The sequence below is a fragment of the Pseudomonas sp. lyk4-R2A-10 genome, assembly GCF_030209075.1.
Classification (GTDB): domain Bacteria; phylum Pseudomonadota; class Gammaproteobacteria; order Pseudomonadales; family Pseudomonadaceae; genus Aquipseudomonas; species Aquipseudomonas glycinae.
This window is the reverse complement of the sequence record NZ_JARVSR010000006.1, coordinates 225,827-407,778: the sequence shown is the minus strand read 5'-3', so window position 1 is coordinate 407,778 and position 181,952 is coordinate 225,827. Positions and strand designations below refer to the sequence as shown.

At 60.1% G+C, this 181,952-nt stretch carries 154 protein-coding genes, 1 tRNA gene, 1 other RNA gene and 1 pseudogene (1 of these 157 cut by a window edge); 100 read left to right on the top strand and 57 right to left on the bottom strand.

Annotation, left to right across the window (positions count from 1 at the left end; all coding sequences use genetic code 11):
* Positions 1 to 15,652: non-ribosomal peptide synthase/polyketide synthase (locus QRN46_RS11185; protein WP_285354674.1), on the bottom strand; the 15,652-nt coding region annotated here is incomplete at its 3' end.
* A 194-nt stretch (positions 15,653 to 15,846) separates the two neighbouring features.
* On the bottom strand, positions 15,847 to 16,584 hold the full coding sequence (locus tag QRN46_RS11180; RefSeq protein WP_011333308.1) for a thioesterase II family protein: 738 nt from the start codon (positions 16,582 to 16,584) through the stop codon (positions 15,847 to 15,849).
* Between the two features lie 129 nt (positions 16,585 to 16,713).
* Between QRN46_RS11180 and QRN46_RS11175 the strand changes: the two genes are divergently transcribed.
* Positions 16,714 to 17,844, top strand: coding sequence for a cupin-like domain-containing protein (locus tag QRN46_RS11175; RefSeq protein ID WP_011333307.1), 1,131 nt, complete (start codon positions 16,714 to 16,716; stop codon positions 17,842 to 17,844).
* A 6-nt stretch (positions 17,845 to 17,850) separates the two neighbouring features.
* Here the strand turns inward: QRN46_RS11175 and QRN46_RS11170 are convergent, their stop codons facing one another.
* Complete coding sequence (locus QRN46_RS11170) at positions 17,851 to 19,023, bottom strand: MFS transporter (protein ID WP_230736634.1); 1,173 nt, start codon at positions 19,021 to 19,023, stop codon at positions 17,851 to 17,853.
* A gap of 295 nt (positions 19,024 to 19,318) precedes the next feature.
* On the opposite strand from QRN46_RS11170, the gene QRN46_RS11165 reads away from it, so the two are divergent.
* The 5 genes from QRN46_RS11165 (at position 19,319) to QRN46_RS11145 (ending at position 24,673) form a co-directional block, all read left to right on the top strand.
* Positions 19,319 to 20,326 carry a terpene synthase family protein gene (locus QRN46_RS11165; RefSeq protein WP_011333305.1) on the top strand — a complete coding sequence of 336 codons (1,008 nt, stop codon included), beginning with the start codon at positions 19,319 to 19,321 and terminating at the stop codon, positions 20,324 to 20,326.
* Between the two features lie 115 nt (positions 20,327 to 20,441).
* Positions 20,442 to 21,242, top strand: a complete 801-nt coding sequence (locus tag QRN46_RS11160) for a glucose 1-dehydrogenase (RefSeq protein WP_285354673.1) — start codon at positions 20,442 to 20,444, stop codon at positions 21,240 to 21,242.
* Positions 21,235 to 23,064, top strand: a complete 1,830-nt coding sequence (locus tag QRN46_RS11155; RefSeq protein WP_285354672.1) for a glycoside hydrolase family 15 protein — start codon at positions 21,235 to 21,237, stop codon at positions 23,062 to 23,064. The genes QRN46_RS11160 and QRN46_RS11155 overlap by 8 nt, the downstream gene beginning before the upstream one ends.
* A 309-nt stretch (positions 23,065 to 23,373) precedes the next feature.
* Entirely contained in the window at positions 23,374 to 23,763 is a 390-nt protein-coding gene (locus tag QRN46_RS11150; protein ID WP_221615631.1) for a hypothetical protein, read from the top strand.
* A gap of 10 nt (positions 23,764 to 23,773) precedes the next feature.
* Entirely contained in the window at positions 23,774 to 24,673 is a 900-nt protein-coding gene (locus QRN46_RS11145) for an alpha/beta fold hydrolase (RefSeq protein WP_285354671.1), read from the top strand.
* Here QRN46_RS11145 and QRN46_RS11140 read toward each other — a convergent pair.
* Positions 24,642 to 25,625, bottom strand: coding sequence for a GlxA family transcriptional regulator (locus QRN46_RS11140; RefSeq protein ID WP_201817744.1), 984 nt, complete (start codon positions 25,623 to 25,625; stop codon positions 24,642 to 24,644). The genes QRN46_RS11145 and QRN46_RS11140 overlap by 32 nt on opposite strands.
* Before the next feature lie 89 nt (positions 25,626 to 25,714).
* Between QRN46_RS11140 and inhA the strand changes: the two genes are divergently transcribed.
* The 3 genes from inhA (at position 25,715) to QRN46_RS11125 (ending at position 28,994) form a co-directional block, all read left to right on the top strand.
* Positions 25,715 to 26,401: an isonitrile hydratase gene (gene inhA, locus QRN46_RS11135; protein ID WP_285354670.1), complete on the top strand. Its 687-nt coding sequence runs from the start codon at positions 25,715 to 25,717 to the stop codon at positions 26,399 to 26,401.
* Between the two features lie 133 nt (positions 26,402 to 26,534).
* Positions 26,535 to 27,326, top strand: a complete 792-nt coding sequence (locus QRN46_RS11130) for a CPBP family intramembrane glutamic endopeptidase (RefSeq protein WP_011333298.1) — start codon at positions 26,535 to 26,537, stop codon at positions 27,324 to 27,326.
* A 102-nt stretch (positions 27,327 to 27,428) separates the two neighbouring features.
* Complete coding sequence (locus tag QRN46_RS11125) at positions 27,429 to 28,994, top strand: methyl-accepting chemotaxis protein (RefSeq protein ID WP_285354669.1); 1,566 nt, start codon at positions 27,429 to 27,431, stop codon at positions 28,992 to 28,994.
* Between the two features lie 560 nt (positions 28,995 to 29,554).
* Here QRN46_RS11125 and QRN46_RS11120 read toward each other — a convergent pair.
* A complete protein-coding gene (locus tag QRN46_RS11120) occupies positions 29,555 to 29,914 on the bottom strand; it encodes a DUF6124 family protein (RefSeq protein ID WP_221615629.1) in 360 nt (119 codons plus the stop codon).
* 660 nt (positions 29,915 to 30,574) lie between these two features.
* Here QRN46_RS11120 and QRN46_RS11115 point away from each other — a divergent pair.
* Positions 30,575 to 31,858 carry an AAA family ATPase gene (locus tag QRN46_RS11115; protein ID WP_221615628.1) on the top strand — a complete coding sequence of 428 codons (1,284 nt, stop codon included), beginning with the start codon at positions 30,575 to 30,577 and terminating at the stop codon, positions 31,856 to 31,858.
* Entirely contained in the window at positions 31,855 to 32,364 is a 510-nt protein-coding gene (locus QRN46_RS11110) for a hypothetical protein (RefSeq protein ID WP_221615627.1), read from the top strand. The genes QRN46_RS11115 and QRN46_RS11110 overlap by 4 nt, the downstream gene beginning before the upstream one ends.
* A gap of 3 nt (positions 32,365 to 32,367) precedes the next feature.
* On the opposite strand, the gene QRN46_RS11105 is transcribed toward QRN46_RS11110, so the two are convergent.
* Complete coding sequence (locus QRN46_RS11105) at positions 32,368 to 33,075, bottom strand: alpha/beta family hydrolase (RefSeq protein WP_221615626.1); 708 nt, start codon at positions 33,073 to 33,075, stop codon at positions 32,368 to 32,370.
* Positions 33,076 to 33,161: 86 nt separating this feature from the next.
* On the opposite strand from QRN46_RS11105, the gene ccoN (QRN46_RS11100) reads away from it, so the two are divergent.
* The 8 genes from ccoN (QRN46_RS11100) to ccoP (QRN46_RS11065) all read left to right on the top strand — a co-directional run bounded on the left by ccoN (QRN46_RS11100) (position 33,162) and on the right by ccoP (QRN46_RS11065) (position 40,061).
* The gene (ccoN, locus tag QRN46_RS11100) at positions 33,162 to 34,586 is read left to right on the top strand and encodes a cytochrome-c oxidase, cbb3-type subunit I (RefSeq protein WP_011333291.1); all 1,425 of its coding nucleotides are present in this window, start codon (positions 33,162 to 33,164) and stop codon (positions 34,584 to 34,586) included.
* Between the two features lie 10 nt (positions 34,587 to 34,596).
* A complete protein-coding gene (gene ccoO, locus QRN46_RS11095; RefSeq protein WP_003223389.1) occupies positions 34,597 to 35,205 on the top strand; it encodes a cytochrome-c oxidase, cbb3-type subunit II in 609 nt (202 codons plus the stop codon).
* A gap of 5 nt (positions 35,206 to 35,210) precedes the next feature.
* Positions 35,211 to 35,408, top strand: coding sequence for a cbb3-type cytochrome oxidase subunit 3 (locus QRN46_RS11090; RefSeq protein WP_011333290.1), 198 nt, complete (start codon positions 35,211 to 35,213; stop codon positions 35,406 to 35,408).
* A complete protein-coding gene (gene ccoP / locus QRN46_RS11085; RefSeq protein WP_221615625.1) occupies positions 35,405 to 36,358 on the top strand; it encodes a cytochrome-c oxidase, cbb3-type subunit III in 954 nt (317 codons plus the stop codon). Before QRN46_RS11090 ends, ccoP (QRN46_RS11085) begins: the two co-directional genes overlap by 4 nt.
* A 481-nt stretch (positions 36,359 to 36,839) precedes the next feature.
* Complete coding sequence (ccoN, locus tag QRN46_RS11080; RefSeq protein WP_064378780.1) at positions 36,840 to 38,282, top strand: cytochrome-c oxidase, cbb3-type subunit I; 1,443 nt, start codon at positions 36,840 to 36,842, stop codon at positions 38,280 to 38,282.
* Complete coding sequence (ccoO, locus tag QRN46_RS11075; RefSeq protein WP_057396232.1) at positions 38,282 to 38,890, top strand: cytochrome-c oxidase, cbb3-type subunit II; 609 nt, start codon at positions 38,282 to 38,284, stop codon at positions 38,888 to 38,890. The genes ccoN (QRN46_RS11080) and ccoO (QRN46_RS11075) overlap by 1 nt, the downstream gene beginning before the upstream one ends.
* 5 nt (positions 38,891 to 38,895) lie before the next feature.
* Entirely contained in the window at positions 38,896 to 39,081 is a 186-nt protein-coding gene (locus tag QRN46_RS11070; RefSeq protein WP_003175465.1) for a CcoQ/FixQ family Cbb3-type cytochrome c oxidase assembly chaperone, read from the top strand.
* The gene (ccoP, locus tag QRN46_RS11065) at positions 39,078 to 40,061 is read left to right on the top strand and encodes a cytochrome-c oxidase, cbb3-type subunit III (protein WP_011333286.1); all 984 of its coding nucleotides are present in this window, start codon (positions 39,078 to 39,080) and stop codon (positions 40,059 to 40,061) included. The genes QRN46_RS11070 and ccoP (QRN46_RS11065) overlap by 4 nt, the downstream gene beginning before the upstream one ends.
* Before the next feature lie 401 nt (positions 40,062 to 40,462).
* Here the strand turns inward: ccoP (QRN46_RS11065) and QRN46_RS11060 are convergent, their stop codons facing one another.
* Positions 40,463 to 41,467 carry a metallophosphoesterase family protein gene (locus QRN46_RS11060; RefSeq protein WP_011333285.1) on the bottom strand — a complete coding sequence of 335 codons (1,005 nt, stop codon included), beginning with the start codon at positions 41,465 to 41,467 and terminating at the stop codon, positions 40,463 to 40,465.
* Positions 41,468 to 41,937: 470 nt separating this feature from the next.
* Between QRN46_RS11060 and ccoG the strand changes: the two genes are divergently transcribed.
* The 6 genes from ccoG to hemN all read left to right on the top strand — a co-directional run bounded on the left by ccoG (position 41,938) and on the right by hemN (position 48,944).
* Positions 41,938 to 43,353: a cytochrome c oxidase accessory protein CcoG gene (ccoG, locus tag QRN46_RS11055; protein ID WP_041475186.1), complete on the top strand. Its 1,416-nt coding sequence runs from the start codon at positions 41,938 to 41,940 to the stop codon at positions 43,351 to 43,353.
* Between the two features lie 11 nt (positions 43,354 to 43,364).
* On the top strand, positions 43,365 to 43,904 hold the full coding sequence (locus tag QRN46_RS11050; RefSeq protein ID WP_285354668.1) for a FixH family protein: 540 nt from the start codon (positions 43,365 to 43,367) through the stop codon (positions 43,902 to 43,904).
* Positions 43,905 to 44,117: 213 nt separating this feature from the next.
* Positions 44,118 to 46,568: a heavy metal translocating P-type ATPase gene (locus tag QRN46_RS11045; RefSeq protein WP_285354667.1), complete on the top strand. Its 2,451-nt coding sequence runs from the start codon at positions 44,118 to 44,120 to the stop codon at positions 46,566 to 46,568.
* 22 nt (positions 46,569 to 46,590) lie between these two features.
* Positions 46,591 to 46,803: a cbb3-type cytochrome oxidase assembly protein CcoS gene (ccoS, locus tag QRN46_RS11040; RefSeq protein WP_007951659.1), complete on the top strand. Its 213-nt coding sequence runs from the start codon at positions 46,591 to 46,593 to the stop codon at positions 46,801 to 46,803.
* Positions 46,796 to 47,479 carry a sulfite exporter TauE/SafE family protein gene (locus QRN46_RS11035; protein ID WP_011333281.1) on the top strand — a complete coding sequence of 228 codons (684 nt, stop codon included), beginning with the start codon at positions 46,796 to 46,798 and terminating at the stop codon, positions 47,477 to 47,479. The genes ccoS and QRN46_RS11035 overlap by 8 nt, the downstream gene beginning before the upstream one ends.
* 82 nt (positions 47,480 to 47,561) lie before the next feature.
* On the top strand, positions 47,562 to 48,944 hold the full coding sequence (hemN, locus tag QRN46_RS11030; protein ID WP_221615622.1) for an oxygen-independent coproporphyrinogen III oxidase: 1,383 nt from the start codon (positions 47,562 to 47,564) through the stop codon (positions 48,942 to 48,944).
* Here hemN and QRN46_RS11025 read toward each other — a convergent pair.
* Entirely contained in the window at positions 48,941 to 49,423 is a 483-nt protein-coding gene (locus QRN46_RS11025; RefSeq protein WP_221615621.1) for a hypothetical protein, read from the bottom strand. The genes hemN and QRN46_RS11025 overlap by 4 nt on opposite strands.
* A 155-nt stretch (positions 49,424 to 49,578) precedes the next feature.
* Here QRN46_RS11025 and fnr point away from each other — a divergent pair, with 155 nt between their 5' ends.
* The gene (fnr, locus tag QRN46_RS11020) at positions 49,579 to 50,313 is read left to right on the top strand and encodes a fumarate/nitrate reduction transcriptional regulator Fnr (protein ID WP_039770035.1); all 735 of its coding nucleotides are present in this window, start codon (positions 49,579 to 49,581) and stop codon (positions 50,311 to 50,313) included.
* Between the two features lie 78 nt (positions 50,314 to 50,391).
* Complete coding sequence (locus QRN46_RS11015; protein ID WP_003223345.1) at positions 50,392 to 50,940, top strand: adenine phosphoribosyltransferase; 549 nt, start codon at positions 50,392 to 50,394, stop codon at positions 50,938 to 50,940.
* Positions 50,941 to 51,087: 147 nt separating this feature from the next.
* Here QRN46_RS11015 and QRN46_RS11010 read toward each other — a convergent pair whose 3' ends face one another.
* The 5 genes from QRN46_RS11010 to dnaX form a co-directional block, all read right to left on the bottom strand.
* Entirely contained in the window at positions 51,088 to 52,236 is a 1,149-nt protein-coding gene (locus QRN46_RS11010; protein WP_285354666.1) for an acyl-CoA dehydrogenase family protein, read from the bottom strand.
* Between the two features lie 71 nt (positions 52,237 to 52,307).
* Complete coding sequence (gene recR / locus QRN46_RS11005) at positions 52,308 to 52,910, bottom strand: recombination mediator RecR (protein ID WP_007951652.1); 603 nt, start codon at positions 52,908 to 52,910, stop codon at positions 52,308 to 52,310.
* Between the two features lie 66 nt (positions 52,911 to 52,976).
* The gene (gene curA / locus QRN46_RS11000) at positions 52,977 to 54,011 is read right to left on the bottom strand and encodes an NADPH-dependent curcumin/dihydrocurcumin reductase (protein ID WP_085667904.1); all 1,035 of its coding nucleotides are present in this window, start codon (positions 54,009 to 54,011) and stop codon (positions 52,977 to 52,979) included.
* A gap of 148 nt (positions 54,012 to 54,159) precedes the next feature.
* The gene (locus QRN46_RS10995) at positions 54,160 to 54,498 is read right to left on the bottom strand and encodes a YbaB/EbfC family nucleoid-associated protein (RefSeq protein WP_285354665.1); all 339 of its coding nucleotides are present in this window, start codon (positions 54,496 to 54,498) and stop codon (positions 54,160 to 54,162) included.
* 67 nt (positions 54,499 to 54,565) lie between these two features.
* Positions 54,566 to 56,644: a DNA polymerase III subunit gamma/tau gene (gene dnaX / locus QRN46_RS10990; RefSeq protein ID WP_221615618.1), complete on the bottom strand. Its 2,079-nt coding sequence runs from the start codon at positions 56,642 to 56,644 to the stop codon at positions 54,566 to 54,568.
* A 145-nt stretch (positions 56,645 to 56,789) separates the two neighbouring features.
* Here dnaX and QRN46_RS10985 point away from each other — a divergent pair, with 145 nt between their 5' ends.
* Positions 56,790 to 57,539, top strand: a complete 750-nt coding sequence (locus tag QRN46_RS10985) for a substrate-binding periplasmic protein (RefSeq protein WP_285354664.1) — start codon at positions 56,790 to 56,792, stop codon at positions 57,537 to 57,539.
* 9 nt (positions 57,540 to 57,548) lie between these two features.
* On the opposite strand, the gene QRN46_RS10980 is transcribed toward QRN46_RS10985, so the two are convergent.
* The 7 genes from QRN46_RS10980 to QRN46_RS10950 form a co-directional block, all read right to left on the bottom strand.
* Positions 57,549 to 59,504 (bottom strand): hypothetical protein, encoded by a 1,956-nt coding sequence (locus QRN46_RS10980; protein WP_285354663.1) that lies wholly within the window; start codon positions 59,502 to 59,504, stop codon positions 57,549 to 57,551.
* Positions 59,505 to 59,749: 245 nt separating this feature from the next.
* Positions 59,750 to 59,846, bottom strand: an RNA gene (gene ffs, locus QRN46_RS10975) — signal recognition particle sRNA small type.
* A 111-nt stretch (positions 59,847 to 59,957) separates the two neighbouring features.
* Entirely contained in the window at positions 59,958 to 61,124 is a 1,167-nt protein-coding gene (locus QRN46_RS10970) for a zinc-binding metallopeptidase family protein (protein WP_221615615.1), read from the bottom strand.
* 68 nt (positions 61,125 to 61,192) lie between these two features.
* Positions 61,193 to 63,550 (bottom strand): NAD-dependent DNA ligase LigA, encoded by a 2,358-nt coding sequence (gene ligA / locus QRN46_RS10965; RefSeq protein ID WP_011333272.1) that lies wholly within the window; start codon positions 63,548 to 63,550, stop codon positions 61,193 to 61,195.
* An 87-nt stretch (positions 63,551 to 63,637) separates the two neighbouring features.
* On the bottom strand, positions 63,638 to 64,504 hold the full coding sequence (zipA, locus tag QRN46_RS10960) for a cell division protein ZipA (RefSeq protein ID WP_221615613.1): 867 nt from the start codon (positions 64,502 to 64,504) through the stop codon (positions 63,638 to 63,640).
* A 258-nt stretch (positions 64,505 to 64,762) separates the two neighbouring features.
* Entirely contained in the window at positions 64,763 to 68,251 is a 3,489-nt protein-coding gene (gene smc, locus QRN46_RS10955; RefSeq protein ID WP_285354662.1) for a chromosome segregation protein SMC, read from the bottom strand.
* Positions 68,252 to 68,253: 2 nt separating this feature from the next.
* Entirely contained in the window at positions 68,254 to 68,913 is a 660-nt protein-coding gene (locus tag QRN46_RS10950) for a GntR family transcriptional regulator (RefSeq protein ID WP_011333269.1), read from the bottom strand.
* Positions 68,914 to 69,179: 266 nt separating this feature from the next.
* On the opposite strand from QRN46_RS10950, the gene xdhA reads away from it, so the two are divergent.
* The 4 genes from xdhA to guaD all read left to right on the top strand — a co-directional run bounded on the left by xdhA (position 69,180) and on the right by guaD (position 75,323).
* On the top strand, positions 69,180 to 70,634 hold the full coding sequence (gene xdhA / locus QRN46_RS10945) for a xanthine dehydrogenase small subunit (protein ID WP_011333268.1): 1,455 nt from the start codon (positions 69,180 to 69,182) through the stop codon (positions 70,632 to 70,634).
* Positions 70,627 to 73,020, top strand: a complete 2,394-nt coding sequence (gene xdhB / locus QRN46_RS10940) for a xanthine dehydrogenase molybdopterin binding subunit (protein ID WP_011333267.1) — start codon at positions 70,627 to 70,629, stop codon at positions 73,018 to 73,020. The genes xdhA and xdhB overlap by 8 nt, the downstream gene beginning before the upstream one ends.
* Before the next feature lie 127 nt (positions 73,021 to 73,147).
* On the top strand, positions 73,148 to 74,005 hold the full coding sequence (gene xdhC / locus QRN46_RS10935) for a xanthine dehydrogenase accessory protein XdhC (RefSeq protein WP_285354661.1): 858 nt from the start codon (positions 73,148 to 73,150) through the stop codon (positions 74,003 to 74,005).
* 13 nt (positions 74,006 to 74,018) lie between these two features.
* A complete protein-coding gene (gene guaD, locus QRN46_RS10930) occupies positions 74,019 to 75,323 on the top strand; it encodes a guanine deaminase (protein ID WP_285354660.1) in 1,305 nt (434 codons plus the stop codon).
* A gap of 186 nt (positions 75,324 to 75,509) precedes the next feature.
* On the opposite strand, the gene QRN46_RS10925 is transcribed toward guaD, so the two are convergent.
* Positions 75,510 to 76,274 (bottom strand): GntR family transcriptional regulator, encoded by a 765-nt coding sequence (locus QRN46_RS10925; RefSeq protein ID WP_064378756.1) that lies wholly within the window; start codon positions 76,272 to 76,274, stop codon positions 75,510 to 75,512.
* A gap of 224 nt (positions 76,275 to 76,498) precedes the next feature.
* Between QRN46_RS10925 and QRN46_RS10920 the strand changes: the two genes are divergently transcribed.
* Positions 76,499 to 77,689, top strand: a complete 1,191-nt coding sequence (locus tag QRN46_RS10920) for a benzoate/H(+) symporter BenE family transporter (RefSeq protein ID WP_201817763.1) — start codon at positions 76,499 to 76,501, stop codon at positions 77,687 to 77,689.
* Positions 77,690 to 77,742: 53 nt separating this feature from the next.
* Here QRN46_RS10920 and QRN46_RS10915 read toward each other — a convergent pair whose 3' ends face one another.
* On the bottom strand, positions 77,743 to 78,087 hold the full coding sequence (locus QRN46_RS10915; RefSeq protein WP_011333263.1) for a YggL family protein: 345 nt from the start codon (positions 78,085 to 78,087) through the stop codon (positions 77,743 to 77,745).
* Between the two features lie 234 nt (positions 78,088 to 78,321).
* On the opposite strand from QRN46_RS10915, the gene dacB reads away from it, so the two are divergent.
* Entirely contained in the window at positions 78,322 to 79,782 is a 1,461-nt protein-coding gene (gene dacB / locus QRN46_RS10910) for a D-alanyl-D-alanine carboxypeptidase/D-alanyl-D-alanine endopeptidase (RefSeq protein WP_221615608.1), read from the top strand.
* A gap of 142 nt (positions 79,783 to 79,924) precedes the next feature.
* Here the strand turns inward: dacB and QRN46_RS10905 are convergent, their stop codons facing one another.
* A complete protein-coding gene (locus QRN46_RS10905; RefSeq protein WP_221615607.1) occupies positions 79,925 to 82,309 on the bottom strand; it encodes a sensor domain-containing diguanylate cyclase in 2,385 nt (794 codons plus the stop codon).
* Positions 82,310 to 82,455: 146 nt separating this feature from the next.
* Entirely contained in the window at positions 82,456 to 84,726 is a 2,271-nt protein-coding gene (gene rlmKL / locus QRN46_RS10900; RefSeq protein WP_285354659.1) for a bifunctional 23S rRNA (guanine(2069)-N(7))-methyltransferase RlmK/23S rRNA (guanine(2445)-N(2))-methyltransferase RlmL, read from the bottom strand.
* 530 nt (positions 84,727 to 85,256) lie between these two features.
* Here rlmKL and rmf point away from each other — a divergent pair.
* On the top strand, positions 85,257 to 85,472 hold the full coding sequence (gene rmf, locus QRN46_RS10895; protein ID WP_003223300.1) for a ribosome modulation factor: 216 nt from the start codon (positions 85,257 to 85,259) through the stop codon (positions 85,470 to 85,472).
* A gap of 138 nt (positions 85,473 to 85,610) precedes the next feature.
* Here the strand turns inward: rmf and QRN46_RS10890 are convergent, their stop codons facing one another.
* On the bottom strand, positions 85,611 to 86,630 hold the full coding sequence (locus QRN46_RS10890) for a quinone-dependent dihydroorotate dehydrogenase (RefSeq protein ID WP_011333259.1): 1,020 nt from the start codon (positions 86,628 to 86,630) through the stop codon (positions 85,611 to 85,613).
* Positions 86,631 to 86,852: 222 nt separating this feature from the next.
* Here QRN46_RS10890 and QRN46_RS10885 point away from each other — a divergent pair, with 222 nt between their 5' ends.
* From QRN46_RS10885 to cobA, 8 genes are all read left to right on the top strand, one after another.
* On the top strand, positions 86,853 to 88,064 hold the full coding sequence (locus QRN46_RS10885; protein ID WP_221615605.1) for a CmpA/NrtA family ABC transporter substrate-binding protein: 1,212 nt from the start codon (positions 86,853 to 86,855) through the stop codon (positions 88,062 to 88,064).
* A gap of 15 nt (positions 88,065 to 88,079) precedes the next feature.
* Complete coding sequence (locus QRN46_RS10880; protein WP_007916390.1) at positions 88,080 to 88,655, top strand: ANTAR domain-containing response regulator; 576 nt, start codon at positions 88,080 to 88,082, stop codon at positions 88,653 to 88,655.
* A 220-nt stretch (positions 88,656 to 88,875) separates the two neighbouring features.
* On the top strand, positions 88,876 to 90,087 hold the full coding sequence (locus tag QRN46_RS10875; protein ID WP_221615604.1) for a nitrate/nitrite transporter: 1,212 nt from the start codon (positions 88,876 to 88,878) through the stop codon (positions 90,085 to 90,087).
* A gap of 7 nt (positions 90,088 to 90,094) precedes the next feature.
* Positions 90,095 to 91,765: a bifunctional protein-serine/threonine kinase/phosphatase gene (locus QRN46_RS10870; protein WP_285354658.1), complete on the top strand. Its 1,671-nt coding sequence runs from the start codon at positions 90,095 to 90,097 to the stop codon at positions 91,763 to 91,765.
* Between the two features lie 309 nt (positions 91,766 to 92,074).
* Positions 92,075 to 94,528: a nitrite reductase large subunit NirB gene (gene nirB, locus QRN46_RS10865; protein ID WP_045121673.1), complete on the top strand. Its 2,454-nt coding sequence runs from the start codon at positions 92,075 to 92,077 to the stop codon at positions 94,526 to 94,528.
* Positions 94,525 to 94,842, top strand: coding sequence for a nitrite reductase small subunit NirD (nirD, locus tag QRN46_RS10860; protein WP_007951992.1), 318 nt, complete (start codon positions 94,525 to 94,527; stop codon positions 94,840 to 94,842). The genes nirB and nirD overlap by 4 nt, the downstream gene beginning before the upstream one ends.
* Positions 94,842 to 97,556 carry a nitrate reductase gene (locus QRN46_RS10855; RefSeq protein WP_201817791.1) on the top strand — a complete coding sequence of 905 codons (2,715 nt, stop codon included), beginning with the start codon at positions 94,842 to 94,844 and terminating at the stop codon, positions 97,554 to 97,556. The genes nirD and QRN46_RS10855 overlap by 1 nt, the downstream gene beginning before the upstream one ends.
* Before the next feature lie 13 nt (positions 97,557 to 97,569).
* Positions 97,570 to 98,322 carry a uroporphyrinogen-III C-methyltransferase gene (gene cobA / locus QRN46_RS10850; protein WP_201817793.1) on the top strand — a complete coding sequence of 251 codons (753 nt, stop codon included), beginning with the start codon at positions 97,570 to 97,572 and terminating at the stop codon, positions 98,320 to 98,322.
* A 75-nt stretch (positions 98,323 to 98,397) separates the two neighbouring features.
* On the opposite strand, the gene QRN46_RS10845 is transcribed toward cobA, so the two are convergent.
* From QRN46_RS10845 to ppsA, 8 genes are all read right to left on the bottom strand, one after another.
* Positions 98,398 to 99,432, bottom strand: coding sequence for an OmpA family protein (locus tag QRN46_RS10845; RefSeq protein WP_011333252.1), 1,035 nt, complete (start codon positions 99,430 to 99,432; stop codon positions 98,398 to 98,400).
* A gap of 107 nt (positions 99,433 to 99,539) precedes the next feature.
* Positions 99,540 to 100,130, bottom strand: coding sequence for an RNA polymerase sigma factor SigX (gene sigX / locus QRN46_RS10840; RefSeq protein ID WP_011333251.1), 591 nt, complete (start codon positions 100,128 to 100,130; stop codon positions 99,540 to 99,542).
* 90 nt (positions 100,131 to 100,220) lie between these two features.
* Entirely contained in the window at positions 100,221 to 101,045 is an 825-nt protein-coding gene (locus QRN46_RS10835; RefSeq protein WP_007951987.1) for a mechanosensitive ion channel family protein, read from the bottom strand.
* A gap of 2 nt (positions 101,046 to 101,047) precedes the next feature.
* Positions 101,048 to 101,296, bottom strand: coding sequence for a hypothetical protein (locus QRN46_RS10830; protein ID WP_007951986.1), 249 nt, complete (start codon positions 101,294 to 101,296; stop codon positions 101,048 to 101,050).
* Between the two features lie 63 nt (positions 101,297 to 101,359).
* Entirely contained in the window at positions 101,360 to 102,355 is a 996-nt protein-coding gene (gene cmaX, locus QRN46_RS10825; RefSeq protein WP_011333249.1) for a divalent cation transporter CmaX, read from the bottom strand.
* A 24-nt stretch (positions 102,356 to 102,379) separates the two neighbouring features.
* On the bottom strand, positions 102,380 to 102,871 hold the full coding sequence (gene rraA, locus QRN46_RS10820; protein WP_011333248.1) for a ribonuclease E activity regulator RraA: 492 nt from the start codon (positions 102,869 to 102,871) through the stop codon (positions 102,380 to 102,382).
* A gap of 226 nt (positions 102,872 to 103,097) precedes the next feature.
* Positions 103,098 to 104,087, bottom strand: a complete 990-nt coding sequence (locus tag QRN46_RS10815) for an alpha/beta fold hydrolase (protein ID WP_011333247.1) — start codon at positions 104,085 to 104,087, stop codon at positions 103,098 to 103,100.
* Positions 104,088 to 104,185: 98 nt separating this feature from the next.
* Entirely contained in the window at positions 104,186 to 106,561 is a 2,376-nt protein-coding gene (gene ppsA, locus QRN46_RS10810; protein ID WP_011333246.1) for a phosphoenolpyruvate synthase, read from the bottom strand.
* 174 nt (positions 106,562 to 106,735) lie between these two features.
* Here ppsA and ppsR point away from each other — a divergent pair, with 174 nt between their 5' ends.
* On the top strand, positions 106,736 to 107,554 hold the full coding sequence (gene ppsR, locus QRN46_RS10805; protein WP_011333245.1) for a posphoenolpyruvate synthetase regulatory kinase/phosphorylase PpsR: 819 nt from the start codon (positions 106,736 to 106,738) through the stop codon (positions 107,552 to 107,554).
* On the opposite strand, the gene prpD is transcribed toward ppsR, so the two are convergent.
* The 6 genes from prpD to QRN46_RS10775 all read right to left on the bottom strand — a co-directional run bounded on the left by prpD (position 107,547) and on the right by QRN46_RS10775 (position 115,913).
* Entirely contained in the window at positions 107,547 to 109,031 is a 1,485-nt protein-coding gene (gene prpD / locus QRN46_RS10800) for a 2-methylcitrate dehydratase (RefSeq protein ID WP_011333244.1), read from the bottom strand. The two genes, ppsR and prpD, sit on opposite strands and share 8 nt — an antisense overlap.
* A gap of 200 nt (positions 109,032 to 109,231) precedes the next feature.
* A complete protein-coding gene (prpF, locus tag QRN46_RS10795) occupies positions 109,232 to 110,422 on the bottom strand; it encodes a 2-methylaconitate cis-trans isomerase PrpF (protein ID WP_285354657.1) in 1,191 nt (396 codons plus the stop codon).
* Positions 110,423 to 110,476: 54 nt separating this feature from the next.
* A complete protein-coding gene (acnD, locus tag QRN46_RS10790) occupies positions 110,477 to 113,071 on the bottom strand; it encodes a Fe/S-dependent 2-methylisocitrate dehydratase AcnD (RefSeq protein WP_011333242.1) in 2,595 nt (864 codons plus the stop codon).
* Positions 113,072 to 113,132: 61 nt separating this feature from the next.
* Positions 113,133 to 114,260, bottom strand: coding sequence for a bifunctional 2-methylcitrate synthase/citrate synthase (gene prpC / locus QRN46_RS10785; RefSeq protein WP_011333241.1), 1,128 nt, complete (start codon positions 114,258 to 114,260; stop codon positions 113,133 to 113,135).
* A gap of 43 nt (positions 114,261 to 114,303) precedes the next feature.
* Complete coding sequence (prpB, locus tag QRN46_RS10780; RefSeq protein ID WP_007951973.1) at positions 114,304 to 115,194, bottom strand: methylisocitrate lyase; 891 nt, start codon at positions 115,192 to 115,194, stop codon at positions 114,304 to 114,306.
* Positions 115,191 to 115,913: a GntR family transcriptional regulator gene (locus QRN46_RS10775; protein WP_169432611.1), complete on the bottom strand. Its 723-nt coding sequence runs from the start codon at positions 115,911 to 115,913 to the stop codon at positions 115,191 to 115,193. The genes prpB and QRN46_RS10775 overlap by 4 nt, the downstream gene beginning before the upstream one ends.
* A 300-nt stretch (positions 115,914 to 116,213) precedes the next feature.
* Here QRN46_RS10775 and rloA point away from each other — a divergent pair, with 300 nt between their 5' ends.
* From rloA to pabB, 4 genes are all read left to right on the top strand, one after another.
* The gene (rloA, locus tag QRN46_RS10770; protein ID WP_011333239.1) at positions 116,214 to 116,750 is read left to right on the top strand and encodes a retropepsin-like aspartic peptidase RloA; all 537 of its coding nucleotides are present in this window, start codon (positions 116,214 to 116,216) and stop codon (positions 116,748 to 116,750) included.
* 5 nt (positions 116,751 to 116,755) lie between these two features.
* Entirely contained in the window at positions 116,756 to 118,291 is a 1,536-nt protein-coding gene (rloB, locus tag QRN46_RS10765; protein WP_007951967.1) for an osmotic stress tolerance membrane protein RloB, read from the top strand.
* A complete protein-coding gene (locus QRN46_RS10760; protein WP_064378740.1) occupies positions 118,291 to 119,277 on the top strand; it encodes an alpha-L-glutamate ligase-like protein in 987 nt (328 codons plus the stop codon). Before rloB ends, QRN46_RS10760 begins: the two co-directional genes overlap by 1 nt.
* A gap of 251 nt (positions 119,278 to 119,528) precedes the next feature.
* Positions 119,529 to 120,872, top strand: a complete 1,344-nt coding sequence (pabB, locus tag QRN46_RS10755; protein WP_221615597.1) for an aminodeoxychorismate synthase component I — start codon at positions 119,529 to 119,531, stop codon at positions 120,870 to 120,872.
* Between the two features lie 124 nt (positions 120,873 to 120,996).
* On the opposite strand, the gene thrH is transcribed toward pabB, so the two are convergent.
* Complete coding sequence (thrH, locus tag QRN46_RS10750; RefSeq protein WP_011333236.1) at positions 120,997 to 121,614, bottom strand: bifunctional phosphoserine phosphatase/homoserine phosphotransferase ThrH; 618 nt, start codon at positions 121,612 to 121,614, stop codon at positions 120,997 to 120,999.
* Between the two features lie 162 nt (positions 121,615 to 121,776).
* On the opposite strand from thrH, the gene QRN46_RS10745 reads away from it, so the two are divergent.
* The 3 genes from QRN46_RS10745 (at position 121,777) to QRN46_RS10735 (ending at position 125,343) form a co-directional block, all read left to right on the top strand.
* Positions 121,777 to 122,511 (top strand): phosphoadenylyl-sulfate reductase, encoded by a 735-nt coding sequence (locus QRN46_RS10745; protein ID WP_007960132.1) that lies wholly within the window; start codon positions 121,777 to 121,779, stop codon positions 122,509 to 122,511.
* A gap of 504 nt (positions 122,512 to 123,015) precedes the next feature.
* Positions 123,016 to 124,560 (top strand): NCS1 family nucleobase:cation symporter-1, encoded by a 1,545-nt coding sequence (locus tag QRN46_RS10740; protein WP_285354656.1) that lies wholly within the window; start codon positions 123,016 to 123,018, stop codon positions 124,558 to 124,560.
* A 54-nt stretch (positions 124,561 to 124,614) separates the two neighbouring features.
* Positions 124,615 to 125,343 carry an aspartate/glutamate racemase family protein gene (locus tag QRN46_RS10735; RefSeq protein ID WP_285354655.1) on the top strand — a complete coding sequence of 243 codons (729 nt, stop codon included), beginning with the start codon at positions 124,615 to 124,617 and terminating at the stop codon, positions 125,341 to 125,343.
* Here QRN46_RS10735 and QRN46_RS10730 read toward each other — a convergent pair.
* Entirely contained in the window at positions 125,312 to 126,253 is a 942-nt protein-coding gene (locus QRN46_RS10730) for a LysR family transcriptional regulator (RefSeq protein WP_041475183.1), read from the bottom strand. The two genes, QRN46_RS10735 and QRN46_RS10730, sit on opposite strands and share 32 nt — an antisense overlap.
* Before the next feature lie 125 nt (positions 126,254 to 126,378).
* On the opposite strand from QRN46_RS10730, the gene QRN46_RS10725 reads away from it, so the two are divergent.
* On the top strand, positions 126,379 to 127,125 hold the full coding sequence (locus QRN46_RS10725) for a 3-oxoacyl-ACP reductase family protein (protein ID WP_221615596.1): 747 nt from the start codon (positions 126,379 to 126,381) through the stop codon (positions 127,123 to 127,125).
* A gap of 76 nt (positions 127,126 to 127,201) precedes the next feature.
* Here the strand turns inward: QRN46_RS10725 and QRN46_RS10720 are convergent, their stop codons facing one another.
* Complete coding sequence (locus QRN46_RS10720; RefSeq protein ID WP_221615595.1) at positions 127,202 to 127,897, bottom strand: HAD-IA family hydrolase; 696 nt, start codon at positions 127,895 to 127,897, stop codon at positions 127,202 to 127,204.
* A gap of 249 nt (positions 127,898 to 128,146) precedes the next feature.
* Here QRN46_RS10720 and QRN46_RS29020 point away from each other — a divergent pair, with 249 nt between their 5' ends.
* The 4 genes from QRN46_RS29020 to QRN46_RS10685 all read left to right on the top strand — a co-directional run bounded on the left by QRN46_RS29020 (position 128,147) and on the right by QRN46_RS10685 (position 134,443).
* Positions 128,147 to 133,006 carry an RHS repeat-associated core domain-containing protein gene (locus QRN46_RS29020; protein ID WP_350310496.1) on the top strand — a complete coding sequence of 1,620 codons (4,860 nt, stop codon included), beginning with the start codon at positions 128,147 to 128,149 and terminating at the stop codon, positions 133,004 to 133,006.
* A complete protein-coding gene (locus tag QRN46_RS10695; protein ID WP_221616075.1) occupies positions 133,003 to 133,395 on the top strand; it encodes a hypothetical protein in 393 nt (130 codons plus the stop codon). The genes QRN46_RS29020 and QRN46_RS10695 overlap by 4 nt, the downstream gene beginning before the upstream one ends.
* An 86-nt stretch (positions 133,396 to 133,481) precedes the next feature.
* Positions 133,482 to 133,910, top strand: a complete 429-nt coding sequence (locus tag QRN46_RS10690) for a DUF6896 domain-containing protein (RefSeq protein ID WP_221616076.1) — start codon at positions 133,482 to 133,484, stop codon at positions 133,908 to 133,910.
* A gap of 128 nt (positions 133,911 to 134,038) precedes the next feature.
* Positions 134,039 to 134,443, top strand: a complete 405-nt coding sequence (locus QRN46_RS10685) for an Imm50 family immunity protein (RefSeq protein ID WP_221616077.1) — start codon at positions 134,039 to 134,041, stop codon at positions 134,441 to 134,443.
* 190 nt (positions 134,444 to 134,633) lie between these two features.
* Here QRN46_RS10685 and QRN46_RS10680 read toward each other — a convergent pair whose 3' ends face one another.
* The 4 genes from QRN46_RS10680 to QRN46_RS10665 form a co-directional block, all read right to left on the bottom strand.
* Entirely contained in the window at positions 134,634 to 134,843 is a 210-nt protein-coding gene (locus QRN46_RS10680) for a hypothetical protein (RefSeq protein WP_285354654.1), read from the bottom strand.
* 123 nt (positions 134,844 to 134,966) lie between these two features.
* On the bottom strand, positions 134,967 to 135,389 hold the full coding sequence (locus QRN46_RS10675; protein WP_007952177.1) for a glycine zipper domain-containing protein: 423 nt from the start codon (positions 135,387 to 135,389) through the stop codon (positions 134,967 to 134,969).
* A gap of 137 nt (positions 135,390 to 135,526) precedes the next feature.
* The gene (locus tag QRN46_RS10670) at positions 135,527 to 135,895 is read right to left on the bottom strand and encodes a hypothetical protein (protein WP_011333227.1); all 369 of its coding nucleotides are present in this window, start codon (positions 135,893 to 135,895) and stop codon (positions 135,527 to 135,529) included.
* Between the two features lie 307 nt (positions 135,896 to 136,202).
* Positions 136,203 to 136,391 carry a hypothetical protein gene (locus QRN46_RS10665; RefSeq protein WP_085690513.1) on the bottom strand — a complete coding sequence of 63 codons (189 nt, stop codon included), beginning with the start codon at positions 136,389 to 136,391 and terminating at the stop codon, positions 136,203 to 136,205.
* A 242-nt stretch (positions 136,392 to 136,633) separates the two neighbouring features.
* Between QRN46_RS10665 and QRN46_RS10660 the strand changes: the two genes are divergently transcribed.
* Positions 136,634 to 136,912, top strand: coding sequence for a hypothetical protein (locus QRN46_RS10660; RefSeq protein WP_064594653.1), 279 nt, complete (start codon positions 136,634 to 136,636; stop codon positions 136,910 to 136,912).
* A gap of 42 nt (positions 136,913 to 136,954) precedes the next feature.
* Here QRN46_RS10660 and QRN46_RS10655 read toward each other — a convergent pair whose 3' ends face one another.
* Complete coding sequence (locus QRN46_RS10655) at positions 136,955 to 137,275, bottom strand: YbjQ family protein (protein WP_007959944.1); 321 nt, start codon at positions 137,273 to 137,275, stop codon at positions 136,955 to 136,957.
* A gap of 1,175 nt (positions 137,276 to 138,450) precedes the next feature.
* Here QRN46_RS10655 and QRN46_RS10650 point away from each other — a divergent pair.
* Both QRN46_RS10650 and QRN46_RS10645 read left to right on the top strand, forming a co-directional pair.
* Positions 138,451 to 138,630 carry a hypothetical protein gene (locus QRN46_RS10650; protein ID WP_285354653.1) on the top strand — a complete coding sequence of 60 codons (180 nt, stop codon included), beginning with the start codon at positions 138,451 to 138,453 and terminating at the stop codon, positions 138,628 to 138,630.
* A complete protein-coding gene (locus tag QRN46_RS10645; RefSeq protein ID WP_285354652.1) occupies positions 138,615 to 139,004 on the top strand; it encodes a hypothetical protein in 390 nt (129 codons plus the stop codon). The genes QRN46_RS10650 and QRN46_RS10645 overlap by 16 nt, the downstream gene beginning before the upstream one ends.
* A 7-nt stretch (positions 139,005 to 139,011) precedes the next feature.
* Here the strand turns inward: QRN46_RS10645 and QRN46_RS10640 are convergent, their stop codons facing one another.
* Both QRN46_RS10640 and QRN46_RS10635 read right to left on the bottom strand, forming a co-directional pair.
* The gene (locus QRN46_RS10640; RefSeq protein ID WP_285354651.1) at positions 139,012 to 140,034 is read right to left on the bottom strand and encodes a phage portal protein; all 1,023 of its coding nucleotides are present in this window, start codon (positions 140,032 to 140,034) and stop codon (positions 139,012 to 139,014) included.
* Complete coding sequence (locus QRN46_RS10635; RefSeq protein ID WP_285354650.1) at positions 140,034 to 141,791, bottom strand: terminase ATPase subunit family protein; 1,758 nt, start codon at positions 141,789 to 141,791, stop codon at positions 140,034 to 140,036. The genes QRN46_RS10640 and QRN46_RS10635 overlap by 1 nt, the downstream gene beginning before the upstream one ends.
* A 155-nt stretch (positions 141,792 to 141,946) precedes the next feature.
* Here QRN46_RS10635 and QRN46_RS10630 point away from each other — a divergent pair, with 155 nt between their 5' ends.
* The 27 genes and pseudogenes from QRN46_RS10630 (at position 141,947) to QRN46_RS10500 (ending at position 161,866) form a co-directional block, all read left to right on the top strand.
* Entirely contained in the window at positions 141,947 to 142,777 is an 831-nt protein-coding gene (locus tag QRN46_RS10630) for a GPO family capsid scaffolding protein (RefSeq protein ID WP_285354649.1), read from the top strand.
* Positions 142,778 to 142,820: 43 nt separating this feature from the next.
* Entirely contained in the window at positions 142,821 to 143,840 is a 1,020-nt protein-coding gene (locus QRN46_RS10625; RefSeq protein WP_285354648.1) for a phage major capsid protein, P2 family, read from the top strand.
* Positions 143,841 to 143,843: 3 nt separating this feature from the next.
* On the top strand, positions 143,844 to 144,545 hold the full coding sequence (locus tag QRN46_RS10620; protein ID WP_285354647.1) for a phage terminase small subunit: 702 nt from the start codon (positions 143,844 to 143,846) through the stop codon (positions 144,543 to 144,545).
* A 104-nt stretch (positions 144,546 to 144,649) separates the two neighbouring features.
* Positions 144,650 to 145,120 carry a head completion/stabilization protein gene (locus QRN46_RS10615; RefSeq protein WP_285354646.1) on the top strand — a complete coding sequence of 157 codons (471 nt, stop codon included), beginning with the start codon at positions 144,650 to 144,652 and terminating at the stop codon, positions 145,118 to 145,120.
* Positions 145,120 to 145,332 carry a tail protein X gene (locus QRN46_RS10610; RefSeq protein WP_285354645.1) on the top strand — a complete coding sequence of 71 codons (213 nt, stop codon included), beginning with the start codon at positions 145,120 to 145,122 and terminating at the stop codon, positions 145,330 to 145,332. The genes QRN46_RS10615 and QRN46_RS10610 overlap by 1 nt, the downstream gene beginning before the upstream one ends.
* Before the next feature lie 45 nt (positions 145,333 to 145,377).
* Positions 145,378 to 145,701, top strand: a complete 324-nt coding sequence (locus QRN46_RS10605; RefSeq protein WP_177416199.1) for a phage holin, lambda family — start codon at positions 145,378 to 145,380, stop codon at positions 145,699 to 145,701.
* Positions 145,698 to 146,540, top strand: a complete 843-nt coding sequence (locus tag QRN46_RS10600; RefSeq protein ID WP_285354644.1) for an N-acetylmuramidase domain-containing protein — start codon at positions 145,698 to 145,700, stop codon at positions 146,538 to 146,540. Before QRN46_RS10605 ends, QRN46_RS10600 begins: the two co-directional genes overlap by 4 nt.
* Positions 146,537 to 146,743 carry a hypothetical protein gene (locus tag QRN46_RS10595; RefSeq protein WP_285354643.1) on the top strand — a complete coding sequence of 69 codons (207 nt, stop codon included), beginning with the start codon at positions 146,537 to 146,539 and terminating at the stop codon, positions 146,741 to 146,743. Before QRN46_RS10600 ends, QRN46_RS10595 begins: the two co-directional genes overlap by 4 nt.
* Positions 146,740 to 147,183 (top strand): Rz-like lysis system protein LysB, encoded by a 444-nt coding sequence (gene lysB, locus QRN46_RS10590; protein ID WP_285354642.1) that lies wholly within the window; start codon positions 146,740 to 146,742, stop codon positions 147,181 to 147,183. The genes QRN46_RS10595 and lysB overlap by 4 nt, the downstream gene beginning before the upstream one ends.
* Positions 147,098 to 147,283 (top strand): annotated as a pseudogene (gene lysC / locus QRN46_RS10585) (Rz1-like lysis system protein LysC); the annotation flags it as partial. The gene lysB and the pseudogene lysC, both read left to right, overlap by 86 nt.
* Positions 147,280 to 147,756: a phage tail protein gene (locus QRN46_RS10580; protein WP_285354641.1), complete on the top strand. Its 477-nt coding sequence runs from the start codon at positions 147,280 to 147,282 to the stop codon at positions 147,754 to 147,756. The pseudogene lysC and the gene QRN46_RS10580, both read left to right, overlap by 4 nt.
* Positions 147,753 to 148,229 carry a phage virion morphogenesis protein gene (locus tag QRN46_RS10575; protein WP_285354640.1) on the top strand — a complete coding sequence of 159 codons (477 nt, stop codon included), beginning with the start codon at positions 147,753 to 147,755 and terminating at the stop codon, positions 148,227 to 148,229. The genes QRN46_RS10580 and QRN46_RS10575 overlap by 4 nt, the downstream gene beginning before the upstream one ends.
* A gap of 62 nt (positions 148,230 to 148,291) precedes the next feature.
* Entirely contained in the window at positions 148,292 to 149,209 is a 918-nt protein-coding gene (locus QRN46_RS10570) for a hypothetical protein (RefSeq protein ID WP_285354639.1), read from the top strand.
* A gap of 71 nt (positions 149,210 to 149,280) precedes the next feature.
* The gene (locus tag QRN46_RS10565; RefSeq protein ID WP_285354638.1) at positions 149,281 to 149,853 is read left to right on the top strand and encodes a phage baseplate assembly protein V; all 573 of its coding nucleotides are present in this window, start codon (positions 149,281 to 149,283) and stop codon (positions 149,851 to 149,853) included.
* Entirely contained in the window at positions 149,850 to 150,194 is a 345-nt protein-coding gene (locus QRN46_RS10560; RefSeq protein ID WP_285354637.1) for a GPW/gp25 family protein, read from the top strand. The genes QRN46_RS10565 and QRN46_RS10560 overlap by 4 nt, the downstream gene beginning before the upstream one ends.
* Positions 150,191 to 151,102, top strand: a complete 912-nt coding sequence (locus QRN46_RS10555) for a baseplate J/gp47 family protein (RefSeq protein ID WP_285354636.1) — start codon at positions 150,191 to 150,193, stop codon at positions 151,100 to 151,102. Before QRN46_RS10560 ends, QRN46_RS10555 begins: the two co-directional genes overlap by 4 nt.
* On the top strand, positions 151,102 to 151,725 hold the full coding sequence (locus QRN46_RS10550) for a phage tail protein I (RefSeq protein WP_285354635.1): 624 nt from the start codon (positions 151,102 to 151,104) through the stop codon (positions 151,723 to 151,725). The genes QRN46_RS10555 and QRN46_RS10550 overlap by 1 nt, the downstream gene beginning before the upstream one ends.
* Positions 151,718 to 153,259, top strand: coding sequence for a phage tail-collar fiber domain-containing protein (locus QRN46_RS10545; RefSeq protein WP_285354634.1), 1,542 nt, complete (start codon positions 151,718 to 151,720; stop codon positions 153,257 to 153,259). The genes QRN46_RS10550 and QRN46_RS10545 overlap by 8 nt, the downstream gene beginning before the upstream one ends.
* A 9-nt stretch (positions 153,260 to 153,268) precedes the next feature.
* Positions 153,269 to 153,694, top strand: coding sequence for a tail fiber assembly protein (locus QRN46_RS10540; protein WP_285354633.1), 426 nt, complete (start codon positions 153,269 to 153,271; stop codon positions 153,692 to 153,694).
* Positions 153,695 to 153,802: 108 nt separating this feature from the next.
* Positions 153,803 to 154,972, top strand: coding sequence for a phage tail sheath protein (locus QRN46_RS10535; RefSeq protein ID WP_285354632.1), 1,170 nt, complete (start codon positions 153,803 to 153,805; stop codon positions 154,970 to 154,972).
* 46 nt (positions 154,973 to 155,018) lie between these two features.
* On the top strand, positions 155,019 to 155,534 hold the full coding sequence (locus QRN46_RS10530; protein WP_285354631.1) for a phage major tail tube protein: 516 nt from the start codon (positions 155,019 to 155,021) through the stop codon (positions 155,532 to 155,534).
* 32 nt (positions 155,535 to 155,566) lie between these two features.
* On the top strand, positions 155,567 to 155,896 hold the full coding sequence (locus QRN46_RS10525) for a phage tail assembly protein (RefSeq protein ID WP_285354630.1): 330 nt from the start codon (positions 155,567 to 155,569) through the stop codon (positions 155,894 to 155,896).
* Between the two features lie 8 nt (positions 155,897 to 155,904).
* The gene (locus tag QRN46_RS10520) at positions 155,905 to 156,024 is read left to right on the top strand and encodes a GpE family phage tail protein (protein ID WP_041752072.1); all 120 of its coding nucleotides are present in this window, start codon (positions 155,905 to 155,907) and stop codon (positions 156,022 to 156,024) included.
* Entirely contained in the window at positions 156,014 to 158,737 is a 2,724-nt protein-coding gene (locus QRN46_RS10515) for a phage tail tape measure protein (protein WP_285354629.1), read from the top strand. The genes QRN46_RS10520 and QRN46_RS10515 overlap by 11 nt, the downstream gene beginning before the upstream one ends.
* A 6-nt stretch (positions 158,738 to 158,743) precedes the next feature.
* Complete coding sequence (locus tag QRN46_RS10510) at positions 158,744 to 159,184, top strand: phage tail protein (protein ID WP_285354628.1); 441 nt, start codon at positions 158,744 to 158,746, stop codon at positions 159,182 to 159,184.
* Positions 159,181 to 160,440 (top strand): phage late control D family protein, encoded by a 1,260-nt coding sequence (locus tag QRN46_RS10505; protein ID WP_285354627.1) that lies wholly within the window; start codon positions 159,181 to 159,183, stop codon positions 160,438 to 160,440. Before QRN46_RS10510 ends, QRN46_RS10505 begins: the two co-directional genes overlap by 4 nt.
* A 52-nt stretch (positions 160,441 to 160,492) precedes the next feature.
* Positions 160,493 to 161,866, top strand: coding sequence for a hypothetical protein (locus tag QRN46_RS10500; RefSeq protein ID WP_285354626.1), 1,374 nt, complete (start codon positions 160,493 to 160,495; stop codon positions 161,864 to 161,866).
* A gap of 405 nt (positions 161,867 to 162,271) precedes the next feature.
* On the opposite strand, the gene QRN46_RS10495 is transcribed toward QRN46_RS10500, so the two are convergent.
* The 3 genes from QRN46_RS10495 to QRN46_RS10485 all read right to left on the bottom strand — a co-directional run bounded on the left by QRN46_RS10495 (position 162,272) and on the right by QRN46_RS10485 (position 165,016).
* Positions 162,272 to 163,657: a KAP family P-loop NTPase fold protein gene (locus QRN46_RS10495; protein ID WP_285354625.1), complete on the bottom strand. Its 1,386-nt coding sequence runs from the start codon at positions 163,655 to 163,657 to the stop codon at positions 162,272 to 162,274.
* A gap of 412 nt (positions 163,658 to 164,069) precedes the next feature.
* On the bottom strand, positions 164,070 to 164,582 hold the full coding sequence (locus tag QRN46_RS10490; protein ID WP_285354624.1) for a hypothetical protein: 513 nt from the start codon (positions 164,580 to 164,582) through the stop codon (positions 164,070 to 164,072).
* Between the two features lie 104 nt (positions 164,583 to 164,686).
* A complete protein-coding gene (locus QRN46_RS10485) occupies positions 164,687 to 165,016 on the bottom strand; it encodes a helix-turn-helix domain-containing protein (RefSeq protein WP_285354623.1) in 330 nt (109 codons plus the stop codon).
* Positions 165,017 to 165,101: 85 nt separating this feature from the next.
* On the opposite strand from QRN46_RS10485, the gene QRN46_RS10480 reads away from it, so the two are divergent.
* From QRN46_RS10480 to QRN46_RS10430, 11 genes are all read left to right on the top strand, one after another.
* Positions 165,102 to 165,314 (top strand): DNA-binding protein, encoded by a 213-nt coding sequence (locus tag QRN46_RS10480; RefSeq protein WP_285354622.1) that lies wholly within the window; start codon positions 165,102 to 165,104, stop codon positions 165,312 to 165,314.
* A gap of 29 nt (positions 165,315 to 165,343) precedes the next feature.
* The gene (locus tag QRN46_RS10475) at positions 165,344 to 165,817 is read left to right on the top strand and encodes a YmfL family putative regulatory protein (RefSeq protein ID WP_285354621.1); all 474 of its coding nucleotides are present in this window, start codon (positions 165,344 to 165,346) and stop codon (positions 165,815 to 165,817) included.
* The gene (locus QRN46_RS10470; protein ID WP_038979812.1) at positions 165,814 to 166,104 is read left to right on the top strand and encodes an Ogr/Delta-like zinc finger protein; all 291 of its coding nucleotides are present in this window, start codon (positions 165,814 to 165,816) and stop codon (positions 166,102 to 166,104) included. Before QRN46_RS10475 ends, QRN46_RS10470 begins: the two co-directional genes overlap by 4 nt.
* Positions 166,101 to 166,472, top strand: a complete 372-nt coding sequence (locus tag QRN46_RS10465; protein ID WP_134786921.1) for a hypothetical protein — start codon at positions 166,101 to 166,103, stop codon at positions 166,470 to 166,472. Before QRN46_RS10470 ends, QRN46_RS10465 begins: the two co-directional genes overlap by 4 nt.
* 75 nt (positions 166,473 to 166,547) lie before the next feature.
* The gene (locus QRN46_RS10460; RefSeq protein ID WP_285354620.1) at positions 166,548 to 166,781 is read left to right on the top strand and encodes a hypothetical protein; all 234 of its coding nucleotides are present in this window, start codon (positions 166,548 to 166,550) and stop codon (positions 166,779 to 166,781) included.
* 6 nt (positions 166,782 to 166,787) lie between these two features.
* Positions 166,788 to 169,511, top strand: coding sequence for a bifunctional DNA primase/helicase (locus tag QRN46_RS10455; protein ID WP_285354619.1), 2,724 nt, complete (start codon positions 166,788 to 166,790; stop codon positions 169,509 to 169,511).
* A 47-nt stretch (positions 169,512 to 169,558) separates the two neighbouring features.
* The gene (locus QRN46_RS10450; RefSeq protein WP_285354618.1) at positions 169,559 to 169,855 is read left to right on the top strand and encodes a hypothetical protein; all 297 of its coding nucleotides are present in this window, start codon (positions 169,559 to 169,561) and stop codon (positions 169,853 to 169,855) included.
* 80 nt (positions 169,856 to 169,935) lie between these two features.
* Positions 169,936 to 170,199, top strand: a complete 264-nt coding sequence (locus QRN46_RS10445) for a hypothetical protein (protein ID WP_285354617.1) — start codon at positions 169,936 to 169,938, stop codon at positions 170,197 to 170,199.
* On the top strand, positions 170,199 to 170,420 hold the full coding sequence (locus QRN46_RS10440; RefSeq protein WP_285354616.1) for a hypothetical protein: 222 nt from the start codon (positions 170,199 to 170,201) through the stop codon (positions 170,418 to 170,420). Before QRN46_RS10445 ends, QRN46_RS10440 begins: the two co-directional genes overlap by 1 nt.
* 643 nt (positions 170,421 to 171,063) lie before the next feature.
* Positions 171,064 to 172,230 carry an Arm DNA-binding domain-containing protein gene (locus QRN46_RS10435; protein WP_285354615.1) on the top strand — a complete coding sequence of 389 codons (1,167 nt, stop codon included), beginning with the start codon at positions 171,064 to 171,066 and terminating at the stop codon, positions 172,228 to 172,230.
* Between the two features lie 145 nt (positions 172,231 to 172,375).
* Positions 172,376 to 174,649, top strand: coding sequence for a KAP family P-loop NTPase fold protein (locus QRN46_RS10430; RefSeq protein ID WP_285354614.1), 2,274 nt, complete (start codon positions 172,376 to 172,378; stop codon positions 174,647 to 174,649).
* A 209-nt stretch (positions 174,650 to 174,858) separates the two neighbouring features.
* On the opposite strand, the gene QRN46_RS10425 is transcribed toward QRN46_RS10430, so the two are convergent.
* Positions 174,859 to 175,062, bottom strand: a complete 204-nt coding sequence (locus QRN46_RS10425; protein WP_285354613.1) for a hypothetical protein — start codon at positions 175,060 to 175,062, stop codon at positions 174,859 to 174,861.
* A 187-nt stretch (positions 175,063 to 175,249) separates the two neighbouring features.
* Positions 175,250 to 175,339: transfer RNA gene (locus QRN46_RS10420), tRNA-Ser, on the bottom strand.
* A gap of 307 nt (positions 175,340 to 175,646) precedes the next feature.
* On the opposite strand from QRN46_RS10420, the gene QRN46_RS10415 reads away from it, so the two are divergent.
* From QRN46_RS10415 to QRN46_RS10405, 3 genes are all read left to right on the top strand, one after another.
* Positions 175,647 to 176,336: a crotonase/enoyl-CoA hydratase family protein gene (locus QRN46_RS10415; RefSeq protein ID WP_011333225.1), complete on the top strand. Its 690-nt coding sequence runs from the start codon at positions 175,647 to 175,649 to the stop codon at positions 176,334 to 176,336.
* Between the two features lie 216 nt (positions 176,337 to 176,552).
* A complete protein-coding gene (locus QRN46_RS10410; protein WP_285354612.1) occupies positions 176,553 to 177,275 on the top strand; it encodes a 1-acylglycerol-3-phosphate O-acyltransferase in 723 nt (240 codons plus the stop codon).
* A gap of 134 nt (positions 177,276 to 177,409) precedes the next feature.
* Positions 177,410 to 178,381, top strand: coding sequence for a magnesium and cobalt transport protein CorA (locus tag QRN46_RS10405; RefSeq protein ID WP_011333223.1), 972 nt, complete (start codon positions 177,410 to 177,412; stop codon positions 178,379 to 178,381).
* A 39-nt stretch (positions 178,382 to 178,420) separates the two neighbouring features.
* On the opposite strand, the gene QRN46_RS10400 is transcribed toward QRN46_RS10405, so the two are convergent.
* The 3 genes from QRN46_RS10400 to QRN46_RS10390 form a co-directional block, all read right to left on the bottom strand.
* The gene (locus QRN46_RS10400; protein WP_007959955.1) at positions 178,421 to 179,143 is read right to left on the bottom strand and encodes an amidotransferase; all 723 of its coding nucleotides are present in this window, start codon (positions 179,141 to 179,143) and stop codon (positions 178,421 to 178,423) included.
* Positions 179,144 to 179,238: 95 nt separating this feature from the next.
* Positions 179,239 to 181,383 (bottom strand): 3-hydroxyacyl-CoA dehydrogenase NAD-binding domain-containing protein, encoded by a 2,145-nt coding sequence (locus QRN46_RS10395; protein ID WP_285354611.1) that lies wholly within the window; start codon positions 181,381 to 181,383, stop codon positions 179,239 to 179,241.
* Between the two features lie 17 nt (positions 181,384 to 181,400).
* Positions 181,401 to 181,952, bottom strand: the 3' portion of a protein-coding gene (locus QRN46_RS10390; protein ID WP_201820450.1) for an acetyl-CoA C-acetyltransferase. 654 nt of this gene lie beyond the right edge of the window; the window shows 552 of its 1,206 coding nt (coding positions 655–1,206); its start codon lies off the right edge, out of view; its stop codon occupies positions 181,401 to 181,403.

The following is a 181,952-nucleotide window of genomic DNA, read 5'->3' as shown; positions in this document are numbered from 1 at the left end:
GGTTGACCAGCGCCGAGTGGCGGTTGCCCGCGCCTTTCGGTTTGCCGGTCGAGCCCGAGGTGTAGATCACGTAGGCGAGGTTTTCCGGATCGATGTTCAGCGCCGGGTTGGCTTCGCTGCGACCTTCGAGCCAATCACCGTCCTGATCCAGCACCAGACTGTGCAGCCCGGCCGGAACCGGCAGTTGCGCCAGCAGATGACTTTGGGTCAGCAACAGCGCAACCCCGCTGTCCTCGAACATGTAGGCCAGACGATCCTGCGGGTACTCAGGATCCAGCGGCAGATAGGCACCGCCGGCCTTGAGAATCGCCAGCAAACCGACAACCATTTCCAGCGAGCGCTCGACCGAAATCCCGACCAGCACTTCCGGGCCGACACCGTGTTCGATCAACACATCTGCCAGCCGATTGGCCCGGGCGTTGAGCTGGGCATAGGTCAAACGTTGTTCGCCGAACACCAGCGCCAGAGCGTCCGGGGTAGCACGTACCTGATCCTCGATCAGCGAATGCACGCTGCGCGACAGCGGGTATTCGGTGGTCGTGGCGTTCCATTGTTCGACCTGCTGCTGTTGCTCCTCGCTGGAGAGCAACTCCAGTTGGCCCAACGCCAAAGCGCCGCCCTGCATCATCTGCGTCAGCAGGTTGTGCAAGTGTTCGCCCAGTCGCGCAATGTCGACTTCGGCAAAATGCGCACGGCCGTAGCTGAAGTGCAGCGACAGGGTGTCGCCCATGCTCACGGCGAGAGTCAACGGGTAGTTGGTCTGCTCGTGGTTGGTGACGTCGGTGAAGCGCAATCCGGCCGGCGCACCCTGTTGCATGGCCTCCGATACCGGGTAGTTCTCGAACACCAGAATGCTGTCGAACAGGGCGTCACCGCCCTTGCCGGCCCAGCGCTGGATCTCGAACAGCGGCGTGTGTTCGTGCTCGCGCAGGCTCAGGTTTTGCGTCTGCACGGTGTGCAACCACTGGCCGACACTCTGCTCGGCTCGCGGGGTGCCGATCACCGGCAAGGTGTTGATGAACAGCCCGATCTGCTGCTCGATGCCTTTGAGATCCGCCGGACGCCCGGCCACCGTTGCACCGAAGGCGACCGTGTCCTGACCGCTGTAGCGTTGCAGCAACAGCAGCCACGCCGCTTGCACCAGGGTGTTGAGGGTGACTTTCTGCTCACGGGCGAACTCGGCCAGTTGCCGGGTGGCAGCGGCATTCATGACGCGCTGATGATCGGCATACCCCGCGACGTCCATCAGGTCATCACGACGGGCGATGGCCTGAGTCAGACGGGTCGGCTCTTGCAGGTCGGCCAACTGGGTTTTCCAGAAAGACTCGCTGACGCTGCCGTCCTGACGTTGCAGCCAGGCGATGTAGTCGCGATAACGTCCCACCGATTGCGCCAGCGGCTGACCGCTGTAGCGGTGCAGCACTTCGCCCATCAACTGCGAGTTGCCCCAGCCATCCATCAGGATGTGATGGTTGGTGTAGATCAGGTGACAGGTGTCATCATCGATGCGCACCAGACACAGGCGCAGCAACGGCGCAGCGGTCAGTTCGAAGCCCCGTTTGCGCTCCTGCGCGGCCAGTGCGTCGAGGTCGGCCTGATAGTCACGGCGACCACGCCAGTCCTGCACGCTGAACGGCAGTTCGACCTGTTTATGCACCACCTGCACCGGACGCTCGCCCTGCCACAGGAATCCGCTGCGCAGTACGTCATGCGCCTGCAACGCTGCCTGCCAGGCAGCACGGAAGCGCTCGACATCCAGCCCCTGCACATCGGCGCGGGTCTGGTTGATGTAATCGCCGGCCTCTTCCTCGTACAGCGTGTGGAACAGCATGCCTTGCTGCATCGGCGACAGCGGATAGATGTCTTCGATCAGCGACGACGGCAGCGGCAACCCATCGAGTTGTGCCTGGCTCAGCGGCGCCAGCGGGAAGTCCGACGGCGTCACACCGTGCATGCCGTCGCGGCAGCAATGTTCGATCAGCGCCGCCAGTTCCTGGGCGTAATCATCGGCCAGAGCCTGAACGGTGCCGCGCTCGAACATGCGTTCACTGAAGGTCCAGCCAAGGCTGAATTCGCCGCCATAAATGCCGCCGTTAAGGGTCAACGGACTGCTGAGCAAGGCGTCCAGGCTCTGCTCGGCACCGCGCGCTTCACTGGCTGGCGTGAACAGGGCGGCCTGCCCCGCGTCGAAGCTGCTGTCGAACTGCCCCAGGTAATTGAACGTGATCGCCGGTTGCGGCAAGGCACGCAGGGTTTCGCGTACCGCATCGCTGCCCAGATAACGCAACACACCGAAGCCGATGCCTTTGTTCGGGATGGCGCGCAGTTGCTCCTTGACCGCTTTGAGCGAAGCGCCGAGTTCGACGCCGGCAGTCAGCCTGACCGGGAACAGACTGGTGAACCAGCCGACGCTGCGGCTCAGGTCGATGTCGGCGAACAGGTCTTCGCGGCCATGGCCTTCGAGCTGAATCAGCGTCGAATCCTCGCCGGTCCAACGGCTGATCACCCGTGCCAGTGCGGTCAGCAACAGGTCGTTGACCTGGGTGCGGTAGGCCGCTGGCGCGTCTTGCAGCAGTTGGCGGGTCAGCTCGGCGCCGAGTCGGGTCTGCACCGTGTGTTCATGACGGCTCTGCAAGCTGCCATCGGCATGATCCACCGGCAACTGGCTGGACACGTTTTGCAGCTGTTCGAGCCAGTACGGTTGCTCGGCCAGCAGCGCTTCACTGCTTGCATAAGCGTGCAGGCGCTCGGCCCAGGTTTTGAACGCGCTGGTCCGGGCCGGCAGTTTCACCGGCTGAGCGTTGCTGATTTGCTGGTAAAGCCCTTGCAGGTCTTCCAGCAGAACACGCCACGAAACGCCGTCGACCACCAGGTGATGGATCACCAGCAACAGCCGCTGAGTACCGTCCGCCAGCGTCGCCAGCACCGCGCGCAACAACGGCCCGCCGAGGGCGAGGCTGCGTTGCGCTTCCAGGCCCAGCGCTTCGAGCTCGGCGGCGTCTGTGACCTGGGTTTGCCACAGCAGATCCTCCGGCAGCTCGTCGACCGCCAGGTGTTGCGCGGTCCATAGGCCGTTAACCGACACAAACGACAAGCGCAGTGCGTCGTGATGCTCGATCAACGCGTCGAGGGCAGCTTTCAGATGCGCAGCGTCCAGAGTCTGCGAGGTGTTGAGCAGCACCGACTGGTTCCAGTGATGCGGCTCGGCCACGCCTTCTTCGAAGAACTGCAACTGCGCCGGCAGCAACAGCGATGCACCGGTGACCGGCGACTGGTCGATGACAAAACCGCCCTCGCCGACCCGCGCGACGCTGGCCAGACCTTGAATGGTCTGGTGCTGGAACAGGTCTTTCGGACTGAAATGAATACCCGCCTGACGGGCGCGGCTGACCACTTGAATCGAGACGATCGAGTCACCGCCCAGTTCGAAGAAGTTGTCGGTCACACCGACTTGCGCCAGGCCCAGCACCGCTTGCCAGATGTCCACCAGCGTTTGCTCGGCGGCATTGGTGGCGGCCAGGTAATCCTGCTGCGCCTGCGCCGCGTCGGGTTTCGGCAACGCGTGACGATCGAGTTTTCCGTTGGGCGACAGCGGCATTTTTGCCAGGAACAACAGGTGTGTCGGCACCATGTAATCCGGCAGGGTTTGCTGAAGCTGCTCGCGCAATGCACGGCGCAGTTCGCTTTGCAGCTCGCTGTCAGACATGACCGGTTCGGCGTCGGTCGGCACCACGTAGGCCACCAGTTGCTGACCGCTTGGCCCGGCCACCGCCATCACCAGCGTTTCGCGGACGGTGGGGGCATCCAGCAGACGCGCTTCGATTTCACCCAGTTCGATACGGAAACCGCGAATCTTCACCTGATGGTCGACACGGCCGATGTACTCGATCACCCCGTCGGCCCGGAACCGCGCCAGGTCACCGGTGCGATACAGACGTGCCCCCGGCTGCACCGAGAACGGGTCGGGCATGAAGCGCTCGGCGCTCAGGTCCGGACGGTTGAAATAACCGCGAGCGAGCAATTCGCCGCCGATCATCAGCTCGCCCACCGCGCCGACCGGCACCGGTTGGCCGGCAATGTCCAGCAGGTAGATGGAACGGCCCGGCAACGCCGAACCGATCGGCAAGGTCGATGGCGTCGGCTCGGCACCGGTCACGTAGTCGCCACAATCCAGCGACGTGGCAGTCACGGTGGCTTCGGTCGGGCCGTAGGTGTTGAGCAAACGAACGTGGGCCAGACCGGCCTTGTTCCAGGCCGCCATGCCTTCGGGCGGCATCGCTTCACCGCCGGCATGCACCTGACGCAAAACGCCGTAGTCACGTGGGCCGACTTCGGCGAAGTCCTTGGCCAGCATGCCCCAGTAGGCGGTGGTCAGGTCGATCACGCTGATGCGCTTGTCGAGCATCTCGCTGTACAGGGTTTCGCTGTCCCAGATCTCGGTGCCGCGCAGCACCACCGAAGCACCGGTGATCAGCGCCGGGTAAAGCTGTTCGACGAAACCGTCGAAGTTGAACGTCGAGAATTGCAGCACGCAGTCCTGCGCGGTCAACGCCATCAGGTCCACGGTCACGCAGGCGTGCTTGGTCAGCGACGCCTGATTGATCCCCACGCCTTTCGGACGCCCGGTGGAGCCCGAGGTGAACATCACGTAAGCGAGATTATCGGCCAGGGTCAGGTTCGGCAGATCAGCGCTTTGGAGCTGCTCTGGTTGACGATCAACACACAGCACCTCGACGCCTGCGACCTGCGGCAGACGCTCCAGCAAATGGCTCTGGCTCAGCAAAAGGAGCAGGCCGCTGTCTTCGATCATGCAGGTCAGGCGATCACCCGGGTATTGCGGGTCCAGCGGCACATAGGCGCCGCCGGCCTTGAGCACCGCCAGCAGGCTGACAATCATCTCCAGCGAACGCTCGACCGCGATCCCCACCAGCACGTCAGGACCGACGCCGCGCTGACGCAAGGTGTGCGCCAGACGGTTGGCCTGCTGGTTGAGTGCGGCGTACGTCAGATGTTGATCGGCAAAGTACAGCGCGACCTGATCCGGCGCCCGTTGCACTTGCTGTTCGAACAATTGATGCACATGCAGCGCAGTCGGGTAGTGCCCGGCGCAATAGCCCCAATCGTTGAGTGCCAGCTCACGTGCAGCCGCATCGAGCAGTTGCAGGTCGCCCAGGCAACGTTGATCGGAACCGGCGGCCATCTGCATCAGCACGTGGTTCAACTGCGCGCCCAACTGCTCGACGGTGGCGTCGGCAAAGTGCTCGCGGTCAAAGCTGTAATGCACTTCCAGCGTGCCTTCCAGGCTTACGCCCAGGGTCAGCGGGTAGTTGGTCTGTTCGTGGTTGGCCACCGGGCCGAAGCGCAGACCTTGCGGTGCGCCCTGCTCCAGCGCCTGGGCAATCGGGTAGTTTTCGAACACCAGAATGTTGTCGAACAGCGCTTCACCGCCCTGCCCGGCCCAGCGCTGGATATCGAACAGCGCGGTGTGTTCGAACTCGCGCAGCGCGAGGTTTTGCGCCTGCACCGCTTGCAGCCAGCTGCCGAGCGATTGCTCGGGCCGTGGGCTGGCGATCACCGGCAAGGTGTTGATGAACAGACCAATCTGTTGCTCGATTCCCGGCAAGTCCGCCGGACGCCCCGCCACGGTGGCGCCGAACGCGACGCTGGCCTTGCCGGTGTAGCGTTGCAGCACCAGCAGCCATGCGGCCTGAACGAGGGTGTTGACGGTGACTTTGGAAGCCCGGGCGAACTCACCCAGACGAGCAGTCTGCTCGCTGTCCAGCACGCGATAATGGTCGCCGTAGCCTTGCACCGCCGGCGCATCTTTCGGCCGGGCGATGGCGTGAGCCAGGCGCGTCGGCTCGTCCAGCGTGCGCAACGCCGGCAGCCAGAACGCCTCGCTCGCCGCCGCGTCCTGACGCTGCAACCAGCCGATGTAGTCGCCGTAGCGACCTGCGTGCGCGGCACTGAACTTGCCGCTGTAGCGTTGCAGCACTTCGCCGAGCAACTGCGAGTTGCTCCAGCCATCCATCAGGATGTGGTGGTTGGTGTAGATCAAGTGATGACGCTGATCATCAATACGTACGATCACCAGACGCAGCAGGGTCGATGCATTCAGGTCCAGGCTCTGACGCTCGGCGTCAGCCAGGGTCTGCAACGCGTCTTCCCGCTGCGGCTGTGCACGCCAATCGTGCAGGCTGTAAGGCATTTGCGCGTGCTTGCTGACCACTTGCACCGGCGCATCCAGCTCGCCCTGCCAGACGAACCGCGTACGCAGAATGTCGTGCGCATCGACGGCGGCCTGCCAGGCCTGATGGAAACGCTCGGGGTCGAGGCCTTCGACGTCCAGGCGCATCTGGTTGATGTAGTTGCCGGTGGACTCTTCATACACCGCGTGAAACAGCATGCCCTGCTGCATCGGCGACAGCGGATAAACGTCTTCGATCGACTGCGGCGCCAGCGGCAAGCCGTCCAGTTGAGCCTGGCTCAAGCGCGCCAGCGGGAAGTCCGACGGCGTGACCCCGTGATGACCGGCCTGGCAGCAATGCGCGATCAGCGCTTGCAGTTCCTGGGCGTAATCATCGGCCAGACGCTGAATCGTTGCCTCATCGAACATCTCATGGCTGAACGTCCAGCCCAGGTTCAGTTCGCCGCCATACACCTGGCCGTTGAGCGCCAACTGGTTGGCCAGCGGCGCATTGGCATCCAGCTCATCGCCCGCCGCTTCGCTGGACGGCACGAACAGCGCGCCATCGGCGGCGTCGAAGCTGCCGTCGAACTGGCCCAGGTAGTTGAAGGTCAGGCGCGGAACCGGCAGCTGCGCGAGGGCGGCACGATCCGCCTCCTCGCCCAGATACGCCAGCGCACCGAAACCGATGCCTTTGTTGGGGATCGCGCGCAGTTGCTCCTTGATCTGTTTCAGCGACGCGCCCAGCCCTGCCACCGGCGTCAGTCTGGCCGGGTACACGGTGGTGAACCAGCCCACGGTGCGGGTCAGGTCGATGCTATCGAACAGCTCTTCACGGCCATGGCCTTCGAGTTGAATCAGCGCACTGTCGGCGCCTGTCCAGCGCACCATCACGCGGGCCAGTGCGGTCAACAGCAGGTCATTGACCTGGGTGCGATAGGCCGCCGGAGCGTCCTGCAACAACTGACGGGTCAGGGCCTTGTCCAGACGGGTACGCACGGTCAGCGCGTGACGGTTTTGCAGACCACCGTCGGCGTTGTCCAGCGGCAGCGCGACATCGGCGCCTTGAAGCTGCTCCTGCCAATACGCCAGTTCGGCGCGCAGCTCGCTGCTGCGGGCGTAGGTCTGCAGGTGCTCGGCCCAGGCCTTGGCGGCGCTGGTTTTAGCCGGCAATTGCAGGGACTCACCCGCTGCAATCTGCCGGTAAGCGCTTTGCAGATCATCGAACAGAATCCGCCACGACACGCCGTCCACCACCAGGTGATGGATCGCCAGCAACAACCGCTGGCTGCCGTCGTCGAGGTTCGCCAGCACTGCACGCAGCAGCGGCCCGGCTTGCAGATCGAGGCTGCGTTGCGCCTCGTTGGCCACCGCTTCCAGCGCGGCGCCATCGGCCACATCGACAGTCCACAGCAGAGCGTCGTCACGGCTGTCGACGTCGCGGTACTCGGCGTGCCAGCCATCGGCCTGCTCGACGAAACTCAGGCGCAAAGCATCGTGGTGCGCGACCAGCGCGTTCAGCGCCTGCTCCAGCGCCGCCGCCTGCACCAGCTGAGTCGGCTTGAGCATCACCGCCTGGTTCCAGTGCTGACGCTCGGGGATGTCCTGTTCGAAGAAGGCCTGCTGCACCGCCAGCAACGGCAGCGCGCCAGTCACCGGGCCCTGATCGATCGCTTGCGCCTGCTCGCCCACTTTGGCCACCGCCGCCAGTGCAGCAATGGTCTGGTGCTGGAACAGGTCTTTCGGCGTGAAGCGGATCCCGGCCTGCCGCGCACGACTGACCACCTGGATCGAGATGATCGAATCGCCACCCAGCTCGAAGAAGTTGTCGCTGACACCCACCTGCTGAAGCTTCAGCACGTCCTGCCAGATCGTCGCCAGTTGCTGCTCCAGCACGGTTTGCGGCGCGACGTAGGCTTGTTGCAGTTGGCTGACATCCGGTTTCGGCAGGTTCTTGCGGTCGAGTTTGCCGTTCGGCGTCAGCGGCATGCGTTCCAGACGCAGCACGTAGGCCGGCACCATGTGCGCCGGTAGCGTGGCTTTGAGTTGCTCGCGCAGGTCTTCGGCGAAATCCTCGCGGGCCGAATCACCGACCACGTAGGCCACCAGACGCTTGCCGCTGCCGGCGCTGCCTTCCTGGGCCACGACCACCGCTTCGCGCACGCCGTCGAGGGCTTGCAGGCAGGCTTCGATTTCCCCCAGTTCGATCCGGAAACCACGGATCTTCACCTGATTGTCGATGCGATCCAGGTAGTCGAAAGTGCCGTCGGCGCGCTGGCGCACCAGGTCGCCGGTGCGGTACAGCAAACCGCCGGTGTGGCTGAACGGATCCGCGACGAAACGCTCCGCCGTCAGCCCCGGACGGTTGAGGTAACCGCGCGCCAGGCCCGTGCCGCCAAGGTACAACTCACCGGCCATGCCTTGCGGCAACAGGTTCAGATCGGCGTCAAGCACATAGGCGCTGCGGTCGCCGATACGGCTGCCGATCGGCGCGTAGGCTGCACCGCACGGCACTTCGCGGCCGGCCTTCCAGATCAGCGGCGTGACCACGGTTTCGGTCGGCCCGTAACCGTTGATGATGTAGTCCGGATCAAGGGCGCGTTTGACCCGTTCGAAACTGGCGCTCGGCACCGCGTCACCGCCGAAGCAGTAAATGCGCACCTTGGGTGGATGACCCTCGCGCTCGGCGTGTTCGGCCAGTTGTTGCAAGTACACCGGCGGGAACGCGACCACGGTCACGCCGTGTTCACGCATTGCGTTGTACGTCTGCTCCGGGGTCCACAGCGTGTCGTCGCGGATGAGCAGCGAGGCACCGTGGGTCAGGCTGGTCAGCCAGCGCTCGTGGGCACCGTCGAAGGCGAACGACATGAAGTGGAATTCGCAGTCGCTGTCACGCATTTCATAACGCTGACCGATGGCCTGGCAGTGCATCGCCAGCGGACCGTGGGCAACGCTGACACCCTTCGGATTGCCGGTAGAACCGGAGGTGTAAATCACGTAGGCGAGGTTGTCCGGATCGAGCTGCACCTGCGGTGCCTTGATCGGCCACTCGCGCAAGTCGAGGCGGTCCAGTTCCAGCACCGGTACCGATTCGGCGACCGGCAGTTGCGCCGACACCGGCGAATCGCTGATCAGCAGCGCCAGCCCCGAATCCTCGATCAGGTACGCCAGACGCTCGCGCGGATAGCTGGTGTCCAGCGGCACATAGGCACCGCCCGCCTTGAGCACGGCCAGCAAGGCAACGATCACTGATTCGCTGCGCGGCAAGGCTACGCCGACCCGGGTTTCGGCACCGACACCGCGTGCAATCAGCGCGTGGGCCAGTTGATTGGCGCGCTGATCGATCTCGCCATAGCTGAAGTGCTGGCCGTTGAAAATCACCGCCGTGCGCTGCGGACGCTCAGCGGCCAGGGCGCTGATCCGCTGGTGCACAGCGATGTCCACCGGGTACGGCTGCGGGTGGTTATCGGCTTGTTGGCGGGCGTGTTCGCCGGCATCGGCCAGGGCAATTTCACCGAGGCTGCGCTCGGCCGACACAGCAAACTGCTCCAGCAATTGCAGCAGGTGCGCGCTGATGCCTTCGATGGCAGCGGGGGCGAAATGACCACGGTCGAAGCTGTAGTGCAGCGCCAGTTGTTCACCGAGCGTGACGGCGACGCTCAACGCATAGTGAGTCTGTTCCAGGTTGGCGACTTCGCCGAACACCACGCCCTGATCGGCGCCTTGCTTCAGGGCCTGGGCAATCGGGTAGTTTTCGAACACCAGAATGTTGTCGAACAGCGCTTCACCGCCCTGCCCGGCCCAACGCTGAATGTCCGCCAGCGGCGTGTGCTCGAAATCGCGCAGGCCGAGGTTCTGCGCCTGCACGGTTTGCAGCCAGTGGCCCACGCTTTGATCGGGACGCGGCGCACCGATCACTGGCAAGGTGTTGATGAACAGTCCGACTTGCTGCTCGATACCCGGCAAGTCCGCCGGACGCCCGGCGACCGTGGCCCCGAACGCCACCGCTTCGTGACCGGTGTAGCGTTGCAGCAACAGCAGCCACGCGGCCTGGATCAAGGTGTTGACGGTGACTTTCTGCTGGCGGGCGAAGGTTTCCAGCACACGGGTTTGCGCCACGTCGAGGGTCTGGAAGTGATCGCCGTGACCGCTCTGGCCGTCGCTGGTCGAGGCCACACGGGCCAGACGGGTCGGCTCTTGCAGGGCGGCCAGTTGCTCGCCCCAGAAGTTTTCTCTGAGTCGAGCGTCCTGACGTTGCAACCAGGCAATGTAGTCGCGATAGCGGCCGCCGGCATTCGCCGGAATCTGCCCGCTGTAGCGCTGCAACACTTCACCGAGCAACTGCGAGTTGCTCCAGCCGTCCATCAGGATGTGGTGATGGGTGTAGATCAGATGCCACTGCTCGGCGCCGGTCTGCACCAGCACCAGACGCAGCAGCGGCGCGCAGGTCAGGTCGAAGCCTTGTTGGCGCTCGGCATCGGCCAGCGCCGCGAGGGCTTGTGGCTGATCATCACGGGTGCGCCAGTCCAGCGACGTGAACGGCAACTGCACCTGCTTGTGGACGATTTGCACCGGCTCGGCCAACTCGCCCTGCCAGACAAACCCGCTGCGCAGGATGTCCTGAGCATCTACAGTGGCTTGCCACGCATCGCGGAAACGTTGTGGATCGATGCCTTGAACGTCGACGCGCATCTGGTTGATGTACTCGCCCGCCGCTTGCTCGTACAGGGTATGGAACAGCAGGCCCTGCTGCATCGGCGACAGCGGATAGAGATCCTCCAGTTCACCGGCCGGCACCGGCAGCGCATCGAGTTGCGCCTGGGTCACCCGTGCCAGCGGGAAGTCCGACGGCGTCGCTTGCGGCGCTTCGAGCGCACAGCAATGGTCGATCAGGGCATTGAGTTCAAGGGCGTATTGATCCGCCAGTTGCTGCACGGTCGCCGTGTCGAACATCTCCCGGCTGAAGCCCCAGTTCAGCGCCAGCTCGCCGCCGTACACCTGGCCTTCGACCGTCAGCCAGTTGGCCAGCGGCGCCGACGGATCCTGCGCTTCCCCCCCCCCTTCACCGGACGGCACAAACAGTGCCGCTTCATCGAACTGACGGTCGAACTGGCCGAGGTAGTTGAAGGTGATGCGCGGTTTGACGTCGCTGTTCAGCGACGCCGCCGTTTGCGCGTCCGCCAGATAACGCAGTGCGCCGTAGCTCAGGCCTTTGTCCGGCACGGCACGCAGTTGTTCCTTGATGGCCTTGATCGAAGCGCCCAGGTTGTCCGCCGGGCGAAGATTGACTGGGAACAGGCTGGTGAACCAGCCAAGGGTGCGGGTCAGGTCGATGTCATCGAACAGGTCTTCGCGACCGTGACCTTCCAGTTGAATCAGGGTGCTGGCCTGGCCGCTCCAGCGGCAGACCACGCGGGCCAGCGCGGTCAGCAGCAGGTCGTTGACCTGGGTGCGATAGGCCGCCGGCGCCTGTTGCAGCAACTTGCGGGTCTGCTCGGCGCTGAGCTTGAGCTCGACCTTGTCTTCGAAACGGTTTTCCAGTGCGCCGTCAGGACGCTCGCAGGGCAGTTCGGCACGCGGTGCGTCACGCAGCTGCGCCTGCCAGTAATCGAGGCTTTCGGCGAAAGTCGGCAAATACCCTTGCAGGCGAGCGACCCACTGCTGATACGAGCTGGTCTTGCCTGGCAACGCACTGATCCCGCCGCTCAGGGCGTGAGTGTATGCGGCTTGCAAGTCTTCCAGCAGCACGCGCCACGACACGCCGTCGATCACCAGGTGATGCGCGACCAGCAGCAATCGCTGGCCGCCGTCGGCCATATTCACCAGCATCGCGCGCAACAATGGCCCATTGTTCAAGCCCAGACTGCGCTGGGCTTCATCGCACAAGGCCTTGAGATCTTCCAGCGATTGCGCGCTGCGTTGCCACAACACCGACTCGCCGGTTGGCGCAGCATACGCCTGCTGCCAGCCCTCGGCAGTCGATTCGTAGCGCAGGCGCAGCGCGTCGTGATGGTTGAGCAACTGGCTCAGCGCGCGCTCCAGCGCGCCAGCGTCGACAGGCTGTTGCGCCGTCAGCAACAGCGACTGGTTCCAGTGCTGACGTTGAGGAATGTCTTGCTCAAAGAACCACTGCTGCACCGGCGTCAGCGCCACGGCGCCTACGGCCGGGCCTTGGTCGATCAGAGTCTGCTGACCCTGACGGGCGACTTGCGCCAGACTGCGGATGGTCTGGTGCTGGAACAGTTCTTTGGGGCTCAGCACGATCCCGGCCTGACGGGCGCGGCTGACCACTTGCATCGACACAATGGAGTCGCCGCCCAGTTCAAAGAAGTTGTCCTCGAGGCCGACGTTTTCAATCGACAACACGTCCTGCCAGATTGCCGCCAGGGCTTTTTCCAGGGCGCTGCGTGGCGCCACGTGTTCGCGTTGTTGCTGGCTGCCATCGACGGCCGGCAACGCCTTGCGATCGAGTTTGCCGTTGGGCGTCAGCGGCAATTGCTCGAGGAACAGCAGGTACGCCGGCACCATGTAGTCCGGCAAATGTTGGCGCAGCGCCGCTTTCAGGGTTTCGCGCAGGCTTGCCTGGGCATCGGCATCCGCCGCCAGCACGGCCGCGTCGGTCGGCACGATGTAGGCCACCAATTGCTGGCCGCTGGCGCCTTCCTGAGCCAGCACCGCCAGCTCGCGCACCGCGCCCTGCTGCAACAGCCGCGCTTCGATTTCGCCGAGTTCGATGCGGAAACCGCGCACCTTCACCTGATGGTCGATCCGGCCGACGTATTGCAGCGCGCCATCGGCCTGATAACGGGTCAGGTCGCCAGTGCGGTACAGACGCTCGCCGTTGTTGGCGAATGGATTGGGCACGTACTTCTCGGCGGTCATCGCCGCGCGGCCCAGATAGCCACGGGTGATGCCGGCCCCCGCCAGATACAGTTCGGCTGCCGCGCCTTGCGGCACCGGTTGCAGATCGGCGTCCAGCAGATAGCTGGCGGTGCCGGTCAGTGGTCGACCGATGCTCGGCGTACCGCCCGCCGCACGACGGGTCCAGGTGGAATACGTGGTGTCTTCCGACGGGCCGTACAGGTCATAGACGTGCTCGACGCTGGCCTGCTGATACAGCGCTTCAACCAGGCTTTGCTTCAGCGGCTCGCCCGCGAGGTTGATGATGCGCACGCTCGACGGGATCGCACCGTCGCGCTGCAAGGCATTGATCGCCGAAGGCACGGTGTTGATCAACCGTACCTGATCGCGCGCCGGCAGTTGCGGCAACTCCAGGGCATTGCGCGCGATGATCAGCGAGCCGCCGTTGGCGAGGGTGACAAACAGCTCCCACACGGACAGGTCGAAACACACCGACGTCGACGCCAGCACACCTTGAATGTCATCGCGGCTGTAGACCGCGCGCGACCAGTCGATCAAGGCCTGCACGTTGCGGTGCGCGATGGCCACGCCTTTCGGTTTGCCGGTGGAGCCGGAGGTGTAGATCACGTAGGCGAGGTTGTCCGGTGTCACCGCCGTGACGGGCGAACGGGACGGATACGCCGCCAGTTCTGCGCCGATCCGGTCCAGCAACAGCACCTGGGTTTCGGCGCTGACGGAGAGGGTCTCGGCCACGGCGTGCTCGGTCAGCAGCACCAGCGCGCGGCTGTCTTCAAGCATGTAGGCAACACGATCCGCCGGATAATCCGGGTCCAGCGGTACATAGGCGCCGCCGGCCTTGAGCACCGCCAGCAATGCCACCAGCAGGCTGTCGGAACGCTGCATGGCAACGCCAACCCGGACTTCCGGACTGACGCCGCACTCGATCAGTTTGTGCGCCAGCGCATTGGCCCGCGCATCGATCTCGGCATAGGTGAAGGTTTGCTCGCCAAAGGTCACGGCCAGCGCGCCCGGCTGGGCGGCAACCTGTTGCTCGATCAAGCGATGGATGCTCGACGCCTCGGCAGTGCCGGCGTCCACGCTGTTCCAGTCGAACACCATGCGTTGGTATTCAGCCGCTTCCAGCAGCGGCAGATCGCTGATGCGCTGGTTGCTGTTCTGCACCATGCCACGCAGCAGATTGAGCCAGTGCTGCGCCATGCGCGCGATGGTCTGCGGGTCGAACAGATCGTTGGCGTAAGTCAGCGCGGCGTGCAGCCTGCCGCCCTTCTCGTAGGTGTCCAGGGTCAGATCGAACTGGGTGGTGCGCCCCTGCCATTCGATGACGCCCAGCTCCAGCCCGGAAGCCGTGCTCACGGTGCTGATGTCGGCGACTTGCGGCTGATGGTTGTACATCACCTGGAACAGCGGCGTGTGGCTGAGGCTGCGTTCCAGTTTCAGCGCTTCGACCAGACGCTCGAACGGCAAGTCCTGATGAGCCTGGGCACCGAGTGCGGTCTCTTTGACGGCACGCAACAGATCAGCGACGCGCGTCTGTCCGTCCAGTTCGGTACGCAATACCTGGGTGTTGACGAAGAAGCCGATCAGGCCTTCGATTTCCCCCCGGTTACGGTTGGCGATCGGCACGCCGACGCGAATGTCCGACTGCCCGGTGTAGCGATGCAGCAACACGTTGAAGGCGCCGAGCAGCAACATGAACAAGGTGATGTTGTGCTGCTGGGCGCTGCTGCGCAGTTGTTCCGCCAGCGCGCCGTCGATGGCGAATTCGTAGCGCGTGCCGCGATAGCTCGGCATTGCCGGGCGCGGGTGATCGGTTGGCAACTCCAGCACCGGGTGCTCATTGCCCAGTTGCGCCTGCCAGTATTCCAGCTGCCGGGCCTGCTCGCCCGCCTCCAGCCAGCGGCGCTGCCACAGTGCGTAGTCGCTGTACTGGATCGGCAACGGCGCCAGTTGCGGCGACTGGCCGGCTTCATGGGCGTCATAGCAACGGATGAATTCGTCGATCAGCACGTTCATCGACCAGCCATCGGAAACGATGTGGTGCAGGGTCAACAGCAGCACGTGCTCCTGTTCGTCGAGCTTGAGCAACTTGACCCGCAGCAGCGGGCCGACGGCCAGATCGAACGGTTGCAAGGATTGTTGCTGAGCGGCGTCGGCCACCGCGACTTCGCGCTCGGGCTCTGCAAGACCGCGGAAATCCAAGTGTTCGATCACCAGCGGCGCTTCGGCCGGCACTTGCAGCAGGCTGTCGTCGGCCTGCCGCTGGAACACCGTGCGCAGGGTTTCGTGGCGCGCCACCAGGCTGGCAAACGCCGCGTCGAGGGCGGCCAGGCTCAGGCGCCCCGTCAGGCGCACCGCACCGGGCAAGTTGTAGGCGCCGCTGTGCGGGTCCAGCTGCCAGAGAAACCACATACGCTGCTGCGCGTAGGACAGCGCCTGCCGATCATCGGCCTCGACCCCTTGAGGAATCGGAAAACGGGCGAAATCCACGCCCTCCTTGTGCAGGGCCGCGAGGAACATCTGGCGCTTTTCCAGGGGCAACCCGATAAACCGGCGAGCAAGTTTCAAGGAGTCTTCAGCATTCATTTCTTGGTATCCGAATCAGTAGGCTGGCAGCACAAAGGCACGTCGTCCCTATAAAACGAATGCAAAGCGGAAAAATTAGCGATTGAGAAGAACTATCAGAAGGGAGGTGCAGCGCGGATTTGCGGGCGATAAAAAACCCTGCGGGAGCAAGCCTGCTCGCTCCTCACAGGGTTCTGGACAGTACTGAGTCCGGATTAGACGGCGGCCATCAAGCCATGTCGACGATGATGCACGTCGAGCTGATCCTTGATCACCCGCAGCACCTTGGCTTCGTGCTCATGAATGAAGAAGTGCCCACCGGCCAGCATGTCCACCGAGAAACTGCCACGGGTTTCCTTGCTCCAGCCGATCAACTGCTCGGTGGTGGCCTTGTCGGCCTTGCCGCCGAGTACGTGCACCGGGCAGTTGAGCAGCGGCCGCTGCAACGGCTGGAATTTGCCGCACAGCAGGAAATCGGCGCGCAGGATCGGCAGCGTCAGGCTCATCAACTCTTCATTGGCCAGCACTTCCTCACTGGTGCCATTGAGTGTGCGCAGCTGATCGATCAGCTCGGCGTCTGTCTTGGGCTCGGCAAAGCCGCGGTCGTAATCGGCGCGCAACGTCGGCGCTGCGGTGCCCGAGGCGAACAGTGCCACCGGCTCCGGGCAGCCCAGCGCGCGCAAGGCATGAGCCATTTCGCAGGCCAGCAAGGCGCCCAGGCTATGGCCGAACAGTGCGTAAGGGGCCTTGAGTGTCGGCCGCAGTTCCCTGGCCAGTTGCATGGCCAGTGCCCGCATGTCGGTGTGCAGCGGTTCGCCGAACCGGGCACCGCGCCCCGGCAACTCTACCGGTTGCAATTGCAGCCACTGCGGCAGCTTCGGCCGCCAGCGGCTGTAGACCATGGCACTGGCGCCGGAGTACGGCAGGCACAGCAGGGTCAACTTGGTCACCACGCTTCCCTCGGAAAAAATGTCTCTGTTGAGGGTACGGATGGCTGCCCGGGCAAATTAGTCGGCAGTTCGTAAATTTCCGTTACAAACGCTCGTTAACCGTTCAGACCAAAACAACAACGAGGATTCACCGTGGACCTGCAGACCATTCTGGGCAAACTGTTCGCCAATGCCGGCGCGGTCGGTATCGAAGGCGTTTTCCAATTCGTATTGGGTTCACAGGCATTCTGGTCCGAGGTCAGCGCGAGCAGCCGCACCGAGGCCGGTCGCCATGCCAGCCCCGACGTGACCATTGAAGTCGCTGAGCAGGACTTTCTCGGGATCATGGCCGGCATCGCCAACGTCGAGGAACTGTTTGCCAGCGGTCGCCTGAAGATCAGCGGCAACATGGGCCTGGCGACGATGCTGCCGCAGATCATCGACCACGCTCGCCGGGGGGTGGCGCCCGTGGAAAAGGTCGACATGAACAAGCGCTATCCGACGCCGCCCCGTTTCAGCGAAAAACTCACCGCCAGCCTGCCAGCGCAAACCGTCGTCGAGCGCAGACCGCGCAGCGAGTTGTCGCTGATCGAATTCGAGAGCCGCTACCTGCCCAACGGTATTCCGGTGGTGATCAGCAATGCCTTGCACGACTGGCCGCTGTTCAGGCTCAGCCGCGAAGAATCGCTGGTGCATTTCGCCGAACTGCAAGGCATCACCCGCCACGGCGATTACGTGAAAAAGACGTTCTCGACCGAGCGGGACTTCCGCTCCACGTCGATGGCCGATTTCATCGCCTCGCTGGACAGCCCGGCGGTCAAAGGTGCGGACGGAGAGCCACCGGCCTACATGGGCAACAACATTCTGCCGGCAGCGCTGATGGAGCAGATTCAGTACCCGCCCTACTTCGACGCTTCGCTGTTCATCCCACCGCGCATCTGGATCGGCCCCAAAGGCACATTGACCCCGCTGCACCGCGATGACACCGACAACCTGTTCGCCCAGGTCTGGGGCCAAAAGAAGTTCACCCTCGCCGCACCGCATCATCGTGAAGCGCTGGGCACCTGGTCCACCGCGCCGGAAGGCGGGCTGGACGGCTGCGATTTCAACCCGGATGCGCCGGACTATGAGCGCTTCCCCAAGGCCCGCGACGTGACCTTCATGCGGGTGACGCTGGAAGCCGGGGATCTGCTGTTCCTGCCCGAAGGCTGGTTCCATCAGGTGGAATCGGTGTCGACGTCGCTGTCGGTCAATTTCTGGGTGAACTCGGGCCGGGGCTGGTAACCGGCATTATTTGAGGTGACGAAAGCTCTGCACCGCCGAGCCCAGCACCACTGCCCCGGCGGCAATCGCCAGCCAGAAGCCGCTGCGGGCACCGAACGCATCCACCAGTGCGCCGGAACCGGCGGCACCGATGGCGACGCCAATGCTCAAACCGGTCACCAGCCAGGTCAGGCCTTCGGTGAGTTTGGCCGGCGGTACGATGCGCTCGATCAACGCCATCGCCACGATCAGGGTCGGCGAGAAGAACAGCCCGGCAATGAACACCGCGACGGCCAACCCGAAAATGTTGCTCGCCAGCAACAACGGCAGCGTTGTCACCGCTGTCGCCAGACCGCCGTAGAGAAACAGGCGCGGCAACGGCAGCTTCGAGCGCATCGCGCCGAAGGCAATCCCGGCCAGACAGGAGCCGATGGCATACACCGACAGCACGATGCTCGCCGCCGCCGGCTGCCCCTGCTGCTGGGCGAACGCGACGCTGACCACATCCACCACGCCGACAATCACGCCCATGGCGAGCATCAACGCCAGCAGCCATTGCACGTCGGTGGAACGAATGATCGAACCTTGATGCTGCGATTCGTGCGGATGCACCGGCGGCTCGGTGCTGCGCTGGGCGACGAACGCTGTGACGCCAATCGCCAGCATCAACAGCGCCGCCAGTGGCCCGGCCTCGGGAAACACGCCGACGCACAAGCCCACCGACAACGGCGGGCCGACGATGAAACAGACTTCGTCGAGCACCGACTCCAATGCATAAGCGGTCTGCAATTGCGGCTGGCCGCGATAGATTTCGGTCCAGCGTGCCCGCGCCATCGCCGACATGCTCGGCATGCAACCGGCCAATGCTGCGCACACAAACAGGGTCCAGGTCGGCGCCTGCAAACGGGTGCACAGCAGCAACATCAGCAGCGCGCCCCCGCCGATCAGCGCCGCCACCGGCAGCACCCGACCCTGGCCGAAACGGTCCACCAGCCGTGACACCTGCGGCGCGCAAAACGCCGTGGCCAACGCAAACGTCGCCGCCACCCCACCCGCCAGCGCGTAACCGCCGGTCAATTGCGAGAGCATGGTGATGACACCGATGCCGGTCATGGAAATCGGCATGCGCGCGATCATCGCGGCCATCACAAAAGCCCGGGCGCCGGGGGCGTTGAACAACTCGCGGTAAGGGTTTGCCATCGGATGCAGCCTCATCAGGGGCGGCCAAGTTGCCACAAAGCCTGACGGGCGGGGAAGCGAGGAATTGTTGGTGGAATGTGAAGGGAATGCACCCGCGAAAGATTCAGGGTTTTGGCTTCGCAAATTGCCTGCCTGACGCTTAGTGGAGGTCGTTGACTGCTCGTCCATTGAGCCGCGCACCTGTCAAACATGACAGGTGCGCAAATTCCGCCAAAGGTTTTACATGGACCTGTCATCCCTGCACAGGAACCGCGTCGGTGAGCATCTCAATCGGCCCCGAGAAAAGGATCACCCCATGAATCAATCCAGCAGTGCCCGGACGCCACGCAGCGCCACTGCCCCCTTTATCGTCCGTGCCGTACGCTGCCCGCCGCCTACGCGCATTGATGAGGCGTTGGGCCAGGAAGTCAACGAACGCCTGATGGAGTGGATATCGAACATAGGGATCTTTGCCGGCAAGGAAGAAAAAATCCGCGCCAGCGACTTCGGTCGCTATGCAATGCTGTGCCATGCCGACACGAATAATCCGGATCGACTGTTACTCGTGGCGCAATGCTTTGCGGCGTTGTTTGCGGTGGACGATCACTATTGCGACGATCAATCCCTCGGCGGTCGCCCCGAGACAGTGGCCGAAAGCTTGTCGTTCGCCCTCACCGCGATCGATCCGGTCTATTTGCCTTCGCCGTTCGACAAAGAACTCCTGAAGCAGCAAATGTGCGACCCGGTAATCAGGGGATTGCTGGCCTACATGAAACGGGTCGCCCAATTCTGCACGCCCTCGCAAGTCGCCCGGGTGCGCCAGATCACCATCGCCATGTTCGTCACCATGGCGGCGGAAGGTCCCTGGCGCCTCTATGGCACTCAACCCACCGTCGCCGAATACCTGGCCAGTCGGCAGGTCAACAGCTTCTGGCCATGCCTGGTACTGATCGACCTGATCGGCGGCTACGAAGTCCCGGCCAATACGTATTCCCGTCCAGACATTCACCACGTCACCGCACTGGCCTCGCTGGCGACCACTCTGGTCAACGATCTGTATTCCGCTTACAAAGAGCACCTGAACGAAACCGGCGACTTCAAGCTGCCTTATCTACTGGCAGCCAGGCACAACTGTTCGCTTCAAGAGGCAATCGACCTGGCAGCCGATATCCATGACGCAGTGATGGAAGAATACGAACGCCTGCACGCAACGCTGATGAAAGGCACGCGCTCGCCGGTATTGCGGCGCTATCTCACCGGATTGAGTACATGGATCGGCGGCAATCTGGAGTGGCATAAACACAGTGCCCGGTACCATATCTGAACCCGTACAGCCCTGCGGGACTCGACTTGATTACGTGCCCCTTCGCATTCACGCTGAACTCTGACTCAAGGATGCCGGTCAGCAGATCAGATCCCCGCATAAGGCGCGACCGTTCATGCAGATTTCCCTCGCCCGCCAAGTGGCTCTTGTCACCGGCGCCAGTTCCGGCATCGGCCACGGCGCCGCCAAAGCCCTGGCCGCTGCCGGTGCCGCTGTCGTCATCAACTACAACCGCCAGGCCGAGCCCGCCGAAGCGCTGGCCCGGCAGATCGTCGCCGACGGTGGTCAGGCCATCGCGATTGGCGCAGATGTTTCGAAAGAAGAAGACGTGGAGCGGCTGTTCCAGCAAACCCTCGACGCCTTCGGCACACTGGACATTCTGGTGGCCAATTCCGGCCTGCAAAAAGACGCGGCGGCTGTGGATATGTCGCTGGCCGACTGGAACGCGGTGATCGACGTCAACCTCACCGGCCAGTTCCTCTGCGCCCGCGCCGCGCTGCGGATCTTCAATCGCCAGGGCGTGCGCGAAGGCGTGTCCCGGGCCGCCGGCAAGATCATCCACATGAGCTCGGTGCACCAGCGCATTCCGTGGGCTGGGCACGTCAATTACGCAGCGTCCAAGGGCGGCGTCGATCAGCTGATGCAGACCCTGGCCCAGGAAGTCAGCCACCAGCGCATCCGCATCAACGGCATCGCGCCGGGGGCGATCCGCACGGCCATCAACAAAGACGCCACCGAAGGCGACGCGGGCCAGGCCCTGCTCAAACTCATCCCTTACGGGCGCATCGGCGATGTCGAGGACGTGGCCAACGCGGTGGTGTTTCTCGCCTCCGATGCCTCCGACTACATCGTCGGCACCACCTTGTTCATCGACGGCGGCATGAGCCTCTATCCGGAGTTCCGTGGCAATGGCTGAGCATCATCCCGAACGACAAAGCCCCATCGACGCCCACGGCATCATTGGCGACCTGCGCAGTGCCGCGCTGGTCAATGACAAGGGCAGCGTGGATTTTTTCTGCTGGCCGGAGTTCGACAGCCCGTCGATCTTCTGTTCGCTGCTGGACACGCCCGACGCGGGAATTTTTCAGCTCGCGCCGGACCTGCCCGATGCCCGGCGCGAACAGATTTACCTGCCAGACACCAACGTCCTGCAGACCCGCTGGCTCAGCGACCACGCCGTGGTGGAAATCACCGATCTGCTGCCCATCGGCGACAACGACGATGCCTTGCCGCTGCTGATGCGCCGGGTACGGGTGGTCAGCGGGCAGGCAACGTTTCACCTGCGCTGCGCGGTTCGGCATGACTATGCCCGCGCTGAAACTCGCGCCGCAATCGACAAGAAGGATGTGCTGTTCAGCGCCAGCGGGCAGCCGACACTGCGGCTGGCCTCGGATCAAGCCTTGAGCGTCGATAACGATGCAGCGGTCGGGCAATTCACTCTCAAGCAGGATCAGACCGCCGCGTTCATGCTCGGCGCCAGCGACGATCCGCGCTTCGCCGAAGGCGCCGCACAACTGTGCATCGAGCGCACCCTGAAGTTCTGGCGCGACTGGATCGGCCAGTCCAACTATCGCGGCCGCTGGCGCGAAATGGTCAACCGCTCGGCCCTCGCCCTCAAGCTGCTGACCTCGCGCCAGCACGGCGCAATCCTCGCCGCCGCCACCTTCGGTCTGCCGGAAACACCCGGCGGCGAACGCAACTGGGACTATCGCTATACCTGGATCCGCGACGCCTCGTTCACCGTTTACGCCTTCATGCGCCTGGGCTTTGTCGACGAAGCCAATGCCTACATGCGCTGGCTGCGCGGGCGGGTCAGCGATTGCAGCGGCCAGTCGTCGATGAAGCTGAACATCCTCTATGCGATCGACGGCCGCCAGGAACTGCCGGAAACCGAACTCACGCATTTGTCCGGGCATGGCGGCGCGAAACCGGTGCGCATCGGCAATGGCGCCTACGACCAGATTCAACTGGATATCTTCGGCGAACTGATGGACGCCGTTTATCTGGTCAACAAATACGGCGACGCGATTTCCCAAGAAGGCTGGAAACATGTGATGGAAGTGGTCGATCAGGTCTGTGAGACCTGGCAGACCAAGGACGTAGGCATCTGGGAAATGCGCGGTGAGCAACATCACTTCCTGCACTCACGGCTGATGTGCTGGGTGGCACTGGACCGGGCAATCCGCCTGGCCTCGAAACGCTCGCTGCCGGCGCCCTTTGCCCGCTGGGACCAGACCCGTCAGGCGATTCATGCCGACATCTGGGACAACTTCTGGAACGAAGAGCGTGGGCATTTCGTGCAATACCGAGGCGGTACCGCGCTGGATGGCTCGATGCTGCTGATGCCGTTGGTGCGCTTCGTCAGCGCCAAGGATCCGAAGTGGCTGGCGACGCTGGAAGCGATCGAGAAGCATCTGGTGCGTGACGGCATGGTTTACCGCTACCGCAACGACGATGCCGGCATCGATGGTTTGTCGGGCACTGAAGGCGCTTTTGCTGCGTGCTCGTTCTGGTACGTCGAGTGTCTGGCTCGGGCCGGGCAAGTGGAAAAGGCCCATCTGGAATTCGAGCAACTGCTGCGTTACGCCAATCCGCTGGGTCTGTACGCGGAGGAATTCGACAACCGTGGACGGCATCTGGGCAACACACCCCAGGCGTTGACCCATCTGGCGCTGATCAGCGCGGCGAGTTTTCTCGATCGCAAGTTGAGTGGGGAGAAGAATTACTGGCAGCCGTAGTCATCCTTCTTCGCCAGAGACTGTAAGAAAGATCCCAACTCCAATCGCCGTTTGTAGGATGGCTACCTACGAACGGCAAACACCTCCGAGCCTTGCGGTTGAAGGGCTGGCCCACACAATCGATTCCTTTCGATACAACTTGTTGATGGCACGGCCTACAACAACCTGCCAGACCCCGTGTAACGCTTGGCCCGCAACTCGCACTTACACCCCGAAATACCTTGTTGCCAGCTGTTACATCCCCCCCTACCATCCACCGCAACGGGCACAGCGGAGCTGTCCAATAAAAACCCGATTCAAGGAACCAGAATGAGCCAACGCATCCACCGCCAGATCGAAACCCCACTGCGCACCGGCCTAAAGCGCGACGAACTGTGGGAAGCCGCCGACAAAGGCCTGATCAAATGCTGGGAAATCGGCCGCCAGCGCGCCGCCCGCTTCCCCGACCTCGCTCAACGCTGCAGTGCCGATGAGTTGCCGGTGCTGGGCTGGAAAGGCGGAGTCAGTCGCAGCCTGAAGAAGAATGAAAAATACGGATCGCTGAAATACCTTGCCCAGTGGCAGGGGTTGCGTGGGGAAGATCTGGATATTGATCTGGGTTCAGAGCGCGTCATGACCTGCTCGCGGACGAAGATGGTGGTGACGTTTACGCCGGATCGGAGCAAGTATTTCAATCAGGTGGCGGAAGCCGAAACTTGAGGAATCCCGTATGACCCAAGCCGTGATGCAATTTTGCAAGACTGAAAGCCTGACCATCGGCTACGAGCATCACGGCCCGGAAAACGGCATGCCGGTCATTCTGCTTCACGGCTTCCCCTACTCTCCCCGCGCCTATGACGAAATCGCCCCAACCCTCGCCGCCCAAGGTTATCGGGTGATCGTGCCGTACCTGCGCGGTTACGGCCCGACCCGTTTCAATAGCCCGGACACACTGCGCTCCGGCCAGCAAGCGGCGCTGGCGCAGGATCTGCTGGATCTGATGGATGCCCTGGGTATCGAGCAAGCGACATTGTGCGGTTACGACTGGGGTGGTCGGGCAGCGTGCATTGTGGCGGCGCTGTTTCCTGAGCGGGTGCGCGGGTTGGTGACAGGTGATGGCTACAACCTGCAGGACATTCCGAATTCGATCCAGCCGCTGGATCCGCAGAGCGAGCATCGCTACTGGTATCAGTATTACTTCCACACGCCCCGTGGCGTTGTAGGGCTGACGCAGAATCGTCGGGCGCTGTGCGAGTTGCTGTGGCAATTGTGGTCACCGACCTGGGCGCGGAACGCCGAGCGTTTTCCGCTGAGCGCGCCGGCGTTCGACAACCCGGATTTCGTCGAGGTGGTGATTCACTCTTATCGCCATCGCTTCATGTATGCGCCGGGCGATCCGGCGCTGGAGGGGATGGAGCAGGCGCTGGAGAAACAACCGGCGATCGGCGTTCCGACGATTTCGCTGTGCGGTGCCGATGATGGCGTTGGCCCGGCGCCGGCGGACGATGACGATGCGCACCACTTCAACGGACTTTACGAGCGGCGGGTGTTGGCGGGTGTCGGGCATAACATTCCCGAGGAAGCACCGGGCGAAACGCTCAAGGCATTACTGGATCTGCTGCGGCACTGACCGAAAACCGCTCCCGATACGCCTGCGGCGTCACACCTATGGCTCGCAGGAAACTGCGTCTTAACGTCTCTTCACTGCCAAATCCACAATTGGCCGCCACCCGTTTAATCGGCAATCCGGTATCGCTCAGCAACCGGCGGGCGGTTTCGACGCGGATCAATTCGATGGCGCGGGCCGGGGTCTGGCCGGTGTCGGCGCGGTAGTGGCGCACGAAGCTGCGCTCGCTCATGCCGGCCTGTTCGGCGAGGGTCGGGATGCCCAGGTCGCAGGTCAGGTGTTCGGCGATCCACGCGTGCAGATCATCAAAGCGGTTGCCCTGTTTTTGCAGTGACAGTGTCACGCTGAATTGCGACTGCCCGCCCGGGCGCTTGAGGAACACCACCAGTTGCCGGGCAACGTCCAGAGCCATGTCGCGGCCGAGGTCGTCTTCGACCATGGCCAGCGCCAGGTCGATGCCGGCGGTGACGCCCGCCGAGGTCCAGACCGGTCCGTCGTTGATGAAGATCGGATTCGGTTCGACCTTTAATTGCGGGTGTTGCTGCGCCAGTTGTTCGCAACGGGTCCAGTGAGTGACGACCCGGCGACCGTCGAGCCAGCCGCTGGCCGCCAGCAGAAATGCGCCGGTGCAGACCGAGGCCACGCGCCGACAGCCATTCGCATGTTCACGCACCCAATTCACCAACCCGGCGTCTTCGGCAGCGGCATAAACGCCCCAGCCTCCGGCGATGATCAGCGTATCGCTGGGCTGTTTCGGCAGCGGTTCGGCCAGCATCGCCAACCCGGCGGACGAGTTCACCGCCCCGCCACCGCTGGCGATGACCGTTGGCGCATACGGCGCAGGCAATCCCTGCTGGCGGGCGATATCGTTGGCCGAGGCGAAGACCTGTAACGGCCCGGTGACATCGAGCAATTGCACATTGGCGAACGCGAGGACGTGGATGGTTTTCGGCATTTGGCGTAATTCGTGGGCTGATTGGCGTATGCGCCAAAACCTACGCGCCTACAGTGAAGCCGTCTACCCCCTTTTCACGGAGAAGAACCATGGCGTTGCAGATCGGTTTTCTGTTGTTTCCCCAGGTGCAGCAACTCGACCTGACCGGCCCGTATGACGTGCTGGCCTCTCTGCCGGACGTGCAGGTGCATCTGGTCTGGAAGGATTTGGTGCCGGTAACTTCCAGCACCGGGCTGCAGCTGAAACCGACCACTACGTTCGAGGACTGCCCGGTTTTGGACGTGATCTGCGTACCCGGCGGCGCCGGGGTCGGGCCGTTGATGGAGGATGAGCAGACGCTGGACTTCATCAGGTCGCAAGCGGCACAGGCTCGGTACGTTACGTCGGTTTGCACCGGTTCGCTTGTGCTTGGCGCGGCGGATCTGTTGCAAGGTAAACGGGCGACTACGCACTGGGCATATCACGATTTGCTGCCGACACTGGGCGCGATTCCGGTGAAGGATCGGGTGGTGCGTGACGGCAATCTGTTTACCGGGGGCGGCATCACCGCCGGGATCGATTTTGCCCTGACACTGGCGCAGGAACTGGTCGGTGTCGATACGGCGCAACTGGTGCAGTTGCAGCTGGAATACGCGCCGGCGCCGCCATTTGATTCGGGCAGCCCGGACACGGCGCCGAGTGCTGTTGTCGATGAGGCGCGCAAGCGTGCGGCGCCTTCATTGAAGTTGCGCACTGAAATCACCGAGCGTGCTGCGGCGAAGCTCAATCTGCGCTGATTCGTGCGCAACATAGGCCCTGCGGGGACCAACCCGCAGGGCCTGCGAACCGGTTTAGCCCTACACCTTCACTTGTCCCCCCGCCCCCAGCCGTGTAGAAAGCCTGTCCACAAATCGTGCACAAGGACTTTCCATGACAGCTCTGCCATGGCTCTATCTCGGGCTTCTCAGCCTTGGTTACGGATTGGCGCTGAGTTTCGGCCAGCTCGGCTGGCTGGCGCTGATCTCCATTGCACTGCTGGTTTTCGCCGGTTATGCCGTGCGCCAGCAAACCGTGCCGGTCGGGCGTTATCTCGGGCATGGCCTGTTTATCGTGTTGGCTCTGGCGCTGGCCCTGCACTGGCTGCCGGGCTTCTACAACGGTCGGGCCATCGAGCCGCAGCGCTTCACCGACAATGCCGTGCCGTTCTCGATGTACCTGAATCTCGACAAACCGCTGATTGGCTTCTGGCTGCTGCTGGTCTGCCCATGGATCGTCGCGCGTCGTTCGTTGCGCCTGACCGTCTACGCCACTGCGCTGGCACTGACGTTGAGCGTGATTCTGGCGCTGGGCGGCGCGGTATTGCTGGGTATGATCACCTGGGCGCCGAAATGGCCGGATCAGGCGTGGCTGTGGGTGCTGAACAATCTGCTGCTGGTGACGCTGGTCGAAGAAGCGCTGTTTCGCGGCTATATCCAGGGTGGCCTGAGTCGGCGTTTCCAACACCTGCCCTACGGCGAAAACCTCGCGTTGCTGCTGGCTTCCCTGCTGTTCGGCCTGGTGCATGTGGGCGCCGGCTGGCAATGGGTGTTGCTGGCGAGCCTGGCGGGTGTCGGCTATGGTCTGGCCTACCGTTTTGGCGGGCTCGGCGCGGCGATCGCAACGCATTTTGGCCTGAACCTGCTGCATTTCGGCCTGTTCACCTATCCGATGCTCGCGGGTTGAAGCAAGGGCCGTTTTGCGACGCCGTACTTATAAATGAAAAAAAATTTCAATAAATGGCCGACCCCGCCGACAACCTTTCAAAGCCTTGCGGATTGAAAAACCATGCGTAACAACCAGCCCATTACACAACGCGAACGGACTTTCCCGGCTCAGCAGCGGTTGATTTCCACAACCGACGCCAAAGGCGTGATCACCTACTGCAACGACGCATTCGTCGAAATCAGCGGGTTTTCGCGTGAGGAACTGATCCGTGCGCCGCACAACCTGGTTCGTCACCCTGACGTGCCGGCGGCGGTGTTTTCGCACATGTGGGGCACACTGAAACAAGGCTTGCCATGGATGGGCATTGTCAAGAATCGCTGCAAGACCGGTGACCATTACTGGGTTAACGCCTATGTAACACCGGTGTTCGACGGCAATCAGGTGGTCGGTTACGAGTCGGTGCGGGTCAAGCCGTCCGCCGAACAGATCCGCCGTGCCGAAGCGCTCTACCAACGCATCAACCAGGGCAAGTCGGCGATTCCTTCGAGCGACAAATGGCTGCCGATCGTGCAGGACTGGCTGCCGTTCATTCTGGTCAGCCAGTTGAGCTTCATGATCGGCGCCACCCTGAACTCGCAGTGGGGCTTCGCCCTCGCCGCCGGTCTGTCGGTGCCGCTGGGCCTGCTGGGCCTGCAATGGCAACAACGCGGGCTCAAGCGCCTGCTGCGTCTGGCCGAGCAGACCACCTCCGACCCGTTGATCGCGCAGATGTACACCGATAGCCGTGGCGCCCAGGCGCGTCTGGAGATGTCGATCCTCAGCCAGGAAGCGCGCCTGAAAACCTGCCTGACCCGTCTGCAGGACACCGCCGAGCACCTGACCGATCAGGCCAAGCAATCCGACGCCCTGGCGCACAACAGCTCCAGCGGGCTGGAACGTCAGCGCGTGGAAACCGAACAGGTCGCCACCGCCGTCAACCAGATGGCCGCCACCACCCAGGAAGTGGCGAGCCACGTCCAGCGCACCGCCGACGCCACTCAGGAAGCCAACCGCCTGACCGGCCGCGGCCGCGACATCGCCGGGGAAACCCGCGAAGCCATCCAGCGCCTGTCGGTCGTCGTCGGTGAAACCGGCCTGACCGTCACCCAACTGGCCAAGGACAGCGACGAAATCGGCGGCGTGGTCGACGTGATCAAAGGCATCGCCGACCAGACCAACCTGCTGGCGCTCAACGCTGCGATTGAAGCAGCGCGTGCCGGCGAGATGGGCCGCGGTTTTGCCGTGGTGGCCGACGAAGTCCGCCAATTGGCGCAACGCACCAGCGAATCGACCGGGCAGATCCATGCCTTGATCGCCAAACTGCAACAGACTGCATCCAGTGCCGTACAAACCATGGAAGCCGGCCATCGTCAGGCGGAAGAAGGTGTTGCGCGGGTACTGGAAGCGGATCAGGCACTGGTCGGCATCAGCGAAGCGGTGGCCAACATCACCGACATGACCACCCAGATCGCCGCCGCGACCGAAGAGCAAAGTGCCGTGGCTGAAGAAATCAGCCGCAACATCAGCAACATCTCGGAACTGGCGGACCAGACCTCGGAACAGGCGCATAACTCGGCGTTGTTGAGTGAAGAGCTGACCAAGACTGCCAACACGCAATACTCGTTGGTGGAGCGGTTTAACCGCTGATTGTTCTGGCAATAAAGAAACCCCGGACAGCGAAAGCTTCCGGGGTTTTTATTGCGTGTCTGAAATGGATATGGCCAGCACCGCCCTCTTCGTGGGCAAGCCCACTCCCACAAGGTTTCGCATTGGCCAGAAGATCTCGTAACACCACCATCATTGTGGGAACGGGCTTGCCCACGAAGAGGACCGGCCTGCGAGCGAAAATCTTATTCAAAAAGCGCGGACAGTGCCTACAACGGAATCGGACCCAACTGACTGGCACGTGATGAAGCTCCGCTCTACTTTGTCGTTCAAACCTATTCACACGGGCTAGCCAGCATGAATACACCACCTACGCAGAATCCGATGGTCACGACCGACAAACCTGTGAGAAAGGAAGTCTGGGGTGAACTGACATTCCTTGATGTGCGGCGAGCGGCACGTGATGGACAGAAAGCGTTCGATAAATTTGTGATCACTGGCCGACTGCTTCCCGATTATTAAGGAGGATCAATCTCGTAATGTTGAAAGCCCGGAACGTGTAAGCATCCGGGCTTTTAATTACCTAGCTGTCAGAGCTGGCGTTACTGCGGCAAGCGCAACCTGTCCAGCAGCCGATTTACCAGCAGCTCGTTCAACATGATCAGCTGTTGCAGCGCCAGCAGCGGTTTACGCTCCGGGCCTTTTACCGAGTTGGCGATATTGCCGGCCATGGCGTTGGCTGATGACAGTGATTCACTGGCTTCGACGAGCAGTGTTTCGTCATCGAGCGTGGGATCGACCATGTAGATGGGGCGGGCCTTGGGTGGGAAGTACTTCGGGATTTCGGGGCCGAGGTAAAAGTCGAGTGCGCGGTCGGCGGCTTCTTTTGTCTTTTGGGACTCGAGCGCGGGGTCGTTGGGGGTTGGATCGGTTTCTGGTGGGTTGGGTGTGGCTTTGAACATAGGTATAACTCCTATCGCAGACTTCAAGGAGCCATCACCCACGCTACCAAACGATGGGTGGTGGCCATACGCGGGTTGGTAGACCGGCTGCAATAGGAACCCGGCGCTCACGAATGAGCCCCACGCATGACCACCATAAAACCGAGCCCCGAGAAAGGGACTGCATACGGTGTTGCCATACAGCTATTACAGACGGGCTACCAAACCCGATCACTGTTTTTCAGTGACAGGGAAACGATATAGCCCTCTCCAAGCTGCGTAAGCCGGCGGATTCTGGCGTACGCGTAGGCAACGACGCAAGGTGTTGTAGCCCTTATGGCGTAACGGTTCGTGTACTTTAAACGTGGTGACGCGATCGTGTTTATTCGCTGGAAATGCCGGGCTGGGGGGGGGCTTTCAGTTTTTTTGGTGTGCCAGTGAAATCAGCCCCTCACTAGCCCTCTCCCGAAGGAGAGGGCTAGTGAGGGGCTTGGGCGAGGCACGCCGACGTGGGATACCGAGTTGAACTCAAGTTTTGAATAGCTCAAATGTCGGCCTTTCTGTTCATCTTCCTATTCGTCCTCATCTTCCTCGGAGTAAGTATCCAACACTTGGGCCGACGAGCACCGAGTAACTGTATGATGTTCCACTTTATTCCGATGGCCTTAGCAAGGAGCCCCCATGATCACTGAGCTGTCGCTCGAAAATTGGAAGAGCTACGAGAAAGCTACCCTTTACATCGATCCGCTTTCAGTACTGGTGGGAACCAATGCCAGTGGCAAATCGAACGCTTTGGATGCACTCCTACTGCTAAATCGTACCGCCTCCGGGATCATGCTGACGTCCGCCTTGCAAGGTGATGGAGTGCAGATTCCACTTCGCGGCGGTATTGAGTGGGCAGCCAGAAGACCGGGTTCAACGTTCGCTTTGGCTATCACCTGCCGCGCCGATGATCTAACGGACTACGAGTACCGCTTGGAGTGCAGCATTCGCGAGAATCGTTGCGAACTGCATGCAGAGCAGCTCGTTCGTGTCAAATATCGCCCTGGAAAAGATGGCATCCGAAAATCACCAGCTGGCAATATCAAGCTGTTTCGTACTGATGCTTGCGTAGAAGACTCACCGACAATCGTTGCACGTCTTTACAACGAGAAACAGGGTTCTCCAAGACAACTGAGTCGCACCAACTCAGTCCTATTCCAATTAATTGGTCAGAAGTTAAGACAGGAAATTCAAGACGGCGTGAATCTGGTCGTTTCTGCCCTTCGAGATATATTCATTCTCGACCCGATCCCATCGCACATGCGAGGTTATTCTCCACTTTCGGAACGACTAGAATCTGATGCGCGAAATGTCGCAGGCGTTCTAGCGGCATTACCTGACGAAAAGAAGGAGGAAATTGAAACAGTCCTCACTCGCTATGCCAGCAAACTACCTGAGCGAGATATTCGAAGGGTATACGCGGAAACCGTCGGAAAATTCAACTCTGACGCAATGCTTTACTGCGAAGAGTTCTGGAGAGACCAAGGTGAAACACCGACTGTAGATGCACGCGGCATGTCTGATGGAACATTGCGATTTCTTGCGATTCTGACTGCGCTTTTGACACGTCCAAAGTCTAGCTTGCTAGTAATTGAAGAGGTAGATAACGGTTTACACCCGTCAAGGGCGCGCTTACTTCTAGACATGCTCAAGAGTGTAGGTACTCAGCGTGGCGTAGACGTTCTGGTTACAACTCACAATCCCGCGTTACTAGATGCCATGGGTAACGAAATGGTGCCGTTCATTACGGTAGCTAATCGAGATCCATCTACTGGTCACAGCGTGCTTACCCTACTAGAAAGTCTTGAGCAACTACCCAAGCTGTTAGCTCAGGGACCTATAGGGCGGCTTTCAAGCCAAGGTCTGATTGAGGAAAGTATTACCAACGCTCAGACCGCAATGGCAGAAGGAGTTGCCGAATGAGTAAGCGAATTTTGATAATCGATACCTCGGTGCTTTGCTGCTGGCTACAAGTTCCAGGAAAAGCAGAAGCGGGGCCGGATGCAGATCGCTGGAACCATGACCGAATTAGCAAGTTGATTGCCGTCGAACTTGAAAAAAAGAGCACGCTAGTATTGCCGTTGGCGACCTTGATTGAGACGGGAAATCATATAGCCCAAGCCCCTGCTGATCGATTCGAGTGCGCCACAGCTTTGGCGGGCTACCTCCGCGAAGCAGCGAGTGCTACATCACCATGGGTAGCATTCACTGAACAAACTGTTTTATGGCAATCGGAAAACCTTCACGCTCTTGCAAACGCATGGCCAAGACTTGCCGCAGAAAAACTGACTATTGGCGACACCACCATTAAGGACGTAGCGGAATACTATGCGAAGGCAGGTTACACCGTTGAAATCCTGACTGGCGATGCGGGCTTAAAAGCGCATGAGCCTGCTCAACCTTTAAGCATTCCTCGTCGTCGTCGCTAAACATCAATGTGAACAAACATGATCGGAATCATGGGTGGCTAAAAAGTCAGCCACCCTCTCCGCCGCCGCAGCCAAATGCTGCTCATGCGTAAACCCGGAAACCTTGAGCGGCTTCAAATCATGATCCCCGGCCGCCAGCCAAAACACTTCAATTTCCGGCGATAACGAATAACCTTCGACCGCTTCGCGATTCCCCAACGCATCCCGTTCGCCCTGAACAATCAACGTCCGAGTCTGCAAAGAAGCCAGATGTTCGACCCGTGGTTTCTCCGGTTTCCCAACCGCATAAAACGGATACCCCAGACAAACCAAAGCATCAGCGCCAAGCTCATCGGCAAGAAGACTGGCCATCCGCCCCCCCATCGACTTCCCGCCAACCGCCAAAACCCCAGCGACATGAAGTCGCACCAAGCCATAAACCTCACGCCAACATTCGAGCAACTTCGGCGCCGGATTCGGCGGGCGTTTACCGCCATCAACCCGCCGCTGCGCCATATAAGGAAACTCAAACCGCAACACATTCACCCCAAGCCCAGCAAGGCGCCCAGCCATATCCGTCATCCACTCACTGTCCATCGGCGCCCCGGCACCATGGGCGAGAATGAGCGTCGCCGAAGCCTCACCAACAGCGGCATCCCAAAGCCACCCGTGATCCCGCAGGCACTGCGCCCATTGATCCCCGTCAATACTGGCCTTGTGCTGTTTGTCCATGCTTGCCTCGCTTTTAGTCTGCCTATAACTCCAGGCGAAGGACGCGCTGTCGGCGCTCACTTCGGCTGAACCGTGGATGGGGAACCATGAACACTTCTATCAGTACCGCCTACAACTACAAGGTGGTCCGCCAATTCGCCATTATGACGGTGGTGTGGGGCATCGTCGGCATGGGGCTCGGGGTTTTTCTCGCGGCTCAATTGGTCTGGCCCGAACTCAACTTCAACCTGCCGTGGACCAGCTTCGGACGCCTGCGCCCGCTGCACACCAACGCGGTGATCTTCGCGTTCGGCGGCTGTGCCTTGTTCGCCAGTTCGTTCTACTCGGTGCAGCGCACCTGCCAGACCCAACTGTTCGCGCCGAAAATCGCTGCGTTCTGCTTCTGGGGCTGGCAGCTTGTGATTCTATTGGCAGCCATCAGCCTGCCACTGGGTTACACCAGTTCCAAGGAATACGCCGAACTGGAATGGCCGATCGACATTCTGATCACCATCGTCTGGGTCGCCTACGCCATCGTGTTCTTCGGCACGATCATGCAGCGCAAGACCAAGCACATTTATGTGGGCAACTGGTTCTTCGGCGCGTTCATCATCACCGTGGCGATCCTGCACATCGTCAACAACCTTGAGTTGCCGGTGAGTTTCACCAAGTCCTACTCGGTGTACGCCGGTGCAACCGACGCGATGGTGCAATGGTGGTACGGCCACAACGCCGTAGGCTTTTTCCTCACCGCCGGTTTCCTCGGGATGATGTACTACTTCGTGCCGAAACAGGCCGAACGTCCGGTGTATTCGTATCGTCTGTCGATCGTGCACTTCTGGGCGCTGATCACCCTGTACATCTGGGCCGGTCCGCACCACTTGCACTACACCGCGCTGCCGGATTGGGCGCAGTCGCTGGGCATGGTGATGTCGCTGGTTCTGCTGGCACCGAGCTGGGGCGGCATGATCAACGGCATGATGACCCTCTCGGGCGCCTGGCATAAGTTGCGCAGCGACCCGATCCTGCGCTTCCTGGTGGTGTCGCTGGCGTTCTACGGCATGTCGACCTTCGAAGGTCCGATGATGGCGATCAAGACTGTCAACGCCCTCTCCCACTACACCGACTGGACCATCGGCCACGTACACGCCGGCGCACTCGGCTGGGTGGCGATGATTTCCATAGGCGCGCTGTATCACATGATCCCGAAAGTCTTCGGCAAAGAGCAGATGCACAGCATCGGCCTGATCAACGCGCACTTCTGGCTCGCAACCATCGGCACCGTGCTCTACATCGCTTCGATGTGGGTCAACGGCATCGCCCAGGGCCTGATGTGGCGCGCAGTGAACGAGGACGGCACGCTGACCTACTCCTTCGTCGAAACCCTGGTGGCCAGCCACCCTGGCTTCGTCGTGCGGCTGATCGGCGGTGCGATCTTCCTCAGCGGCATGTTCCTGATGGCTTACAACACCTGGCGCACCGTGCGGGCCTCGCAACCTGCTGACGTCGTTGCTGCCGCGCAGATGGCCTGAGGAGTCCGCCATGAAACACGAAACGATTGAAAAGAACGTCGGCCTGCTGATGCTGCTGATGGTGTTCGCCGTGAGCATCGGCGGCCTGACCCAGATCGTCCCGCTGTTCTTCCAGGACGTGACCAACAAACCGGTGGAAGGCATGAAACCCTACACCGCGCTGCAACTGGAAGGCCGCGACATCTACATCCGCGAAGGCTGCGTCGGCTGCCACTCGCAGATGATCCGTCCGTTCCGCGCCGAAACCGAACGCTACGGCCACTACTCGGTGGCTGGCGAAAGTGTGTGGGATCACCCGTTCCTGTGGGGTTCCAAGCGTACCGGTCCGGACCTGGCCCGGGTTGGCGCGCGCTACTCGGATGACTGGCACCGCGCGCACTTGTACAACCCGCGCAACGTTGTACCGGAATCGAAAATGCCGGCCTACCCATGGCTGGTTACGCAAGCGGTCGACAGCAGCCACACCGAAACCAAGCTCAAGACCATGCGCACCCTCGGCGTGCCGTACACCGATGACGACATCAGCGGCGCGGTGGCCAGCCTCAAGGGCAAGACCGAAATGGACGCCCTCGTCTCCTACCTGCAAGTGCTCGGCACTGCGATCAAAAGCAAGAGGTGATCGAGATGGCCTTTGAAATGAGCGCGGGGCTGATTCGCGGCCTCGGCACGGTTGTGGTGTTCGTGGCCTTCGTCGGCCTGACCCTGTGGGTGTTCAACCGCAAGCGCACGCCGGAATTCGCCGAAGCGCGCCTGCTGCCGTTTGCCGACGAGCCGCAACCCGACACTACCCAAGTTAATGAAACAAGGAGTACCCGGCCATGACCACCTTCTGGAGTACGTGGATCTGCGTACTGACCATCGGCAGCCTGATCGGCCTGACCTGGCTGCTGGTCGGCACCCGTCGGGGCGAAACCAAGGGCAGCGTCGACCAGACCATGGGCCACAGCTTCGACGGCATCGAGGAGTACGACAACCCGCTGCCGCAGTGGTGGTTCATGCTGTTCGCCGGCACGCTGGTGTTTTCCGTGGGTTATCTGATCCTTTATCCGGGCCTGGGCAACTGGAAAGGCATCCTGCCCGGCTACGAGGACGGCTGGACCGGCGTCCACGAATGGGAAAAGGAAATGAGCAAGGCTGACGCCAAATTCGGGCCGATCTTCGCCAAATTCGCCGCCATGCCGGTGGAAGAAGTGGCGAAGGATCCGCAGGCGCTGAAAATGGGTGGCCGTCTGTTCGCCTCCAATTGCTCGGTGTGCCACGGCTCGGACGCCAAGGGCGCGTTCGGCTTCCCTAATCTCGCCGACAAGGACTGGCGTTGGGGCGGCAGTGCGGAAACCATCAAGACCACCATCATGGGTGGCCGGATGGCGGCGATGCCGGCGTGGGGCGAGTCGCTCGGTGAGGCAGGTGTGAAAAACGTCGCGGCATACGTGCGCCACGAACTCGCCGGGCTGCCACTGCCGGCAGACAACAAGGCCGATCTGCAAGCGGGGCAGCAAACGTTCAGCACCATGTGCGTCGCCTGTCACGGGGCAAACGGCCAAGGCACCGAAGCCATGGGCGCACCGAACCTGACGCACCCGGCCGGTTTCATCTACGGCACCAGCCTGACCCAGCTCGAGCAGACCATTCGCCATGGTCGTCAAGGCCACATGCCAGCTCAGAACGAGCTGCTGGGCAACGATAAAGTGCAATTGCTGGCGGCTTATGTGTACAGCCTTAGCAACGGATTGAATACAGAAAAACTGATTACTGAAGACAATAAAAAGTAATCATTGCGTACAAGACTGCCGCACGTTTCCAGTGCGGCAGTTTCCAGCCCCTTTGCGACGCATTGTCGCACCCCTTCACCCCCTCTCCTTTCGGTTACCCGGATTCGGGTCTACGCTTGCTCGATGCGGACTGGCCCGTGCCGGTTCCAGGTCGACCCTGAGCGAGGCGTTGAACGAATCGGCTGACTGACATGGCCGCAAAGGCCGGTAGATACCGGCTGTCGTGCCGATTACCGTCCGTCACCCGAACCGAGCGTTCGAACACACCCCGTTACATCCGACCGGGACCCCTCACTTTTTTTGTTCGCTGCGACATTTTGCCCGAGAGCAATTTTGTCCTTACGCGGCGCATGGAAAGGCCGCAGAATCAGCGTTGGAAAGCATTGACCCAGGTCATGGCGCGTTGCATTGACCCCCTGCTTTCTACATACTTGCGGCCGATTTTAATCCTAATAAAACACCCAAACCGTGGAACCTTAGAATGAGCACAGCAATCAGTCCGACTGCTTATAACTATAAGGTAGTCCGCCAGTTCGCCATCATGACGGTGGTCTGGGGGATCCTTGGCATGGGGCTTGGTGTCTTCATCGCCTCGCAACTGGTCTGGCCGGAGTTGAATTTCGGTCTGCCGTGGACGAGCTTTGGACGCCTGCGCCCGTTGCACACAAACCTGGTGATTTTCGCCTTCGGTGGTTGTGCACTGTTTGCCACTTCCTACTATGTCGTGCAGCGAACCTGCCAGACGCGACTGATTTCCGACAGCCTCGCGGCCTTCACCTTCTGGGGATGGCAAGCGGTGATCGTCGGCGCGATCATTACCTTGCCGCTGGGTTACACCACCACCAAGGAATACGCGGAACTGGAATGGCCCCTCGCCATTCTGCTGGCCATTGTCTGGGTCACCTACGGGCTGGTGTTCTTCGGCACCATCACCAAGCGCAAGACCAAGCACATCTATGTCGGTAACTGGTTCTACGGTGCGTTCATCGTGGTGACCGCGATGCTGCACATCGTCAACCACATGTCGCTGCCGGTCAGCCTGTTCAAATCCTACTCGGCCTACTCGGGCGCCACCGATGCGATGATCCAGTGGTGGTACGGCCACAACGCCGTGGGCTTCTTCCTGACCACCGGCTTCCTGGGGATGATGTACTACTTCGTGCCGAAACAGGCCGAACGTCCGATCTACTCCTATCGTCTGTCGATCGTGCACTTCTGGGCGCTGATCACCCTGTACATCTGGGCCGGCCCGCACCACCTGCACTACACCGCGCTGCCGGACTGGGCGCAATCGCTGGGCATGGCGATGTCGATCATCCTGCTGGCGCCAAGCTGGGGCGGCATGATCAACGGCATGATGACCCTGTCGGGCGCCTGGCATAAGCTGCGCACCGACCCGATCCTGCGTTTCCTCGTGGTATCGCTGGCGTTCTACGGCATGTCGACCTTCGAAGGTCCGATGATGGCGATCAAGACCGTCAACTCGCTCTCGCACTACACCGACTGGACCATCGGCCACGTACACGCCGGCGCTCTGGGCTGGGTGGCGATGATCTCGATCGGCGCGATCTACCACATGATCCCGAAACTGTTCGGCCGTGCGCAGATGCACAGCACCGGCCTGATCAACGCGCACTTCTGGCTCGCGACCATCGGTACCGTGCTGTACATCGCTTCGATGTGGGTCAACGGCATCACTCAAGGCCTGATGTGGCGTGCAATCAACGACGACGGCACCCTCACCTACTCGTTCGTGGAAGCGCTGCAGGCCAGCCACCCTGGCTACATCGTCCGCGCCCTGGGCGGTGCGTTCTTCGCCAGCGGCATGCTGCTGATGGCTTACAACGTATGGCGCACCGTGCGCGCCTCGAACCCGGCTGAAGCCGAAGCCGCCGCCAAGATCGCCGTAGTTGGAGCTCACTGATGAAGCATGAAGCTGTCGAGAAGAATATTGGCCTGCTGGCTTTCTTCATGGTCATCGCCGTCAGCGTCGGTGGCCTGACCCAAATCGTTCCGCTGTTTTTCCAGGACGTCACCAACAAGCCGGTCGAAGGCATGAAGCCGCGCACCGCCCTTGAACTGGAAGGCCGCGACGTTTACATCGCCAACGGCTGTGTCGGCTGCCACTCGCAGATGATCCGACCGTTCCGTGCCGAAACCGAACGCTATGGCCACTACTCGGTCGCCGGTGAAAGCGTCTGGGATCACCCGTTCCTGTGGGGTTCCAAACGTACCGGCCCGGACCTGGCCCGCGTCGGCGGTCGTTACTCCGATGACTGGCAGCGTGCGCACTTGTACAACCCGCGCAACGTCGTCCCCGAGTCGAAAATGCCGGCCTACCCGTTCCTCGTAGAAAACAAGCTCGATGGCAAAGACACGGCCAGGAAAATGGAAGTGTTGCGCACGCTCGGCGTCCCTTACACCGACGAAGACATCGCCGGTGCCAAGGATGCCGTGAAGGGCAAAACCGAAATGGACGCGCTGGTGGCCTATCTGCAAGGCCTGGGCACCATCATCAAAAGCAAACGGTGATTCTGATGGATATCGGGATGATTCGAGGCCTGGGCACCGTTGTCGTGATGGTTGCCTTCATCGGCCTGGCGTTGTGGGTGTTCAGCCCCAAGCGCAAGTCGGAGTTTGAAGACGCGACCTTGCTGCCCTTCGCGGATGATCCCGAAGCCATCAAGCACGTCGAGCAAGCTTCTAGGAGTAACAAAGAATGACTACATTCTGGAGTCTGTACGTCACAGTCCTCAGTCTCGGTACGATCTTTTCCCTGACCTGGCTGTTGCTGTCGACCCGCAAGGGCCAGCGCAGCGAACAGACGGACGAGACAGTGGGCCACTCCTTCGACGGAATCGAGGAGTACGACAACCCGCTGCCGAAATGGTGGTTCATGCTGTTTGTGGGCACCATCGTCTTCGCTCTGGGTTATCTGGTGCTGTACCCGGGCCTGGGCAACTGGAAAGGCCTGCTGCCGGGCTACAACTACCTCGATACCGAGAAGCAGACCGCGTTCGCCAACGGCCAGACCGGCTGGACCGGCGTTCACGAGTGGGAAAAGGAAATGGCGCGTTCGGATGCCAAGTTCGGTCCGATCTTCGCCAAGTTCGCCGCCATGCCGATCGAAGAAGTGGCCAAGGATCCGCAAGCCCTGAAGATGGGGGGTCGCCTGTTCGCCTCCAACTGCTCGGTCTGCCACGGTTCCGACGCCAAGGGCGCTTATGGCTTCCCGAACCTGACCGACGCCGACTGGCGCTGGGGCGGCGAGCCGGAAACCATCAAGACCACCATCATGGGCGGTCGTCACGCGGTGATGCCGGCCTGGGCAGAAGTGATCGGCGAGCAAGGCGTGGCCGACGTGGCCGCGTTCGTGCTGACCAATCTGGATGGCCGCAAGCTGCCGGAAGGCACCAAGGCAGACCCGGCCAACGGCCAGAAACTGTTCGCCGCCAACTGCGTGGCCTGCCACGGTCCGGAAGGCAAAGGCACCCCGGCAATGGGCGCCCCGAACCTGACCCACCCGGCCGCGTTCATCTACGGTTCGAGCTTCGCCCAGCTGCAGCAGACCATCCGTTACGGCCGTCAGGGCCAGATGCCTGCCCAGGAACAACTGCAAGGCAACGACAAGGTTCACCTGCTGGCGGCTTACGTTTACAGCCTGTCCCACGGTGAAAAACCAGCGGAAGCCGAGGCTCAGTAAGACCAACGCTTGAAGCAAAAAACGGCCCCGCCAATGAGTATTGGCGGGGCCGTTTTGTTTCCCTCTCTACTGATTCAAAGAATATTGCCTCCACCGAGACTGTCCAGGCCCGAAGGTCTGCGCTGCCTGCCGGCATCGCCCGGCTGGTTGCCTTTCTGACTGGCCAGATCCTTCGTCCCCTGCGCAGCTTCGACCGGCTCAAGCGCTCGCAGAGCCGTTTGCAGGTATACGACGGCCAAGGGAGCTACCGCGCTGGCGCTATTCAGAATGACGGTCCAATGCATCCATTTCTTTCTGAGTAATGCCGAGTGCTTTGAAAGTGCCTTTATTCATACATTTTCATCCCTGAAAGAGTCAGATCTTCCGGACAAAGCCTGTGAAAGCGATGTCCGAGACATTTTTTATGGACGATTGGCCCAGATGGACTTCACCGGAACCGTGTGCACGAATCGCGGCTTTTGCCATTCATTGTTCTCGACCAGATTGACGTGCAGCTGCCTGCGATCATCCGAAAAACTGGCCGTCAGGTACGTTTGCTGGGACGTTGCGCCGCTGAGAAACATCGGCACCTTACCCATCCAGCGCTTGGCTCCACCTCGCGCATGGTAATGACCCGCAAAAATGGCCGTGACTTCATACTTCTCGATCATGTCCAGAAAGCGCTGCTCCTGTTGCCAGTCTCCCTGCCAGTCATCCCACTTGTGCATGTTGAGGATGATGGCGTAACCCTGGGCCCTCGCCACCCTCAAATCGTTCTCCAGCCAGTCCAGGGCACTGGTGATATTGAAGGTTGTCGGATTCAACGCATGAGCAATCTTTGTGGCGTAGGTGGGTTCATTGTTGAGCTGCACCAGATGAACTTCTCCGACATTTTTCGAGTAAGCGAGACTGCCCGAGTAAAGGATATTCAGAAAAGCGCCAGTGACCTTGAGATCAAAGTTATCCACCTTGCTCTTATGATGTTCGTTGAACTCGACAATACTGCCCGCCGCACAACTATTACTGAAACAGTCATCAACATTATTTTCGTAGTCATGATTACCCAAGCCATACAGGTAATCACCCTTGAAGTATTTCTCAAGGGCCGATTTCATATACGAGCGCTGCCAACCATGACCAAAAGCAGTAATGTCGCCATTGATCATCAACGGGATTGCCGTCTGCCCACCGTGGGCATTTCGAAACTCGGCGATACTGCCCAACTGGCTGTCCACCAGCCACTTGGCACGTTTCTCAAAGTCCGCATCGGATTCCGGCGCTCCACTATCGGTCTTGTCAGTCCAGGGATACTGCGTATCGGAAGCGAACACCATATGCCGTGGCGTGCCCTCGACGGCATGAGCCAAAGTGACAGAAGATAATAAACAGATGCTCAGCAGAAACTTTACAACTCCATTTAAAGCCATAACAGTGAAACTCCATTTAACTTGAATAATGACTGGCAACTAAATTTCGCCAGACGCAAACATATTCGATCAAACGGAATCTTTCAAAGCCGACAACATGAGCAATTAAATAAACTTGTTTCAAATACAAGAACAACAGAAAGCAGAGCTCCGCACTTCAACAAGACCGCTCTAGGTTTAATTACGGAAACCGGACGACGAAGGGCCGGTTTTCGGCCATGCGGATCACCCGGCAGCGCAACGGCGACGAATCGCCTAGACTGATTTATCGGCCGGGCAAAAAAGGGTGATCCCTCACAAGTCAATTGATTCAAGTCATTACACCATCAATTGATTTTGCCCAACGCGACCAAAGGTCGCACCCGTTCGTCGGCATGACAGGCGTATCATTGGGCCACTGCAACACCCCTTTTTGACCCCGGCCGGCACGTATCGACCGAGGCATTTTTCCACTGCCGTGGGATGCAATGATGAGCAACCAGATTCCGGTACACGACGTCACGCCACCCAGCAAAAACGCGAACAACAGCGTCGACCTTTACGCCTCTCGAGAAAAAATCTACACCCGTGCTTTCACCGGCCTGTTCCGTAATCTGCGGATGATAGGCGGCGCCGCGCTGTTCCTCTTGTATTTCGGAACGGTCTGGCTGAACTGGGGCGGCCATCAGGCCGTGTGGTGGAACCTGCCGGAGCGCAAATTCTTCATCTTCGGCGCCACGTTCTGGCCGCAGGATTTCATTCTGCTTTCCGGGCTGCTGATCATTGCGGCGTTCGGCCTGTTCTTCATCACCGTGTATGCCGGCCGGGTCTGGTGCGGCTATACCTGTCCGCAAAGCGTGTGGACATGGATTTTCATGTGGTGCGAGAAGGTCACCGAAGGCGACCGCAACCAGCGCATCAAGCTCGACAAGGCGCCGATGAGCGCCAACAAGTTCCTGCGTAAATTCGCCAAGCACGCGCTGTGGCTGCTGATCGGTTTCGTCACCGGCATGACCTTCGTCGGCTACTTCTCGCCGATCCGCGAACTGGTCTTCGAATTCTTCACCGGCCAGGCCGATGGCTGGTCGTATTTCTGGGTCGGCTTCTTCACCCTCGCCACCTACGGCAATGCCGGCTGGCTGCGTGAGCAGGTGTGCATCTACATGTGTCCGTATGCGCGCTTCCAGAGCGTGATGTTCGACAAGGACACGCTGATCGTTTCCTACGACCCGCGTCGTGGCGAAAGCCGCGGCCCGCGCAAGAAAGGCGTCGACTACAAGGCCCAGGGCCTGGGCGACTGCATCGACTGCACCATGTGCGTTCAGGTCTGCCCGACCGGCATCGACATCCGCGACGGCCTGCAGATCGAGTGCATCGGCTGCGCCGCCTGCATCGACGCCTGCGACAGCATCATGGACAAGATGGATTACCCGCGCGGGCTGATCAGCTACACCACCGAACATAACTTGTCCGGGCAGAAAACCCATAAACTGCGACCACGCCTGATCGGCTACGCCGTGGTGCTGCTGGCGATGATCAGCCTGTTGGTGACGGCCTTTTTCATGCGTTCGCTGGTGGGTTTCGACGTCAGCAAGGACCGCGTGCTGTACCGTGAAAACGCCGAAGGCCGGATCGAAAACGTCTACAGCCTGAAGATCATGAACAAGGATCAGCGCGACCACACCTATGTGCTGGAAGCCGCCGGTTTGCCGGATCTGCGCCTGCAAGGCAAACGCGAGATCAAGGTCCCGGCCGGGGAAATCTTCAGCATGCCGGTCGAGCTGTCCAGCGCGCCCGAACAATTGCCATCGAGCACCAATGAGGTGAAATTCATCCTCAAGGATGCCGATGACGACAGCGTCCACGTAGAAGCCAAGAGCCGGTTCATCGGCCCACAGAATCGTTGAGAGAACTGAACATGCCCGCAGCAAACGCCGCAAGTCCCTGGTACAAGCACCTTTGGCCATGGATCATCATCGCGATTCTGGCCTGTTCGGTGACCCTGACGCTGTCCATGGTGACCATCGCGGTGAACAACCCGGACAACCTGGTCAACGACAACTACTACGAGGCCGGCAAAGGCATCAACCGTTCGCTGGATCGCGAGCTGCTGGCCCAGACCCTGAAGATGCGCGCGGCCGTGCATCTGGATGACGTCACTGGCGAGGTCGACCTGCGTCTGAGCGGCGACAGCCAGCCTAAGACCCTGGAACTGAACCTGATCTCGCCGACCCAGCCGGAGAAGGATCGCAAGATCGTCCTGGCCCGCAGCGAGACTGAAACCGGCCGCTACATCGGCCAGTTGAGCGACAAGATCGAAGGCCGGCGTTTTGTGGAGTTGCTGGGCACTCAGGATGATCACGTGTGGCGGATGTTCGAGGAAGAACTGGTCAGCCATGAGAAGGATTTGTTGCTGGGTGATGAACCGCTGCAGGGCGCCGAGGATTTGAAGAAGTAAGCAGCCTGCAAGTGCCCCCTCACCCTGGCCCTCTCCCCCTGGAGAGGGAACTGATCTCGGACGCTTGCACGCGCCATGTATGCCAGTGACGATGTCGCTGACTGAACCCACTTTTCCGGCTCACATCAATCGGCCCCCTCTCCCTCTGGGAGAGGGCTGGGGTGAGGGCAAGCGGACCACTCGATTCCAAGGGTTTATCCCCTCGACAATGCCATGACCACCCCGATCCCCTGCTACCACTGCGCCCTGCCCGTCCCGTCCGGCAGCCGCTTCACCGCCGTCGTGCTCGGGGAGTCCCGCGAGTTCTGCTGCCCCGGCTGTCAGGCTGTGGCCGAAGCCATCGTCGCCGGTGGTCTGGAAAGCTATTACCAGCATCGCAGCGAAGCCTCGGCCAACCCCGAAGCGCTGCCGGTGCAACTGGTCGATGAGCTTGAGCTGTACGACCGCGCCGATGTGCAGCAACCGTTTGTGCGCCACGAAGGTGAACTGGCCGAAACCACGTTGCTGATGGAAGGCATCAGTTGCGCCGCCTGCGGCTGGCTGATCGAGAAACACCTGCGCACCCTGCCCGCCGTGGCCGAGGCGCGGCTGAACCTGTCCAATCATCGCCTGCATGTGCGCTGGGCTGACGCTCAGCTGCCACTGAGCCAGATCCTCGGCGAACTGCGCCACATCGGCTACGCTGCGCACCCGTATCAGGCCGACCGCGCGAGCGAACAACTGGCCAGCGAAAACCGTCTCGCCCTGCGCCAACTCGGGGTCGCCGGGCTGCTGTGGTTTCAGGCGATGATGGCGACCATGGCGACCTGGCCGGAATTCAACATCGACCTCAGCCCGGAGTTGCACACCATCCTGCGCTGGGTCGCGCTGTTCCTCACCACGCCGATTGTGTTCTACAGCTGCGCGCCGTTTTTCAAAGGGGCCATGCGCGACTTGCGCACCCGTCATCTGACCATGGATGTCTCGGTGTCGCTGGCGATCGGCGCAGCGTATGTCGCCGGAATCTGGACCTCTATTACCGGGGTTGGCGAGCTGTATTTCGATGCGGTGGGCATGTTCGCGCTGTTCCTGCTCGCCGGCCGCTACCTCGAACGCCGCGCCCGCGAGCGCACCGCTGCCGCCACCGCGCAACTGGTCAATCTGCTGCCCGCCTCGTGCCTGCGCCTCGACGATACCGGCCAGAGCGAACGCATCCTGCTCAGCGAACTGCGTCTCGGTGATCGCGTGCTTGTGCAACCCGGCTCGGTGCTGCCGGCGGACGGCAGGATTCTCGATGGCCAGTCGAGCATCGACGAATCGGTGCTGACCGGCGAATACCTGCCGCAACCGCGCACCAAGGGCGATGCCGTCACCGCCGGCACACTGAACGTGGAAGGCGCGCTGACCGTCGAGGTGCAGGCGCTCGGCCAGGACACGCGACTCTCGGCGATCGTCCGCCTGCTGGATCGCGCCCAGGCGGAAAAACCACGGCTGGCGGAAATCGCCGACCGCGCCGCGCAATGGTTCCTGTTGCTGTCGTTGATCGCGGCGGCCGCCATCGGCTTACTGTGGTGGGAACTGGATTCGTCACGGGCCTTCTGGATCGTCCTCGCCATGCTGGTGGCGACCTGCCCGTGCGCGCTGTCGCTGGCGACACCGACCGCCCTCACCGCCGCCACCGGCACCCTGCACAAACTCGGCCTGCTGCTGACCCGCGGCCATGTGCTGGAAGGCCTGAACCAGATCGACACGGTGATTTTCGACAAGACCGGCACCCTCACCGAGGGGCGTCTGGTATTGCGCTCGATCCGCCCGCTCGGCGCCCTCGACAGCGATCAATGCCTGAGCCTCGCCGCCGCCCTGGAAAACCGTTCCGAACACCCGATTGCCCGCGCCTTCGGCCGCGCGCCGCTGGCTGCCGAAGACGTCCACAGCACGCCCGGCCTGGGGCTTGAAGGCTTGGTCGGCGAACAGCGCTTGCGCATCGGTCAGGCGGATTTTGTCTGTGATCTCAGCGACGCGCCGGTGCCATCGATGCCGAACGAGCCGGGTCAATGGCTGCTGCTCGGTAACCGTCAGGGGCCGCTGGCCTGGTTCGCCCTCGACGACCGTCTGCGCGACGACGCCCCGGCCCTGCTCGCGGCGTGCAAGGCGCGCGGCTGGCGCACGCTGCTGCTGTCGGGCGACAGTTCGCCAATGGTCGCCAGTGTCGCCGCCGAACTGGGCATCGACGAGGCCCGTGGCGGCTTGCGTCCGGACGACAAGTTGCAAGTGCTGCAACAACTGCACAGGAACGGCCGCAAGGTGTTGATGCTCGGCGACGGGGTCAACGATGTGCCGGTACTGGCCGCTGCGGACATCAGCGTTGCCATGGGCTCGGCCACTGATCTGGCGAAAACCAGTGCCGACGCGGTGCTGCTGTCCAACCGGCTCGACGCTCTGGTTCAAGCCTTCACGCTGGCCCGCCGCACCCGTCGGGTGATCATCGAGAACCTGTTGTGGGCCGCGCTGTACAATGGCCTCATGTTGCCGTTCGCCGCCCTCGGCTGGATCACTCCGGTGTGGGCCGCCGTCGGCATGTCGATCAGTTCGCTGACCGTGGTGCTCAACGCCCTGCGCCTGACTCGCCTGCCGAGCGCGCCGGCCGTCAGCGCCACTTCAGAAACCCGCCCGCTGCCGGCCTGAGCCGCGCGGGCATGGAGTACAGATGCCAGCTCTCTACGTGATGATTCCGGCCGCGCTGCTGATCGTGGCCATCGCCGTCTACATCTTCTTCTGGGCGGTGGACAGCGGCCAGTACGACGACCTCGACGGCCCGGCCCACAGCATCCTGTTCGACGACCAGGACCCGAACCACACCGCCGCTGTGGACGAAGCCAACCCGGCCAAACCGGACGACAAGGCGCCACCCCATGCTTGAACTGGCGCCACTGCTGGTGTCTGCGTTGATTCTCGGCCTGCTCGGCGGCGGGCATTGCCTGGGCATGTGCGGCGGTCTGATGGGCGCGCTGACTCTGGCGATTCCCAAGGAACAACGCAGCCGACGCTTTCGATTGCTGCTGGCTTATAACCTCGGGCGAATTCTCAGCTATGCCACGGCCGGTCTGCTGATCGGTCTTGCTGGATGGGCCGTAGCCAACAGCCCTGCCGCATTGTTCATGCGGGTTCTGGCCGGGTTGCTGCTGATCGCCATGGGCCTGTATCTGGCGGGCTGGTGGAGCGGCCTGACCCGCATCGAAAGCCTCGGTCGCGGACTGTGGCGTTACATTCAACCTGTCGCCAATCGTCTGCTGCCGGTGTCGAGCCTGCCCCGCGCCCTGCTGCTTGGCGCGCTGTGGGGCTGGCTGCCGTGCGGGCTGGTTTACAGCACGTTGTTGTGGTCGGCCAGCCAGGGCAATGCACTCGACAGCGCCTTACTGATGCTGGCCTTCGGCCTCGGCACCTGGCCGGTATTACTGGCGACCGGCCTCGCGGCCGAACGTGTAACGACACTGTTGCGCAAACGCAGCGTGCGCATGGCCGGTGGCTTGCTGGTGATCCTGTTCGGCATCTGGACCCTGCCGGGGCCGCACCAGCACTGGCTGATGGGCCACTGATCCCGTTGATGCAAATCAAGATGCCTTTTCGCGCCCTCCCCTAGACTCGGCACACTGCCAGCCTATCCGGGGGAATGCCCGCATGCTCGACGCCATTCGTTGGGACACCGATTTGATCCGCCGCTACGACCTGGCGGGGCCGCGCTACACCTCGTACCCGACGGCCGTGCAATTTCACAGTCAGGTCGGCACCTTCGACCTGTTTCACGCCCTGCGCGACAGCCGCAAGGCCCTGCGCCCGCTGTCGCTGTACGTGCACGTGCCGTTCTGCGCGAACATTTGCTACTACTGCGCCTGCAACAAGGTCATCACCAAGGATCGCGGCCGCGCGTTGCCTTATCTGCAACGGCTCGAGCAGGAAATCCAATTGATCGCCTGCCACCTCGACCCGGCGCAGAAAGTCGAGCAACTGCACTTCGGCGGCGGCACGCCGACCTTTCTCAGCCACGATGAATTGCGGCAGTTGATGGCGCACCTGCGCAAGCACTTCAATCTGCTGGACGATGATTCTGGCGACTACGGCATCGAAATCGACCCGCGCGAAGCCGACTGGTCGACCATGGGCCTGCTGCGCGAACTTGGTTTCAACCGGGTCAGCATCGGCCTGCAGGATCTCGACCCGGCGGTGCAGCGGGCGGTCAATCGCCTGCAAAGCCTGGAAGAAACCCGCGCGGTGATCGACGCGGCGCGGACCCTGCAATTTCGCTCGATCAACATCGACCTGATTTACGGCCTGCCCAAACAGACCCCGGACAACTTCGCCCGCACCGTCGAGGAAGTCATCAGCCTGCAACCGGACCGGCTCTCGGTGTTCAACTACGCGCACCTGCCGGAACGCTTCATGCCGCAGCGGCGGATCAACGGCAACGAACTGCCGAGCCCGGCGCAGAAACTGGAAATGCTCCAGCGCACCATCGAACAACTGACCGTCGCCGGCTATCGCTACATCGGCATGGACCACTTCGCCCTGCCCGACGATGAACTGGCGATTGCTCAGGAAGAGTCGACCCTGCAACGCAATTTCCAGGGCTACACCACCCACGGCCATTGCGACTTGATCGGCCTGGGCGTGTCGGCCATCAGCCAGATCGGCGACCTGTACTGCCAGAACAGCAGCGACCTCAATCACTACCAGAACACCCTCGCCGGCGCGCAACTGGCCACCAGCCGGGGCCTGGTGTGCAACGCTGACGATCGACTGCGCCGCGCGGTAATTCAGCAACTGATCTGCAACTTCAGCCTGGATTTCGCCGAGATCGAGCGCAGTTTCAACATCGATTTTCAGGGCTACTTCGGCGCGCTCTGGCCGCAATTGCAGGGCATGGCGCAGGACGGGTTGATCGAACTGGATCGCGAGCGCATCACCGTGCTACCGGCCGGGCGCCTGCTGGTACGTTCGGTGTGCATGGTGTTCGACGCTTATCTGGAGCAGCAGAACCGCCAGCGTTTTTCGCGGGTGATCTAGCTCTTCATCAGCAGCGAGTTGGTTTTCAGGTTCTGGTCAGCGGTCAGGCTCGATTGGTCGATGACCTTGGCCAGGGACAGATTGGCAGTAATCAGACCGTTGTTGAGGGCGGAGATGGCGCTTTTGAGGGCAGCGACCTTGGCGAACCGCTCTTCGTTGGAAAGGGTCTTGTTGGCCATCAGCGCGTTGATCTGGGCGTTCTTTTCGGCGATCTGCTGGCGAAACTTGCGAATCATCTTCAGCAATTGCTGGACGTTCTCCGGCAGGCCACTTTCTTCGATATCGCGGTTTTTCCCGCCGGCACCGGCGGATTTTGCAATGGCGGCACCGGACAGCGACACTTTGACGCCCTCGACCAAGGTCGGGCTTCCCAAAGACGACGCGTCTGTGCCGGACTCATCGGCAACGGAGGTTTCAGCACTTTCCAGCAACGACGCAACGCCACTGTTACCGGGGGTCAGCGTACCAATAGCAGTCATCGAAGCGGTTCCTTGCATGCCGTCAGATACCTGTTTATCGGCCGTCATCCCTGCGGCTTTATGCCGAGGGGGCAATCTCGCCCCAAGCTGGCCTGAATGTCCTCCGCTGGGTTACCCTTACGCCTTATGTGTGTTTTCCCACAAGGATCCAAGAAATGTCCGAGCCAGTTAAACTGCGCGCTCACAACCAGGCTAATTGCAAGGATTGCAGCCTGGCCCCTCTCTGCCTGCCACTTTCGCTGAATCTGGAAGACATGGAAGCGCTGGACGAAATCGTTAAACGTGGCCGCCCGCTGAAAAAGGGTGAGTTCCTGTTTCGCCAGGGCGACACCTTCGATTCCGTTTATGCAGTACGCTCCGGCGCCCTGAAGACCTTCAGCCTGAGCGACACCGGCGAAGAGCAACTGACCGGCTTCCACCTGCCGAGCGAACTGGTCGGGCTGTCCGGCATGGACACCGAGAAACACCCGGTCTCCGCCCAGGCGCTGGAAACCACTTCGGTCTGCGAGATTCCGTTCGAACGCCTCGACGAACTGGCCCTGCAATTGCCGCAGCTGCGCCGTCAGTTGATGCGTGTGATGAGCCGCGAAATTCGCGACGACCAGCAAATGATGTTGCTGCTGTCGAAGAAAACCGCCGACGAGCGCATCGCCACCTTCCTGGTCAACCTGTCGGCGCGTTTCCGCGCTCGCGGCTTCTCGGCCAACCAGTTCCGCCTGAGCATGTCGCGCAATGAAATCGGCAACTACCTGGGGCTGGCGGTGGAAACCGTGTCCCGGGTCTTCACCCGCTTCCAACAGAACGAACTGATCGCCGCCGAGGGCAAGGAAATCCATATTCTCGACCCGATCCAGCTCTGTGCCCTGGCCGGCGGCTCGCTCGAAGTCTGATCTCGACCCGCGGCCGAGCGTATCGTTTCAGCCGCGGGTATACTGCGCCGTTTGCAGCCCTGCCAGGACACCTCGACGATGGTCTTCGACTCCTTCGACATCAAATCCCTGATCCGCCCCGTGATCGACTTCCCGAAACCGGGCGTGATCTTTCGCGACATCACCCCGCTGTTCCAGTCGCCCAAGGCCCTGCGCCTGGTGATGGACAGCTTCGCCCACCGCTATGTTGAAGCCGACTTCACCCACATCGGCGCGATGGATGCGCGTGGTTTCCTGATCGGTTCGGTGCTGGCTTATCAACTGAACAAGCCGCTGGTGCTGTTCCGCAAGCAAGGCAAACTGCCGGCGGACGTGCTGGCCGAAGGTTACGCGACCGAGTACGGCGAAGCGTTCCTCGAAGTGCACGCCGACAGCCTGTGCGAAGGCGATTCGGTGGTGATGTTCGATGACCTGATCGCCACCGGCGGCACGCTGATCGCGGCGGCCAACCTGATCCGCCGCATGGGCGCCCGCGTTCATGAAGCGGCGGCGATCATTGATCTGCCGGAGCTGGGTGGTTCGCAGCGTCTTGAGGACATGGGGATTCCTACGTTCTGCCTGACGCAGTTTGCGTTGACTGATAAGTAAAACCCCGCGCCTGATCGTTCCCACGCTCTGCGTGGGAATGCAGCCCGGGACGCTCCGCGTCCCTTCCAAAGCCGAACGCGGAGCGTCCGTTGAGGCATTCCCACGCAGAGCGTGGGAACGATCAGTCCTCCGTGTGGAGACGATCAGTCAAAGTCCCATCTGCTTGCTGATGATCTCGTTCATCACTTCCCGCGTCCCGCCGCCAATCGACAAAATGCGGTTATCCCGATAAAGCCGCTCCACCAGGCTTTCGCGCACGTAACCCAGCCCACCGAGAATCTGCACCGCTTCATTGGTGATGCGATCCGAAGTGTCCGTGGCAAAGTTCTTGGCCATGGAAATCTCCTTGATCACGCTCTGCCCCGCCGCCATCTTCGCCGCCTGCCGGTAGGTGAACTCCCGCGAGACTTCCAGCGTCGTGGCCATTTCCGCGAGGCGATGCTTGATCACCTGGAACTTGCCGATGGGTTTGCCGAACGCTTGCCGCTCCTTTGCCCACTTCAGGCTTTCTTCCAGGGCCAGTTGTGCGGTCATGTTGGCCATCAGCGCCAGCGCCAGACGCTCGCTCTGAAAGTTGCCCATGATGCAGGCAAAGCCCATGTTCTCCGCGCCAATCAGATTTCCTACAGGCACCCGGCAATCTTCGAAGAACAATTCAGCGGTGTCTGACGCCCACCAGCCCATTTTCTTCAGTTGCCGTCCGACAGTGAAACCTGGCGTACTCTTCTCGATCAGCAGCAGGCTGATGCCGCCAAAACCAGGCGCACCGGTACGTACCGCGACCGTGTAGTAGTCGGCGCGTACCCCACTGGTGATGAAGGTTTTGCTGCCACTGACCCGGTAATAATCGCCATCGCGTACGGCGCGGGTCTGCAGGTTGGCGACGTCGGAACCGCCGCCCGGCTCGGTGACGGCCAAGGCGCTGATCTTCTCGCCGCGGAGCACTTGGGGGACGACGCAGTCGCGGACTTCGGGCCGGGCCCATTTGACGATCGGCGGCAAACCGATGTCGAGCGAGCCAAGCCCGGCCACCAGCCCGCCGGAGCCGCAACGCATCAGTTCTTCGCTGGCGGCGATCTTGGCGAACAGATCACCTTCGTGACTGCCGCCCAGCGCTTCGGGGTAACCGATGCCGAGGATGCCGGCCGCGCCGGCCTTGAGGTACAGCTCACGGGGAAAGTTTTCGGCTTCTTCCCACGCGTCGATATCCGGCAGGATCTCGCGTTCGACGAAACGACCGACGCTGTCGCGGACCATTTGGTGGCTGGGATCGAAGTATTCCTGGAAGGCGGGCATCGGCGAACTCCATGGAAGGGTTCGCCGAACTTAACCGAGCGCTTGCTTGGTTTTCAACAGAATTGTGTGGCTCAGAGGGAAATCGGCTTGCGCCCGGCAAACGAGTGAGCCAGCGTGCCGCCGTCCACCAGCTCCAGTTCGCCGCCCAACGGCACGCCGTGGGCGATGCGCGAGGCGATCAGGCCTTTGTTCTGCAGCAACTGGGCAATGTAGTGGGCCGTCGCTTCGCCTTCCACGGTCGGGTTGGTGGCGAGGATGACTTCGGTGAAGGTGCCCGCCTCTTCGATCCGTGCCATCAATTGCGGAATGCCGATGGCCTCCGGGCCGAGCCCGTCCAACGGCGACAGGTGCCCCTTGAGCACGAAGTAACGACCGCGGAATCCGGTCTGCTCGACCGCGTAGACGTCCATCGGCCCTTCCACCACGCACAGTAGCGTGTCGTCGCGACGGGTGTCGGCGCATTGCGGGCACAGATCGTCTTCGGTCAACGTGCGGCACTGGCGGCAGTGTCCGACCCCTTCCATGGCCTGGCTCAAGGCCTGGGCCAGGCGCGTACCGCCGCTGCGGTCACGTTCGAGCAACTGCAACGCCATACGCTGGGCAGTTTTCTGACCCACGCCCGGCAAAGTTCGCAGGGCATCGATCAGTTGGCGAATCAAAGGGCTGAAGCTCATGGGGAAAAAGTCCGACAAAACAACGAGACGCGGTTTATACCCGCGCCTCCGGCCAGCGTCAAATCCTCAGTCCTGGGCGACCTTCACCACCAGTTTGCCGAAGTTGCGCCCCTCCAGCAGCCCGATAAACGCCTCAGGCGCCTGCTCCAGGCCCTCGACCACGTCCTCGCGGAATTTCACCTTGCCGTCGCGCACCCACGGCACCATCGCGCTGATGAATTCCGGCTGACGGTCGCCGTAGTCGTCGAACACGATGAAACCCTGAATCCGTACGCGTTTGGTCAGCAAGGTGCGTTGCAAGGCGGGCAAACGATCCGGGCCTTTCGGCGCTTCCGAGGCGTTGTAGCCGGCAATCAGGCCGCACAGCGGGATCCGCGCCTTGGGATTGAGCAGCGGCACGACCGCATCGAAGACATGGCCACCGACGTTTTCGTAATAGATGTCGATGCCATTGGGACAGGCCTTGGCCAGTTGCTCGGCGAAGTCCGGCGCCTTGTGATCGATACAGGCGTCGAAGCCCAGTTCCTCGACCACGTATTTGCATTTCTCGGCACCACCGGCCACGCCGACGGCGCGCAGACCCTTTATCTTCGCCACCTGGCCGACCACCGAGCCCACTGCGCCGGAAGCGGCGGCGACCACCAGGGTCTCCCCTTCTTTTGGCTGGCCGATGTCCATCAAACCCATGTACGCGGTCATGCCGGGCATGCCCAGCACGCCGAGGGCCATCGACGGACTCGGCAGGCCCGACGGGATCGGGATGATATTGCGGCCATCGCTGATGCTGTGGCTTTGCCACCCGGTGGCACCAACCACCAGATCGCCGGGGTGGAATTTCGGATGACGCGACTGTTCGACCCGGCTGACAGCCCCGCCGGTCATCACCTCGCCGATTTGTACCGGCGCCGCGTAGGACGGCGCGTCACTCATGCGCCCGCGCATGTAGGGATCGAGCGACAGGTACAGGGTCTTGAGCAACACCTGACCGTCTTCAAGGTCCGGCAGCGCCTCGCGCTCCAGACGGAAGTTCTCGGGCGTCGGCGCGCCCACCGGCCGCGAGGCCAGCACGAAGCGTTGATTGAGGGTCAGAGGGTCGGACATGTCAGCGTCTCCTTTGAAGGGTGAATTCGGTGGTATAGGGAGCAGACCGTTGCAGCTATTGCGCGTTCGATGTTTCGTCAGCCGGAAACAAAAATGCCAGGCGCGATGCCTGGCATTTTTTGTAGCTCATCCAACCCGCAAAGGCGAATCAGAACGGCAGTTTCATACCGGTCGGCAGGTTCATGCCAGCGGTCATGCTGCCCATTTTCGCCTGGCTGTTGGCTTCGATCTGACGTACGGCGGCGTTGACGGCAGCGGCCACCAGATCCTCGACCACTTCGCGGTCATCTTCGTCCAGGCCCGGCAGTACGCTCGGGTCGATGCTGACTTTTTTCACGTCATGACGACCAGTCATCACCACGGTGACCAGATCGCCACCGGCTTTGCCAGTGACTTCGGCGTTGGCCAGTTCTTCCTGCATCTTGGCCATTTTTTCCTGCATCTGCTGCGCCTGCTTCATCAGGCCGGCCATGCCACCTTTCATCATGGGAATCACCTCAAAAGTACTTGGATCAAAACAGCGCCCGGCCAGACAGGCCGGACGCCCTCAGTTATTAGCCCTGACTGACCAGGGCGTCGACAGGTTCAATAGTATCGTGTCGCACGACCGCACCGAACTGTTGGACCATCTGCTGGATGAACGGATCGCCGTGGATCGATTCCTCCGCCTCGCGCTGACGGTTGGCACGGCGCCGGGACGCCGCCTGGGCCGGAGTTTCCTGCTCGGGCTTGATCAGCTCGATGGTCAGGGTCAGCGTGCGCCCGTGGAACTGGTTCAGCGCATCGTTCAGACGACGCTGCTGGGTGGCGTTGAACAAGGCGCTGTGGGCCGGGTCCAGGTGCATCAGCCAGTTGTCGCCATCGGCCGCAATAAGCGTGCAGTTGGCGGCGATGCTGCCGGTCATGCCGGAAATCGGCAGTTGCGGGAACAGCTCCAGCCATTGCAGGGCCAGACCTGTGGCCGGCGCGGCGGCGGGTTCCGGCTCGGGCTCGGGAGCCGGTTCTGCGGCGTGCTCGCTGGCCAGATCATCGAGGTAACTGTAGGCCGAATCCATGTCCGGCTCGATGTAATCCTCGTCGAGCGGCGGCTCGTCGTCCATGTCCATGCCCGGTGTGGCGGCATCGACGTCGGCCACTGATGGCTCGGGGATCGGCGCGGCGGCCCACTCCGGCGCGTCCGGTACGACGCTGTCCGGAGTCGGCAGCGGCATGGGCGGCAGGTCAGGCTGTTCGGCGGTGGTTTCCAGCACCGGTTCTACCGCTGGCTGTTGCACAGGCGCCGGCTCTACCGGGTCATTCCACGGTAGATCGACGACTTCTTCGACGGCAACCGGCTCGGGCTCGGGCTCAGGAACGGGTTCCGGCGCAATCACCGGGGCGACCGGTGCAGGCTCGGGAGCCGGCGCAGGCGCAACCACCGGCGCTGGCGCAACAGCCGCAGCAACTACCGGCGCAGGTTTCGGCGCGGCAGCCACTGAGTTTGCGGAATCAACTGTGGCCTGGCTGATCCCCACTGGCTTTAGCGGTTGCCTCGGGGCGTCCGCCGTGTCTGCTGGCCGGAAGGCCAGCATCCGCAGCAGCACCATCTCGAAACCGCCTCGCGGGTCCGGCGCCAGCGGCAAGTCGCGGCGACCGATCAGGCCCATCTGGTAATAGAACTGCACGTCTTCGGCCGGCAAGGCCTGGGCCAGTGCCAGCACCCGGTCACGGTCGCCGTGGCCGTTGTCGACACCTTCCGGCAAGGCCTGGGCGATGGCGACGCGGTGCAGCACATTGAGAATTTCCGAGAGCACGCCGTTCCAGTCCGGCCCCTGTTCGGCCAGATGGCGCACGGCTTCGAGCAACGCCTTGGCGTCGCCTTCAATCAGCGCGTGCAACACGTCGTAGACCTGACCGTGATCCAGCGTACCGAGCATCGCCCGCACATCGGCGGCCAACACTTTGCCTTCACCGAAGGCGATGGCCTGGTCGGTCAGGCTCATGGCGTCACGCATCGAACCGTCCGCCGCGCGGCCGAGCAGCCACAGTGCGTCATCTTCGAACGGGACGTTTTCGGCGCCCAGAACGTGGGTGAGATGCTCGACCACCCGCTCAGGCGTCATGTTCTTCAGGGAGAACTGCAGGCATCGCGACAAAATCGTTGCCGGAAGTTTCTGCGGGTCGGTGGTCGCCAGGATGAACTTGACGTAGGGCGGCGGCTCTTCGAGGGTTTTGAGCAGCGCATTGAAGGAATGGCTGGAGAGCATGTGCACTTCGTCGATCAGGTAGACCTTGAAGCGCCCGCGGCTCGGGGCGTACTGCACGTTGTCGAGCAGCTCGCGGGTGTCCTCGACCTTGGTCCGGCTCGCGGCGTCGATCTCGATCAGGTCGACGAAACGGCCTTCATCGATCTCGCGGCACACCGAACACTCGCCACACGGGCTGGAAGTGATACCTGTTTCACAGTTCAGGCATTTGGCGATGATCCGCGCAATCGTGGTCTTGCCGACGCCCCGCGTACCCGTGAAGAGGTAGGCGTGGTGCAGGCGCTGGCTGTCCAAGGCATTGATCAGAGCCTTGAGCACATGGGTCTGGCCGACCATTTCGCGGAACGAGCGCGGACGCCATTTACGTGCAAGAACCTGATAACTCATCGAAAACCGTCGCGGCAAAGGAAGCAGAAGCGGCTAATGCTAGCGGAGCAAGGCCAAAATTGCATCCGGTGTGCTCGTCTATTCTGGCTAAGCTGCATGGGCAGGGGCTTTTATCGGTTCGGGATCGGGAATTACCGGAGCGTTTATGCGGTGGGCCGTGGGGGCAATACTGGGAATCAGCCTGAGCGCGATGGCGTCGCAACCGCCGCTGCGCTTCGCCGTTGCCGACAGCTGGGCGATGCCGATGGTGCAGATCGAACGCGGCCGTCCGACCCAGGGCATCCTCTACGACATGATGCTCAGCCTGGCGACCCAGGTCGGCATACCGGCGCAATTTCACGTCCTGCCCCGCGCCCGCGTGCAGAACGCCATGGAACATGGCGAAGTCGACGTGCGCTGCTATGCCGCGCAATCGTGGCTGCCGAACCAGTCCGGCGATTACATCTGGAGCATTCCGCTGCTGTTCCAGCGTGACCTGCTGATCAGCCGCCAGGACCAACCGCCCAGCGCTGATCCGGCCCACCTGCCCCGCCAGTCGATCGGCACCGTGCTTGGCTACAGCTATCCCACGCTGCAACCGATATTCGACGCCGATCGACTCTGGCGCGAAGACGCGCGCAACCAGGAGCAGGTGCTCGACAAACTGCTGGCCGGCCGCTACCGCTACGCCGTGAGCAATCAATGGACCCTGGACTGGTTCAACCAGCGCCTGCTCCCCGGGCAGCAACTGCAGGCGGTGGCGGTGTTGCAGGAGCAGAAGGTCGGCTGCTATGTGCGCAATGATCCGAATGTGCCGGTGCAGCGGATATTGAGGACGTTGCTGCGGATGAAAATGTCGGGGGAGATTGATGACATTATCCGGTTGTATACCGGTAGGTCTGGCGGCGAGCCGTGAGCCAGACCCTCAATGCCCCGCCGTATCACGAAACTGCTGGTACTCGTGATACTCGACCCACTCAACCACATCGTACGGCACGTAAAGCTTCAGCCTGGCGCGAGAGATGGCGATGTACACGGCGCAGATCCGCTGATCGAACGCGTAGGCGTCCTTGAATTTCTCGTTGGTCAGCAACCCCGGCGTCAGCAAGACCTTGTCGAACTCCATGCCCCCCGCCTCTTCCGCGAGCATCAGCAGGCAGCCGTTGCCGGCGTTGTCGATCATTCGGTTCAAGCGTGTCAGGTCGGCGATCATGAAGCCGTTTTCCAGCTTGGCCTTGACCCGCAGAAATGATTCGTCGAACTGATTGGCGTCACAAACGGCCTGCCAGTCGGGCAGGTCGCTGAAGTACGGATGCACGCCGTTTTCGCTGAATTCGGAACGGTAGAAATCAGGTTTGAACAGTTCGATGGCGGTGGCCATGAAATGCTTGAGTTCATCCTGAGTGCGCTTGTCCGGAAATCTGAACTTGCAGTTGGAGTCGTGCAGGTGGATGGCCCAGATCATGCTGTCCCAGGGCGATGCCGTCAGCACCACGCAACCCCCGGACGGTACGAAACCTTCCGGGTACTCCTTGATAACAACATCGGCGTCACTGGCGCCTTCGAACGGAATCTTGCCCTTCTGCGAATGCCGGGCGATCAGCGGATTGACCAGCCGTTCGACGTTGCGACCCGAGCGCACGGAATAGCTGATATCGCTTTGGCGAACCTCACGGTGCCGTTTGACCGGCACGCCACTGGCCTGCTGGTACTCGTCGCCGAGGGTGATCAACACCTGGCGGCCGCGTTCGATAATCTGCAACAGCGAGCCGGGAATGTCCTGGCTCTCGTCGATCAGCACGTGCGTGTAGCGCGCCGGCACCACACAGCCGGCGATGCAGGCGCGCTTGATCATCAGCAACGCTTCGAAGCCGGTCTGGCTGCCCCACGCCGGGTTGAGTTCGAGGTAGCCCCAAACCCGGCTCGAGTACTCCAGCAACACCTGAGCGTCGACGCTGGAGAGCGGCTGGTTGAAATGCGGCAGATGCTTCGCCGAAAAAGTGTGATCGCGGAAGCGGCAGTAGCGTTCGATCGCTTTGAGGCAGAGCTCAAGGGTCGCCGGCCCGTCGTAGTGGCGGAAACCGAAGATATTCAGTTCCTGCGCCAGCGCCTGGCGGGTCGGGATTCGCCCTCCCTCCGCCTGAGGCCTGCGACCGAGCATCAGCGACTGGGCAAACGTCAGGAAGGTCTTGCCGGCCCTCTTCTCGCTCGGCCCCACCATGCGCTGACGAAGGACTTCGAGCTTGGCCGGGGTGCGCGCCAGCAACAGGGTCTTTTCCGGGCGCAGATGCTCCAGCAACGCCACCAGCAGATGGCTTTTGCCGATCCCCGCGTAGCCTTGAACGTGCAGGTCTTCGTCCAGATTGGCGCGGAAGGTTCTGACCAGTTTGTCCTGTGCCGGGCTTAACCAGCGCTCGCGGTAACGGGGCGTCACGATCGGCTGGCTGAACGGGTCATGGCTGCGATGGCGCCGGACCTTGTATTCAAAATCCCACTGGCCGTCGGGCAATAGGTAATCGCGTGCCGATATTTCTTCGACCAACAGAAAACGCAGGTTCAGAGGATTCAGGACCTTCAGGCCGAAATACAGTTTGCGCGGGTCGAACAGTCGCTGCGCTTCGGACAGCAGGCTCGCATTCGTAGACTGACGAGTGTCGACAGCCCACGCCAACAGCTTGGCCAGAATCTTCTCTGCCGCCACGGCGCCGAGATCCTGCTCTTTCGTCTGCACCAGATTCTGGATGACCAGCACCGCCGCCAATTCCGGATCGGTCAGGCTTTCGAGCGCTTTTGCGCCACCCGCCTGCAACAGGTTCGCGCAGGTTTCATCCGTGACGGGCAAGAACACAGGGTTGGATAGATCGGAATGTTCCGGGAGCATAAAACCTCGCGGCCAGGGCGCAGACCTTGCAAGGTCGATCCTGGCCAGACTCTTCATTTATTTCGATGGCTGCGAGTATGCGGGATTGAAGAGCAAATGATTACCCCGTATCGACGCCATCGCGAGCAGGCTCGCTCCCACAGGGTGTGCTGACTCGAACGACAAATCGCAGGCATAAAAAAACCGCAGTGGGCGAAACCCATGCAGTTCGGTGTTTATTCGTTCGATGTTCGTTAAGGTGGTAACCCTACCAGCCACACCCCGGCACACAATGTTCCCGCTGTGGCTGCTGCCTTCCGGCTCTGACCAGGTTCACGGGTAATCGTTGCGGGGGGACCGATAGGGTCACCATAACGACACTCGCCTGTCGGCGAGCCGCGCCATTGTACCTATCTGAGACGAAGTTACAACCGCTCGTTGCAGATTAAAAATATGAAGGGCTTCAAGCACTTGCTATTGCGCCTGCAGCACCTCGTCCGCGCGGCCGCCCTCTTGCTGGATCACCAGATGAATGAAGTGCAGCTTGGCGATCGCCGCCGGCGGCAGGACGAAGGGATAGAAATCCGGCTGCCCCATGCTGCGCGACAGTTCGTTGAGCATGCCGGCCAGTTCGATCCACGCGTTGACGAACGACAGGAACGCTGCACCACCGGGATGCTCGGGGTCGTACAGCGTGCTCGGCGGAAACGGCTGGTAATCCAGGTCCATCTCCCGGGCGCTCATACCGAAACCCAGCGCGGTGTCCACCGCGTCCATCATGTGCAGGTAATGCGCCCAGGTTTCCGCCCAGTCTTCCCAGGGGTGCATGGTGGCGTAGGCGCTGACGTAGTGCTGCGACCAGTCCGCCGGCGCGCCCTGCTGATAATGCCGCTCCAGCGCCTCGGCATAACTGGCGCGTTCGTCGCCGAACAGATTGCGGAATGAACCGAGCCACGGGCCGTTGGCGATCAACCGATCCCAGTAGTAATGCCCGACCTCATGGCGAAAGTGCCCGAGCAATGTGCGATAGGGTTCGTGCATCTGCGCCCGGACTCGCTCGCGGTGGGCGTCGTCGGCCTCTTCGATGTCGAGAGTGATCAGGCCGTTGGCGTGGCCGGTCATCGGCGCGTTGCCTTGCAGATCGACGCCGATGAAATCGAACGCCAGGCCGGTGGCTTCGTCGACGGTTTTCGGGACGACCGGCAGGCCGAGGCTGATCAGTTGCGCCACCAGTCGGCGCTTGGCGATTTCCACCTTGCGCCAGCGTTCGGGGTTTTCCGGGACGGACAGATCGGGGATGGTGCGGTTCAGAGCGCACGCCGCGCACAGGCTGGCGTGATCGTTGGCGGGCAGCAGCCAGTTGCAGGCCGCAGGAGTATCGAGGTTGGCACAGCGCCGGAACAACCCGGCTTCGGGATCGACATCCAGCGTCCAGGTGCCCTCCTGCGGGCCCGGTTGCAGCGAGGTCAGCCGACTGTATTCCGGTTGATAGCCCAGCGCCGAGTTGCAGGCCAGGCACTGACTGTTGCGAAAGAACAGCGACTGGCCGCAACGGCACGGCCAGATTTTGCTGTTGCGCGAGGATTCGCCCATGAACGGCGCGACGATGCGGGAACTGAGCTGCTCGAAAAAGCGGTACATGGCGATCTCTCCCTTGGGCTTGCCAAGACTAGATCATTCCCGCGAGTCGATCGTTCCCGCGCGTTGCGTCAGGCGGAAATACCGTGTCCTTTCAGGAACGCGATAAACGCCTCTTCATCCATCACTTTCACGCCCAGTTCGTTGGCCTTGGTCAGTTTCGACCCGGCGCCCGGCCCGGCGACCACGCAATGAGTCTTGGCCGACACGGAGCCGGCGACCTTGGCGCCGAGGCTTTCCAGGTGTTCCTTGGCCACGTCGCGGCTCATCAGCTCGACCTTGCCGGTCAGTACCCATGTCTCCCCGGCCAATGGCAGGCCTTCGACGACTTTCTTTTCGCTCTGCCAGTGCATACCGAAATCGCGCAGTTGTTTTTCAGCGTCTTCAGCCAGCTGACGATGCTCGGGCAAGGCAAAGAACTCGCGAACCGAGTTGGCCTGCTTCTCCGGCAACGCCTGGCGCATGTCCAGCCAGTCCGCGTTCATCACCCCTTCCAGCGATTCGAACTTGTCCGCCAGCTTCTGCGCCCCGCCCGGCCCGACCGAAGGAATGTGCAGCTTGTCGAGGAAGCCACCCAGCGTGGTGCTGGCGGCAAACTCGGCACCCAGCTCGCCCTGATCCTGAATCTGCAAACCGTGGCCCAGCAGCTCGGTGATCACCTGCCGGTTGTGCGCATCTTCGAAGAAGCTGTGGATTTCGTGCGCCACTTCCAGGCCGATGTCCGGCAAGTACGTCAGCACTTGCGGCAAGGCTTGCTGAACACGCTCCAGCGACCCCAGCGAGCGGGCCAGAACCTTGGCCGTCTCTTCGCCGACATCTGGAATGCCCAGCGCATAGATGAAGCGCGCCAGACCCGGTTTCTTGCTGTCTTCAATCGCAGCCAGCAACTTGTTGCTCGACACCTCGGCAAAGCCCTCGAGGTCGACGATGTCCTCGAACTTCAGCGCGTAAAGATCGGCCGGCGAACTGACCAGCCCCTCATCGACCAACTGCTCGACGCTCTTGTCGCCGAGGCCTTCGATGTCCATCGCGCGACGGGAGACGAAGTGAATGATCGCCTGCTTCAGTTGCGCACCACAGGCCAGTCGGCCGACGCAGCGATACACCGCACCTTCGCTGATGGTTTCCTTGCCCTTGCTGCGCTTGACCAGTTGCGTGCGTTCGACGTGGGATCCGCAGACCGGGCAGCTCTCAGGAATCTGCACCGGCCGCGCATCTTCCGGGCGGCGCTCCATGACCACTTGCACCACTTGCGGGATCACATCGCCAGCGCGACGAATGATCACCGTGTCGCCGATCATCAGGCCCAGCCGGGCGACTTCATCCATGTTGTGCAATGTGGCGTTGGCCACCGTGACGCCAGCGACCTTGACCGGTTTCAAGCGCGCCACAGGGGTGACGGCGCCGGTACGGCCGACCTGGAACTCCACGTCGAGCAGCTCGGTGAGCTCTTCCATGGCCGGGAATTTGTGGGCGATGGCCCAGCGCGGTTCACGGGCGCGGAAGCCCAGTTCGCGCTGATCGGCAATGCTGTTGACCTTGAACACCACGCCGTCGATTTCATAGGCCAGCGAATTACGGCGCTCACCGATATCGCGGTAATAATCCAGGCATTCGCCGATGCCCTTGGCCAGTTTCAATTCGTGGCTGATCGGCATGCCCCAGGCTTTCAGTTGCTGGAGGTTGCCGATGTGGGTGTCGGAAATATCGTGGGACACCTGGCCGATGCCGTAGCAGCAGAATTCCAGCGGCCGGTTGGCGGTGATCTTCGAATCCAGCTGACGCAGGCTGCCGGCGGCGGCGTTGCGCGGGTTGGCGAAAGTCTTGCCGCCGACTTCCAGTTGCGAAGCGTTGAGGCGTTCGAAACCGGCCTTGGACATGAACACTTCGCCACGCACTTCCAGGGTCGCCGGCCAGCCCGTGCCGTGCAGCTTCAGCGGAATGTTGCGCACGGTGCGCACGTTGACGCTGATGTCTTCGCCGGTGGTGCCGTCGCCGCGCGTGGCACCGCGCACCAGCACGCCGTCCTGATACAGCAGGCTGACCGCCAGACCATCGAGTTTCGGCTCGCAGCTGTATTCCACCGCCGCGCCACCACCGAACAGATCGCCGGCCGGCAGATCCAGACCTTCGGTCACCCGGCGGTCGAACTCGCGCATGTCGGTTTCTTCGAAGGCGTTGCCGAGGCTGAGCATCGGCACTTCGTGACGCACCTGGGTGAACGCGGTCAGCGCCACGCTGCCGACGCGCTGGGTCGGCGAGTCGCTGGTGATCAGTTCCGGGTTGGCCGCTTCCAGCGCCTTGAGCTCGTGGAACAACCGGTCGTACTCGGCATCCGGAATGCTCGGCTCATCGAGGACGTGGTAACGGTAGTTGTGCTGATCGAGTTCAGCGCGCAGCTCTAGAATGCGGTCTTTGGCGGCAGTCATGGGTGTTCTCTCATAAAGCAAAAGAGCAGCCGAGGCTGCTCAATCTATTTTGCCGATTGCCCCTTTATTGCGAGGCAACCTTTTCAATCAACGCTTCTGGGTCAGGGCGCGACGTTCGAATTCAACGATGCGCTGACGGTAGTGCTCGATGGTCTGCGCGGTCAGGACGCTGCGCTGGTCATCTTTCAATTCACCGTTCAGTTCCTGGGACAGCTTGCGGGCTGCCGCGACCATCACGTCGAAGGCCTGCTTCGGATGACGCGGGCCTGGCAGGCCGAGGAAGAAGCTCACCGCCGGGGTGCTGAAATGGTCGATGTCGTCCAGATCGAAGATGCCCGGCTTGACCGCGTTGGCCATGGAGAACAGCACTTCACCGTTGCCGGCCATGCTTTCGTGACGGTGGAAGATATCCATCTCGCCGAAACGCAGACCGCTTTCCAGAATGTTCTGCAGCAGTGCTGGGCCCTTGAAGCCGGCCGGATCGCGGCAGATCACGCTGATCACCAGCACTTCTTCGGCTTGCGGCTGATCTTTATCGGCAGCGGCAGGCGACGACTTGGCGGCAGGCTCGACGAAATCATCGTCGCGGCTGCTGAAACTCGGGCCGCCGTCCAGATCCAGATCGAGGTTCAGGTCGCCCTGGGCCGGACCGTTGCCGCCACGCTTGCCGCGCTTGGAACCGGATTCGCGAGGCTCGCGTGCTTCGCGGGCCGGCATGCTCACCGATGGCAAATCGTGTTCGTCCAGTTGCGGCTCTTTGTGGGTATCCAGCACGCGGGCCGGGCCCAACAGCTCGGCGCTGGTGTCCTCGTCCGGCAGGTTGGACAGACTTCGGTCAAGACGGAATTTCAGTTTTCCCTTGCCGCCGCGCATACGGCGCCAGCCATCGAAAAGAATACCGGCTATCACAATGATGCCGATGACGATCAGCCACTCGCGCAGACCGATTTCCATGTAATCCCGTGCCTCTATAAAAAATGCTGAAAAATAAGGGGTTTACACTGTGCAAACCGCTTTAAAACGTGGCGCCAACTCTATGTTCTGACAGGCGTTTTGCCCACGTATACGAAAAATTGACATTAAACTAGCACGACCAAAGACAACTTTACACCGTCTGTCTCATTGGCTTGCGCGATTATGTCGATTGGCCAGCAAGTCGAAGCCGGTAAATATGTCCTACAGACTACAAATACCTTTTCCGACAGCGCCGGCTCAGGCATCCACCATCGCCATCGCCTCCTCGACATCCACGGCTACCAGTCGCGAACAACCCGGCTCGTGCATCGTCACGCCCATCAACTGGTCAGCCATTTCCATGGCGATCTTGTTGTGGGTGATATAGATGAACTGCACGGTCTGCGACATCTCTTTGACCAATCGTGCGTAGCGTCCAACGTTAGCGTCATCCAGTGGTGCGTCAACTTCATCGAGCATGCAGAACGGCGCCGGATTCAATTTGAAGATCGCAAAAACCAGTGCCAGTGCCGTCAGGGCTTTCTCGCCGCCGGAGAGCAAATGGATGGTGCTGTTCTTCTTCCCGGGCGGTTGCGCCATGATCGTCACCCCTGTATCGAGTAGATCTTCGCCCGTCAGTTCCAAATACGCCCGCCCGCCACCGAAAACTTTCGGGAAAAGTGCCTGTAAACCGCCATTGATCTGATCAAAGGTATCTTTGAAACGGTTACGGGTTTCCTTGTCGATCTTGCGGATAACGTTTTCCAAGGTCTCCAGCGCCTCCACCAGATCGGCGTCCTGGGCATCCAGATAACGTTTACGCTCTGATTGTTGCTGGTATTCGTCGATCGCCGCGAGGTTGATCGCGCCCAGGCGCTGAATCCGCGCGGCGATGCGTTCAAGTTCTTCTTCGGCAGCCTTCTCGCGGGCCTCGGCAGTCAAGGTGCTGAGCACGCCGTGCAGATCGTAGCCGTCTTCCAGCAATTGATCCTGCAAGGCCTTGCGGCGCACGGTCAGGGCTTGCCATTCCATGCGTTGCTGTTCGAGCTGGCCACGGATCAATTGCGATTGCTGCTCGGCCTGGGTCCGGCGTTTTTCCGCGTCGCGCAGTTCGCGGTCGGCGTCTTCCAGGGCGATCTGCGCGGTCTTGAGTTCATCGTCGACGCTCATGCGCTTGTCGAGCAACTCTTCGAGTTTGAGGCGCAGTTCTTCCAGCGGCGCCTCGCCCTCCTCCAGATTCAGGCTGAGCTGTTCACGTTTTTCGGTGAGACGCTCGGCCTGCATTTCCAGACGCTCAAGGGCCTGGCGAGTCGAATCATGCTGGGCCCGCAGCGAGCCGAGGCGCACGGCCAATTGATGGGCGTGGTCCTTGTGCTGACGGGCTTCCTGACGCACCCGATCCAGCCGCTCGCGCAGGCTGTCACGTTGAGCCAGCAGCAATTCGCGCTGCTCGGTATCGAGGGCCATGGCGTCGAGGGCGTCCTGCAACTGGATCCGCGCTTCGCCGATGTTTTCGTGTTCCAGTTCGCGCTGCTCGGCGAGCTCGACCAGTTCTTCGTCGAGACGGGTGCGACGCAGGTTCAACTGCTCGGCCTTGGCCTTGCCGGCGGACAGCTGAGCTTTCAACTCGCCCTGCTGGCGGGCTTCGTCTTGCAGCAAGCGACGTAGATGTTCGCGACCGTTTTCCTGCTGACGCTGTTGCGCGCGCAGGGTTTGCAAACGAGTTTCCATGGCCTCGACCGTGGCTTCGCGCTCCTCGCGCTCCGCGTGCAACGATTCGATTTCCTGCCCGCGCGCAAGCATGCCGCTTTCGGCTTCGCTGGCGCGGCGTACCCGCAGGAAGTGCCGGCCGACCCAGTAACCGTCGCGGCTGATCAGACTCTGCCCGGCAGCCAGTTGGCCGCGCGAGGCGAGTGCCTGCTCAAGGCTGTCGACCGGTTTGACCTGAGCGAGCCAAGGCGACAAATCCACCTGTGCCTCGACCTTGTCCAGCAGGCTGCCGGCCACGCGCACGCCGTCATTGCCGGGGCTGAGCAACCGCAGATCGCCCTGCTCGAAACCGGACAGATCGAAGCCATCGAAATCATCCACCAGCACCGCTTGCAGGTCGGCGCCGAGCACGGTTTCCACCGCCAGCTCCCAACCGGCCTCGACCTTCAGGCCTTCGGCCAGACGCGGGCGCTCGGCGAGGTTGTGTTCCTTCAGCCACTCGGCAGTGCCGGTGCCCGGATCGAGCGCGGCCTGCTGCAAGGCTTCCAAAGATGCGAGGCGACCGTTGAGGCGCTGCAAATCCCCCTGCGCCTGTTGCTGCGCGGTCAGCGCCTGCTGCAATTCCTGGCGCAGTTGCTCAAGTTTTTCGACCTGGGCTGCTTCGCTGGTCTGCAAATCTTCAAGGGTGGCTTCGGACTCGGCGAGCTGCTCGCTGAGTTCCATGATCGCCGCATCTTCGGGATCGGCCGACAGCAGCGCCCGTTCTTCACTCAGGCGCTTTTGCCGATCGGCCAGACGCTCCATGCTGGTTTCCAGCTGCTGGATCCGCGACTGCTGCACTTCGGCCTGACGACGGGGTTCGGCGGCGGTCAGGTTGAAGGCATCCCACTGCTCCTGCCAGCCGTGCATGACGGTTTCGGAATCTTCAAGCGCCGCGGCGGCTTCTTCAGCGGCGGCGTTGGTGATTTCCTGCTCAGGGGTCAGTTGATCGAGTTCTTCGCCGAGGGTCAGCAGCAAGGTGCGGTCGTGGCCCAGGTGCGATTCGGTTTCCAGGCGTGCGCGTTCGGCTTCTTTCAGATCGTCCTGCAATTGGCGCAAGCGTTGCTGACCATGCTGGATGCTCTGCTCGACCCGGGCGATGTCGCCGCCGACCGAATAGAAGCGCCCCTGCACCAGATTGAAGCGCTCGGACAGGTCATGGTGACCGTCGCGCAGGCGTTCAATGGCGGCGTCGGCGTTACGTTGCTCGGCGACCAGCGCTTCGAAGCTGATTTCCTGGTTGCCGATGATCGATTCACGCTGGCTGACCTGATCGTTCAGATCCTGCCAGCGCAGGGCCGACAGTTGTGCCTTGAGCTGGCGTTCTTCGGCCTTGTATTCCTGATACTTCTTGGCGGCCTCGGCCTGCCGGTGCAGGCGTTCGAGCTGGCGCTCGAGCTCTTCACGCAGGTCGGTCAGACGGGCAAGATTTTCGTGAGTGCGGCGGATGCGGTTTTCGGTCTCGCGCCGGCGCTCCTTGTACTTGGAGATGCCGGCGGCTTCTTCGATGAAATTACGCAGGTCTTCGGGTTTGGACTCGATCAGCTTGGAGATCATCCCCTGCTCGATGATCGAGTAGCTGCGCGGCCCGAGGCCGGTGCCGAGGAAGATGTCGGTGATGTCGCGACGACGGCATTTGGCGCCATTGAGGTAATAAGTCGTCTGGCTGTCGCGGGTCACTTTGCGGCGGATCGAAATTTCCGCATACGCCGCCCACTCGCCCAGCAGCGTGCCGTCGGAGTTGTCGAACACCAGCTCGATGCTCGCCTGGCTCACCGGTTTGCGACTGGTCGAGCCGTTGAAGATGACGTCGGTCATCGACTCGCCGCGCAGGTTCTTGGCCGAGCTTTCGCCCATTACCCAGCGCACGGCGTCGATGATGTTCGACTTGCCGCAACCGTTCGGCCCGACGACCGCCGCCATGTTGCTGGGGAAGTTCACCGTGGTCGGATCGACGAAGGATTTGAACCCCGCCAGCTTGATGCACTTGAGCCGCAAGGTCAGGCAACCGTCAGGGCGGACACCACCAGATCGCAGCTGCGCTGGGCGTAAGCCGTCAGCACGATGCGGATCTGCGGCAGGTCACGGGCAAGGACGGCAGCGAGCAAGCGTTCGAACAGTTCGAGGAACTCGCTCATCTCGGCCTTGCGCTGCTCCAGCGCGAGGAAGTACGCACGGCTCATGGCCGGTTGCAGGTTCTCGACGGTTTCCTGCAGGTACGGGTTGTTGGCGAACGGATACGCGGCGCGCATCACGTTGAAGCTGTCGTCGACGAAGGTGCGGATGTCCTGACGCTCGTAGCTGGCGGTCAGGCGCTGCTGGATCTGCACGAACGGCGCCATGTCGGCCTGGGTCTGCCAGCCATTGGCCACGGCGTTGCCGAGCAGGATGTACAACTCGCTCATCAACGTGCACAGGCTCTGCACCTTGTGCGCCGTCAGTTCGGTGACGTGGGCGCCTCGGCGCGGCAGGATCGCGATCAGGTGACGGCGCTCGAGGATCAGCAAGGCTTCGCGGACAGAGCCGCGGCTGACGTTCAGCGCCAGCGTGACCTTTTGTTCCTGGATGCGCTCTCCCGGCTTCATTTCGCCGCGAATGATCCGTTCGGCGAGGTGGTGAGCGATTTGCTCGGCGAGGCTGTCCGGCGCCTTGAACGTCATGGTTGTCCTTCAAACTCTTCGATCTGCACAAGCGGCGCAGTGTAGCGCAATGCGCGGTCATGGCGGAGTGCCCGCACAGCGGTTTTTGGCACGAATCCCGCAAAAAAGCGCTTGATCCAATGAGGGTCAATACTGAAGAGACACGTGGTTGAGCGACAAAACGGTTTTTCCTGACCTTTAAGTCAGAAAACCATTGACCGAAAAGTCAGACCTGCTAAATTCGGCTCAAGTCGCTCAACAACAATAATGAGTCTGCGAGGCCTTCCGTGATCCAGTTTTTACTTAACCAGGAACTCCGTAGCGAGCACGCCCTGGACCCGAACCTGACTGTGCTCAACTACCTGCGCGAACACGTGGGTAAATCCGGCACCAAAGAAGGCTGCGCCAGCGGTGACTGCGGCGCGTGTACGGTGGTGGTCGGCGAGTTGCAGACGGATGACGATGGCCGCGAGCACATTCGCTATCGCAGCCTCAACTCGTGTCTGACGTTCGTTTCGTCGCTGCACGGCAAGCAATTGATCAGCGTCGAAGACCTCAAGCACAAGGGCGAACTGCACAGCGTGCAGAAAGCCATGGTCGAGTGCCACGGTTCGCAGTGCGGTTTCTGCACCCCCGGTTTCGTGATGTCGCTGTTCGCCCTGCAAAAGAACAGCGATGCACCGGATCAGGCCAAGGCCCACGAAGCGCTGGCCGGCAACCTCTGCCGCTGCACCGGCTACCGGCCGATCCTGGCCGCCGCTGAACAATCCTGCTGCGGCAAGCAACCGGACCAGTTCGACGCCCGTGAAGCCGAAACCATCGCCCGCCTCAAAGCCATTGCTCCGACGTCGATCGGCGAACTCAACAGCGGCGACAAACGCTGCCTGGTGCCGCTGACCGTGGCCGATCTGGCCGATCTCTACGACGCTTATCCACAGGCCCGCCTGCTGGCCGGCGGCACCGATCTGGCACTGGAAGTCACTCAGTTCCACCGCACGTTGCCGGTGATGATCTACGTCGGCAACGTCGCCGAAATGAAGCGCATCGAGCACTTCGATGACCGCATCGAAATCGGCGCCGCCACCGCCCTCTCCGACTGCTACGAAGCGCTGAACGCCGAGTACCCGGATTTCGGCGAACTGCTGCACCGCTTCGCCTCCCTGCAGATCCGCAACCAGGGCACTTTGGGCGGCAACATCGGCAACGCCTCGCCGATTGGTGACTCGCCACCGCTGCTGATCGCCCTCGGCGCGCAGATCGTGCTGTGCAAGGGCGAGACCCGCCGCACGCTGGCCCTCGAGGATTACTTCATCGATTACCGGGTCACCGCGCGTCAGGAAAGCGAGTTCATCGAGAAAATCATCGTGCCGCGCGCCACGACCGAGCAGCGCTTCCGCGCCTACAAAGTCTCCAAGCGTCTGGACGACGACATCTCTGCCGTCTGCGCCGCGTTCAACCTGCGGGTCGAGAACGGCGTGATCACCGACGCCCGCGTCGCCTTCGGTGGCATGGCTGCGATCCCGAAACGCGCCGCTCATTGCGAAGCCGTGCTGCTCGGCCAGCCGTTCAACAACGCTGTGGTCGAACGTGCCTGCACCGCGCTGGGCGAGGATTTCACCCCGCTCTCGGACTTCCGCGCCAGCAAGGAATACCGCCTGCTCAGCGCGCAGAACCTGCTGCGCAAATACTTCATCGAACTGCAAACACCGCACATCGAGACTCGGGTGACCGCTTATGTCTAATCATCACGGCGTAGAGAAAACGCAAGCTGAACTGGCTGAACTGTTCGCCAAAGACCTGACCACCGGCGTCGGCCGCAGCGTCAAGCACGACAGCGCCGCCAAGCATGTGTCCGGTGAAGCGCAGTACATCGATGACCGCCTGGAATTCCCCAACCAGTTGCACGTTTACGCGCGGCTGTCGGATCGCGCCCACGCGAAAATCATCAGCATCGACACCCAGCCTTGCTACGCCTTCGAAGGCGTACGCATCGCCATCACCCACGAAGACGTGCCGGGCCTGAAAGACATCGGCCCGTTGCTGCCGGGCGATCCGCTGCTGGCCATCGATGACGTGCAGTTTGTCGGTCAACCGGTGCTGGCCGTGGCCGCGAAAGACCTGGAAACCGCACGCAAGGCCGCCATGGCCGCGATCATCGAATACGAAGATCTGGAGCCAGTGCTGGACGTGGTCGAAGCCCTGCGCAAACGCCACTTCGTGCTCGACAGCCATACCCATCAACGCGGCGATTCAGCCAATGCGTTGGCCACGGCCGAGCATCGCATTCAAGGCACGCTACACATCGGCGGTCAGGAACACTTCTATCTGGAGACCCAGATCTCCTCGGTGATGCCAACCGAAGACGGCGGCATGATCGTCTACTGCTCGACCCAGAACCCCACCGAAGTGCAGAAACTGGTGGCCGAAGTCCTCGACGTTTCGATGAACAAGATCGTGGTCGACATGCGCCGCATGGGCGGTGGTTTCGGCGGCAAGGAAACCCAGGCCGCGAGCCCGGCGTGCCTGTGCGCAGTGATCGCGCACCTCACCGGCCAGCCGACCAAGATGCGCCTGCCGCGGGTCGAAGACATGCTGATGACCGGCAAGCGTCACCCGTTCTACGTCGAGTACGACGTCGGCTTCGACAGCACCGGCCGCCTGCACGGCATCGCCATGGATCTGGCCGGTAACTGCGGCTGCTCGCCTGACCTGTCGGCCTCGATCGTTGACCGGGCGATGTTCCACTCGGACAACTCGTACTACCTCGGAGATGCGACCATCAACGGTCACCGCTGCAAGACCAACACCGCGTCGAACACTGCGTACCGTGGTTTCGGCGGCCCGCAAGGGATGGTCGCGATCGAAGAAGTGATGGACGCCATCGCCCGTCACCTGAACCTCGATCCGCTGGCCGTGCGCAAGGCCAACTACTACGGCAAGACCGAGCGCAACGTCACCCATTACTACCAGACCGTCGAGCACAACATGCTCGAAGAGATGACCGCCGAACTGGAAGAAAGCAGCCAGTACGCCGAGCGCCGCGAAGCGATCCGTCGCTACAACGCCAACAGCCCGATCCTGAAAAAAGGCCTGGCGCTGACCCCGGTGAAATTCGGCATTTCCTTCACCGCCAGCTTCCTCAACCAGGCAGGTGCCTTGGTGCACGTCTACACCGACGGCAGCATTCACCTGAACCACGGCGGCACGGAAATGGGTCAGGGCCTGAACACCAAGGTTGCGCAGGTCGTGGCCGAAGTGTTCCAGGTGGAAATGGACCGCGTGCAGATCACCGCGACCAACACCGACAAGGTGCCAAACACCTCGCCGACCGCGGCCTCCAGCGGCGCCGACCTCAACGGCAAAGCGGCGCAGAACGCTGCCGAGACAATCAAGCAGCGGCTGGTCGAATTCGCCGCGCGGCACTACAAGGTCAGCGAAGAGGACGTGGAATTCCACAACGGCCACGTGCGCGTTCGTGACCATATCCTGACCTTCGAAGCGCTGATCCAGCTGGCGTATTTCAACCAGGTTTCGCTGTCGAGCACCGGGTTCTACAAGACCCCGAAAATCTACTACGACCGCAGCCAGGCCCGTGGCCGGCCGTTCTACTACTTCGCCTTCGGCGCGGCGTGCTGCGAAGTGATCGTCGACACCCTGACCGGCGAGTACAAGATGCTGCGTACCGACATCCTCCACGATGTCGGCGCCTCGCTGAACCCGGCCATCGACATCGGTCAGGTCGAGGGCGGTTTCGTTCAGGGCATGGGCTGGCTGACCATGGAAGAACTGGTGTGGAACAACAAGGGCAAGCTGATGACCAACGGCCCGGCCAGCTACAAGATCCCGGCCGTGGCGGACATGCCGCTGGACCTGCGGGTGAAGCTGGTGGAAAACCGCAAGAACCCGGAGGACACGGTGTTCCACTCCAAGGCTGTGGGTGAGCCGCCGTTCATGCTCGGCATCGCCGCGTGGTGCGCAATCAAGGATGCGGTGGCCAGTCTGGGCGACTACAAGCATCAGCCGAAGATCGACGCGCCGGCGACCCCGGAGCGGGTGTTGTGGGGTTGCGAGCAGATGCGTCAGCTCAAGGCGGTGAAAGCCGTAGAAGCTGAAACCGAGGTTGTTTGATGATCGCTCCCACGCTCTGCGTGGGAATGCAGCCCGCGACGCTCTGCGTCGCATCCTGAACAGCGGACGCGGAGCGTCCAGTGATGCATTCCCACGCAGAGCGTGGGAACGATCTGAGAGGTGAGATATGTACAACTGGATCGACGCCCTCGCCGACCTGCAGAACCAGGGCGAACCCTGCGTTCTGGTGACGATCATCGAAGAGCTCGGCTCGACGCCGCGCAATGCCGGCTCGAAAATGGTCGTCAGCGCCCGCCAGACGTTCGACACCATCGGTGGCGGGCACCTGGAATACAAAGCCATGCAGATCGCCCGCGAGATGCTCGCCAGCGGCAAGCAGGACACCCATCTGGAGCGCTTCAGCCTCGGCGCCAGTCTTGGCCAGTGCTGCGGCGGCGCCACGGTGCTGCTATTCGAACCGATGGGCCAGGTGCAGGCGCAGATCGCCGTGTTCGGCGCCGGTCATGTGGGTCGCGCGCTGGTACCCTTGCTCGCCAGCCTGCCCTGCCGGGTACGCTGGATCGATTCCCGGGAAGAGGAATTCCCCGAGCAGATTCCCCACGGCGTGCGCAAGATCGTCGCCGAGGACCCGGTGGATGAAATCGACGACCTGCCCGCCGGCAGCTACTGCATCGTCATGACCCACAACCATCAGCTGGATCTGGAACTCACCGCCGCGATCCTCAAGCGCAACGACTTCACCTGGTTTGGCCTGATCGGCTCGAAGACCAAACGGGCCAAGTTCGAACATCGCCTGCGTGACCGTGGCTTCGACGCCAGCGTCGTGCAACGCATGCGCTGCCCGATGGGCATCGGCGAAGTCAAAGGCAAGTTGCCTGTGGAAATCGCCATTTCCATCGCCGGCGAAATCATCGCCACCTATAACGCCAATTTCGGCCAGCACACCGCCAGTGCCGAACCGATTGCCAAACTGCTGCCGGTTTCGCGCCGCAGTCAGGCCGCCACACTCAAAGCCTCAAACTGATTAGAGAACCCTCATGCCTCTGACTCGCAAAGCCTACCGCGCCGCCATCCTGCACAGCATTGCCGACCCCGCCGAGGTCGGCATCGAAGCCTCCTACGAGTATTTCGAGGACGGCCTGCTGGTGGTCGATGACGGCAAGATCAGCGCCCTCGGCCACGCCAGTGAACTGCTGCCGACACTGCCGGCGGACATCGAGATCACCCATCACAAGGATGCGCTGATCACTCCGGGCTTCATCGACACCCACATCCACCTTCCGCAGACCGGCATGGTCGGCGCCTATGGTGAGCAACTGCTGGACTGGCTGAACACCTACACCTTCCCGTGCGAAAGCCAGTTCGCCGACAAGGCCCACGCCGATGAAGTGGCGGATATTTTCATCAAGGAACTGCTGCGCAACGGCACCACCACCGCGCTGGTGTTCGGCAGCGTGCACCCGCAGTCGGTGAACTCGTTCTTCGAAGCGGCCGAAAAGCTGGATCTGCGAATGATCGCCGGCAAGGTGATGATGGACCGCAACGCGCCGGACTACCTGACCGACACCCCGGAATCGAGCTACGTCGACAGCAAGGCGCTGATCGAGCGCTGGCACGGCAAGGGTCGTCTGCACTATGCGGTCACCCCGCGTTTCGCCCCAACCAGCACCCCGGAACAGCTGACGCTCGCCGGCCAGCTGCTCAGCGAATACCCGGATCTGTACATGCAGACCCACATCAGCGAAAACCTCAAGGAAGTCGAGTGGGTCAAGGCGCTGTTCCCGGAGCGCAAGGGCTATCTGGACGTCTACGATCACTACCAATTGCTCGGCGAGCGCTCGGTGTTCGCCCACGGCGTGCACCTGTGCGACGACGAGTGCGCGCGTCTGGCGGAGACCGGTTCGGCGGTCGCGTTCTGCCCGACCTCGAACTTCTTCCTCGGCAGCGGCCTGTTCAACCTGCCGATGGCCGAGAAGCACAAACTGAACGTCGGCCTCGGCACTGACGTCGGTGGCGGCACCAGTTTCTCGCTGCTGCAAACCCTGAACGAAGCCTACAAGGTGATGCAGCTGCAAGGTGCGCGCCTGAGCCCGTTCAAATCGCTGTACCTCGCTACCCTCGGCGGCGCGCGGGCGCTGCGTCTGGAAGACAGGATCGGCAACCTGCAACCGGGCTCCGACGCCGACTTCCTGGTGCTGGACTACAACGCCACGCCGCTGCTGAGCTACCGCTTGAAGCAGGCCAACAATATTGCCGAAACGTTGTTTGTGCTGATGACCCTGGGCGATGACCGCACTGTGGCCCAGACCTATGCGGCGGGTGGGCTGGTACACCAGCGCTAACTGATTGCTCGATCGTTCCCACGCTCTGCGTGGGAATGCCTCTGGGGACGCTCCGCGTCCAGTGACGCAGAGCGTCACGGGCTGCATTCCCACGCGGAGCGTGGGAACGATCATCACGATCAGACGGACAAAAAAATCCCCCGGTACTTTGCAGTCCGGGGGATTTTTGTTGCCTGTCGATTCGCCTCAGAGCTTGGCCGCAGGCCGCCCCGGCTTCTTGGTCTGCAACAGGTGCGAGAACACTGCATGCAGATCGTCGGACGCGCTTTCCTCGTCGAGGTTGAGCTTGCTGTCGATGTGGTCCATGTGATGCATCATCAGGTCCACTGCCAGCTCGCCGTTGCGCGCTTCGATGGCGTCGATCAACTGAGTGTGCTCGTCGTAGGAACAGTGCGAACGGTTGCCGCTTTCATATTGGGCGATGATCAGCGAGGTCTGCGAAACCAGGCTGCGCTGGAAACTGATCAACGGCGCGTTCTTCGCCGCTTCGGCCAGTTTCAGGTGGAATTCGCCGGAGAGACGGATGCCGGCGCCGCGATCGCCACGGGAGAAGCTGTCGCGTTCGTCGTTGACCATCTGGCGCAGTTCGGCGATCTGCTCGGCGGTGGCGTGTTGCACCGCCAGTTCAGTGATCGCGCGTTCCACCAGACGCCGGGCGAGGAACACCTGACGCGCTTCTTCGACGCTCGGGCTGGCGACGACCGCGCCACGGTTCGGCCGCAACAGCACCACGCCTTCATGGGCCAGACGCGACAGCGCACGGCGAATGATGGTCCGGCTGACCCCGAAAATTTCCCCCAGCGCTTCTTCGCTCAACTTGGTGCCGGGCGCCAGGCGTTGTTCGAGGATGGCCTCGAAGATATGCGCATAGACAATATCGTCCTGGGTTCCGCTGCGGCCGGCTTTGCCTGCTCGCGGTTGTTTCTTGAGGGGTTGCAACTGTTCGTTCATGGGCACTCGAGTCGGGAAGAACGGCGGCGAATTGACCGTGACTGTAATACGGCACAGTAGGTCGCTGGCAAGTATCGCGTAAAAAACAGCGCGATTGTACACAATGGAAGGTGGCAACACGACTGTACGGCTGTTTGCGGCTTCGGCTGTATTGCAACGCTCCGTTACGTTTGAGTTTAGGCTTAAACCCGAAATCCGTGGCTTGAACAAGGAACACCGCTGTCATGAACGAAATCACCCACACCCGACTGCGCCCGCTGGCGGACACATCGCCCTCCGCCATCGTCGCCGGGTTCATTGCGATGATGACCGGCTACACCAGTTCGCTGGTGCTGATGTTCCAGGCCGGACAGGCGGCGGGCCTGACCAGCGGGCAGATCTCGTCGTGGATCTGGGCGATTTCCATCGGCATGGCGGTCTGTTCAATCGGCCTGTCGTTGCGTTATCGCACGCCGATCACGATTGCCTGGTCAACGCCCGGCGCAGCGCTGTTGATCACCAGCCTTAGCGGCGTTACCTACGGCGAAGCCATCGGCGCCTACATCACCTGCGCGGTGCTGGTGACCATTTGCGGCCTGACCGGCAGCTTCGAACGGCTGGTGAAAAAGATCCCGGCCTCCCTCGCCGCCGCGCTGCTGGCGGGGATTCTGTTCAAGATCGGCAGCGAAATCTTCGTCGCCGCGCAACACCGCACCGGCCTGGTGCTGGGGATGTTCTTCACTTATCTCATCGTCAAACGCCTGTCGCCGCGTTATGCGGTGCTCGCCGCGCTGCTGATCGGCACCGCGCTGTCGGGTTTCATGGGGCTGCTGGACTTCAGCGGTTTTCATCTGGAAGTGGCGACACCGGTCTGGACCACGCCGCACTTTTCCCTGGCTGCGACCATCAGCATCGGCATCCCGCTGTTTGTCGTAGCGATGACCTCGCAAAACATGCCCGGCATCGCCGTGCTGCGGGCCGACGGCTACAACGTCCCGGCCTCGCCGCTGATCACCGCCACCGGCATCGCGTCCCTGCTGCTGGCGCCGTTCGGTTCCCACGGCATCAACCTCGCGGCCATCAGCGCGGCGATCTGCACCGGGCCGCATGCCCATGAGGATCGCAACAAACGCTACACCGCGGCGGTGTGGTGCGGGATTTTCTACGGGATTGCCGGGGTATTCGGCGCCACGCTGGCGGCGCTGTTTGCCGCGCTGCCCAAGGAGCTGGTGCTTTCGATTGCCGCGCTGGCGCTGTTCGGCTCGATCATCAACGGTTTGAGCATCGCCATGACCGAGGTGAAGGAACGGGAAGCGGCGCTGATCACCTTCATGGTCACGGCGTCGGGGCTGACGCTGTTTTCCATCGGTTCGGCGTTCTGGGGGATTGTCGCGGGGGTGCTGACCTTGCTGATCCTCAACTGGCGCAAGGCCTGATTAAAAAGCAGGCATAAAAAAACGGCGACCCTTGGGTCGCCGTTTTTTTAGTATCACTTGGCCGCGTTGATCGGCTTTTCCGGATACCAGACGTCCAGCAGCGGGCTGATTTCAGTGGTGGTCAGCTCGGAGCGGGTTTTCAGCCAGGCTTCAACAGCAGCGCGCTGCTCTTCGGAGACCGAGCCGCGCTTCTGCAGGCAAACCAGACCGAAGTCGTCGCCGCCGACATAGCCCAGACCATTGGCTTCCATGGCTTCTTTGATGAATGCTTCGAGGAAAGCGTCAATGGCTTCTTCGGACAGGTCTTCTTTGAAGCCCAGGTTCAGTTCGAAACCCAGCTCTTGAAATTCATCGACGCACAGTTTTTTGCGCAGACGCTGGGAACGGTTAGTCGCCATTGGAACAATCCTCTTAAGTAATAACGGCCGGCACTTTACCAGTTTAAGCCGGCGATTGCCCGACTCTCTGGGACGTGCGTGCGACCGCCTGTAAAAAAATAACGAATTGGCGCCCTTGCGAAAGGCCCAAGCTGTTGCACCTTGGGGCATAATGCCGACACTTTCATGACCACTGAGGGCCTTTTCATCCATGTCCTCGTCTTTTTTCCCCTCGGCTGTAGGGTTTTATTTCATATGATCAAATCGTTGCGTCCTCTGCTCCTGGCCGGTCTTCTTCTGCCGCTGGCCCTGCCCGTCTCCGCTGCCACCATCAACACCGCCCTGACCCCCAACGTCGAAAAAGCCCTCAAGGCCAGCAAGCTGCAGCCCTCTGCCCTGTCGCTGGTGATGGTGCCGCTGGACGGCCCGGGCACGCCGACCGTGTACAACGCCGATGTGTCGGTCAACCCGGCCTCGACCATGAAGCTGGTCACCACTTACGCGGCGCTGGAAATGCTCGGCCCCAACCATCAGTGGAAAACCGAGTTCTATACCGACGGCGACCTGAACGGCGGGATCCTCAACGGCAACCTCTACCTCAAGGGTGGCGGCGATCCGAAGCTGAACATGGAAAAACTCTGGCTGCTGATGCGCGACCTGCGCGCCAACGGCGTGACCCAGGTCACCGGTGATCTGGTACTCGATCGCAGCTTCTTCGTGCAGCCGCAACTGCCGGAATTCAACGATGACGGCAACGACGAGAACAAGCCGTTCCTGGTCAAGCCGGATTCGCTGCTGGTCAACCTCAAGGCCTTGCGTTTCGTGGCCCGCAACGACAACGGCCGGGTGCTGATCTCGGTCGAACCGCCGATTGCCAGCATCAACATCGAAAACACTGTCAAAGCGCTCAACTCCAAACAATGCACCGGCGGCGTGCGCTACAACCCGGTGCCGCAGGCCGATGGCAGCGTGACCGTGACCGTGGCCGGCCAGTTGGGCGAAGGCTGCAGCTCGCAGACTTACCTGTCGCTGCTTGACCACGCGACCTACACCGCCGGCGCCGTGCGGGCGATCTGGAAAGAATTGGGCGGCAGCATCCAGGGCAAGGATCGTCTGGCCCCGACCCCGAGCAGCGCGAAAGTGCTGGCCCGTGCGTTCTCGCCGGATCTGGCGGAAATCATCCGCGACATCAACAAATACAGTAACAACACCATGGCTCAGCAGCTGTTCCTGAGCCTGGGCCAGAAATTCCGCAACGACGCCGACGGCGATGACGCCAAAGCCGCGCAACGGGTGGTGCGTCAGTGGCTGGCGAAGAAAGGCATCACCGCGCCGCATCTGGTGATGGAGAACGGTTCCGGTCTGTCGCGTTCCGAGCGGGTCAGCGCCCGGGAAATGGCCAACATGCTGCAAGCGGCCTGGCACAGCCCTTACGCCGCCGAGTACATCAGCTCGCTGCCGATTGCCGGCACCGACGGCACCATGCGCAAACGCCTGAAGACCACCGCGATGCGCGGAGAGGCCCACGTCAAGACCGGCACTCTGAACACGGTACGGGCAATCGCCGGCTTCAGCCGCGACGTCAACGGCAACACTTGGGCGGTGGTGGCGATCCTCAACGACAAGGCCCCGTTCGGCGCGTCGTCGGTGCTGGATCAGGTACTGCTGGATCTCTATAAACAGCCGCGGACGGCGCAGACTGCTTCGGTTCTGTAAGCACACCACAAAACACTGTGGGAGCGACGGTGCGACGACTCGACTTGCTCGCGAAGACGTCCATTCAGTCGATGAAGATGTCGACTTTGATGGCCCCTTCGCAAGCAAGCTCGCTCCCACAGGGATTCAGCGGCAAACCGGATCAGTTCATCTGCCGCTCGACCCGATCCCGTCCGCCCTGCTTCGCCGCATACACCCCGGAATCCGCCCGCAGCAACAGCGCATCCGCGCCCTCTCCCGGTCGCCAGCTGGCAATCCCGAAACTGGCCGTCACCACCCCCACCACGTCGATCGGTGCACTGCGCAGGCTGTGCCATAACTCTTCGGCCAGCATGTGGGCGTGATCGCCGTCGATGTCCGGGCACAGCACCATGAACTCTTCGCCACCCAAGCGGCAGAATACGTCGGTACGCCGCAGACGATGGCCGATGCGCTCGCAGACCGCCTGCAACACGCGGTCACCTACCGCGTGACCGTACTGATCGTTGATCCGCTTGAAGTGGTCGATGTCGAGCATGATCACCGACAACTCGCCTCCGCCGCGCTCGACCCGGGCCATTTCGGTGGTCAGGCGCTCCTGGAAATAGCGCCGGTTGTGAATCCCGGTCAGCGAATCGGTCACCGACAGCGCGCGCAGCTCTTCTTCCACCCGTTTCAGGTCGGAAATATCCGAAATATAGCCATGCCACAGCACCCCGCCGCCCGGCAGTTCCTCCGGCGTCGCCTCGCCGCGAACCCAGCGCAGGCCACGCTCGGGCAATTGCACACGATACTCCTCACGCCATGGGCTGAGATTGTCCGCCGAAGCACGGATCGACTTGCGCACGCGGCTGACGTCCTGCGGGTGGATACGGGTGAAGATCGCCTCGGCGTTGAGCAGCAGCACGTCCGGCTCCAGCTCGTAGATCTCGCGGATGCCGTCGCTGGCGTAGATCACGCTGAAACGCCCGTCGAACTCCATCTTGAATTGATAGATCCCGCCGGGAACATGGGCGCTGAGCTTCTTCAACAGCACATCCCGCGCGGCCAGCGCTTCGTGCACGCGCTTGCGCTCGGTGATGTCGATGCAGATCGCCAGGTGCCCGACCCACAGCCCCTGCTCGTCCAGCACCGGCGTGGCCAGCATGTTCACTGGAATGTGGCTGCCGTCCTTGCGCACCAGCGTCCACTCCCGCGCCTCGTGCCCACCGACTTCGCCACCCTCCACCAGCATCGCCTGGCAGGTCGGAATGGTTTTGCCATAGCGGGCGCTGAGCTCCGCCGCGCGGGCCACCAGTTCCCGGGGAAAGTGCAGGTTTTCCAGGGTCATGTGGCCGACCACTTCGTTGCTGTGATAACCGAGCATCTGCTCGGCACCGGGGTTGAACGTGTTGATCACGCCGCGCAGGTCGGTGGCGATGATTGCCACTTGAGTTGCCGCGTTGAGCACCCCGCGCAACTGACCGTGGGTGCCACGCAGTTCCTGCTCGCGCTCATGCAGCTCCTGAGTGCGCAATTCGACCATGCGCAACGCACGCTGACGCTGGCTGACCAGCACATAAAGCAGCGCGCTCAGCAGCAGACTGAGCAACCCGCCCAGCACCACTACGCTGCCCACCGACGAATGGTTGGCCTGCATGAACGCTTCGCTGGGCAGGATATCTACCTGATAGTCGTGATCGGCCATGCGCACCAGCCGGGTCGCCGACAGATCACTCTGCGCCGGTTCATTGGTCGATTCGAACAGCACTTCATGCTGATCGTTGGTGGACAGATCGAGGATGCGCACCGACAGATAGTCATGAAATGCATCCGGCAAGCCGTCTGCCAGCAGCTGACGCATGCTGATGACAGCCATCACGTAGCCGTATGATCTGGGCTCGCCTTCGCGCAACACCGGTGCCACCAGCAATACGCCGCGTGCGTATGCCGGCTCTATACCGACCAGATGCATCGGCTGCGAGACTGCCAGACTGCGAAGCTGGTCGGCGCGCTCCAGGGTCGAGCGGCGCAAAGGCTGAGCCAGCAAGTCGTAACCCAGCGGAGAACCGAGCCGGCTCTGGGTCTGGCTGTACACCACGACGACGTACTCATCGCGGGCCGAGGCCAGTTGCAGTTCGCCGCGCGCATTGAGTTCGCGCACGCTGAAGGTGCTCAGGCCCTCATCTCGCACGCGCTGCTCGAAGGCGGCACGTTCGGCACCGCTCACCCGCAAGGCAAACGAATAAGCCTGGGTGCGCAGCAATAGAGGATGGGTGTAACCGTCGAATTCGGCGCGGGACACCGATTCGGAGTTGGCGAAGAACCGGCGCAGGCCATCGAGACGTTGCTCCTGATCCTGAAATCGTTCTTCGATGCGGCTATAGCGTTCGTTGGCCAGCAGCTGAAAGCGTTGGCGCAACTGGCTGTGAAACTGATTGAGGGTGCCCCAGGCCAGCAGCCCCGTGAGAATTCCGCCGGCGAGCAATACCAGCACCCCGACCAGCCAGGCCGAGACGTCTTCGCTGATAAAACCCAATATCTTCGGGCGCACGGGGTGCAACGACATAAAAGCCACTCACTACGTCAGCATCTGCGGGAAAAACCCCATCGGCCGTGTGTGAGTTATAGCTATTAGCCACTAATTTGGCTAGCTCTGAACGGATCCAAGAGCCTTTAAAAATCAAGGCTCTGTGGATCCAATTTTGCAGAGTGTCAACGAGCCGTGATTTTCCAGGCGCGGTGGATCTTGCCGTTGCGGGCGAAATCCGGGTCGATGGTGCTGGCGGTGATTTCCTCGACCGCGTAGCGCTCGGCCAGGTTGTCTTCGAGCTGGAACTTGCGGAAGTTGTTGGAGAAGTACAACACCCCGCCCGCCGCCAGACGGGCCATGGCCAGATCGATCAACCGCACCTGGTCACGCTGCACGTCGAAGATGCCTTCCATGCGCTTGGAGTTGGAAAAGGTCGGCGGATCGATGAAGATCAGGTCGTATTCGTCGCGGGAGTTTTCCAGCCACGCCATCACGTCGCCCTGCTCCAGACGGTTCTTGTCGGAGAAACCGTTGAGCGACAGGTTGCGGCGCGCCCAGTCGAGGTAGGTTTTCGACAGGTCGACGCTGGTGGTGCTGCGCGCGCCGCCCTTGGCCGCGTGCACGCTGGCGGTCGCGGTGTAGCAGAACAGGTTGAGGAAGCGCTTGCCGGCGGCCTCTTTCTGGATACGCATGCGCATCGGCCGATGATCGAGGAACAGTCCGGTGTCGAGGTAGTCGGTGAGGTTGACCAGCAACTTCACGCCGCCCTCGGTCACTTCATTGAACTTGCCCTGGGCCGCCTGACGCTCGTACTGCTTGGTGCCGCTCTGACGCTCGCGGCGCTTCACCACCACGCGGCTCTTGTCGATGTTCAGCGCCTGCGGAATGGCCGCCAGGGCGTCGAACATGCGGATCGAAGCTTTTTCCGGGTCGATCGACTTCGGCGCGGCGTATTCCTGAACGTGCACCCAGTCGTGGTACAGGTCGATGGCCATGGCGTATTCCGGCATGTCCGCATCGTAGACGCGGTAGCAATCGATGCCTTCACGCTTGACCCACTTGCTCATGGCCTTGAGGTTCTTTTGCAGGCGGTTGGCAAACATCTGCCCGCCTTCGCTCAGGCGCGGTTGCTCGATCACTGGCGCCGGGGCCGGCGTCGGTTTGATCGGGTTGCCGTTCTTGTTGAACTTGCGCTCCTGCGGCTCGTTCGGCGTCTGGTCGTAGGCGGCTTGCTCGCGCTCGGCCTGACGTTGTTCCGGGGTGCGGCGCTCGCCGGTGACGAACTGATCCGGCAGGACTTTGATCAACAGCAGCTTGCACGGCAACGCGCCGTTCCAGAACGAATATTGTTTATGGCTGCGGATGCCCATGCGCTTGCCCAGATCCGGCGCGCCGGTGAACACCGCCGCTTCCCAGTTCAGGCAGGCCTGACGCAGACGCTCGCCGAGGTTCTGGTAGAGGTACAACAGACTCGCTTCATCACCCAGACGCTCGCCGTACGGCGGGTTGCAGATGACCAGACCTTTCTGGTTCTGATCCGGACGCGGTTCGAACGTCGCCACTTCGCCCTGATAGATCTTGATCCACTCGCTCAGGCCGGCGCGTTCGACGTTGTTGCGGCCCGGCTGGATCAGCCGTGGGTCGGCTTCATAACCGCGAATCCACAGCGGCGGCTTGGCCAGACCGGCAGCAGCACGCTCGACGGCTTCTTCATGCAGTTTTTTCCACAACGCCGGCACGTGACCGAGCCAGGCGGTGAAGCCCCACTGTTCGCGACGCAGGTTCGGCGCCATGTCGGCGGCGATCATGCCGGCTTCGACCAGGAACGTACCGACACCGCACATCGGGTCAGCCAGCGCGCCACCTTCGGCGGCAATGCGCGGCCAGCCGGAACGGATCAGGATCGCGGCTGCAAGGTTCTCCTTCAGCGGCGCAGCGCCCTGCTGCAAGCGGTAACCGCGCTGGTGCAGGCTGTGGCCGGAAAGGTCGAGGGACAGAATCGCTTCGCCGCGATCAAGGCGCAGGTGAATGCGCAGGTCCGGGTTGAGTTTGTCGATGCTTGGACGGTCGCCCTGCGGGGTGCGCAGTTTGTCGACGATGGCGTCCTTGACCTTCAGGGCGCCGAAGTGGGTGTTGTCGATGCCCGAGCCGTGGCCGCTGAATTCCACCGCCAGGGTGCCGTCGGCCAGCATGTGATCCTGCCAGTCGACGTCGAGTACGCCGTGGTACAGGTCTTCGGCGTTTTTCATCGGGAAGCGCTTGAGCACCAGCAGCACCCGGTTGGCCAGACGCGACCAGAGGCACAGGCGATAAGCGGTTTCCATGGTCGCCATGCCACGCACGGCGGAGGTGTGTTCGCGGGCCTCTTCAAGGCCAAGCCCGACGGCTTCCTCGATGAGCAGGCCTTCAAGGCCTTTGGGGCAAGTGAGGAAGAGTTCGAAACGGTCGGACATGGTTTTTCCAGAGCCTTTGGCTGATGAACCGGCAACGCATTGCCGATCCGGTTTTCAATCAGGCGCTTTTCTACAAGAGCGCCCGCGTGGCACGAAGGTGTGCCGTTCCATCCCCGCTGCTCGGGTTAAAAGAGCTTAGATGCCGGGACAGATAAAAAAGTTGAAGCAACAAAATGACTCAAAGCAACCCTTCGTCGAATAGTACCCCAGCGTAAACGTGGGTCATTCTCACTAAAGGATTAACCTCATCATCCAGCGCGGGGCCGATCATACCGGGGTTTGGCCAACAGACGCTGGATAAATACGCGGTTACTTATGGCCATAGCATCTTTTTCGTTACGTCCTTATGACAAAACGGTCATTCCATCGATGTGACTCATTGGTTAGAACTGGACACAGGTTGACGTCGCAACGGCGTCAACACCTTGGCTCGCCACGCCGGCAGCGAGCCGCCAACGGCAGAGTTTTTCTGCCAGACCTCAGTTGAGGTCGACGCGACAAAAACAGTCAACAAGTGAGGGAAACACCCTATGAGAAGACTTAAGCGTGATCCGTTGGAAAGAGCATTTTTGCGCGGATATCAATATGGCGTTGGTGGCAAATCCCGTGAGCTTTGCCCATTTACTCTACCGTCGGTACGTCAAGCCTGGATCAACGGCTGGCGAGAAGGACGCGGCGACAACTGGGACGGTATGACCGGCACTGCGGGAATCCACAGACTCAACGAACTTCACGCCGTCGGCTGACACAGGGCACTTATTGCGACACGACAATCTGATTTCGTAACGACCTGATCACCATGCACGTCCTTCCCGGACGGCGGGCTACGGCCCAGGGGCTCCTTCGAGGAGCCCTTTTTTATGCCTGCCTTTTAAATCCGCAAATCAGCGCTTGGCGGCGATCGCGTCCACCGATTCGCGGATCAGCGCCGGGCCCTTATAGATGAAGCCGGAGTAGATCTGCACCAGGCTCGCGCCGGCAGCGATCTTCTCGGCCGCATGCTTGCCTTCGGTGATGCCGCCCGCCGCGATGATCGGCAGCTTGCCGCCCAGCTCGGACGCCAGCACTTTCACGGTGTGGGTGCTCTTCTCACGCACCGGCGCGCCGGACAGACCGCCCGCCTCGTCACCGTGTTCCATGCCTTCGACGCCCACGCGGCTGAGGGTGGTGTTGGTGGCGATCACCGCGTCCATCCCGGTTTCGATCAGCGCCTGGGCGACTTGCGCGGTTTCTTCGTCGGTCATGTCCGGCGCGATCTTGATCGCCAGCGGTACATGTTTGCCGTGGCGCAGGGCCAGTTCGGCGCGGCGCGTGGCCAGGTCCGCCAGCAATTGCTTGAGCGAATCACCGAATTGCAGGCTGCGCAGGCCCGGAGTGTTCGGCGAGCTGACGTTGACCGTGACGTAACTGGCGTGGGCGTAGACCTTGTCCAGGCAGATCAGGTAGTCATCCACGGCGCGCTCGACCGGGGTGTCGAAGTTCTTGCCGATGTTGATCCCCAGCACGCCCTTGTATTTGGCCGCCGCCACCCGCGCCAGCAGGTTATCCACACCGAGGTTGTTGAAACCCATGCGGTTGATGATCGCCTCGGCTTCCGGCAGGCGGAAAATCCGTGGTTTCGGATTGCCCGGCTGCGGGCGCGGGGTCACGGTGCCGATTTCGACAAAACCGAACCCCAGCTGGGCGAAGCCATCGATGGCCGCGCCGTTCTTGTCCAGACCGGCCGCCAGACCGACAGGGTTCGGGAACTGCAGGCCCATGACGTTTACCGGCAACGACGCCGGCGCCTTGCACAGCAAGCCATTGAGGCCCAAACGCCCGCCCGCGCCGATCAGATCCAGCGACAGATCGTGGGAGGTTTCCGGGGAAAGTTTGAACAACAGCTGACGGGCCAGGGTGTACATGGGCGGCTATGACTCGGGCGGCGAAAAGAGGCGGCGATTATAGCCGGGCATCGCCCCGCCGCGCGAGGCGCACGGGTAAATCGGTGCGCATGGCATATGCCTTGCACCCTCCTCGGCATCAGCCCGCAGGCCAATGGTGGCGCGCAGGCAAAGACAATGGCGTCGTCTCTCGGTTTTGCGCGGGCAAAGCCTGGGACGACGTTTTTTTTGAGGGTGGCTTTCATGACTCAAACCTCCGCCGGGCCGCTGGCCTGGGTCAACGGCAGCGATGCCCCGGAAAAAAGCGCGATCAACCTGGGTTTCATGGCCCTGAGCGACTGCGCCTCGCTGGTGGTCGCCGCCACCCAGGGCTTTGCCCAGCCTTACGGCTTGACCCTGAATCTCAAGCGCCAGAGTTCCTGGGCCAACCTGCGGGACAATCTGGTCAGCGGCGAACTCGATGCCGCCCACAGCCTTTACGGCCTGATCTACGCGGTGCATCTGGGCATCGGCGGCGTCGCGTCAACCGACATGGCGGTACTGATGGGCCTGAACCAGAACGGCCAGAGCCTGAACCTGTCCCACGGTTTGCAGGGCCTGGGCGTGACCGGTCCTGAAGCGCTGCACCACCATGTGCACCAAACCCGCGCAAAACTGACCTTCGCCCAGACCTTCCCGACCGGCACCCATGCCATGTGGTTGTATTACTGGCTGGCGAGCCAGGGCATTCATCCGTTGCAGGATGTCGACAGCGTGGTGGTGCCGCCACCGCAAATGGTCGCGCACCTGCAGGCCGGGCGCATCGATGGCTTCTGCGTCGGCGAGCCGTGGGCGGCCAGCGCCGTGCAACAGAATCTCGGCTTCACGCTGGCCACCAGCCAGACCATCTGGCCCGATCACCCGGAAAAAGTCCTCGGCTGCACCCGCGCGTTCGTCGAGCAGTACCCCAACACCGCGCGCGCGCTGGTGATGGCGATCCTCGAAGCCAGCCGTTTCATCGAAGAAAGCCCGGAAAACCGCCGCAGCACCGCGCAGTTGCTGAGCGCTGCGGAATACCTCGACGCCCCGGTGTCCTGCATCGAACCACGCTTTCTCGGCGACTACGACGATGGCCTGGGCAATCGCTGGCAGGACCCGCACGCCCTGCGCTTTCACGGCGATGGCGCGGTGAATCTGCCGTACCTGTCGGACGGCATGTGGTTCATGACCCAGTTCCGCCGCTGGGGCTTGCTGCGCGATGACCCGGACTACCTCGCCGTCGCCCGGCAGGTGCAACAACTGGAGATCTATCGCGACGCGGCGACTGCTGTGGGCGTCGCAGCTTGGGGCAAAGACATGCGCAGCAGCCAGTTGATCGACGGCAAAATCTGGGACGGCAGCGATCCGGCCACCTACGCCCGGAGCTTCAAGCTCCATGCGCTGAGCGACAGCGCGCCCCTTCTTGCCCAGCGCTGACAGGAGACCGCGAATATGTTGCGCATTCTGCTGATCAACGACACCGCGAAAAAAGTCGGGCGCCTGAAAGCCGCGCTGACCGAGGCCGGTTTCGAGGTGATCGATGAGTCGGGCCTGACCATCGATTTGCCGGCGCGCGTCGAAACGGTGCGTCCGGACGTGATCCTGATCGATACCGAGTCACCGAGCCGCGATGTGATGGAGCAAGTGGTGCTGGTCAGCCGCGACCAGCCCCGGCCGATCGTGATGTTCACCGACGAACATGACCCCGGCGTGATGCGTCAGGCGATCAAGTCCGGGGTCAGTGCCTACATCGTCGAAGGCATTCATGCACAACGCTTGCAGCCGATTCTCGACGTGGCGATGGCCCGCTTCGAAAGCGACCAGGCCTTGCGCGCCCAGCTTCAGGCCCGCGACCAGCAACTGGCCGAACGCAAGCGCATCGAACTGGCCAAAGGACTGCTGATGAAAATGAAGGACTGCAACGAAGAAGAGGCCTACACCCTGATGCGCCGCCAGGCCATGAGCCGTCAGCAGAAACTGATTCAGGTGGCAGAGCAGATCATCGCGATGAGCGAGTTGCTTGGCTGAGCTGGCACAAATCTCGCTAGGCAATCCCTACAGGTAACCAACGGCGGTTGCCCCACCTACGACAAAGACGTCGCTCACCTTCTTCGCCCCTTTCGGCGATCCGGGTAGCGGCGTTTTTGCGTTTTGGCCCCACAGCCCGGGGCCGGTGGTGCGGCCGTGGCGGCGCCCCACTGTGCTGGTTCTGACTCCTTCTCGAGATTCTCTACAGCTGAGGTGCGCGATGAATAAAAGCTTCTGGAAATCCGGCCACACCCCGACCCTGTTCGCGGCCTTCCTGTATTTCGACCTGAGCTTCATGGTCTGGTACCTGCTCGGCCCGCTGGCCGTGCAGATTGCTGGCGACCTGCACCTGACCACCCAGCAGCGCGGTCTTGTGGTCGCCACGCCGATTCTGGCTGGCGCGGTACTGCGTTTTGCGATGGGCATGCTCGCCGATCGCCTGTCGCCGAAAACCGCCGGGCTGATCGGCCAGGTGATCGTGATCTGTGCGCTGTTCGGTGCCTGGAAGCTGGGCATCCACAGTTACGAACAGGCCCTGCTGCTCGGCCTCTTCCTCGGCATGGCCGGTGCGTCGTTCGCCGTGGCCCTGCCGCTGGCCTCGCAATGGTATCCGCCGGAACATCAGGGCAAGGCGATGGGCATCGCCGGGGCCGGCAATTCCGGGACTGTGTTCGCGGCACTGATCGCCCCGGTGCTGGCGGCGGCGTTTGGCTGGAGCAATGTATTCGGGTTCGCCCTGATCCCGTTGATCCTGACCCTGGTGCTGTTCGCCTGGCTGGCGAAAAACGCGCCGGAGCGACCAAAAGCCAAAGCCATGGCCGACTACTTCAAGGCTTTGGGTGATCGCGACAGCTGGTGGTTCATGTTTTTCTACAGCGTCACCTTCGGCGGCTTCATCGGCCTGGCCAGCGCCCTGCCCGGCTACTTCAACGATCAATACGGCCTGAGCCCGGTGACCGCCGGTTACTACACCGCGGCCTGCGTCTTCGGCGGCAGCCTGATGCGTCCGCTGGGTGGCGCGCTGGCGGACCGGTTCGGCGGGATTCGCACCCTGCTGGCGATGTACACAGTGGCCGTAGTCTGCATCGCGGCGGTCGGCTTCAACCTGCCAAGTTCCTACGCGGCGCTGGCACTTTTCGTCTGCACCATGCTCGGTCTCGGCGCGGGTAACGGCGCGGTGTTCCAACTGGTGCCGCAACGTTTCCGTCGCGAAATCGGCGTGATGACCGGGCTGATCGGCATGGCCGGCGGCATCGGCGGTTTTGCCCTGGCGGCAGGCATGGGCGCGATCAAACAGAGCACCGGCAGCTATCAACTGGCGCTGTGGTTGTTCGCCAGCCTTGGCGTATTGGCCTGGTTCGGTCTGCACGGGGTCAAACGTCGCTGGAGAACCACTTGGGGTTCGGCGGCCGTGACAGCTGCCCGGGTCTGAGGCCCGAATGGCTCTGCAACTGAGCTTCGCCGAAGCCAGCGCCACAGGCCCCCGCGCGGAAAATCAGGACGCCTTGCGCCTGGTGACCCCGGCTCCGGCGCTGGCTGCCAGCAAAGGCTTTCTGTTCGCCATCGCCGACGGCGTGAGCCAGTGCGCCGATGGCGGGCTGGCCGCACGTTCGACCTTGCAGGCGCTGGCACTGGACTATTACGCCACTCCGGAAACCTGGAGCGTGGCCCAGGCCCTCGATCGTCTGCTGCTCGCGCAAAACCGCTGGTTGCAGGCCAACGGTGGCGGCCAGCCGCTGCTCACCACCGTCAGCGCGCTGGTCCTGCGCGGCCGGCGGTTTACCCTGGCGCACGTCGGTGATTGCCGGGTCTATCGCTGGCACGCCGAGACCTTGCAACGGATCAGCGAGGATCACGTCTGGGATCAACCGGGCATGCAGCACGTGCTCAAGCGCGCCATGGGGCTGGATCAGCATCTGGTGCTGGATTTTCTCGACGGCGAACTGCGTGACGGCGAATGTTTTGTGCTGCTCAGTGATGGCGTTTGGGCGGCGCTCGGCGATACCGCCATTGCCGGAATCCTGCGCGATCAACCGGATCTTCACAGTGCCGCGCAAACCTTGGTCAATGCCGCGCATCTGGCCGGCAGTCAGGACAATGCCAGTGCGCTGTTGGTGCGAGTGGATGCCGTCGGCGAGGCCAGCCTTGGCGACGCGCTGATTCATTTGCAGCAGTGGCCGCTGCCCCCGCCGCTGAAACCGGGTCAGGTCTTTGAAGGCTGGCGGGTGCAAGGGATTGTCGGTCAGAGCCAGCAATCACTGCTTTATCGCGTGCTCGATGGTCAAGGCCAAGCCTGGCTGTTGAAGACCTTGCCTGCACAACTGGCAGACGATGCCCAGGCCGGTCAGGCCTTGCTGGCGGAGGAATGGTTTCTCAAACGCGTCGCCGGGCGGCACTTCCCTGAAGTCCATAGCGCCGGTCAGCGTCAGCATTTGTACTACGTGATGCGTGAATATTCAGGGACGACTCTGGCGCAGCTGTTCGCACAAAGCGGCCCGCTGCCACTGGCTCAGTGGCAGGATCTGGCCGAACGCCTGCTGCGGGCTGTCGGCCTGTTGCATCGACGGCAGATCCTGCACCGCGACATCAAACCGGAAAACCTGCACCTGGGGGACGACGGCGAGTTGCGCCTGCTGGATTTCGGTCTGGCGTATTGTCCCGGTCTGTCGCAGGACGCACCGTCGACCTTGCCCGGAACCCCGAGCTTCATCGCGCCGGAAGCCTTTCAAGGCGCGGCGCCCAGCACACACCAGGATCTGTATGCGGTAGGCGTGACCTTGTATTTCCTGCTTACCGGGCATTTTCCCTACGGCGAGATAGAAGCCTTCCAGCGCCCGCGTTTCGGGGTGCCGGTGAGTGCCGGTCGCTATCGCCCGGATCTGCCGGAATGGCTGGCGCAATGCCTGGAGCGCGGGGTCTTGGCCGACCCATTGCAACGTTATGAAACTGCTGAAGAATGGCTGCTGGCTCTGGAACAAGGTGAACGCCGCAGCCTGAATGTGCGCCCTCGTCCCTTGCTGGAGCGTGAGCCGCTGAAGGTCTGGCGGACACTGGCGCTACTGGCACTGCTGGGCAATCTGGTGCTGCTGTTCCTGCTGTTTCATGGCTGACGCGGCGCTCCATTAACGGGCGTGCCGCTTCCATTCAGTGCAAAAACCACAATGAACATCTGGCCAATTCCAGCCTTACCCCAGTGAATTCGCGGCCCGCCGCGACTTGGCACAACCACTGCATTAACGTTTTCAACTGACATAAAGCCCGACCTTCAACGACGAAGGCCAGGCTTCCCGAGAGAACGGGACAAGGACAAAGGCGTCCTCGCTAGGTAACTGGCGGGACGCCTTTTTTGTTTGCGCCATTTTTGTCGAGCAAGGCCTGACTGCCCACAAGAGGCAAGCCCGATGCTCCCGGAGAACCTGATGAAAAAACTCAAACTGGTGATGATCGGCAATGGCATGGCCGGGGTTCGCACCCTGGAAGAACTGCTGAAACTGAGCAACGAGCTGTACGACATCACGGTCTTCGGCGCCGAACCGCACACCAACTACAACCGCATCCTGTTGTCGCCGGTACTGGCCGGCGAACAGACCTTCGAAGAGATCGTGCTCAACGACCTCGACTGGTATCTGGAAAACAACATCAAACTGCTGCTCAACCGCAAAGTGGTGGAGATCGACCGGGTCAAACGCCGAGTGATCGCCGAGGATGGCACCGAGGCCGAATACGATCGTCTGCTGATCGCCACAGGTTCGACCCCGTTCATCCTGCCGATCCCCGGCAACACCTTGCAGGGCGTGATCGGCTACCGCGACATCGCCGACACCCAGGCGATGATCGACACTGCCAAGACCCACAAGCACGCCGTGGTGATCGGCGGCGGCCTGCTCGGTCTCGAAGCGGCCAACGGCCTGATGCTGCGCGGCATGCACGTCACCGTGGTGCACCTCGGTGAATGGCTGCTGGAGCGGCAACTGGACAAGACCAGCGGCCAGCTCCTGCAAACCGCCCTCGAATCCCGTGGCCTGCACTTTCGCCTGTGTGAACAGACCCAGGCCCTGCACGATGCCGGCAATGGTCGGGTCGGCTCGGTGCAATTCAAGAACGGCGACATCATCCCCGCCGATCTGGTGGTCATGGCCGCCGGCATCCGCCCCAACACTGAACTGGCAGAAAAGGCCGGCATCCCGTGCAACCGCGGGATTCTGGTCAATGACACCCTGCAAACCTATGACCCGCGCATCTATGCCATCGGCGAATGCGCCAGCCATCGCGGCATTGCCTACGGCCTGGTGGCGCCGTTGTTCGAACAGGCCAAGGTTTGCGCCAACCACCTGGCGCAACTGGGTTTCGCCCGTTATCAGGGCTCGGTGACCTCGACCAAATTGAAGGTCACCGGCATCGACCTGTTTTCCGCCGGCGACTTCATGGGCGGCGAAGGCACCGAGACCATCACCCTCTCCGACCCGATCGGCGGGGTGTACAAAAAACTGGTGATCAAGGATGACGTGCTGGTCGGCGCCTGTCTGTACGGCGATACGGCAGATGGCGGTTGGTATTTCCGGCAGATTCGTGAGAATCACGCCATCGGCGAGATCCGCGATCACCTCATGTTCGGAGAAAACGCACTTGGCGACGTAGGACATCAGGGCCAGGACAAAGCCATGAGCATGGCCGACAACGCCGAAGTCTGCGGCTGCAACGGCGTATGCAAGGGCACCATCGTCAAGGCGATTCAGGAACACGGCCTGTTCAGCGTCGACGAAGTGAAGAAACACACCAAGGCTGCCAGCTCCTGTGGCTCCTGCGCCGGGCTGGTCGAGCAGATCCTGATCAACACCGTTGGCGGCGCGGCGGACGTCAAACCGAAAAGCGAAAAAGCCATCTGCGGATGCAGCGACCTCAACCACGGCCAGATCCGCCAGGCCATTCGCGAACAGCATTTGCTGACCATCGCCGGCACCATGAGCTACCTCAACTGGCGCACTCCGAACGGCTGCGCCACCTGCCGCCCGGCCCTCAACTATTACCTGATTTCCACCTGGCCAGGCGAAGCCAAGGACGATCCGCAGTCGCGCCTGATCAACGAGCGGGCCCACGCCAACATCCAGAAGGACGGCACTTATTCGGTGGTGCCGCGGATGTGGGGCGGCGTGACCAACCCGTCGGAACTGCGGCGGATCGCCGACGTGGCGGACAAATACCAGGTGCCAATGGTCAAGGTCACCGGCGGCCAGCGCATCGACTTGCTGGGGATCAAGAAACAGGATTTGCCCGGCGTATGGAAAGACCTCGACATGCCGTCCGGCCACGCCTATGGCAAATCCATCCGCACGGTGAAAACCTGCGTCGGCAGCGAGTTCTGCCGCTTCGGCACGCAGAACTCGACCCAGTTGGGCATCGACCTCGAACACGACCTGTTCAACATGTGGTCGCCGCACAAAGTGAAGCTGGCGGTCTCCGGATGCCCACGCAACTGCTCGGAAGCGGGGATCAAGGATGTAGGCATCATCGGCGTCGATTCCGGCTGGGAGATGTACATCGGTGGCAACGGCGGGATCAAGACCGAAGTCGCCGAGTTCTTCGTCAAGCTCAAGACGGCCGAGGAAGTGCGCGAGTACAACGGCGCGTTCCTGCAGCTGTACCGCGAAGAAGCCTTCTACCTCGAACGCACCGTGCACTACCTGCAACGGGTCGGCATGGAGCACATCAAGAAAGCCGTGCTGGAAGACCCCGAGCGCCGCAAGGCCCTGAACGAGCGCCTGCAGTTCTCCCTGTCGTTCGAACAAGACCCGTGGAAAGAGCGCCTGGCGCAGCCGCAACTGAAGAAAGAATTCGACGTGATCCCCGTGAAAAACCTGGAGGTGCCGGCATGAACTGGCTCGATATCTGTGCCCTGGAAGAGATCAACGCCCTCGGTTCGCGGATCATCGCCGGGCCCAAAGGTGACATTGCGATCTTTCGCACAAGCGACGACGAAGTTTTCGCACTGGATGACCGCTGCCCGCACAAGGGCGGCCCATTGTCCCAAGGACTGATCTACGGCAAACGCGTCGCCTGCCCGCTGCACAACTGGCAGATCGACCTGCAATCCGGCGAAGCCCAGGCGCCGGACGTCGGCTGCGCGCACCATCACCCGGCCCGGGTCGAAAACGGCCGCGTGCAACTGGCCCTGCGGGATGCCGTCTGATGAACCGCCAGACGACCGCCTCGACCTGCTGCTACTGCGGGGTCGGCTGCGGCGTGCTGATCGAGCATGACGGCGAGCGCATCCTCGGCGTCAGCGGCGATCCGGCGCATCCGGCCAACTTCGGCAAACTGTGCAGCAAAGGCTCGACCCTGCACCTGACCGGCGATCTGGCGGCCCGGGCGTTGTATCCGGAATTGCGCCTGGGCAAAGGCCTGGCACGCAGTCGTTGCGACTGGGACACCGCGCTGGATCACGCCACCAACGTGTTCGCCGACACCATCGCCGAACACGGCCCGGACAGCGTGGCGTTCTATATCTCCGGGCAGTTGCTGACCGAGGATTACTACGCCTTCAACAAACTGGCGCGGGCGCTGGTCGGCACCAATAACATCGACAGCAATTCGCGGCTGTGCATGTCTTCGGCGGTGGTCGGCTACAAACACAGCCTCGGCGCCGACGCACCGCCATGCAGCTATGAAGACCTGGAGTTGAGCGATTGCGTGGTGATCGTCGGCAGTAACATGGCCTACGCCCATCCGGTGCTTTTTCGCCGTATCGAAGAAGCCAAATCCCGCCGCCCGCAGATGAAAGTCGTCGTCATTGATCCACGGCGCACCGACACCTGCGATCTGGCGGGCCTGCATCTGGCGATTCTGCCGGGCACCGATGTCGCGCTGTTCCATGGGATTTTGCATCTGCTGTTGTGGGAAGACTGGATCGACCGCGATTTCATCAAGGCCCACACCGATGGCCTCGCCGAGCTGAAAAGCCTGGTGCGCGATTACACCCCGGCGATGGTTTCGCAGCTGTGCGGGATCAGCGTCGAGCAGTTGCAGCAATGCGCCGAGTGGATCGGCACCGCGCCGAGTTTCCTGTCGCTGTGGTGCATGGGCCTGAACCAGTCCACCGCTGGCAGTGCCAAGAACAGCGCGCTGATCAATCTGCATCTGGCCACCGGGCAAATCGGCCGGCCGGGTGCAGGACCTTTCTCCCTGACCGGTCAGCCCAATGCCATGGGCGGGCGCGAAACCGGCAGCCTCTCAAACCTTTTGCCCGGTCATCGTGAGGTAGCCAATCCAGAGCACCGCGCCGAAGTCGCGGCGTATTGGGGTGTGGATAAGCTGCCGGAAAACACCGGGCTCAGCGCCATCGAACTGTTTGAACAAGTGCGCAGCGGCAAGATCAAGGCGCTGTGGATTGCCTGCACCAACCCGGCGCAATCGATGCCGGATCAGAACGCCGTGCGCGCCGCGCTGGAGGCTTGTCCGTTCGTGGTTTTGCAGGAGGCGTTCCGTACCACCGAAACCGCAGCGTTTGCCGATCTACTGTTGCCGGCGGCCAGTTGGGGCGAGAAGGAAGGTTCGGTGACCAACTCCGAGCGGCGGATTTCCCACGTCCGCCAAGCCATTGCCGCACCGGGTGAAGCGCGTCCGGACTGGACGATTACCGTTGATTTCGCACAACGCCTGGAGAAACGTCTGCGCCCGCAACAGCCCGGTCTGTTTGCCTTCGAGCAACCGGCGCAGTTGTTTGACGAGTACAAACAACTGACCCGGGGGCGCGATCTGGATTTGTCCGGGATCAGCCATGGGTTGATTGATGAGCTGGGGCCACAGCAATGGCCCTTCCCCGCTGGCGCTCGCCAAGGTACAGCCCGGCTGTATGGCGACGGGATCTTTCCTACAGCGAACGGGCGCGCGCGGTTCGTTGCCGATCCCTATCGCGCCGCCAAGGAACAACGCGACGCGCGCTTTCCCCTGACCCTGATCACCGGCCGCCTGCGTGATCAATGGCACGGTATGAGCCGCACCGGCACGGCGGCGCAGTTGTTCGGCCATGTCAGCGAAGCCGTGTTGAGCCTGCATCCGGACGAATTGCGCCGTCACCGCTTGCAGCCGGGGGATCTGGTGAATCTGAAAAGTCGTCGGGGCGCGGTGATTGTGGCGGTCGCCAGCGATGACAGCGTGCGTCCGGGCCAGGCGTTCCTGCCGATGCACTGGGGCGATCGTTTCCTCAAGGGCGGCGTGAACAGCCTGACCCTGCCCGCCTTCGATCCTTTGTCGAAACAGCCGGAACTCAAGCACAGCGGTGTACGGCTGGAACCGGTGGATTTGCCATGGCAACTGTTCGCACTGATCGAGGGCGATGTTCAACGGCATTTCGAGGCGCTTCGACCGCTCTGTGAGGCGTTTTCCTACGCAAGTCTCAGCCTTGTCGGACGTGAACGGCCTGCGCTGCTGATACGCGCAGCCAGCGCCGTGGCGCCAGAACCGCAATTACTGCGTGAAATCGACCAGTGCCTGGCCCTGATCGACGGGCCGGTGCTGGCTTATGACGATCCTCGCCGCGCCATCGGCAAACGGGTGCGCATTGAAAACGGGCGCATCACTGCGATCCGCCTCGCTGGCGAAACCCTCGCTCAGCACTGGTTGCAAGGCCTGTGGCTGGAAGGTCGTGCCGACGAACAACTGCGGCGCTGGCTGCTGGCGCCGATGAGTGCACCGCCGGGCAATGCCGGGGCGCAGGTTGTGGCGGACAAAACCCTGTGCAACTGCAAGAACGTCAGCCACAGCGCGGTCTGCGCCGGTATCCGTGAAGGTCTGGATCTGCAGGGTTTGAAAAACAAGTTGGGGTGCGGCACGCAATGCGGCTCCTGCGTCCCGGAAATCAAGCGTTTGCTGGCCGCCGAAGTGCGTCCGGTCGCCGTTATCTGAAGAGGAAAACACCATGAACGCGAAAGTCTGGCTGGTGGGCGCGGGCCCCGGTGATCCTGAACTGCTGACGCTAAAAGCCGTACGTGCCTTGCGCGAGGCCGAGGTGGTACTGATCGACGATCTGGTCAATGACGCGGTGCTCGAACACTGCCCTGCTGCACGGATCATCGCGGTCGGCAAACGCGGCGGCTGCCGCTCGACGCCCCAGGCGTTCATCCATCGGCTGATGCTGCGATATGCCCGTCAGGGCAAATGCGTGGTGCGGCTCAAGGGCGGCGATCCGTGCATTTTCGGGCGTGGAGGTGAGGAAGCGCAGTGGTTGCGCGAGCGCGGGGTCGAGGTGGAACTGGTCAATGGCATCACCGCCGGACTGGCCGGCGCGACCCAGTGTGATATTCCGCTGACGTTGCGCGGCGTGGCCCGAGGCGTGACGCTGGTCACGGCCCATACCCAGGACGACAGCCACTTGAACTGGCGGGCGCTGGCGCAAGGCGGGACGACGCTGGTGATTTACATGGGAGTGGCGAAGCTCGGAGAGATTCGCGAGCAGCTGTTGGCTGGGGGGATGGCAGCGGATACGCCGGTGGCGATGATCGAGAACGCCTCGTTGCCAGAGCAGCGCGAATGCCGCAGCGATCTGACAGCGATGGAAGACGACGCCCTTGGTTTCCAGCTCAAGAGCCCTGCGATTCTGGTCATAGGCGCCGTCGCAGCAGCGGCGACCCAGGTCGGTTCGATTGGCTGGGCAGCCGATCGCCTGGCCTGACAATCTCTGGATTCACCAAACCGCAGGCAAAGAAAAGCCCGGCCTAAGCCGGGCTTTTCTCGTAGCGGCAGCTAATTACTTAGCTTGAGCTTCAACCTGCGCTTCTACGCGACGGTTAACAGCACGGCCAGCTTCAGTTTTGTTGTCAGCAACTGGGCGGGATTCGCCGTAGCCGATCGACTGAACGCGGGACGATTCAACACCGTACTGGTTGGTCAGAACTTGCTTAACGGCGTTTGCACGACGCTCGGACAGTTTCTGGTTGTAAGCGTCAGGACCGACGGAGTCAGTGTGACCTTCAACAGTAGTGGTGGTGGATGGGTACTGCTTCATGAAGTCAGCCAGGTTTTTGATGTCGCCGTAGCTGTTTGGCTTCACAACCGACTTGTCGAAGTCGAACTTAACGTCCAGCTCAACACGAACAACTTCAGCAACTGCAGGGCAGCCATCAGCGTCAACAGTTACGTTGGCTGGGGTGTCCGGGCACTTGTCAACGTTGTCGCAAACGCCGTCGTTGTCGCTGTCGGAGCAGACTTCAGCTGGTGCTGGAACTGGAGCAGCGGCTGGCTTGGAGCCGCCACCGAAGTTCACACCGATACCGACGCTAGGAGCCCACTCGGTGTCGCCCTGGTCGATGTTGTACTGAGCTTCAACGCCAGCACGGGCGTAGAAGTTGTCAGTGAAGTACAGCTTGGCACCGGCGCCCAGGTTGGCGAAGGTGGAACGGTTGCGACCGTTCGAACCGTTCTGGTCGATGCTCTGGTCAGAGAAACCGGCCGAAACGTATGGACGCAGCATGTCGCCTGGGTTGTTGAAGTGGTACAGAGCGTCCAGAGCGGTGTTGGCGCCCTTGACGTTCTTGCCATCGTCGGCACGCACGTTGTGCACTTCGTCGTAGCCCAGACGCAGTTCAACGTCGTCGGTCAGGAAGTAACCGATCGAACCGCCGAACAGGTTGCCGTTGTTCTTGAAGTTACGAGCGCTGTCGAATTGTTCTTTCTTTGCGAAGCCTTCGATTTCAACTGCGCCTTGGCCTTGTGCCAGAGCGCCGAAAGAAGTGGCGGCAATCAAAGAACCAATGGCCAAGCCCAAGGTGTTTTTCAGTTTCATCCGTTAAATCCCCATCTGGTGATTGTGAAGCAGTCCCGCAAACCGGGGGACAACTCGGCGGCAAGTCTATCAGAACTTGCCTACACGTAAGAGATATTTGCGCCGAACTAAGTTTCAGCAATGCCTGCAAATTTCTCACGCAATTTATCAAGAGCGCGTTTGTAACGCATTTTTGTCGCACTCAACCCCATGTGCATGATGTCTGCGATCTCCTGAAACTCCAGCTCTGCGACAAATCGTAGCACCAGAATTTCCCGGTCAATCGGGTTCACATACACCAGCCAGCGATCCAGTCCGCCCTTCTCCTCGGGTTTCGGCGCCTTTTCTTCGGACGCTTCCTCGAGGGGGTCAAGACTCAGTGCGTCCATCAAGCGACGCTTTCGCCGTTCCTTCCGATACTGTGTGATGCATTCGTTGTAGGTGATGCTGTACAGCCATGTCTTGAACTTCGATTTCCCCTCGAAGTTCTTCAGCCCGTACAGCACCTTCAACATCACTTCCTGACAGACATCGTCTGCATCGCGATCGTTCCCAAGATATCGTGCGCACACGTTAAATAATGTCCGCTGGTAACGCCGCATCAGTTCTTCATACGCACGCGTCACGTGAAAAAGCTCGGTATGCGAGCGCGCGACCAACTCCTCATCAGAGAGCTCGCGGGGGTCGTAGCGCGTGGATAGCGTTTGGGCTTTATTCAAAACAAGTCGTGCCGACAGTCAGGTCAATGTCCACCGCAGCCAGCGACAGCTGGCATTTTGCGGCGGCATACATTAGCAGGGTTTGCCGGGTTAGCGGCTACTCACATGCTGCTCCAGCAGGATCCGATTGGAGAGAGAGACTAGCTCACCCTCATCGGTCAGCAATGTGGTCTTAACCGTGCCGATCTCTTCGATCTGGCCTTCGACCTCGCCAATACGCACTTGTTGCCCAACCTGATACAACTCACGCACATAGATTCCCGCAAGAATCTGACCGGCAATTTCCCGGCTTCCCAAGCCCATGGCCAGCGCAACCGCCAGACCAACGGTAATCAATACGATGACGATCACATGGTTCAGCAGGTCGGTCTTGACCTCCAGCTGACTGATCGCGACCGAAATGCTGATGATGATCACCAAGCCCTGGGCAATTCGCCCAAGGCCGGAAGCGTAGTCCAGGCCTACGCCTTCTGCCGCCCCGCGAACCAGGCCATTGGCCAGTTGCGCAAGAAGGACACCCACCAGCAACACCAGCGCCGCGCCGAACACTTTTGGCAAATACAGCGCGAGCATGTCAAGCGTAGCTGAAACTCGCTCAAGTCCAAGGGATTCTGCTGCCGAAACCAGAAAAATCAGCAGAACGAACCAATAGACGATTTTACCGATCAACGTGGAGATCGGCACTTGCAGCCCCGCGCGGGACATCAATTTGGTCAGGCCGGTGCCGCCCATCAGGCGATCAAGCCCCAGTTTGGCCAGCAATTTGGACAGCAAGGTGTCCAGCAGCTTGGCCACGACAAAACCCAATAGCAACACAACCAGTGCGCCGAACAGGTTCGGAATGAAGTTAGCGACTTTGGTCCACAACGCAGTCATTGCAGTGACGAGGCTCTGAGTCCAGAGATCAAGTTCCATATTCAATCAGCCTTATCAGCAGTGCGAGCGGTAGGTTTACGGAGACGGGAGACCGGCGCGACATGGGCCGAGCCATTATTCAGGGCGATCATCAGCGCGGGCAGCCAGCGGCCCAGCAGGCTGAACAGATCGCCGGCGCCAACCTGGCGGTTGGCGGTTTTGAGTACGCGGCCCAGACAGGCATCGTCGTCGCGGCTGGACGGCGAGGCGTTGAGCATGTCGCGCAAAGACTGTTCAAACGGATCGTGCATACGCACCTCTCGTGATGTCTGTGAAAGACGCGGGCAAATTTGGTCGGGTCACATGGCGCATCGTCATACCCAGCGCAAACGGCGGAACAACCACCATTGTCCGAACGCCAGGGCGAGCACCGTCAGACAGGCGATCAGGAAACCATAAGGGCTGCTCGAGAATGGAATGCCGCCGACATTGATGCCCAGCAGACCGGTAATAAAACTCATCGGCAAGAAGATGCAGGTAATGATGCCGAAGCGATACATCGTGCGATTCATGTGCACGCTCAAGCGCCGGTCTTCGGCCTCCAGCACAAGCCCCACGCGCTCTCGGGTCAATTCGAGCTCTTCAAGATAACGGGTCAGGCTGTTGTTCAATTCGTTCCAGTAGTCGGCATCGTCATCGACGAACCACGGCAGTTTTATCCGCGTCAGCTGTCCGAAAATATCCCGCTGCGGTGCCAGAAAACGCTTCAGTCCGGCGGCCCGGCGACGGATGTGCAAAATGGCGCCGTGCTCGGGGGTATACCGTTCGTCGGCATCCAGTTTTTCTTCCTCTTCATCGACCACTTCGGAGAGGCAAGTCACCAGATCCTGCACCTTGTTGGTGAGGAATTGCGCCAGATAGAGCATCAATTCGGACGAGGTTTTCGGCCCCTTGCCCTCGCCCAGCATCACCAGCAACTCGTCGGTGGCGCGCAACGGACGCAAACGCAGGGAAATCACCCGCTGGGCCGAAGCAAAAATCCGCACCGATACCATGTCTTCCGGCTCGGCGCCCGGGTTGAGATTGACCCCGCGCAAAAACAGCAACAGCTCGGAATCCGGCAGCGGCAACAGGCGTGGGCGGGTGTTTTCTTCCAGCAGCAGATCGCAGGTGAACTCGTTGAGCCCACTGGATTTGCGCAGCCAGGTCTGGGTCTGCGGGTGACTGCGATCCCAGTGCAGCCACAGGCTTTCATGAGCCTGCAGCTGCAGATCGTCGAGATCAGTCCGGGCTATCGAACGCGCACCGCCTTTACCGTCCAGCACCAGGGCATGCACCAGCCCCCATTGCGCGTTTTCTTCCTCGAACATCCTCACCCCTGTGATGACCGCGATTTATTCAGGCATTTTCAACGGACTTGGCGAGATGATCACGCCATTGTTGTCCGCATAGATGTACTGACCGGGATGGAAGGTCACACCCGCGAAGGTCACCGGCACGTTGAGGTCGCCGAGACCGCGTTTTTCAGTCTTTTTCGGATGGCTGGCCAGGGCCTGCACGCCAAGATCGGTCTGGGCGATGACGTCCACATCACGGATGCAGCCGTAGATGACCAGCCCTTCCCAACCGTTTTTCGCGGCTTTCTCGGCGATCATGTCGCCCAGCAGTGCGCAGCGCAGCGAGCCACCGCCATCGACCACCAGCACCTTGCCGTTGCCCTTGAGCTCGGCTTGTTCCTTGACCAGCGAGTTGTCTTCGAAGCATTTGATGGTCACGATTTCGCCACCGAACGAATCACGGCCGCCGAAATTGCTGAACATCGGTTCCAGCACCTGAACCAGCTCCGGATAGGCGTCGCACAGGTCAGGCGTAAGGTAATGGTTCATCGAAAAACTCCTGTAACAAGGAAGACGATCAAGGATGTCGCACTCTTTTGAAACGAGTTCCGGCGGTCGCTGTTTACCTTAGCCCATGTCATGGTCGCTGAACGAACCTGAACACAAGCTGAAACGTAATAGCGAAACAGTCACCAAATATGACCAGAACCGTCCAATGCGTCATATCTTAGCCGCAAGCCGACGCGAACGAAATGCCCTTTTCAGGGCGCCGCGTTCAGACCGCTGCCGCCAGATCCGGCTTCTCGCCAAGCAATGGCGTGTGCTGATCTGCCAGCCAGCGCGCCACCAGCGGCCAGACCTCAGCCTGCGCCGCCTTGCTGACCAGCATTTCGACATGGCCGAACTGATCGTTGAAGCCCTGCTCTCGGCCCAGATTGATGAACTGCTTGTGCTCGGAGCCAATCTGTTCGAACAGCTTCCGGCAGGCCCAGGCCGGATCCTGATGATCCCCCGCAGCGCTCACCGCCAGCACCGGCACCTGCACATCGGCCAGGCCTGCCCACCAATCCTTGTCCTTGTCGCCGAAACGACCGAACAGCCCGTACCAGCGCATGCTTTCCAGCGCCAGACCGATCGGTTCGTCCTCGGGGCCGCGCTTGAGTCGCGAGCCGGACAACTGGGCAAAACGCTTGAGAATGAAGCGCCCGCTCCATTCCACCGGCGGAATCTTCAACGGCCAGTAGGTGCGGCTGACCTGGGTGCCGAAAAACGCCGCCGACGCCACCGCAGGCTCACCGAGGTATTCGCCGCCCAACGCGGCTGCCAGCGTGATGCCACCCAGCGAGTGGCCGATCCAGTGCGGAATCTGCCCGCTCTGCTCACGGACGAACGCGGCAATCGCCGGCAGATCGTAACGGGCATAGTCGGCGACCCGGTTGCGGCGGTAGTCCTCGTTGCGCTGGGACAGGCCATGACCGCGCATTTCCGGGATCCACACATCGAAGCCCAGTCGCGTCAGATAGGCGCCAAGGCCTAGGCCTTTTGGCGAAAACCAGAAGCGCCGGTTGGAAAAACTGCCGTGCAGCAAGATCACCGGCACGCCGCGCGACGCCGGCTCATCGGCCATGCCGAGACGGGTCACCGCGATTTCCACGGACCAGTCAGGGCTGTTGCCCGGTTTCAAACGATAAACGTCTTCGCTCAGATCACCGCGTCGCTCGGCGCTGATCAGGGCGACAGGAAATAGGTTGCTGCTGCTTTGCATAATGCTCTTGCACAAAAAAGGGCGGCATCCGGAGAGCTCGCCCTACTTCAATCTTAAAGCCCCGACCCGGTTCAACGGGCCGGGGCTTCATTCACGGCTTATTCCGCCGCCTGGCCTTCGGCAAGGAAGAACCAGGTTTCCAGCACGGTGTCCGGGTTCAGCGACACGCTTTCGATGCCCTGCTCCATCAGCCACTTGGCCAGGTCCGGGTGGTCCGAAGGACCCTGACCGCAGATGCCGATGTACTTGCCGGCCTTGTTGCACGCGGCAATCGCGTTGGCCAGCAGTTTCTTGACCGCCGGATTACGCTCGTCGAACAGGTGCGCGATGATCCCGGAGTCACGGTCCAGACCCAGTGTCAGCTGAGTCAGGTCGTTGGAGCCGATCGAGAAACCATCGAAGAATTCGAGGAATTCTTCCGCCAGGATCGCGTTGGACGGCAGTTCGCACATCATGATCACGCGCAGACCGTTGTCGCCACGGGCCAGGCCGTTTTCGGCGAGCAGATCCACCACCTGGCTGGCTTCGCCGAGGGTACGGACGAACGGCACCATGATTTCGACGTTGGTCAGGCCCATCTCGTTGCGTACGCGTTTCAGCGCACGGCACTCGAGTTCGAAGCAGTCACGGAACGATTCACTGATGTAACGCGAAGCGCCACGGAAGCCCAGCATCGGGTTTTCTTCTTCCGGCTCGTACAGCTTGCCGCCGATCAGGTTGGCGTACTCGTTGGACTTGAAGTCCGACAGACGCACGATGACCTTCTTCGGTGCAAACGCAGCGGCCAGGGTGCTGATGCCTTCAACCAGCTTCTCGACATAGAAGCCGACCGGATCGTCGTAACCGGCGATGCGCTTGTCGACGCTTTCCTTGATGTCCTGCGGCAGGCCGTCGTAGTTCAACAGCGCTTTCGGGTGGACGCCGATCATGCGGTTGATGATGAACTCCAGACGGGCCAGGCCCACACCGGCGTTCGGCAGCTGCGCGAAGTCGAAGGCGCGATCCGGGTTGCCGACGTTCATCATGATCTTGAACGGCAGCTCCGGCATGGCGTCGACGGAGTTCTTCTTGATGTCGAAGCCCAGTTCGCCTTCGAAGATGTAACCGGTGTCGCCTTCGGCGCAGGACACGGTCACGCCTTGGCCATCCTTCAGCAGTTGGGTGGCGTTGCCGCAACCCACGACTGCAGGAATCCCCAGCTCACGGGCGATGATCGCCGCGTGGCAGGTACGGCCACCACGGTTGGTGACGATGGCGCTGGCGCGCTTCATGACCGGCTCCCAGTCCGGGTCGGTCATGTCGGAGACCAGCACGTCTCCCGGCTGGACCTTGTCCATCTCGGAGACGTCCTTGATGATCCGCACCTTGCCGGCGCCGATGCGCTGGCCGATGGCACGACCTTCCACCAGCACGGTGCCGGTTTCTTTCAGCAGGTAACGTTCCATGACGTTGGCCTGGGTGCGACTTTTCACGGTTTCCGGACGGGCCTGCACGATGTACAGCTTGCCGTCGTCACCGTCCTTGGCCCACTCGATGTCCATCGGGCAGCCATAATGCTTCTCGATGATCATCGCCTGCTTGGCCAGCTCGCTGACTTCAGCGTCGGTCAGGCAGAAACGCGCGCGCTCGGCCTTGTCGACATCAACGGTTTTCACGGAACGACCGGCCTTGGCCTCGTCGCCGTAGATCATCTTGATGGCCTTGCTGCCCAGGTTGCGACGCAGGATCGCCGGGCGACCGGCCTCCAGCGTGCCCTTGTGGACATAGAATTCGTCCGGGTTCACCGCGCCTTGCACGACGGTTTCGCCCAGGCCGTAGGCGCCGGTGATGAACACCACGTCACGGAAGCCGGATTCGGTATCGAGGGTGAACATCACGCCGGCGGTGCCGGTTTCCGAACGCACCATGCGCTGCACGCCGGCCGACAGGGCGACCAGCTTGTGGTCGAAGCCCTGGTGCACGCGGTAGGAAATGGCGCGGTCGTTGAACAGGGAAGCGAACACTTCCTTGGCCGCGCGGATGACGTTTTCCACGCCACGGATGTTCAGGAAGGTTTCCTGCTGACCGGCGAACGAAGCGTCCGGCAAGTCTTCGGCGGTGGCGGAGGAACGCACGGCCACGGCCACGTCAGGGTTACCGGCCGACAGCGCGGCGAACGCGGTGCGGATCTCGGTGTTCAGTTTTTCAGGGAATTCGGCTTCCATGATCCATTGGCGGATCTGGGCGCCGGTCTTGGCCAGGGCATTGACGTCATCGACGTCCAGCGCATCGAGGGCCTTGTGGATCTGATCGTTCAGACCGCTCAGTTCCAGGAAATCACGATAGGCCTGCGCCGTGGTGGCGAAGCCGCCGGGGACCGAAACACCGGCACCGGCCAGGTTACTGATCATCTCGCCCAGGGATGCGTTCTTGCCCCCCACATGCTCAACATCGTGTTTGCCGAGCTTATCGAGGGAAACTACGTACTCTACCAAGGTGATCTCTCCACTAACTGTGTTGGAAAAGCTCAGAAACCGGCGGCTCGGGGGAGCGTTGGCCGGCTGTATGGCCTGGACCTGGAAAATAAGTGAGAATGCGGGCCAATGGCGGCCGGCAAATCGCGCCTATCATATCCAAGATTCGTCACTAGCTTAAGGCCCAAGGTGCAAATGAAACGATCTGCTTTCTTTATCTCCGATGGCACCGGCATCACCGCCGAAACCCTGGGTCAAAGCCTTCTGGCGCAGTTCGAAAACATTACCTTCAGCAAATTCACGCGGCCGTACATCGACAGCGTTGAAAAAGCGCGGGCCATGGTACAACAAATCAACAAAGCCGCTGAAACCGACGGTTTCCGGCCGATCATCTTCGACACCATCGTCAACCAGGACATCCGTGAGATTCTCGCAACCTCCAATGGTTTCATGATCGACATTTTCTCGACGTTCCTCGCCCCGCTCGAGCAGGAACTGACCGAGCATTCTTCCTACACCGTCGGCAAATCCCACTCCATCGGCCACAACTCCAATTACATGGAGCGGATCGAGGCGGTGAACTTCGCCCTCGACAACGACGACGGCGCCCGCACCCACTATTACGACAAGGCCGACCTGATACTAGTGGGCGTGTCGCGTTGTGGTAAGACGCCGACGTGTCTGTACATGGCGATGCAGTTCGGCATCCGTGCGGCCAACTACCCGCTGACCGAAGACGACATGGAACGCCTGCAACTGCCGGCCGCCCTGCGTGCTCACCAGCACAAGCTGTTCGGCCTGACTATCGATCCGGACCGCCTCACCGCGATCCGCAACGAACGCAAGCCCAACAGCCGCTATTCGAGCTACGCCCAGTGCGAGTTCGAAGTGCGCGAAGTGGAAAACCTGTTCCGCCGCGAGAACATTCCGCACATCAACTCCACGCATTTCTCCGTTGAAGAAATCTCCGCGAAGATCCTCGTGGAAAAAGGCGTGGAGCGGCGCTTCAAATAACCAATAAATCCATAAACCGATTCACCGGCGTGGCTTCAAGCCGCGCCGAATCCTTGCACAGCGCAAGAATCTCCCCGCTGCGCTGCCCGGTGAAACGGGTGGCCAGATTTGCCCTGAACTTGTCCTCCAGCAATGGAATGCCCTCGGCGCGACGCCGGCGATGGCCGATCGGGTATTCCACCACCACGTTTTCCGTGCTCGAACCGTCCTTGAAAAACACCTGCACCGCGTTGGCAATCGAGCGTTTGTCGGCCTCCAGATATTCACGGGTGAAGCGCGGATCTTCGACGATGACCATTTTCTCGCGCAGCACATCGATGATCGGATGGGCCTTGTGGAAATCATCCTCGTACTGCTCCGCTACCAGATTGCCGAACGCCAGCGGCACGGCGGTCATGTACTGGAGGCAGTGATCGCGGTCGGCGGCATTGGCCAACGGCCCGACCTTGGAAATGATGCGGATCGCCGACTCGTGGGTAGTGATGACGATCCGATCAATTTCATGCAGACGATTGCGTACCTGCGGATGCAGGGTCACGGCGGCCTCGCAGGCGGTTTGCGCGTGAAACTCGGCGGGGAAGCTGATCTTGAACAGCACGTTTTCCATCACGTAACTGCCGAACGGTCGCGAGAAGCTGAAGGTGCGTTTGTCTTCGGGTTTGAGCGCCAGATCGTTGTTGGTGTGGCTGAACAGAACGTCGTAAAAGCCCCACTGTCTGGCACTCAAGACGCCGGGAATGCCCATTTCGCCGCGCATCGCGATATCCGCCAGCCGCACGCCCCGGCTCGATGCATCCCCTGCCGCCCAGGATTTACGCGAGCCGGCGTTTGGTGCATGGCGGTAAGTGCGCAATGCCTGGCCGTCGGCGAACGCGTGAGACAACGCCGATAACAACTGCTCACGGTTGGCGCCCATCAGCTTGGCGGTCACGGCGGTCGAGGCGACTTTCACCAGAATGACATGGTCGAGGCCTACGCGATTGAAGGAGTTCTCCAGCGCGATCACGCCCTGGATTTCGTGGGCCATGATCATGGCTTCAAGTACATCGCGCACGGTCAGCGGCGCTTCGCCGTTGGCCAGACGCTTTTGCGACAGGTGATCGGCCACCGCGAGAATACCGCCGAGGTTGTCCGACGGATGGCCCCATTCGGCGGCGAGCCAGGTGTCGTTGTAATCGAGCCAGCGCACGATGCAACCGATGTCCCACGCCGCTTTCACTGGGTCGAGGCGATAGGAGGTGCCAGGGACTCGGGCGCCGAATGGGACGACGGTGCCTTCGACGATTGGGCCAAGGTGTTTGGTGCATTCGGGGAAACGCAGGGCCAGCAGGCCGCAGCCCAAGGTGTCCATCAGGCAGTTGCGGGCGGTGTCGAGGGCTTCGGCGGATGTGATTTTGTAGCTGAGGACGTAATCGGCGATGTCCTGCAGGACATGGTCGTAGTCGGGGCGGTTGTTCAGGTCGACGTTGGCGCTCATGTTCGATTCACTCTTCAAAGTGGTTCGTTGATGGGACCTCGGTTCAGGCTGAGTCTTGGTTTTAAACCATTCTTATTGTTGAAACACAGAACCTGTGGGAGCGGGCTTGCCCGCGAATGGGCCGGCATATCCAGCGTTGATATTGCTTGATACACCGCTTTCGCGAGCAAGCCCGCTCCCACATTTGGATCTGTGTTACGTCAGAAAGAATCTCCGGGGATGCGCACGTAGCCCTCCATCAGGACGCGCGCACTACGGCTCATGATCGCCTTCTTCACGACCCACTCACCGTTTTCCAGACTCGCCTCAGCCCCGACACGCAACGTCCCGGACGGATGCCCGAAGCGCACGGCGTTGCGTTCAACGCCACCGGCCGCGAGGTTGACCAAAGTGCCGGAGATAGCTGCTGCAGTGCCGATCGCCACCGCCGCCGTCCCCATCATCGCGTGGTGCAGCTTGCCCATCGACAACGCCCGCACCAGCAAATCCACATCCCCGGCGCCAATGGCTTTGCCACTGGACGCGACGTAATCCGCAGGCTTGGCGACGAACGCTACCTTAGGCGTGTGCTGACGCTTGGCCGCTTCATCCAGACTGGAAATCAGCCCCATGCGCAAAGCACCGTAGGCACGAATGGTCTCAAACATCTGTAACGCTTTCGGATCGCTGTTGATCGCGCTTTGCAATTCAGTACCGGTGTAACCGATGTCTTCGGCGTTGACGAAGATCGTCGGAATACCCGCGTTGATCATGGTCGCCTTGAACGTGCCGACGCCCGGCACTTCCAGATCGTCGATCAGGTTGCCGGTGGGGAACATCGAGCCACCGCCGCCCTCTTCTTCCGCCGCCGGGTCCATGAATTCGACCTGGACTTCGGCAGCCGGGAAGGTCACGCCGTCGAGTTCGAAATCACCGGTTTCCTGGACTTCGCCGTTGGTGATCGGCACGTGGGCAATGATCGTTTTACCGATGTTGGCCTGCCACACGCGAACCACCGCCACACCGTTGTGCGGAATGCGACTGGCGTCCACCAGACCGTTGCTGATGGCAAACGAGCCGACCGCCGCCGACAGGTTGCCGCAGTTGCCACTCCAGTCCACAAACGGCTTGTCGATCGACACCTGACCGAACAGGTAATCGACGTCGTGATCGGCCTTGATGCTTTTCGACAGGATTACGGTTTTGCTGGTGCTCGAGGTGGCGCCGCCCATGCCGTCGATCTGCTTGTCGTACGGATCGGGGCTGCCGATGACCCGCAGCAACAGCGCATCGCGGGCCGGGCCGGGAATCTGCGCGGCTTCGGGCAGGTCCTTGAGGCTGAAAAACACGCCTTTGCTGGTGCCGCCACGCATGTAGGTGGCGGGGATTTTTATTTGCGGTGCGTGAGCCATGGTGCTCCTTAACGAAGACATGGGACTTGAAGTCCCATGCCCACATCAGTTGATTTAAACGGCAACCGCCGACTCTTCGAGGAAGTCCTGAGCGAAGCGCTGCAACACGCCGCCAGCCTCGTAGATCGACACTTCTTCGGCGGTGTCGAGGCGGCAGGTCACCGGCACGTCGACGCGTTCGCCGTTCTTGCGATGGATCACCAGCGTCAGGTCGGCGCGCGGCGTGCGCTCACCGATCACGTCGTAGGTTTCGCTGCCGTCGATGCCCAGAGTCTTGCGGTCAGTGCCCGGTTTGAACTCCAGCGGCAACACGCCCATGCCCACCAGGTTGGTGCGGTGAATGCGCTCGAAACCTTCGGCGGCAATCGCTTCCACCCCCGCCAGACGCACGCCTTTGGCCGCCCAGTCGCGGGACGAGCCCTGGCCGTAGTCGGCGCCGGCGATGATGATCAGCGGCTGCTTGCGCTCCATGTAGGTTTCGATGGCTTCCCACATGCGCATCACTTGGCCTTCCGGCTCGACTCGAGCCAGCGAGCCCTGCTTGACCTTGCCGTTTTCCACGACCATTTCGTTGAACAGTTTCGGGTTGGCGAAGGTCGCGCGCTGTGCGGTCAAGTGGTCGCCCCGGTGGGTCGCGTAAGAGTTGAAGTCCTCTTCCGGCAGGCCCATTTTCGCCAGGTACTCGCCGGCGGCGCTGTCGAGCATGATCGCGTTCGACGGCGACAGGTGATCGGTGGTGATGTTGTCCGGCAATACCGCCAACGGACGCATGCCCTTGAGCGGCCGCGCCCCGGCCAGCGCGCCCTCCCAGTACGGCGGACGGCGGATGTAGGTGCTCATTTCGCGCCAGTCGTACAGCGGCGTGACTTTCGGACCGGTGTCTTCATGGATGGCGAACATCGGGATGTAGACCTGACGGAACTGCTCAGGCTTGACCGAAGATTTCACCACCGCGTCGATTTCTTCGTCGCTCGGCCAGATGTCTTTCAGGCGAATTTCCTTGCCGTCGACCACGCCCAGCACATCTTTCTCGATATCGAAACGGATGGTGCCGGCAATCGCGTAGGCCACCACCAGCGGCGGCGAAGCGAGGAAAGCCTGCTTGGCGTACGGGTGAATCCGCCCGTCGAAGTTGCGGTTACCGGACAGCACAGCAGTGGCGTACAGGTCGCGGTCGATGATCTCTTGCTGGATCACCGGATCCAGCGCGCCGGACATGCCGTTGCAGGTGGTGCAGGCGAAGGCGACGACGCCGAAACCGAGCTGCTCCAGCTCCGTGGTCAGCCCCGCTTCATCGAGGTACAGCGCCACGGTTTTCGAGCCCGGTGCCAGCGACGACTTGACCCACGGCTTGCGGGTCAGCCCGAGCTTGTTGGCGTTGCGCGCCAGCAGGCCGGCGGCGATCACGTTGCGCGGGTTGCTGGTGTTGGTGCAACTGGTGATGGCAGCGATGATCACCGCGCCGTCGGGCATTTGCCCAGGGACGTCTTCCCACTGACCGGCGATGCCTTTGGCCGCCAGATCCGACACCGCCACGCGGGCGTGCGGGTTGCTCGGGCCGGCCATGTTGCGCACCACCGAGGACAGATCGAAGGTCAGGCCGCGCTCGTATTGCGCGCCTTTCAGGCTGTCGGCCCACAGGCCGATCTGCTTGGCGTATTGCTCGACCAGTTGCACTTGCTGGTCTTCGCGACCGGTGAGTTTCAGGTAATCGATGGTCTGCTGGTCGATGTAGAACATCGCAGCCGTGGCGCCGTACTCCGGGGCCATGTTGGAGATGGTTGCGCGGTCGCCGAGGGTCAGCGCGGAAGCACCTTCGCCGAAAAACTCCAGCCATGCGCCGACCACTTTCTGTTTGCGCAGGTATTCGGTCAGCGCCAGCACCATGTCGGTGGCGGTGATGCCCGGTTGCAGCTTGCCGGTCAGTTCGACGCCAACGCTTTCCGGCAGGCGCATCCACGACGCGCGGCCGAGCATCACGCTCTCGGCTTCCAGACCACCAACACCGATGGCGATCACGCCCAGCGCATCGACGTGCGGGGTGTGGCTGTCGGTGCCGACGCAGGTATCCGGGAACGCCACGCCGTCGCGCACCTGGATCACCGGCGACATTTTCTCCAGGTTGATCTGGTGCATGATGCCGTTGCCCGGCGGGATCACGTCGACGTTCTTGAACGCCTTCTTGGTCCAGTTGATGAAGTGGAAACGGTCTTCGTTGCGACGGTCTTCGATGGCGCGGTTTTTCTCGAACGCCTGGGCGTCAAAACCGCCCGCCTCCACCGCCAGCGAGTGGTCGACGATGAGTTGCGTCGGCACCACCGGGTTGACCTGCGCCGGGTCGCCGCCCTGCTGGGCAATCGCGTCGCGCAGGCCGGCCAGATCCACCAGCGCGGTCTGGCCGAGAATATCGTGGCACACCACGCGGGCCGGGAACCACGGGAAGTCGAGGTCGCGTTTGCGCTCGATCAGTTGTTTCAGGGAATCGGTGAGCGTGGCCGGGTCGCAGCGACGCACGAGGTTTTCCGCCAGCACGCGAGAGGTGTACGGCAGGGTGTCGTAGCTGCCGGGCTGGATCCCATCGACCGCCGCGCGGACGTCGAAAAAGTCCAGCGGCGTGCCGGGCAGGTTCTTGCGAAATTCTGTGTTCATCGGTCAGGACTCGGTCACGGTAGTTTCAAAGAGGGGGCGCCTGTGCCGGCGCCCTCCCCGGTCAGCGCTGTTCGATTGGCACGAACTTGCGCTGTTCGACGCCGGTGTACTCGGCGCTTGGACGGATGATGCGGTTGTTGGCGCGCTGTTCGAATACGTGCGCCGCCCAGCCGGTCAGGCGCGAGCAGACGAAGATCGGGGTGAACAGCTTGGTCGGGATGCCCATGAAGTGATACGCCGAGGCATGGTAGAAGTCGGCGTTGGGGAACAGTTTCTTCTGCTCCCACATGGTCTTGTCGATGGCTTCCGAAACCGCGAACAACACCTTGTCGCCCACTTCGTCGGCAAGTTTTTTCGACCAGCCCTTGATCACCTCGTTGCGCGGATCGCTGTCCTTATAGATCGCGTGGCCGAAGCCCATGATCTTGTCCTTGCGCTCGAGCATGCCGAGGGTGCCCTTGACCGCCTCTTCCGGCGACGAGAAGCGCTCGATCATTTCCATCGCCGCTTCGTTGGCGCCGCCATGCAGCGGGCCGCGCAGCGAGCCGATGGCCGCCGTGACGCAGGAATACAGATCGGACAAGGTCGAAGCACACACCCGAGCGGTGAAGGTCGAGGCGTTGAATTCGTGCTCGGCGTAGAGGATCAGCGACACGTTCATCACTTTGACGTGCAGCTCGCTCGGCTTCTTGTCGTGCAGCAGGTGCAGGAAGTGGCCGCCGATGGACGGCTCGTCGCTCACGCAGTTGATGCGTTTGCCGTCGTGGCTGAAGCGATACCAGTAGCACATGATCGCCGGAAACGCGGCCAGCAGGCGGTCGGTCTTGTCGCGTTGCTCGGAGAAGTCTTTCTCCGGCTCGATATTGCCAAGGAACGAGCAACCGGTGCGCATCACGTCCATCGGGTGGGCGTCGGCGGGGATGCGCTCCAGCACTTCTTTCAGCGCTTGCGGCAGGTCGCGCAGCTTGCTCAGCTTGCCTTGATAGTCGGCGAGTTGCGCCTTGGTCGGCAGCTCCCCGTAGAGCAGCAGGTACGCCACTTCTTCAAATTGTGCGTCGGCTGCCAGTTCGCGCACGTCGTAGCCGCGATAGGTCAGCCCGGCACCGGCCTGGCCCACGGTGGACAGTGCGGTTTGCCCGGCGACCTGGCCCCGGAGCCCGGCGCCACTGAGTACTTTTGCTTCGGCCATTGTTGTCTCCAATCTTGAATTTATTAGGGAGTACGGTTGCGGCTTACTTCTTCGCCGCAAACAACGCGTCGAGCTTCTGCTCGAAGGTGTGGTAATCGATGCGATCGTAAAGCTCCATGCGAGTCTGCATGGTGTCGATGACATTCTGTTGGGTGCCGTCGCGGCGGATCGCGGTGTAGACGTTTTCCGCAGCCTTGTTCATCGCGCGGAACGCCGACAGCGGGTACAGCACCAGCGAAACGTCGGCGCCCGCCAGTTGCTCGGTGGTGTACAGCGGCGTCGAGCCGAATTCGGTGATGTTGGCCAGAATCGGCGCTTTCACGCGGCTGGCGAACAGCTTGTACATCTCAAGCTCAGTGATGGCTTCCGGGAAGATCATGTCGGCGCCGGCCTCGATGCACGCGGCGGCGCGATCCAGTGCCGATTCCAGACCCTCAACGGCCAGCGCGTCGGTGCGGGCCATGATCACGAAGCTGTCGTCGGTGCGGGCATCGACAGCGGCCTTGATGCGATCGACCATTTCCTGCTGGGTCACGATCTCCTTGTTCGGACGGTGGCCGCAGCGCTTGGCGCCGACCTGGTCTTCGATGTGAATCGCCGCCGCGCCGAACTTGATCATCGACTTGACGGTGCGGGCCACGTTGAACGCCGAGGCGCCGAAACCGGTGTCGACGTCCACCAGCAGCGGCAGGTCGCAGACGTCGGTGATGCGGCGCACATCGGTCAGCACGTCATCCAGGCCGGTGATGCCCAGGTCCGGCACGCCGAGGGAGCCGGCAGCCACCCCGCCACCCGACAGGTAGATCGCCTTGAAACCGGCGCGCTTGGCCAGCAGCGCGTGGTTGGCGTTGATCGCGCCGACCACTTGCAGCGGATGTTCGCTGGCGACCGCATCGCGGAAACGCTGGCCTGGAGTGCTCTTGTTGGAACTCATGACTCACCTCGTTCAGTGGCTGTCTTGTTGTCGGCGCCGTCCTGGTAGTGACGGGCGATGTTGCGTTTCGAGGCGCCGATGTGACGGCGCATCAACAATTCCGCCAGCTCGCCGTCACGGTCGGCGATGGCATCGAGAATCCGGTGGTGTTCGGCAAAGGCCTGGCGCGGGCGGTTGGGCGTGGTGGAAAACTGGATGCGGTACATGCGCACCAGTTGATAGAGCTCGCCGCAGAGCATTTGCGTGAGGGTGCGGTTGCCGCTGCCCTGGATGATCCGGTAGTGAAAGTCGAAATCGCCTTCCTGCTGGTAGTAGCCGACCCCGGCCTGGAACGCTGCATCGCGTTCGTGGGTTTCCAGCACCCGGCGCAGTTCGTCGATTTCTTCGACGCTCATGCGCTCGGCCGCCAAACGGCAGGCCATGCCTTCGAGGGATTCACGGATTTCGTAGAGTTCTAGCAATTCGGCGTGGCTCAGCGACACCACCCGCGCACCGACATGCGGTACGCGCACCAGCAGGCGCTGGCCTTCCAGTCGATGGATCGCCTCGCGCAGCGGCCCGCGGCTGATGCCGTAGGTGCGCGCCAGTTCCGGCTCGGAGATCTTGCTGCCCGGGGCGATCTCACCTTTGACGATGGCCGCCTGAATGCGCCGGAAGACGTTTTCCGAGAGCGTCTCGGAATCGTCACCGCTGATCACCGGGGGATCGAGTTGATCCAGCATATTGTCGACACCTTAAAATCCAATGCGGCAAAAACTAGCGAATCAGCTCACACCAGTCAAAGGATAAATGCAGATTGTCGACAATCGTCTAATAAGCCTTCATATCAGCCCCAAGGGTTATAGACCGGCACCGGCGCTGGCGCCATAAAACCACCGTGCTAGAATGCCGCCCGCATTTGCGAGTCATTTGCACGGCTTGTCATAAAAAGCTGATAGGCACACGAAGGCGCATGGGCAGACAGGATTTCCTGATGCCATGGCCCTGAACCGAGAACGGAACGCTGCTCGCCAGGATTTATGAGACTCAAGCCCTTCCCCACATTCTTTGCATTGTTTTGCCTGCCCGGCCTCGCCGCGGCGGGGGAAAAGACCGTGTACGGCCTCAACGAATACGCTGCCCTCGACGGGATCAACCTGGAAGTGGCGGCGAAACTCGACACCGGGGCGAAAACCGCCTCCCTGAGCGCCCGCGACATCAAACGCTTCAAACGCAACGGCGAGTCCTGGGTACGTTTCTACCTGGCCATCGACGCCGCGCATTCGCACCCGATCGAACGGCCGCTGGCCCGGGTCAGCAAGATCAAGCGCCGCGCCGGCGACTACGATCCGGAAGAAGGCAAGAAGTACACCGCCCGCCCGGTGATCGAGCTGGACATCTGCATGGGTTCGGCAATGCGCAGCATCGAAGTGAACCTGACCGACCGTAGTGCGTTCCAATACCCGCTTTTGATCGGCTCCGAGGCGCTGAAACGCTTCGATGCGCTGGTCGATCCCAGTCTTAAATACGCTGCCGGCAAACCCGCCTGCGCCATCGCCGCTCATACCGCCGAGTAATTTCCATGCGTTCTCTAACCTTCCACCTGAAAGTCCTGATCACCATCCTGGTGTTGCTGGGCGTTTCGGTTACGGCCTATCAGATTTTCGTGCTCGGCATCCCGGTGACCGAAGACGCCACCGACGACCTGTGGAACATCGACGCCAAGGTCGAGTTCGTCGCCAGCACCAAGGATCCGGTGAAGATCCAGATGTTCGTGCCGCCCCTGAGCCGCGATTACGTCAGCCTCAATGAAAGCTTCATCTCCAACAACTATGGCGTGGCGGTCAACCGTGTCGACGGCAACCGCAAGGTCACCTGGTCGGCGCGCCGGGCCAAGGGCAACCAGACCCTTTATTACCGTCTGGTGCTGACCAAGCGTTACACCGCTGAAAAAACCAAGATCAAAGGCCCGACCTTCCGCGACAGCATGGCCATCGAAGGCCCGGAAAAGATCGCCGCCGAAGCCCTGCTCGCGCCGATACGCCAGCACTCGGCCGACGTCGAGACCTTCATTGGCGAGGCAATCAAACGCGTCAACAACGTCAACGACGACAACGTGAAACTGCTGCTGGCCGGCGATCCATCGACGCCGCACAAAGCCAAAATCGTCGAGCTGCTGCTGTCCATCGCCCACGTGCCGGTGGAGAAAGTCCACACCATCCGCCTCGTCGCCGATCAGCCGCAAACCCCGGAACTGTGGCTGCGCAGCTTCAACGGCACCGACTGGCTGTACTTCAACCCGGAAACCGGCGAGCAAGGCCTGCCGACCGACCGCCTGCTGTGGTGGAGCGGTGATGAAAACCTGATCACCGTCGACGGCGGCAAGAAAGCCAACGTGACCTTCAGCCTGAACAACAGCGAAATGAACGCTATTCGTCTGGCCAAGCTGACCGACGAAAACACCGACGCCAACTTCCTCGAATACTCGCTGTACGGCCTGCCGCTGCAAACCCAGCAGACCTTCATGATCATGGTAATGATCCCGATCGGCGTGCTGGTGATCCTGATCCTGCGCAACCTGATCGGCCTGCAGACCCTCGGCACGTTCACGCCGGTGCTGATCGCCCTGGCTTTTCGCGAGACACAACTGGGCTTCGGCATCCTGCTGTTCACCGTGATCACGGCGCTCGGGTTATCGCTGCGTTCGTACCTGGAACACTTGAAGCTGCAAATGCTTCCGCGCCTGTCGGTGGTGTTGACCTTCGTGGTGGTGCTGATTGCGGCGATCAGTCTGTTCAGTCACAAGCTCGGTCTTGAGCGTGGCCTGTCGGTGGCGCTGTTCCCGATGGTGATTCTGACCATGACTATCGAACGCCTGTCGATCACCTGGGAAGAACGCGGCGCCAGCCATGCCATGAAAGTGGCGATCGGCACGCTGTTCGCGGCGTCCCTGGCGCACCTGATCATGACCGTTCCGGAGCTGGTGTACTTCGTGTTCACCTTCCCGGCGATCCTGCTGATTCTGGTGGGCTTCATGCTGGCCATGGGTCGCTATCGCGGCTACCGCCTGACTGAACTGGTGCGTTTCAAGGCTTTCCTGAAGAAGGCTGACGCCTGATGTTCGGTTTCTGGAAGACCTGGAAAGCCCTGGAAGCCCGGGGCATCATGGGCATCAATCGGCGTAACGCCGACTACGTGCTCAAGTACAACAAGCGCAGCCTGTACCCGATCGTCGATGACAAGATCATCACCAAGGAACGCGCGATCAAGGCCGGCATTCACGTGCCGGAACTGTATGGCGTGATTTCCACGGAGAAAGAAATCGACAAGCTCGGCGAGATCATCGGCGGGCGCAGCGACTTCGTGATCAAGCCGGCCCAGGGTGCCGGCGGTGACGGCATCATCGTCATCGCCGACCGTTTCGAAGGCCGCTATCGCACGGTATCGGGCAAGATCCTCAGCCACGAAGAGCTGGAGCACCATATTTCCAGCATCCTCACCGGCCTGTATTCGCTGGGCGGCCACCGCGACCGGGCGCTGATCGAGTATCGAGTGACCCCGGACCAGATCTTCAAGAGCATCAGCTACGAAGGCGTGCCGGACATCCGCATCATCGTGCTGATGGGGTACCCGGTGATGGCGATGCTGCGGCTGCCGACCCGTCAGTCCGGCGGCAAGGCCAACCTGCACCAGGGCGCCATCGGCGTCGGGGTCGACCTGGCCACCGGCCTGACCCTGCGCGGCACCTGGCTGAACAACATCATCGCCAAACACCCGGACACCACCAACGCGGTGGACGGTGTGCAATTGCCCTACTGGGACGGATTCATGAAGCTCGCCGCCGGTTGCTATGAGCTGTGCGGCCTGGGTTACATCGGCGTGGACATGGTGCTGGACCAAGAGAAAGGCCCGCTGATTCTGGAGCTGAATGCGCGGCCGGGGCTGAATATCCAGATTGCCAACGATTGCGGGCTGACGTTGCGCACCCATGCGGTGGAAGCGCATCTGGAAGAGCTCAAGGCACGTGGTGTGACTGAAACGGTTGAAGAGCGGGTGGCGTTTGCTCAGGAATTGTTTGGGCATATTCCGGCTGTTGAAGGCTAAAAAGCAAAAGCACCCTCACCCTAACCCTCTCCCGGAGGGAGAGGGGACTTACCGAGGTGCATGCTCAAGGTACGCCGAGCTGAACGTCTTGAGTCGAACTCAGGCTTTGAAAAGCATGAAGATCTGCTCCCTTCCCCCTCGCCCCCCTTTGGGGGAGAGGGCTGGGGTGAGGGGGTAGGCTTTTGACTTTGATCTGGCATCGGAGAGGACTACAATCCCCACCCCGCCTCGATGGCCGATCTGCCCCGCCCATGTTGACCTGTTTCGTACACCCGCTGCCCTACCGCGCCAACCCCGCCGACTATTTCGCGGCCATCCGCCATGCGCCCGGCGCCGTGCTGCTCGACAGCGGCCGCCCGAGTGCTGACCGTGGCCGTTATGACCTGCTCAGTGCCTGGCCGTTGGCACAACTGGCGGTGTTGCCGGACGAACACGGCGACGATTTCCTGCAACGCCTGCGGGAAAATCTGACCCGGTTGGGCGACGTGCAATTGCCCGATGGGTACGAATTGCCCTTCGCCGGCGGCCTGATCGGTTACCTGAGCTACGACTTCGGCCGACATCTGGAAAACCTGCCGAGCCACGCCCGGGATGACCTGCAATTGCCCGATGCGCGATTTGGTCTGTACGACTGGGCCTTGATCAGCGATCACCAATCGGCCACCAGCCAGTTGGTATTTCACCCGTCGGTCAGCGCCAGCGAGAAACAGCGGCTGATCGAAGTATTCAGCCAACCGGTGGGCGCCGAACTCACCCCGTTCAAGCTGAGCAGCCCGATGGCGGCAGACCTTTCAGCCGACGAGTACCGTCAGGCCTTCGAGCGTATCCAGCACTACATACAGGCCGGTGACTGCTATCAGGTCAATTTCGCTCAGCGTTTCCGCGCGCCATGCCAGGGCGATCCATGGCTGGCCTACTGCAAACTGCGTGAGGCCTGCCCGACGCCGTTTTCCGGGTTCCAGAGCCTGCCCGACGGCAACGCAGTGCTGAGCCTGTCGCCCGAGCGTTTCGTCAAAGTCAGCCAGCGTCAGGTGGAAACCCGCCCGATCAAGGGCACCCGCCCCCGTGGCGCGACCCCGGCCGAAGACGCGGCGAACGCCGCCGAACTGCTGGCCAGCCCCAAGGATCGCGCGGAAAACCTGATGATCGTCGACCTGCTGCGCAACGACCTGGGCCGCACCTGCCGCATCGGTTCGGTGCGGGTGCCGGAGTTGTTCAGCCTGGAAAGCTATCCGAACGTGCATCACCTGGTCAGCAGCGTGACCGGTGAGCTGGCGGATGATCGCGATGCGCTGGATCTAATTGCCGGCAGCTTCCCCGGCGGCTCGATCACTGGCGCGCCGAAGATCCGCGCGATGCAGATCATCGATGAGCTGGAGCCGACCCGACGCGGTTTGTATTGCGGTTCGTTGCTGTATCTGGATGTGCGCGGCGAGATGGACAGCTCCATCGCCATTCGCAGTCTGCTGGTGAAGGATGGACAAGTGTGTTGCTGGGGCGGTGGCGGAATCGTCGCCGATTCGAACTGGCAGGCGGAGTATCAGGAGTCGATTACCAAGGTCAGAGTCCTGCTCGAAACCCTGCAGAACCTCTGACGCTCTGTTGATCGTTCCCACGCTCTGCGTGGGAACGCATCCCGTGACGCTCCGCGTCACAGTGGACGCGGAGCGTCCATAGCGGCATTCCCACGCCGAGCATGGGAACGATCAAGGAATGTGATTACAGGGACAGGTCGCGGTTCGAGGCTTTGAGGAATTCTTGCTTCAACTCCGCAAACGTATGCACCGCCGGAAACTGCGGAAACTCGCGGATCACGTTATCCGGCGCATGGAACAGAATCCCCGCATCCGCTTCGCCCAGCATGCTGGTGTCGTTGTAGGAATCCCCCGCCGCAATCACCCGGTAATACAGGCTCTTGAAAGCCAGAACCGACTGGCGTTTCGGATCTTTCTGACGCAACTGATAGCTCGTCACCCGCCCGCTGTCATCGGTAATCAGTCGGTGGCAGAGCAAGGTCGGAAAGCCCAGCTGACGCATCAGCGGCTGGGAAAACTCGTAGAAGGTGTCCGACAGAATCACCACCTGGAAACGCTCGCGCAGCCAGTTGACGAACTCCACCGCGCCGTCCAGCGGCTTGAGCGTGGCGATCACTTCCTGAATGTCCGACAGTTTCAGGCCATGCTCATCGAGGATGCGCAGGCGCTGTTTCATCAGCACGTCGTAGTCGGGAATGTCCCGGGTGGTGGCCTTGAGCGATTCGATTCCGGTTTTTTCGGCGAAGGCGATCCAGATTTCCGGCACCAGCACCCCTTCAAGATCAAGACAGGCAATTTCCACAGGACACTCCATTTGTAATGTTTATTGAGCCGAGCGAGCCCGAACTCTAGCGGCTCGACCTGGAGCGCGCAACGCAGAGGCTGCCCCGGCGCGCGTTGCTTTTTGTTACCATCGCCGCCATATAGAGCGCCCAGCGCCACCGACCTGTAGGAAGCCGCCCTGATGAGCCCAACGTTCGACGTCGTGGAACTCGCCACGACCTATGCCAACAAATCCGCGCAGGACATCCTCAAACTCGCGTTCGCCGAGTTCGGCGATGACCTGTGGATATCTTTCAGCGGCGCCGAGGATGTGGTGCTGGTGGACATGGCCTGGAAGCTGAACAAGAACGTCAAGGTGTTCAGTCTCGACACCGGCCGCCTGCATCCGGAAACCTACCGTTTCATCGATCAGGTGCGCGAGCACTACAAGATCGACATCGAACTGGTCTCGCCGGACTACACGAAACTTGAACCGTTCGTGAAGGAAAAAGGCCTGTTCAGTTTCTACAAGGACGGTCACGGCGAATGCTGCGGGATCCGCAAGATCGAGCCGCTGCGCCGCAAGCTGTCCGGCGTCAAAGCCTGGGCCACCGGCCAGCGCCGCGATCAAAGCCCTGGCACCCGCAGCGCTGTGGCGGTGATGGAAATCGATACAGCGTTCTCCACCCCGGAGCGCACCCTGTACAAGTTCAACCCGCTGGCACAGATGACCAGCGAGGAAATCTGGGGCTACATCCGCATGCTGGAGCTGCCGTACAACAGCCTGCACGAGCGCGGCTTTATCAGCATCGGCTGCGAACCGTGCACTCGTCCTGTCCTGCCGAACCAGCACGAACGTGAAGGTCGCTGGTGGTGGGAAGAAGCGACCCAAAAAGAATGCGGGTTGCATGCCGGGAACATCATCAGCAAGGCATAAGCATCCCTGTTGCCCTTTGGGAGCAAGTCAGCTCCCACAGTGTTCACCACCCGTTTTGAAAAATGTGTACACACGAATGTCACCATCGGTGCCATTTATGTGTGCACTTTTCGTTTCTGCGCCCTGAAAAGTTACATCAGGCTCCAAAAACACTCCCTCCCGGCGCCCGCCAAAATCCCTCCCGAAAAATAAATACCTGTTCGAACGGTCAATTTATATCGCCCGTATTTCAACGACTTGGCGCTCTTCAATAACTTTTCGAAATCAGCGGTGGTTTTCATAGATCGCCGGCTGGCACAGATCTGGCTTTAGTGCATGCATGTTTTGTATACAAAACCGCAAAACATGAACCCACACTTTCGATCCGCAAGCCTGAAGCGCCCTATCCCGTACAGGCTGCAGATGCCCCGTAACCAGTGATGTTTTCACCGCCGCGACGAAGATCTGCCGAGCCCGAATGCTCATGCACAGTCATCGCGGCCCGAACATCAGGAGCCTGCCGGAATGCGTACGAGTCTCTCCAACAACAACATCGCGCTGAATCTGCCCGCCTCTTCACCCCTTGACCACAGCGTGCCCGGTGACGGCATCGCCGAACCGCTGCAACTGAGCCCGCGTCTGCACAACAGCGACCTCGCGCCGACCAAGGTCGAAGGACGGCGCTGGGGCAAATACAGCATCTTTGCCCTGTGGACCAACGATGTGCACAACATCGCCAACTACTCGTTTGCGATCGGTCTGTACGCTCTGGGCCTGGGTGGCTGGCAGATTCTGCTGTCGCTGGGGATCGGCGCGGCGCTGGTGTATTTCTTCATGAACCTGTCCGGTTACATGGGGCAGAAAACCGGCGTGCCATTCCCGGTGATCAGCCGGATCAGTTTCGGCATTCACGGGGCACAGATTCCTGCATTGATCCGGGCGGTGATCGCCATCGCCTGGTTCGGGATTCAGACGTACCTGGCGTCGGTGGTGTTTCGCGTGTTGCTCACGGCGATCCATCCCGGTTTCGCCGACTACGACCACGACTCGATCCTCGGCCTGTCGAGCCTGGGCTGGGTGTGTTTCGTGGCGATCTGGTTCGTGCAGCTGGCGATCCTCGCCTACGGCATGGAAATGGTCCGCCGCTACGAAGCCTTCGCCGGGCCGGTGATTCTGCTGACCGTCGCCTGCCTCGCCGCGTGGATGTACACCCAGGCCAACGCGACCATTGCCTGGTCGATCCGCGAACCGCTGACCGGCGGCGAGATGTGGCGCAACATCTTTGCCGGCGGCGCCTTGTGGCTGGCGATCTACGGCACGCTGATCCTCAATTTCTGCGATTTCGCTCGCTCTTCACCGTGCCGCAAAACCATCAAGGTCGGAAACTTCTGGGGCTTGCCGGTGAATATTCTGGTGTTCGCCGGGATCACCGTCCTGCTGTGCGGTGCGCAATTTCAGATCAACGGCCGGATCATCGAAAGCCCGACCGAGATCATCGCGTCGATCCCCAACACATTCTTTCTGGTGCTCGGCTGCCTGGCCTTCCTGATCGTCACCGTAGCGGTGAACATCATGGCCAACTTCGTCGCCCCGGCCTTCGTGCTCAGCAACCTGGCGCCTGAATACCTGACCTTCCGCCGCGCCGGGCTGATCAGCGCAACGATTGCCGTGCTGATCCTGCCGTGGAATCTCTACAACAGTCCGCTGGTGATCGTGTATTTCCTGTCCGGCCTCGGCGCCCTGCTCGGCCCGTTGTACGGCGTGATCATGGTCGACTACTGGCTGATCCGCAAAGGCCGGATCCACGTGCCGCAGTTGTACAGCGAACACCCTGACGGTGCGTATTACTACAGCCGAGGGGTCAACCTGCGGGCGGTGGCGGCGTTCATTCCGGCCGCTTTGATCGCCATCGTTCTGGCACTGGTGCCGGGCTTCCACAGCGTTTCGCCTTTCTCCTGGCTGATCGGCGCCGGCATTGCCGGGATGCTCTATCTGATCATCGCTAAACGCCAGCCGCACTACGCCGACGTCGACGGTGAAGCCATCGCCGTCGACAACGTCAGCCACTGAATCTTTTGGCGGCCCTTCGCGAGGCCGCAGAACCAACCGTAATAAGGACTTCCCATGCGCATTCTCGTGGTCAACGTCAACACCACCGAATCCATCACCCAGGCCATCGCCCGTTCGGCGCAGGCTGTCGCTTCCCCCGGCACCGAGATTGTCGGCCTGACGCCGTACTTCGGCGCCGATTCCGTCGAGGGCAATTTCGAAAGTTACCTGGCCGCCATCGCCGTGATGGACCGGGTGATGTCCTACGACCAGCCGTTCGACGCGGTGATCCAGGCTGGCTACGGCGAACACGGTCGCGAAGGCTTGCAGGAGTTGCTCAACGTGCCGGTGGTGGACATCACCGATGCGGCGGCCAGCACCGCGATGTTCCTCGGCCACGCCTATTCGGTGGTCACCACGTTGGATCGCACAGTGCCATTGATCGAGGATCGGCTGAAACTGTCCGGCCTGTGGGATCGCTGCGCCTCGGTGCGCGCCAGTGGCCTGGCGGTGCTGGAGCTGGAACACGAGCCGCAACGGGCGCTGGAAGCGATCGTGCATCAGGCGGAACTGGCGGTGACTCAGGATAAAGCCGAAGTGATCTGCCTCGGTTGCGGCGGCATGGCCGGGCTCGACGAGAAGATCCGTCAGCGCACCGGGGTGTCGGTGGTGGATGGCGTCACTGCGGCCGTGACCATTGCCGAATCGCTGGTGCGCCTCGGCCTGTCGACCTCCAAGGTGCGCACCTATGCGACGCCACGGCCGAAAACCATCATTGGCTGGCCAGCACGTTTTGCGCGTTGAACCGTTCGGCGAGGCCCAGGGTTGAAAACTGCTCGATGACAAAATCGACGAACGCCCGGGTCTTGCCCGGCAGCAGTTTGTGTTCGGCGTAATAAATGGAGATGTTGCCGTCGTCGACGTACCAGTCCGGCAGGACCCGCTGCAAGGTCCCCACCTCAAGGTAACCGACGGCAAACGGCATGCTCACCAACGCAATCCCCAACCCCTGCGCCGCCGTGGCGCAGGCGGCTTCGGAATCACTCATGGTCATTCGTGCCTTGAGGGTCAGCGGGCTGTGTTGCCGGGTGCGATGGGTCAACTGCCAGGAGCGCACGCGACCGGTCTGCGGTGAGCGGATCAGGATGCCGTCGTGCAGCTTGAGGTCGTCCGGCTCGCTGATCGGCGCGTATCGATCCAGATAATCCGCAGAAGCCACCAACACCCGATGCGCCGGTGTGAGCCTGCGCGCTACCACGCCTTGGGGCAGTTCGAAGCCTCCACCAATCGCCGCATCGAAACCCTGGCCGATCAGATCGACCTGGCGGTTATCGAAGTGCCAGTCCGGGTTGATCGCCGGAAATCTTTTCAGGAATTCCCCCAGCAACGGCACGATGTACAAACGGCCGAACACCGTACCCATGCTGACTTTCAGCGTGCCCGCCGGTTGACCGCCGGCACTGGCCAGATTGTTCACCGCGTTCTGGATGGTGGTCAGGCTGCCGCTGACCTCACTCAGAAACAATTGCCCCGCTTCCGTCAGGGTCAAGCGACGGGTGCTACGCTGGAACAGCCTCACGCCGAGGCGCGCTTCCAGTTTCGCCACGCTTTTGCCCACGGCGGCCGGTGTCAGGCTCAGTCGTCGCGCGGCCTCGGCAAAGCTGCCGACTTCGGCGCTGCGCACGAAGCATTCGATACTGCTGAAGGTTTCCATGGCCGCCACTCTAAACTTTTGGTTTACACAGACTATAGCAACCACGGTCTACCCGCCTATTGGCGAGGGGCAGATACTCGACACCACACCAAGGCAGCCTGCCTTGAAACTTCTGGAGATCGAACATGACCACTCAACACCTCAGCGGTAAAGTCGCTCTGATTCAAGGCGGCTCTCGCGGCATCGGTGCCGCCATCGTCAAACGCCTGGCCGCTGAAGGCGCCGCGGTTGCCTTTACCTACGTCAGCTCGGCCGCCAAGGCTGAAGAACTGCAAAACAGCATCACCGCCACCGGCGGCAAAGCCCTGGCGATCAAGGCTGACAGCGCCGACGCCAGCGCCATCCGCAACGCGGTGAACGCCACTGTCAAAACCTTTGGCCGCCTCGACATTCTGGTCAACAACGCCGGTGTACTGGCCGTCGCCCCGCTGGAAGACTTCAAACTGGAAGACTTCGACCAGACCCTGGCAATCAACGTGCGCAGCGTGTTCATCGCCAGCCAGGAAGCCGCCAAACACATGGGCGAAGGCTCACGCATCATCAACATCGGCAGCACCAACGCCGACCGCATGCCCTTCGCCGGTGGTGGCGTGTATGCGATGAGCAAATCTGCACTGGTGGGCCTGACCAAAGGCCTGGCCCGCGACCTCGGCCCACGCGGCATCACCATCAACAACGTGCAGCCTGGCCCGGTCGACACCGACATGAACCCGGCCCACGGCGAGTTCGCCGACAGCCTGATTCCGCTGATGGCCGTCGGTCGTTATGGCACGGCCGAGGAAATCGCCAGCTTCGTCGCCTACCTCGCAAGCCCGGAGGCCGGTTATATCACCGGGGCCAGCCTGACCATCGACGGTGGTTTCGGCGCCTGATTGATCGGATAGTCGATAACGAAAAACGCCGCCCCTCCTTTGACAGAGGGGCGGCGTTTTTTTGTTCGCGATTTGATCAAGCCCAGTCGAGCGCCGGCAACCCGCAAGCACTCGGCGTGAACGCTTTCAACGTACGAAGAATCCCGTCGGCGTGTGCGTATTTTTCATCGGACATGGCGGCATCGGGAATGGCGATGGCAGTCATGCCGGCTGCTTTCGCGGCTGTCACACCGAACGGCGAATCTTCGAACACCAGGCAATCTTCCGGCGCAACACCGAGGCGGCGAGCGGCGGTGAGGAAGATGTCCGGCGCCGGCTTGGCCGCACCGACTTCCGGGTCGTCCGCGGTGACGATGAAGTCGAACAACGCGAACCAGTCGCGGTGCAACGTGGTCTTCTGACCGAACGACTGACGCGACGAACTGGTGCCGACCGCAATCGGAATGTTGTGCGCCTTGAGGTGGCGGATCAGTTCCTCGGCGCCCGGCATCGCTTGCGCGGTGGGAAAACGCTCGCGCATCAGCGGCTCGCGGATCACCAGAAATTCTTCAGCGGTGATCGGCAGGTCCAGCGCTTCGACCACATAACGCGCGAGATCGCCGGCGCCGCGCCCGATGATGTTCTGTTTGATGCTCCAATCGAACGTGCGCCCGTAACGCTCGGCAATCAGCGAGGTAACCTCGGTGTAGATGCCCTCGGTGTCCAGCAGCAAACCGTCCATGTCGAAAATAACGGCCTTGATCGGGCCAAACGCCTTCAGCGGTGCATTCATCATCGGATCCGTTATCAAAGACATCCCGGGCGACGTGGATAGCGCCGCTGCTCGGATCTGATTAAAGGGTTCAGCAGCATAACGAGCGCGGCCAAGGTTGAGCAACGGGCAATGTCGGTTGTCCGCCGAACGCCCTCCTGCACATTTAGAGAATCGCCCTACAGACATCACCTACTCGGCTGACTTCTTTCCTGTTTGATCCCCCGCAAAGTTTCGCGCCATTCCCCTGATGCGCGCGAGTGACTGCGAATGCTTCCATCTGACCAACTCCTGAAACTGAACAACAGCATTGGTTTGCTGGTGGTCGCTGCGCTGAACCCTGATCAGCCCGACGTCGAAAAACTGTTTCAGGAGTTTCGCCTCTGCCTCAACAACTATGACGCCTGGGCCGAGCAGTTCTGGACGGGCACCGCGCTGGATGTCGAACAGGTGTTCCAGGTCGGCAACGATGTCCGGCTCAGTGCACCGGTTGCCAGCCGCAAGCCCATCAGTTCCTCTGTCGCCATGTGTTCCGCCAGCGGCTCCCTGACGCTGGTGCACATGTTCGAAGCCGCGAGGTTTGTGCCGATCGGTGATACGCCGGTGATTCTTGAACCGGTCATTTCCGATGTCGACGGTGTTTTGGGTTTCGGCGAACCGCTGCATTACACCATCGGCCCCAGCGGCATTCTCAAGGTCGACGATTGCGACCGGGGCCAGCGTTATCGCATCACCTTCTTTCCCGATGTTTCTACCGCGCATGTCCAGACGTTGTATGCCTCGTATCAGGGTCTTCTTGATGTTCTGGAAGGCTGGCTGCGTGAGGAATGGGAAGGGTTTCAACCGCAGTGGACAGAGTTTTCCAGCGCCGGTTTCACCGAGCGTTACAGGCAGTTGCAACGGGCTGACTGGCACGGTTTTGAAACTGCCCTGAATGGTGTCTGGGATGACGTAAAGCAACTGTTCGCGTTGCTCGCCGATTTGCAGGCCAACAGCGAAAAGCTTCTGCAGTACCTCTCCAGCGCTGAACTGGATGCCTTGCTTGAAGCGTCCTCCGAGGCCATCGCCAATGGCCTGCTGATGCTCGGCGATGAGCCGTTGCTGTTCATTTATCTGGCGGCCTTTACCAGTTGGCTGAAGATGTTGCCGCCGCAGTGTCTGGCCGAGGTGGTGGCTGAGGTTCGGGCCGAATTGCTGGTCAGTTTTCTGCTGATGTGCGTGTCGGGTGGCATGGGTGTGCCGCTGCGGTTGAGCACCAAGGTATTGGGCAAGATCAAGTCACCCCGTGCGCGGGCATGGCTTGCGGCATCGGCGTTGCGGCTGGCGGAGCTGACCTCCGCGCCTGATCTGACCCGGCATGCGAGCGCGTTGAAACCGCTGATGGTCAATGCAGGTCCGGCACCGTTGCGGCCGACACCGGCTATTCCGCTTGAAGTTCGCACGGGGGATGCGCTGGTGCTGACGGTACCCAATCCGGCGGCCATTGCCCGTGACAAGTCCCACGGCATGACGCGAATGGAACGGCATGAGCCTCGCGATGAGGCTTCGGATCAGGCGAAAAATCCCAACGGTGACAGCGCCGATTGTGCGCCGCGGACCTGCACCAACGGGTGTCCGGTGTCGATGGTCACCGGTGAGGAATTGCTGACCCTCACCGATGGCGTGCTCGACGGGCTGCTGCCGTTCGAGTTCAGCCGCTTGTATCGCACCAGTGCGGTCGAGATCGATGTCGGGCTGGGGTTTGGCTGGAGTCACTCGCTGGCGCATCGGCTGGAGGTCGAGGGCGCTTCGGTGGTCTGGGTTGACCATGAGAACCGGCGCACGCCGTTTCCGTTGCCGAGTATCGAGAGGCCGGCGATTCATAACAGCTTGTCGCGGGCGGCGATCTTTCTGGGGGATGAGCCGGAGGAGTTGATCGTTGCGCTGGCGGGTGAGACGGCGCGGTTTTATCACTTTCGGGCTGGGCGTCTGACGGCGGTCAGCGATGCCTACGGTAACCGGTTGCGTATTACGCGGGACCGTCTGGATCGCGTTGAGCGCCTCGACAACGGCGCTGGTCGCTCCTTGTTGCTGCGCTATGAGCGGGCGCATCTGGTCGCGGTCGATTATCAGGTTTTTCGGGAGTCTGCCTGGCGCACCGAGCAGACGCTGGTCAGCTACCGCTTCGATGCCCGTCATCGATTGATCGAGGCGACCAACGCCGTCGGCGAGAGCGAGCGTTACGACTACGACGACCAGCACGTCATCCTGCAACGGCAACTGGCCGGCGGCGCGAGCTTCTTCTGGGCGTGGGAACGCGCCGGCAAGGCCGCGCGCTGCGTGCGGCACTGGGCCTCGTTTTCGCAGATGGATACGCGTTACGTCTGGGATGACGCCGGCCGTGTCACGGTGCATTACGTCGATGGCACTGAGGAAACTTACGTCCACGACGACACCGCGCGGCTGGTGCGTCAGGTCGCCGCCGACGGTGGTGAGCAGCTCAAGGCCTATGACGCGCAGGGCCGGCTGGTCGCCGAGCAGGATGCGCTGGGGGCGGTCACCGAATACCGCTACGACGATGCCGGACGGCTGATCGCGCTGATTCCGCCGGACGATGCGCCGACGTCCTACGAGTACCGCAACGGTTTCCTGCACAGCCGTTCACGTGGCGATGCGGTGTGGACGTACCGGCGCAATGCTCAGGGGGACATCACCGAAGCGGTCGATCCCGATGGCCATGTCACCCATTACCACTACGACGCGCAGGGGCGGTTGCTGTCGATCCGTTATCCGGATTCCGGTCGGCATGTGTTCGTGTGGAACGACCTGGGTCAGTTGGTCGAGGAAAGCTTGCCGGACGGTGGGGTTCGGAAGTTTTCCTACGACCTGCAGGGGCGGCGGATTACTGCGCAGGATGAACACGGTGCCGTCACCCGTCATGCGTGGGACGCCGTTGGCCGGCTGATCCAGACCACCTCGCCGAATGGCGCCACTCGAGCCTTCAGTTATAGCGCTTACGGCCAGATCACCGCCGAACGCGATGAACTGGGGCGGATCACCCGCTACGAGTATGACGACGACCTGCATTTGGTCAGCCGGCGGATCAACCCCGACGGCACGCGCCTGCAATACCGCTACGACCATGCGCAGCTGCTGCTGACGGAAATCGAGAACGAGTCCGGCGAAAAGTACCGGCTGGACTACACGCCCACCGGACTGATCCGACAGGAAACCGGCTTCGATGGCCGACGTACCGCGTACGCCTACGACCGCAATGGCCACCTGCTGGAAAAGACCGAGTTCGGCGACGACGGCACCACGCTGGTCACCGGCTATCAACGTGATGCTGCTGGGCGATTGCTGCTCAAGACCCTGCCGGACGGGGTCGAGGTCAGCTACCGCTATGACCGTCTCGGCCGTTTGGTCGGCGTGGATGACGGCCAGGATCACCCGCTGGCTTTCGAATACGACCTGCAGGACCGGCTGGTGCGCGAGCATCAGGGCTGGGGCACCCTGCGTTACACCTACGACGCCTGTGGCCAGCTCTCCCGCCTGCGCCTGCCGGACAACAGCAAGCTCGATTATCACTACGCCAAGGGCGGCGCGTTGACCGCGATCGACCTCAACGGCGCCTTGCTCACCCGTCACGTCTACCAGAACGGCCGAGAACAGCAGCGCCAGCAAGGCCTGCTGCTCAGCGAATACTCCTACGACGAACAGGGCCGGTTACGCGCCCACGCCGTAGGCCATCAGCGCAGCGGACTGTACCGTCGCGACTTTGCCTACAGCGCCAATGGCAACCTCGAACACATCGCCGACACCCGCCACGGCCAACGCAGCTACACGTACGACGCCCTCGACCGGCTGATCCGCGTACGCCACACCCGCGACGACCTGCCGGAAAACTTCGCCCACGACCCGGCCGGCAACCTGCTGCTGCAGGACCGTCCGGGCCCGACGCAGATCAAAGGCAATCGCCTGCAGATGCAGGGCGACCGCCACTACGACTACGACGCCTTCGGCAACCTGATCCGCGAACGCCGTGGCCGCGCGCAAACCCTCGTCACCGAATACCGCTACGACAGCCAGCACCGCCTGATCGGCCTCACGCGCCCCGACGGCACCAGCGCCACCTATCAATACGACGCCTTCGGCCGGCGCATCCGCAAAACCGTCGACGGCCAGACCACCGAGTTCTTCTGGCAAGGCGACCACCTGATCGCCGAAAGCAGCCCGACCCAGCACCGCAGCTTCATCTACGAACCCGGCACCTTCCGCCCCTTGGCGATGCTCGACGGCAAAGGCCCGAAACGCGCCTGCCCGTTCTACTACCAACTCGACCACCTCGGCACTCCGCAAGAGTTGACCGACTACAGCGGCGACATCGTCTGGTCAGCCAAATACAGCGCCTACGGCAAGGTCACCTCGCTGGAGCTGGCGACCGAGGACTACCTGAACCAGCCGCTGCGCTTTCAGGGGCAGTATTTCGATGACGAAAGCGGGCTGCATTACAACCGGCATCGGTATTACGACCCGGACGTCGGCCGGTACCTGACGCCGGATCCGGTGAAGCTGGCGGGCGGGCTGAATCAGTACCGGTACGTGCCGAATCCGACGGGGTGGGTGGATCCGTTGGGGTTGAGCGAATGCCCCGGCACAGACAAGTGCAAACAACCACAGTCACCTAAAAAAGATCCGACAGAACAATCAAAACACAATGAGCAGGAACCTGAACTTCCCGCCCCCCAGAATAAACAGGAATATTTGTATCGTGGAGACCGTAGGGATCCAGAAGATGTTTTCCTGAACGGTTTTACCAGTAAAGGAGACAGCAACGACCTACTATTACACTCTATTGATAGCGACTTCCCACCAAGCAACTTCATAAGTACATCACCTTCCAGAGACGTAGGAAAAGCATTCGCCACTAGATACTTCACAAAAATCGGTTACCTTTACACACTAAAAAAGCTACCTGGCCTAGATCTTAAAAAGGAGCTTGGGGCCGCATACAAATTCGATAAGGAGGCAGAAATCGCAATACAAGGCCATATAAAAAATGAAGATATCCTAGGTGCAACACTGATAATTGATGACGGTCGAGAATTCGGCTACTCCATACCAAACCCTCATAGAAAAATAGACAAATGAACACAAAAATTACGATATCAGCCATAATAAATAGTGCAAAACAAGATATCGATCTATTTTGTAACGACGACGAAATCAGCATCACACTAAAACTACCCAACGACAAAGAAAAAACCTACAAAAGCACTGATTTTTATAAATGTTTCGGTCAGCTAAGAGAAGACAACTCAAATATTCAGTTCCTTTGCAAAGGCTCACAGATCAATGTCCACCCATCAAGCATGTCATCACAGATGTCGCTTGGGCTGAAAGCCTATGAACTCACCATCGGGAAAGCGCCCTCTCTGGATGACGTCGTATTCATATTTGATTACGAAGATAAAAATCTGACAAACAACCCAAAAGACCAACGCGACTTTTATTTCAACTGGATTACAGCAAAACCATAGAGCAAAAAAAAATTTCAAAAATTAAATTCGACCAAAGCCACCACTGTATCACCAACAACTATATAGCTGAGAAAATGTAGAAGAGAATGATCAGAGACGAGAATACACTTGAAGACTTGATAACCGACTTCCTCACCAAAGTAGACAGTGGAACAAGACTACTAGAGGAGAACTTTGGCACTCGAGACATTCGAAGGCTTTGGCACACTAAGGCAATAAAGCGATGCGGGAAAATTACTGGAGGCGTCAGGTATGAATTACATGGAATCGGGTGCTTTATCCACTTACCGAAAGAAACCGTAGATTTTGACTATGGCCCTAACGGTGAAATTAATGGATTTGATATTTGGCGCCTATACAACTTTGCTTGTGATAGACCACCCAAGCATAAAAAATATTGCGACAAAGAAACTGTTGAAAAAGAATTTAACGAATATATAAATCTAAATAAAATCAAAAAAATGTCAGCCATAAGCAATCTTTATATACTGACTAAGCTACGAGATATAGATTAGGCGCAACGACAAAAAATGGCCTGCTCACTCAGGCGCTTATCCTCCATTTCGACATGCACCCAGCGGCCAATCCACGAGCTGAAAAGTCAAAAAAATATAGACGAGCACTATCCTTTTAGGAAATAACCATGAAGCACTGGACCGATATAGCAGATAGCACTTTTTTCAACATGATTTTCAGCTCCCCAATAGCCATTGGAGAAATAAAACTTTTCATCTCAAATATCGACAACAATTACTCGACAGTCACCTTAGGTTTCGACATACCTGAGATCCCGGACACTCCTCCGAAAAAATGGGAAACCATGGGATTTAACGCTTGCCGCATAGGTATAACATGCAGCAAAATAGAGGATTTGGCATTACACAATCTACCTACAAACAAAAACCTGAGATTAACCATCAAAAATACTGGTTCACGATTTAGAGTTTCGGCCATTTCTGACGACTCATCGATACACTTCACGACAGCTTTTATAAGCCTTCGCGAACCTACGGTTTATCTGTCAAGCATTCCATTCCATGAAACATGATAAATAATCTTAAGACCTGACATTCGAACCTCCATCGCGATAGTTTTTACTTGCAATACTTACGATTTATTATCAATGGATATATTCAATTATTTTATTTAGTTTCAGATCAGATTGCCCAAGTCGATTACCAAAATCTAAACAAACAACAGACGAAAATTGCTGCACGAAAATTAATGCATGCACTCCATCACTCATCATCATCATCATCATCATCATCATCATCATCATCATCATCATCATCATCATCAAAATCCTCATACTCAAGCTCCTCCTCACCCTCCAAAAGCGGAACCGTCGCATCATCCATCAATGACCCCGGATCTTCATTCCCCGGATCATTGATAAACGGCAATCCGCTCGGGCCTTTCTCTTCCTTGCCTTCGGTTTCCGGAGTCATGGCGCACCTCGTCAGTCGCATTCGTATACGACGTTCGAAAAGTATGGTCGCGAATCGTTCCTGCGCATGACGCGCAGGCACAAAAAACCCGGCATAAAGCCGGGTTTCCGTAGAACCGGTCACTCAACGATGACGGTTCTTGTGTTTGTTCTTGTGCTTGTGACCACCGCCGGAGTGCGACTTGCCGCCATCGTCACCCAGGTTGTTGCCGACCGCGCCACCCGCTGCGCCGCCCAACCCTGCGCCGATAGTCGAACCGGTGGAGCCGCCGAGGCTGTTGCCGACGACGGACCCGCCTGCGGCGCCGAGGCCACCGCCAATGGCGGCTTCCGTGCGATTGCGTTTGTTCGCGCCGACCGCGCTGCCAGCCGCACCGCCAACGCCGGCACCCACCGCAGCACCGGTGCTGCCGCCGAGTTGGCCGCCGACCACATTGCCCAACGCGCCACCCAATCCACCCCCCACGGCGGCCGTGCCATCACCGGCGGCCATGGCGCCTTGTGCCACGAACAATCCCAAAACCAATGCGGATAATGTCAATCGCATACAGACCTCACAGGTCCCGAGTCGGGACGGTTCGCCCGCGGAGGGGGCTACGTAGCATTGGAGGCGAATTCGGGAAAAACGTTCAGCAACGAAAAGGCCCGGCAAAAAGCCGGGCCTTTTCAGTCACGCGTTGGCAATCAGTGACGCTTGTGCCCCTTGGACAAGTTGCTGCCCACTGCGCCGCCAGCAGCACCGCCCAGGCCGGCACCGATAGTCGCGCCGTTCTTGCCACCCAGGCTGTTGCCGATGATCGAACCACCCGCCGCACCGACACCACCGCCAATGGCCGCCTTTGTGCGGGCCCCCTTCTTCGCTGCCAACGCACCGCCAGCCGCGCCGGCCAGGCCAGCGCCAATGGCCGCGCCGTTGCTGCCGCCCATTTTCTGGCCAACCACGTTACCCAGCGCGCCGCCCAGACCGCCACCCAGTGCGGCGGTACCGTCGCCAGCCATTGCACCTTGAGCAACCAGAAGCCCCAGAACCAGAGCAGGCAGAGTTAAACGCATGACGAGAACCTCAACAGAAGGAATAAAAAAGGGCGCAGATTGAATGCTGCTGCCGCGGCAATGTCCAGCGTCGCCGCGTACTTGGCGCCGATTGGACAGCGATTATGGAAAAGGTTTTATGGCAGGCAAAAAAAAGCCCGCTGGGGAGACGGGCTGGAGACTTGCTTTCTAACGGATGGCTTCACCCTACTCAGGCGCGTGTGAAAAGTTTGTGAAAGAATCCGGACGAATCTGCAATTTCTGTAGGGTATTTCTCAAAAGAAGAAACAAAAAACCCCGCTCAATGGCGGGGCTGTGTGGCATCCGATTACTTCCTGGAACGTGCCGTCACCTTGGGCAGAAATTTTGCTTTAGGCCCCTTGGGTGCCGTGGACTTGATCTTGCCGGTCTGAACCGGGTCCTCGCCAAACCCGGCCTGATACTCCGTCTGGCCGCAGCGCACGCAATTGTTGAATGGAAATTCAGCCCCGTCGTCTTCGATGTACGGATCAGTCATCTCTTCACCCCTTTCCAAATGCGGGCCGACACCGGCAAACCCTTTTGCCTGAAAAAATATCGACCTCCAAGGCTTTTGAGACTAGCCGGTCATTCCTGGACTTGTGATTCAGATCACCCGAAGCCCGACGAATGGCCTACGGAAATTAAACACATTGAGGAACCGTTGGTCCCACGCGACTAAAGATTTGCGGCGACCGGCCGCTGCCCTTTTTCCTACGCAATGAATCTCAAGGAGAGAACATGGAAATCAAAGGATTCCCGACACTGCCTGTTGTAAAGCTCACGGATGAACAGATCGCCGCCGGCAAGGCCGGGGCGGAGAAACTCAAGGAAAAGATCGCTTCGGGTGAAATCGTCATTAAGCAGCCGACCGGACCGAGTCCGTTGCAGCCTGGCGTGATCTACCACCCAGACCCGGTTCAGCCAGTTCAACCCGGCGATACGCCGCCTCTCGTCGCGATCGATACGCCGCTGACCTACGATTCGAAAGGCACTATCCTGCTCAAGCCGCAGGGCTGATTATCAGCACAGAGCCCATTCCGTTGAATGGGCTCACTAGCCTCAGCGCAACTTGACCGCCGTACCGGTCGCAAACACCACAACCATGCCGCCCTTCCCTGCCGGCATGCTGATCTCGAAATCCACCCCGACCACCGCATCCGCCTGCAAGGCCCGCGCGCGCTCCTTGATCTCGTCAGTCGCCTGAACACGCGCCTCCTTCAACGCCCGCTCCAGCGTCTGCGAACGCCCACCGAAAAAATCCCGCATGCCCGCGAACATATCGCGGATCACATTCACGCCCTGCACCGACTCGGCACTGACGATGTCCAGATACGCCGTAATCTGCCGGCCTTCGATGGAGTGGGTGGTGGAAATGATCATGGAGGTCGTCCTTTTACTTGCCGGATAAACCGCGATTGTAATGCCTGGCCAAAGGAAGCCGAACCGATCTCTGTGACCAAAAAAAACCGAACGCCAGAATGCACAAAACCCCTGGTTTCTCTCGAAACCAGGGGTTTTGTTTACATCGAATTTGGCGGTGAAGGAGAGATTCGAAACCGCCCGATTGCGATTTTCTCGAATTCAGGCCCCGGTTTATAAGGGTTTCAGAGCGATAGTTAGCGCGCAAGCGGTCCCATGGCGGTCCCATGAGTTTGCGCGGCAGTCGCAGACGAAAAGGGCCATAGAGGGTAATCCGTTTTTTCTGGAGCGGTATCGGAAAAAGGTAATTTCAGTAATTTAATCACCTTACCGGCTTGAGACCCTTGATTTATCTGCCCTGCAAGGGATCGGCACAAGGTAATTTTCAAGTAATGAATAGGTAAGGTAATTACCTTTCAAGGAAGTAATTTTCTTTTTTCTTCATCTCATATAAATCAATCACTTATGACAACATTACCTCTTTCATTACTCTAAATTACCTTCTGATGTAATCCAGCAAAGCCAATGAATTCGGGGCTTTCAGCGGCGTACTGACGCCCGGATTACCACATTACTTTTTTCCGAATGCGTTCTTGAAAAATCGCCCTTGAGCGCTGACCCATTCCTGGCGACCGACTGACGCGACACATCAAGTGACCCAACCCTCGCAGGGATTTGCAGGTTTTTTACCCCTGATGATTACCAGGGCAACTCCCGGCCATAGCCGCGTTCAGCACCATGCAGGGCTGCGGAAAAAAAGACCCATTTAGCCCGGAGGCGAGGTGGGGGGACGACGGCGCGCGCCAGCTTTGAAGCACGCCTATGGCTCCGAAAAACGCACCACGTCACGGCACGTTTCATAAATGAAAAAAAAGCCGCCTCAGGGGGCGGCTAATCTCAACATCACATGTATTCAAAATGGCTTCAGAGAAGCGACTGTGGGAAGGTAAGGCTGAGACGCCGAGATGCTTTCAGAGCTGATGGCGAATTGACCTTCCGTCGGGAGATTCGTCTGCACCATTAACTTTTAGGTTGCGCAGGCGATCAAAGACTATACCTTCAGTAAAATCGTCACCATAAATTATGGCTGTCTGTTTCAGGCGTACAGCCACAATCACCCAGTGGGTGCAAGGACCATGAAAAGAGAATACCAGCCAGCACCGCATGACCCTTCGTCAGAGGAGGTCAATTTCGACATCACGCGCATGAGAAGGGCTATCGAGGAAGGGCAGCGCTTCGTCATGCCTGAAGGTTTGCCACGCGAAAGCTTCCGTGAATGGATGCGCGAGAACGCCAATAAATGCCGAACCAAGTAGAATTCAGCGAACATTTCACCAACCTGTTTGTAAATCTCTCCCAAGAAGAGCAAGACCTCATTGAGGAATTTGTATTCCACTTCGAGACGCATGGTCTTCGCACGTTCATAGGAAAAAAAGGCCCCAACGACAACGTTCCTCATTCAGACCCCAACCGTCAGGTGAAGATCGCTTTTGCTAAGCGACATAAACTTTGGCATGTTCATATCGGTTATCCCCGCTGGAATAGTTGTCGCAACCCGGCCGGCGGTTATAAAACGTCGAATTATGTAGTCCATTTTCAGAAATTCAACGACTCACATATCGCACTGGTCGACTACAACTCGCATGACCCTATGATCATGCCTAGCAAGACTTCTCTTTTTCGAAGGTAGCCTTGTCTTAGGCTTCCCCCCCGATTTCATAGGGTTTGAAACGCAAAACCTCCTCCCCTAGCCAGTGATTCAACTGAGTCATTCGCGTCTGAATAGGCTCCAGCTCGTTGGCGACATAGATCTGCGCCGCTTCCCTGATCGAGCCAAACCCACCCGCATTCTGCGGAACAATCCCCATCAACTGCGGTGGAATGCGCAGGCTGGCCAACACATCATCCCGCGTCTGATTCTTGATCGAATTGAATTCATCTTTCGCCGCCACTTCGCTCACCGGGATCAACTGGATCCCGTCCTTCTTACCGGTCGGCGAGTAGACGAAAAGATTGCGAAAGTTGCCGGGCCCTTTCGATTCCTTCAGCGCCTTGCGCAATGCATCAATGTCCGCCTCTGTCTGCGCCGCATCCGTCATGTAAAGGATGAACCCGGCATGACTGCCGTTCTCGTAATACTTGCGCCGGAACAGCGTCGCTGACTCGTTCAGCAACGCCGACTGTAACGCGCTTATCCACTCCGGCAGCCCATAAATCTCCTGATGCAAATCCGCCTCACGCAGGTGAAAAATACTGTCCGGCTCGAAAGCGTGTTCGTCCTTCCATCCACGTACCTGATAGAACTGTCCCTCCGGTCCGGCACGCATGTACTTGGCTAGCGGCGTCTCCAGCTTCCGAACCCCGCCCAACCGCGAACGCCGCCCCTCAAAATACCCATTACCCAGACAGAGGAAGTCCAAGGCGAATTGCTCAAACGAAGCCCGCGACAAGAGCGGATGTGGAATAAACGTCTTGCTCAACAGATTGCGCTTGAACATCAACCCAGAATGCAGATGCACGCTCGCCCCTACTGACCGGGCGAGACCGTCCAGCGACAACGGCGGCTCATACCAACGCCCGTTGAACCAGCACTCCAGATAGTCGAACACCTCCCGACCGCCCAACACTGGCGTCGGCTCGCCGAAGGAAAAGACCTGCGTCCCGGCGCCGGCGGTGGAAGTGGTCGCGGGCAACGTCTGGTTGGCCAATTGTTCGGTCATCAGTAAATCTCCATGCGCCCGGTGTTGGCAGTGGTCTGCCCCTCAAGCGGTTCGTGGTGCAATGCGTGGAAGAGCGCCCAGGCCAGGTCGGCGTGGCCGGTGTTGTCGTTGCGGCCGGCGGTGTAGGTGTATTGACGTCCGCCGGCGGTGACGGTTTTGCGGATAGCCATCAGCGACTGGGCCATGTCGGTCCAGCCGGCGTCGAATTCGAGCCGGCCCTTGTGGATCACGTCGTAGGCCTTGAGCACCAGACGGGTTTTGACTTCGGGCGAGTAGCTGAACGTGGTCACCGCCGGGAAGAATTGGCGGACCAGCTGCGCCACGCCACTGCCCAAGCCGGTTACGTCGATGCCGATGTAGGTCACCCAGTAGCGGTCGCAGACGCTTTTGATGAACGCGGCCTGTGCGGCGAAGTCCATGCCCCGGAACTGGTGGCGCTCTAGGATGCGGAACTTGCCTCCGGGCACCAGCGGCGGCGCGACCACCACCAGGCCCGAACAGTCACCCGTCTCGGCCGGGTCGTAACCGATCCACACCTGACGGTCGCCGAACGGGCGCATGGCGAAGGGCTTGTAGTCCTCCGCCCACTCAACCCAGCTGTCCACCATGCACGACTGCAACAGGGTCAACGGGAAGATGCTCGCGCCGTCATCGACGAACTCGCACATCAACAGGTTGGCGAACGCCTCAGGGCTGTACTCGCGGCGCAATTCTTCGATGTCGAACAGGTCGCAACCGCCCCGCTCCGCATCCAGAATCGTGACGATCTGCCGCCACAACCGGTCCTCACAGAACCGCCCCTGCTGGAGCGCCCCGTGGGACACGTCCACCTTCGTATGCTGCGCGGCAGGCTTGCCCTTGTTGAAGCGCTCGCCAGTCCAGAAGGTGTACGCCTCATGGGCCATGCTCGACGGCGTCGAGAAGTAGGTCTTTCGCCACTTCTTGTGCATCGCCATGCCCGACGCGACTTTGTTCAGTTCCTCGAACTTGAACGTCCAGAAGAATTCATCGAAGTAGAAATTGCCGTGGTAACCCTGGGCGGTGCGGGCGTTGGTGCCGAGGAAAAACAGCTCGGCGCCATTGGGTAAAACGATGGGATCGCCGGTCAACTCGACCCCGATCACCTCTCGGCAGAAGGCTTGGATGTAGCCCCGGAACAGGTAGGCCTGGTTCTTCGAGGCCGACAGGAAAATCTGGTTACGCCCGGTGTCCAGGGCATCGATAAACGCCTCGCGGGCGAAGTAGTAAGTCGCGCCGATCTGCCGACTTTTGAGGATGACGCGGGTGCGCTGATTGCCGGCCCGGTACCAGTCTTTCTGGTAGTCAAAGCAGCCGTCGATGAAGGCCTCGCGCAGCAGCTCGATCTGGTCATCATCAATCTCGTTCTTAACGGCCTTTTTCTTCGGCTCGGCGTTGCGTTTGGCCAGGTTCGGGTTGATGTCGGTTTCGGTACCGCCACCCTGAAAGCGCTGGATCCGCGCCTGCCGTTCGAGCTGGCGGTGCAGCAGATCAATCTCTTTGAAGTCGCCGCCGTTTTTCCCATCCTTGAGGATCAACTGCACCAACCGCGCTTCCAGCGCTCCACCGATGCGCTCGACGTTGTCGGCCCGGTCCCACTCGTCGCGGGCCTTCCAGCTGTGTAGCGTTTTTTCCTTTTCGCCCGTAGCCTCGGCAATCTCGCAGATGCGCCAACCCATCCAGTACAGGAACTTGGATTGGCGGCGGGGATCGATGGGCAACAGTGCGGTCGTAGTCATGGCCGCGATGCTGCCGCCCACACCCGCGACTCAAATAGTGCCGCCCCTTGTAGCCCCCGTCCCTACAGTCCCGCCTCGTTGCCGCAACTCGCGCGCGTCACGACCATGCCCCTCATCGCAACGCTTTCAGCGCCCACGCATTGAGGATTCCCGGCATGAAGAAATTCCGCAGCAACTGGTTCCGCGTCGCCGTCGAGGGCGCAACCTCGGACAAGCGCACCATCAAACGCAGTTGGCTGGAACAGGCCGCGAAGAACTTCAACCCGGCCACCTACGGCGCCCGCATCTGGCTGGAGCATTTCCGTAGCCTGCTGCCCGACAGCCCCTTCAGGGCCTATGGCGACGTGTTGGCCGTGAAGACCGAAGAAGTGGACGTGAACGGCCAGAAGAAACTGGCGCTGTTCGCCCAGGTCGAGCCGACCGCCGACCTGATCGCCATGAACAAGGCGAAACAGAAGATTTACACGTCCATCGAAATCGACGACAGCTTCGCCGACACCGGCGAGGCCTACATCGTCGGTCTGGCCGTCACCGACTCCCCGGCTAGCCTGGGCACCGACGTCCTGGCGTTCTCAGCCCAGAAACCTGACGTCAGCCCCTTCAAGGATCGCCACTACTCCGCGACCTCGATGTTCACCGAGGCGGTCGAAACCGAACTCACGTTCGAAGAGATCGAGGAGAAGCCAAGCATTGGCGCCCAGCTGTTCAGCAAGGTGCAAAACCTGCTCAAGGGTAAGCAAGCCAAGGACGACAGCGAGTTTTCGCAGATCAGCGATGCAGTCGAAGCCGTGGCCGATCACGTCAAGGACCTGCCCGACCAACTCGCCGCCGCGAAGAAATTCTCCGCAGGCCTGAGCACCAAGCTTGATCAACTGAGCAAAGACTTCGCCGAGCTGAAAAACAAGCTCTCCACCACCCAGGACCACAACCAGAAGACCCGCCCTCCGGTAACCGGTGGCGACAACAAGGTCATGACCGACTGCTGACAGCCGGCCCACCCACAGCCCCGAACCACGAAGGACGACTTTCATGCGTAACGATACCCGCGAACATTTCAACGCCTACCTGAGCCAGGTGGCGCGCCTCAATGGCGTGTCATCGACCGCCAACACCTTCGCCGTCGATCCGACAGTTCAGCAGACGCTGGAAACCCGCATGCAGGAATCCAGCGAATTCCTCGGCCAGATCGGCATCATCGGCGTCGATGAACTGCAAGGCGAAAAGGTTGGTTTGGGTGTCAGCAGCACCATCGCCGGCCGCACCGACACCACCGGCAACGGTGTGCGCCAGCCGCGCGACGTGTCGTCGCTGGACAAGAAGGGCTACAAGGCCGAACACACTGACTTCGACACCGCCATCCGCTACGCACAGCTTGATGCCTGGGCAAAATTTCCGGACTTCCAGGCACGTCTGCGCGACGCGATCCTCAAGCGCCAGGCCCTCGACCGCATCATGGTCGGTTTCAATGGCGTCAGCGTTGCTGCTACCACCGACCGCCAAGCCAATCCGCTGTTGCAGGATGTCAACATCGGCTGGCTCCAGCAGTACCGCACCAACGCCCCGGCGCGCGTCCTCAAGGACGGCAAGGCCACCGGCAAGATCGTCATCGGCACTGGCGCGGAGGCTGACTACAACAACCTCGACGCCCTGGTGTTCGACGCCGTCGCCAACCTCATCGATCCGTGGCACCGCAAGGATCCGGGCATCGTGGTCATCCTCGGCAGCAACCTGGTGCACGACAAGTACTTCCCGCTGATCAACAAAGAACAGCCGGCGTCCGAGAAACTGGCCACCGACATGATCCTGTCGCAAAAGCGCATGGGCGGTAAGCAACCGGTCGAAGTGCCGTACGTGCCGGACGGTGCGGCGCTGGTCACCTCGCTGGCCAACCTCGCCATCTACTGGCAGATCGGCGGACGCCGTCGCTACGTGAAAGAGGCGCCGGAAAAGAACCGCATCGAGAACTACGAATCCAGCAATGACGCCTACGTCGTCGAGGATTACGGCCTCGGCTGCCTGATCGAAAACATCGAGCTTGAGGGGGCGTAAGCCATGGCCACCAGCCTCGCCAAGCAGCACTTCCAACGCGTCACTGCCGCCCTTGAGGCGGCAGCGACCGAGCCGACCCAAACCATGGCCGGCGCGACAGCTTACGAGCACCAACTCAACCAGCTGCTGCAAGACCGCCTGCGCCTGAAACAGGTGCAGTCGAACCAGGGCAAGGCCGAACTCAAACGTCAGCTGCTGCCCGAATACATCCCCTATGTGCAGGGCGTGCTGGAGGCCGGCCAGGGAGCGCAGGACGAAGTGATGACCACCGTCATGGTCTGGCGCTTCGACGCTGGCGACTTCACTGGTGGCCTCGACATCGCCCAGTACGTGCTGCAACACAAGATGGTCATGCCGGATCGCTTCGCCCGCACTCTCGGTTGCCTGGTCGCCGAGGAAGTCGCGACCGCCGCGTTCAAGGCGCAAAAGGTCGGCGAGCCGTTCGACCTGGCCATCCTGCACCGCACCGCCGAACTGACCGACGCTGAGGACATGCCCGACCAGGCGCGCGCCAAGCTGTTCCTGGCCATGGGCCGCGCGACGCTGGAAGGCATCACCGACGAAAAACCCGGCCAACCCGGACAGGTGCAAGCCGGCATCGACCTGCTGAAAAAAGCCATCGATCTGCACGACGCTTGCGGTGGCAAGAAGGATCTGGAGCGGGCCGAACGCCTGCTCAACAAACTCGCCGCCACTGGCGGCTAACCGAGCGTCCCCACGCACCCCGCCGGCTCGGGGCGGATCGGCCAGGCCGCTCCTCCTGAACGTGAAGCCCCGACCACCGGCGACCTACAACAGAGCGCAGATTCATGAGCGGATTCGTAGCGGGCGGCACCGGCACCACCTCCCCGGCCGGCCACATCAATACCGACCCCTTCTGGCCGTCGATCGATCTGGACGATGTGCGCGGCACCCTGCGCATCGACGCCAGCGTCACCCCGATCCGCCTTGAGACTGCGACCATCGCCGCCGCGATCATCGTCAACCGCGAGTTCGCCAAATGGCGCCGCGCCCAACAGGCCAGCGGCTACGCCACCCTCGACGAAGTCCCGGCAGAACTGATCAAGGGCATTTCAGAGCGCGTCCACCTCTACCAGCGAGCGATCTACGCCGCGACCGGTGCGGAAATCAGCGAACGCTACCGCTCTTACGACAGCACCAACAGCGGCAACCAGAACGCCGACGAATTGACCCCGAGCATCGACGAACTGCGCCGCGACCAGCGCTGGGCGGTGCGCGACTTTCTCGGCCTCGGCCGCACCACCGTGGAGTTGATCTGATGACCGTCAGCATCCGCGCCCAGCAGAACGACACCGTCGATGCCCTGTGCTGGCGTCACTACGGACGCACCGCCGGCGTGACCGAGGCTGTACTCGAAGCCAACCCCGGCCTCGCCGACCACGGCCCGATCTTGCCGCAAGGCCTTCTGGTACAGATGCCCGAAGCCCAAGCCGCTGCCCCGCAACGGCAGATGGTGCACCTATGGGACTGACCCAAGCGCACCGCGCCCTTGAACCCAACCACCCTGGATCATGGAATGAAACGCATGCCTGACCGTCCCGATACCTGGGCCTGGCTCGCCGCCTGGCTCGAACAGAACTGGCCCGCCATCTACTCCGGTCTGCTGGCCCTGGTCATCGCAAGCCTGCGGGTGATCTACGGCGGCGGCACCGTGCGCCGCATGATGATCGAGGCGCCGCTCTGCGGCGCGCTCGCCCTGTCCGCCAGTCACGGGCTCTCGCTGCTGGGGATACCGGCCACGACTGCACCGTTCTTCGGCGGGGTCATCGGGTTGCTCGGCGTCGAGGGCACCCGCGCTGCCGCCAAGAAGATTTTCAACCGCAAGGTAGAACAGCTATGACCACACTTCGCCACGGCGACCGCTCGCAGGCGGTGCGCACCCTGCAAAAGAACCTCAATCAGCACGGTGCCAAACTGGAAATCGATGGTGACTACGGTGACGCCACCGAAGCCGCCGTCCGCGCCTATCAGCTCAAGGTTGGTCTGGTCGTCGATGGTGTGGCCGGCCCCAAGACGCAAGGCGCGCTCGCCGGCAATGATTGCCAGCAGCTGCTGAAGAACGCCGACCTGGTCAGCGCGGCCGAACGCCTCGGCGTGCCGCTCGCCAGCGTTTACGCGGTCAACGAAGTGGAATCAAAAGGCACCGGTTTCCTCGACAACGGCAAGCCAGTCATCTTGTTCGAGCGTCATGTCATGTACCGGCAACTGTCGAAGGTTCGCCACCAGGGAGATGATGCCGCCGCGCTCAAACAGCACGCCGATCAACTCGCCGCGAGCAACCCGGCCATCGTCAACACGAAACCCGGTGGATATGCCGGCGGCAGCGCCGAACACCAGCGCCTGGCCACCGCTCGCCTGATCGACGACACCGCCGCGCTGGAGTCCGCCTCTTGGGGCGCCTTCCAGATCATGGGCTTTCACTGGCAGCGACTGGGCTACAGCAGCGTGCAGGACTTTGTCGCCGCCATGAGCGCGGGCGAGTCGCAGCAGTTCGACGCTTTCGTTCGTTTCATCGAGACCGACGCCGTACTGCACAAGGCGCTGAAGGGCCGCAAATGGGCCGAGTTCGCCAAGCTCTACAACGGGCCGGATTACCAGCGGAACCTGTACGACATCAAGCTCCAGCGCGCCTACGAGCGGCACGAAGACTGCGGTTGCGGTCAGGCGGTGGCCGCATGATCGACTTCGACGCAGTGCAGCGGCTGAATGTCCAAGACGGCGATCTGCTGGTGGTTCCAGAGAACAGCGACCAGCAGGACATGGTGCAGTTGCGCGACGCGCTCCGCATCCAGAACCCTCAGCGCAAAGTCATCATCATTCGCGGCCCGATCCGGCAAATGGACGTCGGCGACATGAATCAGCTCGGCTGGTACCGGGCGTGAGTACCTTACGCCAAGCCTTGCTCGGAATTGCATTGCTTGCAGCGTTGGGGCTGCTGATCTGGAGCCAGGAACTGCGCATCAGCGGGGCGAATAAGGACACGCAACTTGCCGAGCAAGACGCCAGCTACGTCCGAGAACAAGCCGAGCGAAACCTCGCCAATGCGAACGCGTTGCGCGACACCCTGCAACAGGAACGCAACGCCCAGACCACCCTGCGCACCCAGCATTATCAACTGCGCCAAGGTCTGGCAAAGCGCGAACTCACCATTGAGGCTCTGAAACGTGAAAATGCCGACCTACGCAATTGGGCTGCCCAGCCTTTGCCTGATGCTGCTCGCCGGTTGCGCGAGCGCCCCACCCTCACCGGCGCCGACGCTTATCGTCAGTGGCTGTCCGGCCGTGGTGCCGTGCACGCTACCAGCGACCAGCCCGCGCAGTAACGGCGATCAGTTGACAGATCAGGACCGCGTCGAAGCCGCATGGGCGGACTGTGCGAACCAGGTCGATATGATTTACCGACACCAGCAGGCCCTGCCATGAACAAGCCCGACAGCCTGAAAGCTCACCTGCTCGCCACCGTGGCCGAACTCAAGCACAACCCTGACCGGCTGCTGATCTTCATCGACAACGGCAAGATCCGTTGCACCGCTGCTCACACGCTCTCGTTTGAGTACAGCTTTGACCTACAGGTCATCCTTACCGACTTCGCCGGCCACCCCGACAGCGTCATGTTGCCGCTGCTCGGTTGGTTGAGCGTTCACCAGTCCGAACTGCTGGAGAACCTGAGCAAAGCCTCAGACGGCATCCAGTTCGAGGCCGATATCCTCGACAACAGCAAGGTCGATATGAGCCTGACGCTGCCCCTGACCGAACGGGTGGTGGTGAGCAAGGACGACCAAGGCAACACCACCATCCGCCATCCGGGCGAACCGCAGCGGGCTGCCGACTTTCTCGATCCGAACTGGATACCTGGTGCGCAGGGTACTGGCAGTGAATGGGTGCTTCCGCAATGACCAACCGATTGGAAGCGCTGGAGGACTGGGCAGCGGGATTGCTTGGGCAGCTTGAGCCGGCATCGCGCAACAAGTTGGCGCGGAGCATCGGCCAGGAGTTACGGCGCAGCCAGCAGCAACGAATCATCGCCCAGCAGAATCCGGATGGCAGCAAGTACGCGCCGCGCAAACAGCGCAACCTGCGTGGTAAACAGGGTCGTGTGAAGCGGAAGTTGAAAATGTTTCAAAAGCTGCGCACCGCGAGCTTTCTTAAGGTGCAAGGTGATGGAAACGCAATAAGGGTCGGCTTCACGGGACGGGTAGCGCGGATTGCCAGGGTGCATCAGTACGGTTTACAAGACCGCCCAGAGAGAGGTGCACCAAATGTGAGTTACGACCGCCGGGAGATTCTTGGCTTTACAGAATCGGATTTCGATTTAATTCGCGACCTTCTTCTCAAACATTTGACATCGAGCAACGAAAGAGATACCTAAGATTTTCCACCGACTCACACACCAGCAGAATCGTTTTATCAAATTGGCAATAGGAGCCATGCATGGAGCAAGCTATAAAATTAATCTCTGCCGCATCCCAGATACTATGGCCAATTTTGGGGTTCACTATATTATTTCTTTTCAAAAAAGAAATATCCGAAATATTGAGACGAATAAAAAAGGGAAAGATGCTTGGACAAGAAATAGAATTATCCGACTCCCTTACTGAGTTAAGAATTTCCGCAGAAACAGTAAAAGAAACAGCATCATCCCTTCCGCCCGCTGCCACAGAAACGGTTTCAGACAATTTAGAAAAAGTGGAACAGGATGAAATTAAGCAAATATTAGACGAAGCAAGCCGTTCCCCAAAAATAGCGCTTATAACTTTAGGTGGACATATTGAGATTGCAGCACGCAGAGCACTCGCGAGCGTGGGCCTTCTCCAAAAAAACCGCCACATGTCTACTACAGAAGCAATAGACAGGCTCATTCGTCAATACGGCGGACTGCCAGGAGACATAGTAGGATCGACCAAACTATTTATGAGTGTGAGAAATAAAATAGTTCACTCAGCGGACGCCTCTGAGGATGACATAATAAGTGCGCTCGACTCTGGAATCACAATTTTGCGCACATTGAAATCTCTGCCTAGTGAAAAAAACATCGTCCTACATTACAACATACCCCTGTATCAGGATGCGCAATGCACTACTGAACTAAATGATGTCAAAGGCTTGATTCTTGAAACGATAAGCCCGGGCGGAGTCAAAAAATACCGTAGAATTTTCCCTACTACGCAAGACAGTTATGAAGTAGGTCAAGTACTAAGCTGGGAGTGGAGCTTAACCAAAACCTGGGACATGACGTGGTATATCGATCCTGATGATCAAGAAAAACGACTGGCGTGGGGAAGCTCGGGAGAATTTATTGGAAGGCCACTCGACTCGATAAAAACCTCAGACTTTTCCTCTAAAGGCTAAAAGTTGTAGCAAGTCTCACTACATGCATAACTAGCTGCGATCTCCCTCGTCATGGCGCCACCATCGGCGCCATGAACGACTTAGCCACCCTCGCCCGCCTGATCGAAAACCTCATCCGCCTCGGCACCATCGCTGCCGTCCAGATGAAGCCCCCACGCGTGCAAGTCAAAACCGGATCACTCACCACCGGCTGGCTCCCATGGATCGCCACGCGGGCCGGCGCCGACCGCGAGTGGAATCCGCCGACTGCCGACGAGCAAGTCATCCTGTTCAGCCCCTCCGGCCAGCTCGGCAACGGCATCGTCCTGACCGGCCTTTTCAGCGACCAGATCCCCGCGAACGGCGACCGCGAAGGCCTGCACCGTTTCACCTACCGGGATGGCACCGTCATCGAGTACGACAGCGTCGCCCACCATCTGAACGCCGTACTGGCTGAAGGCGGCACCACCAACGTGACCAGCACCGGCGGCATTCACATCGTCGGGCCGATCATTCATGAGGGCGACTACACGCAGACCGGCAACCAGAACATCACCGGTAAGGTCACCGTGTCCGTGGACGTGGTTGCGGCCAACATCAGCCTGGTCAACCACCCGCACGGCGGCGTCATGGCCGGCGGCGCGAAAACAGGGAAGCCAGAATGAACCGAGAAACCGGCGCGGCCCTCGGCCTGGTCGAACACATCGCCCAGTCCATCACTGACATCCTAACCACCCGCATCGGCACCCGCGTCATGCGCCGTGAGTACGGCAGCCTGCTGCCTGAGCTGGTCGATCAGCCGTTCAATGACTTCACCCGTTTGCAGGTCTACGCCGCCACGGTCATGGCCGTGATGCGTTGGGAAACCCGCGTCAGTCTCAGCCGTGTGCAGTTTATCGGGGCGAATCTGCAAGGCCAGGCGTCGCTGGATTTGGAAGGCACTCTCATTGATACCAACCAGCCGCTGAGTCTAAGCGTGCCTCTGTATCTTGGGGGCAGCGCATGAACACCTTCGTCGCCATCGACCTCGGCCAATTGCCCGCCCCCCAAGTCGTCGAACAGATCGACTACGAGCAGATCCTCGCCGAGCGCAAGGCCCACGCCATCAGCCTCTGGCCGATTGAGGAACAGGCCGAGATCGCCGCCCGTCTCGACATGGAGTCGGAGCCGCTGACCAAATTGCTCGAGGAAAACGCCTACCGCGAAACGGTATGGCGTCAGCGGGTCAATGAAGCCTCAGTCGCCAACATGCTCGCCCTGGCCAAAGGCACCGACCTCGAACAACTCGCTGCCAACTTCAACGTAAAGCGGCTGGTCATTCAGGCCGCGAACCCAGCAGCGGTGCCGCCAATTCCCAAACTGATGGAAAGCGACGACAGCCTGCGCGAGCGTGCACAGATGGCATGGGAAGGCCTCAGCACCGCCGGCCCGCGCAACAGCTACATCTTTCACGCTCGCTCCGCTGACGGCCAGGTCGCCGATGCCACCGCCGAAAGTCCCGCACCGGCCGAGGCCGTCGTCACGGTGCAGTCTGTGCTGGGCGATGGCACGGCCTCACAAGCACTGCTCAACAAGGTCACAGCGTATCTCAGTGACGAAGACCGCCGGCCGGTTGCAGATCGCCTGACCGTGCAGGCTGCGCAAATCATCAATTACCAGATCAAGGCCAAGCTCTACCCGTTGACCAACGGCCCGGAAACCGAGCTTGTTCTCGCTGCTGCCGAAGCCCAGTTGCTCAAGTTCGTGCATCAACGGCGACGCCTGGCGCTGGAGGTCTCCGAATCGATCGTCCACGCCGCGCTGCACGTCGAGGGCGTGCGCAAGGTCGTACTCGAAGGATGGACAGACATCGTCGCCACCAAATATCAGGCGCCGTACTGCACGAAAATCGAATTGGCGCTGGGGGTTGAATGATGAGCGACAAACCATTGTTGCCGGGCAACTCGACGCCGCTGGAGCGTTATGCGGCTCAGGCCCTGGCACAGATTCAACGCGTGCCCATCCCCCTGCGCACGTTGTACAACCCGGACCAATGCCCGCTGCCCCTGCTGCCGTACCTGGCCTGGGCGTTCTCGGTGGATCGCTGGGACAGCAAATGGACAGAAGCCGCCAAGCGCGCTGCCTGCCGCGCCGCCTACTACGTTCATTCGCACAAGGGCACCATCGGTGCGTTGCGTCGTGTAGTGGAACCGCTGGGCTACCTGATTGAGGTCGTGGAGTGGTGGCAAACCGTGCCGCTTGGCACCCCCGGTACGTTCGCCTTGCGCATCGGCGTCCTCGACTCCGGCATCACCGAAGCGATGTATCAGGAACTGGTGTGGCTGATCGACGATGCCAAGCCCCTCACCCGCCACCTGACCGGTCTGGACATCGTCCTTGAAACCCGACTCGACGCTTACGTTGGTTTCGCCGTTTACGACGGCGACGAAATCGACGTGTACCCCTGGAACAACCCGGACATCAACGTAACCGTCCGGGGCTACCGCGGCGTGAGCCTTTACACCCTCGACGAACTGGATGTGTACCCCCATGGTTGATCAGAATTCTATTTTCGGCGGCATGATGACAACGCTGGGCACCGCCAAGAAAACCAACTGTGACGCCCTCGGTATTCCGTGGGAACCGCGTTACATGTTGATCGGCGACGCCAACGGCACGGACCCGGTGCCCAGCCCGACGCAAACCAGGCTGATCAATCAGCGGTATCGCGCCCAGCTCAATCAGCTGCGCGTATCCCCCACAGACGAAAACATCCTCATTGCCGAGTTGGTACTGCCACCGGATGTCGGTGGATGGTGGATCCGCGAACTTGCGCTCGAGGATAAGGACGGTGTGTTCTCAGCCGTCGCCAACGTCGCGCCGAGCTATAAGCCGCTGCTCGCCCAAGGCTCTGGTCGAAATCAGGTGGTGCGGATGCACGTCATCACCAGCGGCACGTCGAACATTCAGTTAAAAATCGACCCATCGGTTGTGTTAGCGACACGCGAATTTGTCGATACGCGCATTAGGGAAGAGCTGTACAAACTCGACAGCAAACAGTCAGTGCGTGTCGCTACCACCGGCAACATCACACTGGCCGGTCTCCCGACCATCGACGGCGTGGCACTGCTGGCCGGGGATCGGGTACTGGTGAAGAACCAGGCCGCCGCCAAGGACAACGGTATATTCGTTGCCGGCGGGAATGGCTGGGTACGCGCAGCGGATGCCGACACTAATGCCGAGGTCACTTCTGCGTTACACGTCTCTGTCGAACAAGGCGCCACGCAAGCCGATACCCGCTGGCAATTGATCACCGACGGCACCATCGTTGTGGGCACCACGCCGCTGACTTTTCAGGATGTCTCCGATGGATTTGCGCGAACACGATCCCCAGTGTTTCTGGATAACCCCACTGGCCCGACACCGGCGCAGTTCGACAACAGCAAGTCATTGGCAACCACCGAGTTCGTAAAACGCAGTGGCGTTGTCTATTCGGGATTCAGTTCGAACGCCGCGAGCCTGACCCTCACAGCGGCGCACGTCGGCGGACTTCACAGTTTTTCTGGACTGGCGCTGATTACCGCAACCCTGCCACCTACAGCGACAGTCGAACAATCCTCCACCATTACGTTAGTTTGCTCCGGTGCCGGCGGTTTGAACGTAGTGGCAGCAGGAACCGATGTTGTGTTCACGGCCAACGGGATCACCGGGCCGCTCGTGATGGCCTTGGGCGAAACGGCTGAATTTATCCGGCTGTCGGGACAGTGGAGACTGATCGGAGGCACCCTGGCATTGCGCTTTGCCAATGGCTTCGCGGCGCAGCTCGCCGCCAATGGCTATCAGAGAAACCCGTCAGGGTTGATCGAGCAATGGGGCGTCATTCCCGCCATCCCGGCAAACAGTTCGGTGACGGTCTCCTACTTCATGGCGTTCCCGAATACTGCGTTGGGGTTTGCAGCCGTAGGTGGTGCCTCGGGCGCTGGGGTTCCTGGCGTGAACGTTACCAGTGTCTCCGCCACGCAGATCCGGTTCTGGAACCAATCAACATCAGTCCCCACACAAGCGGGCGGTTACCGCGTTGTGGGCTACTAGGAGAACGATATGTTTGCTTCGAAATCCACCCGTGGTTTTTATGACGCTGCCATTCACCTGTCGATGCCGGACGATGTCGTTGAAATTTCGCCTGAAGAACATGCCGACCTGATGGCGCAGCAATCTGAAGGCAAAGTGATCGAATGGGCGAGCGATGGCTATCCGTACGCAGCCGATCCGCCGCCCCCTTCAACAGAAGAACTCATCGGTATTGAGCGGGCCTGGCGCGATACTCAACTCACAGCAACGGATGGCGTCGTAACCCGTCATCGTGATGAGCTGGAAGAAGGTACGCCAACCACCCTCAGCGCCGAGCAATATGCCGCTTTGCAGGAATACCGACGCGCACTGCGCGCGTGGCCCCAAGGTGAGCAGTTCCCTCTGATTGAGCATCGACCTGCTGCCCCGGCATGGCTTGCGGACCACACGCAGTAAATCGCCCCTATCCTGTAACGCTACGCCCTACAAACCCGCACGCTCGCCCAGCCGGCGCGCGCGCGGCAGCCTGTGCACTGTCATCCCATTTACTGCGCAGGCAAATCCATGGCCGATTATCTTCACGGCGTGCGGGTGCTCGAACTCAACGACGGCACCCGCCCCATTCGCACCATCCCCACCGCTGTTATCGGCATGGTCTGCACGGCCGACGATGCCGATCCCATCGCATTCCCGCTCGACACTCCCGTACTGCTCACCAACGTGCAGACCGCCATCGGCAAGGCCGGTGTGAAAGGTACCCTGGCGGCGAGCCTGCAAGGTATCGCCGACCAGACCCGGCCATACACCATCGTCGTGCGCGTCAAGGAAGGCGCCACCGAGGCGGAAACCAACAGTGCCCTGATCGGCACCACCACCGCCGACGGCAAATACACCGGCATGAAAGCCCTGCTTGCCGCCAAGGCCAAAGTCGGCATGGTGCCGCGTATCCTCGGCGTGCCAGGCCTCGATAGCCAGCCGGTGGCCACCGCGCTGACCAGCATCAGCCAACAGTTGCGTGCTTTCTGCTACGTCAGTGCCTGGGACTGCAAGACCAAGGAAGAAGCGGTCGCCTACCGCGAGAACTTCGGCGCCCGGGAAGTGATGGTGATCTGGCCAGACTTCCAGAAATGGGACACCGCCACCAATGCCACCGTGAAAGCCTCGGCTGTCGCCCGTGCCCTCGGCCTGCGCGCCAAGATTGACCAGGAGGTGGGCTGGCATAAAACCCTGTCCAATGTCGCGGTCAATGGCGTTACCGGCATCAGCGCCGACGTGTTCTGGGATCTGCAAAACCCGGCCACCGACGCCAATTACCTCAACGGTAATGAGGTCACCACGATGATCAACGAAGGCGGCTTCCGCTTCTGGGGCAGCCGAACGTGCAGCGACGATCCGCTGTTTGCCTTCGAAAACTACACCCGCACCGCGCAGATCCTCGCCGACACCATGGCCGAGGCGCAGATGTGGGCTGTGGACAAGCCAATGCACCCGTCCTTGGTGCGGGACATGATCGAGAGCATCAAGGCCAAATTCCGCGAGATGATCGGCAGCGGTTACCTCATCGGCGGCGATTGCTGGTACCCGGAAGACATCAACGATAAGGACACCCTCAAGGCCGGCAAGCTCTACCTCGATTACGACTACACGCCCGTGCCGCCGCTGGAGGACCTGACCCTTCGCCAGCGCATCACCGACCGCTACCTGATCCAGTTCGCCAGCAAAGTGAACGCCTGATTCGGCACGCCCTTGAGGGGGCGCCCGTACCCCGGAGACCAACGCCATGGCCATGCCTCGCAAACTCAAAAACATGAACCTGTTCAACGACGGCAACACCTACCAGGGCGTTGCGAAGAGCGTCACCCCGCCGCCCCTCGGTCGCAAGATGGAAAGCTACCGGGGTGGCGGTATGAACGGCCCGGTCAAGGCGGACCTCGGGTTCTCCGATGACGGCATCCAGTTCGAATGGAAGACCGGCGGGCTGGATCTGATCGCGCTCAAGCAGTTCGGTAGCGTGAACGCGTCCGGCGTGCAACTGCGCTTCGCTGGCTCTTTCCAGCAGGACGACACCGGAGAAGTCAGCGCCGTGGAAATCATCGTGCGCGGCCGTCACGAAACCATCGAGATGGGCGACGCGGCCCCCGGTGAAGACACCGAACACAGCATCACCACCACCTGTTCCTACTACAAGCTCATCGTCGATAACGAAGACATCATCGAAATCGACTTGCTCAACTTCATCGAGAAGGTGAACGGCGTGGACATGCTGGAGAAACAGCGCTCCGCCATCGGCCTTTGATCCACCTACAACCCTGAACACTGGAGCATTCCATGGAAACAGAAAACACCGTCGAAACCCTGCCAGCCGCCGACGACAACACCGTCCACCTCGATACGCCGATCCTGCGCGGCAAGAATCAGATCGACAGCCTCACCCTGCGCAAACCACAGTCCGGCGAGCTGCGCGGCGTCCACCTGGTGGACCTGCTGAACCTCGATGTCGGCGCCCTGCTCAAGGTACTGCCACGCATCACCTCACCAAGCATCACCGCACCGGAAGCGGCCGGCATGGATCCGGCCGACTTGCTCGCCTGCGGCAACAAGGTCGCCCATTTTTTGTTGCAGAAGTCGGTGAGGACGGACGCCTCCCTCGTTGCGTAGAAGACGCCATGGCCGATCTGGCCGTGGTCTTTCACTGGGCGCCGGCTGACATGGACCAGTTGGGCCTGCAAGAACTGATGGACTGGCGCGAGCGCGCCAGGGTGCGGAGTTCCACCGATGGCGAATGATCTAAAACTTCAGGTGCTGCTCAACGCCATCGACCGCGCGAGCGGTCCCCTGAAGGCCATCGACAAAGGCAGCATCGGCGCTGCCCGCGCACTCAAGGATGCGCGCGACCGGCTCAAGGAACTCAACTCGCAGCAAAAAGACGTCAGCGCCTGGCGTACCCAGCGCGCTGCCGCCGAGCAGACCGAAACCGCCCTCACCTCAGCCCGCGACAAAGTCCGGGCACTCAGCCAACAGTTTGCTGCCACCGGTGTTCCGACCAAAGCCATGGCCAAGGATTTCCGCACTGCCGTGCGCGAAGCCCAGCGGCTCAAGGAACAACACCAGCAGCAGTCGGAACAGTTGCAGGCCCTGCGTTCGAAGCTGTACGGCGCCGGGATCAGCACCAAAGACCTCGGCACGCATGAGCGCCAGCTGCGTGAGCAGATCAGCGCCACGAACGCGAGCATCAGCGAACAGGGACAGCGCCTGGTTGCTCTGAATGCTCAGCAGAAGCGCATGGCTGTCGAGCGTAATCGGCTGGCAAAGACCCAAAGCCTCGCCAGCGACATGGCCGTCAATGGGGCCGCCGGTCTCGGTGCAGGCTACGCAATCAGTCGTCCACTGAAACAAACCGTTGACGCGTTCGCGCCGAACGAGGATTCGGCGACGCAACTGAAAGTGTCGATGATGGACAACACCGGCAAGGTCGCCGAGGACTTCCAGAAGATCACCGACCTGGCCACCAAACTGGGCGACCGTCTTCCCGGTACCACCGCTGACTTTCAAGAAATGATGACCATGCTGCGGCGCCAAGGCCTCAGCGCGCAAAGCATCCTCGGTGGCACTGGCGAAGCAGCGGCGTACCTAGGCGTGCAGTTGAAAATGCCAGTGGCGGAAGCCGCCGAGTTCGCGGCCAAGATGCAGGACGCAACCCGAACGTCTGAGAAGGACATGATGGCGCTAATGGACACCATCCAGCGCGGTTTCTACTCGGGCGTTGACTCGACCAACATGCTCCAGGGCTTCAGCAAGATCGCCCCGGTGATGGATACCATCAAGAAGTCGGGGATCGAAGCCGCCAACGAGCTGGCACCACTACTGATCATGATGGATCAGGCCGGCATGGAAGGCGGCGCGGCTGGCAACGCATTTCGGAAAATCTTCCAGGCGGGCCTGAACAAGGACAAGGTCGATGACGTCAACAAGATCCGCCAACTGAAGGGCCAGAAAGTCCAGTTCAGCTTCACCAACAAGGAGGGCAACTTTGCGGGACTGGAGAACCTGTTCGCTCAGGTAGAAAAGCTCAAAGCGCTCAACGACGAAGACCGTACTGAGACCATCAAGGACTTGTTCGGTGACGACTCGGAAACCATGACCACCCTCAACACAATGATGAACAAGGGGTTGGCGGGTTACAAAGAGGTACAGCAGAAGCTCCAGAACCAGGCCGACCTGCGCACCCGCGTCAATGAACAGCTCAGCACGCTGACCAACGTCATGGAAGCCGCCGAGGGCAGCTTCACCAACGCCATGGCCGAGTTCGGCGCCGCTGTCGCGCCTGACCTGAAAGAGCTGATCAACACCTTGGGCGAGGTCGCGAACAACGTGGGTGCCTGGGCACGGGAGAACCCGAAACTTGCCGGCGGGCTGGTAAAAGTCGTGGCCCTGGTGGCCGGTCTTTCGTTCGTATTCGGTGGTCTGGCGATCGGCATGGCCAGCTTGCTCGGCCCGTTCGCCGTGGTTCGCTACGGCATGGCGATGTTCGGCATGCAGGGTGGTGGCACGCTGCGAATCATGCAGAAGCTATTCCCCACCATCACCGGCCTGGCACGCAATGCGTTCCCGTTGCTGGGCCAGGGCGTTCGGTTGCTCGCTAGCACGCTCAGCGGCGCACTGGTGACCGCCCTGCGCACCGTCAGCATCGCCATGTGGGGGCTAGCCACCAACCCGGTGGCTCTGGCCATCGGCGCAGTGGTCGCCGTCCTCGCCGGCGCAGCCTATTTGATCTACACCAACTGGGACGCGGTGAAACTCTATTTCGCCAATGCCTGGACCGAGATCAAAGCCGGATTCAGCGGAGGCATCGGCGGCATCCTCACCACGCTGGCCAACTTCAGCCCCATTGGTCTGATCTACCAAGCCTTCGCTGGCGTGATGAGTTACCTCGGCGTGGATCTGCCGAGCCGCTTTACCGAGTTCGGCAACATGCTCGTCAATGGCCTGGTCAACGGACTGCTCGCAGGCTTGGGCCAAATCACCAACGCCGTCAGCTCGATTGCTGATTCGGCCATCAACATGTTCAAGGAAAAGCTTGGCATCCATAGCCCGTCACGCGTGTTCACGGCACTCGGCGGCTTCACCATGGCCGGTCTGACCCAAGGTCTTGAGGGTGGCCAAAACGGCCCATTGGGCGCCATCACCGACATGGGCAAGCAAGTCGTATCTGCCGGGCAGCGTGCGCTCGGTGCCGTGGCCGGGCCGCTGGGCGCCATCGGGTTACCGCAGTTGCAGACCGGCGCCGCCGCATCCTCTTCAGTGTCGATCGACAATCGCGCGCCCATCAGTCCGGCACCGGCCACAGCCTACGACAGCCACGACACCTACGAAATCAACATCCACACCACGCCTGGCATGGATGAACGCGCCATCGCCCGTGCCGTACGCGCCGAACTGGCCCGCGTTTCCAGCGAAAAGAACGCCCGCCAACGCAGCCGACTGTCCGACCTGGAGTAACCCGCCATGATGCTCGCCCTGGGCATGTTCGTCTTCAGCCTTTCTACAGCTGCCTACCAGGAGCTGCAACGCCAGACCGAATGGCGCCACGCGAGCAGTAACCGTGTCGGCGCCGCACCGGCTCGGCAGTTTGTCGGTCGCGGTGAGGATTCGATTACCCTGCCCGGCGTCATCCTGCCGGAGCTGGCCGGCAGCGCTCTCAGCCTCGACGCCCTACGCCTGATGGCCAACACCGGCAAGGCCTGGCCCATGGTCGAGGGCAGCGGCCGGATCTACGGCCTGTGGATCATCGAAAGCCTGAGCGAAACCAAAACTCTGTTCTTCCGCGACGGCACGCCGCGCCGGATCGAATTCACCCTCAGCCTCAAGCGCATCGGTGATGATCGTATCGACCTGATCGGCGCCGGTACCAGTGCTGGCGTCAGCATCATGAGGAAGCTGCTGTGATTGATGCCGCCCTTTCCCGCGTCACCGGTTTTCTGGACAAGACCATCGAGCGCTACAAACGCGAGGCTTCCTACCCGGTGCCGGCGTTCCGCATCACCGTCGATGGCAACGACATCGCCCAACTGATCAGCCCCCGCCTGATGACCCTGGACCTGACTGACAACCGTGGCGTCGAGGCGGATCAACTCAGCATTACCCTCAGCGATCATGACGGGTTGCTAGCGATTCCGCCCAAGGGCGCCGTGGTTCGGTTGTGGCTTGGCTGGAGTGATACTGGGCTCGTCGACAAGGGCACCTACACCGTCGATGAAACCGAACACTCCGGCGCGCCCGATGTGCTGAGCATCCGCGCTCGTTCCGCCGATCTTCGCAAGGGCCTGAAGACAAAACGCGAACGCAGCTGGAGCAACACCACGCTCGGCGACGTGCTGGGTGACATCGCCCTGGGCAACGGCCTGACCGCCACCATCGCCGGCGCCCTCGACGGGCTGCCCATCCTGCAGCTCGACCAAGCCAACGAATCCGACGCCAACCTGATCAGCCGCGTCGGCGAAGAATTCGATGCCGTGGTGACCGTCAAGGCCGGCTGCCTGCTGTGCTTGCCCGCCGGCGGCGGCAAGACCGCCAGCGGCGCCGAGCTGCCCCACATCACCCTCACCCGCGCCGATGGCGATCAGCACCGCTACCTGCAAGCCGACCGCGACAGTTACGACGGTGTGCGGGCGTACTTCTACGACGTGAACAGCGCCAAGAAACAGGAAGCTATCGCCGGTGGCGGAGAAAACCTCAAGGACCTGCGCCACACCTACAGCGACCGTCAATCCGCCCTGCGCGCCGCTCGGGCCGAGTTCAACCGCCTGCAACGTGGTAGCGCGACGCTCAGCTACACCCTGGCCATGGGCCGACCGGATCTGATTCCGGAGTTGACCTATACGCTCGAAGGGGTAAAGCCGGAGATAGACGAGATCATCTGGTATGGGGGGAACGTGCAGCACACGCTCAGTGCGGACAATGGATACACCGTCAGCCTGGAGCTGGAGAGCAAGCTGCCCGAGGATACCGTTGAAGATTTGGCGGAAGAGAACAAGGGCGACTACACGGGGATCATCGCGTACTACCGCGACAAAAAAACCGGCAAGGAGAAGACGGTGACGGCTGGGGATCAGAGTAAGCCGCGACGGTTGCGGTGGTTATATGCCACCGAAAAAACAGCGAAACGTGCAGTCGAGCGAGAGTGGAAAAGGATGCAGGTATAGCGAATTGCCATCCATCTGTTATCTTCTATGAAACCAGTCGGAGATCATAAAAGTGACCCAGCACTCATCGGAAGAGTTAGAAAAAAACCTGTCTGACGTAGAGAGGCTTCTTCCCGAACTCGATGACATTCAGAATTTGTTTTGGAAAACCACCGCACAATGTCAAACGCTTCTATCAGAAGGCGGTGCCACCTCCAACCCGGTTAAGATAACCGGTTCAGCCCGGCGTTTTACAGCCAGCAACTTGTTTTACATTGATTCACTAGACTTCCACGGAGAAAACGTGGAAAAAATCGCTTCCAACCTTACCGTAATTGTCAAACCGGTCGGATCTGTAGCTTACACACTTAAACTTATTAAAACAGAACGTGGCTCTTTTGCTTATGCGCGTATTAATAAATTTTGCGAATGGTTCGAAATCTACACCACCTCGAACTTCGGCAAGCCGACACTTAATCGGATTTCAATTTGCGGTAGCGACGCCTCACAGCTTTCCCAGTATGCAAAAGACATCGACGAAATAAACAATGCAAAGAAAAGGATAACGAGCTTTAAAACAGCTGCAAAAGATGATTATGAAACCTCTCTCGCAGAAACTGAAAAACTCAGGCAAGAATTTATATCAACAAAAAACTCTATTGACTTTTATAACTTGCAAATTAGCGAACTCAAAAAAGAATCCGCTCAGCTCGCCAACACCATAACCAAAGAAAAAGATTTCCTAGCACAGTTAAAACTCGAAGAAAAATTCGCGCTAGATGAAAAAACCAAAGCCACAAACAACGTAGCCCAACTAACAGGCACCGCAGACTATCTTAACAAACAGATATCCAATTTAAATATCGAACTTAAAAAACTTACAAACGACAAAAATCTGATATCTGACGAATACGGCCCTTATGTGAAGGAAGGAAACTCCCAAGCAAAAATATACTCAGCACTTATCACCATCCCGTTATTGACCATACTATTCTCCATATACGAAGTATACATTGGAGCTAGCAACCTACTTACAACCGAATACAAATCTGCTACCGACATAATTGCGGCATTCATTCTAAGAATACCGTTTGCAGCCATATTCGGCTTAGCAATCATCTATAGTTGGAAGCTTGCCTACTTCATGATACAAAAAGTTTTCAAAATCCATAGCGACCGCTTAACCTTAGCAAAACTACTGGTTGTAGCTAGGGAAACAGTACACTCCTCCGCACGAAATTTAAAAATCACTGATCACGAAAAATTTCAAGAGCAAACAGCCCTTAAGATTGAAGTCCTAAAAAGCCACATGGCGCGAGACCTAAATGAAAACTTCACCTACAAGCCCATTCCGTCCCAAAAGACTACTGCTAAGGAGTCTGCAGCTGAGACGAGTGATGAAGCAGTAAACGATGGTTTTCTTGAGAGTGAAGCTAAAACACCCTAAGAAACCTACAATTTTTAAGAACCCGGCACATAGCCGGGTTATTTTTATTTGTTCCTGACTAGGACATTAACAAATCGAATTATGTCTCCCTGACTCACGTCATCGAGCATTCTAAATAAATGCACAATCATCCTTTCGCGGTCTTTAAGTTTAACCAATTCAATTGACTGGGGCAGACCGCTTTGCATTGTATTCTTCACCGACATGTATCACTCCATTTAACACATTCAGGTACCCGGCACCTGCAACGGCGCCGACCTAAGCACCTGGGGAGTGAGCGATTCTCAGGATGTTAAGGTGGTTATAGGTTTCGTACCGAACCGGAAAACGGGCTGTGGATAGGGAAGTTACTAGGCTAGAATGACCATAATAAAACTCCCCAGAACCAAAAAACCTTAATAGCATTTAGGAAATCTGGTGAGCAAGTTCGACAATTTTTCTATAAGATAGAAAAATATCTTTATTATCATTTACACCATATATAACTGACTGTCGCCACCCTTCAGAATTATTAACCATTCCGTTAAACTCATCCTGAGTCGCGTGCAATATTCGAGCATAAAACTTTGCGATATCTGCAATTGTTTCATGACCACGAGGAAAAGCAAAATTTACCGGAACCGCCCCCCCACCGTCGAAATTATCGATCGCACTAGAAGCTTTTTCAGGAATTGCCAATGCCTGGTACAAACTTTCATCAGCCGACTTTGAAAAAATTAAATATGCTGCCCAGAAATAATGAAACTCATGTTCAGGAAGCGCGCTCGCCATGCTTTTTATCTGTTGTGCGTAACGAATCATCTCCCTCAGCTCAACCTTAAAATAACGCGCCATCCCCACAAGAATTAAGGCATATTGCGGAAACTCACTATCCTTAACAACAATAGTGTTATTCTTCGGTTCTACTCTTGAGGATTTACCGTTCACTCCTGCAACCCCAGATGACCTTATTTGCAATCGCACATATGGATAATCGAAATTTTGCTGTTTTGCGATGCCAAAAATGTTCGTATTATCCAATCTAAATTCCGCATCAAAAAAGCGACCAAGGTATCTTTCAGAAGAGAACTTTTCTCCGTAAACAGCTCGTACTGAATGAGCTAGCTGAGTAGAATCAGAAGCAACGATAAACCGACAATCTTCCAACTCAAAAAAATGCTTCACTCTTTCCAACAGCTCAATCGCATAAGTTGGCCGACACCGATCCAACTCATCAATAAATATAAACGCGGGCTTTTTTAGATTAAAGTTTGTGGCTGCATTGGAAAGCTTCTCCAAAATAGCACACTTGAACTCTTCAACATGAGTTTCAGTTTTGGACTGCTCTTTAATAAGGTCTTCAACAACACCCTTTGCTATTTCACCGGCTTGTTCATCACTATCCTTTCCTAGAATCTCATCAATTTCAACTCCAGAAAACTTCTTCACCAACCCTTTAGCAATTAAAGGCGCTGCCTTCCTCATCAAAGTTGTCGTGGTTTTAATGACATTCTTCCCAGCGCTTGTTGACCCCAATGAAAGGCCATCCATCGTCTGCTGCTCGATGCATGTAATCAACGCGACTAAAGGCTCCGCAGAATAATCGCTCTCCCAAGCATTAAAAAAAATACATACATGTTCCTTGCCAAGCTCAGCTCTCCACCTATTTAAAAAAAATGATTTACCTGCGCCCCAGGGAGAGTTTACGTTTAAGACTTTAATATGCGGGTTCGCTAGCAAGTACGACGTTAGAAACCTAGCACTTGGCGCACGCTCCATAAAATCATCGCCCCAAACGTTTGTTTCGCTCACTTCCTTCCCCTCTTAAACTGATATGTAATCCATTATGTGTGAGCCCCAGCTAAAAGCTGGGGCCGTTTATACGGTGCCTTACTTCGATGACTGCACAAGCGCCTCCATGACCCTCAAAACATCCTGACGCTGCTGATCATCCAGCCTCGCCAGCAGGTGTAAAAAGAGGTGCTCCAAAGGGGTAAGGTTTTCCATCCTGCGTACTCCATTTCCTTGTGAAGGGCGCGGTGGCTTCACACCACCTTCATCGCCCGGGAGTCACCCATCCTCAGCACATTTTTCTGTGCCACCAGCCTCTTTATGAAAAATCTTGAGACCGGTTTGAATGAGATCGCCGCACAGACGACCACCCCTGCTGAATCACACCACTTCGGAAATGTAAGTACTGTTTACCTCTTCAAGGACCGTTCTTTCAGAGCTGTCCGGGCTCGGCACGAACGGCCAGCACCTGGTTACCCGTAGGGTTGAAGTCGCATTCGTAGATGTGCTTTTGATAAGCGCCGAAGCCATTCTGAAATTCGATCTTGTCGCCGATGAACGTCAGTGTCCCCTGCTCCTTGTTCAGCCAGCGGAAGTGACTCATTTTTGGCTCAAAGGTGCCATCGGTCCAACGCGCGGAGTACTTCCCAAGGCGCACGATGGGATCCTTGCAATAGACGCCGGCGGCGACGGTGTATTTGTCGCCCATGCACTGAAGGTCCTTACGGCACGCGGCCTCATCGACCTTTGCAGTTTTCTCTTCGGTTTTGTCTTTGCTGCCACCCGAGCACATCGAAAAGCCCACCGCGACGATGATGCCGAGAATGACCAGGCCACCAAGGGTCTGCGCTGTAGTGACGCCAGGGTTCGCTACGCCGCAGTTTGGGCAGGTTTTCGCAGAGGTATCTACTTGATGCTTGCAAGACTTGCAGGGCTTCAACGCCATTCGTACCGCTCCTTTCAATATCCATGAAAAAACCGGCCTTCGTGGCCGGCGTGTTGCATCCACTCACCTGAACAGTGATTGATCAGGCCAGTCGTTGTCCTTTCTCACATCACACTTGCAGCCTTAGCAAAGGCCGATGCCATGCGTAACAGCACGTCGCGATCCTGCTCGCCAATGTGCTGGTACACCTCAAGAAATTCTGCTGCCGTGGCACTGATGCTGCCAGCAGGCGTCGGTTTGCGTTCTCCGGTCACAACGTACAGAACATCAACTCCCAACTCTGCAGCTGCGGCCAAGTACTTGGCGTCGGGGCTACCTGAGCCTTTCTCATAATTTATTTGGGTGGTTTTACCGACACCGCCAGCAGCACCTAAATCAGTCTGGCTGAGGCCTAGACGCGACCTTTCTTCCTTCAGCCGTTCACCGATGGTCATATTTTTTGAACCTCAAGCGTTGACAGGTTCAATTTACTGAACCAATATCATCAAACCATTACGCGAAATCACACGAATTTGAACTATGCACGCCACCTACGCACCCGAGCAAGCTTGCCAGGCCGCTAGAACGCGCTTGGAGCTTCAGGGCATTTCCGTCAAGGACTTTGCCCTACAGAACAATCTCCACCCTTCAACGGTGTACGCCGTATTGAACGGGCAAAAGAAGTGCTTGCGGGGTGAAGCACACCGCGCCGCGGTGCTTCTCGGCATCAAAGACCGCGTCAGTCAAAACTAGGCCCGTTGGCTCAGGGAGGAAACCAGAAGATGAAACGCCCAGTTCTAGCCAGCAGGAAAGACGTGGTCAGCGCGGTAATTGCCGCCTACGAGGGTGGCCGGACATATGCCGCTGCCGACCTTGGAATGCCACTCAAGAAGTTCGACAACCAGGCCTACGAAAATGCCGGCAGCCGCCCGCTGAGTGACGATCACATTCATCGTCTTGAGCAGGTTGCAGGCACCACCTTTCTGCCCGACTACATCGCGGCGAAATACGGTGGTTTGTTCGTGCCCCTGACTGTGTCGGCCGATTTGGACAACGTCGAGTTGTACAACCGGTCAGTCAAGGCCGCTGCCAAGCGCGGCATGGTGGACCAGATCATTGCCAAGGCATTGGACGACGGTGTCATTGAGTCCTGCGAAGCCCAGGCCATCATCAACGCCCTGATGCACTACATGTCCGCCCGCTACGCCGAAGTGCTGGCAACCATTCAACTGCACGGTCGGGGGATCGCCGGGTGAGTACTTACAAACTTGTCTGCCCGCATTGCCTGGGCCGCATGCGAATCCGCACCAGCGAAGGCACACACATTTTCCTGCGAGTGGCCTACCTGCAATGCACCAACGAGGCCTGTGGCTGGTCGGTGCGGGCCGAGTTCGAGATGACTCACGAAATGAGCCCCAGCGGCATGGCCAACCCATCGGTGCGCTTGCCCATTGCCGACATCGCTCTGCGCCGTGCCGCGATGAAGACAGCCAACGATCAACCCGACCTGCTCGACCAAATGGAAATGGAGTGTGCGCAATGAATCACGAACAGTTGACCCACGACTACCGCAGCAGCATGCAGCGCGCCGCGTTCGCCTACCTGCAACGGCACGAAGCGCAGTATCTGGTGGACTCGGATCTGCTCTATGAAAACTGCGTTCGGCACCTGGCTACCTCGCTGGAGGTCCCGGTGTTCATGGCTGAACGACTGGTGCATAACGCCTGGACTGAATTGCAGGTGATCAAGCAGCGCAAGTGGATCGGTGTGGACTGGGGCAACAGCCCCGGCTGCACGGTCGTGCATTTGATCGATATCCGGGCTGATCTGCGCTACCCGGTACCGGCAAGGCTGCTGCCGCAGACCCTGCTGGCCCAGCGCGATTCCGCGCACAAGCATCACCCTCAGTAACTCCCTTTTAAACACCCTGCCCTGCCCCGCTTCCTGTGGGTTTGGGTGAGCTTTGCCTGAAATCCGAGGTGGATCATGGAAATCGACATCGCCATCACCGCAAAACTGCCCCGAGCGCAGGCCGAAGCCCTGCTCCAGGCACTGCGCACGCAGTACTCCATGCAGTTCAACGAGTACTGGTATGACGATCGTTTTCGCATGATCCCCGAGGGTTTGCGGCACGGCTCGCTGCTGACGGCCTTCCCGGTGATGGCCGCGCAAAAACGCCTGATTGGCGCCCTCAAACAAAGCCTCGGCGAAGTGAAGTAAGCACCGATGAAGATGGAAGACAAACTACGCGCCGAAGTACTGCGCCGCCTTGAGAGCGACTACGAGCTGAAGCACCGACCACTTACCGATTACATGCGTGGCGGCAAGTGCCCCGCTTGCAACAAGAAAGAGCTGTACACCAACCACAACAACCCGTGGCTGATCATTTGCGGTCGGGAGAGCAAGTGCGGCCAGACCTGGCACGTCAAAGAGATCTACGACGATCTGTTTGATGACTGGAGCGGTCGCGCACCTTCTACCGATCAGCATCCGACCGCCACTGCTCGGGCGTATCTGGAGTTCGCCCGAGGCTTCAAGCTTGAGCTGATTCAGGGCTGGTACACGCAGGACACTTTCTATTCTCCGGAGCTGGATGCTGGCAGTGCCACGGTTCGCTTCGCGCTGGACAAGGGCGGCTACTGGGAACGCCTGATTGATCGGCCGCACCGGTTCGGCAAGCAGAAAGCCCGGTTCAAGAAAGGCGACAGCTACAAGGGCGTTTGGTGGTGCCCGCCGTGCGTTGATTTGCTGGCCGTCGATGAACTCTGGATCGTCGAGGGCATCTTCGACGCCATCGCCCTGGTGCATCACGGGATCGCGGCGGTGTCGGCCATGTCGTCAGGCGCTTTCCCTGAAGAGTCCCTGAAAGAACTTGCGCGACTGCGTGGCGGTAAGCTGCCGAGGCTGGTGTGGGCCCTGGACAACGAGCCAGGTGCGCACAAGTACACGAAGCGCTGGGTGCGTCAGTCCCGTGGCCTGGGCTATCAGTGTGAGGCCGCGCAGATCCCCCAACCCGCCGATGGCCGCAAGGTCGATTGGAACGACCTGCATCAGCGCTGGGCGTTCATCGATGGGGATTCGGATCGTGCTGAGCAGCGGGAGAAAGACCTCGATACCGCCCGCTACCACGGCGCTCTGCTGATCGCCGAAAGCGCGTCGGAGAAAGGCGTGCTGATGTACGAATGGCGCGAGCGCCACGAGTTTCACTTCGGGTTCGAGAGCCGGCTCTACTGGTTCAAGATGGATCTGGAGAAATTCAACAAGGCCATGCAGGCACTGGAGTCATCCGAGCGCCACGAAGACCAGCTGCTGAACGACAAGCAACGCCGCGACAAGGCACTGCGCCAATGCGGCGGCGTGGTCGAAATCGCCAACTGCTACCCGCAGGCGCTGTACTTCCAGCGCAACGAAGTCACCGACGAATCCTGGTACTACTTTCGCGTTGATTTCCCGCACGACAGCGGCAGCGTGAAGAACACTTTCACCGGTGGCCAGGTCGCCGCCGCCAGCGAGTTCAAGAAACGTTTGCTGAGCATGGCCGCCGGCGCCGTGTTCACCGGCAGCGGGCAGCAGCTCGACAAGATCATGAAGGACCAGCTGTTCGGCCTGAAGACCGTCGAGACCATCGACTTCATCGGCTACAGCAAGCTGCACAGCTGCTACGTGTTCGGCGACCTTGCAGTCCGTGGCGGCATCGTCAGCGTTGTGAACAAGGAGGACTTTTTCGAGTTCGGCAAGCTGCGACTGAAGACGCTGCAGAAGTCGATCGCCATGCACATCCAGCGCGACGCCAAGGAGTACCGGACCGACTGGCTGCCGATGTTGTGGCTGTGCTTTGGTGCCAAGGGCATCGTCGCCCTGGCCTTTTGGTTTGGCTCGCTGTTCGCCGAGCAGATCCGCGCGCAGTACAAATCCTTTCCGTTCCTTGAAGTCACCGGTGAGGCCGGTGCCGGCAAGACCACACTGCTGACTTTCCTGTGGAAATTGCTCGGTCGCGAACATGAAGGTTTTGACCCGTCGAAATCGACCCGCGCCGGCCGTCAGCGCGCCATGGGCCAGGTCTCGAACATGCCGGTCGTGCTGATCGAGGGCGACCGCAACGAGCCGGACAAGGCGCACGCCAAAGGCTTCGACTGGGACGAGTTGAAAGACTTCTACGGCGGCGGCACGCTCGGCACCAAGGGCATGAAAACCAGCGGCAACGAGACTTACGAACCGCCGTTCAGGGGTGCGATTGCGATCAGCCAGAACGCTGATGTCAGCGCGTCTGAAGCGATCCTGACCCGGATTATCAAATCGCACTTTGCACGTCCGGAAGTCACCACCGAGAGCCGTGCAGCGGCTGACAACCTGAACCTGATCCCGGTCGAGCAACTGAGCCACTTCCTGCTGTTGGCCGTGCGTGCTGAAGCCCAGGTGATGGCGAAGTTTGCCGAGCGAGTACTCGTTCACGAACAGCATCTGCGCAAGCTCAAAGACATCCGCGTGGAGCGGATCATCAAGAACCATAGCCAGTTGATGGCCCTGGTCGATTGCCTGCGCCTGGTTTGCCCGCTCGAGGACAACCACGTCGCCACGACCCATCAGGCGCTGATGACTATGGCACTGGAACGGCAAGCCGCGATCAGCGCAGACCACCCACTGGTTGCCGAGTTCTGGGAGGTCTTCGAATACCTCGAAAGCCTGGGCGAAGGCCCGCAGGTTAATCACAGCACCGACCCGAAACTCATCGCGATCAACCTCAACGAGTTCGCAGAGAAGGCCAGCGAGCATCGGCAGAACTTGGCTGACCTCAAGACGTTGCGCGGGCTGCTGGTGAACAGCCGCAGCCGCAAATGGGTTGAAACCAACAAGGCGGTGTACAGCGCAGTTCGCGCTTCACAAGCCGTCGGCAACGCAATGTTCAACAAACCCACCACTGTGCGCTGCTGGATTTTTCAGAGCGCGTAACTGCAACCAGCGCTGCAACGCTGGGCACTTTCCAAAGGAGAAACACCATGCAAGTCCACCTCATCACCGGCGACGCCGGCACGGGTAAGACGACAAAGCTCAGGTCGATCGAGGCGCAGCAACTGGCCGAAGGCAGACCGGCCGGAATCATTCATGCGGATGCGTATTCGCACCACGGCCTGCTCGGAATCATGGAAGTCAGGTTGGAGCGTGGAGAGCGGACGCTGCTTGTCGATGACTGCTCGAGCAAACAGATCGAAGAGATTTTGCAGTGGCAGAAGGAGGTTGCTGGCAACGAGCAGCTTAAAGGCTTGGCGATTCACCTGGTTCGCCGCGCCGGCTGACCAATGAGTTCACACCACAAAAGAAGTGGTGCCGAGGGACTGCAATCCCTCGACACCGACCACCCCAAAGGAGAAGCACCATGCAAGCACAAAAACCAAGTAGTGGCGGCAAAGAGGCTACCACGAACGCCTTCAAAATCGGGGACGACGTGACTTTCGTTGCTGCACGCAGCACCGGGCACAGCGTCAGCCTCAGCGTTCGCGAAGGGAAGATTGCAGAGATCGACAGCGCAACGGCAGTCGTGAAGCTCCGCAATGGCCGTACCAGTGTGCAACCGCTGAACAGGCTGACTCACCAGGGCGAGCGCAACGCCCTCACCCGCGCATTGCTGGGGGACGCCTGATGCAAGCCTCAACCAGCTCAGTGGTACGCACACGTCCGCCCATCGCGAGCCATCGGCTTGACCTCCCCAGTTGCTGCGACATCTGCGGCAAAGCCCGATCCACCCGCAAGCACCAGGCCTGCAGTCGGATCCGGCAGCAGCGCAAGTCTGCCGAGTGGGCCGAGTTGATGGCCTTGCAAGCGGAAGCGAAGAAGAACAAGCCACGGCGCTACGCGCGCTGATTTGAATTAGCACGCGAACAACGGGGAGCTGCAACTCCCCATCGCCCGAAGGAGAAGCACCATGCAGCCAATGGTTCTGTTGTTTTTATACCTGTGCACCGACGCCTCCCACCTCGACTGCCAGGTAATTCCTGTCCAACAGTGGGCCAGCGGAGACGCCTACGAACAGTGCGCGAAGACTGCCCAGACTCTTAAACGCGCCCTCACCCCAGCGAATCGACCCCGGCATCGGTTTGTCTGCGAAACACAGATTGCCAGCGGGCAAGAGACAAAAAACCAAGATCAACCCCACCTCACGCTCCAGTCGTTTCGGCTATGAATGGGGGCACGATGAAGAGAAGAAAATCGTTTCCCTGGAACTTGGATCTGACTGGCATATGTGACCAATGCGGTAAATCCCGCGCCCATGGCATCCATCGAAAGTGCAGCAAGGCGCGTCAACTGACCGCCGCACTGCACCGGGCTGAGGAAGCCCGGTCCGGGATCCCTCCAACACCTAGAAAAAGCGCCGGATTGTTCTGGTTACTTCGTCAGGACTGATCGGCAACACTCAAATCCAAGGCAACATAGAAAGGCCCCGATGTCGGGCCTTTCTGCTTTTGGCTCGCTGATCAGTTGTTCAGTTCATCGTGTAGGGACGTGTATGGCACATGGCGTAGAGGCCCGTGGCAATTCGGTGCGGGTCTATTTCCGTTACAACGGCAAGCGGTACCGGGAACTTTTACCCGGCGGAAATACCGCGGCCAACCGGGAGCAAGCAGCGCACCTGGTCAACATCATCGAATACGAAATCAAGGCCGGCACTTTCAATTACAGCCGGCATTTTCCTGATTCGGCCACTCTGGTCGAGAACACCTTCGGTCATTACCTCGATCTGTGGCTGAAGATCAAAAGTAACAGCGTTGCGGCTACGTCCTATCGCGGTTACTCCAATAAAGCCGAGGTGCATGTGCGGCCGCGCTGGGGCAAGGTGCAGATCGACCAGATCGATCATCTGGATTTGCAAGAGTGGGTGCAGGACACGCTGTCGAAACGGCTGAAGAACAAGACCATTCGAGACATTATCAGCAATGTGCGGCAGGTTTTTCGGCTTTACCGGACTCGCAAGAAGGTTGCACATGATCCGACTGAGGGGTTGTTTGTGCGCTTGCCTGATCCTGAAGCACCGGACCCGTTCACCAGGGCGGAAATCAAGCAGATCCTTGAGACGCCAACGCATCGCGTGCAAGAGCTGCTGATGATTCAGTTCATGATTTGGGCAGGGCCACGGGTTTCGGAAACCATCGCGCTGGCTTGGGAGGATGTCGATTTGCAGCAAGGGACGGTGACGTTTCGTCGGTCCAAGGTGCGCGGGGCTTATCGGGTTACGAAAACACGGCGCTCGACTCGGAAGGTGCGACTGCTGGCGCCTGCATGGGATGCGCTACGCAAGATTGATGCAATGAATCCGGCCAAGAAGGCGCAGACGGTAGATATCGTCGAACGAGACAACAAGACCGTCAGGCAGCACAAGCTGCACTTTGTATTTCTGAACAGCAAAAGCGGACTCCCACATGTCAGCGACTTCGTTGTGCGGGATCGGTTTTTCAAGGCTCATTTGAACACGGCAGGTGTTCGTTACAGGGGACCTGGGCAGTGCCGGCATACCTATGCCAGCCAGTTGCTAACAACGGGGGTTGCTTCAATTGACTGGATCGCCGAGCAGATGGGGCATACCAATGGGAATATGATTCGGCAGCACTACGGGACGTGGATTAATGAGGATGGGCCGGATGTGGTTGGGATGCTACAGATCGCACTGATGCTTTAGAGTTACGGCCAGACACCAAAACAGAGGTATGGGTCAAAAGCGTTAGAATCGTGTATGACGGAATAGGACCTGGCCGGTTAAAAAACGATCGATCTCTTAAAAACGCATTATCTGTAATCATATATTTTTGTTCTGGAGGAAATAAATGGATCTGCACGACTCATATGGATTTGCAGCTGACAGACCGATTTCAAAAGCCGAAGATGACTTACTGGGGCGGGCAGAATTTTCGAATAGCCTAGCGAGCGCACTATCTAGTTGGCATGGCAGAGATAGTTTGGTAGTAGCACTGCACGGAGACTGGGGCGCGGGGAAAACATCCATAAAAAACATGGCTATCTCTAGATTAGAGAGCATCAAAAAGGACCCTCCTAGCGTCATAGAATTTTCTCCATGGGAATGGGCTGCACAGGAAAAAATCACGGCGTCCTTCTTCCAAGAAATATCTAGATCTATAGGAAGAAAAGATGATTCTTCTGAAGGAAAAAAACTGGCAAAAACCCTAAAAAAGTACGGAAAATATCTCAACACTGGTGAAACTGTAATTACAAGCTTTTCTGCCGCACTACCAACACTATTCGTTATTGCAACTTTAGCTGGATTAGGCGGTAGTTTTTCCGATTCAGCTTGGGTGAAAACAACAAGCGCATCCATTATTGCCGCCCTAGCAGTCTGTGCCGGAGTATTAAAGTGGGGAAAAAACATCCTTGAAAAAATAAGCGGGGACGTGGGCGCTGCAGCAAAAGAAAATGAGCAAAGTCTCAGCGACATTAGAAAAGAACTTTCAAAATTGCTTTCAGCCAGAAAATCCTCATTAATTGTAGTAATGGATGATCTGGATCGCCTAACCTCCGATCAGCTAAGAATGGTATTCCAACTCATCAAAGCAAACCTTGAGTTCCCTAACGTTGTTTTTCTACTACTTTTCCAGCGCGACTTGGTTGAGGAAAAACTGAGCAACGGAAAACATCTTGGACGAGAATACCTAGAGAAAATAATCCAAGTGCCTTTCGACATACCAAAAATAGAAAAAACACGCCTTCATAACGTCTTATTCAACAAGCTGGATGCCATTCTAAAAAGTGATAAATCAGCACTAGAAATGTTTGACTCCGGACGTTGGGGAAGCATTTTTAACACAGGGCTACATTTATATTTCGACAACCTGAGAAACATTTACCGCTACACATCGACTCTATCCTTTCACTTCTCACTATTAAAAGGCAGAACAACATTTGAAGTAAATCCTATTGATCTTTTCGTCATTGAGTGCTTAAGAGTATTTGAGCCTGATGTATACAGAGAGCTAGCGCGCTCTAAGGAGATTCTTACAAAGAATGGGATCGGAAAACATGAAAAAGAAGATTCGACTGCAAAATTAATTGCTAGCATATTGGAGAAATCACATTCCTCTACACGGAGTACTGTAGAGAAACTAATCAAATATCTGTTTCCTACAATTGAATGGGCTATTGGTGGGACAGGATATTCCGGCGAATATCTAAAAACCTGGCATCGCGAGATGAGAGTGTGCCACCACACAAACTTTGATAAATACTTCCAACTTTCAATACCTGACGGCGAACTATCAAACTCAGACTTACAGGAAATGCTATCTCTCACCTCATCCGCCGAAGATTTTGCTGCATTTATAATTACATTAAAGGAGAGAGGAATTCTAAAAAACTCATTAGCTCAGTTTGAGTCTTTTTCCGAGATAATTCCCACAAGTGACGGCTACGACTTCATAAAAGGGATTCTCGACATTGGTGACGTTGTAGATCATGAAGTAACTGGTTATACAATGTTCAGTTCAAACACTCATCTCGTCAGGTTGGTGGTTGCGTTTCTTCGGCGCGTCGAAGACATAGAAGATAGAGGAATGCTCCTTCTCCGTTGTTTCCAGAATACGACCGGCATCTCCATCGTAGAGCACATACTTCAGTCCGAAGAGAATCGTAGAGAAAAATCAGATGCAAATCTGGTCCTTCTCGACAACGAATTTAACAAACTCAAGGATGAGTTTGTTAACAAACTTGATGAAATGGCCAACAATCGCCCAAGCGAACTAATCAATCATGAACATCTTGTTTCATTCCTTTATAGATGGTCACGTTGGGGAGACAAAAACAAAGTTATAGAATGGTTAAAATCTGAAACAAAAAGCGAAGAGGGAGCCATTTTACTTCTAAAAGGATTCCTGACCAAAATATCTTCTTATACTATAGGCGACCACTCCAGCACAACCAATCAATATATAAAACTAGAAAGCATTGAAGAATTTATTGATATTAACCACCTTAAACAATGCATAACCAACATAAACTTAGAAAAATACGACCAGCAAAGCACTGCGGCCGTAATTGCATTTAGAGAGGCGATTGAAAGAAGAGAGACGGGGGTTGCTGACGAATGGTAGAAGAAAACAGAAAAATATAACGAAGCGAAATCGGGGGACCTTTTTCGGAAATCGAAATGTTTCTATCCCGGTATCACCCTCCTGGCCGCTTTCTAGTTGCCCCCTTCAGTGACTATGATTCGAAAGCGGCTTGTCCATAATTGCAAGGAAATGACCCACCTCCGGAATAGGTATACCAGCCTACTATTCGTAGTGCGCCAGGTTTGGTCCTAGCTCGGAAATGTCATTTTGATATTCGTAGCCATTTGAGGCTCTGGGGCTGATTTACCCAGCACGTAGCATGCCACTGCTTGGGTGTTTATATGGTTGTAACCAGGTACCACGGCCAACAGCTTCCAACCCTCTGCCAGCCGTTGGTTGGCACGCGACGCGCCAAGCTCTTCCACCACCTCTATCACTTCACTGGTTAGCATCGATCTTACTCCTTGAAAGGGTAAGGACATTGTAGGCACGTTCCGGCGGTGGCGAGTTCCATTTTCACTTACTCGGCATCACCCATGCCCTGTCCCATATCAGTCCCATATACCCACTTTCCAAACGCCAAAAACCACAAACCCCCGATTTCCTCTAGGAAAATCAGGGGTTTGTGTTTACTGAATGTGGCGGTGAAGGAGAGATTCGAACTCTCGATACAGTTTCCTGTATACACACTTTCCAGGCGTGCTCCTTAAGCCACTCGGACACTTCACCGTATCTCTTCAAACATGTTCTGTCTGTCGAGGCGCGCTAATGTAGTCGAAAGCTTTTCTGATGGCAAACTTTTTTTCAGAATTTTCATGCGGTTAAGAGATAAAGTCGTTTCCGCCACCGCAGAGCCATGGCAATCCGGCCAATCTCGGGTGAGCACGGCCCTTCTATATAGGTGTGGAGGCGTTTGCCATGGGGCACGTTGCGGCGGATAAGCCGCTCAAGGGTGACCGGTGGGTCAGTCACAGTGCTTTACCTGACCGGCGACGGTGGGTAACGTCTGCCCATCTTTCTTACAAGGAATTGCGCCATGAGCGACCTGATTGCCTACCACCTCGAAGACGGTATCGCGACCCTGACCCTGAGCAACGGCAAGGTCAACGCCATTTCCCCGGACGTGATCGCGGCCTTCAACGCGGCGCTGGATCAGGCGGTGGCGGATCGTGCCATTGTGATCATCACCGGTCAGCCAGGCATTCTCTCTGGCGGCTATGACCTGAAAGTGATGACTGCTGGCCCTAAAGAGGCCGTGTCGCTGGTGACCGCCGGCTCGACCCTGGCCCGTCGCCTGTTGTCGCACCCGTTCCCGGTAATCGTTGCTTGCCCGGGGCATGCCGTGGCCAAAGGCGCGTTCATTCTGTTGTCCGCCGACTATCGGATCGGTGTCGACGGCCCGTTCAGCATTGGTCTGAACGAAGTGCAGATCGGCATGACCATGCACCACGCCGGCATCGAGCTGGCCCGTGATCGCCTGCGTCGCTCGGCCTTCCACCGCTCGGTGATCAACGGCGAGATGTTCGATCCGCAAAGTGCAGTGGATGCCGGCTTCCTCGACAAAGTGGTCGCAGCCGAAGAACTGCAAGGCGCTGCCCTCGCCGCCGCGCGTCAGTTGAAGAAGATCAACATGACCGCGCACAAGAACACCAAGCTGAAAGTGCGCAAGGCGCTGCTGGAAACCCTGGACAACGCAATCATCCAGGATCAGGAACACTTGGGCTGACACCCGGCTCATACCGATTCAGAAAAGCCCGACCGTCGTGTCGGGCTTTTTCTTGCACGCCCCGTTGAAAACTCCGCAGCAGCTCTAGGACGCCTCTGACCAACAAGTCGGAAACATGCGCTTAAACATCGCCCATCTCCAGACTCTATAGCGGCAATTGCCGAAAACAGTGCACATCCGTACACTGCGCCACCTTTTGTCCCGATGGGCCTGAAAATGCTGTTTGTGTTTCGTATGTTATTGATGGGCCTGCACTTTATTCTGGCGGGGATACTCGGAGTGATCCTCGGGCTGTGCCGGCCATTCAATCCGGACAACAGTCGCCTGTGTGCCCGCCTCTATGCACTGCCGGCCATGTGTATTTTGCGTTTGCGGGTGAAGGCCGATGTCGGCCCGTTGTTGAACAAGCCCGACAGCTGCGTGATCATCGCCAACCATCAGTCCAACTACGACCTGTTCGTGTTCGGCAACGTGGTACCGCGTCGTACCGTGTGCATCGGCAAAAAGAGCCTGAAGTGGGTGCCGCTGTTCGGGCAGCTGTTCTGGCTGGCGGGCAATGTGTTGATCGATCGTGGAAACGCACACAAGGCGCGCCAGTCGATGCTGACGACCACCGACACCTTGCAGCACAAAGACACCTCGATCTGGGTCTTTCCAGAAGGCACCCGCAACCTGGGTGAAGAACTGCTGCCGTTCAAGAAAGGCGCTTTCCAGATGGCCATTGCCGCCGGGGTGCCGATCGTTCCGGTGTGTGTCAGCAGCTACATCAAGCACATGCGCCTGAACCGCTGGCACAGCGGGAAAATTCTTATACGCTCACTACCGGCGATTCCTACGGCCGGCCTGACCATGGACGACATGCCCATGCTCATCAACCAATGCCGCGAGCAGATGCGCGAATGCATCGATGCGATGGATCGGCAGCTGCAAGCCGCGTGAAAAAGAAGCCCGCCCTGTGCGGGTTTTCTTTTGCCCGCTGAACTGTGCAGATTTCACTGACTCTCAAGCAGCGACACGGCTAAGCTGAAGCCATGTCTCTCCTGCCATCTGCCAAGAAGAAGTGAATCACCACAATGGGTCGAGTTGTTGCTGCTGCGGTTTACAGCGCCGGTAAGAAAGTCACCAATATTTCCCTCGACGAAGGCGCGGCCTGGGCCGCCAAGACCGGCCACTTCGTCTGGATCGGCCTCGAAGAGCCGAACGCCCAGGAACTCTCCAACCTGCAACGCCAATTCAACCTGCACGAACTGGCCATCGAAGACGCCCTGGAAAAACACAGCCGGCCGAAGCTCGAAACCTTCGGCGACGCGCTGTTCATCGTCACCTACTCGCCGGTGCGCGAACACGGGATTCTGCAGTTCATCGAAACCCATATCTTCGCCGGCAAGGGCTACATCATCACCGCCCGCAACGGTCACTCGGCGTCCTACGCCCACGTCCGCCAGCGCTGTGAGGCGCGGCCATTGTTGCTGGAGCACGGGGAAGATTTCGTACTGTATGCGCTGCTGGATTTCGTGATCGAAAACTATCAGCCGGTGGGCGAAGCGATCCATGCCGAGATTGATGAGCTGGAACGCAACGTATTGTGCAGCGCGCTGAATGAGCACGATATCCAGAAGCTGCACGGCCTGCGTCGCGACGTCCTGCGCCTGCGCCGTTACGCCGCGCCGATGGTGGAAATCGGCGAGGAACTGCAGAAGCTGAGCTTCCCCTTCATCGACAAGAACATGCGACCGTACTTCCGTGATGTGCAGATCCACGTGAACCGGCAGATGGAAGACCTGACCACACTGGCCGACATCGCCAGCCAGACCATCGAAATCGGCGTGTTGCTGGAGGCGTCACGGCAGAGCGTGGTGCAGCGCAAATTCGCTGCCTGGGCGGCGATTCTGGCATTCCCGACGGCGGTGGCGGGGATCTACGGGATGAACTTCCAGAACATGCCGGAGCTGAGCTGGCACTACGGCTATTTCGGTGTATTGGGCTTTATCACGGTCGGCTGCGTGAGCCTGTGGGCGAGCTTCAAGAAATCGGGCTGGCTATAAGAAAAAACGCCCCCGTGCAAAACACGGGGGCGCCTGGATTCAAGCAGCGGTCGGCTTGTGCGCCACAAAACGCATCATCCATTCCGCAACGGTGGTGCCGTGGTGCTGATGTTCCAGACTGGCCACGCCCTTGCTGTACACCTGCTCGCCCAGCGCTTCCTGACGCAGATCCAGCAGCGCCCGCGAGTAGTCGTGAATGAATTCCGGATGCCCCTGGAAACACAGCACCTGATCGTTGATGTGGTACGCGGCGAACGGGCAGAAATCGCTGGAAGCAATCACCGTCGCGTTCTCCGGCAGTGCCGTGACCTGATCCTGGTGGCTGATCAACAGCGTCAGCTCTTCACGCACTGGGCTCATCCACGGTGCCTTGGCCGCCAGTTTGTAATTGTGAATGCCGACGCCCCAACCCTGTGTAGCACGCTCGCTCTTGCCGCCCAGCAGCAGCGCCAGCAGTTGATGGCCGAAGCACACGCCGAGCAGTTTGTCGCCGCGCTCATAGCGGGTCAGCAGGTATTGCTTGAGGGTCTGGATCCACGGGTCAGTGCCGAACGAGTCAGCCTTGCTGCCGGTGACCAGATACGCATCGAAGGTCAGGTCATCACTCGGATAATCGCCCTGCATCACGTTGTACACCGTGAACTCGGCGGCGATCGGCTGTTGCGAGAACAGGCGCTGGAACATCTGCCCGTAACCCTGATATTCATCGACCAGTTCCGGACGCAGGATGTCGGTTTCCAGAATGCAGATGCGTAGCGACATAAAAAATACCTGACACGTGATGGGAATAATGCACACCCCAGAGCCTGCCTTGAAACTACCCGGCAAGGCAAGCCCCGAAATGCGTCCCCAGCCCGTTAGAACAATTCGCCCCTCGCAGCCTTCTCAAGCAGCAACGCTGGCGGTGCGAAACGCTCGCCGTACTGCTCCGCCAGATACTGCGCCCGCGCGACGAAATCCTTCACGCCATATTGATTGATGAACTGCAACGCGCCGCCCGTCCATGCCGCAAAACCGATGCCGAAAATCGAGCCAACGTTGGCATCCGCCGTCGACGTCAGCACGCCCTCCTCCACACAACGCACGGTTTCGATGGCCTGCACGAACAACAGTCGATCACGTACATCCTTCGGTGAAATCTGCCCGTCGGCTTTCTCGAAACGGGTTTTCAGCTCGGGCCACAGATGTTTCTGACCACCCGCCGGGTACTCATAAAAACCGCCTCCCGCTGCCTTGCCCGACCGCTTGTATTCGTTGAGCAGCAAGTCAATCACGGCGAACGCCGGGTGCTCAATCAGCGGTTTCCCTTCTGCTTGAAGGTCTTTGGCCGTTTGCTGACGGATATGGCTCATCAGGCTGAGGGAAACTTCGTCAGAGATCGCCAGCGGCCCGACAGGCATGCCGGCCTTGCGCGCCTCGGTCTCGATCATCGGCGCACTGACGCCCTCACCCAGCATGGCAATGCCTTCATTGGTGAAGGTGCCGAACACCCGCGAGGTAAAGAAGCCGCGACTGTCGTTGACCACGATCGGGGTTTTCTTGATTTGCAGTACGAAATCGAACCCGCGAGCGAGAGTTTCGTCGCTGATCTTTGCGCCTTTGATGATTTCCACCAGCGGCATCTTTTCCACCGGGCTAAAGAAGTGCAGGCCGATGAACTTGCTTTGATCCGGTACCGCAGTCGCCAAGCCAGTGATTGGCAAGGTCGAGGTGTTGGAAGCAATCACAGCATCGGCGCCGACCACCTGTTGCGCTGCCGCCGAGACCTTGGCCTTGAGCTGACGATCCTCGAACACCGCCTCGATGATCAGATCGCAACCTGCCAGATCGGCATCGCTTTCGGTCGGCTGGATACGCGCCAGCACCGCTTCACGCTGCTGCGCAGACATTTGCCCACGAGCGACTTTTTTATCCAGCAGCGCCGCCGAATGCGCCTTGCCCTTTTCGGCAGCAGCAAGGTTGATGTCCTTGAGCACCACATCGATTCCGGCCACAGCGCTGACGTACGCGATTCCCGCCCCCATCATTCCGGCGCCAAGCACGCCCACACGCTTCGTCACATAAGGCGCAAAACCCTGCGGCCGCGAACCGCCGGCATTGATTTCATTGAGCTGAAACCAGAAGGTGCCGATCAGGTTTTTCGAGATCTGGCCGGTGGTCAGTTCGGTAAAGTAGCGGGTTTCGATCAGGTGCGCCGTGTCGAAATCCACCTGCGCGCCCTCCACCGCCGCGCAAAGAATCTTCTCCGGTGCCGGCAACGTGCCTTGGGTTTTGGTGCGCAGGATCGACGGCGCAATCGCCAGCATCTGCGCAACTTTCGGATTGGATGGCGTGCCGCCGGGAATCTGATAACCCTTCACATCCCAACGCTGCACGGCCGCAGGATTGGACAGAATCCACGCCCGGGCCTTGGCCAGCAGCTCATCGCGATCCGCCGCCAGTTCATCGATCAAACCTGCCTGCAACGCCTGCTGCGGACGGACTTTCTTGCCTTCAAGCAGATACGGCAAAGCCTTTTCGATGCCAAGCATGCGCACCATGCGCACAACTCCGCCGCCGCCCGGTAATAAACCGAGGGTCACTTCCGGCAAACCGAGTTGCACCGACGCATCGTCCAACGCAACGCGGTGGTGGCAGGCCAGGCAGATTTCCCAGCCACCGCCGAGTGCCGCGCCGTTGATCGCCGCGACCACCGGTTTGCCGAGGGTTTCCAGGGTGCGCAACTGGCCCTTGAGGGTCAGCACCATGTCGTAGAAGGCCTTGGCTTCGGGCTTGCCGACCTTGATCAGTTCATTCAGGTCGCCACCGGCGAAGAAGGTTTTCTTGGCCGAAGTGATGATCACCCCGGCGATGTCATCTTTTTCCGCCAGCAGTCGGGCGACGCTGTCGGCCATGGCCTCGCGGTACACCGCGTTCATGGTGTTGGCGCTCTGGCCCGGCATGTCGATGGTCAGGAGGACGATGCCGTCCTGGCCTTTTTCGTAACGAATGGCTTGGGTCATGACAGGATTCCTTGGGATCAGAGGCGTTCGATGATGGTGGCGATGCCCATGCCGCCGCCGACGCACAGCGTCGCCAGGCCGTAGCGCAGGCGTCGGGCTTCCAGTTCATCGAGCAAGGTGCCGAGGATCGCGCAACCGGTGGCCCCCAACGGGTGGCCCATGGCGATCGAGCCGCCATTGACGTTGACCTTGTCCGGGTCGACGGCCATGTCCTTGATGAATTTCAGCACCACCGAGGCGAATGCCTCGTTGACCTCGAAAAGGTCGATGTCTTCCACCCGCAGCCCGGCCTTGGCCAATGCCTTGCGAGTGGCCGGCGCCGGGCCGGTGAGCATGATCGTCGGATCGGTGCTGGTGACCGCCGTGGCGACGATCCGCGCCCGGGGTTGCAGGCCCAACGCGCGCCCCTTGGCTTCGGAGCCGATCAACATCAGCGCCGCGCCATCGACGATCCCCGAGCTGTTGCCCGGCGTGTGCACATGGTTGATCCGCTCGACATGGCTGTAGACACGCAGCGCCGTGGCGTCGAAGCCCAGCTGGCCGATCATCTCGAAACTCGGCTTGAGCTT

Coding starts and splice junctions, on each gene's coding strand:
- rmf (WP_003223300.1), top strand. CDS start 85,257: ATGAGAAGACTTAAGCGTGATCCGTTGGAAAGAGCATTTTTGCGCGGA.
- QRN46_RS10540 (WP_285354633.1), top strand. CDS start 153,269: ATGTTTGCTTCGAAATCCACCCGTGGTTTTTATGACGCTGCCATTCAC.
- QRN46_RS11070 (WP_003175465.1), top strand. CDS start 38,896: ATGGATATCGGGATGATTCGAGGCCTGGGCACCGTTGTCGTGATGGTT.
- zipA (WP_221615613.1), bottom strand. CDS start 64,504: ATGGAAATCGGTCTGCGCGAGTGGCTGATCGTCATCGGCATCATTGTG.
- QRN46_RS10475 (WP_285354621.1), top strand. CDS start 165,344: ATGAAACGCCCAGTTCTAGCCAGCAGGAAAGACGTGGTCAGCGCGGTA.
- QRN46_RS11125 (WP_285354669.1), top strand. CDS start 27,429: ATGCGTAACAACCAGCCCATTACACAACGCGAACGGACTTTCCCGGCT.
- prpD (WP_011333244.1), bottom strand. CDS start 109,031: ATGAGCGCCAACGTCGACCTGAACAACCGCCCCGACTACGACCATGTC.
- QRN46_RS10615 (WP_285354646.1), top strand. CDS start 144,650: ATGAGCGGATTCGTAGCGGGCGGCACCGGCACCACCTCCCCGGCCGGC.
- QRN46_RS10435 (WP_285354615.1), top strand. CDS start 171,064: ATGGCACATGGCGTAGAGGCCCGTGGCAATTCGGTGCGGGTCTATTTC.
- QRN46_RS11140 (WP_201817744.1), bottom strand. CDS start 25,625: ATGCCGAAAACCATCCACGTCCTCGCGTTCGCCAATGTGCAATTGCTC.
- QRN46_RS10575 (WP_285354640.1), top strand. CDS start 147,753: ATGACCAACCGATTGGAAGCGCTGGAGGACTGGGCAGCGGGATTGCTT.
- QRN46_RS10985 (WP_285354664.1), top strand. CDS start 56,790: ATGCGGTGGGCCGTGGGGGCAATACTGGGAATCAGCCTGAGCGCGATG.
- QRN46_RS10670 (WP_011333227.1), bottom strand. CDS start 135,895: ATGCGTTTAACTCTGCCTGCTCTGGTTCTGGGGCTTCTGGTTGCTCAA.
- QRN46_RS10890 (WP_011333259.1), bottom strand. CDS start 86,630: ATGTACACCCTGGCCCGTCAGCTGTTGTTCAAACTTTCCCCGGAAACC.
- QRN46_RS10905 (WP_221615607.1), bottom strand. CDS start 82,309: ATGTCGTTGCACCCCGTGCGCCCGAAGATATTGGGTTTTATCAGCGAA.
- QRN46_RS10400 (WP_007959955.1), bottom strand. CDS start 179,143: ATGTCGCTACGCATCTGCATTCTGGAAACCGACATCCTGCGTCCGGAA.
- QRN46_RS10760 (WP_064378740.1), top strand. CDS start 118,291: ATGTTCGGTTTCTGGAAGACCTGGAAAGCCCTGGAAGCCCGGGGCATC.
- rlmKL (WP_285354659.1), bottom strand. CDS start 84,726: ATGTCCGACCGTTTCGAACTCTTCCTCACTTGCCCCAAAGGCCTTGAA.
- pabB (WP_221615597.1), top strand. CDS start 119,529: ATGTTGACCTGTTTCGTACACCCGCTGCCCTACCGCGCCAACCCCGCC.
- QRN46_RS10690 (WP_221616076.1), top strand. CDS start 133,482: ATGATCAGAGACGAGAATACACTTGAAGACTTGATAACCGACTTCCTC.
- QRN46_RS10405 (WP_011333223.1), top strand. CDS start 177,410: ATGGGTCGAGTTGTTGCTGCTGCGGTTTACAGCGCCGGTAAGAAAGTC.
- ppsR (WP_011333245.1), top strand. CDS start 106,736: ATGAAACGATCTGCTTTCTTTATCTCCGATGGCACCGGCATCACCGCC.
- QRN46_RS11045 (WP_285354667.1), top strand. CDS start 44,118: ATGACCACCCCGATCCCCTGCTACCACTGCGCCCTGCCCGTCCCGTCC.
- QRN46_RS10815 (WP_011333247.1), bottom strand. CDS start 104,087: ATGCAAAGCAGCAGCAACCTATTTCCTGTCGCCCTGATCAGCGCCGAG.
- xdhC (WP_285354661.1), top strand. CDS start 73,148: ATGTACAACTGGATCGACGCCCTCGCCGACCTGCAGAACCAGGGCGAA.
- QRN46_RS10650 (WP_285354653.1), top strand. CDS start 138,451: ATGAAAAGAGAATACCAGCCAGCACCGCATGACCCTTCGTCAGAGGAG.
- QRN46_RS10855 (WP_201817791.1), top strand. CDS start 94,842: ATGAACCGCCAGACGACCGCCTCGACCTGCTGCTACTGCGGGGTCGGC.
- QRN46_RS11035 (WP_011333281.1), top strand. CDS start 46,796: ATGCTTGAACTGGCGCCACTGCTGGTGTCTGCGTTGATTCTCGGCCTG.
- QRN46_RS10870 (WP_285354658.1), top strand. CDS start 90,095: ATGGCTCTGCAACTGAGCTTCGCCGAAGCCAGCGCCACAGGCCCCCGC.
- guaD (WP_285354660.1), top strand. CDS start 74,019: ATGCCTCTGACTCGCAAAGCCTACCGCGCCGCCATCCTGCACAGCATT.
- QRN46_RS10680 (WP_285354654.1), bottom strand. CDS start 134,843: ATGACTCCGGAAACCGAAGGCAAGGAAGAGAAAGGCCCGAGCGGATTG.
- QRN46_RS10740 (WP_285354656.1), top strand. CDS start 123,016: ATGCGTACGAGTCTCTCCAACAACAACATCGCGCTGAATCTGCCCGCC.
- QRN46_RS10605 (WP_177416199.1), top strand. CDS start 145,378: ATGAAACGCATGCCTGACCGTCCCGATACCTGGGCCTGGCTCGCCGCC.
- QRN46_RS10555 (WP_285354636.1), top strand. CDS start 150,191: ATGAACACCTTCGTCGCCATCGACCTCGGCCAATTGCCCGCCCCCCAA.
- QRN46_RS11025 (WP_221615621.1), bottom strand. CDS start 49,423: ATGACTGCTATTGGTACGCTGACCCCCGGTAACAGTGGCGTTGCGTCG.
- hemN (WP_221615622.1), top strand. CDS start 47,562: ATGCTCGACGCCATTCGTTGGGACACCGATTTGATCCGCCGCTACGAC.
- QRN46_RS11115 (WP_221615628.1), top strand. CDS start 30,575: ATGATCACTGAGCTGTCGCTCGAAAATTGGAAGAGCTACGAGAAAGCT.
- QRN46_RS10880 (WP_007916390.1), top strand. CDS start 88,080: ATGTTGCGCATTCTGCTGATCAACGACACCGCGAAAAAAGTCGGGCGC.
- QRN46_RS11060 (WP_011333285.1), bottom strand. CDS start 41,467: ATGGCTTTAAATGGAGTTGTAAAGTTTCTGCTGAGCATCTGTTTATTA.
- QRN46_RS11155 (WP_285354672.1), top strand. CDS start 21,235: ATGGCTGAGCATCATCCCGAACGACAAAGCCCCATCGACGCCCACGGC.
- ccoP (WP_011333286.1), top strand. CDS start 39,078: ATGACTACATTCTGGAGTCTGTACGTCACAGTCCTCAGTCTCGGTACG.
- QRN46_RS10635 (WP_285354650.1), bottom strand. CDS start 141,791: ATGACTACGACCGCACTGTTGCCCATCGATCCCCGCCGCCAATCCAAG.
- QRN46_RS11105 (WP_221615626.1), bottom strand. CDS start 33,075: ATGGACAAACAGCACAAGGCCAGTATTGACGGGGATCAATGGGCGCAG.
- nirD (WP_007951992.1), top strand. CDS start 94,525: ATGAACTGGCTCGATATCTGTGCCCTGGAAGAGATCAACGCCCTCGGT.
- QRN46_RS10415 (WP_011333225.1), top strand. CDS start 175,647: ATGAGCGACCTGATTGCCTACCACCTCGAAGACGGTATCGCGACCCTG.
- QRN46_RS11150 (WP_221615631.1), top strand. CDS start 23,374: ATGAGCCAACGCATCCACCGCCAGATCGAAACCCCACTGCGCACCGGC.
- QRN46_RS10445 (WP_285354617.1), top strand. CDS start 169,936: ATGCAAGCACAAAAACCAAGTAGTGGCGGCAAAGAGGCTACCACGAAC.
- QRN46_RS10410 (WP_285354612.1), top strand. CDS start 176,553: ATGCTGTTTGTGTTTCGTATGTTATTGATGGGCCTGCACTTTATTCTG.
- QRN46_RS10450 (WP_285354618.1), top strand. CDS start 169,559: ATGCAAGTCCACCTCATCACCGGCGACGCCGGCACGGGTAAGACGACA.
- QRN46_RS10485 (WP_285354623.1), bottom strand. CDS start 165,016: ATGACCATCGGTGAACGGCTGAAGGAAGAAAGGTCGCGTCTAGGCCTC.
- QRN46_RS10480 (WP_285354622.1), top strand. CDS start 165,102: ATGCACGCCACCTACGCACCCGAGCAAGCTTGCCAGGCCGCTAGAACG.
- QRN46_RS10625 (WP_285354648.1), top strand. CDS start 142,821: ATGCGTAACGATACCCGCGAACATTTCAACGCCTACCTGAGCCAGGTG.
- QRN46_RS10875 (WP_221615604.1), top strand. CDS start 88,876: ATGAATAAAAGCTTCTGGAAATCCGGCCACACCCCGACCCTGTTCGCG.
- QRN46_RS10570 (WP_285354639.1), top strand. CDS start 148,292: ATGGAGCAAGCTATAAAATTAATCTCTGCCGCATCCCAGATACTATGG.
- xdhB (WP_011333267.1), top strand. CDS start 70,627: ATGTCTAATCATCACGGCGTAGAGAAAACGCAAGCTGAACTGGCTGAA.
- nirB (WP_045121673.1), top strand. CDS start 92,075: ATGAAAAAACTCAAACTGGTGATGATCGGCAATGGCATGGCCGGGGTT.
- dacB (WP_221615608.1), top strand. CDS start 78,322: ATGATCAAATCGTTGCGTCCTCTGCTCCTGGCCGGTCTTCTTCTGCCG.
- ccoO (WP_003223389.1), top strand. CDS start 34,597: ATGAAACACGAAACGATTGAAAAGAACGTCGGCCTGCTGATGCTGCTG.
- QRN46_RS10515 (WP_285354629.1), top strand. CDS start 156,014: ATGGCGAATGATCTAAAACTTCAGGTGCTGCTCAACGCCATCGACCGC.
- QRN46_RS10735 (WP_285354655.1), top strand. CDS start 124,615: ATGCGCATTCTCGTGGTCAACGTCAACACCACCGAATCCATCACCCAG.
- ccoO (WP_057396232.1), top strand. CDS start 38,282: ATGAAGCATGAAGCTGTCGAGAAGAATATTGGCCTGCTGGCTTTCTTC.
- QRN46_RS10560 (WP_285354637.1), top strand. CDS start 149,850: ATGAACCGAGAAACCGGCGCGGCCCTCGGCCTGGTCGAACACATCGCC.
- prpC (WP_011333241.1), bottom strand. CDS start 114,260: ATGGCCGAAGCAAAAGTACTCAGTGGCGCCGGGCTCCGGGGCCAGGTC.
- QRN46_RS11050 (WP_285354668.1), top strand. CDS start 43,365: ATGCCCGCAGCAAACGCCGCAAGTCCCTGGTACAAGCACCTTTGGCCA.
- QRN46_RS11120 (WP_221615629.1), bottom strand. CDS start 29,914: ATGTTCAAAGCCACACCCAACCCACCAGAAACCGATCCAACCCCCAAC.
- QRN46_RS10430 (WP_285354614.1), top strand. CDS start 172,376: ATGGATCTGCACGACTCATATGGATTTGCAGCTGACAGACCGATTTCA.
- QRN46_RS10995 (WP_285354665.1), bottom strand. CDS start 54,498: ATGATGAAAGGTGGCATGGCCGGCCTGATGAAGCAGGCGCAGCAGATG.
- QRN46_RS10660 (WP_064594653.1), top strand. CDS start 136,634: ATGGAAATCAAAGGATTCCCGACACTGCCTGTTGTAAAGCTCACGGAT.
- QRN46_RS10720 (WP_221615595.1), bottom strand. CDS start 127,897: ATGAATGCACCGCTGAAGGCGTTTGGCCCGATCAAGGCCGTTATTTTC.
- QRN46_RS10620 (WP_285354647.1), top strand. CDS start 143,844: ATGGCCACCAGCCTCGCCAAGCAGCACTTCCAACGCGTCACTGCCGCC.
- QRN46_RS10630 (WP_285354649.1), top strand. CDS start 141,947: ATGAAGAAATTCCGCAGCAACTGGTTCCGCGTCGCCGTCGAGGGCGCA.
- acnD (WP_011333242.1), bottom strand. CDS start 113,071: ATGAACACAGAATTTCGCAAGAACCTGCCCGGCACGCCGCTGGACTTT.
- prpF (WP_285354657.1), bottom strand. CDS start 110,422: ATGGCTCACGCACCGCAAATAAAAATCCCCGCCACCTACATGCGTGGC.
- dnaX (WP_221615618.1), bottom strand. CDS start 56,644: ATGAGTTATCAGGTTCTTGCACGTAAATGGCGTCCGCGCTCGTTCCGC.
- QRN46_RS10440 (WP_285354616.1), top strand. CDS start 170,199: ATGCAAGCCTCAACCAGCTCAGTGGTACGCACACGTCCGCCCATCGCG.
- QRN46_RS10920 (WP_201817763.1), top strand. CDS start 76,499: ATGAACGAAATCACCCACACCCGACTGCGCCCGCTGGCGGACACATCG.
- QRN46_RS10465 (WP_134786921.1), top strand. CDS start 166,101: ATGAATCACGAACAGTTGACCCACGACTACCGCAGCAGCATGCAGCGC.
- QRN46_RS11015 (WP_003223345.1), top strand. CDS start 50,392: ATGGTCTTCGACTCCTTCGACATCAAATCCCTGATCCGCCCCGTGATC.
- cmaX (WP_011333249.1), bottom strand. CDS start 102,355: ATGTTCGAGGAAGAAAACGCGCAATGGGGGCTGGTGCATGCCCTGGTG.
- QRN46_RS10970 (WP_221615615.1), bottom strand. CDS start 61,124: ATGTACCGCTTTTTCGAGCAGCTCAGTTCCCGCATCGTCGCGCCGTTC.
- fnr (WP_039770035.1), top strand. CDS start 49,579: ATGTCCGAGCCAGTTAAACTGCGCGCTCACAACCAGGCTAATTGCAAG.
- QRN46_RS10640 (WP_285354651.1), bottom strand. CDS start 140,034: ATGACCGAACAATTGGCCAACCAGACGTTGCCCGCGACCACTTCCACC.
- QRN46_RS10550 (WP_285354635.1), top strand. CDS start 151,102: ATGAGCGACAAACCATTGTTGCCGGGCAACTCGACGCCGCTGGAGCGT.
- QRN46_RS10925 (WP_064378756.1), bottom strand. CDS start 76,274: ATGAACGAACAGTTGCAACCCCTCAAGAAACAACCGCGAGCAGGCAAA.
- QRN46_RS10520 (WP_041752072.1), top strand. CDS start 155,905: ATGGCCGATCTGGCCGTGGTCTTTCACTGGGCGCCGGCTGACATGGAC.
- rloA (WP_011333239.1), top strand. CDS start 116,214: ATGAGACTCAAGCCCTTCCCCACATTCTTTGCATTGTTTTGCCTGCCC.
- ligA (WP_011333272.1), bottom strand. CDS start 63,550: ATGACTGCCGCCAAAGACCGCATTCTAGAGCTGCGCGCTGAACTCGAT.
- QRN46_RS29020 (WP_350310496.1), top strand. CDS start 128,147: ATGCTTCCATCTGACCAACTCCTGAAACTGAACAACAGCATTGGTTTG.
- QRN46_RS10885 (WP_221615605.1), top strand. CDS start 86,853: ATGACTCAAACCTCCGCCGGGCCGCTGGCCTGGGTCAACGGCAGCGAT.
- QRN46_RS10545 (WP_285354634.1), top strand. CDS start 151,718: ATGGTTGATCAGAATTCTATTTTCGGCGGCATGATGACAACGCTGGGC.
- QRN46_RS10725 (WP_221615596.1), top strand. CDS start 126,379: ATGACCACTCAACACCTCAGCGGTAAAGTCGCTCTGATTCAAGGCGGC.
- QRN46_RS11090 (WP_011333290.1), top strand. CDS start 35,211: ATGGCCTTTGAAATGAGCGCGGGGCTGATTCGCGGCCTCGGCACGGTT.
- rloB (WP_007951967.1), top strand. CDS start 116,756: ATGCGTTCTCTAACCTTCCACCTGAAAGTCCTGATCACCATCCTGGTG.
- QRN46_RS10655 (WP_007959944.1), bottom strand. CDS start 137,275: ATGATCATTTCCACCACCCACTCCATCGAAGGCCGGCAGATTACGGCG.
- QRN46_RS10745 (WP_007960132.1), top strand. CDS start 121,777: ATGAGCCCAACGTTCGACGTCGTGGAACTCGCCACGACCTATGCCAAC.
- curA (WP_085667904.1), bottom strand. CDS start 54,011: ATGTCCGACCCTCTGACCCTCAATCAACGCTTCGTGCTGGCCTCGCGG.
- QRN46_RS11160 (WP_285354673.1), top strand. CDS start 20,442: ATGCAGATTTCCCTCGCCCGCCAAGTGGCTCTTGTCACCGGCGCCAGT.
- QRN46_RS10665 (WP_085690513.1), bottom strand. CDS start 136,391: ATGACTGATCCGTACATCGAAGACGACGGGGCTGAATTTCCATTCAAC.
- QRN46_RS10730 (WP_041475183.1), bottom strand. CDS start 126,253: ATGGAAACCTTCAGCAGTATCGAATGCTTCGTGCGCAGCGCCGAAGTC.
- QRN46_RS10835 (WP_007951987.1), bottom strand. CDS start 101,045: ATGGAACTTGATCTCTGGACTCAGAGCCTCGTCACTGCAATGACTGCG.
- QRN46_RS10695 (WP_221616075.1), top strand. CDS start 133,003: ATGAACACAAAAATTACGATATCAGCCATAATAAATAGTGCAAAACAA.
- QRN46_RS10460 (WP_285354620.1), top strand. CDS start 166,548: ATGGAAATCGACATCGCCATCACCGCAAAACTGCCCCGAGCGCAGGCC.
- QRN46_RS10535 (WP_285354632.1), top strand. CDS start 153,803: ATGGCCGATTATCTTCACGGCGTGCGGGTGCTCGAACTCAACGACGGC.
- QRN46_RS11170 (WP_230736634.1), bottom strand. CDS start 19,023: ATGGCAAACCCTTACCGCGAGTTGTTCAACGCCCCCGGCGCCCGGGCT.
- QRN46_RS11130 (WP_011333298.1), top strand. CDS start 26,535: ATGACAGCTCTGCCATGGCTCTATCTCGGGCTTCTCAGCCTTGGTTAC.
- QRN46_RS11145 (WP_285354671.1), top strand. CDS start 23,774: ATGACCCAAGCCGTGATGCAATTTTGCAAGACTGAAAGCCTGACCATC.
- QRN46_RS10530 (WP_285354631.1), top strand. CDS start 155,019: ATGGCCATGCCTCGCAAACTCAAAAACATGAACCTGTTCAACGACGGC.
- QRN46_RS10610 (WP_285354645.1), top strand. CDS start 145,120: ATGACCGTCAGCATCCGCGCCCAGCAGAACGACACCGTCGATGCCCTG.
- QRN46_RS10645 (WP_285354652.1), top strand. CDS start 138,615: ATGCCGAACCAAGTAGAATTCAGCGAACATTTCACCAACCTGTTTGTA.
- recR (WP_007951652.1), bottom strand. CDS start 52,910: ATGAGCTTCAGCCCTTTGATTCGCCAACTGATCGATGCCCTGCGAACT.
- prpB (WP_007951973.1), bottom strand. CDS start 115,194: ATGAGTTCCAACAAGAGCACTCCAGGCCAGCGTTTCCGCGATGCGGTC.
- rraA (WP_011333248.1), bottom strand. CDS start 102,871: ATGAACCATTACCTTACGCCTGACCTGTGCGACGCCTATCCGGAGCTG.
- ccoN (WP_011333291.1), top strand. CDS start 33,162: ATGAACACTTCTATCAGTACCGCCTACAACTACAAGGTGGTCCGCCAA.
- ccoG (WP_041475186.1), top strand. CDS start 41,938: ATGAGCAACCAGATTCCGGTACACGACGTCACGCCACCCAGCAAAAAC.
- QRN46_RS10980 (WP_285354663.1), bottom strand. CDS start 59,504: ATGCTCCCGGAACATTCCGATCTATCCAACCCTGTGTTCTTGCCCGTC.
- QRN46_RS10425 (WP_285354613.1), bottom strand. CDS start 175,062: ATGCTAACCAGTGAAGTGATAGAGGTGGTGGAAGAGCTTGGCGCGTCG.
- QRN46_RS10580 (WP_285354641.1), top strand. CDS start 147,280: ATGAACAAGCCCGACAGCCTGAAAGCTCACCTGCTCGCCACCGTGGCC.
- QRN46_RS10510 (WP_285354628.1), top strand. CDS start 158,744: ATGATGCTCGCCCTGGGCATGTTCGTCTTCAGCCTTTCTACAGCTGCC.
- QRN46_RS10455 (WP_285354619.1), top strand. CDS start 166,788: ATGAAGATGGAAGACAAACTACGCGCCGAAGTACTGCGCCGCCTTGAG.
- QRN46_RS10595 (WP_285354643.1), top strand. CDS start 146,537: ATGATCGACTTCGACGCAGTGCAGCGGCTGAATGTCCAAGACGGCGAT.
- QRN46_RS11165 (WP_011333305.1), top strand. CDS start 19,319: ATGAATCAATCCAGCAGTGCCCGGACGCCACGCAGCGCCACTGCCCCC.
- QRN46_RS10600 (WP_285354644.1), top strand. CDS start 145,698: ATGACCACACTTCGCCACGGCGACCGCTCGCAGGCGGTGCGCACCCTG.
- QRN46_RS10525 (WP_285354630.1), top strand. CDS start 155,567: ATGGAAACAGAAAACACCGTCGAAACCCTGCCAGCCGCCGACGACAAC.
- QRN46_RS10915 (WP_011333263.1), bottom strand. CDS start 78,087: ATGGCGACTAACCGTTCCCAGCGTCTGCGCAAAAAACTGTGCGTCGAT.
- ccoP (WP_221615625.1), top strand. CDS start 35,405: ATGACCACCTTCTGGAGTACGTGGATCTGCGTACTGACCATCGGCAGC.
- QRN46_RS10565 (WP_285354638.1), top strand. CDS start 149,281: ATGAACGACTTAGCCACCCTCGCCCGCCTGATCGAAAACCTCATCCGC.
- QRN46_RS10685 (WP_221616077.1), top strand. CDS start 134,039: ATGAAGCACTGGACCGATATAGCAGATAGCACTTTTTTCAACATGATT.
- QRN46_RS11110 (WP_221615627.1), top strand. CDS start 31,855: ATGAGTAAGCGAATTTTGATAATCGATACCTCGGTGCTTTGCTGCTGG.
- QRN46_RS10845 (WP_011333252.1), bottom strand. CDS start 99,432: ATGAAACTGAAAAACACCTTGGGCTTGGCCATTGGTTCTTTGATTGCC.
- inhA (WP_285354670.1), top strand. CDS start 25,715: ATGGCGTTGCAGATCGGTTTTCTGTTGTTTCCCCAGGTGCAGCAACTC.
- QRN46_RS10395 (WP_285354611.1), bottom strand. CDS start 181,383: ATGACCCAAGCCATTCGTTACGAAAAAGGCCAGGACGGCATCGTCCTC.
- QRN46_RS10830 (WP_007951986.1), bottom strand. CDS start 101,296: ATGCACGATCCGTTTGAACAGTCTTTGCGCGACATGCTCAACGCCTCG.
- QRN46_RS10675 (WP_007952177.1), bottom strand. CDS start 135,389: ATGCGATTGACATTATCCGCATTGGTTTTGGGATTGTTCGTGGCACAA.
- QRN46_RS10490 (WP_285354624.1), bottom strand. CDS start 164,582: ATGGCGTTGAAGCCCTGCAAGTCTTGCAAGCATCAAGTAGATACCTCT.
- QRN46_RS10950 (WP_011333269.1), bottom strand. CDS start 68,913: ATGACGTTCAAGGCGCCGGACAGCCTCGCCGAGCAAATCGCTCACCAC.
- ccoS (WP_007951659.1), top strand. CDS start 46,591: ATGCCAGCTCTCTACGTGATGATTCCGGCCGCGCTGCTGATCGTGGCC.
- ccoN (WP_064378780.1), top strand. CDS start 36,840: ATGAGCACAGCAATCAGTCCGACTGCTTATAACTATAAGGTAGTCCGC.
- cobA (WP_201817793.1), top strand. CDS start 97,570: ATGAACGCGAAAGTCTGGCTGGTGGGCGCGGGCCCCGGTGATCCTGAA.
- QRN46_RS11010 (WP_285354666.1), bottom strand. CDS start 52,236: ATGCCCGCCTTCCAGGAATACTTCGATCCCAGCCACCAAATGGTCCGC.